Genomic DNA, 230686 nt, shown 5'->3' on the forward strand with positions numbered 1-230686 from the left:
GCGCCCACAGTGTCCACCGGAACCCGGACCACTGGCCGGCGGTGCCGTCAGGGGGCCTCCCGGCCGGCGTCGGCCGCGTCCAGGCGTGCGCGCTGCGGGACGACGACGTAGGCGGGGTCCTTGGTGGAGGCGACGCCCGCCTCGAAGGTGCCGAAGCGCTGCAGGGCGCTCCCGGCCAGCAGTGCCAGTCCCGCCGCGGCCGCGGCGGGGCGGCTGCGTCGGGCGACGGACACGGTCGCGAGCGCTCCCGCCAGCGTCAGGCACTCCGAGGCCCGGCGCAGCCGCCCCGCCCGGCCGGTGGTGTACGCCCGGGGCACCAGACCGGGCCGGTGCTCGACGAGCCGGGCCGTGACGACTTCCGCCGCCGCGCCGATCGCACCGAGCCGGCGGGCGGGGCCCGCCTCGGCCGGCGGCACCGTCAGCATGCCGAGCCCGGCGGCGGCCGCCGCCGCCGACCCGGTGAACAGGAAGGGAAGGTGCCGGCGGGCGTCGTGCCAGGCCGGTACGGCCGACTGGGAGAGCAGCACGGCCGTGTACGCGGCCAGGGGCGGGGCGAAGGCGGCCGCGGACAGACCGGCCGGCCGGGCGGCCCGGCTCAACAGCCGGCCGGGCAGGCTCGCGCGCAGTGATGCGGGCAGCATCTCGGCCGCGGCGGCCAGACCACTGCCGGGCCCGTAGGCCACGAGGATCCAGGTGCCGACGGACATCGGCGAGCTGGGCTTGGCGACCCGCAGCATGTGGTGGAACCGCTCGGGTCGGCCGAGGTCCGCGATCAGCAGTCCGGTGCTGGCCAGGAGCGCGCCGAAACCGCCCAGGCGTCCCGCCCGGCGCAGGGCGGGACGCCCCGTGAGGTCGGCGCCGGCGGCGAGCAGGGCGGAGCCGGCCGACAGCCCGCCGGTGAACAGGTAGGCCGGCACCTCCCACTTCCACACCGGCGGTTTCAGCACCGGCCGGCCGTAGTAGGAGCGGAACTCGGGCCGTTCGTCGCGTGTCTCCCGGGCGCCGGACCCGGACGTGTGCGCGTGCACGCCGCCGGTCCCGGCGTCGCCGCGCGGGGCCCCGTCGTCCTCGCTCATCGCCGGCCCCCCTGCCAGAAGACGGCGGCGGACGCGGCCAGCAGGGCCGAGGCGGCCACCGCGGCGTGCTTCCACATGGACGGCAGGTCCCGGGTGGGCACGACCGGGTCCGGCGGCAGCCCGTACACCTCCGGATCGTCCAGCAGCAGGAAGAACGCGCCGTCGCCGCCCACACCGTCGTCGGGGTCGCGGCCGTACAGCCGTGCCTCGTCCACCCCCGCCTCGTGCAGTTCCGCCAGTCGCCGGTCGGCCCGCTCCCGCAGCTCGTCGAGCGGGCCGAACTGGATGGAGTCCGTGGGGCACGCCTTGGCGCAGGCGGGCTCCAGGTCCCCGCGCAGCCGGTCGTAGCACAGGGTGCACTTCCACGCGCGCCCGTCGTCGGGCCGCCGGTCGATGACCCCGTAGGGGCAGCCGGAGACGCAGTAGCCGCAGCCGTTGCAGATGTCGGGCTGCACCACGACCGAGCCGAACTCGGTGCGGAACAGCGCCCCGGTGGGACACACGTCGAGACAGCCCGCGTGGGTGCAGTGCTTGCACACGTCGGAGGACATCAGCCAGCGGAACTCGGTGCGGGCCCCGGCGCCGTCGGTGGCGCCGGGCAGGTCGAAGGAGGGGAAGCCGAGATCGACCGGGCCGGTGCCCAGCTCGCCGCCACCCCGCTCGGCGTCGCGCAGGGCGTCGCCCACCACCCGGTCCGTGGCCTCGGTGCCGGAGGGACCGGTGGGCAGGCCGGACAGCCCCGTCTCCTGCCGTCCCAGTGGACGCTGCTGCTCGACGAAGGCGACGTGCCGCCAGGAGCTCGCGCCGAGCATGCCGGTGTTGTCGAACGACATGCCCAGCAGGTCGAGGCCGTCCTCGGGAACGTCGTTCCACTCCTTGCACGCCACCTCGCACGCCTTGCAGCCGATGCACACGGAGGTGTCGGTGAAGAAACCCACCCGGGGCGGCGGGTCGGGGTGGCCGGCGTCCGCGGCGGGGTCGGGGAGGGGGCCGTACAGGCTGTTCTCGTCCATCATGGGGATTCCTCCGGGCCCTGCGGTTCGGTGTGGGCCGGCCGGTGGTCGCCGTCCGTCGTCATGACGTGGGCGCCGGTCTCCGTGGTGATCCCGGCCCGGCGGCGGTAGTCCCGCACGTACTGCAGCAGGGCGGGACCCCTCGGCCGGCGGCCGGGACGGATGTCGCAGGTCAGCACCTTGCTCTCCTGAATGAACACGTTCGGGTCCACCACCACGCCGATCAGGTCGTTGACGACGTCGCCGCTGGTGAGCCCCGTGGATCCCCAGTGGTAGGGCATCCAGACCTGGTGCACGGTCCGGTCCTCGACCCGCAGGGGCGCCAGCCGGTCGGTGACCACGACCCGGGCGTCCACCGCGGTCCGGCTGGTGATCACATGGGCCCAGTCCAGGTGGCGCAGACCGCGTTCCCTCGCCAGCTCGGGCGACACCTCCACGAACAGCTCCGGTTGCAGCTCCGACAGGTACGGCAGCTGACGGCTCATGCCGCCCGCGGTGTGGTGCTCGGTGAGCCGCGCCGCCGTGAACACGAAGGGGAACACCTCGCTGTGCCCCTCGGGCGGGGCGGGGTTGGACGGGTTGTCGGGGCGTCCGTACACCTTGCGCGTCGGGTTGCCCTGCTGCCCGTACAGCAGGTTGCGCACCGGCGACTCGTGCGGTTCGTAGTGGGTGGGCAGCGGACCGTCCGCCAGCCCGGTCGGGGCGAACAGCCACGCCTTGCCGTCCGCCATCATGATGAACGCGTCGTCACCGGCGAGGGCCTCGGGGCCCGAGGCCCCCTCGGGGGGCCGGTAGGCGGGCGGCTTGGTCCGTTCGAAGTCCGGGATGTCGTGCCCGGTCCACTCGCCCCGCTCCTCGTCCCACCACACCAGGGCCTTGCGCTCGCTCCAGGGCCGCCCCTGCGGGTCGGCCGAGGCGCGGTTGTACAGCACGCGCCGGTTCAGCGGCCAGGTCCAACCCCATTCCGTCTCGTACGGCCCCTGCTCGGACCGGGGCTTGCGACGCCGGGCCTGGTTGACCTCGTCGGCGTAGACCCCGCTGTAGATCCAGCAGCCGCAGGCGGTGCTGCCGTCCGCCTTGAGGTCGGTGTAGCCGCCGACCGTGCGGTTGCTGCGCAGGTCGATGCCGTTGATGTGGCGCAGCACGTCGGCCGCGCTCGGCTCGTCGCCCTCGATCCGGTAGTCCCAGGCGAGGTCGAGGACGGGGCGGTCGCGCTCGTCGGCCGAACCGGCCAGCTTCTCCTTGAGGAGCCTGCCGAGGTGGTAGAAGAACCACAGCTCCGAGCGCTGGTCGCCGCTCGGCTCGACGGCCTGGTCCCGCCACTGCAGCATCCGCTGGGTCTGGGTGAAGGTGCCGGACTTCTCCACGTGCGAGGCGGCGGGGAAGAAGAAGACCTCGGTGCGGCAGCGCTCGGGCACGATCTCCCCGGTCTCGATCTCGGGGGAGTCCTTCCAGAACGTGGCGCTCTCGATCATGGTGAGGTCGCGGACGACCAGCCAGTCCAGGTTGGCCATGGCCAGCCGCTGCAGACGGCCGTGGGACGAACCCACCGCCGGGTTCTGACCGAGCAGGAAGTAGCCGAAGACCTTCCCGTCGATCATGTCCATGGTGGTGCGATAGGTGCCGTGGTCGCCGTTGATCCGCGGCAGGTAGTCGAAGCAGTAGTCGTTCTCCGCCGTCGCCGCCTCGCCCCAGTACTCCTTCAGCAGCGAGACCGTGTAGGCGTCCGCGTTGCTCCAGAACCCCTTCTGGCCGGGGCTGCGGATGTTGTCCAGGTAGCCGGACAGGTCCTCGTGGGTGGTGTCCGGCATCGGCAGGTAGCCGGGCAGCAGGTTGAACAGGGTCGGGATGTCCGTGGACCCCTGGATGCTGGCGTGTCCGCGCAGCGCGAAGACCCCGCCGCCGGGACGGCCGATGTTGCCCAGCAGCATCTGGATGATCGACCCGGCCCGGATGTACTGGGAGCCGACGGAGTGCTGGGTCCAGCCCACGCTGTACACCAGCGCCGCGGTGCGCTCCCGGCCCGAGTTCTCGGTCCAGGCCCGGCACACCTCCAGGAACTGCTCCCGGGGCACGCCGCAGATCCGCTCCACCATCTCGGGCGTGTAGCGGGAGAAGTGCCGTTTGAGCACCTGGAACACACAGCGGGGATGCTCCAGCGTCGGGTCGCTCGCGAGGGGTCCCGCGCCGCCCTCCACGGACGGTCCGCCGGAGCCGTGCTGGTACGGCGCGGACTGCTCCTTGTGCCGGGCGTCACCCGCGTGCCCGTCCGCCCGGACGCTCTCGTACGCCCAGCTGGAGGAGTCGTAGGAGGCGGTGGCCGGGTCGTACCCGCTGAACAGGCCGTCCAGGTCCTCGGTGTCCCGGTAGTGCTCGTTCAGCAGGAACGGTGCGTTGGTGTACGCCTGCACGTACTCCCGGAACTCCAGCCCGTGGGACAGGATGTAGTTGATCACGCCGCCGAGGAAGGCGATGTCGGTGCCCGCGCGCAGGGTGACGTGCCGGTCGGCCAGCGCGCTGGTGCGGGTGAACCGCGGGTCGATGTGGATGACCTTGGCGCCGCGCGCCTTGGCCTCCATCACCCACTGGAACCCGACCGGATGGGCCTCGGCCATGTTCGAGCCCATGATGACGATGCAGTCGGCGTTGGCCAGGTCCTGCTGGTAGTCGGTCGCACCGCCGCGTCCGAAGGAGGTTCCCAGACCGGGAACGGTGGCGGAGTGTCAAATACGCGCCTGGTTCTCGATCTGGATCGCGCCGAGAGCGGTGAACAGCTTCTTGATCAGGTAGTTTTCCTCGTTGTCGAGGGTGGCGCCGCCCAGACTGGCGAGGCCCATGGTGCGGCGGAGCGTACGGCCGGCCGAGTCGGTGTCCTGCCAGCCCTTGCGGCGCGCGTCCAGCACCCGGTCGGCCACCATGTCCATGGCCGTGGCGAGGTCCAGTTCCTGCCAGGCCGTGCCGTACGGCGGCCGGTAGAGCACCTTCTGCTCACGCTGGGGCCCGGTGACGAGCTGCTTGCTGGCCGAGCCCTTGGGACACAGGCGGCCCCGCGAGATCGGGCTGTCCGGGTTGCCCTCGATCTGGACGACCCGCTCGTCCTTCACGTAGACGCGCTGCGAGCAGCCCACCGCGCAGTACGGGCAGACGGAGGTCACCACGCGGTCTGCGGAGTCCGTGCGGGGCGCGAGCCCCGCCGAATGCCGGGACTCGGCCGCCTTGCCCCGCCCCAGCCGGTCCGCTCCCGTGATCTGCCGGTACACCGGCCAGGTGCCGATCCACCGCCTCAGGCCCATGTGCCTGTTCCTCCTTCAGGTCCCCCTTCAGGGCGTTCACCCATATCGACCGTAACGTGAGGGCGGGGTTCCGCAAGTCGACACGCGGGCCGGCGCGGCGGGTGTTCGGAAGTCGCCACCGGGAGCGACCGGCCGGTGTGCCCCCGGGGCCGCTGGGCACTGGGGAGCGATCACCGGCGCCCAGGAGACGAAGGAACGATGGACTTCCGCGACGATGTGGATCTTGATGCCTCCCAGGTCGAGGACCGTGGCAGCGGCTTCCCGGGAGGGGGGCTCGCCATCGGCGGCGGCGTCGTCGGCATCGTCGCCGTGATCGTCGCGCTGCTCCTGGGCGTCAACCCCGCCGGTCTCCTCGACGGCACCGGCTCGGACTCCGCCGCGCCGCGGCAGGGGTCGGACCTGAGCGCCCGGTGCCGCAAGGGCAGTGATGCCGACCAGTCCGAGAAGTGCCGGGTGGTGGGCGTGGTCAACAGCGTCCAGCGTTACTGGCGCGACGCCCTCCCCGAGCACACCCGGCAGTCGTACGCCCCGGCACGGACGGTGCTGTTCTCCGGTGGGGTGAGCACGGGGTGCGGCCGGGCGAGTTCCGCCGTGGGCCCGTTCTACTGCCCGGCCGACCACCGCGTCTACCTCGACCTCGGGTTCTTCCAGGAACTCGAGGAGACGTTCGATGCCAAGGGCGGCCCCTTCGCGCAGGCGTACGTCGTCGCCCACGAGTACGGCCATCACGTGCAGAACCTGCTGGGCACCATGAACCGCGTCGGCCGGGACCGCGCGGGGGCCGAGAGCGCGTCGGTCCGTCTGGAGCTGCAAGCCGACTGCTACGCCGGGGTCTGGGCCAAGAACGCCGTCACCACCGGCTTCTACGACGGGCCGTTCACCGACGACGACATCCGCGAAGCCCTTGACGCCGCGTCGGCCGTCGGCGACGACCGCATCCAGGAGCGCGTCCAGGGCCGCGTCGACCCGGAGGGCTGGACCCACGGCAGCTCCCGGCAGCGGGTGCACTGGTTCACCACCGGGTACACCACGGGCTCCCCGGCCCGCTGCGACACCTTCTCCGGCGGCATCTGAGGCGGTCCCCGGTCCACCGGCGGCCCGCCGCTCGGAGCCCACGGCGGCCGGGGTACGCGGGGACCCATCCGTTTCCCGGACGGGACGTTCGGGGGCCCGTGCCATCCGCGGCAAGCGGCACCGCGGAGCGTGCACCGCGCGGGGCCGGCTGCCGGTGATCCGGGAGGAAGGCGTACCGATCGGCGGCTCCCCGTGTCGGCGGGGCCGAGCGTGGCGAGCTTCGGAGGACGGTGCGGGGACCAGGTCGTGGACCGCACCGGACCGGTCCCCGGCGACTTCGCGGCCGACCTGCACGGCGGCCGGGCCCCCTTTGTGAAAGCGCTCCATCAAGGCGGTCATCCCGGAGAAGAAGGACCGGGCCGCCCACCGCGAGAAGAAGGGCAGCCGGGGCGGCCGTCCCGGCTGCCACGATGCCGGCCTCTGCAAGGAACGCAACGCCGTCGGGCGTCCGATCAACCGACTGAGGGACTGGCGCGGCATCACCACACGCTTCGACAAGACGCCCGAGAGCCACCTCGCGGGCGCGAACTCCGCGCCTCGATGATCTGGCTCGAGGACCTCCTGCGAGCAGCCGTCAAGACCCGCGGCCACTTTCCCGACGAGCGAGCCGCCCTGAAGTGCGCCTACACGGCGATCATGCCCCTCGATCCCCCGGGCAAGGGGCAGGCCCGCTGGACCATGCGCCGGAAGACCGCACTGAACGCCCGCACTGAACGCCTTCGACATCACCTTCGACGGCCGGCTCTCAGCCGCCCGTCAGTAACCCGACCACCCTGGTTGCACCGTTCATTTGACAGACCCCCACGGTGAGACGGTGGTGACAACAAACGGCTTGTCCCAGCTCATTGACGACACTTTCATGTCTACACGAGCGTCGCCCGATCCGCGGTGGCGCGCCGACATCAGGAGTGGGACCAGCGTTGAGGAACACGTGGGGAAGAGGCAGCAGGCTGACGACGGTGCTGCTGGCGGGCGCGCTGGCCGGGTCGGCGCTGACGACGATCACCGGTACCGCGTCCGCGGCCCCGGGGGCCGCCCCGGACACCGCCGCGGCGACCGTGGTGCCGTCGGGCCCGGGCATGGAGCTGTCGGCCGCGTCGTTCACCCAGATGACGGTGGACGACGTCGGCCGGCGCGTGTGGATCGCCGGGGACCGGATCTATCCGGACGGGTCGCGGGACGGCGAGCTGGTCGGCGTGCTCTACGGGGGCGTCGGGCGCGCCGTCGCGAGCGCCCACATGGCCGCCCCCCTGTCCGGCGTCGCGGTGGAGCCGGACGGCTCGAAGGTCTATGCCGGGCAGTCGGACCACATCGCGCACTACTCCCACCACAGCGGGTCCTTGTACCCCCTCGATCCGATTCCGGCGCCGGCCGACGGCTGTGGGCGGGAGCTGGTGCACACCGGCGGGCGGTTGTTCTTCACCAGCCGGCCGGCCGCGTCGCCCGAGGGCTGCGCCGACGCGCTGGGCAGTGTCGGCGTCGCCGCGACGGCCGAGGGCGGCAAGGCCGGGGAGGTCATGTACTCGAGCACCCCGATCCATCTCGAGGGAGGGCCCGGAGGCCTTCTGGTGACCGCTCCGGAGCGCTGGTCCCCGACCGCCGACCCCGACCTGGGGATCTACCGGGTGACGGACGGAGCGGACGGGAACCTGCTGGAGTTCCTGGGCGAGCGCCGGTTCACCGAGGACGGCACGGACCGGGGCATGGACTTCCGGGACGCCGACTTCTCCGCGGACGGCTCCGTCCTCGCGGTGGCCGACGGGGTCCGGGGGACCGTGCTGCTCGGCGGCCAGGACGCCCGCTTCCTCGAGAACCACTACGCGCCGCTGCCGGAGGGCGTGGCGCCCACGGCCGTCGCCTTCAGTCCCGACGGCAAGTGGTTCGCCCAGGGCGGCGCGGCGTCGGGCGATGCCGCCGATCTGACCCTGGCGTTCGCCGACCCGTCGGTCGAGCGGCAGCCGCTGCGCATCAGCTTCGAGGACGAGTCCGCGGGCCACCGCGTCGTCCCGCGGGGCATGGAGTTCTCCGGGGACGGACAACAGCTCTTCGTCGTGACCTCCAACCAGGAGGGCACCAGGTTCTGGCTGCACACGATCCAGACCCGGGAGGCCCTGGCCCCGTCGCGCTTCGTGGACGTGACGCACGGCCCGGCCGTCGCCGGGGAGCCGTTCAGGGTGACCGGACGCCTGGACCTGGACGGACTGGCACCCACCGAGGCGCCGCGGATCACGGTGCAGCGACTGAACGGCCCGGAGGTCGCCGACCTGCCGCCGGTTCCGGTCGCCGAGGACGGAACGTTCGTCCTGGAGGACGTCCTGCCGGACCGGGTCGGGGACGTCCACTACGTGCTCGGCTACGCGGGTGACGAGGTCCACTACCGCTCGGAGCACTGGCTTGTGGTGGACACGGTCAAGGCGTCGAGCACGGTGACCCGCGGCGGCCGGTAGTCGGCGCGCGACGCGGCGGGCTTCCTCGGCGGCCCGGCGGATCATGATGGCGAGATTGTTGCCGGGATTCGACTGGTATGCCGTGCACAAGGGACGGCTTTGCGGGGTGGTGTGCACCGCCTGCCGACTGACGCGGACGGCCGCGTCGATGTCGGCGGGGGCCATGCGCTGAGTGAACCGTTCCCGGTGGGCGATGCCCAGGGCGTTCGGGCGCGCTGGTTGCCGGGGCGTTCGCAACAGCCGTGGGCTGTCTCCTTCTCGCCCGGCTGATGAAGGTCAGCGAGTTGCGTCGCCTGCTCGGGATGCTCGGCTTCGGCCCCGGCGACGACCGCATGTGCGAGGCCTTCTCCGCAGTACGCGAGAAGGCCGCCGAACTGCGGGCCACGGGCAAAGCCCAGCGCGGCGACCTCCGAGTCGAACACGACCTACTCCAGCGCACCCGGTTCTCCATCCGCTTCGGCAAGCTCAACCACTGCACCATGAACGACGACGACGCCCTCGGGGCCGAGTGCCTCGAGGACGCCGTCGTTCCCGAAGGGCACCGCGGCCCTCTCCTCGACCGCTGCCGACCTTCCCGTTGCACCAACAGCATCCTCGGCCCTGAACACCTACCCATCTGGACGGCCGAACGCAGCTCCCCGAACCGGCTGCGAGCCGGTCCCAGGCTCCCCGCCAACCGGCGATCCCTGCTCGACGCCCAGCTGAACGAGGTGTCCCTGATGCTCAAGAAGGCCGGCCAGTGACCATCTTCACCAAGACCGAACAGGTTCTGTGCGACGCCATGGAACGGCTCCTGTCCGGCCGACCCCAGCACACCGACGGCAAGCTCACCAAGAACAATCTCTGCCGCGAGGCCGGGGTCAGCCGGGTCACGATGCACCGAGCCGCCAAGATCCTCACCGAATGGGACGCCCGAACCGCAACCAGCTCGGCGGGGGGGGACTCCAGCACCAGCACGCCGCCGCACTCGTCGAGTTCTTCCGCAAGCCGTGCAGAAGCCGCGAGGGGAGCCGCGCCCTTCAGGAACAGGTCGACGCCGCGGCTACCGTCATCATGACGTTCCTCTCCGAGAACCGGAGCCTCCGCAGTGGGCAGGTCAGCAATGGAGCTCGGGCCGTTGTCCCGATGCCTCGGCATGACGTTCCACACGCATGATCGGCTGTTCACCGGACGAGTCAGGGAAAGGACGCTTCACAGGATCGGGTGACCACCTGCTCCCCACAGTGTGATCATCCTCGGCAGCAGTCGGCTGCGCCTGTTCTCTCCTGGGAGCCCTGCGTGATCTCAGCAGGTCGCGGAGGAGGAGATGCGGATGCCCGTCAGCGTTCCCGTGAGGCTGGTGGTGTACTCCGGGGGGAGGCACACGGTTGTGCCGGTGGAAAACCGGATGTAGGCGACATCGTCGTGACGGGTGTTGGTGACGACGATGGGTGAGCTGGATGTCCCGACAGGCCTGGACGGGAGGTTCTGGTAACCCGAGGTGACGTCCTGGAACTGACCGATCTTGACGCCGTTCTTGAACAGGCATACGTAGGGGTACGCACAGCTCGCCGTGGCCTGCGCCGGGGAGGCCGCGGCCGTGGGGACGGTGGGGGTGGCGACCGCCGTCCCCACAGAGGTGGCAAGGAGCCCGGTGGCCACTGCCGCAGCCCACCCGACTCGCTTGACGGTCCGACGGGATGTCTTCATGTCTCCTCCTTGGTCGGTGCCCGGTCGATGATGGCGCGGCTCAGGCGCAGGTTGCGGAAGAGGAGATGCGAATGCCCGTCAGCACATAACCTGTGATGGTGAGGGTGCTGTTCGGAGCGACGCAGGCCTGGGATCCATTGGCGTAGCGGATGTAGGCGACATCGTCGCGACGGGTGTTGATGATCTTGACGTTGCTCGGTCGGGAGGGCAGCGACTGCCAGGTTGAGGTGACATCCTGGAAGCGACCGATGATGGCCCCGTCGGACAACCGCTCGAAGCACACGTACGGGTAGGCGCAGGTAGCGGTGGTGGTGGCGGGTGCGGCGGAAGCGGTCCCGGCGCCCAGTGAGGCGGCGGCGCCCAGCGCCACGGTGGCACAGGCGGCACGCGCAAGCGTTCGCGCAGTTCTCATGTTTCCCCCTCTGACGCGTCGCGGATCATGATGCGACGCTCGACGGCAATCGCTGCGACCCTAGGGAGGGAATCCGAACGTCAGAAGCATCAATCAGGTCATCTGTGTCCCGAGAGTTTCAGTTGTAAACGGTGATCGCCATGCCGGGTGCCCTGCGACACCAGGGCTTCCTGATGCTCGGTGATTCGACACCAGCGAGCTGTTCAGAAGGGCCTCCTCGCATGCGCCGAGCACTCGAGGGCCACCCGATCGGCACGACGTTCGATCCCCAAGTCCCAAGAGCGGTACGACAACAGCTACTGAGCAGTCCTGACCGGACTCTCTGATGTCTCATGAGACATCAGAGAGTCCGGAGAAAGACGGTCATCCCGTGCCAGTCGAGGCGTCGGGCCCGGAACAGTTCCTCCCACCGCCAAGCCGACGGGTTCGCGGGTTCTCGGGGTGGAATCGCGGGGAACCGGAGGGGGACGTGGCGCCCGCTGGCGGAGTAGCCGACGGGTTGGGGTGTGACCGAGGTACGCGCCAAAGGGGCAACGAGATGATCTTGAAGCCCTGAGGGCTCGGCCCCCGCATTTCAGAGGGACACGCGCGCTGTTCCGCCAGCGGCAGAACACCGGCCGGGCCGAGCTCGGCGATCACTACAGTCCAGTCTCATGACGGCGATTACGACGCGTACGGTCGAGTACCCGGCGGACGGTTTGACGATGATCGGGCACCTCGCGCTCCCGGCCGGTATCGACCGCCGGCCCGCGGTGTTGCTCGGACCAGAGGGCATGGGGCTCAGCGACGTCGAACGCCGCCGGGCCGATGCTCTCGCCGAACTGGGATATGTAGCGCTGGCCTTCGACCTTCACGGCGGGCGCTATTTGGGCGACCCCGAGGAGATGCTGGCCCGTTGCCTGCCACTGCTCGCTGATCCCGACCGGATGCGGGGCATCGGCCATGCGGCGCTCGACGTGTTGCGCACCGAACCGCGGACCGACCCCGACCGGATCGCCGCCGTCGGCTACGGCACCGGGGGCGCCGTCGGGCTGGAACTCGGGCGCGACGGCGTCAACCTGCGCGCGATCGGGACAGTCAACGCACTGACCACGGGCCGACCGGGCGAGGCAGCGCGCATTCGCTGCCCGGTGTGGGCCGGGGTCGGGTCGGAAGACCCGATCATGCCGCCCGCGCAACGGAACGCGTTCACCGCCGAGATGCAGGCCGCGGGCGTCGACTGGCGCCTCACGGTCTACGGCGGCGCCTTACACGCCTTCCACCACCCGCCGGTCGACCACCCCACGGTCCCCGGCGTCGGCTACCACCCACAGCACGCGCAGCGAGCCTGGCGCGACGTCGTCGACCTGCTCGCCGAGTGCCTGCCCGTGAAGGAGGATCTGGGGGCATGACCCAGGCAAACAGCCTGGCGCCAGGCCTGGTCCGCGTCGTGCACTGACAGTCCCCTCCCCTCAAGTCCGCACAGCAGAACCACATTCGGGCAGGTACTCGATCGCGGAGACGTATTCACGGCCACGGACACGGGGCGGTCGGTGCCGGTGTCGGAGAGGCGCTCGGGCCGTTGAGCAGCCCGAGGGGGTCATGAGACCGGTGAGCGCCGCGGCCGTGCCGCTCCGTCGACGCGGGTCCCGGCGCCTGCCTGCCGACGGTCGCCCGAGGCGGCGACATGCCGCTCCCGCTCCGGGAACTGCAGCCCGCGCCTCAAGGCCGTGATGCCGCCCGGCGCCGCCGTCTCCGGCACGCGGGGCAGCCGGTACCCGACGGGGCGGGGACCGGCCAGGTGGGTGACGCGCCGGTCCAGCGGTACGGGATCGTCCTGCTTCCGGTCGCAGGCCGCGGTGTTCGATCCGGCTCGGTCCGGCATCGCGCCGTCCCGCGTCGACCGCGGATGGTACCGCTGGTACCGTGGGTGCCATGTCGGATCCCAAGGCGATGAATCTGCGCTTCCCCGACCCCGCGCAGCGGGCGGCCATCGCGGCGGCCGCCAAGCAGGCGGGGGTCAGCATGCAGGAATACATCCTCTCGGCCGCCTACGACCGGGCGACCGCGGTGGAGCGGCGGTTCCTGGAAGGCTTCAGGGCGTCCATGGCCCGCAGCGGGGCGGCTTTCGCGGCCGAGCCCAGCAGCATCGACGCCGGCGCGGAGCAGCGGGCGAGCGAGCGGGAGGCGCGGCGGGAGTTGGAGCGGCCGGAGCGGGGCCGCGTCGCGTGAGCGAGCAGGAACCTCTCCACCCGATCGACGTCGCGTTCCTGCTGCACGCCGCCGAGCTGCTCGAGGGTGATCCGCAGGTCGACGACTTGGGGCCGCTGTATGCGGCCGTCGCCCGGGTCAACGCCCGGGCGTTGGAGCGGGACATCTACGGCTCGCTGTACCTCAAGGCCGCCGCCCTGCTGCACACCCTGGCGAGGCTGCCGTGCCTGGAACACTCGAACGAGGCCTTCGCCTGGCACGCGACCGAGGCCTACCTGGCCCTCAACGCACGCGCCCTGGACTACCCGCCCAAGGCCGCCGTCGCACTGGTCCGCGACGCGGCCTCGGGAGCACTGGGTGTCGCCCGGACCGCCCGGCAACTGCGCGACTGGGCCGTCGCCTGACCCGCAGCCGGTCCTCGGTGAGTCCGGGACTGGCCAGGGCGACGATGCGCCCGTCCAGCGGCAGCGGATCGTCCTGCTTCTGATGGTGCTGTGTCCACCGGGCCATGTCATCGGGCCAGTTCCCCGGCGCCGCGGGCGGACGCAGCGAACGTGGCCACCTCGTGCACGTGCGCGCGGTTCGGGCGGACGCGGCCAACACGCCGCGGTACTCCCCCGTGAACGTGCCGTGCATCCTCGGCTCCCGGCTGACGGGGACTGCCCCGTACCGGCCCCGTGCGGGGCGATTGCCCCAAGGTCGTGGAACCGGCGGCACGGGGCCGCGGCCGGCGCCCCTTCACACCCCCCGGCACACGGACCGGACCTCTTGCAGGAGCGTCCGGTAATCCTCGCCGTAGGCGGCCACAGCCGCGTACACCGCGTCCAGGGCCGCCCGGAGCGGGTCGGCCTCGGCGGCACCGAGCAGTGCGGGCAGGGCCATGTGGGGCTGGGACATCCGCAGGGCCGGGTCCGGCTCACCGAACGTGACCCTCACCGTGTACGGCGTCGCTTCCCCGGGCTGCGGCGGCGGTGCGGAAGGGCTCGGCGGCTTCGCCACAGCGGCCGCGGGACCTACGATCCGCGGGGCCGACAAGGGCTTGGGCATCGGCGCGTGCGCGTCGCTGCGGGCGGGTGGCTGGAAGGGAGGCCGCTCGGGCGGGACGGCCCGGCCGACGGTCCTGTCGGGGACACGCGTGTCGGACTCCAGAGCCCGCCACGCCCGGGCCGGGTCGTCGAGGGGCGGCGGCAGCGGACGGCCCTCGGCCAGGGCGGTGAGTCCTGCGGCGATCCAGTCGAGGTCGGTGAGCCCGGCCGCCTCACAGGCGCGGCGCGCGGCCAGCAGCGCTGTTGCCCGCTGGGCTTCGGGGGTGGCGGCGCCGATGGCGTGGACGAGGGCTGGGTCGAAGGCGAACAGGCCGCGTACGTTGCCACCGACCTCGCGCAGGGCCTGGCTCGGCGACTGTCCGCCCCACCGCCACCGTTCGTAGGCGAGCAGACGTTCTTCTTCGGCTCGTTCCTGCGCGAGGCGAGCCTGGCGTTCGGCTTCGGCGCGTTCGGCCGGTGTGGGTGGGGCCGGCTGCCGGCGGGCGTAGTCGTGCCAGTACGCGGCGATCGCCGAGGTCTGCCTCAGGACGCGGTCCGGGGCAGGCGAGGCGGGCCAGAACTGCAGCAGATAACAATCCAGTCGAGGCTCGCCGTCCGGCCGGGTGTCCTGGCGGCGCGCCTCGTCCATGCCTCGGGCGCAGTAGCGCACCCGGTAGTCGTTCTCTTCCAGACCGAGGTCCCAGGAGGCCTCCCCTGCCCATTGCACGAGAGCGCTGCCGGCCGAGAGAGGACGGAAGGACACCTCCACTACGTCCTCCCACACCGGATCCAGTGGCGGAGCCTGGTCGTGCACCTCGACGGTGAAGCCGACGCTGCCCGTGTGCAGCCCGGTCGACAGCCACAGCGCGCCGGGTACCGCGGCCCCGCACAGCCCGGCGCTCTGCCCGGCGAACGACTCCGCGAGACCCGGGCCGAAGCTGTCCGGATCGCTCTCGACGTAGATCTGGCCGTAGTGGACGTGGACTTCACCCTCAACCGGCCTGCGCACCCTCATCCCCCTCGTCACCAGGAACGCGTCATGCCCGGCAACCTACGGCACGGCACTGACATGGAGTTCCCGGAAAGGGCGGGTTGCCCAGGACCGGCAGGCGGGTCCATCCCTGAGGTGGGCCCGCCTGCCGGTGTCAGTAGCGGGTCTGCCACCACAGGATGATCAGGGTTACGGCACCGCCGCCCAGCCTGTAAGCCGCGCCCTGCAGGAACTGGCCGGGAAGGCTCCGTCCCTGCCGGTTCATCCACGCGCGCAGGTGGCCGATGGTCTTGGCGCGGTGCCCGCCGCAGCGGAACGGGTGCTTGGGCTGGGGTTTGGCGTTGCTCTCCTCCATACGGAGTTCCTTTCGTTGGCAGGCGGACGGGAACACCGCGCAGGGAGCCCTCCCAACTCAGAGGTGTAGGAAACCCGTTGGGAAAGCAGGGCTCCTTCTGCGCGTTCTCGGGGAGGGGGGGCCACGGGCACGGGCCCGTCGGGCTCCTCGCCGGGCGGGTGCACCACCGAGCGACACTGAGCGACATCGAGCGGCACTGCGCGGCACTGCGCGGCACGCAGGACGTGAGGCAGCTCCCGGAAGCGGGCCTTCGTGTCGCTTTCGGGTCAGCGGCGGGTGAAGTCGTGGAGCCGGTCGGCCAGGCGTCGGTCGGGGCGCTGGACGATGATGCACGAGCCGGGCTTGACGGTGGCCAGGCGGTCGACTTCCATCTCCAGGCTTGCGGTGGGGGCGCTGGCCAGGCTGGTGCCGGTCTTGCGGACGTAGGTGGCGACGGTCTCCAGGGTGGCGAGGAAGGCGCTGTCGGGGGCGTCGGGGTCGAGGACGTCGTCGGTGACCTCGTGCAGCCAGTGCCGCGCCTCCCGGGTTTCGCCGAGGGCGAGGTGGTGCAGGTGCAGGCAGTAGGCGGCCGCGCGGTGTCCGGCGCCGGCGGCCAGTTGCCACCAGAACTGGGCGCTCTCGGGGTGGTCGGTCAGGTGGAGCAGGCAGGCGAAGACGAGGGCGCCGTCGACGTCGAGGTGCTCGTCGCCGGCGGGCGTCTGGGGTTCGGCGGCGAGGCGGTCGACGTGGTCGGCGGCGTCGGGCTTGTTGAGGATCCAGCGGCACACCACCGACAGGCGCTGTCCGGCCTGGGTGGCACGGACGGTGTCGGGGTGCGGTGCGGCGGTGGGGGCGGTGGCCGCGTCGGCTGCGAGGCGGCGCAGGGCGGCGCCGACGTCGAAGCCGTCGCGGGGTGCGGTGGGGATGCGGGCGTCGGCCAGGAGGTTGTCGATGGCGGTCACTGTCCTGCCTCCTTCTTGGGCTTGCCGGACTGCGCGGGCAGGTTCAGGCGGATACGCAGGCGCTCCTTGCCCTTGCGGCCGTGGTAGTCGACGGTGCGCGGGTCCAGGCCCATGTAGCGGGCGATCCGCTTGGTGGGGTAGCCGAGCAGGTGACGCAGGACGATCACGGTGAACTGGCGGGTGGGCAGCTCCAGGATCGCCTCGTACAGGCCGCCGGCGCTGCTGTTGAGCTCCAGCTGGCTGCGGACCGCCTGGAGGTTGTGGGCTATGGGGCCGTTGATGGTGAACGCCGGGGGGCGGCCGTCCGCTTCGAGGCGGCGGGTGACTCCGCGGTGCAGCACGGCGAGGGTCTGCTGTTCGAGGTCGCCCTGCTGCAGCAGTTCGTCCCAGCCGGTGAGGATCTCCAGGAACACCTGGTGGACCACCTGTTCGGCGGTGCGCCGGTGGCCGAGGTGGATCTCGGCGAAGTCGTGGAAGAACTCCTGGTGTCCCAGGTAGAAGGCCTCGAAGTCGAGGGGCAGGTCGAGCGGGGTCTGGACGGGCTGGTTGTGGCCGCTGTCCTGGGGGGATACGTCAGTGCTGACGTCGCCGTTGCCCATGCGGTCCTCCAGGGGTGTGAGTGCCGGTCCTCGCCGTTGAGGCCGGCAGGGTCGTGCACGGGCACAACTGGCCCGTGTGAGAGCCCGGTTGTGTGGGGCTCTCATGCCTCAGCCTGTCGTTTTCCGGCCCCTGAAACTCATGCGGTCCCCGAGAATTGTCACTTTGCGATCTTTCCCGTAAGCGGAACGTGTTCACTATGTTGGCTCACGCGTTCAGTGAGGGAGGTGTGAGCTGCGGTGATGCGGGCGGGCCGGAAGATCTCGTCCAGGGAGGCGTCAGAAGTGTGGCGCAGCCCACATCGTGCTCGGCACCGTGTGGACATCCCGTGCCGCGCAAGCCGTCACGGACGACCGCATCCGCGCACAACCGGTCCGCCGTCATCCGATCGAGGGAGCGCGACGGCGCGGGTGGGCAGAACGGCGCCGGCCGGCGTTGCCGCTCGACTCCTTCGACGCCTGCGCCGAACCCTGCGTGCTCCTCGCCGAGGCCGTCCGGCGGCGGGCACGACGGGCTGCTGCTGGAGAATGCCGCGCCGCGCCGGGTGGTTCCAACGTCGCCCGCCAGTCCGCTCCCCCTCCCCCGCGTTGTGGTACGGCCGTTGGGGCCTGCCTCAATGGGTGGGGCAGGTGAGGGTGATGGGCCGAACTCGCCGTCACCGTGCGGCAGGGCGCCGCGCGGCGGGATGATGCGGGACGGTTGCCGAGGCAGGGCCGTTGACCCGGGTTTTTGTGTGACCTGGTCACTGTGGCGATAAGTTCCGCTACGCCGTCCGCTTGAGTGCGGGTGTATCCCGCCTTTTTCATGTTCGGCCCGGTCTGTCCGTGTGAGTGCTGTGCCACGAGCGTGCGTGGGCAAGGAGCGCGGCGAGGTCACCGGTGGCTTCCGGCTCGATGCGGCCTGCGCCACCACCGCCCGGCCCGCCGAAGTTGCGGCCCGGACGAGGATGCGATGATCCGGGTGTGACGGCAGATGCCCGGTGGGAGCGGATCCGCGAGGACTTGCGGTTCGGGCAGGTATTCGCGGGCACGGTGGTCAAGGTTCCCCGGCCCGGCGCGATCGGGATCTTCGTGGACATCGGCCTGAGCGTGGGGGGCTTCGTCGACGTCGTGTTGCTGCCAGAAGAGGCCAAGGACTGGCCGGCGGAGGGCACGGTCACCGATTTCGAGCTCTGGTGGGCTGACGACCGCCGGCAGATCCGGCTGAAGCCGTCCGATGCGCGGTATCTGCGCAGCGACTTCGCGGACTTCGTCCAGCGGTTCCGTCCCGGTTGGCCCTCCGACATCGGTCGGCCCGTTCACGGCCCGGAGTCGGCGCCCTGTGAGTCGGGGGTCGGGTTCACTTCTGCCGGGCCGCCTGCGGGCTGTCCTGGTACCGGTGAAACAACCGACGGTCCTGGCGGAAGCTAGCGCTGTGACCACATAGGCCGGATGGGGCCTCAACCAAGGCCCGGCGGACGCCCGAGAAATGGGCGACGACGCCCAGGGCGATGTCCGTCACGACCAGCCCGATGTGGCCGCCGCCGGTGTCCGGGCCGGGCCCGCCGCCCCCGGTCATGAGTCCCCTGGTCGAAGACCACGCCGTTCGGCGTCCGAGCAGACCACGGGCCCCACCCGGGGGGTCCGTGCCGTCGCCCCCGCCGGGCGGGCGGGCCCGCCTCGCGTCGGGCTGCGGCCCGGCCGGGCGCACCCCGGCGGATCCGCGCGTGGTCCCCGCTCCCCCGGCGCGGCGCGGCGGCGGGTGCGCGCCGGACGGTCAGCGGGCCCGGCCGGAGCGCCGGCGGCGGGTGCGCTGCGGGGCGCGGCGGGAGCGGCGGGCGGGCGCGGTCCGGCTCTCGGCCTCGGTGGGGCCGGTGGCCGGTGCGGAGAAGCCGCCCGGAATGCTCGGCCGGACGGCCGGCACCGGCGCGGCGGGCGGGGCGGGGGCGGGCGGGGCGGGGCGGCGCCGGGGGGTGGCGGCACGGGCCAGGACGGTGGCGTGCGCCAGGAGCGGGGCGCAGGTCTCGCAGACCTCTTCGACGCTCCAGACGCGGCCGACGGTGGCGTCGTGGCGCAGGATGAGCAGCACGGCGCCCGCGCAGTGCGCCGTGGTGTCGGGGTGGGCGGCGCAGCCCTGGGAGCCGCAGTGGCACCAGGCGTGGAGGCGGACGGTGGCGGCCCTGGCGTGGGCGGCGGCGTGCCGGGCGGCGAACGCGCGCAGGGCCGCGAGGTCCCTGGAGCGGGCCGGCATCCGGCAGGCGGGGGTGGAGCAGGAGACGGTGGCGGAGCGGTCGCTGTGTCCGGTGATCCGGACGGTCCAGGCCCGCCCGGGGACACGTTCGGTGGGGGTTTCGCTGTACGCGGTCGTCACGGCCGTCCGTTTCTGGTGGGTCGATGGTGTCGGTCCACTATGGGATACCCACCCGTCGGCCGTGCAGCGGTCTTCCTGCCGTGTCGGTGCGGGGCGGTGAACCGGCCCGATGGTGCGGCGTCCCACCCGGCGGGCGACCGCGGGCGGGCAGCATCCGGAGGCGGTGACGCGGATGCGGTCCGGGGTGGTGTGGCTGCGCCGAGCCCGCAGCAGCCTCACGCAGGTGCAGTCCGGGCCGGGCATCTGGAGTGGTCCTCAGGTGTGACGAATCGTCTCCGCCTTGCACGGCGGGCTGTGCGGGTGCTGCGCGAGCTCGCCGGCGCATCCGCCCGGGACCCGGCGCCGCCCGCCCGGCTCTGCAGGGTGGACGGAGATCTGTTCCCCGCCGGTCTGCGTCACCGCGCCGGTCACCGGCCCCGGCCGGCCGCATGTGGCCGGCCGGGGCCGGTGACGGGCTGGGGCTGTCGTGGCCTCGTCCACGATCGCCGGCGGCGCCTCCTCGGCCGCCCGTGAGACAGGGCGGCCTCGGCTCGTCGCAGCAGCCCCGGAGAGGCGGCAGTGCTCGGTGAGGGATGCCTGGCGCGGGCACCCGCATGATTCCTCCTGGTCGTGTACACAACCAGGGACCGTCAGCGGCGTCCGCCGCGGTGAGCCCCATCACCGGCGCGCTCGGCGCGCACTTTCAGTGTGCCGCCCGGGCGGATCAGCACGCTGCCCGGTCGCTCACCTGACGTAGGCAAGCCGACTCACCCACTGGGACAGCGTGAGCGAGGTGGCCGGGGCCCCTCGGGGCGCACCGTGCCGGCGGCATCGGTGCCGCGAGCCATGGCGGCACTTGGCCGGCCCGGGCAGGTACGACGACTGCTGCCGGCCGGGCTCGTACGCCAGGGCCTTGCGAAGAGAGGACAGGTGTGCGGCCACGACCGCGAGGCAGTGATGCTCGTCCCGGCAGTCAGGGCAGGTCTCCAGGTGGGCGCGGACCGCGCTCGCCTCGCCGGGCTCCAGGACGTTGAGTGCGTGTCCTTCGAGCAGGTCACCGATGGTGCGGCAATCCTGGGAGGGAGTGAACATGGCGAATCCCTTCGTGCAGGGGTGAGAATCACGCCGTCAACGGGGCCGATGTACGGCTGGTGCACCGGTACACGGCTCCGTTCATGACCTCACCATCGCCCAGGAACGGCCCCTTGCGCGTCGTCCCCGTGCAGCAATTCCCGGGTACCACGGCCGCAGTATCCGGCAGGTCGGCCTACGACAGGGCCAAAACGCGCTCCGCGGCCACGCCGGCATTCACCCGGTCGCTGAGGGATCAGTCGCCGTCGCCGTCGGGCTGACCACGCCGCACTGATAGGCGACGACCACCAGCTGGGCCCGGTCGCGGACGGCCAGCTTGGTCATGGCCCGGTTGACGTGGGTCTTGGCCGTCAGCGGGCTGACGAACAGACGTTCGGCGATCTCCTCGTTCGACAGTCCCAGCGCGACAAGCCCGAGGACATCGCGTTCCCGTCGCGTCAGGCATTCCAGCCGCTCGTGCACGGCTGCCGTGCACGGCTCCGGCTGCGCCAGGAACCGCCTGATCAGCCCCCGGGTCGCCGAGGGGGACAGCAGCGCGTCCCCTGCGGCGACCGTGCGGACGGCACCGAGCAGCTCCTCGGGCCGGGCGCCCTTGCCGAGAAAGCCGCTCGCACCTGCCCGCAGGGCCTCCGCGACGTACTCGTCGTCCTCGAAGGTGGTCAGGATCAAGACCTTCACCGTCGAGAGGTCCTCGGCCTCGCCGATCAGCCGCGTGGCGACGAGGCCGTCCATCTCCGGCATGCGGATGTCCATCAGGATCACATCCGGTCGCTGCGCCTTCGCCAGCTCCACCGCCTCGCGGCCGTTGGACGCCTCGCCCACGGTCTCCATGTCGTCGGCGGAATCGAACAGCATCCTGAAGGTGCCCCGCAGCAGGGCCTGGTCATCGGCGAGCAGTACGCGGATCGTCATGCCCATCTCTCCTCGGCGTCCCGCCCGATCGGTGCCACGATTGCCGCGCCCGGCCGCAGCGGCAGTTCGGCGGTCACGGTGAAGCCCCCGTCGGAGCGCGCCGCGGCCTCCAGCTTTCCCCCGACGCTGGCCGCACGCTCGCGCATCCCGATCAGCCCGTGGCCGGTCCCGGGGTGAGGCCTGTGCGGTCGGGCGCGCCCGTCGTCCTCGACCGTGATCGTCAGCCATCGGGGCCGGTAGTGCAGGTGGAGGCGGGCGTGATCGACCCCGGCGTGCTTGTGCACGTTCGTCAGGGCCTCCTGCACGATGCGGTACGCGGCCAGGTCCACCGCCGGTGCCAGCGGCACGGCCATGCCGTGCCGCACGTGCTTGACGGACAGGCCGACACGCTCGAAGGACGCCAGAAGCTCCGGTACCTGCGCCAGGCCCGGCATCGGATCCCGCGGCGCTTCCTGATCACCGGACTGCCGCAGGAGGCCCACGGTCACCCGGAGTTCCTCCAGCGCGGACCGACTGGTGTCCCGGATGCCCTCCAGGGCGGTGACCAACTGCTCCGGCCGCCGCTCCACCAGGTGAACGGCAACACCGGCCTGCGCGTTGATCAAGGCGATGTGGTGCGCGACCACATCGTGCAACTCGCGCGCGATCCGGATCCGCTCGGCCGCCACCCGCTGCCGCGCCTCCTGCTCACGGGTCCGCTCCGCGTACTCCGCCCGTTCCTCCACGGCCGCCACATACGCGCGGCGTGAGCGCACCCCGTCCCCCACGGCAGCGGGCAGGGCCGTCCAGGCCACCATCGCCACGTGGTCCCGGACGAACCATGCGCCGGAGCCGGAGCCGAACACCAGGGCCGCCCCGACCAGCAGGGCGGCCGAGGCCGACGCCACCATCCATGTAGTCCGCCGGTCGGTCCGGACGGCCACGGTGTAGACGGACACGATGACCGGACTCGTCACCAGCGGACTCTCCCGCACCCCGAGCACCTGGAAGACCACCCCGCAGGCGAGGGCAGTGGCCAGGACGCCGAACGGGTGACGATGACGCCACAGCAACGCGAAGCAGCAGACCGCCGCCAGCACCACGGCAGGCGGGCGAACCGAAATCCGGTGCTCCTGCGGGATGACGGAGGCGGCCGCGACCGACAGCACGAACAGCACAACCGGCCCCAGCACGTCCAGCGTGCCGACCGGGGCGCCCCCTTCCCGCCGCCAACCGTTGATCACTGCCATGCCACCACCGTAGGGCCGACACCCGAGTGCCGCTGGCCGGCCACCGTCGGCCACCACTGCGGAGGCGTCCGATCGGGCGATGACCGACCGCCGCCGCCTGCTGGGCGCGCACAGCAGTCGGATCGCCCGGGGGAATCTCACCTCCGGGCTCCCACGGAACCGTACGTGACAGTCTCCTGTCATACGGCTCTTGTCGTTCTGGGCCCCGCCCCTGCCGAGGTCGTCCAGGTCCAGTGAGCGAAGTACTTCGGGCACTCCGTGTGACCACGGGCCAACCGTCGCAGGGCCTGTTCCGTCTCGACCCGGTACTCCTTCTGGGTCCACCGCCGAAAGCGCCCTCGCCCGGCCCGTCCCCCCCCGTACGCCGAAACCGCGCCGGCCCATGCCCGCGCCCACTGCGCCGCGCACGGCAGTCCGGCAACGCCGTACCGTGCCCTGTACGACGGCTTCCCCCTGGGTCCCTGGCCGGCCCGACAACGCCTTCTGGCCCAGAGCACGAAGACCGCCCACGCCGTTCACCGCCCCCACATCCAGCCCGCCCTCCACAAAAACACACCACACCCTGCCGTCACCCCTTGATGAAAGTCCTGATCTCACACGACGAGCGCCCGGTCGAGCAGCTCGCTTCCCGCGCCCGCACCAGCGGGCAGCGCAAGATCCACCTCCAGCGTGACGAGGACGGGCGGATCATCGGGGCCGGTGACGAGGACGGCGAGAACCGGGAGCACGACGACGGTGCCGTTGCCGAGTCGGCCCTGCTGCGCTTCTCCACCCCCGCGCGACGCGGCCACGATCGCGGCGTTCCTGCGCACGCGGGTGTACCGGCCGGAATCGCTGGTGTGGCTGGAGGGCTACCAGGCCCTGCTGCGCTGGCGGAGGGAGAACGGGATCACCGACCTGTACGCCGTCCCCTACGACACCGAGACCGAGGTCGGCGTCACCAAGGGCTTCCCCCCTCGGGCGGTGGGTGCACCGACAGCGGAAGGCACTTCGAACCGGCGAGCTCGAGGAGCGGCGCAAGAAGCTCCTCGACGCGCCCGAGGCCGCCATGGTCTGGGAACCGGGCGAGGCAGCATGGGAGAGGAAACTCGCCATGTTCCGGGCCTAGCGGCGGACCACCGGACACCTCGTGTCCCGGCAGGACGCGGTGGGGGCGAGGGCGAGGCAATGGTGCCGGTAGGGCAGCACATGGCCAACCTCCGCAGGAAGGGCGGCCTGGACAAGGGTCAGGAGCGGGCTGCCGCGCGCGCAGCAACGGGCCGCGATCGACCCCGAGTCGCCGATTCTGTGCTTCTCGTAGAAGGTCCCAGTGACCACTTCCTCGTCCCCCATCTCGCGTGCACCCTGAGCCTTCAGTGGGGCTTCGACAAGCAGGGCGCGGCCATCGCCAAGGGCGCGGGCAAGGGCAAGGGCAAGGGCAAGGGCAAGGGCGGCATCGCGCGGTACCGCAACTTCTTCCGCCGCTTCGAAATGAGGGTCGCGGTCCTCGCGAACCCGGACGCAGTGCTCGACGAGTTCGACAAACTCGGTGCCGTCAGCGAGTGCCATGAGCTACGCGACCGGGTCGTCGCCAGGGTCAACCTGCTGGCGAAGACGGGAGGAGGCGCCGCCCTTGCGGTCGCGGACGGGGATGAGGGTGCCGTTCACGATCCACAGCCGTTCGACTGCTTCTGGGAGGCCGGCCGGCTCCAGCGCGAGCAGCGGACCGAGCCTTTGGATCCCCCTGCACACGGTCGCAGGTGAGACGCCGAACAGCGGGGCGAGGTGCCGCGGGGTGAGGTTCGTGCGGTAGTACGCGGCCACCGGCAGCATCCGATCGGCCAGCGGCAACCGTCACGGACGGCCCCGGCCACAGCCCTCACCACCGTGTTCCCGCACCGCCCTCAGCAGCCGGCCGAACCGATCCACCCGCAGGTCCGTGAACGTCTCCACCCGCACCCGCTCGGCCCCAACAACCCAGCTATACACCGGAGATACCCTGCACACGGCCTTCTGCAACACCCGTTAGGCCTGCTCCGTGCCGGGGGTGGGTCGCAGAGCCGTCAGTCCTTCTTCTCACCCAGCTTCTCGATGTAGTCCTGAGCCTTGTCGACGGCGGTGTCGATCTTGCCGGTGTGCTTGCCACCGGTCTTGCCGTCGATGAATTCGCCGGCTTTCTCCAAACCGTCGGAGATCTTGTCGCCGTGCTCTTCGACGACCTCTTCGAACTTGTCCTTGAGGTTCTTCAGATTGCCGAACATGGACCGCCCTCCTTCTACAGCACTGTAGTGACCAGGTGCTCATGATCTCACCGGTGCTCGGTGGGGACCACCAACCCGTGCGAGTGAAGCCGAAGGTGCTCCCTGGGCACCGTTGCATCAGCGGACAGCCTGCCTCCCGTACGGCAGTCGACGAGGGGGATGCAGCAGGTCATGGGGCGTCATCAGTGATGACGGAGGCGGGGTTTGACGGCTGTGGCGCTGGTTGCGGCGGCCGGACGCACGGTGACCGACGATACGTCCGATGATGCGCCGGGCGGTGCACTGCCCACGCCGAGCAGCACCGCTTCAAAAGGGGGCGACGCGCCGTGGTGAGGTCGGGTGTGCGGGCGGCCGGGCCCTGGCCGTCGGCACCGTCCCGTTCGGTGCCTGGCGTCAGCGGCGGTTGCCGCGGTGGCGGCCCCAGGAGTAGTCGCCGATGAAGCGGCCGCGTCGTTGCGCAGGGTGGCGGTGTCGGAGCGCTTGTTCCACACGTAGGGGTGGCGGTCCTGGAACAGGGCGGTGCGAGTGTCGCGGCCGACGCCGGTGTGGACGCGGACGGCGGCCCGGCCGTCCGGACGGTAGTGGTCGAAGGTGTGGGTGCGGCCCTCCCCGTCCCGCAGCGTCCAGCCGTCCAGCCGTCCAGGTCCACCGTGCGACGGTGCCCGACTTCCCCTTCCCACCGCACCAGAACGCCTGCGAGGGCGGCGCACACTCTTCCTGGGCGCTCCCACGAGTGACGGCGCTTTTGATGCCCTTTCACCTTGTTTGTGTAAATTTCCTGGTCATGGCAGACACGTCCCATGGTGCCCACGCCCAGCCGCCGACGCTCGGACAGCGGTGGTCCGAATTCCGGCAGTCGCCGTTGTGGCCAGCCGTCGTGCTGGTACTCATCCTGGCGGCCGCGGCCGGTCTCTTCGCCGGTTCGTACACCTACTCCATGGCCGATCCGACGCCGCACTCGATCCCCACGGCCGTGGTCGGCTCGTACGAACAAGCCCGCGGGCAGGCCTTCCTGGACGGCCTGGAGGAGGCACTGAACGCCTCCGTGAAGGTGCACGTGTACGACAGTGCCGCCGGGGCCCGTCAGGCCATGGACGACCAGGAGGTCTTTGCGATCTTCAACATCCACGACGACGGGAGGACCGCGGTCCTTGACCTGTCGGGTGCCTCCGGGGCCTCGGTCGCGGAGGTGCTGGCCGACACGGCGCCGGCCGTGGGGGAGAAAACCGGCGTCGAGGTCACCGTCCGGGACCTCAATCCGCTGCAGGAGGGCGACCCGCGCGGACTGGCGATCTTCTACATCTCGCTGGCCGCCGTCATCATCGGCTTCGTCGGGGCGATCCAGCTCAGCGTGCACGCACCCTCCCTGACGCCCTTCGAACGCATCCTGTTCACCCTCGCCTACGCGCTGCTCGGCGGATTCGCCATCGCCGCGACCGTGGACTGGCTGCTCGGCGCGCTCGACCTGCCGTTCGTGGAGTCGTGGCTGATCCTGGCGCTCACCCTGTTCGCCAGCGGCATGGTTTTCACCATGTTCAACACCCTGTTCGGACGCTGGGCGATGCTGCCGACGTGGGGGCTGATGATCCTGCTGGGCAACCCCTCGTCCGGCGGCGCGGTGTCCTGGCCGCTGCTGCCGTCCCCGCTGGGCGAGATCGGCAAGTGGCTGCCGCCCGGTGCCTCGGTCAACGCACAGCACACGGCGGTGTACTTCCAGGGGCACCAGCACGCGTTCCCGTTCCTGGTGCTGGGCGGATGGGCCCTGCTGTCGTGCACGGTCTTCTGGATCTGGCGGCACCGGCATCCCGGCGGTCGCGAGCGCCGTCCGGCGCACGCCGAGTCGTGACGGCCCCGATCACCCGGCCGTCGGCCGCACCGCACGGCAGACCATCTGAAGGGCGGGGCTCCGGCCGGAGCCTCCCAGGCCCTCCGTCGAACCGGTCCCGCACCTGCCACGGCAGAACGGCGACGGTGCTGCGGTGCGGGCCTCGTTCTGCAGCCCGCCGACCGTACAAATCTGTCGCCCGGAGGGGATGCGGTGCAGCGGCACGGGCGCGCTCCGGGCCCTCCTGGGCATGCCCACCCGAGGGCTGAGGCGACCGCCCCTCGTCCGCACGGCCTCCGACAGCGCACGTCCGGCCGCTTCAGCCGCGGAAGCACGAGAGCCAGGTGCCGCCGACCTCCTGCTCGGGCACGGACTGAAGCCTGTTGCAGAACGAGATCAGCGCTGGTTTCCCACCACGATCCTGCCTGTCGAGCGCTCCTCTTCTTTGCTCCGCTCGGGTTCCTGGCAACTGGTGATGCTTGTTGATCTCGTGTGTGAAGCGCTGTGCGATCTTCCGGACCGTTCTGCAGCACCCTTCAGGTCACCAGGTCGTGCCGGTAGGCGTAGACGACGGCCTGGACGCGGTCGCACAGGTCGAACTTGGTGAGGATGCGGGACACGAGGTCTTGACGGTCTCGTGGCTGATGACGAGCGCCGCAGCGATCTCGCTGTTGGACAGTCCGCCCGCGATGAGGCGGAGGACCTCCCGTTCACGGGGTGCCAGCGGAGTGCCCTGCGCGTCGCACTCGACATCGTGCGCGACGAATGAACCGAGCACAGGCCACACCCTGAAGCTCCCGTTCAACAACCTGAGCTGTCATCCGTACCCTGCCTGGAAGCCCAGGACCATCACACCCCAACGCAGGGACAGGGGTCGGGAACGGCGGTGCGGGCTGCGGTGTGAGCACACAGAACCTTCTCTTCCTGCTCCTGACCCTGGTCGCCCTGGCAGCCCTCACCGGTCTCATCGGCTACAACGTCGCCCGCAAGAAAAACACCAGTCCTCACGGCCATCGACCGCAGAAGCGCCGTGCTCTTCAGTAGAGCGGAGGTAAGCCGCCGACGCCGGCGAGATGCGCCGAGCGCCTCGAGCCTCTCCGCGGACGCGAGGGTGTTCCGTCTTCGAGGTACCTGGTTGTCGAGGTGGAGCGGGCCGGTGTCATGGCCGCAGCGCCTGAACCGGCCGGGCGCTCACGCCCCGCTGGACACCCACCGCACCACCGCCGCCACCCCCAGCACCACAGCCGGTACCGCCCACGGCCACCGCATCACCCTCCGCACCGAGGGCGCCAGCCACAGCGCTCCCACCGCGCCTGCCAGAACGACGGCCAGGGCGCAGGCCAGCTCGATCCCGCCGTACGCGGCCTGGTCCCAGTCGCCGTCCGGACGGGTGTTGATCGCCGGCCAGAGGAAGAACGCCGCCGCCAGGGTCAACAGCACCACCGGAACGGCGAGGATCACGCGGAGCAGGCGGCGGTCGTCGTCGGGGCGGTGCGGGCGGTCGTCCACCGGGTGACGGGAGTGGCCGGTCTTCTGCCCGTCGCCGGTGTGCGGGGGTCTCGAGGACTGCATCAGCGGATCGCGTTCCTTGCCTGGTCCAGGTGACGGGCGAAGTCGAGGCCGTAGCGTCGCGCCTGGTCACTCTCCCAGGACGGTCCCCCGGTGTACCGCGCGGCAAGCTCCTGTTGCTGCTCCACCGTCACTTCATCCGGGGAGAGGAGGAGGTCGTGATCCCTGCCGTCCAGCAGCGGTACGAAGACGGTGCGCAGGGTGGCGGGCGACAACCAAGGCCCGCGCCGGTGGACGTAACTCCTCTGCTCCCCAGCAGGGGGCCGGGTCCCGGCGTGGTCGCCCGGTCAGCCGCCGAGCACGGCGGAAGGTGCGTCCCCGTTCTGGGCCTGCCGGGCCCGCTCGGCGAGCACCGTGGCCAGGTCCCGGACACTGTCCTCGTCGATGACGTCCTTGTCCTTGTCCGTGGAATCCGCCAGCGTCCACAGCAGCGTCGTGCCGACCCGGGTCTGGGTCACGGCGCCGGGTTCGCCGTGGAAGCCGGAGGAACCGAACCGGGCGTCGCGCTGCTCACCGATCGGACCGAGCCCGAACGGCTTCGCCCTCTGCCCCACCCTCTTGCCGTAGTAGCCGTCCCAGAGCACGTCGTACGCCTCCCGGGCGGCCCGTTCGCTGTCGTAGGCGATGATCAGAAAGGTGACGGTGGCGGCGTTGTCGTCGTGCCGGAAGGTCGAGGCGCCGTGGAAGCGGGAGTTCTCGCAGCCCGCGTTGCCCTTGATGGGGCAGGCCTGCGAACGGTAGAGCTCGTCCATCTCGACGGCCGTGGGCCGGGCGGACTCCTTCCAGCCCGTCATGGCCTCGCCGTCCGGCAGCGTCTCCCGGACCTGTTCCTTCGTGAGCGCCACCGCCTGACCGGTTCCGCTGTCGCTCTCCGCGCCGCCACCGCAACCGGTCAGCAGCAGTGCCGCCGCGGTCGCCGCGTACCACCGGTGCTTCCTCATGCCCATGCCACCGCCCCTCGGGTGGTGATCCTACGCGGACCGTCTTCGCGTAGAGGGCGCCGTCCGCGAACCGGGCCCCGGCGGGCGGCCGGGACGCCGCGCACCGCTTCGCGGACCCGTCAGCCGTCGGGTGGCCTTCCCCCGCTCATCGGGTGAGCACTCGGGAAAACGCCCCGTCCGCACGGGAGAGTTCGTCCCACGTGCCGGTCTCCGCGATCCGGCCGTTCTCCAGGACCGCTATCCGGTCCGCTCGCTGCACGGTCGTCGGCCGGTGAGCGATCACCACCGTCGTGCGCCCCCGGGACGCGGCCGCGAGCGCCGCGGACAGCTCCGCGTCCCCCGCCGTGTCCAGGTGGGCCGTCGTTTCGTCCAGGACGAGGACCCGCGGGTTCGTCAGCAGCGCCCGCGCCAGGGCGACGCGGGAGCGCTGCCCGCCGGAGAGCGTCGTGCCGCGCTCGCCGACCTGTGTGTCGTAGCCGTCGGGCAAGGCCGCCGCGATCCGGTCGACGCCGCAGACGCGGGCCGCCGCGTGCAGCTCGTCCGCGGTCGCGTCCGGGCGGGCCAGGCGGAGGTTGTCGGCGAGCGTGCCGTGGAAGAGCGGCGTGTCCTGGCCGACGACCGAGACGGTACGGCGCAGTTCCTCCTCCGCGAGCTGCCGTATGTCGACGGGCGAGCCACCGGCCCCGACCAGCTCGACGGAACCCTGCGTCGGATCCCAGAAGCGTGCCAGCAGATGCGCGCAGGTGGACTTGCCGGTGCCGGACGCCCCCACCAGTGCGAGGGTCTCGCCGGCGTGGACGGTCAGGTCGAGGCCGTCGAGCACGGGCGCCCCGCCGTAGTCGAAGCGAACCCCCCGCATCCGGATGCCCAGGGGGCCGGTCGGTGCCGGGCGGGGCGAGGCGGGCGCGGGCGCCCCCGCCCGGGCGCGGATCGCCGCGCCGACGCGGGAGGCCGCCGCGCGCAGCCCGGCCGCCTGGCCGAGCGCGGTGGCGGAGTCGGCGACCGGGGCGAGCACGCCGAGCGCCAGTGCCATGGCCGCCGGTGCCCATGCCCCGCTGAGCGAGTGCGCGGCCGTACCGACCACCCCGACGACTGCCGCCACCACGAGCAGGTCGCGCACCGCTGCCGCGCCCGCCTCCCACGCGTGCTCGGAGCTCTGTGCCTCCCCCAGCCGCTCGCCCTGCTTGCGCAGACCGGCGCGCCGCCGCTCCAGCGCGCCGAAGGCGAGGAGTTCGCGTAGCCCGTCGACGGTCTCGACCGCCTCTGCGGACAGCTCGGCGGCTGCCCGGCGCGTGCGGGCACCGCGCCCCGCCCGCGCCCGGCCGTCCAGCAGCGGCGCGAGGACCAGCAACCCGGCAGCGGGGACGATCGGGGCCAGCAGCCGGATGTCGACCACGGCCAGCACCGCCGTGCCGGCCGCGAAGACGGCGCCGGAGGCGAGGATCTGGGCGACGGCGTGCGCGTAGAAGAACTCCAGCGCCTCCACATCGGCCAGTGCCGCCGCCGCGAGGTCGCCGCTGCGTCGGCCGGCTATCCGCGCGGGCGCGCTGCGGGCCAGCCCGTCGAAGACCCGTACCCGCAGCTCGGCCAGCACCCGGTACGCCAGGTCGTGCGACAGATCCATCTCCCGCCAGGTGGCGAGCGACCGCAGCAGGACCAGTGCGATGAGGGTGGTGACGGTGCCCGGTGCCGGGACGGAGTGCTCCATGACCGCGGTGCCGACGGTGTGGGCGGCAAGCGTCACCAGCGCGACGAGCGCCGCCTGATCGAGGAGCGCCGCACCGAAAGTCCGTGCCGTCATGGCCTTGTGCGCCGCCAGCACCGGCAGCAGGGCCCGCAGGGCACCGCGTCCGGTCCCGGTCGCCGTGGTGGTCACGCCGCCTCCTGAACGCGTCCCGCGGCCACCAGCCGCGCATACAGACCGTCCTGTGCCAGGAGGCTCGTGTGCGTCCCGACCCCGTCGATGCGGCCGCCGTCCAGGACGACGATCCGGTCGGCGTCCCGTACGGACGCGAGGCGGTGGGCGACGACCAGGCAGGTGCGGCCGCGCGCCGCACGGAGCAGCTCGCGGCCGATGCGCGACTCACGGCGCTCGTCCACCGCACTCGTGGCCTCGTCCAGAACCAGGACCGGCGCGCCTGCGAGCAAGGCCCGGGCGAGCGCCAGGCGTTGGCGCTGCCCGCCGGAGAGCGTCGCGCCGCGCTCGCCGACCTGTGTGTCGTAGCCGTCGGGCAGCCGCGTGATCTCGTCGTGCACGCCGGCGGCGCCGGCGGCCGCGTACAGCTCCTCGTCGGTCGCGTCGGGGCGGGCCAGGCGGAGGTTGTCGGCGACGGAGGCGTGGAAGAGGTAGGTCTCCTGGGAGACGACCGCGATGCCGCGCCGGAGGGAGGCGAGAGTGAGGGCGGTGTGGTCCGTGCCGTCGAGGGTGATGTTCCCGCCGTCCGGGTCCCACCGGCGCAGGAGGAGCGCGAGGAGCGTCGACTTGCCGGCGCCGGAAGGACCGACGACGGCTGTGGTGCGGCCTGAGTCGGCGGTGAACGTGATCCCGCGCAGTGCGGGGCGTGCGGCGCCCGGGTAGGTGAAGTGCACGTCGTCGAAGCGGATCTCGGGCGGTTGGTGCGGAGCCGGCTCGGTGCCGTCGTCGCGGACGGCGGGTTGCGCGGTGCGGAGCTTGGTGATGCCGTCGGCGGCCGAGAGGCCGAGGTGGCCCGCGTGCCATGCGCGTGACAGGTCCCGGACCGGGCGGAAGCACTCGGAGGCCAGCATGAGGACGAGGTAGGTGCCGGTGGCGGCGGTCCGGCCGGATGCGGCGGAGGCGCATGCGACGAGCGCGGCGGCGACCGTGCCGCCCTGGACGGCCAGGTCCGTGATGCCGGTGTCGACGAGTGAGACCCGCAGCTTGGCGACGGTGGCACGGTGCAAGGCCGCCGAACGCTCCTCCAGGCGCGCTCGGGTGCGGGTGACCGCGCCGGCGGCGCGGAGCGCCGGCATGCCCTGGAGCGCCTCGAGGTAGTCCGCGGACAGCGCCTCGTACGAGCCCCAGTGTTCTTGGCCGCGGCGGGCGAGCAGCCCGTCCCACCAGCGCGGGGCGAAGAGGGCCAGGAGGAGCGCCGGAGTGAGGGCGAGCAGTGCGTACGGTTCGACCGCCGCGACGGCGGCGAGGAGCGGGAGCGGCAGCACGCAGGTGACCAGGAGCTGTGGGAGGTAGCGGGAGACGTACGCGTCGACGCCCTCCACACCGTCGACCAGTGTGGCGCGTACGGCTCCTGCGCGGTTGTCCGTGCCGCCCAGGGGCCCGAGGGCGGCGAGGCGTTCGAGGAGCTCGTCGCGCAGGCCGATCCGTACGCGTGCCCCGGCGCGGACGGCGAGGACGCGCTGACGGTGACCCAGTACGGCGCGGACGGCGACGGCGGTGAGGACCGCGGCCAGCAGGGCGGGCAGGCCGGAGACCTCCCCGCGCGCGATGCGGGCCAGGGCCAGGGCGATGAGCACCGCCTGGGCGAGGTGGGTGACGGCCACGGCGCCGAGCAGAGCGGTGGCCCCGAGGAGGGGGCGTCGCGCGATCCGTGCGGCGCGCAGCAGTTCCGGGTGGACCATCATGGCCGGTCGGTCCCTTCTGGGGGCTGGGTGCGGACGCCCAGCGCGAGGGCGTGGACGATGTGGGGCGGGCCGCAGGGGCCGTGCTGCCAGGAGCCGATGGGGCGCGAGGCCAGACCGAGGTGGGTGGCGACCGCTTGGGCGAGGCCGACACCGTGACCCGCGAGCACGTGGTCCCGGCGCACCTGGGCGGGCGGCGCATCGTCGGGGCAGCCATGCGCGACGAGCAAGGCACCGACCTGCCCGAGCAGTGACTGGCCCGCGGCCCGGGCGGCCAGGTCCGCGGGGGCGGCCCCGCCTGCGGGCGCAGCCGCGGTGCCGGGGTGGCGGGCGGTCAGCAGGCGCCATGGGACCGGGGCCGTGCGGCGGGCGGTTGCCCGGACCTGTTCCAGCAGGGTCCGCTCGGGCACGCCCGGGAAGGGCGGCCGCGCACTGCGGCGGGACGTCAGGGCGGTGTCGGGCAGTGCGGGAGCCGCCGTGGGACGCCAGGTCGTCGTGCCGGGCAGGGAGCTGAGGATGCGCCACGTCCGTCGGAGGACGGGCGGCGGGGTGCGGGATGTCGGGAGGGGCGGGGCGCCGGGCGCGTAGGCCGCCCACCGGTCGAGGGCGTCGGCCGGTCCGGGTGTGAGTCGTACAGCCGCGAGCGGGTGTTCCGGCTCGGCTCCGTGCCAGTCGGGCGGGAGGCCCGCCGCTGCGGCGAGGAGGGTGATGTCCGCGTCCGGGCACCACTGCGGCGCACCTGCGAGCGCGAGCGCGGCGGTCGCGTGCCCTGTGTCCAGGAGCAGCAGCGGCCATGCTCGATGGCCGTAGTGGGACACCGTGCGTCGCGCGGTGACGGTGAGGACGGCGACCGCGCCCGGCGGCGCGTCGGCGGATGCGGTGCCGCGCGCGAGCAGGCGGTGCCGTACGGGGTCGTATGCGTACCGGCCGGGCGGGACCGTGTTGTCGGGGCCCAGGAGGAGGTGGGTGTTGACCGGGTGCAGGGCGCCGGCGGAGGCCGCGGGCCGCAGGCGGTTGCCCCCGAGGGACAGGCGCAGGAGCCGGTCCAGGTGCGACGGGACCGGGTGAGGCTCCCCGGGCCACGGGGTGACCTGGTGGCCTGCCGGGATGTCGGGGCCGGGCGGCTGTGGGGAGCGGGCGTGGGCGAGGGCGGTGTGGAGGGACGTCATCACATGTGGGGCGGTGGCGCGAGGGTGAAGTCGGCGGCGGTGGTGGGCGCGCTGGTGCGCCACTGTCGTGACAGCGCCTGTTGCGCGAAGCGCGGGCAGCCGAGGTAGGCGAAGGCCGCGGGCTGGTTCGGGATGAGGCCGGACACGAGGACGCGGGCGACGCGGAGGGGTGTTTCGAGGATGTCCTCGGTGGTCAGGTCGAAGGTGATCACGCGGTGCCGGACGAGGCGGGAGTTGAGGGCGGATCGCGTGGTGGGTTCGATGTCGGTGAGGGGGACGGTGCCGAGCGCGGGGTCGGTGAAGCGGCGGGCGTAGGGGGCCATGCGCGGGTCGAGCCACACCTGGACGTGGGCTCCCAAGTCGCGTACCGCTGCGAAGTCCTCGCCGCAGGCGTCCAGGTAGTGCCGGTCGGGGCGGTGGTCGAGGTAGAGGCCGCGGGCCAGCATGCCCGCGTCGACGGCTTGGAAGACCCAGCCGTCGGCGTCGGTGGTGCCTTGGGTGAACACCCAGGTGTGGACCGCTTCGAGGACCGCCTTGCGGGCGGCTTCGGCGGGGTCGTAGCGGCAGGCGAAGCCGGCGGCGTGGATGCCGCGGGCGGGATCGTGGACGAGTGCGGCCATGCACGGGGCGAACTCGGAGGGCATCTCGACGATCCACACGTCGAGGGTGGTGCCGGCGAGGTCGTCGAGCAGGCCGGGCACGCTGGCGGGGTCGATGCCGCGGGTCGGGCCGTCGAGGTGCCACCACAGTTCGAGGGCGTCGCGTTCGACGATCTCGAGGAGTGCTCGTTCGACGGCGTCGTCCAGGCCCTGCCCGGTGGCGATGCCCGCGTAGTTGAGGTGGTGGGTGCGCGGGAGCGAGCGGTGCTCGCCCTGGCGCCAGTTGAGGTGGGTGAGGGCGACGGGGGCCCAGCACTCCTCGCCGTCCTCGGTGCCGCGGGCCCACAGGGCGGGGGTGTCGGGGGTGAGGGGGCGGTAGGGGAAGTCCTCGCGTGCGTACTGCCAGGGGGCGTGGGCCGGGACGTCACTCGGACCGTAGAGGCGTTTTCCCTCGGCGGTGAGTTCGGCGGCGGTGGCGCGGCGCGGCGCGTCGGGGTGGCCCTGCGGGGGCACACGGTTGCCGCAGTACCGTTCGACGGCCTCGGCGATGGCGGCGATCCGTGCGCCGGCCGGGTCGCCGAAGGTGGTGCCGAGCGAGACCCGGTCGGCGGGCCACGCGCCGAACCGGCGGGCGTCGGAGACGTCGGCGGTCATCGCGGTGTAGCGGGGCGGGGCTCCGGTGGGGTGCGGTACGGGCTCGACGCCGCGTATCAGCCCGCAGACGGGGTCCACGAGGGATTCGATGGTCACGTCTGGATCTCCTGGGCAGGATCGATGGGGTGGACGCCCCGGACGACGGGGAGGAAGAGGGCACTGCCGCGCGTGCGTACGGTGCGGTGGGAGGGCAGCAGGCGGGTGGCCGCCACCGGGTCCTCGCCGGTGTGCGGGTTGCGGGCGTGCGCCGGGAAGTGGTGGCCCGCGACTTCGAGGCGGAGCCGGGTCCCGGCACGCAGGCGGCGGGCCAGGTGTCCGAGCGGAACGGTGAAGGGCCCGGGTTCCGTGCGGCGCACGATGCCGGTGGCGAGCGGTTCGGCCCGGCCGGCGGGGTCGAGCGCGACGAGGCGTACGGCCCAGTCGGCACAGGGCGCGTCGGCGACGGCGTCCAGTCGGGCTTCGGCGGGGCCGAGGATGTCGAGGGGGCGCGGCAGGGGTGGTGAGAGCAGCAGGCAACGGTCCGGGGTGCCCCGGTCGGGGACGTTCAGGTCGTCGGAGCGGACCGGGTGGTGGGGGTCGGCGACGAAGTCGGCGCCGTTCAGGAGGCGCAGAGGGCTGCCGAAGGCGAACGGGGCGGGGTGGCCCGGTCGGGGGCGGCACCAGTGATCGCTGCCGCCGAGCGCGACCGCGCCGGTCCGGCCCGCGAGGGTGCCGGCGAGTGCGGCGCGGGCCCAGCCGGCGTAGAGCTCACCGAGGTTGAGCCGGTGGCCGGGGCGTGCCTCGGGTGCCGGCTCCGCGGTGAGCCGGTGGCCCCAGGGGCCGAGCAGCAGCCGGGCGGGGCCGGGCCAGTGCCGCCAGAGCCGGAGGGTGTCCTCGGCGAACGGGTCGCGGCTGCCTCCGACGGAGAGCAGGGGCACGCGGGCCCCGGGCAGGGCGCGGCGGGGTGCGTGCCACAGGGCGGGCCACGCCGGGAGGTCCAGGATCTCGCTGACCGGGAGGTGTTCCAGCGCCCTCGGGGTGCGGGTTCGGCGGGCGCCGTGCCGGGCCCACCAGCCGGCGCGGGCCTGGAGGCGTTCGGGGCCGGTGGTTTCGCGGGCCGTCTCGGCGGGTCCGAGGGCGGGAACGGCGGCGATCACCGCGTCGGTTCCGGGCGTGACGAGGGCGCAGTGCGCGGCGTACGAGGCGCCTGCGGCGACCACGTGGCCGTTGCTCCAGCGCTGGGCGCGGATCCAGTGGAGGGTCGTCTCGCCGTCCTCGGGTTCGTGAGCGCCGTACGGGTGCCAGTCGCCCTCCGATGCGTGTCGGCCGCGTACGTCCTGGGCGAGGGCGGCGAAGTTCCGGGCGGCCCAGCCGTGGAGCTCGGCACGGTGATGGCGGCGGTCGTAGGGGGTGCGGATGACCACGGCGGGGTGGGGGCCCGGCGCCGGGGGGAGGCAGACGTCGGTCGCCAGGCCGTCGATGCGGACGGTGGTGGTCATCGGCGGGGGTCCAGCGGGGCGACGCGCGGTACCGGCAGGACGGGGTGTTCGGTGACGGTGAGGTCGCGCAGGTCGATGCGGCGCAGCCGGCGCCGCACGGGTAGGGACGCTCCGCCCGCCCAGGCGATGAGGTCCCCGGTGAGCAGTGCCGCGGTGAGCGCGGCTGACGCCTGCGAGTGGCCGGGGGCCTCGTCGGGGGTGGCGTGGCCGGCCCAGTAGGCGGAGAGTTCGCGGTACGCGGGGGTCGCGGCGAGCCGGCGGAGCCGTACGTGCGCGGAGGTGACGTCACCGGGCGCGCAGGCAAGCGGCTCGAGCCAGGCGTGGGCGCCCTCGCGGTGGCAGCGGAGCCAGGCCGTACCGCGTCGGGGCAGCTCGTCGGCCTCTTCCCAGATGCCCTCGGCGGCGGGCCGGTTCAGGCACCAGACGACGGCGGTGCGGTGGGGGTCCTCGACGCGGAAGTCGCTGCGCACGGTGGCTCCCGCGTCACGGACGCACCGGGTGAGCGGCCCTGTGAGCTCGGGATCGCCGAGCACGACCACGGTGCGTCCGTCGAGCGGGGCGGGTGCCGGTGTGCGGGTGGTGTAGCCGGCCTCCTCGAAGGCCCGTGCGAGGGACAGGAGTCGGGGGTTGCCGGGACCACCGTCGGCGAGATGGGCGAGGAGTTCCTCCTCGCCCGCCGCGCCCGTGTTCACCCGCAGGAACCTCCCGTCGGGCGTGCGGACGGCGAGGCCCCGTCGGGGGACGGTGACGAGGACGACGCCGGGGGCGAGCCGCGCGGTGGCCACGAGCATTCCTCCAAGGGGGAGCAAGGGAGAAGGGGACTGGACGGGCCCGCCCGGGAAGGCGTTCCGGACGGGCCCGGGTTCGACAGGCGGGCTTACTTGTCCGCGTCCGCCTCGACGGCGTCGTCGAAGGGGTTCTCGACGAGGGCGTTGGAGTGGGTCGCCGACAGGTGGGCGAGCTGGCCCTGCTCCGCGATCGGCGTGAACACCTGGTTCTGCTCCATGAGTTGAGTCTCCGTTCGGTACGAGTGATCGCGCCGCCGGATCGGCGACGCACCACTGACACTAATGAATATGATTATCATTCCGCAAGCCTTCGGGGAGCGGGTGATCCGGGTAACACACCGGCCAGCCGCCCGCCGGATCACGGCCCACCCGGCCCGCTACGCCCAGGACTTCGGCCAGCAGAGCCGGGGTCACCACCTCGGCCGGCGGGCCGTCCGCCGCCACACGGCCGTGACGCAGCGCCACGACCCGGTCCGCGAAACGCGCCGCGTGCCCCAGGTCGTGGAGCACCATCACGACCGTCAGTCCGCGTTCCTCGCGCAGCCGCACCACCGTCTGCATGACCTCCAGTTGGTGACGCAGGTCGAGGTACGTGGTCGGCTCGTCGAGCAGCAGTACGCGGGTGTCCTGGGCGAGCGCCATGGCCAGCCGTACGCGCTGGCGCTCACCGCCCGAGAGCGCGTCCACCGGCCGGTCCGCCCACTCGGTCACTCCGACGTCGGCCATGGCCCGGGCGCACACCGCGTCGTCGCCGTGGCGGAGCATGCCGAGCGGCCCTCGTGCCGCGTACCGCCCTTGGCGCACCAGGTGACGCACCGTCATGCCCGGTACCTGGGGAGCCTGCTGGTGCAGCAGAGCCACCCGGCGGGCGGCCGCCCGCCGCGAGAGGCGGGACAGCTCGTCCTCCCCGAGCAGCACCCGTCCGGCGGCCGGTTTCAGCAGGCCGGCGCAGAGCCGCAGCAGTGTGCTCTTGCCGCAGCCGTTGAGGCCGACGAGGGCGACCAGCTCGCCGGTGGCGATGCCCAGGTCGATCCCGTCGAGGACCTCCCGGCCCGGGTAGCCGAAGCGGAGCCCTTCGACCCGTATCTCCCCCCTGGCCCCGGCTTCCACGACGACGTCCACCTTCACTTTCACTCCTCACTTGCCGTGCGGCGGCGTGCCACGATCAGCAGCAGCACCGCGCCACCGCAGGTCGTGAGCGCCCCGACGGGGATGCTCAGTCGGTCCATGTCCAGTGCGGTGGCGGCCACCTGGGACAGCCACTGGGCACCCGCGTCCGCGGTGCCCACCACGACGGCGCCGAGCAGCGCCGCCCCGGGGAGCGCGGCGCGCAGGTCCGCACCGAAGAGGGCGAACGCGAGGTGGGGTACGAGCAGCCCGACGAAGCCGAGCGCGCCGACGGCCGAGACCGCCCCTGCGGTGAGCGCCACGGCGCACACGAGCGCCGCGACCCGCGCCCGTCCGGTGTTCAGGCCGGTCGCCGCTGCCTGTTCCTCCCCGCAGCGCAGCAGGGTCAGGGGGGCTGCCATCGCGCAGGCGGCGACGGCCCACGCGGTCGCCCAGGGCCACAACAGGTGCCAGTGGGCCCACACGCGGCCCTCGGTGGAGCCGACCAGCCACTGGACGACACTGCCGAGTTCGCCGGGGGCGACCAGCAGCACCATGGCGGTCAGTCCGGCGAGCACCGCCGAGACGAGCACGCCGTTCACGGCCATCTGCGCGGGATCACCTCGCTCACGCCCGGCGAGCAACCACAGCAGCCCCGCCCCCGCGAACCCGCCCAGGCACGCGGCGGTCACCACCGCGGCCGGGGACTCCCAGCCCGCCAGACCCAGCCCGGTCGCGGTCACCGCGCCCAGAACGGCGCCCGGTGTGACGCCGGTGACCTCGGGTCCGGCCAACGGGTTGCGCAGCGCCGACTGCAGAACCGTGCCGGCCAGGCCCAGCGAGGCGCCCGCCACCAGCGCCACCAGGGTGCGCGGCAGGCGCAGCTGAAGAACGATGTGCCGAGCGGTGGAGTCGCCGCCGCCGCTCAGCACCTCCCAGACGCCAGAGGCCGACAGCGCGCGTCCGGCGCACAGCCCGGCAGTCGCGACGGCCGCGACGAGCAGCATCAGGAGGGCGGTTCGGCGCGCGTACGTCCGCGTGTACGTCATCGACGGCTCGCTTTCAGCAGGGCGACGCCCGCCGGGACGCCGACCAGGGCCGTCCAGGCCCCGACCGGGGTCTCGGTCGGGGCCAGGGCGAGCCGCGCCGGCTGGTCCGCGCAGGCCACCACCAGCGCGCCCCACGCCGCCGACCACGGCAGCCGGCCCACCGCGTCCGAGCCCGGACGCAACCGGCGCGCCAGGTGGGGTGCGAGAAACCCGACCCAGGCCACCGGGCCGCACACGGCGACCACCGGCGCGATGAGCAGCACGGAGATGGCGAGCGCGGCCAGCCGTGCCCGGCGTACCCGTACGCCCAGCGCCTGGGCGTCGTCGTCGCCGAGCCGCAGCACGCTCAGCACCGGGGCGCACAGGACCAGGGCCGGGACGGCGATGAGCAGCCAGGGTCCGAGGCCCGTCACGTCGTCCCAGGTCCGGGCGGAGAGGCTGCCGAGCAGGTAGCGGTAGATGAGCTGGAGGTCGAGCTGGTCGGCCAGGACCATCAGCACGAGCAGCGCGGCCTGAAGGGCGGCGGCGACGGCCGCCCCGGTGAGCAGCACGCCCGAGGGGCTGCGCCCGAACCCGGCAGCGAGCAGCGTCAGGACACCGCCGAGCGCCGCGCCGCCGATGGCGAGCAGCGGCTGCACCGCGAGCGGCACGGACAGGGCGAGGACCAGCGGGGCCGCGACGCCGAGCGCGGCCCCGCTGGAGACGCCGAGCATCTCGGGCACGGCGAGCGGATTGCGCAGGGCCTCTTGGAGAACCAGACCGGCGGCACCCAGGCAGGCACCGGCGACGAGCGCCAGCACGAGCCTGGGCAGGCGCAGTTCGGCGACGACGACGCCGGCAAGGCCGTCCCCGCCGAGCGCATCGGCGAGTGCGAGAGGCGGCACATACGGCGTCCCCAGGCACAACGCGCTGGAGACGACCGCCACCAGCACCGCAGCGGCCACAGCGACATGGCGCACGGTTCCCTGCCCGGTCACTTCAGTGCTGCCGTCGCCTCGTCGAGGACGAGGCCGAGCGACCGGGTGCCGCGGCCCTTGGCCCACACCTCGGAGTCGACCTCGTGGACATCGCCGTTCCGGACGGCCGGGATGCGCGACCAGAGCGGGTTCTCGGCGAGCTTGTCGGAGAGCTTGCCCTCGGAGGAACCGCCGAAGGAGAGCGTCTCGACGAACAGCACGTCGACGTCGGCGGCGAGGACCTCCTCCATGCTGTACGTACCGTCGACGCCGCGGCTCTTCCACGGGTAGTGCCCGATCTTGGGAAAGAGCCCGGCGGCGACGTCGTTGCCGGGCGTGGCGACGCCGAAGTTCTCGTCGCTGCCGAAGATGATGAGCGCGGTCTTGTCGCTCCGGGCGCTCTCGGCCTCGGCGAGCTTGGCTCGGAACGCCTTCTCGGCCGCCTCGCCCTGCGAGGTGCGTCCGGTGAGCGCGGCGAGGTTGCGCAGGTAGCCGACGCTGTCCTCCCAACTGCCCGGTTGTACCGGCCAGAACACCGTCGCGCCCTTCAGCGCCGGCGCGAGCTTGCCGTGCGTGTCCTCCAGGCCGATCACCAGATCCGGTTGGTGGGAGAGGACCGCCTCGGCCTCGGGCGCGAGGAAACCGCCCGGTACGACCGGTATCCTCGCGGCCTTCTCCCTGCCCAGGAACTTCGGGTGGGCGAGCAGCCCGGAGTTGGTGGCGGCAGGCGTCATGCCCAGTTCGGCAAGCATGTCGTCGCAGAGCGCGACGAGGCAGACCACGCGCCGCGGCGCGGTCTTCGTGGCGACGGTGACGCCCCTGCCGTCGGTGACGGAGCGGGCGGCGGTGATGGGCTCGACCTTCACATCGGTCTTGGCCCCCGCATCGCCTCTCCCCTCGTCGCCGGTCTCGGTGGCGGTGGATCCGCAGCCGGCGAGCAGCGCCCCCATGACGGCCGCGGCGGCCCAGCGGCGAACGGTCCGCAGCATTCTGCGTGACATATGACTCTCAGCTCTCGTCTCGTTCCCGGGGCGGATGCGGACGTGAGGCAGAGGCGCCCCAGGCCGTTCCCCCACCACACATGCGTGGCACATGATAATCATTATCAATAGACCGTCCGTCCCACCACCCCTCCAGGAGCCCTGCCGTGCCGCTCGCCCCGCGCCTGCTGACAGCCGACCAAGTCGCCGGATCCATACGGGTGCTGAACCTGCCGGACGGCCGGGTGACGGGTGTCGTGGAGGGCCGGCACCTCGCCGAGCACGCCGGCTTCCTCGCCCTCCCGGGCGGCCACTGGGCATTCGTCGACGACCTCGCGGGCGAGCTCGTCGTCCTCGACCCGTACGGCCCGGACGCGGGCCGCCCGCTGATCGCGGCGACGGCGCCGGTGGCCACTCCGGCCGAACACCTGGCAGCCGACGCGTCGGGCCGTCGACTCGCGGTCACAACAGGTCTGGGCCGCAACGGGGAGCCGTGGTCGGATCTGCTGACCACGGTCGACCTCGACCGCGGCAGGTCGGTCCGGGTACGCACGCGGGCCGGCGAACCGGGCGTGACGGTGATGTGCGGCTCCGGCGACCCGCTGGTCGTCCTGCGGCACCGCGAGCCCGGCACGCTGACCGCGTACCGCTACGACGACCTGCAGAGCGCCGCCCCCGCCAGTCCCCCCGCGTCACCCGCGTACGAGACGGAGCTGCCCGACCACGACGGCCATGGCGACGCCTACGACCGGCTCACCGGTCGGCTGTTCGCCGCCGCGGCCTCCGGAGTGCACCGGGCCCGGCGCGACGGCGACCGCCTGCTCCTGGAGGAGCCGATCCCCTGGGCCGGGCCCGGACGCGGCTACTACCTGCGGCTCGATCCCGTACGGCGGACACTGTGGTCGTGCGTACGCGGCGGCCCCACCGACCCGGGGCGATGGCCGGAGTGGACCAACGACGCCTGGTTCCACACCCTCGACGGGGGCCGCACCGGCCGCGTACCACTCGGCCCCGGGCTGGTCTTCCGGCTCGCCGTCGCCGCGCACCACATCGCGTACGCGCGCGTGCACCCCGACGGCGACGAACTGATCCTGCTGGCAGCCGAACTCTCCGGCGGTGAGCCCCGGGTCGTCTCCCGTCATCCGCTGCCACCCATGGAGGGCGCGCCGAAGCCCGGAGGAACGCCGTGGGACGGAGTGCAGCGCCGGGCGATCGCCGCCTCGCCGGGCGCCCCGCTCACCGCCGTCACCCGCGGCGGCCACGGCGAGATTCACCTTTTCGACACAACCGGGCCCTTGGCCACGCTCACCGTACCGACCCCCCTCGACGACGGCGGTCACCTGGCCCTGGCGGCCCCGGGTGACCGCGCCTGGGAGGACCCGCTGGGCCGCTGACAGCGGCCGTGGGGTGGCCGTGGGCCCGCTTCGGGCGTGAGGAATGGCTGCGGCTGCCCACGGCACGTACGGCCCCTTGGCCTATGGGGGTGGCGAGAGCACGAACGGCGCGGGTAAGCACCGTACACGCGGCCGAGGACGTGAACCGGACGAAGACGCGCACGACCACGGCCACCCCCACGCAGCCGCCCCGCGCTTTGCACGGCTTCTCGCTCTGCCCGCCGCCGCCCTGCTGCTCTTCCCACCACCCTCGCCCGGTTCTACAGCGCGGCCCGTGAAGACGCCTATCGCGCGGCGCGGGCACCGGCACGTTCCCGACACTGCCGGCCGACGCCCCCTATGAGAAACGTTGACGCCGCTCGACGCGGACCACTCACATCGAGACGACCGGCAGCGCGGGGCCCCGGTCCCCTCCACCGGGTACCGATGGCCCTTGTACGACAGCGGCGCGGACGACACGAGCCCCCCGGCACGATCAACTCCAAGATCGTCCCAGGCCGGTCAGCCAACGTGACAGCGCCGCTGGCGGATCGAGCACGACTACCGCGAACTCAAGCACGGCCTCGGACTCGACCACTTCGAGGGCCGCACCGGGCGCGGCCGGCACCACCACGTCCCCCTCGTCACCGCCGCCCAGGCCTTCCTCACCCTCCGGCGGCTCGACCCAGAAGTCCGCACGCCGGCCTGCCCCTCCACCAGGTCCTGGACGTCCTCCAGGACCTGCTGAGGTGCTGGACCGGCACCCGCACCACCTACGGACGCACCCTGCCCCGCAACAGAACCAGACCCAGAACCTGACGAAGCACCACTAATAGCGTCCCGTGACACCCCGGGCCGCAAGGATGTCCGTTGCTCCCGGGCACATGTGCTCCAAGCCCCGAGCCCCGGTGACGAGTTTGAGGTTCGGCAGCAGGTCCAGATCGTCCAGGGAGCGCACGTCGAACAGGTCGTCCTCGCCGTCCCAGACCGGAGCGCACTCGATGTAGACCCGGAGCCCGCCATCGAAAGTCAACTCCTCCACGGTGGCCAGAAGTTCCTCGGGTATCTCCAGCGCCTCGAAGTAGGCCCTGGCCTCGTCGAGGATCGTGAACTCGAGTTCGTTCTCCTCCACATAGTCGTCCAGGTCCTCGACACCGCGCTCCCGCATGTGCTGCTCAAGGCTGAACGCGGGGGTCAGAGTCTTGTCCCGGTACATGAGCTTCTCGACGACAACGAGCTTGAAGTAAAAATCACGGAAGGTGGCCATGGCTCACGTATATCAGCGGGGCCCGACAGCGGCACCGGCACATGAACGGCCGGGAGGCCCTGCGGGATCTCTCCCGGTGGGCCTCTCTCACCAGCACGCACCGAACCAACGAGCCACCGGTCAGAAGGTCGTATGGTCCGCCGGACAGTGCCTAAAGTGGTCGGCGCTCGAAGTTCTTCGGAGGTTGTTCAAGTCGCCAGTGCGACGGAGGATTCTTGCTGGTGATCGGTGGTGTGCCGGTTGAGTCTGGCCAGCAGATCGTCCAGGTCGGAGGTGGTGATACTTCTACCGGAACGGCTGTGCTGGGGCGTTGTAGCGGTCTTCGAATGCTCGGAGCCGGCCCCCGACCTGGGTGAGGTCGGGGAAGCCGCTGGGTGAGGCGACCTTGCGCTGGACGACGGTGAAGCGGATCTCCATCTGGTTCAACCACGACGCGTGAACCGGAGCTTCGCTTACGTCGACGGCAACTGGCCGATGGCGAGTCCATCAAACTCATGCGTCTGCGCTACGGCGGCTCCGCCGGCACCCCCGAAGAAGCCCTCGACTGTGCCTGCGCCCTCTACCTCACCGCCCCCGGCATCCGGGCACGGATCCACCCTCGTTGATTTCGACTACGACGACAGGAGCACACCCGTGACAGACACGATGTCCTTCCTGCTCGAACGCCTGCATGCGGCCGGCCTGACCGACGTCGTCGCGGCCGAGCCGGCCACTGGAGGCCTCGCCGCGACCGCGGGGCTCGCGCGCCGCGGTGACGGCACGCCGGTGTTCGTCAAGGCGTTCGGCGAGCCGCCGTCGGACGACGCCTTCACCGCGGAAGCCGAAGGGCTCACCGTGCTGCGCGAGGCGGGCGGCGTCGCCACGCCCGAGGTCATTCTCGCGGACCGCGACTTGCTCGTACTGTCCGTGCTGCAGCCCCGGCCGGGCACCGAGGCCTTCTGGGAGCAGTTCGCGCACGCGCTCGCCCACCTGCACACCACCACGCGGTACCCCCGATTCGGGTGGCACCGGGACAACTGGCTGGGCCGTCGTCGGCAGGTCAACACCTGGGACGACGACGGGTTCGAGTTCTTCGCCCAGCACCGTCTGCTGCGCTGGCTCGGCGAGCGTCGCGTCCAGGAGGCGCTCGACGCCGCGGACCGGTCGGCGCTGGAGCGGCTGTGCGACCGGCTGCCCGAGCTGCTGCCCGTCAGGCCCGCGTGCCTGACGCACGGCGACCTGTGGGCGCAGAACGTCATGGCCGCCGCCGACGGGCGGCCCGCGCTGATCGACCCGGCCGTGTCGTACACGTGGGCCGAGGTCGACCTGGCCCACCTGTGGACGACGGCGCCGCCGCCCGAGGCACACGTGTTCTTCGAGCTGTACGCCGAGCTGACCGGGCTCGACCGCGACTGGCGCGAACGCATGCCGATCCTCCAGCTGCGCCAGCACCTGGCCGTGATCGCCCAGTTCGACCCCGACTGGGGCGCCGCCGATCTCGTGCGCGCCACGCTCGCCCCGTTCCGGCAGCGGCCCTGAGCTCAGCTGAGTAGGCGCCGGACACGACACCGGCTCCGGAGTCAACCCCGAAGGATTTCCGGAGCCGACCACTACGGCAACCTCACAAGCCGTAGGTCTCGTCCCCGGTCACCCACCGAAAACGGCACCCCGGCGTCCACCGCCCTCGCCAACCTCGCCCGGGTGAGGGCCGGCTTGGCGGCAAAACCGCCCTCGTCGCCGATCCGCGCGTCCGCCCGGATCGGCGTCCAGCCGTTCTTGCGCGCCAGCGGTGCGAGCACCCGCGCAGACACCGCCGTGCCCGCTCGCGCGGCTCCGACCTGTGGAAGCACCGGTCGATCCAGCCATGCAGCACATCCAGCCCCGGTAGCACAACAATGCACCTCGTCAACCGTGACACCTCCGCCCACGGCCAGCACGACAACCAGCCGGATCACCGGTCACAGCAACTACGGCTGCAGTATCGGGCGGGTTTCGGGATGTGTCAGAAGTCGTTCGCGCTCTTGGCCATGAGGCCGCCGTCGCACACCAGGTGACTGCCTGTGACATATGAGGAATCGTCGGAGAGGAGCCAGGCGGCGGCATCTGCGATCTCGGCGGGATCGGCCATCCGTCCGAGCGGGATCTGTCGTGCTGCGGCCTCTCTCAGGCGCGTGCGCTCCGCTTCGAGTTCGTCACCGTCGAGGCCGAAGTAGAGCATGGGCGTATCGGTGGCACCGGGCACGACGGCGTTGACGCGGATGCCGTGAGGGGCGAGGTCGATGGCAGCGGCCCGGACGAACGCGGAGACTCCGCCTTTGGACGCCCCGTATGCGCTGTTCGAGCCGCCCGCGAAGCCGACGAAGGCGGAAGGAGACGACACGCACACGATGGAGCCCGGCCGCCCGGCGTCCCGCAGGGCTCGGGCGGCTGTGCGCACGGTCAGGAAGGTGCCGGTGAGATTCACGTCGAGAACGCGGCACCACGTGTCCAGGGGCATGTGCGGCAGGGGCGCGTTGAGTTCGATGCCGGCGCTCGCGGCCACCCCGTCCACCTGGCCCAGCGCGGTGCCCGCTGCGCCGAAGGCGTCGACGAGTTCCCGTTCGTCGGTGACGTCCGCCGAGGCCGACCAGACCCTGCGGGCGCCGATCCGCCGGGCTTCGACCGCCGCCCGCTCGGCGCTCCCGCCGTCGTGGTCGAGGATGCCGACAGCCCAACCCCGGCGTGCGGCTTCGAACGCGGTGGCGCGGCCGATGCCGCTTGCACCGCCGGTGATCAAGATCGTCCTGGTCATTCGGAGGGGTCCGGTGCACCTTTGAAATGGGTGTTGATGTGAGCGGTGACGGCGCGGTCCAGGGCCTGCTCGTCACCCGCCCGGAGTGCGTGGATGAGCTCGCGGTGCTGTTCGGCGACCACGGCCGCGTCCGAGTAGTGGCTCGCGTCGCGCCGGAAGTAGGCGCGCACGCGGGGTTGGATCGACCGCCAGATCTGCAGGCAGTGCTGCTGTCCGGACAAGGTCACGACCGCCTCGTGGAAGCGGATGTCCTCGTCGGCGAGCAGCGCCGCGTCGGCCGCCTCGGCCGCCTCCTCCATGGTGCGGACGAGCGACTGGAGGTGGGCGTAGTCCGCGTCGGTCAAACGGGGCATCGCCTTGCGGAAGGCGAACTTCTCCAGGGAGATGCGGACCGGTACCAGGACGTTCTCGATCTCTTCCTGGGAGACGCCGAGCACCTCCGTACCGCGGTACGGATAGGAAATCACCAAGCCCTCCTGCTCCAGCTGGCGCAGCGCCTCACGGACCGGTGCCCGGCTGGTTCCCAGATGGTCGGCGACTCCCGATTCCGTGAGCTTCTGGCCCGCTTGGAGACGGCCCGAAGTGATGGCCTCGCGCAGGGCGTCTGCGACGGTTTCGCGGCGGGAGGCGAGCGAGGCGGCGGGAAGCGGGGGGAACGGGGGAAGACCGGACATGGCCGGAGCGTAACAGGATCGTACTTTGTCGACAATCAAGTGCAACGGCTCCATTCGGTGACGGGTGTGGGTCCGTGGAGGTGTGGATGACGTTTCGCCGCCCGGGCGCTTTCGCGGCGGACGGTTCGGCAGACTGTAGCTGAATCGTCGATTGTCGACAATGCACCTCACCGTCAGGTACGGTCCCGAACACAGTCGCCGCCGTCTCGTCGGCGCCCGCGGCGATGACATCCGTCATGAGAGGCGTTCATGAAGATCACCAGAATCGAGACATGCGGTCTTCGCGGGGCGACCCCCGAGGGGGGTTGGTCGAACGAACTACGCCCGGACGATGTCGTGCACACACTCGTCGCCGTCCACACCGACGAAGGCGTCACGGGCGTCGGAAGCGCGTTCACCACCGAGGACCTCGTCCGCGGAGCAGTCGACCTCCTGCTCCCGCACCTCGTCGGACAAGACCCGGTGGAGGTCGAACGGATCGCCGAAACGCTGCACCAGACCGCGTTCTGGATGGGCCGGGGCGGCTCGCTCACGCACGCGACGAGCGCCATCGACATCGCGCTGTGGGACATCGCCGGTCAGGCGCTCGGCCAGCCGGTCGGCCGGTTGCTCGGCGGGCGCCACCGCAACCGGGTGCGCCCCTACGCGTCGGTGCTCATGGACGAGGCCGGACCGATGACGGACAACCTCACCGCACTCGTGGAGCAAGGGTTCACCGCCTTCAAAATCGGCTGGTGGAAGTTCGGACGGGTGGACGCCGCCACGGACGAGCGCACCGTCGCCGCCGCCCGCGCCGCGATCGGCGACCGGCTGCTCGCCGTCGACGCCGGCGGCTCCGAAGGCTTCTTCCCCGGTGATCTGGCCTGGGCGAAACGAACTGCGCGAATGCTCGCCGACTACGACGTCGCATGGTTCGAGGAAGCACTCGCGCCGGACGACCTCAACGGTTTCGCCGAACTGCGTGCGGGGTCACCCGTCCCGATCAGCGGTGGCGAGGTCCTCACCCGCAGGCAGAGTTTCACCCCCTATCTGCAACGCCGCGCCTTCGACATCGTCCAGCCCGACACCACGAAGGGAGGCGGTCTGAGCGAGTCGCGCCGGATCGGCTGGGAGGCCCAGGACCTCGGCATCCGTCTGATCCCGCACGGATGGAACACGGCCGTCGGCCTCGCCGCCGACCTGCAGCTCTCGTCCGCCCTGGTGTCCACCGACCTCGTCGAGTACAAGACCGGGTCGGCCTACGTAGACGATCTGGTCGCGGAGAGCTGGCGACTCGACGACGACGGCTACCTTGACATCCCCTCCGGCCCCGGACTCGGGGTGTCCCTCGACCCCGAAGCGGTCGGGAAATACGGCACGCGGCCCGCTTTCGCGGATCCGATGGCATGAACGTGCCGTCCGCGCTCCCGCGAGAGCCCGGACGGCCCCATCGGCATCGACGCTGAGGTCGGCCCTCCGGAGAGCGCGGTCGTGCCGCCGGCCCAGTCGGGCCGGATACGGGCTGTGGGCGTCGGAGCAGAGGCCGGGCGAGGGTGAACACCTCACCGAACACAGGTGATGCGCCGACCGCCCGGTCCCCGTCGGCTGCGACCGACCTGCCGGTGCGACGGCAACGCCCTTGTTCCACAGCCGCAGTCGGTGACCAGCCGGGACGGCACCAGGCCCGCGGCAGCCTCCCCCGTACGGGACCCCGCCTCCGGGGAACGCCTGGCCCGTCAGCCGCGCATGCCCTGGCCACCGAGGAATCTACGACACTACTTCATAGAGGATGAATCGACCGAATGACCGACCTTCACTTCTCTGTCGATGACGCGATCACCCGTATGGCGGCCGGCGAGGAGATCGCCGTGAAAGCGCACCGTGCAACTCGATGGTTCAAGTGGTTTGTGTTCCTGCAAGCAGCGTTCGCGCTGGCGTTCACACTCTTGATCGACGTCGCAACTGTGCCGTATTGGAACGCGTTTGCACTGTGGCTGCTCGCTACACTTTCCCTCTGGAGTACCGCTTCTCTGCACCGCCGGTCCGCACCGAGAAACGGTCTGCGCAACATGGGAACAGCGGTAGCGACGTGGTTTGCGCTGTACACACTCATGTTTGGTCCGGCGTTGCAACTGGTGGGCGCCTCGTCGCCATGGTGGTGGGTGCTTGCCGGCGTCATCGCGATCAGTCCGATCCTTGCCTGTTTTCCTGCGAGTTCCCGAAAATGAGCCATCCGAGCAAAGACCTGGATACGCTCATCCACCCACCCCTGGGTTTTTCCCTTATCGCAGCATTGTGCAACCTGGAAGACGTGGACTTGCGGTTCCTTGCCGACCTGCTGGAAGTCGGCGACTCCACCCTGTCCCACACGTTGGCTGCGATGCGGGACGCTGGACTCGTCGAGGTCCACGAAGAATCCGCGGGCAGACGAAACCGAACCTGGGTAGGCGTCACCGATGAGGGTCGCCGAGCATTCAACCGTCATGTGGAGGCACTTAGAGAGATCATCGCCTCCGGAACCTGAAGACACGAAAAGACCGTTGAACGGTCACGAAAGAGTCGCCGTGAAAGCCGATACACGTCTCGCAACCATCGAAGACCTTGCTCCTGCCGTGGAAACACTCACCATCGCGTTCATGAACTATCCATGGACCAGGTGGGTGATCCCGGAAGACGACTACGCCAAGCGGCTCCGCGGACTGCAAGGACTGTACCTCCGTCACGCCCTCCAACACGGCGTCGTCTTCGTGACGCAGGGGCATGCCGGTGCAGCCGCATTGCTACCGCCGAATGCGGCCGAGCCGAGCAAATCGACTGTGGAGCAGATCATTGCACTGCACGGTGAAAGAATCGGTCGCCTCACCGATTCCCAATCCGCCACGGGGGCGTGGACCTTGGAAACACTCGGCGTGCGTCCGAGCCATCAAGGCAGGGGGCTCGGCAGCGCGCTCATCGCGCATGCCCTCCATGACGTGAGCCGGCGTGGCGCGAAGGAGGTGAGACTCGAGACATCCGACGCTCGCAACGTCCGCCTGTACGAACGACACGGCTTCCAAGTCATGAGCCGCACCGACAGCGGCGGCGGCCCGGCCGTGTGGGCGATGAATCTCCGGCTCGCGGAATCCGAACAGGGAAGGAGCGGTTAGCCTCGCCGTTTCGGTTGGGCGCGGTTAACAGGGGAGTTCGGCAAGCACGTAACAACCTGCGCTTCAGTGAGACCTTGAGCAAGCGCCCGGGTCGGTTGATGCACCACCGCCGCCCGGCCCGGGCCACGAGACCCTGCCCACCCCCTCCGAAGCCATGGTCCCCCGCGGTGATCGACGCCATGGGTCGCCGCCCCGCCCGCGGAGCCACCCCGGACCGGCGCGGCGCCCGGACCGCGAACCGAAGGGACAACCGAGAACCGAACGCTCGCCTAGACTCGCTTCACGGCGCCCGGCGGCCCGAAGGGGAGACATTTCCGTGCATATGTACGACAACCCTGTGATCAGCGGGTTCCACCCCGATCCGAGCGTGTGCCGGGTCGGTGACGACTACTACCTGGTGTGCTCCAGCTTCGAGTACTTCCCCGGGCTGCCGCTCTTCCACAGCAAGGATCTCGTGCACTGGGAGCAGATCGGCAACGTGCTCGACCGGCCCGGGCAACTGCCGTTGCCCCTCCCCGGCGCCAAGGCGTCCGGAGGCCTCTACGCCCCCACGATCCGCCACCACGACGGCCGCTACTGGGTCATCAACACCAATGTCGACGGTGGCGGCAACTTCGTCGTCTCGGCCGAGCGGCCCGAGGGGCCGTGGAGCGACCCGGTGTGGATCGACCTGACCGGGATCGACCCCGACCTGGCGTGGGAGGAGGACGGCACCTGCTGGTGCGCCTTCTCCGGCCCCGAAGGGGGCATCAACATGGCCAGGATCGACCCGGTCGAGGGCGAGGTGCTGGAGGGGCCTTTCGCCACGTGGTCGGGCAGCGGCCTCAAGTACCCCGAGGCGCCGCACCTCTACCGCATCGGCGACTGGTGGTACCTGCTGATCGCGGAAGGCGGCACGGAACGCAGCCACAGCGTGTCCATGGCCCGCAGCCGCTCGCCGCGCGGCCCTTGGGAAGGCGCACCCGCCAACCCCCTGCTCTCCCACAGCGGTACCGCCCGTTCCGTCCAGAACACCGGCCACGCCGACCTGGTGCAGGCTCCCGACGGCAGCTGGTGGATGGTGCTGCTCGGCGTCCGCCCCCGCGGCTTCACGCCCGACGTGCACGTGCTCGGCCGCGAAACGTTCCTGACCCCTGTGGAGTGGGACGAGGACGGCTGGCCCGTCGTCGCGCCCGTTCCCGAGAGCCACGCGGCCCCGGGCGGTGCCTGGCATCCCGTTCCGGCCCCGCCCGCCCGCGACGACTTCGACGGGGCCGCTCTCGCGCCTCACTGGATCTCGCCGTTCGTCCGCCCGGAGGGCTCCTGGTCGCTCACCGAGCACCCTGGCTGGCTGGTCCTCAGCGCCACCGGCCCCACCCTCGACCGCCCCGGGTACACCTTCGTCGGCCGCCGCCAGCAGCACCACGACTGCCGCGTCACCGCCGTGATCGACCCGGGTACGGGACGCGGTGGTCTCTGCGTACGCCTGGACGAGGCCCACCACTACGAGGTGGAGGCCGGGGGCGGGGAGGTCGGCGTCGTCGCCCGGATCGGGCCGCTGCGCCAGACCGTGGCCCGCCGGCCGGTCCCGGCCGGGCCGCTGTCCCTCACCGTGACGATCCGGACGTCAGACCTCGTGCCCGCGTCGCCCGAACTCACCGACGGCGGTACCACGGGCCCCGACACCATCGCCTTCTGGCTCGGCGATCCCGACGCCCCGGACGCCCGGCCGCTCGCCGAGCTGGACGGGCGCTACCTGTCCACCGAGGTCGCCTGCGGCTTCACCGGCCGGGTGATCGGCATGTACGCCACAGAGGGCGCGGTCGCCTTCGACTGGTTCGAGTACGCCCCGGTCCCGGCGCCGTCCGTGTGACGCCCGGTGTGCGGGCGGGTGCCGCATACCGAGGGGCGCCCGCCCGCAGCCGGCTCGGCCCCGGCCGAGGTGCCTCCCCGGTCCCCGGAAGGCCACCTCGCCGGTTGGGCTAACCTGTCCCCCATGCCCCCTCGACCAGCCGGATCGCGCCCCACACTGTCCTTGGTGGCCAAGACCGCCGGTACGAGCGTGCCCACCGTGTCCAAGGTGCTGCGAGGCGGAACCGACGTCTCGGCGGAGACGCGCGCGAAGGTCATGGAAGCCGTGCAGGCCGTCGGCTACACCCGCCGGGCCGGGTCCAAGGGCGAGAGCGTGCGGGACGAGAACGGCTGGTCCAACGTGCTCGACCTCGTGGTCACCCACTTCGAGGGGTCATGGGCGAACCTGCTGATAGCCGGGGTCGGGCGAGAAGCGGCCGCAGCGGGACTCGATGTCGTACTGACGCTCGCCGAGCCGCACGGCGACTGGGTGTCGCGGGTTCTGAGGAGGCGCGCCCTCGGCGTGATCGGGACGCTGGTCGATCCCGCATCGGCGCAATTCGGCACCCTCTTCGCCGCAGGTGTCCCCGTGGTGCTGATCGACCCGATGAGCACACCGCCGTCAGGGGTGTCGAGCGTCGGCGTGGCGAACTGGGAGGGTGGCCGTATGGCCGCCGAGCACCTTCTGTCCCTCGGCCATGTGCGGATGGGGGTGGTCGCCGGCCATGCCCGCCATCTCTTCAGCCGGGCGCGCGTCGACGGTTTCCGTGCGGCGGCCGACACGGCGACCGCCGGCAGTGCCACGGTGTCGGTGGCCCACGGCGGATGGAACCGTGCCAAGGCGACGACCGCCACCCACACCCTGCTCGACGGCGATCCGGGGATCACGGGGATCTTCGCCTGCGCGGACTCCATGGCACTCGGCGTCTACGACGCATTGGCTGCCCGGGGCCTGCGGGTTCCCGAGGACATCAGTGTCATCGGCTTCGACGACCTGCCCGAGGCGCAGTACATCACCCCCGGGCTGACGACCGTCAGACAACCCAGCACCGAGTTGGGCGCCGCGGCGGTCAAGCTCCTGATCGAGCTATCCCGGGGCGAGGACGGCGGCGCCCGGTCCCCCGCCCGCATGAAACTGGCCACCGAGCTGGTCGTCCGGGCCTCCACCGGGCCCGCCCCGGCAACCGCAACGCCATGCCGATGACGCGGGCAGGCGTGTTCCGGTGACGCGGGCAGGCGTGTTCCGGTCGGCCTCATCGCGGTGCTGTCGGCACGGCCTGGAGGACGAGGCGGCTCGGGTGGGCGGCGCCATGACGGATCGTGTATTCCGCCGCGGTGGGCTCCGTGGTCGCCCCGGCCGGATCGAAGGCATTGCGTCCGACGTCCCAGCGGGGTGACGAACTCGGTGCGATGTCGACGCGCACCCGGTGGCCCGGCAGGAACGTGTGTGCTGTCGACCAGAGGTCCACGACGAACTCCTGCTCCTGATCGGGCTCGACCGGCCGTCTGTCGCCCAGGCCCGTGACCGGGTCGACGGACCGCGCCGACCCCCGCTGCACGCCGTCGGTGACGACGCGGCTGCTGCCGTCCGGGTGCTCGTCGCACAGCCGCACGACCACATCCGCGTCCGTTCCCGTGGTCGCGAGGTGGACGACGGCACGGACCGCGCCCATCACCGTGAGTTCCTCGGCGAGCGGCACGGTGCGCCACGAGACCACGTCCTGCCGCGCCTCGATCGCCGCCTGGTCGGCGGGTCCCGCCTCGAACGGCGCGAAGAGGAGGACCGCACCGCCGCACGTCGGCACCGGGGACGCCGGATCGCTGGTCAGCCGCCGTTCACCGCTCTCGGCGGGTTCGGTCGCGAGCGTTCCCCCGGTGTTCAAGTACAGCTCGAGCGTCCGTGTGGCGCGTGGGGGGAACTCGTCCAGTTCGATCCACCGGTTCGAGCCCATCAGGAACACGCGCACCGGCGGCATGTCCGTCGCGCCCGCGCGCAGGGCGGTGTCGAACCACCGCACGTGCTGCGCGGTGAGGTCTCCGCTGCCGCCGAGATCGTCGGCGGACGCGCCCGGCCCGAAGTCCGCACCGGCTGTCCGGCCCGACATGTCGTCATGCGTCCAGGGGCCGACCAGAAGGCGAGGCACCGGCCCGCCGGTGTCCTTCGCGCGGCGCAGCAGCCGCCGGTAGATCTCCAGGGTCGATCCCAGGAAGACGTCGAACCACCCGCCGACCAGGAAGACCGGGATGTCGACCGCATCGATCCGGTCGACGATCTTCCCATCGCGGTGACGTGCCGACCCGAGCGGCTCCCGCAACCGGTCCAGACCCCACCCGACGATCGCCTCGGCGTCCCATCCGGCATGCGGGGTTCCGGCCCGGAACGCGTCGCGGGTCGCGATCGCTCGCTCGGTCGCTTCCCACCGCTTCCGCTCGGCCTCCCGTTCGCGGGCGGAGCCGATGCGCGTGATCATGTCCGGGGCGATCGCGTAGTGCGTCCACGCGAGGGTGCTTCCGATCTCCGGCACCCCACCGCGGAACCGGAAACCGTCAAGCGCCGACATCGCCGGCGTCATGGCGGGAGCGATCGCCCGCAGAGCCGGGGCGCCTCCCAGAAGGGCGCTGAACTGGGTGTCCGAGGCGTAGGACGCGCCCCACATTCCGACGGTGCCGGTGCATTCGGGACGTGCCGCGAGCCAGGCCACGGCGTCGGCGCCGTCGGCCACCTCCTGCGCACAGGGGTCGAAGACGCCCTCGGAGCCGAAGCGGCCCCGTACGTCCTGGAGCGCGACGAGGTAACCGGCGGCGACGAGGCGCCCGACGTCGAGCATCCCGTCGTGTTCCTCACGGGTCACGTCATAGGGATGGCGGGTCAGCAGGGCCGGCCACGGCCCGGTCCCGTGCGGAACCAGCAGGACGGTCCGAAGCCGTGTTCCATCGCGCACCGCACAGGTCACCTCGCGGCGCTCGGCGACCGGATCCGGCGATTCACGGGCCGGGGCGCCGCGCCGGAGGGGAGCCGGCTCCTGAGCGGGGCTCGTGTCGTCGCTCACCGGAGAGCGACCGCCGTCCACGACGTCGGCGGCAGTTCGATGGTGAGCAGGCCGTCGGCGAGTGCCGCGCCGGCGTTCGCGGCCGGGATCACCCGGTCCTGCCGGGCGAGCGTGTTCTTCGCGTACACGTCGGAGTCGGCGAGCGTGACCGCCTCGGTGATGCGCGAGGAGCCGAAGCTGCGCACATCTATCGTGACCCGCGCGGCTTCCGCCAGGTCGCGGTTGACCAGGAAGACCGCGGCCCGGTCCTCGTCGACGGTCGCGACGGCGTCGACGACGGATGCCTCTCCGTAGCGCGCCGTGTCGTACGTCGGCGCCTCGATCAGGGGTCGGACCACCTCGCCGGAGGCGAGCCGGCTCGTGATCGAGAACGGGTAGAAGGTCGTCTGGCGCCAGGCCGGGCCACCGGGCTCGGTCATGATCGGAGCGATCACGTTGACGAGCTGCGCGAGGGACGCCGAGGTGACGCGGTCGCTGCGGCGCAGGAGCGTCATCAGCAGGTTGCCGACGACGACGGCGTCCGCCACCGTGTAGGTGTCCTCCAGGAGCCGGGGGGCGTGGCGCCACTCGTCGTGGATCTTCTCGGACTCCTGGTGCTCCTTGAGGTACCAGACGTTCCACTCGTCGAAGGAGACGTCGATCTTCTTGCGGGAGCGCTTCTTGTGCCCCACGTGGTCGGCAGTCGCGACGACGGTGTCGATGAAGTAGTCCATGTCGATCGCCGAGGCGAGGAAGGAGCCGAGGTCGCCGTCGTGTTCCTGGTAGTACGCGTGGCACGAGACGTAGTCGACGTGGTCGTAGGTGTGCTCGAGTACGGTGCGCTCCCAGTCGCCGAACGTGGGCATCGTGGATCCGGAGGAGCCGCAGACGACGAGTTCGAGGTCCTTGTCGGCCCTCTTCATCGCGGCGGCGGTACGGGCGGCCATCTTGCCGTAGTCGTCCGCCGTCATGAATCCGGTCTGCCAGGGGCCGTCCATTTCGTTGCCGAGGCACCACATGCGCACGTTGTGCGGTTCCGGTGTGCCGTTGGCGACGCGCAGGTCCGACAGCGCCGTGCCGGATGGGTGGTTGGCGTACTCGAGCAGGTCCAGGGCGGGCAGGATGCCTCGTGTGGCCACGTTGACCGCCAGCATCAGCTCGGAGTCGGTGAGCTTGAGCCACCTGGCGAACTCGTCGAGGCCGACCTGGTTCGATTCGAGCGAGCGCCAGGCGAGGTCGCGGCGTACCGGGCGTTCTTCGCGTGGGCCGACGGAGTCCTCCCAGCGGAACCCGGAGACGAAGTTGCCGCCCGGGTAGCGGATGGTCGTGCTGCCGAGTTCTCTGACGAGTTCGACGACGTCCATGCGGAACCCGTCGTCGTTCGCGCTCGGGTGTCCGGGCTCGTAGAGCCCGGTGTACACGCAGCGGCCGAGGTGCTCGACGAACGAGCCGAAGGTGCGGCGCCGGACAGGAGCGATGACGGCCTGCCTGTCGAGTTCGATGTGGGCGCGGGGCAATGCGGCGGTCCTTTCCGGGGGGCGGCGCGGGGGTGTCACGGGCCGGGTGGTGCTGTCGGTCAGTGGGCCCGCCCCTGCCGAAGGGCACGGCAGGGGCGGGCGTGGGACGGTCCGGTTCAGATCCTGGTACCGGTGTCAGCCCTTCACGGCGCCGGTGAGGCCGCCGACGATGCGTTTTTCGAAGATCGAGAAGAAGATCAGTGCGGGCAGCATGGCGAGTGAGGTGAAGGCGAGGACCTTCGCGGTGTCCGTGGAGTACTGCGAGGAGAACACCTGGACGCCGAGCGGCAGGGTGTAGTTCGCCTGCGAGTTGAGGACGTACAGGGGCAGGAGGTAGTTGTTCCAACTGCCGACGAATCCGAGGATGCCGACGGTGACCACACCGGGCAGCGACAGCGGGACCACCATGCGGAAGAAGAATCCGAGTCGGCTCATGCCGTCGATCGCGGCGGCCTCCTCGATCTCGTTCGGAATGGCTCTGAGGAACGGCACGAGGATGATGACGGTCGTCGGCAGACCGAAGGCGATCTGCGGGATGATCACGCCGAGCAGGTTGTCGACGAGGCCGAGGTCCTTGATGACGAGGTACAGCGGAGTGATCGCGATGACCATCGGGAACATCAGGCCCGCGGCGAACAGGGAGTACATCGCGCCCTTGAGTCTGAAGTCGTAGCGTGCGATCACGAAGCTCACCATCAGACCGAGGGCGACGATGCCGGCGGTGCTGGTGATCGCGACGATGAGGGAGTTGGCGAACTCGCCCCAGAACACCGTCGACTTCAGGATGTCGACGTAGTTGCCGACCACCCAGGGGCGCGGCAGGGCGGCCGGTTCCGTGGTGATCTGCGAGTTGGTGCGGAATCCGCCGAGCACGATGTAGAGCACCGGTGCGATGCAGACGCCGACGAAGAGCAGCGCGATGAAGTAGGTGACGGGGCTGCCCCACTTCTGTGGTTTGTCGCGGCGGCCGGTGGGTGCCTTCGGCTCCGGCGCGGGGGGCATCCGGGAGGTGGTGGTCGTCGCGCTCATCACACGGTCCCTTCGGTGACGGCGCCCCTGAGGTCGCGGCGCAGGACGAAGCGCTGGTAGATCAGCGCGACGATGAGCGAGATCACGAACATCACGACCGCGACGGCGCTGCCGTAGCCGTAGTTGCCCGCGTTGCGGCCCTGGGCGAGCATGTAGATCGCCATGGTCGAGGTGCCCGCGGTGCCCGAGACGTACTGGCCCCAGATGATGTAGACGAGGTCGAACAACTGCAGCGAGCCGATGATCGACAGGAAGGCCCAGATGCGGATCGTCGGTCCCAGCAGCGGCAGCGTGATGCGGCGCTGGATCTGCCAGTAGGAGGCGCCGTCGATCTGCGCGGCCTCGAAGATCTCGTCGGGGATCGACTGCAGGCCGGCGAGCATCAGGATCACCGCGAAGCCGATGTACTTCCACGTGATGATGGCCGTCAGCGTCCAGATGGCCAGGTCCGGGTCGGCGATCCAGTCGGCTCCCAGGGAGCCCAGGCCGATCCGGTGCAGCAGGTCGTTGACGGCTCCGTTGCTCTGGAGCATCAGGCTCCAGCCGGTGCCGACGATGACCTCGGAGATGATGTAGGGCACGAAGATCAGGACGCGGATGGTCGAGCGGCCGCGGATCTTCTGGTTGAGCAGGAGCGCGAGGACGATCGCCAGCGGACCCTGGATGACCAGGGAGAGCACCAGGATCAGGCCGTTGTGCCACAGGACGTCGTGGAACGCGGGGTCGGTGAGGATCAGCTTGTAGTTGTCCAGGCCGACCCAGTCGGTGGGCTCTCCGTAGCCTTTCCACTGGTAGAAGCCGTAGTACGCGGCGAGCGCGACCGGGAAGATCACGAACGCCAGGAACGTGATGATCGCCGGTGCGGACAGGACCGCGATCTCCAGTCGCATCCTGGCACGGCCTCGGCGGTGCGCCTCCGCTCGTGGCGGAGCCGGGGGCACGGACGTGGCCGCGTCCCCGGCTCCGGGCGTGCCCTGCGACTGGCGGCCGTCGGCCGTGTCAGTGCCCAGGGTGTCGCTCATGTCTGCTTACTCAGCCCTTCTCGGCGGCAGCTTTGACGTCCTTGACGATGTCGGCGGCGGAGCCCTTGCCGGCCATCAGGTTCACGACGGCGACGTTCATGGCGTTGCCGACGTTCTGGCCGTACACGGTGTCGAGGAACTGCATCGAGTAGGCGGCCTTGTTGAAGGCCTGCAGTGCCGAGATGTTGTAGGGCTCGGTGACGACCCCCTGGGCTTCCTTGTTCACCGGGATGGTGTCGAAGGCGTCGGCGTAGGCCTCCTGCTGTTCCTTGGCCACGACGAACCGGAGGAAGCCCAGGGCCTCCTTCGGTGCGTTCTCGGAGAGCGAGTATCCGCCGGCGCCGCCCATGATGGCGGTCGGGTCACCCTTGCCGCCGGGCACGGCGGGGAAGGGGAACCAGCCCAGGTCGGGCAGCGGCTTCTTGTCCGGGGTCAGATCGGCGATCACACCGGGATTCCAGTTGCCCATGAGTTCCATGGCCGCCTTGTGGTTGGCGATCATGCCCGCCGAGGACCCGGCGCCCTGCTGCGACGTCGCCGTCAGGAAACCCTTCTGGAAGGGTTCGGTCTCCAGGAGTTCGGCGAGGTCTTCGCCGGCCTCGGTCCAGCACGGGTCGTCGAACGTGAGCGACTTGGCGGCCTCCTGCATGGTTTCCTGGCTGCACTCGCGCAGGGCGAAGTTGTAGTACCAGTGCGCGGCCGGCCAGGCGTCCTTGGCGCCGACCGCGATCGGCGCGACCTTGATCGCCTTCAGCTTCGCGACGGCGTCCTTGAGCTCGTCCATCGTGGTCGGCGGCGAGGTGATCCCGGCCTTCTCGAACAGGTCCTTGCTGTAGTAGATGCCCTCGGGTTGCGTGTCGAGCGGCATCGCGTAGACCTTGCCGTCGATCGAGACGCCCTCGAGGGCCGCCTCGCCCACGTTCGCCCTGTCGGTGTCGGTCAGTTCCAGTGCCTGGATCTGGCCGGCGTCGACCATGGCCTGCATCTTGCCGCCACCGCGCTGCAGGAAGATGTCGGGTGCGGAGTTCGAGTTGAGCGCGTTCTGCAGCTTGCCGTCGAGGTCCTCGTTCTGGACCGACTGGATCTTGATCGTGACGTCCGGGTGCAGCGCTTGGTACGCCTTCGCGGCGTCCTTCCAGTACTGCGCACCGCGCCCTTCCATCGCGTTCGTCCAGAGGGTCACCGTGCCCTGGCCATCGGACGAACCGCTGCCGTCGCCGCCGCCGGCGCAGCCGGCGGCGGCGAGCGCGATGCACAAGCCGATCGCGGCAGCCGTCGCGCTGCGGGTTTTCCTCGTCATCGTGGAAACTCCCTGATCTGTCGTCAGTGATCCAGCTACTGATAGTTTGCGCAAACTAATGGGCCATCCGCGAAGCAGGAGCAAGATGTACCGCTCTAAATGAACAAGAGGCAACCAACAGTTTTCGCAAGTTGTGCAATCGTTACCGACGCAGCAGCCGTCGTACGTGATCACGAACGGGTGGGGTGGCGATCAGGAACGTGCTCAGTCACACTCAGCCGGACAGGGGGGCGCTATCGGGGCTTGGCGGCGCACAGTTGCTCGTCGATCAGGGTGTTGGTGACCTCCATGGTGGCGAGGTCGGGGGCGGAGCCGTCGCCGGTCACCCCCACGACGACCGCGTGGCGGCCGTCCTCGCTGAACCCGTTGCGGGTCATGTAGCCGGGGATGTCCCCGGCATGGCTGTAGTAGCTCCCGCCGCAGGTGAGGTCGACCCGCATCAGACCGAGTCCGTAACGCGCGCCGGGCCAGACCACGTCCAGTTCCTCGGCCCGTACCGTTGTCTTCATCTCGGTCAGTTCGGCGGGCGCGAGCAGCCTGCCCCGCATCAGTGCCGAGTAGAACCTGGTCAGGTCGGCGGTGGTGCTGATCATGCCGCCGGCGGCACCGGCACCGCTCGGGTTGAGGAGCGTGACGTCGATCGGCCGGTCCCCGCCGAAGGCGGAGTATCCCCTCAAGTGACGCCCTGGGATGGCCGGGTGGGTGACGGGGGCGGAGGTGTCGCGCAGGTCCAGTGGGCGGATGATGCGCCGTGTCACCTCGCGCTGCCAACTGTGCCCGGTCGTCTTCTCGATGATCATTCCGGCGAGGGTGTAGTTGGTGTTGGAGTACTCCCACCGGGTGCCGGGTTCGAAGTTCGGCGCGTGCCGCATGGCGATGGCCACGAGCCGGGAGTCCGTCCAGGTGTCGAAGCGCCCCGCCCGGAAGGCCGCGGCGTCGGTGAACGCGGGAAAGTCGGCGGTGTAGTTGAACAGGCCGCTGGTGTGGTTCAGCAACTGCCGGACGGTGATCCTGCTGCCGTCGTTGCCGTTGCCGGTCACCACTCCCGGCAGCAGGGCCTCGACGGTGTCGTCGAGGGAGAGGCGCCCCTCGCCGACCAGTTGCAGCACGACTGTGGACACGAAGGTCTTGGTGGCACTGGCGATGCGGAACTTGTCGCGGGGGTGCACGGCGCGCCCCGTCCGCTGGTCGGCGACGCCGGCGGTGGCGTAGCGGGAACCGTGCGGGCCGGCGGACCGGGCGACCACGCCCACGGTGCCCGTCCGCTGTATCGCGTCCGCCTGCTGCCGTAGGGGGTCCCGGACTGTCTCGGTGGCGCCGGCCGCCGGGGTCATCAGGCCGAGGCCGGCGAGCGCGGTGACCAGGGTGGTGGTCACGACGCGGTGGCCGAGCGGGTTTCGGGGGCGGGTCCTGGTCGTTGCTGCCATGGTCGTCCGGCTCCTCGGAGTGGGGGCACAGGGGTGAATCCCCTGTGCCCGCCACCGTAGGAAGAAGCCCGGTGCGGCACGAGGGGGCCAGCACGCCGGTCGGTGGTGCAGCCTGCACCACCACGCCCCGGAACGGTCCGTCAGTGAGGGAAGCTGCGGGGCGGACGGGTCACCGTCGTTTCACGGAACTCCGCGATGCGGGAGTGCACTTGGCGCATCAGGTAGGTTTCCTCGATGCGGTCGAGGTACAGGCAGCGGGACGCCAGGCCCGGCAGGTCGAACGCGAAGTACAGCGACATCAGCGGGTTGACGAACAACTCGCTGTCCCGGGTGCGGTCGGTGAACCGGACGTCGCCGAAGGAGCCTTGCACGGCCGCCGCGATGGAACCGTTCACGATGCTGGGGTGGTCGGGGGTGTGCTGCTGGGCGTGCGCCACCGCGTCCAGGTACAGCGCGCCTTCACGGGTCGCGCGCGGCAGGGAGAACGCCCCGAGGTAGGCGCCGTCGCGCTCCAGGGCGGCGATGTTCTCCAGTACTTGTACGTGGTTGACGCCGTGGTAGGCGTCCACACCGAACCCGATCGACACCACGAGCCGATTCGGTACGTCGTCCAGCGCGGCGAGCGCGGCCACGCCGGCGAGGTCCTCCTCCGGTGTGCCGAGGCCGGCTTCGTCACCGCGCAGCAGGATGTCCGTGCCGCCGTCGACCAGTACCACGGCGTCGATGGCGTGCCGTTCGATCAACGCTCGGTAAGCAGCGCGCAGCGGGCGCACACCGGTCTGCGGAAAGGCGTACACGGTGGACGGGTAGCCGTGCCGGTGCAGCCACTGGGCGAGGGTCCGTTCGGGAAAGTAGTCCTGGTGCGGAGCGGTGTCGGGAGCGACGACGGCCAGATCGTCCGCGGCCCAGTCGTCGGCGGGGAGACCGGCGAGCGCGCTGAAGGACAGGTTCGCGAAGTACACGTCCTTGCCCTGGTGCAGGAGGCAGAGAGCCAGCGGCAGTCCGGAGTAGATGTCGAAACCGCCGCCGGCTCCCGCGACCAGGATCCGGTCGGAGTCGGCGAGCCGGGTGAACAGCGGGTTGGTGTGGAGAGACGGCACGGCGACCATTGTCGTCCGTGGTCGCCGGCTCGAGTGGGGCGGGTCCGGCGGGCGGCCGTCACCGCCGTCGGGCACAGCGGCGGCGGGCACGCCCGGGCGTCAGAACGGCAGCTTCCCCCGCGCCCGTCGGCCTGCGGAGCCGCTCCGGCTGACCGCGCGCGAACTGGACCGGAAGGGCTTGCTGAACAGCCGTCCGAGCGGGCCGGGCGCCTTGGAACCGGCCCGGGAGCCGACGCCGAGTGTGCGCTGCGTCCCGTTCTGGGGGTGGCGCGAAAGCCGTGGGAGGAAGAAGGCGAGGACAGCGATGACCAAGCAGACGGCGACGATGCCGACAACCATCATGTGGGCCTCCTGAGGGGATGGGAGCGCCGTACCGGGCGACGCGTCGTGGGAGGACTCGTTCCCCCTTCTTCCGTGCACACGCTTGCGAGCGGGGTGCCGTGCGCCGGGAGCCGGGATCGTCGGCCCCGATGGCGGTGGGCCGGCGGTGTTCGACGCCGAGGTTCTCCCGTTCCTGCGCTTCCGTTTAGGGTCGGCGCATGAACGAGCCGATCTCCGCTCCCTCCTTGCCGGCCCTGAACTCCTTCGAGACATGGGCACCGTTGTTGCGCGCGTGGGCGGACGGGATCGAGGCGAGGAGCGAAGACGGGGCCGTGCACATGGCCGGTGCTGTGGGCCGGGAAGGCTGGAGGTCGTCCTCCGGGGTCCGGCCGCGCGGACGGGCTTCGGCCGCGGAGCACAAGGCCGTCGAGCGCGTGCGAGACGCCCTCGTGGCGGCCGGCGTGGAGTCCGTGACGTTCTCCGCCCGGGTCGCCCCCTCGGGGAAAACCCGGTTGCGGGTGATGGGCCCCAGTCCCGCCGTGGAGTCCGGACCCGTGGACGGCGGAACGCTGCTGCTGGTCGAGGGAGCCCTCCCCGAGCCCTGGCGGCGGTTGCCCGACCCCGCTCCCGCCGCGCGGCCGGCCCGGTCGGCGGATCCAGCAGCGCTGGAGCGACGGTTGCGCGGGCGACTGCCCGACGCCGTCGGAGCCGACGACGAGGAGATCGCCGCCGCCGAAGCACGTCTCGGTCTGACACTCCCCGACGAGCTGAAGACCCTCTATCGGGTCGTGCGGGGCCGGTGGGAGGACTGGGAGCAAGATCCCCGGGCGGGGGATGCGGTGTACGGCACCGTCGGCTGCGAGCTCTTCCCCCTGGACCACCTGTACGTGGCTGACGCCGCGTCCCGGCCGGCTCCCTGGCGGTTCGCTGCTTGCGAGGCGGTCGTCACCCCGCCCGACGCCGCCGTCCAGGGCCTCGTCGGCTCGCCCGGCTGGATCGTGTTCGGCGACAACGGCGGTGGCGACCGGCTCGCGGTCGACCTGACCCCAGGGCCCGCCGGCCACACCGGACAGATCGTGCTGATGAACCACGAGTCGTTCATCGGCGCCGAGTTGATCGCTGACTCGCTCACCGACCTGGTGCGGGGGATCGAGCCGCGGGGCCGACAGCGGGGCCGGTCCCGTGGCCGGGGCGAGGGGCCGGCCGTGGCCCACGTCAACGCGGCACACCTGCGGAGCATCGAGGCCGCCGCGCACCCGGACCTGGAAGTGCTCTGCATCGGGGTGTGGGACGGCCCACCGGTCGATCTCACCCCCGTGGGCGGACTACCACGTCTGCGGACCCTCACCGCCTACCCGGGCACCCTCGCCGACCCCCGGCAGATCGGCCGGCTCACCGGGCTGGAGTACCTCGAGATCGGTCCGGAGGAATGGCGGGCCCTGCTGGACGCGAAGGCCGTCCCCCGCAGCCTGGCAGCGGCCGGCATCACCACGCACGGCCTGCGCGACCACGGTCGGCTCGTCGACCTCTCCAACGAAATCCTGGCCCTGTGGGGCCGCCCACCGATCGTCCGCACCGTCGTCGACGGAGACCTGGGCCCGCTGCCGCCCGCCTGATCGCGAAACACCTCCGGTCGCGCCGTCACACCGTGCACCTCCCCCCACGGCCCGGGCACCGTCCACGGTCCCGGCACCGGCGACGTCGTCCGGGCACGGCCGGCGGCCCGTCCGTCAGGGCCGGTGCTCCCAGCCGCGGTCCGTGCGGGTCAGTTCCCGGAAGCCGACGGTGAGCAGGCGCCCGATCGCCCTCTGATCGTCGGCCGACTCGTAGGCGAGGAGGCGGTCCACGCCGCACAGGCGCAGCCAGTCGGCGGCATGGGCCACGAGGAGGTGGTCCCAGCCTTCGTCCTGGTGGGGCGCAGCGATGTGCAGGTTGCTCATGTCGGCGAGACCCGCGGCCCGCACGTGGCGCTCGGGGCGGGCCAGGGACGTGTCGACCTCGACGAACCCGACGGACCGCCCGTCCACGTACGCGGTCAGGCGCGTACCGTACTCCCCCAGCGTGCGCTCAACCGTGGCGCCGGGCCGGGGCTCGGCCGGGGGCAGGTCGGCGACACGGGCCAGGAGCAGCACTTCCGTGTCCCCGGTGTGGACGAAGCCCGCGCGTTCGTAGACGGCGCGGACGTGCGGCCAGGGGTGCGGCAGCCCGTACACGGCGGGGGCGGGCAGCGCACCGTCGGCGTGGCGCGCACGGACGTTCCAGCGGGCCAGCTGGGCCAGGCAGGCGCTCATGAGCTGGTCAGCGGCCTGCTCGGTGTCGGGGAAGAGGGACGTCGGCGGCTGGTGCACGAACCAGTCGATCCCACCCGCGTTCCGGTAGCTCTCGCCGACCTCGGCATCGGCGCGGTAGCGGAGCAGATGGGCCGCTGCGACGACATACCGGCGCTGTTCGGCGACGAGGGTGATCCGCTCGCTCACCCACGGGTCGGTGATGAACTCGTCCGGCTGCCGTTCCAGCGCGCTCAGGACGGTGTTCACCGAGACGGAGACACCGGGGACGACAGCGGCGACGTGCGCATTGACCAGATCGGTCAGCTGGTCGCGGTCGGCACGGTGGAAGGGGCGTACTTCGGGCATGGGTAGCCTCCGGTCGAGAGAGCACTGTCGGAAGGCCGCCATGCGGTGCGGTACGGCAGCGATGGTACGGGACGGTCCCCGGCTTCCCGCACGGACCCCGGCTCCCTGGGGCTGCGGAGGGGATGACGGTGGAGTCCTTGGCAGTCCGGCTCAGGCCGGGACGGCGGACACCGCGCCCCGCCCGGCCGCATGCCTGACAGCCATGGACGGCCCCGCCCCACGGAGCTCCCGCGGCCTGCCGGGTTCAGCAGCGACTGCTGGGACCGTTCTGAGGACATGGGCGTCCTGGATGGCCTCTGTACGCGGGAAAACGGTGCGTATGGCCTGGGCAGCCGTGCGGTTGCGCGGGCCGAGCACGAAGAGGCCGGGGCGCCGCCCGAGCGCCCCGGGCGGCGCGTGTTCGAGCTCATCACGCGGTCGAGGGCCGTCGAGGCAGGTGCCCACCTCCGGTGATGCGGACAAGGGGCTGTGGCACTCGGACCGTGTCATGGGGGGATGGCCTCGACCGCGTCCTTCAGGCTGCGCAACACCGCCCCGAGCTCGTCCCGGGGCGGTGTGGCCAATGCCAGCCGGAGTGCTCGAGGACGGTGGGGGCCGGTGGCGAAGGCGTCCGCGGTGGACACGAGGATCCCTTTTCCCGCGAGCACGGTCGCGACGTGATCGGGGCGCTGGTGCGGCTCCAGGCCGAGCCACACGATGTAGGAGACCGGATGTGCCGTGATGTCCAGGCCGACGAGCGCGGCACGGGCGATGTCCTGCCGGGCGGCTGCGTCCCGGCGGCGTTCCTCCTCCAGACGGGTGACCGTTCCGTCGGTGATCCAGCCCGTCGCGAGGGCGGTGACGATCCCCGGGGCTCCCCAGGCCGCGGTGCGAAGACCGCTCGTGACCGCCTCCACATGGTGATCGGGCAAGACGGCGAAGCCGAAGCGCAGGCCGGGTGCCACGTTCTTGGACAGGCCGGCGACGTAGCAGGTGCGTTCGGGCGCGAGGGCCTGGAGCGGTGGCGGCGGTGAGGGTTCGAGGAAGGCGTAGGTGCCGTCCTCGATGATCAGGAAGTTGTGTGAGCGGGCGAGGGCCACCAGCCGGTCGCGCTGCTCGCGGTCGAGCACCCAGCCGAGCGGGTTGTGCACGGTCGGGATCGTGTAGATCGCGTGGACGGGCCGGGTGCGGCACAGCTGATCGAGCGCGTCGAGGTCCGGGCCCGTGGTCGTGACCGGGACGGGGGCGAGATCGAGGTCGTGCGCCGAGGCGAGGAGCTTGATGCCCGGATAGCTGAGCGCGTCGACGGCGAGGACGTCACCGGGCCGGACGAGGGTGTGCAGCACGATGTCGAGCGCCTGCTGGGTCCCGCTCGTCAGCAGGACGTTGTACGGCACCGTGTCGATTCCCCGCCCCAGCAGGTAGGTGGCCACGACTGCCCGGTCGTGGCGGTGCCCTCCCGGCGGGTGCTGGCGCAACAGCGCCTCGGCGTCTCCCGACGCCGCCATCGTGCGCAGGGCCTGCCGCAGCCGGTCGCCCTGTCCGGGGGCCAGGGGCTGGTTGAACGACAGGTCCGCCACCCTGGGCACCGGCAGAGCACGTGACGGTTCGAGCCCGTCGTAGCCGGACCGCACTCGGACGAACGTTCCCCGGCCCGGCTCTCCCACGACCAGGCCCAGGGCGGCGAGTTCGGCGTAGACGCGAGTGGCCGTGGCCAGCGCGATCCGCCGCTCGCGCGCGAGAGCGCGGTGCGTGGGGAGCCGGGTGCCGGCCTGGATCGCACCGGAGCGGATGGCGGCAGCCAATTCGTGGACGACGGCCTTGTAGGAGGACGGTCGCATGCGGCACCCGCTGTCCGTCGCGCAGGAGTGTGGGAGAACAACTCCATTGTATCCATGACAATTAATGGATCGTCCTGGGTCACGGCTCGTAGCCTCGGTGCGTCCGAACCCAGGCGAAACGGAGTAACCCGGCATGACCGTGCGCATCGAGCGGGACGACCAGGTCGTGAGGATCACCATCGACCGGGAGCAGAAGCTCAACGCCCTGGACTACCCGACGATCGACGTGCTGCTCGCGCAGCTCGACCTCATCGACTCCGACGACAGCGTCCGAGCGGTCATCCTGACCGGCGCCGGGCACAGGGCTTTCAGTGCGGGCGCGGACATACCCTCACTGGCGACCAGCATCGCCGGCGGGCCCGAACGCGCGCTGCGCGAGATCGTCCGCCGGGGCCACGCGCTGACCCGGCGGATCGAGGAGTTCTCCAAGCCGGTGATTGTCGCGGTCAACGGGCTTGCCTACGGCGGTGGCTGTGAGATCACCGAGGCCGCTCCGCTCGCGATCGCCGCCGAGCACGCGACCTTCGCCAAACCCGAGATCTCCCTGGGCTTTCCGCCCCCTTTCGGCGGCTCTCAGCGCCTGCCGCGGCACGTCGGCCGCAAGCGCGGCTTGGAGATGATCCTGACCGGTGACCCTATCCCGGCCGCCCGGGCCGCCGAGCTGGGCCTGGTCAACACCGTCGTACCGGCCGACGAACTCCTGGACGCCGCAAGGGACCTGGCCGCGCGGATCACCCGGCACGCACCGTCGGCCGTAGCCGCCTGCCTGCGCGCGGTCACCCGCGGCATCAACCTGCCGATCGACGAGGGCCTGGCGGTCGAGGCGGCGTGCTTCGCCGCCACCGTCCCCACGGACGGCGTACGGACCGGCCTGCGACGGTTCCTCGACCGGACGGCCGTATCCGGCTGAAACCGACGCGTTTGCGCCCGACCGGGGCCCTGCGCCCCGCGGCGGAACCGGGCAATGGTGTGCGGTCCCGGCCTCGGTGGTGTTCCTCGGCCCGGGCGAAGTCGATCCGGTATCGCGATAGTTGACCTACGGAAGCACAGCTCTGTGTGAAGCTTTCCCCATGACTCACCCGCGTGAAGAAATCAGGGCCAGGCTGCAGACCGATCGCCCGCACTCCGCCCGTGTCTGGAACTACCTGCTGGGAGGCAAGGACAACTACCCCGTCGACAGCGAGGCCGGTGAGGTCATCCTGAAGACCTTTCCGGAGTTCGCCGCCGTCGCGCGGCTGCAGCGGAGGTTCCTCGCGCGCGCCGTACGCTTCCTCGCGGGCGAGGCCGGTGTCCGCCAGTTCCTCGACATCGGCACCGGACTGCCCACCGCCGACAACACCCACGAACTGGCCCAGCGCATCGCGCCGGAGAGCCGCATCGTGTACGTCGACAACGACCCCCTCGTCCTGGTGCACGCGCAGGCCCTGCTCACCAGCAGCGCCGAAGGCGCCTGCGCCTACGTCGACGCCGACGTGAGGGACCCGGAGCGGATCCTCGCCGAAGCCGCGAAGACCCTGGACCTCAGCCGCCCGGTCGCCCTGACCATGCTGGGCATCATGGGGCAGGTCTCCGACGCCGAGCGCCCCGCCGACCTGGTGAGCACGCTGATGTCGGCCCTGCCCTCGGGCAGCTACCTGGCCCTGAGCGACGGCACGAACACCAACGAGGCGCTCAACACCGCGGTCGGGGTCTACAACGGGCAGTCGGCCAACACCTACCACCTGCGCTCGCCGCAGGAGATCGCCTCCTTCTTCGCCGGTCTGGATCTGGTGGAGCCGGGGGTCGTGTCCACGGCCACCTGGCGCCCGGACGCCGACCGGGCCGAGGAGGAAACGGCCGACGTCTCCGTGTGCGGTGTCGCGGTCAAGAAGTGACCCGCTCTGCCGCTCCACAGTCCCGCGAAGGCGCCCCGTAGCGCCGGCGGAAGGCATGGCTGAAGCGGAAGGGGCCGGCGCTGCCGGACGCCTCGGTCACCCGGGCGACCGGCAGCGCGGTGCTCCGCAGCAGCCGCGCGGTGTGCCGGTCCGCACGCCGTTCCGCTGGAGGTGGCGCGCGGACCGGTGAGAGATCTCCGTCCTCACCTGCGAAACCCAGCGAGCGCGAGTTGACCCTCCCCTTACGTCAGGCTTGATGCTGAGCGCCGACGAAAGGGCAGGTGGATGAGCTACTCCGTGGGACAGGTCTCGGCCTTCGCCGGCGTGACGGTGCGTACGCTGCACCACTACGACAAGGCGGGGCTGCTCTCGCCCAGTGAGCGCAGCCCCGCCGGTTACCGGCTCTACAGTGAGGCTGACCTGGTCCGTCTCCAGCAGATCCTCTTCTACCGTGAACTCGGCTTCTCCCTCGATGAGATCGCCGCGATCTTCAAGGATCCGCAGGCGAACCCCCTGGAGCGCCTCCGGTCCCGGCAGCGGCAGCTGAGTGAGGAGATCGCCAGGCTGCAGCGGCTGGCCGAAGTGGCGGAACGGGCCATAGAGGTCCAGAAGACCGGGGTGTCCCTGACTCCTCAGGAACGCTTCGAAGTCTTCGGTGAGATCACCTTCGACCTGAGCTATGCCACCGCGGCAGAGCTGAAGTGGGCGCACTCGGAGGGACAGCGCGAGGCGATGGCGCGCGCGGCTGCCCACACCAAGGAGGACTGGCGCCGACTCATGGGCGAGTCCGCCGTCTGGCGCGCGGAGCTGCTCGCGGCCTTCGACGAGGGTGAGCCGAGCGACGGCGAGCGGGCCATGGACCTCGCAGAGGAACACCGCTTGCACATCTCACGCTGGTTCACTTCCTGCCCGCCCGACATGCACCGGCGCATCGCGGACGACTTCGTCGCCGACTCGCGCGCATTCGCTCTGGTCGTACCGCCCTCGCAGCAACGCCCGGGCCTGGCCGCCTATACGTGCAAGGCGGTCCACGCCAACGCGGCCCGCCACGCAGGTGGCCGTACCGATTCCGAGGAGGGCCGATGAGGATCCTGATCGCCGCGGCCGGATCGCGCGGTGACGTCGCGCCCTACACGGGCCTGGGCGCCGAACTGCGCCGGGCCGGATACGACGTCGCCCTCGCCACCACAGACGCCTTCGCGCCCCTCGTGCGCGACGCAGGGCTGGAATTCCGCAGTCTCCCCGCCGACCCACGGGTGCGTGGCGGCGTCACGGGCACACGTGAACTGATGCGCACCGCCGCCGCGTTCATTACCGAACTGGGTCAGGGCTTCGCCGACGCGATGGACGACGGAACGGACCTGCTCCTGCTGTCGACCACCACGGCCCCGCTCGGCTGGCACCTCGCCGAGGCCACGGGCACACCGAGCCTCGGCGTGTACCTCCAGCCCACCGCACCGACCGGTGACTTCCCGCCCGTCGTCACAGGTTCCCGCTCACTGGGCCGTCTCGCCAACCGGGCAACCGGACGCTTCGCACTGCGGATGGCCGACCGCGTCTACGAACAGGCGGTCGCGAAGCTGCGCCACCGCCTCCGGCTGTCTCCGCTCTCACCTTCCGAGATGCGTCGACGACAGGAACAGGCGAACTGGCCCATCGTGCACGGTTTCAGCACGGCCCTGGTGCCCCGTCCCTCCGACTGGCGCTCTGGCCTGGAGGTGGTGGGCAACTGGTGGCCCCATCACGGTGCGGCCGAACGGCTGCCGACTGATCTCGAGGACTTCCTGTGTGCCGGGCCCCGGCCCGTCCTCATCGGTTTCGGGAGCATGGCGTCCGGCGACGGGGAACGGCTGAGCGAGATCGCTGTGCGAGCCCTGCGCCGCGCCGGGCTGCGCGGCATCCTCCAAGCCGGCAGCGCCGGGCTCGCCGCCGACGGGGACGACGTGTTCACCAGCGGGGACGTACCGCACGCCCTGCTGTTTCCACGGCTGGCTGCGGTGGTCCACCACGGCGGGGCCGGCACCTCGGCCGCCGCGTTGCGCGCTGGAGTGCCCGCGGTCACCGTACCGGTGACCGCGGACCAGCCGTTCTGGGCGGGGCGACTTGCCGCCCTCGGCGCCGCCACCGACCCGATCCCCTTCCGGTCCCTCACCGCCGAACGGCTTGCCGACTCACTGGACCGCGTGGTGAAGCAGCAGGCACACGGTCGAGCCGCCGCAAGAGCGGCGCAGCATCTGGCGACCGAGAACGGAGCAGACCGGGTGCTCAACGCCATCCAGCAACTGACCGATGGATGACGTCGATCCGTTCCTCGTCCTCGTCACTCAATGCTTGGCCGGCCACATCGGCCAGCAGCCGATCGCCCTTATGGGTCAGCCTCCAACAAAGTTTTCCGGAAAGGGATTTGAGGTACCCGAACGACACCCGCGCGGGCGCGGCTGGATCATGTCGGTCGTTCTTGCGGGTGCCAAGGCGGTGTGTAAACATGCGGCTGCGCGATCGTGATCTTGGAATCGGTCACAGCCGGTGTCCGGCCGCGCCCGACCTGTCGACGAGAGGTGCGGAAGTGAATCCGTCTGCTGACGCCACCCAGCCGCTCGCCCAGTCCGTCCAGCCCGATCCCATCGCCGAGCGCTTCCACTTCCTGGTGAACGCGCCAGCCCTCTTCAACGCTGTGGTCACGGCGCTCGAGTGGGATGTCTTCGCCTTCCTGGCGGACCACCCCGGAGCCTCCTTCGAGGAGTTGCGCAACTTCACCGGCGTCCCCGCCCACTCCCTACGGGTCCTGCTGCACGCCGTGTGCACCACCGGTTTGCTGGAGCGGCGCGAGGACGGCACCTACCACAACGCGCGGGTAGCCGAGGAGTTCCTGGCCCCCGACGGCCCTGACAGCTGGCGCCACATCCTCGCCGGCTGGAAGGAAATCTACTACCCCGCTTTCGCGCACATGAGCGAGGCGCTTGGGGCCGGGAAGAACACTGCCCTGGCTGCGCACGAGGGGGATGAGCCGACGCTCTACCAGCGGCTGTCCCACAATCCCGCCCTGGAGGCGGTTTTCCACCGAAGCATGAGCGCGTTCACCCTCAAGAGTCTGGATGCGTTGGTCGAGTGCGAGGAGTTCGCGACCGTACGCCATCTGCTCGATGTGGGCGGCGGCGACGGCACCACCAGCGTCCGGCTGGCCACCCGTCACCCGAACCTGAGCTCGACCGTCTTCGACATCCCCTCCGTGTCGGAGCTAGCGGCCCGCAACTCCGCCCGGGAAGTGGGCGACCGGGTACGACTGCACCCCGGAGACCTGTTCGTCGACCCCTTCCCGAGCGGCGTGGACGCGGTGCTCTTCAGTCATGTGCTGGAGATCTTCTCCGGTGAGCAGATTACGGAGCTACTGGCGAAGGCCCACTCCGTGCTCCCGTCCGGCGGGCGAGTGTTCATCTACGGTTACAACGTCTCCGACGACGAGACCCGAGGCTGGTACTCCGCCCGGCTCTCCCTCTATCTGAACGTGCTCGCCAGCGGCCAGGGGATGGCCTACCCTGCCCGCGACTACGAGGAGTGGGCACGCCGGGCCGGTTTCGGCTCCGTACGGACCCTCACCGGCTACCCCTATGAGCACGGCTTGACCATCGGCACCAAACCATGAGCCGGTTCCCGGTCCCCGATCCCGGTGTCCCCGTCACCACCTCCCCCGTCCGATTCCTGATCTGGCTCGCCACCCGGCACCGCGGCAGCCTCGCCCTCGCAACCCTGTTCGGCGTCCTGTGCACCCTGGCTCAGGCCCTGGTGCCGGTGGCCGTCGGACTCGGCATCGACCGGGGACTGATCCCCCGGGACCGGGAGGCGCTGCTGCTGTGGGGTGGGGTGGTGCTGCTGCTGGGCGTCACTCAGGCCGTCGTCGGCATGCTGCGCGACCGGGCCTCGACGGACAACCGGTTCGGCGCCACCTACCGGGCCACCCAGCTCCTCGCACGCCAGGCCGCCGAGCTCGGTGCGGAGCTGCCCCGGCGCGCCTCCACCGGTTCGGTGGTGAGTGTCAGTGCCATGGACGTCGGCCACCTGGGCACCGCCGTGGAGAGCACGGCGCGCGGTGGCGGAGCAGTCGCCTCGATCCTCTTCGCGGCCGTGTTCATGCTGGTCACCTCCTGGCAGTTGGGGCTGGTGGTGCTGGTCGGCGTACCGCTGATCGCGGCGTCCGTGGCCCGGCTGCTGCGGCTGCTGCACGGCCGCCAACAGCGGTTGAGGGAGCAGCAGGGCGCGCTCACCGACCTCTCCGTCGACATCATCGACGGGCTGCGCGTGCTGCGGGGCATCGGCGGCGAGGACGTCTACCGTCGCCGTTATCGCCACGTCTCGAGGGCCGTGCGCGACGAGGGAGTGCGGGTGGCGGTCACCGTGGCCAACATCGCCTTCCTGCGGGTTCTGCTGCCGGGAGCGCTGCTGATCGCCATCGTCTGGCTCGGCGCGCATCAGGTGCGCTCCGGCCTGCTCGAACCAGGGCTCCTCGTCGCCTTCTACGGCTACGCCGTCTTCCTCACCGAACAACTGGGGCAGGTCACCACGATGCTCGACCAGTTGACCCGGGCCTCAGTCGCGGCCCGGCGGGTGCTGGACTTCCTCGGTCTCCGCACCGAACTCCCTGCCGGTCCGGGACGGTTGTCCGAGGCATCAGAGGGCGCACCGCTGTACGACCCGGACTCCGGGCTGACTGTGCCGCCGGGGCGGCTGGTCGGCGTGGTCTGTGCTTCGGACGGGGACGCGCGGACGCTGGCGGACCGGCTCGGCCGCTATACCGACCCGTCGGCCTGCTACGGCGAAACGCCCCTCTCCGCCTACCGGACCGACGACGTACGTCGGCACATCCTGGTCGTCGACAACGACGCCATGCTGTTCTCCGGCCGACTCGGCACCGAACTCGATCCTTCCGCGCCGGCCGGGCCCCCCGACCGGGAGGCCGTGCTCCTGGCCCTGGACACGGCCTCCGCGCGGGACGTGGTCGAAGCCCTGCCCGAGGGACTGGAGCAGGAGATCACCGGCGGACGGGAGTTCTCCGGTGGACAGCAACAGCGGCTGCGCCTGGCCCGCGCCCTGGTAGCCGATCCGGAGGTGCTGGTTCTCCTCGAGCCGACGAACGCCCTGGACGCACACACCGAGGGCCGGGTGGCCCGGCGGCTCGGGCCGCACCGAGCGGGACGGTCCACGGTGGTGTTCACCACCAGCCCCATCCTGCTCGACCGCGCCGATCTCGTCGTCTTCGTCCGGGACGGCAAGGCCGTGGCGGGGGGCACACACCAGAGTCTGCTCTCGAACCCCGACTACCGTGCCGTCGTCACCCGGGAGGTCCTGGCGTGAGCACCACCGCCGCCGCCCCACCCGCCGAGCGGCTGCCCGTCGCCTCCCAGCGGGAGGTACGCGCCTACGCCCGGCGCACTGTGCTGCGGCACCGCGGGGCGCTGGCCCGGTCGCTGCTGTTGCACGCGTTGGCCTGCGTCGCTGCACTGGTCGCGCCCCAACTGCTCGGCCGGATCGTGGAGAACGCGGCGCGCGGTACCGTCCCCGTCGGCCCGGTCGCCATTGCGATCTGCGCCGCGGTCGTCCTCCAGGCCGTCCTGACCCGCTTCGCCCGGCTGGCCTCCTTGCGGCTCGGCGAGACCGTGCTCGCCGATTTGCGCGAGGAGTTCGTCGACCGGGTCCTGGCCCTGCCGACCCACACGGTGGAACGGGCCGGCACGGGCGAGCTCGTCACCCGGACCACCCGGGACATCGACGTCCTGGCCTTCACCGTGCAGCGCGCCGTCCCCGACACCCTGGTGGCGGGCACCACCGTCGTCCTGACCATCGGGGCCGTCTGTCTGACCGACCCGCTGCTGGTGCTGCCCTGCCTGGTCGCCGTACCGGTGCTGTGGCTGTCGACCCGGTGGTACCTGCGGCGGGCCCGAGCCGGCTATCTGCGGGCGAACGCCTCGTACGCGCGGCTCACCGACCACCTGTCGGAGACCGTGGCGGGGGCCCGCACGGTGGACGCGCTCCGACTCCGGGGGCGGCGGCGCGAGCGAACCGACGCGGACATCGCGGAGTCGTACGCGGCCGAACGGCACACACTGCATCTGCGCAGCGTCTACCTGCCGATCGCCGACACCGGGTACATCCTGCCGGTGGCCGCCACCCTGGTCATCGGCGGACTGATGTACATCGACGGGCTGGTCACGCTCGCCGCCGTCACCGTCGCCACCCTGTACGTGCAGCAGGTCATCGGGCCCGTGGACACCTTGCTGTTCTGGATGGACGAACTCCAGGTCGGGGGCGCGTCGCTGGCCCGGGTGCTCGGTGTGCAGGCGGTCGCCGCCGACGCGTCCCCCAGCGCCGTCACCGGCGCCTCGGCGAGGCCGGAACCGGAGGGCGGCATCGCTCTGCGTGAGGTTCACTTCTCCTACCGCAACGGTCAGGACATCCTGCGCGGCATCGACCTGCACGTCCGCCCCGGGGAACGTCTGGCGATCGTGGGACCGTCCGGGGCGGGCAAGTCGACCCTGGGCCGGCTGATCGCCGGAATCGACGCGCCCAGCCACGGGACCGTCTTCCTGGACGGGATGCCGCTGACCGGGTTGTCACCGGCCGAACTGCGCCGGGACGTCATCCTGGTCACGCAGGAGTACCACGTCTTCCGCGGCAGCCTGGCCGACAACCTGCTCATCGCCCGCCCCGACGCGGACTCATCGGAGCTGGAACGGGCCCTGCGCGCCGTTGCTGCCTGGGAGTGGGCGTCCGCACTGGGCCTGGACCATGAGGTCGGCTCCGGCGCGGTCGATCTCACCCCGGCCCAGGCCCAGCAGCTGGCACTGGCGCGGCTGGTGCTGCGCGATCCGCCCGTCGTGGTGTTCGACGAGGCGACGGCGCTGCTCGATCCGCGCACCGCCCGCAGCCTGGAGCGAGCGCTGGCCGACCTGCTGAGCGGTACGGTCATCTCCATCGCGCACCGGCTGCACACCGCCCACGACGCCGACCGGGTGGTGGTCCTGGAGGAGGGCCGGATCGTCGAGGCCGGAGCGCATGAGGAGTTGGTGGGCCGAGACGGGGCCTATGCCGAGCTGTGGAAGTCCTGGCGCAGCTGACGTGTGCGTGTCCGGTGGCTGGTGCCTGGCGAGTCACCAGGCGACAGGCAACCGGTGCACCCCGTAGAAGCCCATGTCCTCGCCGAGCGGCACCTTCGAGGGGTGTACGGCCAGTCGCAGACCGGGGAACCGGGCGAACAGCGCGGGGAAGGCGATCCGCATCTCCGTACGGGCCAGGTGCTGGCCGATGCACTGGTGGGCCCCGTGGCCGAAGGCGAGATGGCCCGTGGCCGCACGCCCGACGTCGAGGCGGTCGGGGTCCTCGAAGCGTCCGGGGTCCCGGTTCGCCGCAGCCAGGGAGACCGTCACGGACTCCCCTGCGCGCAGCGTGTGCTCCGCGAGCACGACGTCCTCCAACGGAGAGCGCGGTACTCCGAAGTGGAAGATGGTGAGGTAGCGGAGCAGTTCTTCGACGGCGTTCCCGGCCAGGGACGGGTCGGTCCTCAACCGGGCGAGCTGGTCGGGATGGCACAGCAGTGCGAAGGTGCCGAGCCCCAGGGAGCCGGCCGTGGTTTCATGTCCCGCGGACAACAGCAGCGCCCCCACCCCGGCGACCTCGGCCGTCGACAGCTCGCCATCGGCGGCCAGCGCGCTCAGCAGGTCGTCGCCGGGGCTCCGGCGCCGGTGTTCAGCCAGCTGGGTGAGGAAAGCGTCGAGCTCGGCCATGGCGGCGGCCGCCGCTTCCGCACTCGCGTCGAGCTTGAAGAGGGTCGCGCTGTTGCGCTGGAAGTCGGCGCGTTCGGTGTACGGCACGCCCAGCAGCTCGCAGATGACAAGTGAAGGGATCGGCAACGCGAACCGCTCGACCAGGTCGGCCTGCCCGCCGAGGTCAGCCATCGCCTCCAAGTGGTCGTCGACGATGCGCTCGATCCGCGGCGCCAGGCTTCGCGTCCTGCGCGCCGTGAACGCTCCCATGAGCCGGCGCCGCAGCCGTGTGTGGTGCGGCGGGTCCATGTCAACCAGCCAGCCCGGCAGCGCGGGCTTGCCGTAGAAGGGGTCTGTGCCCGGCCGGGCCACCGGCACCCTCTTCAGCTCTGAGCGCGCACTGAAGCGGGGGTCGGACAGGACCCGTCGCGCCAGGTCGTGGCCGGTGACCAGCCATCCGATGTGCCCATCGGGGTAGCGCAGCCGGCTGAGCGGAGCCTGCGTGCGGAGGGTGGCCAGTTCGGGCGGGGGATCGAACGGGCAGGTGCGGGCCGTCGGGAAGGTGGGTATCGGCTGTTGCCTCATCGGCGGACCACCGCTGCCGTCCTCCCGTCGGTCCGTCCGTCGACTCCGCCGCCGGTCGCCCCGCTGATCTTCGCTCTCAGGAACGTCACCAGCCGCCGCACCCCCTCGTCGATCCGCTCCGGATCCAGGTAACTGCACGACAGCCGCAGGCTGTGGGTGCCTCCACCACCCGGGTGGAACGGGGCCATCGGCGTCCACAGCACGCCGTAGTCCGCCGCGGAGGCCTCCAGCAGTGCCGCGTCCACGGGCACCGGCAGCCGCATCCGGACGAAGAACCCACCGCCGGGCCGGTTCCACTCCACACCGTCGGGCAGCCCCGCCACCGTGTGGCGGTCCAGCGCTTCCAGCAGATGGGTGAGGTTGCGCTGGTACAGCGCGGACCTGGCCCGGCTCAGCTCCGCGAGCGAGCCGCCGTGCTCCAGCAACATGCCGGCGATCAGTGCCTGGCACACCGGTGAGGTGTTGACCGTGACAGCGGTCTTCAGCCGCGCCAGTTCGGCGGCGAGCGGGACGGTGGAGCCCCTGGCGGTGCGGACGTCCTGGTCGGCAATGGCGTAGCCGACGCGGGCTCCGGGGAAGCACACCTTGGCGAAGGTGCCGATGTGCACTACTCGTCGCCCGGTGTCCAGAGTCTTGAGGGCGGGGAGTTCGGTGCCCGGTACGGCCGTGAAGCCGTAAGCGTTGTCCTCCAGGATCAGGAAGTCCTCCTGTTCGGCCAGTTCCAGTAGCCGCCGCCGGTTCCTCAGTTCCATGCGGCTGCCACTGGGGTTGGCGTAGTCGGGGGCCACGTAGCAGGCCCGTATACGTCGGTTCGCCCGGCGGGCGGTTCGGCACGCCTCGGCCAGCGCGTCGACGTCGAGGCCTTCGGCGGTGTCGGTGACGGGGACGACGCCGACACCGAGCAGGCCGGCGGCGCTGGTGATGCCCACGAAGCAGGGGTCCGAGACTGCCAGGAGGTCCCTGGGGGAACTGGCCAGGGCGCGCAGGGTCAGAAGCATCGCCTCCTGGGCGCCGACGGTGATGACCACGCTCTCGGGGGCGACGTCGATGCCCTGGTCGCGGCGCAGGGCGTCGGCCACGATGCCGTTGATGAGGCCGCGGGCGGGCCCGTACTCGTACAGCAGCCGGCCGGCCTGGACGGGGGTGCGGCCGGATTCGGCGGCCGCGTGGGCGAGGAAGCGGTCCAGGTAGCGGGTGGCGTCCAGCTCTGTGTAGGGGTCGGGGTGAGGGGCGCCGGGGGCGAAGGAGATGGCGTCCGGGTAGCAGCCCATGATCTCGTTGAGGAATCCGATGGACTCCAGCGCCGGGTCCTGGAGTGAGGCGTGCAGGGTCTCCCGGTCGAGGACGGTCATGCCGGCTCCCGTTCCGTGCCACCGCCGCCCGCGGGCCTTTCGTCGGACCGGGAACGGGCCGAACGGTTCCAGTGGCGCTCGGTCTTGGCCAGGACGTCGGGGCTGTATATGCGCCGGGCCTGGACGACGGCGAATTCCGCCAAGTAGGCGCGTAGGAGGTCCACAGGCTCCTCCGCCAGTGTCAGCATGGCGCGGTTGGCGGCGACGGCGGGGCCGGCCAGGTCGCGGACCGCGCGCTCGGTGGCTTCGTCGAGCTGGGCGGTCGGTACGATCTCGTCGCACAGCAGGGCTGCTTCGGGTTCGTGGGTGTGTATCCGGCGGCCGGACAGGATGATCTGGCGGGCCGTACGGGCCCCGGTCAGACGGGTGAGCCTCAGGTTGCCGAGGCCGGGGACGATCCCCTCGTCGGCGGCGGGCAGGCTGAGGAACGCTCCCTCCTCGGCGATCACACGGTCGAGGACCAGCAACAGCTGCATGCCGCCGCCGATGGCGAACGAGTCGACGACACCGACCCAAGGCTTGGTCACGGAGCGGCGGCCGGGGGCGTGGCTGCTCCAGCCGCCGCCTTCCTCGGTGTCATGCGCACTGTCGGAGAACAGGCCGCGGGCCATCTTGTTGATGTAGCCGAGTTCCCGGCAGAGGAGGAAGTCCACGAAGGAGATCGCGCCGGAACGCAGTTCCTTGAGGTTGATGCCGGCGCTGAAGATCCGCTTTCCGGCGTGGCGGGGGTGCGTCACCGGGCCACCCCGCAGGACGCCGACCCGCACCCGGTCGTCGAGCAGCGTGACGTCGACCGCGGTCTCCAGGTCGGCGATGAGCCGGTTGTCCTCGGCGTTGAGGCAGTGGCCGTTGCGGAAGGTGACATGGGCCGCCTCACCACGGCGCTCCAGCAGTACGGTGGGCAGCTCCAGTCGGTTCGCGCGACGGAACTCCGCCAGGTGGGCGGCCGAGTCCGGGGCGGGGTGCAGCATCGTTTCGATGAGGTGGGCACCGGCGCTCGGAGAGCGGAACAAGGCCCCGAAGAAGATGCCCTGGTCGATCTCGCGGCCTTCCTTGTGAGCCTGGATGCGGCTGCGCTCTTCTGCCAGCTGGGCGGCGTCGGGCACCAGCCCAGGGAACCGCACAGCGGCCTCGGCGGCCAGCTCGGCCAGTCGAGGTCGCACGGCACGGCTCGCGGTGAGGGCGTCGTACACCGCCTCGGCGTGGCGGGCGAGGAACGCGTGTCGGGCCGCCCGGCAGCTGTCGTGGATGCGGGCGGCGTGCGAAGACTCGGCAGCGGTGCGGTTCGGGCGGGGCGGCAGCAGGGCGAGCAGTCGCTCGCCGTGGGCGGTGTGCCGGGCCAGGGCTGCGGCGTCGGCGGCCAGGTCGCCGGTGGGGGCGGGAGCGGCCGGCAGCGGGGCGTGGTCTGTCCCGGCCGCGCCGCTGATCCGGCCGGGGCCGGGGGCCGGACCGAGTCGCTGTTCCTGGCCCGTCACTGGGCTCCTCCGGTCGGGGCGCTGTCGGCCGCCGCAGCGGTCCGGGGTGCGGTCCCCGGTACGACCAGCCGGCGCAGCTCCCGGTCGCAGGCTGCCAGGTGCGCGCCGAGCGCGTCGTCGAACTCCAGAGTCTGTGCCTCCAGCAGCAGCTGGCGCCGGATGGCGAGCTCGCGGTCGGAGATCCGGCCCATCAGCACGGTCGCCGTGTGAACGGCCTCCTCCGTCTCCTCCGTGATCTGGTCGATGAGACCGATTTCCCGGGCCCGGCGCGCGTTGATGTCGTCGCCCCAGAGGACGAGCTGCCGGGCCCGCGCGGCCCCGAGTTGCTGGGAGAGCCGGTAGACGGCCATGCCGGGCCAGAAGTGCCCGTCGTTGACGGGAGCCAAGAGGCGCAGATCCGTGGAACCGATCCGGTAGTCGCTGACCAGCAGCAGGTCCAAAGCTGGACCGCCGCATGCGCCCACGGCGACTGCGATGCTCATCGCGGGCAGCCGCTCCAGTCTCCGTACAGCCCGCTCCCAGCGGCTGATCTGCTGGATGTCCACTGGCCCCGGCCAGGACCGGGCCTCGGCGGGGGCGGCCGGCAGCCGTAGGAGCAGGACCGAGCCGTCGGCCCTCGTCTCGGCCTGGTCGCAGGCTTCGCCGACCGCGGCGGTCAGCTCGGGCAAGGGGCGGGTGGCATCGATGCGCAGCGTGATGCGCAGCCCGTCCGACGTGCTGTCTGGCGTCCCGTCCGTTCCGCCCTCCGCAGGCAGCGGCGGCCTGTCGTGCGTCCGCACAGCAGTTCCCTTCGTCGCATCGTCGTATCGCCGGATCGGTCCACGCGTCACCACCGTGCCAGCGCCATCTCGATCGTCGAGCCCGGCCCCATGGTCATCAGAACTCCCAAGTCACCCGGTGCTGCCCGGCCTTCGGCTGCCAGCCTTTGGTACGAGAAGAGGAAGGAGCCGCTCGAGAGGTTGCCGTGGTCGCGCAGCACGCCGGTGGTGTGTCGCACATCGTGCCGGGTCAGGCCGAGATTGATCCGGACGGAATCCACGACCTTCTTGCCCCCGGAGTGCACCACCCAGTGGTTGATGTCCGACGGGAGTACCCCGGTGCCGTGCAGCAGCCCCTCCAGCGCGCCCGGCGCGTGCGCGCCGACGACGTAGGGCACCTGCGGGTCCAACCAGAAGCTGAACTTGCCGTGCTGGTCGTCCCAGTCGTAGCGCATGGCGTCGACCGCCTCGGGGATGATGCGGCTGGAGAAGTGGAGCAGGGCCGGCCCAGGCGGCAGTTCGTGTTCTTCGTCGTCGGCGGCGGCGGTCACGGCGACCGCCGCCGCTCCGTCGCCGAAGAGGCTGTTGACCACGGACGAGCGCATGGTGCCGTCGAACACGTACGCCGCCGAGCACACCTCCACGCACACCAGCAGGGCCAGTTCGCCAGGGTGGGATCGGGCCCAGCCGGCCACCGCGTTCAGGGCGTTGAGTCCGGCGTTGCACCCCATGCCGACGACGTCCAGCCGTGAGCAGGAGACGTCCATGCTCAACTCCTTGATGAGCAGGGCCGAGAAACCGGGGGTCAGAAAGCCCGTCGAGGTGACGCAGCACAAATAACGGACGTCCGACAGCTGTGCCCCGGCGTCCGCGAGGCAGTTCTCGATCGCTGCACGGCCCAGTGCCAGTCCCTGCTCGGTGTGTTTGCGCAGCAGCTCGCCTTGGGATTCCGGTACCGGGGCGCCGTCCGGGCCCACGGTGGGCAGAGTCAGGCCGCGTTGTTCGATGGAGCTGTTGAGGAAGACTGAGCGGACGCGTGGGTCGGTGACGGCCAGCATGTCGAGCAACTGGCGCTGGGTGTAGACGGTTTCGGGGACGGCGGTACCGACTCCGGCGAGCCGGGTGGCAGCAGGGTCGGTCAGCTGAGGTAGTCCTCCAGGCCGCCTTCGCGCACGGTGTCCAGGGTGAAACAGTGGAATCCTCCTCCGAACAGCCGCCGGTGCCGGTGCTGGACCGGGACGACCGTGAACCGGTGCTTTTCCAGGGTCCGCATCAGCTCCGGGCAGGCGGCGTTGACCAGAACGGTGTCCGGGCTCACGGATAGCACGTTGAGATCGATGAACGGGCTGGTCAGGACCAGATCCTCGTCCTCGTAGCGGGGGAAGTCGTCGCTCGTCGGTGTGGGCGGGACTATGAGGTCCCAGTTGCGCAGTGCCTCGGGCAGCTTCTCGGCGACAGCCTCCGAGCGCACCAGCAGGGTGCCGGGCCGCAGCGCCAGGACCATGCTGTCGATGTGGCTGTCGCTGAGCCGGTGCACCCGATGGACGCGGAACCGCTCCCCCACGTGGCGCTCCAGCCAGTCGCAGGCCAGGGCATGGTGGGCGGTCGAGACGTTGACCACCAGGTCGCGGCCCAGTCGCAGCACCTGGGCGCCGTCGAACATCATCTCCAAGCCCACGTCGTACGGCGAGGGACTCGGGGTGCCGATGGGTTCGGTAGGGCCACCGACGGTGCTCTCGCGGGCGTAGGAGAGGTCGAAAGAGGCGTCCGTCATCAGCGGACGGGGCATGACCGTCCAGCGGGCACCCTGCTCGAAGTACCGCTGGAAGACCGGGGTCAGGAACTGCGTCTCGAAGTAGCGAGAGCGGATCATGGGCGGAGTCTCGATGATCTCATCGCCCAGGATCAGTGTGTTGTCACGGATGTTCAGCGGAGGGACGACGGAGGCGGACCAGGCGGGGGTGCGTACCTCGCTGGTGCCGGCGTCCAGGTCCATCGGGCGGTGCACCGTGACGGAGAGCTGGGTGAGTGCTGCGGCGATGCCTTCGAGGTCTTCGACGAGTTCGTCCACGTAGCGCTGCTTGATGGGTACCCGGCCGCGGCGGTGGCTCTCGCCGTCGGTGCCGGCGCCGCCGCCGACGGACAGCCGCGGGTAGTACCACTCCGAGCGGGTGCTGTTGTCGCCGGCGATGTTGTCGTGGAAGAAGAGGTCGAAGGACAACTCGCGTTCGTGGGACGTGTAGTTGGCCGCAGATCCGACGATCACCTCCTTGAGGGTGGACCATTCGTCGAAGCTGTTCAGCGTCATCGCGTGCTCCATCGCTCGCCTGGTGTGCCACTGTCCTGGTCAGAGCCGGACTGGGTGGACGGGGCTGCCGTGGTCACCAGCCTCGGCGCCCGAACGATCAAGGGCAAGAGGGCTTTCGCGGCCGTCGCCGCTTTTCGGTCTTCTCTCGCGCAGGGTGTGCTCGGAGTACCGGCGGAGGCGGACGGGGCGGACGTGCCGAAAGGTTTCGCCTGGCCAAAGGGGGTGCGCGAATGGCGCGACGCCTCCACCGAGGGCTTTACGAAGGGTAACGAAGCGCTCTCACTAAGTGTCTGAAACGCTTCCGATCCCAGGCCTGCCTACTGTGACCTGAGTCACAAGATCAAGCGATTCGGTGTCTGCTGTGCTTCCATCGAATGCGGCGAGGCCCCAGCACCTCGGATGCTGCCGCAACGGGGCCGGGTATCGCACATACCGCAGCACTTCCCCCCATCGGACCGATCTTCCCGCGATCTTCGGCACGCAGACGCCCAGGTCCTCGGGTTCTTCGACGCCTGGGCGCCGATGGCCTCACGCACCGGTGCCGGCATGCGCCGACGGTGCGCGCCGAGGCCGGCCTCCCGGGTGCTCGATAACAGCTCCCGCACGTTGAGCACGGCCCGTACAACCCTCAACGCCCGTACACGGCTTGTACGGCTTCTCCCCTTCCCGCAACGGCGACGACGAGGTGGACACACGACATGCCCCGGCTCCTGATCGGCAACCGACCCAGTGACGACCTGGTGGGCACCTGGGGCAAGAGCGCCATGGGCTGGTGGTCCCAGCGCCTGTTCTGGTTCGTCCGCGACGGTGACATCCTGGTGCTTCCCGAGGTGCCGGACGAGACGTTCTTGTCCTACGTCACCGAGCTGACCGGCACGGACCGCATGAGCCTCACCCTCGTCGTCCCGCCGGCCGGGGACCGTCCTGGGGAGTGGCTGCTCGACCCGGAGCTGGGGGCCCGGCTGAGCCAGGCCGTGGCCGGGCGGCCCGTCGAGGACGTCTTCGCGCTCTGCCCCAACGAGGCGGTGGCGGAGCTCGCAAGCAAGCTCGGCCTGGAACACGCGCTGCCCGGTTACGGGTTCCTCAGCCAGGGCGGCGCACTGATCGCCGACAGCAAGGCGGTCTTCCGTACGCTCGCGGCGGGCAGCGGGCTCCCCCTGCCCGAGGGGGGCGTCTGCGCCAATCCCGAAAGCGCCTACCGGCTGATCTCGGGGTTGCTCGCGCGGGGGCGGTCGGTCATCCTGAAGAAGGAGTTCCTCGCCGCGGGCAACGGAAACGAGGTGCTCACCCTCACCGAGAACCTGAAGGTCAACGGTGCCGGTCGGGCCGTCCTCCTGAGGGACGCTCAGGACGCGGTCCGCGTCTATCTGAACGAGCGCTGGGACTGGCTGACGGAGGGACGGCGCCACCGGGTCGTCGTGGAGCAGTACCACCCCGGCAGCCGGGCCGTCTTCGCCGAGTTCTGGGTCGGGGACGAGACGATCGAACTCGGCGGCCAGGGCGAGATGGTGGCCGAGCCGGTGGCCGACCACTCCTACCTCCCGGCACCGGACCTGACAGAACGTCAGGAGACTGCCCTGATGGCCGGGGGCCGCAAACTGTGCGAAGTCCTGCAGGTGATGGGCTACCGGGGTGTGTTGAGCGCCGACGCCATCATCGTCGACGGCGAGGTCCTCTTCACCGAGTACAACGGGCTGGTCACCGGCTCGACCCACGTCTATCACCTCGGCAAACGCCTGGCCGGCGAGGACTACGCCCGCGACCGGCTGCTGGCCGAGTACGTGTCCTGGCAGGTCCCGTCGTTCGCGGAGGCCCGGGAGCACCTCGAGCGCGAGGGCATCGCCTACGACCCCGCCACACGGACCGGAGTCGTCCTGCTGAACTCGTGGCGTGACTCCCCTGGTGTCGTCCCGTACTGCCTCATCGCCGAGAACGTCGATGCCGCGGAGCGCCTGAAGGAGCAGCTCAAGCAGCAGCCCAGACCATGAGCCGCGCCGACGGCGGTCCCGCACCGCACCGCACCACCCCACAGACCTGTTCGCGGGCGGCTGACACCCGTCTGCGGGCCGGAACACACCACACCGTCGCACACCGAGAGGAGTGAAGACCATGCAGAAGGAGTTCGAGGACTTCATGCGCCGTTACGAGGCGTCGCGTACCTGCCTCAACAAGAGCGAGTCCCAGTAACACCCGTCACGATCGGCCGGCGCAGCCGTAGCCGATCCGATCCGGTCCGCACCTGAGCGGACCGAATCACACTGTGCTGTTGTGGCGGGCGATACACCGTGTCGCCCGCCACAACAGCGCCCCCTGCCACGGAGAGCCCCATGCCCGCGGACCGGAACACCCCATCCGACCAGGAAAACGTCCCCTTGCTCCTGCAGGGGGACCGCTTCGAGGACACGTTTCGGCAGTCCAGTGTCGACTACCAGCGCCGCTTCCGTGCACAACTGCGTACCCTGCCCTCCCACCTTCCCGAGCCCGCCCTGGTCACTTTCACCTCAGCCCACGACGCCGAGATCGACCGGCTCTCCCTGGAACTCGGCCTTCAGGGCTACCCGCTGTACCGGATCGACGCCGACGACTGCGCGGACCACCGTCTCGTGCTCGACCCGGACGCCGGCACGATGTGCATCGACGGTCTGCTCGTACGGCCCGAACTGCTCTGGATCAGGCACTTCATGCCCAACGCCATCATGGTCAACGGCTCGGCCGTCGTCAGCCGCTACATCCGCGACCAGTGGACCGCCGTCCTGGAGATCGTGCGCGAGTGGCCCACCACCCATATCAATCCTCCCGCTTCCCGGCGCGCCAGCCGCCTCGCCCAACTGCGCCAGGCCGCCGCGCTCGGCATACGGGTTCCCGACACGGTGCTCGCCAGCAGCGCCGAGGAGGCTGCGGCCGCACTCACCTGCCCCCCGACGGAACTGATCGCCAAAGTGGCCGGTGACCACTTCGTCCAACACGAACCGGGCCAGGTCACCGGCGTTTTCCCACGCCGCGTCCCTGCCGCCGCGTCCGCCACCGAGCCGGTGCCGCTGCTGTTCCAGCGGTACGTCCCGCACGACCGGGAGGTTCGCGTCTTCAACGTCGGTGATGAACTCTTCGCCTACGAAGTGCGCAAAAGCGACCCGAGGGACGTCTGGGCCCAGCCCGAGGCAGTGGCCGTGACCGCCGTCGACGTACCCGACCGGCTCGCCGAACCGGTGACCACCCTCCTCGGCTGCACCAGGTACGCCTTCTCCGGCTTCGACTTCCTCATCACCCCCGACGGCACACCGGTCTTCTTGGAGTGCAATGCCAACGGCGACTGGACCTGGTTCGAGCGAGGTGCCGGTGACGACCGCGTCAGTCGCGCCGCCCTGCACTACTTCACCACCCACCCCGCCCTCTCCCCCACGGCGGTGCGTGACTTCCGCGGGTGACACGGCCCATGTGCGCGGCCCGGCACACGTCGCACCGTTCCACTCCGTTGGCCACCGGGCGCCCGGGAAGGCGCGGAGACGGAAGTGCCGGTCCTGCCCGTGGGCCTCGTCCGGGTGCTGTCGCACTGTGGGGCATGTGAGTGCCGGACGGCGCGTCGGGGCGTGGTGGGCTTGCGCTTCGGGTCTGGGGTCGGGCCGTGGTGGACCGGTCGGCAGCGCCGGTGACCTGGCCCCGGGCGGCGAAGCGGACGGTCATCTCGGCTCGGTGGCCGGGGGCTGTCACCGCCGCGGGGGCCGCTGCCGGGGCGGCGGTGAGGCGACGTGTCCCCCGGAACCCGCGCCGAACGGGCCCTGCTGTCCGGTTCCGGGGTCACCTTGCGGCAGTGGTGCGAGACCCAGGTGGGCCCAGGCGGCGGGGGTGGCGACCCGCCCCCGGGGAGTGCGGGCCAGCAGCCCCTCGCGCACCAGGAACGGCTCGGCGACCTCCTCCACCGTCTCCCGCTCCTCCCCCACCGCGACCGCGAGGGTGGACAGGCCGACCGGTCCGCCGCCGAAGAGGCTCAGCAGCGCGCCCAGCACCGCCCGGTCGAGCCGGTCCAGGCCGCGGCCGTCGATCTCGTAGACCGCCAGGGCCGCGGAGGCGACCTCGCGGGTCACCACGCCGTCGGCCTTGACCTGGGCGTAGTCCCGTACCCGGCGCAGCAGCCGGTTGGCGATGCGAGGGGTGCCGCGGGAGCGGCCGGCGATCTCCGCGGCGCCCTCGGGCTCGATCGCCACGTCGAGCAGCCGGGCGGAGCGGTGGATGACCCGCTCCAGCTCGGCCGGTGCGTAGAACTCCATGTGCGCGGTGAAACCGAAACGGTCGCGCAGCGGGGGCACCAGCAGTCCGGCCCGGGTGGTGGCACCGACCAGGGTGAACGGGGGCAGCTCCAGGGGAATGGGAGTGGCGCCGAGGCCAGTACCGACCACGACGTCGACGCGGAAGTCCTCCATCGCCATGTACAGCATCTCCTCGGCGGACCGGGACATCCGGTGGATCTCGTCGAGGAAGAGGACCTCACCCTCGGTGAGGGAGGAGAGGATCGCCGCGAGGTCTCCGGCGTGCTGGATGGCGGGCCCGGAGGTGATGCGGAACGGGGCACCCATCTCCGCAGCGATGATCATGGAGAGGGTGGTCTTGCCGAGGCCCGGGGCTCCGGAGAACAGCACGTGGTCGGCGGTCGCGCCGCGGGCGCGGGCGGCGCGCAGCACGAGGTCGAGCTGCTCGCGAACCCGCTCCTGGCCGATGAACCCGTCGAGGTCCGTGGGCCGCAGCGGGGCCTCGACGGCCCGGTCCTCACCGTCGGCGTCAGCCCCGACCAGCCGGTAGACCGGCTCGATCGTGACGGGCCGACCAGGGGCTGTCTCACTGCCGGTGTCGTTCTGGTTCATCGTCATACGGCCATTACGTATTCGTATACACGTTCGAAGAGGACTAGAGTCACACTAAGTGCAGATGAAGGGACAATCAACGCCTTTCAGACAGAGACTTGCTCAGGTGGCGGTGCTCAGTGCCGCGAGCGGCACGAGGCTCCATCCGCCCGCCCGTGCGGGGCGTCTTTCGGCGTCCTGCGCCTCCCCGCCGGCCCGCAGCGTCGTGCGGGAGGGCCGAGGGGCGCCCCGCCACCGCCTCCGCAGCCTTCTGCGACGCAATCCAGCGGATCTCGATGGAAGAGGTAAGAAATGCAGGCGGTCTGGAGGGGGGTCATCTCCCTCGGCACCATCGACATCCCCGTGGTCCTCTACAAGGCCACCGAGACGGACAGCGGTCTCGTCCTGCACCAGGTCCACGCCGAGGACGGCTCACGCGTGCACCACAAATGGTGGTGCGAGGAGGAGGGCCGGGAGATCGAACACCGGGACGTCGCGAAGGGCTATCAGCACCCCGACGGTCGGAGGGTCGTCCTGAGCGACAAGGAGCTGGCGGCCCTTCCCCCGCCGGACAAGGAGCGGATCAGCGTGTTGGCCTCCGTCGACGACGGCAGCATCGATCCGATGGTGCTCGGGCAGGCCTACCACGTCGGAGGATCGGACCCGATGACCGACCGGTTCTACGTCCTGCTCCGGGAGACGCTGAGGGAGTCCGGGCGGGTCGCCGTCACCAAGGTCGCCATCGGAACCCGTGAGTCCCTGGCGGTGCTGCGCGCCCACGACGACCTCCTCGTCCTGCAGACCATGAGCTGGCCCGAAGAGGTCCGCCACCCGACCGGCATCGCCCCCGAGAGCGACATCGCCGTCAGGCCTCAGGAGCTGAAGATGGCCATGCATCTCATGGACATCCTCTCCGAGGGCTTCGTCCTGGAGGAGCTCCACGACGACTACCAGCAAGCTCTGCAGCAGGTCGTCGCCGACCGCTTGGAGGAGGCGGCGCCCCCGCATCACGCCGACGTCACCGACCTCACGGTCCTGCTGCAGAGCAGTTTGGAAGCGGTGAGGAGTGGCCGCGCCGGTGCCGCACCCGCCAGGAAGAGCGCAGCCGGGAAGACCGCCTCGGCCGCGAAGCGGGCCACCGCGAAGAAGAACCCGGCAACCGGCGCCGCCTCGGACCGGAAGACCGCCGCCGAGAACGCCTCCACGAGGAACACCACCGCGAAGAACACCGCCGCGAAGAAGACGACGCCCCGTCGAGCCTCCTGACCGCTCCCCCGCGGCGACTCGCCCGGAAGGCACCGTGCCTCGTGGTGGGACCGGCCCGGCAGCCCTCTCGAAAAGCAGAGGCCGGACGTGTCCGGTCACGACATGGGCGCAGGCAGGCTCATTTTAGTCCCCGGCACTGACAATTGGGGCTTTCGGCAACTTTTCTGGAGAAAAGTGTTGATTGTCTTCTCCCTGTGCGCTTAGCGTGAAGTTCCAGACAGCCTTCGAACTGGCATTCGAACAAGTCGACGGCCGTGTGGGTGCCCGTCCTGCCGGGTGAGGACGCTCTTCCGTCCCTCCCCAGGCCCACCCCGAACCGCCGTCGGAGACGCCAGAGGAGCACGGCGTGAACCACCCCGTCTTCATCCCCGCCACCAAGGAACAGGCCAAGGCCCGCATCGCGCTCACCGGGCCCACCGGATCGGGCAAGACCTACACCGCCCTGGTCACCGGCACCGGGCTCGGCGACCGGATCGCCCTGGTCGACACCGAGCACGGCAGCGCCGCCAAGTACGCCGACGAGTTCGCCTTCGACACCCTCCCGCTCACCACGTTCCAGCCCACCGCGCTCGTCGAGGCGCTCGCGGTGGCCGCTCACGACGGCTACGACGTCATGATCGTCGACTCCCTGAGCCATTTCTGGTCCGGCACCGGCGGGATGCTGGAACAGGTCGACAACGCGGCCAAGCGCGTCGGGGCGGGAGGCAGCTTCGCCGGCTGGAAGGAGGCCCGCCCCATGGAGCGGGCGATGCTCGACGCCCTGCTCGCCTACCCCGGTCACCTCATCGTCACCATGCGCACCAAGACCGAGTACGTCGTCGAGGCCGACGAGCGCGGGCGCAAGGTGCCGCGCAAGGTCGGGCTCAAGCCCGAACAGCGAGAGGGCATCGAGTACGAATTCGACATCGTCGGCGACCTCGACCACGAGAACACCCTGGTGATCTCCAAGTCCCGGGCCAAACCACTGTCCGGAACGGTGCTCCACAAGCCCGGCCCGGAGTTCGCCGAGGCCGTCCTCGGCTGGCTCAAGGCCGGCAAGCCCGCCAAATCCGTACCGGACTACATCACGGCGGCCACCGCGCCGGACGCCACCTATGAGGACCTGCGCGCCCTCTACGAGGAGGTTCGCCGGCGCAACCTGCTCGGCGCCGCCGTCCTGGACGGCGAGGAGACCCGCACGCTCGGCGAGCTGATCGTGCGCCGCGGCACCGAGGCGGCGAAGAACCGGGATGCCCAGGATGTCGAGTCGAGGCTCGGGGTCGGGTAGGGGGCGGGCCGCATGAGCCTCAAGGACCAAGCCACCCGGGTCGCCGTGCTCCGGGTGCTGCGCGACGCGGTGGACGCCGAGTACGAGGCCGCCCGCCGCACGATGCTCGGCGGGCTGCGCGCGGCCCGTGCCGAGCTCGACCTGAAGTCGATCCGGGCGACCCTGCCGGACCACACGCCTATCGCCACCATCACGCTCATCGACCCCCGGCCGACGGTCGTGATCGCCGACGAACACGCCTTCCTCACCTGGGTGGCCGAGAACCACCCCAGCGAGGTGGAGACGCTCACCCGGGTGCGCCCCTGCTGGCAGCGGGAATTCCTCACCCGGCTCGCCTGCCTCGACCCGGTCACCGACCCGCACACCGGCGAGGTGATCCCGGGACTGGCCGCGACACCGGCGCCCCCGCCGCGATCGTTCAGCCTTCGCCCCGTGCCCGGCGGGCCGGAGAAGGTCACCCGCGCCTGGCGCGCCGGCGAACTCGACCTGCGCCAACTGCTCACCCTCGACGGCGGTGCGACATGACCACCGCCCCCTCACCACTGGATCGTCCGGGTCGGCCCCCTGGGCCGCGGTGGCTGCCCCCCCCACGGACAGGGTGCCGCACCCACGGCACCACCCTGTACCAGTCTCGCGAGGGCGAGGAACACCCCGCCCACGAGGCGCGGCTCATCGCGGCCGGACTTGCCGACTCGGGCCGAGGAAGGGCGGAAAGGACAGGGAGCGAATCCGACGACCGCCTCGCCCCGCAGTGCGGTGTGCGACTTCGCCGACACACGGCGCGAATCCCGCCCACTCCGGGCTACCGGCCGTCTCGAACCGGCACGGGTGAGGAATCACTCGTCGAACGAGAGGAAGGGCCATGGTTGGTGAAACCATCATCACAGTGGTCGGCAATCTGACCGACGACCCCGAGCTACGCCTCACCCCGTCCGGCGATGCGGTCGCGCACTTCGCCGTCGCTTCCACACCCCGCGCCTTCGACCGGGAGACCGGGAAGTGGAGGGACGCCGAGACGCTGTTCCTGCGCTGTTCGGCCTGGGAGCAGATGGCCAGGCACGCCGCCGAGTCCCTGACCCGCGGTACGCGCGTCATCGTCCAGGGACGGTTGCGCCAACGGACGTACGAGACCAAAGAGGGCGAGCGCCGCACCGTGGTCGAGTGTGAGGTCGACGAAGTCGGTCCCTCGCTGCGGTTCGCCACCGCGCAGGTCACCAAGGCCCCCCGCGCGAGCGTCTTCGCCGGCACCGGCCCATCCGCCGACGACCTGTTCGCCCAGAGCAACGGCGAGCCGCCCACCTCCCGGCAGGGCGATGAGCCCTTCTGATCGACGGGAGCACCGCAAAGGCTGACCGGCATGACCGACCCCACCCCGACCGACCCCTACGAGACCTGGACCCCGCAGGCTGCGCTCGGTTTGACCTGCATCGATTGTCATCCCGAATACCGGGACGACCACCAGGACGACGACTCCCGTATCCGCCCGGAGGCCTTCAGCGAGACGGCTCTGGACGGATGTGAGGGGCACGGCTTCCCAGGGCTCCCCGACGACCCGGTCGATGAGCTGCCGTGGAGAGAAGAGCCGACCGCCGCCGAGGCGGCCGGAGGAAGGACGGCAGAGTCGCCGGGGCGACCGGCGGCGACCGAAATCACAGATTGACGGCAACCCCGCGAGCGGCCCCGAGACGGTGAAACGGAGCCGAGTGGTGCGACACCCGGCGCCACCGCCCCGAAGTCCGCGCGGGCCGCCGCAGAACCGACACCCCGGGTCGCCGGCGCGGTGACCCGGGACCGCCGGCCGCAATGACACGCCCCATCCCATCCAGGCGGACGCCATGAAAGAACAGGACCGCGAGAGGGCGCTCGAGCTGGCCCTCATCCAGATCGAGAAGCGCTTCGGCAAGGGCTCGGTCATGTGCCTCGGCGATGACCCCTGGTCCTCCATCGAGGTCATCCCCACCGGGTCGATCGCCCTCGACGTCGCCCTTGGCATCGGCGGTCTGCCCCGCGGGCGGATCGTGGAGATCTACGGACCCGAGGCCTCGGGCAAGACCACTCTCGCCCTGCACGCGGTGGCCAACGCCCAGCGCGCCGGCGGCACCGTGGCGTTCATCGACGCCGAGTACGGCCTCGACACCGAGTACGCCAAGCGGCTGGGCGTGGACGTCGACGCCCTGCTGGTCTGCCAGCCCGACAACGGCGAGCAGGCACTGCAGATCGCCGACACGCTCATCCGCTCCGCCGCGCTCGACCTGATCGTCATCGACTCCGTCGCCGCCCTGGTGCCGCGCGCGGAGATCGAGGGCGAGATGGGCGACTCCCACGTCGGCCTCCAGGCCCGGCTGATGAGCCAGGCCCTGCGGAAGATCGCCAGTGCGCTCGGCCAGTCCGGGACCACCATGATCTTCATCAACCAGCTCCGGGAGAAGATCGGCGTCATGTTCGGCTCCCCGGAGACGACGCCCGGGGGCCGGGCGCTGAAGTTCTACGCCTCCGTGCGCCTGGACGTCCGCCGGATCGAGACGTTGAAGAACGGGACCGAGGCGGTCGGCAACCGCACCCGTGTCAAGGTGGCCAAGAACAAGTGCGCACCCCCGTTCAAGCAGGCCGAGTTCGACATCCTGTACGGGGAGGGCATCAGCCGCGAGGGCGGCCTGATCGACCTGGGCATGGAGCACGGCTTCCTCTACAAGTCCGGCGCCTGGTACGCCTATGAGGGCGACCGGCTCGGCCAGGGCAAGGAGAACGCCCGCAACTTCTTCAAGGACAACCCCGACCTCGCCGACGAGATCGAGAAGAAGATCAAGGAGAAGCTGGGCATCGGGGCAGGACCGGACACCGCCCCCGCCGCCCCCATCGAGTTCTGAGCCGGTGCACCCCCCCTTCCGCCATCCGCCCGTCCGGGCTCCGTGCCCCTCAACGGGAATCCGTTGAACCAGGGACGGGGAGGCGCGGTACGTGTCCTGCGCCGGGGGGGAGCGTGCGACGGTCATTCGTGATCGGCCGGCGAGGACACCGCACGCGCACGAACCGCGTTGCCACAGACGCTTTCGGACGCCGAGGAGCAGCACGTGAGCGACACCGCTTCGACCATTCGTCGCGTCTACCTCCACTGTGAGTTCCTTCCCGCCGATCCCACCGTCCGAGGCCTGATCTCCATCGGCCTCACCGACGACTCCGGCTGTGACTACTACGCCGTCAACAACGGGATGGACGTGAGCGCCGTGCTCAACGTCCCGTGGCTGGCCGACAACGTGTGGCCCCACCTGCCCCGGTGCACGGTCGACGGCTCCCCCTGTCTCCTCGACCGCACCCATCCCGACGTCAAGCTCCTCGACGAGATGCGCGACGACGTGGCGGAGTACTTCGCCGACGGCTCCCCGGAGACCCGTCTGTACGCCTACTACGGCGGCCAGCACATCTGGCGTCTGCACTCCCTGTGGAACCACGACTGGGCGGCGATGCCTTCCTCGGTGCCGCGCTGGTGCCACGAGCTGCGGTCCCTCGTCGTCCAGGCCGGCGACCCGCCCCTGCCGGAGCGAGCCGGCGGACAGCACCACGCGCTGACGGGCGCCGGCCACAACCGCACCCTGCACGAGTACCTGCTCGCCCTCTCCACCTGCCCGCAGTACGACGACGATGGCTTCCGCCCCGTGAGCGGCCCGCACCGGATGCCGCCCACCGGTTGGCAGGCGGCCGCGCCCCTGCGGACCGAGCGCGTGGACGAGAGCTCTGCGGCCTGCCGGGGGCCGGAAAGCAGCAGCCGTCATCCAGGCCGGCCGGTGACGAGGGGGGAGCGGCCGACGCGTTTCCCCACCCATCAGATGCACTCCGTCGTCTGCGACGTCTGTGACTACGTCTACGACGAGGACGGGGACGGCTTCGAGGTGTTCGACAGCCCGGAGGCGGCCGCGCAGGAGGTGTTGCGGCACCACTGGAAGTGCCTCTCCGACGGGCGGGTGATGTGCCCAAGTGATGATGGGGAGCACCAGGCCGTGTATGACGAGTTGATGCCGCCCGAGCCGGGGGCCGGCGGGTAGGTCGCGCCGACGAGGAGACGTGCCGATGAAGGCGTCGACGGATGGGCAGCCGTGTGGGCGGATCGCGCGCGGAGCGAATCGGCGTGGGGTCGGGGGTGCAGCCGTTCGAGGCCTCCGGCACACCGGTCCCGCCCGTACCGCCGTCACTGTCGCCGTCGCGTGTGGCCGACTTCACGGCCTGCCCGCTGCGCCACCGGTTCCGGGCGATCGACCGGCCGCCGGAGAGGCCCAGCGCGGCGGCGCCCTGGGGGGGACGCTGATGCACGCGGCGGCTCGCCCGGAAAGGCACCGTGCAGCAGCCGGAACACCGCCGCGCCCAGCGGCACACGGAGGCCAGTGGCGGTGGGCGGCTATGTGGCGGGGGTGAAGCCCCGTTCGATCAGGGCGTCGAGGGTGGCGCCGCCCTCGCCGTACACGAGGGTGCCGGAGTCCCAGTCCAGCGCTACGTCGTCAAGCCCTCGATCGCGGACGAGCCAGTCGTAGTTTCGCAGCGCGATGATCGTCTCCTCGGTCATGAAAGGAGGCTATTGCTCTTGGTCCGGATCTCCCTGTCGTGCACCTCTGGTCCGTCACCCCTGCCACGCATCCGGCGGAACGGCGGCCCCACGGAGGCGCTGCACGGAAGTGCTGCCGCCACCTGTCCCGCCCGCGGTGCCGGGTCCCCGGTGTCTCCCCCGGTCAGCGAGGGCGGTGAGGACCCACGACCTCGCACCTGGGGGCAAGGAGGCCGGCGGCATGCCGCCGTCGGCAACCGCCGTGGAAAAGCGAGGCGTTTCCATGAAGTTCCTGCACACCTCGGACTGGCACATCGGCAAGGTGCTCAAGGGCCACAACCGGCTCGACGAACAGCGGGCGGTCCTGCGCGAGATCGTCCGGGTGGCACGGGATCACCGCGTTGACGCCGTCCTCGTCGCCGGCGACCTGTACGAGTCGTCCGCCCCGTCGGCGCAGGCCCAGCAGCTGCTGGTGCAGACGCTGCTCGCGTTGCGACGCACCGGCGCTGAGGTCATCGCGATCGCCGGCAACCATGACCACGCCGCCACTTTCGACGCCTACCGGCCGCTCATGGCGAGCGCGGGGATCACCTTGGCCGGCACTGCCCGCCCTGCGGCCGACGGCGGGGTGGTGGAATTCACCGCGCGCTCGACGGGGGAGCCGGTCGCCGTCGCCCTGCTGCCGTTCCTGGCCCGACGCCACGCGGTACGGGCCGCCCAGCTGGTCACCGAGACGCCTCGGGAGGCCGCGACCGGCTATGGCCGGCTGGTACGGGACCTGCTTGCCGCGCTCACGGCCGGCTTCCGCGACGACACGGTCAACCTGGTGATGGCCCACCTGACGGCGGCCGGGGGAAAGCTCGGCGGGGGTGAGCGGTCCGCCCAGTCGGTCCTCGAGTACTGGGTGCCGACCAGTGCCTTCCCACCCGACGCCCACTACGTCGCGCTCGGGCACCTGCACCGCCGCCAGTCGCTGCCCGCACCGTGTCCGGTGCACTACTGCGGCAGTCCGATCACCCTCGACTTCGGTGAGGAGAACGACTCCACCGTGGTCCTCGTCGTCGAGGCCGAGGTCGGCACGCCCACCCGCGTCACCGCCGAGGTGCCCATCGGGTCCGGACGGCGGCTGCGCACCGTACGCGGCACCGTCGACGAGGTGACCCAGCGCGCCGAGGAATTCGGCGACGACTACCTGAGGGTGCTGCTGTGCGAACCAGCGCGCGCGGGGCTACGGCAGGACGTGCAGCGGCTGCTGCCCAACGCGCTGGAGGTGCGCATCGATCCGGGGTTCGCCGCACCGGTGCACACCACCGGGCCGTCTCCCCCGGCCGACGGCGCGGACCGCAGCCCCGCCGAGCTGTTCCACGCGTACTGCATCGCCCGGGGAATCGCCGACGAACGGGTCGAAGCACTGTTCACCAGGCTCCACGACCAGGCCACCGCCATGCACGCCTGACGGCGGGAAGGAGTCCCCATGAGGCCGGTACTACTGGAGATGGACGGCTTCGCCTCGTTCCGGGAGCCGGCCGCGGTGGACTTCCGCGAAGTGGACTACTTCGCGCTCGTCGGTCCGACCGGATCGGGCAAGTCCACCGTCATCGACGCGATCACGTTCGCGCTGTACGGCTCGGTGCCGCGCTGGAACAACCGGCGCACGGTCGCGAACGCACTCGCACCCACCACCGACCGGGGCACCGTCCGGCTCGTCTTCGACCTCGCCGAACACCGCTATGTCGCCGCCCGGGAACTGCGCCGCGCTGCCGCCGGCGGTGTCGGTGTGAAGAACGCCCGGCTGGAACGACTCGCCGACCCGGACGCGCTCGGCACGCCGGACGACATCACCGAAGTGCTCGCCTCCGATTCCGAGGTCACGCCCGCGGTGGAAAAACTGCTCGGGCTGCCGTTCGAGCACTTCATCACCTGTGTGGTGCTGCCGCAGGGGGACTTCGCCGAGTTCCTCCACGCGCAACCGGCCAGACGGCAGGAAATCCTCGTCAAACTGATGGGTCTGGAGATCTACCCCCGGATCGCGCAGGCGGCGAACACGGAGGCCGAGCGCGCGAGGCAGCGCGCCGAGCTCCTCGCCCAGCAGCTCGAGGAGTTCACCGACGCGACCGAGTACGCGGAACAAGCGGCACAGGGCCGGGTGGCCACGCTGGAGGAGGTCGCCGAGCGGGTCCGTGCGGCACTCCCCGAACTCGCCGAGCACGGCGCGGCGGTCACCGAGGCACGGCGGGCGTGCGAGACGCTGACCGCGGAGCGGGACCGGTTGAGAGCGGTCGCCGTGTCGGCCGGGCCCGAAGAACTCGGCAAGAGGGAACGCGACATCAAAGCCGCCGAGGAGGCGGCCGACGAGGAACTCGCCGCGGCCGAGGCAGCCGACACGGCTGCCCGTGAGCAGCTTGCGGCGGCACCGCCCCGGGCCCCGCTCGAACAGGCCCGCCGCGACCACATGGAGCTCGACACACTGGAGAGGAGATTGCCCGCCACGCAGGCGCTGCAGCGGCACTGCGCCAGGGCACTCTCCGACGTGACCGCCGCCGAGGAGGAGGCCGAGGGGCTCGCCCTGCAGGCGCGCCGGACACAGGAGGCCACGGCACGGTCCCATCTGGCCGCGGCGCTGCGAACGCACCTGCGGGATGGCGCAGCGTGCCCGGTGTGCGGGCAGCGGGTCACGACGACACCCGGCCCGCCGGCCGCGCCCGACCTGGACAGGGCCGAGCAGGCACGAGTCAGGGCCGACCGGGAGGTGGAGCGGCTGCGCGAGGCGTGGACGGAGGCGTTCAGAGCCGAGCAGCGGGCCACCGGCGAACTGAACGCGCTCACCGGCCGGATCGTCGCCCTGCGTTCCGTCCTCGCCGACGCCCTCCCCCGGGAGCAGACCACCGCCGCACTCGCACTCCGGGAGCGGTGGGAAGGAGCTGCCGACGCGGCGGACGCGAGACTGCGGCGTGCGCGAGCCGCCAGGGCGAGTGCCGAGCAGGCCACGACGCGCGTTCGCCGGGAGGTGCAGGCGGCCTGGTCGGCGCTCGAGCATGTGCGCGACCCGCTCGTCACGCTCGGGGCTCCGGTGCCGGACCGTGATGACCTGGCCGCGGCGTGGACCGCCCTCGTCTCCTGGGCGGCGGCCGCCGCCACCACCCGCGAAGCGGCGCTGTCCGGCGCGTACGAGAGGCTGGCGAGGGTCCGTGGAGAACTCACCACCGCCGAGGGCCGACTCGTCGGTGTGCTCGCCACCCACGAGGTGGCCCTCCACGCAGGACGGCCGCTCACCGAGACGGCCGAGCCGGCGGTCGCGGCGGCGCTGGAGGGGGCCCGGCAGGAGGCGCGGCGTCTCATCGAACGGCGGAAGCAGGCCGCGAAGCTCGACATGCAGCGGCAGCACAAAGAGCGGGCGCACCAGGTGGCGAGGACGCTCGGCCACCTCCTGCGCGCGGACGGGTTTCCCCGCTGGCTCGTCGCGACAACCCTCGACACCCTCGTCGCGGAAGCCTCCGGGACACTCGCCGAACTGTCCGGCGGGCAGTTCGAGCTGACCCACGACGACGGGGGCTTCCTCGTCGTCGACCATGCCGACGCGGACAGCCGCCGACCGGTCAGGACACTGTCCGGCGGTGAGTCGTTCCAGGCCAGCCTCGCCCTCGCCCTGGCGCTTTCGGCGCAGCTGCCGGCCATGGCCGCAGCCGGTGCCGCTCAACTGGAATCGATCTTCCTCGATGAGGGGTTCGGCGCACTGGACGAGGCGACACTCGAGACGGTCGCCGCCACGCTGGAAGAGCTCGCGACGCGCAGGGACCAGGTGGTCGGCATCGTCACGCACATCGACGCTCTGGCCGAACGGGTACCGGTCCGCTTCGCCGTTCGCCGCGGCCAGGGAACCTCATCGATACAGCGGGAGGCACCGTGACCGTGTGAGCGCCGGGAAACCGGTTCTTGCGGGATCTTCGCGATGGAGTGACGGCCCGCCACCGGGGTGCCGTCCTCCGGGTGCTGTCACGCCGACTGACCGGGTGGGACGGTCTCCTGGTTGGTCACGGTGGAGGGAGACCGTCCGTGGACAGCGCGTTGCCGTCCCGACCACCGAGCCGAGACGACCGTCCGCTCCGCCATCAACGAGGCCGAGATGTCGCACGAGAGCGACCGGGAAACACCTTCTTACCCATGGGCCGCCCTGTGCCCCGCGTCAGGTGAGACCCATACGAATCTCGACCACCAAACCGATCAGCGAAAGGAACGTCACCATGCCGGCGGAGAACCGGAGCGACCTCGGACAAGCCCTTTCCACGGGGCCGGGTACCACGTCCGCCAGGAAGACGCCGGTGGTGCCCACCGGCTCACCACGACGGTGCGCGGCACCGACCGCTCCCTCGTGGCTCACCGTCGCACCCGCACCGTAGGCCCCGGTGGGGGTGGCGCCCCGGCCGACAAAGTCACGCTCTACGGCCGGAGCACCCAGGACGCATCCCCACCTGGCCAGGTGCGATAGTGCCCCGGCAGCTCTTCCTGCGGGCACCCACGGTGTGGTGAACCCGGGTAGCTCAACATCACCGCGCCACCGGCCGACCGCTGTGCAAGGCTGACTTCCGGTACGCGGGTGTCGGCCGGTCTGCCCCAGAACGGTCCCGGATGGAGCGGAGCCAGTGATGCTGCTCAGTCTTCAGGAGCGGGAGCGCCTGATGATCTATACGGCTGCCAAGCTCGCTACGGGTCTCGCCGGCCGGATGAACGCCGATCTTTCGGTGACGGCCCGCGACGCCAAGGACAAACGTGGCGACCGCCCCGTCCGCTTCCTGTCCCTCGTCGAGAACCCGGCGGCCGACGAGGCCACGGCCGGGGTCCGGGACCGACTGGACAGCGACAGGTGAGAAGCAAGCCATGACCCGGGCATCGGCCCGGCTCGCCACCGAGCGCACCCAGCCCGCGGTCGGGCGGCCACGCACCCGGATCTCGGTGCTGCGCTCCGACTGGCCGCTGATGCTGCGCACCACGTCACCGCTCGGCGCGACCCCGGTCACCGCCTGGGCCGGCCGCACAAGCGGCCCCGCCTGCGTTCATGTCGCGGCCGGCGCCGCCGGACCACTCGGCGGCGACCGGCTGGCCCTGGACGTGCACGTGGGTCCTTCCAGCGCTCTCCTGCTGGGCGAGGTCGCCCCTACGCTGCTGCCGGGAACGTACGGCGAGGAGTCACGCCTGGACATCCGCATCCGTGTGGGCACAGGCGCGGCCCTGGCCTGGCTCCCGGAACTGGTGACCGCCGGGCGGGGGTGCCGACACGTCACCGACATCCGCGTCGTGCTGGAAGCCGGCGCCCGGCTGGTCCTGCGGGAGGAGGTGCTGTTCGGACGGCACGGCGAAGCATCCGGCGCCTACCGCCAGCGGGTGCGCGTCGAGACGGAGCACGGACCGGTCTACGATCAAGAGCTCGGCGTGGGTCCGGCGGCCATCGGGTGGAACGGCCCGGCCGTCACCGCCGGCCGGCGCACCGCCGGCACGCTGATCGCCGTGGACCCCGACCTGGCGAACGACGGCGCTCCCCCCGCTGCGCTCTGCGCGCACGACACCGCCGTCATGGCGCTTCCCGGCGGAGGCGTACTGGTCAGCACCCTGGCCTCGGAGACGACGGCCCTGCGGCGGCAGCTCGACCACGCCATGGCCCACCTCCTCACACGGGCAGCCGAACAGGGACCTGCCGCTCCGCACCGCGAACCCGCTCGGCACGTGAGTCGATACTTGGACCGCGCAACGTCGGCAGCGGCCCGGACCTGCTGCAACAGACGCTCCCACGCCCCGTCGGCCGACCCAGCCGGTGGCGTTCGGAGACGGTCTTCCAGGGGCCGAACCGCTCAGGAGGATCCCGCCACTACCCACCGGTCCGCACCCGGTGCAGGATCCGCGGCTTGGCCGGCGTTGGTTGTCGCTGTCGGTCGTCACTGAGTGCCCTCCCATGGCCCCAGGACGGCCGGACGGGCGTCCCATGATGCCGCTGCTCCTTGTGGGAGGGCGGGTCGTGCGGTGGGGGCTCAACGCAGCATGCGACCCGCGACGGCCCCCAGGTGGATGATCACGCCGACTGCCACCAGCCATGACAGGAGGGCCATGACGACACCGATGGGGCCGAACTTTTGTTCGTTCGCCACGATCGTCGCTGAGAAGTAGTGGGCGGAGAACACCCCGAGGCCGGTCCAGCAGGCGCTGGTGACCAGGGCCGAGGGGAACAGGGCGCGCCATGTCACCGTACCGGCGAGCAGTACGTACATGCTCCCCCACCAGAAGACGACCGCCCAGAGGAAGCCGATCAGGCTGGGCAGGAGCCACCCGTCGGACGCCCTGCCGAGCCCGGCCTGCGCGGCGGAATAGGCGAGGAGCCCTGCAAGCCAGGCGAGTTGGGCCACGGTGTTCCGCCACCCGCCTCCATGGACGTTGAACAGCATCCGGTACCAGCTCTGGAGGGTGCCGGCCACGGCCACGGCTCCGAGCAGCAGCAGGACGGCGCTCGTCACGGTGAGGGTGTACGACGTCGTCGCGGGGACGAACAGGGATGCCACGGCCTGTGCCGCCTGCTGGTTCAGCCCCAGCCAGCTGACGACGACCAGGGCGGCCTCACGGCCCGCCGCCGCGGTGATGACGATCAGGAAGGGAAAGAAGCACAGGAACGCGAGCGAGGCCAGTTGGAAGGAGTGCCCGAAGAAGTCGACCGCCGAGAGTCGACCCCACAGCCGGCCCGCCCCGCTCTCCTCGAAACGACGGCCGGCGGCCCGCCACTGCTGATCTGCGCGCCACCAAGGAGTGTGCCTTCGCCGGTGGGGTGCGTTACCGCCGTCGCTCATGCAATGAAGTGAACCTCGGCCGACCGGTCGTGTCGCGGCAGAGGAAGGGGCGGACGCACGTACCGGGGCAAGTGGTGGGGCAGGGAGGTGGCTCCGCTGGTCGCGCAGGAGGGCCCAGAGCGCATGGACCCGTCGGCGGGCAAGGGCCAGGAAGGCTTGGGGACCGGCGCGGGCGAGAGGGGGAGACCTGGCGGGAGTCGGACCGCGTCTTCGCCACCCGCACCGGGCGGCCGGTCGAGCCGCGGAACCCCCACCGGTCCTTCACCCGCGTCGCCCGGTCCGCCGGTCTCCGGGTGATCCGGCTGCACGACGCCGGCCGGGGAAACACGCTCCGGTGATTCTCGTGTGTTCACAGGGTTTCCCGGCCTCCTGGGTGCCGAAGCCGTTTTGCGTCCGTGTCCGGCTGACGGGACGGCGACGTGTGACGTGGTGGTCCGTCTCCACCTGCGAAGCGGGACCACCCACGTCTCCTGCGGGACGGAGCCGAGGAACGGTCCGTCCGGCCTCACATCCCGGTCGTACCGCCACCGGTGAGGCCCGGAGCCAGCGCCGGGACCCAGAAGACGGCGACGGCCAGGGCGATCGAGGCGACACCCACGGTACGGGCCACCAGGCGGCCGGCCGGAGCGAGCTTCTCGGCGGTGATCACGGCGGCCAGGACCACCATGGCCCACAGGTTCATCAGACCGAACGCCGCCAGCAGCACCATGAGCGACCAGCAGCAGCCCAGGCAGAAGGCCCCGTGGTGGGCTCCGGCACGCAGATCGCGCGAGAGTCCCGGGTACGAGGCGTAGCGCAGCATCAGCCCGATCGGCGAGCGGCATCTCGCCAGGCAGCGGTCTTTGAGGGGCGTGAGCTGGTAGACGCCGCTGACCGCGAACACGGCCGCGGCCACTGCGGTCCCCGTGGCGGCGGGGAGGCTCGCCGCCCGGCCCAGGCCGACGGCCAGCACGTACGCCGGCAACCCGGCCGCGGCCCAGACGAGCAAGTAGGCGACCGTGAAAACGACCATGCGCGGCGTCCGATGCACGGTCATGGTGCGTGCGTACAGCGCGGCGACGGACGTCGTGGCGGGCAGCATCATCGCGGCCATCATCAGCGTCCACACGGCCAGGAAAGCGGACAGGCCCAGGCTCATGGTGCCGGGCATGGCCTGCGTGCCGCCCCAGCGCGTCACCATCCAGACCCAGGCGGCCGCCGCCGCGATCAGCAGCAGCCCGGCGGGGCCCGCCCCGCGGCGGCCGGTGACCGGCCCACCGGTCATGCGGACCACGTGAAGGGCGCCGAGTGCCCGTTGGCGCCGGTGAAGTCCCAGGACCGGCCGTACACGCCGTCGCCCGTCGCCCGGGTCGACCGGGCAATGGTCAGCGTGCTGTTCACCGGGTGGAACATGCCCGTCAGCCCCATGACCGGACCGTCCTCGCCGAACTGCGGGGCGACCTGGTCCTCGATCTCGATGTCGATGGCGCCGCCCACCCGCGCGGAGTGGCGGCGGCCGTCGTCGCGGTAGTCGATGGGAACGCGCTCCACGCCGAGGACCTCGCCGATGAGCGGAGCGAGCGCAGCCATCGGCCCGCCGGCCTGACCGGAGAAGACCTTGCCCAGCGCTTCCGCCTGGCCGTCGTCGGCCGATGCGTCGAGGTACAGCGCCACCTGCCAGCCGCCCTCGGCCATCACCCGGGGCGCGTCGATGAAGACGGCGACGTTGCGGTCGGAGACGTCCATGCCGTCCACGTTCCCGCTGTCCACATGGAACGCGAAGGTCACCCGGCAGCGCTCGTGGTCGGCCGGGGCGGTGAGGCCCGAGGTGGTGCAAGGGCACACCACGTCGCAGTTGCAGCTCTCCAGGTACGTGCCGTTCAGGTTCCAGGGCATGGCTCTTCGCCTCCCTCTTCCACGTCCCCCTCGGGGAAGGGAATGCATCGGGAGGGGTCGTTCCGTCCCGGTGCCGCTCCTCTTCAGGCTATTCCCGACGGCCCCCGTCGCGCAGATCCGCCGGCCCCCGGTGCTCCTCGCCGCCGGCGCCCGTGTCCGGGCCCACGCCCTGGGTCACCTCCAGCCCCACCAACGTCGCCCTGGCCTCCCGTTCGCTGTCGTATGTGCTGGAAACCGGCTGGTGGGTGCCGCACGGTCGCCGTCGCGGTCGTACGGGCACAGGATGGACGTAACGCAGGCGGCATGCGACTCGGCATCCGCCGGGACGCGGCAGTCGGAAGGAGGCACGACACCATGCCCCAGTTCATGGACGTCCACCACGGGATGAAGGGCCTCACGGCCGACCAGCTGAGGAAAGCCCACAAGGCCGACCTGGCCATCGAGAAGGAGGAAGGCGTCCACTTCGAGAAGGCCTGGGCGGACCCGGAGTCCGGAACTGTCTACTGCCTCTCCGAGGCCCCCTCGGCTGAAGCGATCCAGCGCATTCACGAACGCGCTGGTCACCGGGCCGACGAGATCCACCCGGTCCCCCTGACCACGTGAGAAAGGCCTCTGCCCACGGAGAACCTCAAGTGGGGGCCGATGCCTCCGGACCGGTCCTCGGCGCAGTGCTCCCGACAGGATTCGAACCCGCGACACCCGCTTCAGGAGAGCGGCTGGGGTGCCTTGGCGGTGCCCTTGCGGTTTCATCGGCCCGGCGGGCACGGGCGCAACCGCTCAGTCCAAGGAGCAGGACGTGGAAGCGCCGCTCGTGCGGGGACGGCGCCCACGGTCGGCGCGTCCATGACTGGGCCCGCGTCGAGGTCAGGCCCTGGCACCGGCCCGCCCGTCGGCACTGGGTGCCGGCCCGCCGAAGCGACGCCGGACGAGCTGATCCGCGTCGCGGGCAGCCGCTGGACGATCGAGGAATGCTTCCGGAGCGCGAAGCAGGAATGCGGCCTGGACGACCACCAGGTCCGCCGCCGCCCCGGCCGGCACCGCCCCATGACTCTGGTCATGGCCGCCCCCACCTGCCTGACCGTCCTGCGGGCCCGAGAACCGGACACCGACTCCGGCCGTCGCACGGAAAGCAGCGGACATGACCGAAGCCGCCCATCCGCTCGAGGATCTCGTGCGGGCCATTCGAGAGGCCGGTATCACCGACGAGCGCCTGCTCCAGGCCGTACGAGCGACGCCCCGAGCGGCATTCGTCCCCGCCGGCCACCAAGCGCATGCCTACCATGACGTGCCCCTTTCGATCGGGCACGCACAGGTGACCACGCAGCCCTCGCTCTCCGCCATGATGATCGAGGGCCTTGACTTGAACGGGGACGAACACGTACTCGAGGTCGGTACCGGCCTCGGCTTCCAGACCGCGCTGCTTGCCCGGTTGTCCGCCGACGTCGTGACCATCGAGAGGTGGCCGGACATCGCCCAGCAAGCACGGCGCAACCTAGCCGGGCAGGGCATCCGGAATGTTGAGCTGCGCGTCGGGGACGGCAGCGGCGGCGGACCGGACCGCGCTCCGTACGACGCAGTCATCGTGTCCGCCGCGTTCCCGGAGGTTCCCGCCCCGCTGGCCGAGCAACTGCGCTTCGGTGGCCACCTCGTCCAGCCCATCGGGCCGGGTGGCCGGGAGCAGGTCATGTCCTTTCTGCGCACCGCGACGGGGCTGGAGCGCCGACGGGTACTTACGCCCGCGCATTTCGTCCGCCTGCAAGGACGGTACGGCTTCCCCGTCTGAGCCCCGCCACCGCGTCGGATTGCCGGCCTTCCGGCGGACCCTGCGACACGAGGAGGGTGTCGGATGCGCGGTGGTGCCCAGGACATGGATTCGACGGCAGGTACTGGAAGCCCGCTCGGGTGCCGGTTCGATCCCGGCCTCCCACAAGATGTCCCCTACCGTGGACGCGGCCACCTTCACCCCGAACACGAGCAGTCCGCCATGCGCCCTACGGTAGCCCCGGTGGGGATTCCCCTGGCCAGGCGCAGGGCGGCACGCGGGTCGAGCGCGCGGTGCGCGGCCGGCCGCCGCGCCTGGGCCGGGACCGGGCGGCGGGTCGGCGGACGATCAGGTCGCGGTGCCGGCGCAGGACCGTGCCCGGCCGGACCAGCAGTCGCATCCGGCGTAGTACCTCGCGGGGCGCGCCGTGGAGCAACGCCGCCGGGAACGTCCGGTCGCTCGCGTGCATCCGGACCCGCTGCCCGTTCAAGTGCCGCTCCAGGACGGCAACCTGATGACGTCGGGCCAACTCCCGTCGGGAGCCCACGCCCAGCTTCGGATACGCCTTGTACACGTGGTGTTCGACGGTCCTGCGGCTGCGGAAGAGCTGCGCCGCGATCTCCCGGCTGTTGCCACCGGCCGCCGGTCGCCGACCGGACCACCTGCAACTCCTGCGGGGTCAGCCGGTCGAGGACGTTCTCCGCCGTCGCCTTCGCGGCCGTCGTCACGTCACCCGCCGCCCGCAGTTCCATCCGCACCCGACCCACCCAGGGCGCGGCATGCAGCCGCTCGAAGAAACTCCAGGGCCGGCCGCAGCACCGCGCGGGCGTCGCCGCGCCGCCGTACCAGTGCGCGATGATCTCCACCGGGTACCGATAGCCCTGGTACGACGGCGACGCGGACGGCACGAGCGAAACCCTCCCCGGCACGACCAACTCCAAGATCACCCCAGGCCGGCCGGCCAACGCGGCCGTACCCGTACTCCAGCTCGGCCTTGAGCGTGGCGGTCAGGATGGGGCACCAGCCCACCTCGGAGGCCCAACGGCAGCCGGTGTTTCCCGACCGGCTTCACTGGTACGGCTACCGCCGACCCCACACCGGAATCGGCGGCCGAACTCCTACCGGCCGCCTCACCCACCTGCCCGGTCAGCGCACCTGGCGGGTTGTGGCCGGAAGGCGCAGGCGTCCATCGTGCACTTCGGCGATCTGGTCGACGGCGGTGAGGTGGGTGCGGTCGTGGGTGACCAGGACGGTCGCGGTGGCCTGCCGGTGGGTGAGGCGGGTGATCAGGTCGATGACGGCGGCGCCGCGTTCGTGGTCGAGAGCGCTGGTGGGCTCGTCGACCAGGAGGACGGTGGGGTCGTTCATCAGTGCGCGGGCGATGTTGACGCGCTGACGCTGGCCGCCGGAGAGCTGATGGGGCCGCCGCGCGGCCTGGTCGGCCAGGCCGACAGCATCGAGAAGTTCCATCGCCCTGCCCCGGGCGGTGCGCGGTTCACGCCCGTCGATCCGGGCCATGACCTGGAGCTGCTCGACGGCGGTGAGGGAGGGCAGCAGGTTGGGCTGCTGGAAGACGATGCCGATCTTGTGACGGCGCAGTTCGGTGAGTTCACCTCGGGTCAGACCGGTGGTGGCCTGGCCGTCGATGGTGACGGTGCCGGCGTCGGGGGTGATCAGGGTGGCGGCGACCGCGAGGAGGCTGGACTTGCCGGAGCCGGAAGGGCCGACCACGGCGGTCAGGCTGCCCTTGGGCACATCGAGCGTGACCTGGTCGAGGGCGGTCAGACGGGAGTCGCCGTCGGGGTAGGTGAGGGTGATCTCGGTCAGGTTCAGGCTCATCGGGCGCTCCCCAGGGCGGTCAGCGGGTCGACGGAGGTGATGCGACGGATGGACAGGGCGGACCCGAGCGCGCCGAGCACGATCATCACCGCGGCCGGGATCAGGACGGTCGCGGGAGTGAGGAGGAAGGGCACGGCCGAGTCGGCCACGAGTGCTCCCAGGGCGGCGGCGATGCCGGTGCCGAGCAGGGTACCGACGGTGAGCAGGACGACGGCCTGGCCGAGGGCGTCCTTCAGGAGGTTGGCGGTGGAGGCGCCCAGGGCCTTGAGGACGGCGACGTCGCCACTGCGCTGGATGGTCCACACGGTGAAGAAGGCCCCGATGACGAGGGCGGAGATGGCGAACAGGAATCCGCGCATCAGTTGCAGGGAGCCGTTCTCGGAGGTGTAGGAGCCGATCGCGGACAGTGAGTCCTCGACGGAGACCGTCCTGGTGCCGACCTGCTGGTCGGTGGCCGCCGTATCAGCCCCGGAAGCGCTGTTCAGGGCGATGACGGTGGCGGTCGGGCCCTCCCCGCTGTCGGTGGGCGGCGCGGTCTTCCGCCAGACGTCCAGGCTGGTCCAGGCGACCGGGGTGTGGCTGAAGAAGGCGTCGCCCTCGACGGCGGCCACCTTCAACTGCTGACCTGCGAGAGTGAGGGAGTCGCCGACCTTCACGCTGAGGTCGTCGGCGGCTGCGACGGACAGCACCACCGCACTGTTACTGATCTTGTTGCTGTCCGGGGCGAGGCGGGAGCCGGGCTCGACGCCGAAGGCGGAGACCCCGGTGCTCCTGTCCCCGGCGGTGGCCTTGGTGGTGGTGATTCCCAGCGGCTCGGCGCTCTCGACGCCGGGGGCCCTGGACCACTGCTGCCACTGCTGCTGGGTGACGGTGGAGTTGGAGTACGACAGGTCCTGCCCACCTCCGGGCGCCTGGAAGGCGATCTTGTCGGCGGGCAGTCCCGTGATCGCGGAGATGTTCTGCCGGCCCAGTCCGGCCGTCAGCCCGGACAGCAGCCCGACCAGCAGGGTGATCAACACGATGACGGTCCCCATCAGGGCGAAGCGCCCCTTGGCGAACTTCAGGTCTCTCCAGGCGACGAACACGGCCTCGGCCTGTCCTTTCCGGCGGTGGAAGCGGTATGGCCCCACCCTCGCGGCCAGCCCCCCGTGTGCGCGTCTGGCACAGGACTGCACTTGGCGGGCCGAAAGACGGCACACGGGTTCTAACTTTCGATGGAGGCCCCCGGGGCGCCGGCCTCCGTAACCTGGGACGCACTGTGAACACCGCTGCCCCCGTCCTGACCCCGACCACCCGGGCCCTGGCCTGGTGCCTGCACCTGCTGATCATCGGCCTGCTCGCCCTGGCCGCCGGCCGGGCCGTGACCGACGACCGGCCCCACGCCGGTTTGATCGTCGGTGTGGCGGCGACGTGCGGCCTGGTGTACGCGGTCGGGCCCCTGCTGCCGGGCGTACGCCGCTCGCGGCGGGCCGCCGCGCTGTGGCTGGCCGCCGTGGGCGTTGTGTGGCTGGTGCTGCTCGCCCTGTCCCCCGACGCCGTGTGGGTGGCCTTCCCGCTGTATTTCCTCCAGCTGCACCTGCTGCCCCGCCGCGCCGGACTGGCGGCCGTGGCCGCCACCGCCGCTGCGGCCATCGCGGGCTTCGCCGCCCATCAGCACTCCTTCAGCCCCGCCATGGCCATCGGTCCTGCGCTCGGCGCCGCCGTGGCGGTCGCGGTGGTGTGGGGGTACCAAGCCCTGTACCGGGAGAGCGAACACCGCCGCAGACTGATCGAGGAGCTCACAACCACCCGCGCCGACCTGGCCGCCGCCCAGCACACCGCCGGTGTGCTGGCCGAACGCGACCGCCTGGCCCGCGAGATCCACGACACCCTCGCCCAGGGCTTCTCCAGCATCCAGCTGCTGCTGCGCGCCGCCGAGCGCGCCTTGCCGAACGCACCGGAGAACGCAGCGCGCTACGTCGACCAGGCACGACAGGCCGCCGTCGACAACCTCGCCGAGGCCCGGCGCCTCGTCGCCGCACTCACCCCGCCCACGCTGGAAGGCACCACCCTGGCCGGCGCCCTGGAACGCCTGTGCACCACCACCAGCAACCGGCACCGGCTCACCGCACGCTTCCACCTCACCGGCGACCTCGCCCCCCTCGCGACCGCGCACGAGGTCGCGCTGCTGCGCATCGCCCAGTCCGCTCTCGCCAACACCGTCCGCCACGCCGAGGCCACCACCGCCGAAGTCACACTCAGCTACCTCGGTGACCGGATCGCCCTCGACGTCGTCGACGACGGACGCGGCTTCGACCCCGCTCGCCTGCCCGCCCCCGACCCCGAGGCCGGCGGGTTCGGGTTGACCGCCATGCGCGCCCGCGTCCAAGCTCTCGGAGGCACCCTCACCGTCGCATCCGCCCCCGGCCACGGCACCGCCCTAGCCGTCCAGCTGCCCCTCACCCCGCCAGCCGAGACCGACCCCGAGGCCCGCCCGTGACCGACACCCCCATCCGCCTGCTCCTGGCCGACGACCACCCCGTCGTACGGGCCGGGCTGCGCGCCGTACTGGAAACCGAGCCCGGCCTCGTCGTCGTGGCCGAAGCCGCCACCGCCGAGGATGCCGTCGTCCGCGCCGCCGAGGGCGACATCGACGTCGTGCTGATGGATCTGCAGTTCGGCAGGGGCATGGGCGGCGCCGAAGCCACCGCCCGGATCACCGCCCTGCCGGAAGCCCCCCGAGTGCTGATCGTCACCACGTACGACTCCGACGCCGACACCCTGCCCGCCATCGAAGCCGGCGCCACCGGCTACCTCCTCAAGGACGCGCCGCCCGAGGACCTGGCCGCCGCCGTACGCACCGCAGCCGCCGGACGCACCACGTTGGCGCCCACGGTCGCCGACCGGCTGATGAACCGGCTGCGCACGCCGGACACCGCGCTGACCCGGCGCGAGACCGAAGTCCTCGCCCTGGTTGCCGACGGCCTGTCCAACCAGGCCGTCGGCAACCGGCTCCACCTGACCGAGGGCACCGTCAAGTCCCATCTGGCCCGCATCTACGCCAAGCTCAACGTCGACTCCCGCACCGCCGCCGTCGCCACCGCCACCGATCTCGGCCTCATCCGTCGCTGACAGCGCTGTCACGTTGGCTGACAGGGGGACACGATCTTCTTCGTGATCAGGGTGGAGGGGGATTGTTCTTGCGAGCACGTCGTCGTACCGGGGGCACCGGTACCCGGTCGAGGTGATCTCCCCCTGTGTGGGGCTGTACTTCCGCTTCCCGCTGTCACGGCGTGAGGGGGATCGGGTCACCGGCGCTGCCGGCTGACCCACCCCGGCCTGGACACGGGACCGGACCACAAGTCCACCAAGCCCCGACACACCGCCAGACGCTTACGCACCCGACAACGTGACAGCACCAGCAGCACGCCATGACCCCACGGGAACCGGGGAACGCTCCGCCGACTGCCGGCTGCGCGTTTCACTCCCTGCGCGCACCACCCTGTTCCTGCCGCGCCTCGCTACGGGCCTGCTGGAAAGCATCGGAGATCGTCTGCGCAGCCCCGGACAGGGCTCCCTTGGTCGCACCCCGAGCCCCCGACTCCTTGATCCGTCCCGGAAGCTCGGCCAGCCCGGCCGGCTTGCGCGGCCCCGCCTCCAGATCGAGGCGGTTGCACGCCTCGGCGAAGCGCAAGTAGGTATCGACGCTGGCCACCACGACCCGAACGTCGATCTTGAGTATCTCGATACCGACCAGGGAGACCCGCACGAACGCGTCGATCACCAGCCCTCGGTCAAGAATCAGCTCCAGTACGTCATACAGGCCACTGGAGCCTCCCCCACCGCCCTGCCGCGCCACCACAGTCATCGCGATCAGCCTCTTCCTCGTCCCCTCTGGTCCCGCCCAGAGATTCCCTCCACATCCGGCCGCTGGGAGCCGGGAACGTGACAGCAGCCCCGAAAGGGCCCGTGGCTCCCGACCGCTGGACAGTCGAAATTTCCCCACGCGAGCAACCGCCCCGCCATACGCCTCGGATAACCCGTAACCGCACACTCACGCCCGGCGATACCTGCCGAATTCTTGAAGACCCTCTCCACCACCTGGGACCAGCCCGTGGCGGCGGCATGGTCATAACCAGCCGTTCGGCGGAAATCCCGGCGCAACAGCCCTGACATCGGGCCATCACGGCCGGCGCGAACGGATAGCCGAATTTTCAGTTCAGCTGCGCCTGTGGGCGACGTTCATGCCGTGGACCCAGGCAGTCATGGTGGACGCCGCCACCGCGGCCGCCCCGGCCGAGACACCGCGCATATCGGCGTTCTGCCAGGTGATCGCCTTCACCATGCGGATGTCGAGGAACGAGCCGATCAGCTCATTCAGCATGCACCTCTCCATGTCGGTGCGGGTGAGATTGTCGGCCACGGTCCAGGAGCAGGAATCCACCCCGCGCGACCAATAATGGGTCAACGGAAACGATCAAACACTGCATGACGGACACCAACAACTGGACCGCATGACGGAACTCCGCCACCTCACGCTTACGCCGTGTTCTACATGATCAGTTGGCCGTTGGGCGGATCATGAGGAGTGGACGGTGGAGATGGATCATGCCGGACGGTTTCGGGACATCTGCTGCGGTGGCTGAGATCAATGGCGGAGCAACAGACGAATCGCGGCCAGAATGACCATGCCACGGAAGAAATGGGCCCTCTTGGTGCCCCTATGGATGTCAAGCGGCCAGGTCGGCTCCTGGGGCATCGCGTGAGCTCGGATGGTGATCGTGTAGAGCTCTCGAGCGACGTAGCGTTTGAGGCAACGGATGGCTTCGCGTCGGGACTTGCCTTCGGCGCTGCGTCGCTCGACGTAGCCGCGGCTGCGAGAACGATCACGGTCCGGCCGTGTCGGCTCCTCAGGGCTGTCGGCAGAGCGCCGAGGACGCCCCCGTGAGCTGGGCGTCCGGAAGCGGCACCGCGCCCGGGGAGACGGGATTCGCCCGCCCGGGCGCGGTGCTGTCACAGCGCGGTGAGCAGTGCGCGGTGGGCGACCCGTCGGTCCTGGAGTGGCCGGAGGGCCAGTCGCACCAGGGCGAGGGCGTTGTCGTCGCCGGCGATGCGGTTGGCGCTGAGTTCGCCGCAGGACAGGCACTGATGGATGATCATCCATTCGCCGTCCGGTCGTACGGTCAGACTCAGCGCTTCCATGCGGCCGCGGCAGTCCGAGGCGCGGTCGCCGGGGACGCGGTGGTCGACGTGGAGGCTGGCCAGGCAGTTCGGGCAGTGGTTGCGGTGTGCGGTGCCGGGGGCGTCCGGTGAGACGTCGAGCCGGCAGCCCACGCACCGGAAGTCGTTGCTCCGGTGCCGGCCGTTGCCGTGCAGCACGTCCTTGTGCCGCTGCGGTCGGCGCTGCTGCGAGGGTTTACGTCGTGGCATGGCTGAACTCCCCTTTCCGTGGTGAGCGCTCAGAGCGTTCCGAACGCTTCGAGCGGAAAAGGAGGTTCGGCCAGCGGCCGTACGGCCATCCGCATCAGGATGAGCTGGTTGTCGTCACCGCAGACCGGGTTCGAGGTCAGCTCGTCGCAGCGGACGCAGCGGTGGATCAGCATCCAGTCGCCGGTGCGCAGCACCGCGATGGAGATCGGGCTCATCCGCGAGCCGCACTCCGAGGCGCCGCCCTCGACCTGGTCGAGGACATGCGAGGAGTAGAGGCAGGACGGGCAGTGGTTACGGCGCCGGCCGTCGGGCGCGAGCGCCGACACGGTCAGTCCGCACCGGACACAGGCGAAGGTCTCGGTGCCGAGGACGTGGCGGGCGACGGTGTGCTGGGGGTCGATGTCGTTGCTGGACACCCGGGGTGCTCCTTGCTGAGGAAGGTATGAAGACAGCAAGAGCAGGCCGAGCGGCCTCGGAAGCACCCGGGTGCCCGGCGGTGGCGGACGGTCTGCGTCCACACCCCTGGGACCGCGGGTGGCTATGGAGGCACCGGGATACCGTCCCGGAAATCCACTGCGTGACGGCGGTGGAAGGGACAGCGGTTACGCGGTGCGGAGAGGCGCGCTCGGCGCGGTCCGGGTCACAAAAACACCTCTTCCAGGGCACAGAAGTCCGTGAACGACGAAGTACCTGCTGAACGTAACACGGAGGTGTGGTGGGACGCCTGGGTATTTTGACCTGCACGGATGCGGCAGGAAAGCCCGAGAGGTGCACGCCGAGCCCGTCCTGGGCCGGGACGTCCACGGACACCACGACGCCGTGGAACTGCTGACGCAGCGGGCCTGACGGCCGAGCGACCCTCCTGAATGACCATCCGCTTCGTGATCTGGAACCAGATCACCAGCACTGTCGGCCGACCCGCCATGACCTGACCACAGCCCCAGGTTCCGGGCCCGCATGCCGCGACGCACATCAAACCGCCACACACCCGACAACGTGACGATGCTTCCGTCAGTCCTTGCCGACGACGACCACCTCGTCCGCGGCCGTCCACCGGCGCCGCTCGGCTTTGGGCGGGTTGATCCGCACGCCGTAGCCGGGACTCGTCGGCAAGTCGTCGTGGCTTCGGTAACCGATGGCGCATTCGCCGCGATGACGTGCCGCGGCCACGACTGTGGCGAAGGACGTCTCACGTCCCGGCAGCACGTAGTCGGTGGCCGGCCGCATGCGGACCCCGGTGCCGTCGGCGGAGAACAGTTCCTCGAACACCGCCGCCAGGTGACGGTTCTGGGAGATCTGCGCCATGAGCAGGCCGATGAGCTTGCCACTGATGATCACGTCGGCTCCGGGGCTGATGGGGGCCAGCGCCCGGTTGCGGTCGTCGATCAGTTCGGTGACGACCGGCAGTTCGCGCCCGGTGGCCTCCTCCAGTTGGCGCAGCAGCAGGAGGGTGACGAGCGTGCGGTTGTCAGGGTCGTCCGGTGGCTGTCCGGGAGCGGGGTCCTGACCGAGCACGATCACGCTGTCGTAGGAGTGAACGTCCAGACGACGCAGGGTCTCGGGGCGGGTGACGTCCCCGCGGTGCAGTGTCAGGGTCAGGTCGGTGCCGCCGTGCGCGTCGGCCTCGTTCACCTGCCGGACCGTCATTTCATCACCGTCCGCCACCACGTCGACGGCGGATCCGGGTCGGGCGCGGCGGCGCAGCTGGTCGACTATGAGCGGCGCTCGGCGATTCCAGCCCAGCAGGAGAACCCGTTCCGCTCGCGCGGGTGTCGGCGGCCCGGACGCCATCGCCTCCTTCTCGACCAACTCCGCGCAGTCGCCGAGCCAGGCCGTGTCGTCGTCACGGGAGATGACGATGAGCAGGTCGTCCGCGGCGAGGGGCGTCTGCCCCGGGGGGTTGAGCAGGGGGGCGCCCGAGCGCACCATGCCGACGACGCTCGACGTCGGGTAGCACAGCAGCGCGTCGCCGAACGGCCGGCCGGCCAGGGTCGGCTCGCTGATCAGGTAGAACTCGTCGCCGGCGAAGTCGAGGAGTTCCTGGTGAACGAGGGAGAGCCCGGGGCGGCGCGCGGCCTGGACGATCAGCCGGGCGGTGACGGTGTCGCTCTCCAGGATGACGCCGCCCGGTCCGGCGGCGAGGCGGGCAGCCAGGCGGTAGCGGTCGTCCCGGACGGCAGCGACGACGGGCGGAAGGGTGGCCTCTCCGGTCAGGGCTGCCCGGAGCGCCAGCAGTGTCTTGACCACCTCGGCGTCGGCGTCGGGCTCGTCATGAGGCATCACCAGCACGACACCGGCCGTCTTCGGGCTGGTCAGGCTGAGCACGGCCGGGTCGGTGGTGGGGCCGCTGCGGCAGATCAGCCGCGTACGGCCGGTGGGACCCGCCTTCGTGCTCAGGGCCTCCTCCATGGCGGTCTTGTCCCGGTCGGCCAGGACGGCCACCGCCGCCCGCCGCTGGTTGGCATGGGCAGCCACCAACTCGCTCACCACCGTGAAGACCTGCTCCGACCACCCCAAGACCACGGCGTGCCCTTGCTCGAGCACCGTGGAACGGCCCCGGCGCAACGCGGTGAGCCGTTCCGTCAGCGCCGTCGTGATCAGACCGACGAGGGTCGAGACGTACAGCAGAGCGACCAGGGCGAGCAGCAGCGACATCGTCACTCGCAGCGGTGTGCCCGTCGAACCACCCAGCCGCAGCGTCTCCCCGGTCAGGCGCCACACCTGCGCGAACCGGTCCGTCAGGGACGCCGGTGCGTCAGGATCGGTCCACACGAGCACCGCACTGGCCGGGACGACGACGGTCAGGCACAACAGCGCCATCCAGCCGACGAGGGCGGAGGCACCGCGGGCCAGCGTGTTGTCGAACCAGTAACGGGCTCTGTCGCCGAAGCTAGTGCGCGGCTGCGCCACCCTTTCCCCCCTTTGGTCGCCCCGCGCTCCTGTGACTCCGGGGCAACGCCGTGGAAGCGGTGTGCCGCGCGAGCCCGGCGGAGAGCACGGATGTGGATACGCATCTGGCAGTGTGCGGGATCGGTCACGACGGCTCCGGGGGGATGCCCGGCATTCATTCCTTCGGGTTCCCCGAACCGTTCGCGCCGGCGGACCTGCTGTGACGTCAGGGCTTGTCGCCGCTTAGCTCCTTCGGGTCAACGCCGAAGCGAAGGGCGGACGCCCGGTCACGGCCGCCGGTACAAAGACCGCCATGACTGAAGATCACGCGGTGGTGCGTTCGGACGGCGGTCTGTCCCGGAGGAGCTTCGCGGCGGTGGCCGGCACAGCCACGGTCGCCACAGCCCTGACCGGCGGTGTCGCCGCGGCCCTGCCCGCACCGGCCGCCTCGGGCGACAGCCGTGGCGCCGACTTCGACCGGTGCCTGGCCGTCGCTCGCGCACTCCTCGTCCTGGACTCCGACGACCGCCCCCTCGTCCCGCGTTACCAGAGCGTCCTCCAGAAGGGACTGCCGGCTCAGCGACGGACACGGCCCAAGAACGTCCTGGTCATCGGCGCCGGCCCGGCCGGGCTGGTGGCCGCCTGGTTGCTGAAGAGGGCAGGTCACCGGGTGACGGTGCTGGAGGCCAACGGCAACCGAGCGGGCGGACGCGTCAAGACCTTCCGGAGCGGTGGCCACGAACGCGCCGAGCAGCCCTTCGCCGATCCCCGTCAGTACGCCGAAGCGGGCGCGATGCGCATCCCGGGCAGCCACCCCCTGGTGATGGAGCTGATCGACCAGTTCGAGCTGAAGAAGCGGCGTTTCCACTACGTCGACGTCGACAGCGAGGGACGTCCCGCCAACCGCACCTGGATCCACGTCAACGGCATCCGCGTGCGGCGCGCCGACTACGCCCGCGCGCCCCGGCGCGTGAACCGGTCCTTCGGTGTCCCCCGGGCCCACTGGGACACCCCCGCCGCCGCCATCCTGCGCTCCGTGCTGGACCCGGTGCGCGACGAGTTCAGCCGCGTCGGCCGCGACGGCAAGCGGGTCGACAAGCCGCTCCCGGAGCGGCTGCAGGGCTGGGCCCGGGTGGTGCAGCGCTTCGGTGACTGGTCGATGTTCCGCTTTCTCACCGAACACGCCGGCCTCGACGAACGGACCATCGACCTGATCGGCACCCTGGAGAACCTCACCTCCCGTCTCCCTCTGTCCTTCATCCACAGCTTCATCGGCTCCTCCCTCATCAGCCCCGACACGCCCTTCTACGAGCTGGAGGGCGGCACGGCCGTACTACCGGACGCCCTGCTGGAGCGCGTGCGCAAGGACGTGCGGTTCGACCGCCGTGTCACGCGCATCCAGTACCACCACCCCGACCGCCCGTCGCCGGACGTCGAGCAGGTCCGGAGCAAGGGCCCGCACGTGTGGGTGGACACCGTGTCGGAGGGCCGCGACGGACCTGTCGTACGCGAGCAGTTCACCGCGGACGTCGCCGTGGTCACGGTGCCGTTCTCCGGACTGCGCCACGTACAGATCGCCCCGCCCCTGTCGTACGGCAAGCGCCGGGCGGTCTGCGAGTTGCACTACGACAGCGCGACCAAGGTGCTGCTGGAGTTCAGCCGCCGCTGGTGGGAGTTCGACGAGGCCGACTGGAAACGGGAGCTGCGCGCCGTCGACCCGGGGCTGTACGACGCCTACCGCACCGGCCGGGCCGCCGCGGACGGCAGCCTGCTCGGCGCCCATCCCTCCGTGCCCGCCGGGCACATCACAGCGGGTCAGCGCACCCACTACGCCGCCAACCGCGCGGTCGCGCGCGACCAGCCGGAGGCCGTCGACGTCGTAGGGGGCGGATCGGTGTCGGACAACGCCAACCGGTTCATGTTCCATCCCTCCCACCCGGTTCCGGGCAGCGCCGGGGGCGTGGTCCTGGCCTCCTACAGCTGGGCGGACGACGCGCTGCGCTGGGACTCCCTGGACGACGAGGCACGGTACCCCCACGCTCTGTGCGGCCTCCAGCAGGTCTACGGCCAGCGCATCGAGGTCTTCTACACCGGCGCGGGCCGCACGCAGAGCTGGTTGCGCGACCCCTACGCCTACGGAGAGGCGTCCGTGCTCCTGCCCGGGCAGCACACGGAGTTGTTGTCCGCCATCCCCGTGGCTGAGGGGCCGCTGCACTTCGCCGGGGACCACACGTCCGTCAAGCCGGCATGGATCGAGGGAGCTGTGGAGTCCGCCGTGCGTGCCGCCTTGGAGATCCACACAGCGTGAGCCGAGCGGTCCGCTGAACCACGACACGGGCACAGGCCGCGGCGCACCGGCGTCAAGGCCTGTGGTTCCCGCAGGGGGGCGGCGTTCCAGCCGGTCCGCGTCCGCACCAGCTCGTCGGGGAAGTCAATGACGTCGATACCGCCGACCCGGCGCACGGTTTTCGTCCAGCCGGCTCCCCTGAAAGCCGTAGCGGGTGGAGGGTAGGCCGCGGGTGCCGGACCGGCATGCTCCGTGCGGGATCCTGTTCGTGCCGCACACCGGCATCCATCGGGCCGGGGCATCTTCCGCCGGGCCGTGGAGCGGACGGTCTCCTGGCCGCACGGCTCCCGCCGCCCGCGCATCCGCCGGGAACGGCGCGACGACGTCCACGACGCCTTCCTCGGCCTCGCCGTCCGCCTCATCGCCCACCGGCACGTCCCACGCCCTCGCCGGAACTTCCTGGGCGGAGTTCTTCTCAGCGGAACACCGATCGGCCTAGTATTCGGTGTGAGGAATTCAGAAAGACTCGAGGACACCGCGGACACCCCCTCCGCCGCCGCTGCCGGGCAAGGACAGGGGCTGGAGTCCGTGGACAACGCCCTGAAACTGCTGCTCCTGCTGCGCAGGAACGGCCGTCTGCGGCTGAGCGAGGCCGCCGACCACCTCGGCGTCGCCCGCTCCACCGCCCATCGGCTGCTCGCCACCCTGCGGGGCCGCGGCTTCGCGGTGCAGGGTACCGACAAGGCCTACCGGCCCGGACCCGCGCTCTACCGGCTCGGCATGTCGCACCGCTCCGACTACGAACTCGTCGAAACCGCCCGCCCGCACATGCTGTGGCTCAACGGCAAGCTGGGCGAGACCGTGCACCTGGTGGTGCGGTCGGGAGCCGAGGCGCGCTTCCTGCACAGCATCGAGGGCACGCATGCGCTGAGGGTCGGCAGCCGTGCGGGGGCCGCCCTGCCGGCGCACCTGGCTTCGGGCGGCAAGGCACTGCTCGCCGAACTGACCGTCGCCGAACTGACCGAGATCTACGGCCCCGGGGGCGGAGCGCAACCGGACACCGACCCCGAAACGCTGCACGGCAGGCTCGCCGCCGTACGCCGCCGCGGCTACGCGATCAGCATCGGGGAGACCGAGCGGGGCGTCTCCGCCGTGGGGGCCGCGGTACGGGAGCCCGGCGGGCGCGCCGTCGCGGCCCTCATCGTGTCGGCGCCGTCACTGCGCTTCACCCGGGCTCGCATCGACGAGGCGGCCGGGGTGCTGCGGGATGCCGTGCGGCGGATGGAGGCCGCGCTCTGAGGCCCGGGCGACCGCCCCGTGGGGTCCCTCGTCCGCGACCGTCCCCTATGGAGGGGAGCCTTGCATCGTAAGGGGATGGCGGCCTCACGCAAAGGGGGAAAGCCTGCCGTACCGCAGAGCGGAATTATTGACGGATTCTATTGCTCTGTGCGTAACTGCGCTGATTTCATCCCGGTCACCGCACAGGACATCGCACGGTGCCGCAGGGACAGCGGCACCGTGCGTCATGCCCTGCCGGTTTCCCTCCCTGCCTTCTCCTGACAGGACATGGCCGCATGACCGTCGAAGCTCAGCTGTCCGCCCCCACCCGCCCAGCCCCACCGCGCACACCGGCACTGATGTGGGCGGTCGTCGCCCTGTGCACCGCGGCGATCACCGTGGAGGGGTTCGACCTCATCGTCTACGGTGTGGCCCTGCCCTCGATGCTCGCCGACGCGTCACTGGGCCTCGACAAATCCCTGGCCGGGACCCTCGGCAGCCTCGCCTACGCGGGCATGCTCGTGGGCGCCGTGGTCTGCGGTCCGCTCGCGGACCGGCTCGGCCGGCGACGCCTGGTCCTCGCCTCCGGCGTAGTTTTCACCGTCTTCACAGTGGCGTGCGCGGTGGTCGTCGAACCGTGGCAGTTCGGGGTCGCCCGGCTGCTCGCGGGCATCGGCATGGGCGGTGTGATGCCGTCCTGTGTGGCCCTGAGCAAGGAGTACGCGCCACAGGGCCGCTCCGCCCTGGTGGCGACCGTGGTCCTCGCCGGCATCCCGGTGGGCGGGGTGCTGGCCGCGCTGACGGCCGCCTCGTGGGGCGGCTCGCTGGGCTGGCGCGGCCTGTTCGGCATCGGCGCGGCCCTCTCGGCGGCCGTGATCACGGCCGCGTACTTCCTGCTGCCCGACTCGCTGCCTTCACGGCCCGCCATCGACACCACCCCCCAGGACGCCGCCCGAAGTCCGCGGGACGGCGGGGCAGCCAGTGTCCGCACGATCCTGTCCAGGCCCCACGCCCGCCGCACCGTCCTGTTCACCGTCGCCAACTTCGCGGTGCTACTCGCCTGGTACGGCCTGAACACCTGGCTCACCCAGCTGATGCGCGAGATGGACTACCCACTCGGCTCGGCGCTGCGCTTCACCCTGGTGCTGAACCTCGGCGCCGTCGTCGGTTCCTTCGCGCTGGCCGCCCTGGCCGACCGGATCGGGCCCCGCCCGGTCACCATCGGCAGCGCCGTGCTCGCCGGCCTCGCCGTCCTCTGTCTGTCGCAGGGCGGCGGCACGGTGATGATCCTCGGTGTCACCGCGCTGGCCGGGGTCGGTGCCCACTCGGCGCTGACCATGCTGAACGACTGGGTCGCGTCCAGCTATCCGACCACGGCCCGCGCCACCGCACTGGGCTGCGTCTCCGGCTTCGGACGCGGCGGCGCGATCGTGGCACCGCTGATCGGCGGCTGGATCCTCCAGGCCGCCCTGGGGCCGACCACCGTGTTCTACGTGTTCGCCGCGGCCGCGCTGCTGTGCGCCGCGACACTCCTCGCCGTCCCGGCCCGCCGGGACTGACACCTCGGCGCAGGTGGGAGGGGCGCGGTTCGGCCCCGGACCACGTCCGCATGATCGTGTCCCTGTTGTACGGAGTGGCCCGGGCACGGGGCGCGAGACGAAGAGCCGGCCGAACGGGCTCACCGCGGCTCCGGCTTGCCGCGGTGGACCTCGAGGTTGTCGACTGCCTGGACAACGCTCGCCCGCCGTTCCGCCGTTTCGGGCGTGGGCGCCCGGCGCCGTACGGGGCCGGGCCCCGGGGCTGTCGGGCGGGGTGGGGAGAGCGAGGGAACGGGAGGAGGACGGGACCGCTGTGCGGGTCCCGTCCTCCAGGGTGTGGTCCGGACCGGCCGAGTGCGCGGGTCAGACCGAGACGGGAGCCTTGTCGCGCGTCTCCGCGGCCAGCTGCCGGTTCAGCTTCTCGCCCTCGATGTCGAGGTCGGGCAGGGCCTTGTCGACGGGCTTGGGCAGCCACCAGGCGGCACGGCCGAGCAGCGACATCACCGCCGGGACCAGCGCCATACGGACGACGAAGGCGTCGATGACCACGCCGACGGCGAGGGCGAACCCGATGGACTTGATGATCGGGTCGTCCATCAGGACGAAGCCCCCGAACACGGACGTCATGATGAGCGCGGCGGCCGTGACGACGCGGGCGTTGTGGCCCATGCCGCTGACCATGGCCGCCTGCGGGTCGGCGCCGTGGACGAAGTCCTCGCGCATGCGGGAGACGAGGAAGACCTCGTAGTCCATGGCGAGGCCGAACAGGATGCCGATGAGCAGGATCGGCAGGAAGCTCACCAGCGGGCCGGGGGTGTCGACGCCCACCAGGCCGGCGAGGTGGCCCTCCTGGAAGATGGCGACGGTGATGCCGAAGGTCGCGCCCACGGTGAGCAGGAAGCCCAGGGCCGCCTTCAGCGGCACCAGGATCGACCGGAAGACCAGCATGAGCAGCAGGATGGACAGGCCCACCACCAGGAGCAGGTACACCGGCAGGGCGTCGGCGAGCTTCTTCGACACGTCGATGCCCAGGGCGGTCGCGCCGGTGAGGGCGACGTCGGCGCCCTCGATGTCCGCGACCCGGTCGCGGATGTCGTGGACGGCGTCCTCGGTGGCGGCGGCGGTCGGACCGGCCTCGGGGATGATGGCCAGCAGGGCGGTGGTGCCCTGCTCGTTCAGCTGCGGCGGGGCCACGGCCAGGATGCCGTCGGTGGCCTTGATGAGGGCGGTGGCCTTCTCTGCGGCCGCCCCGGTGGACTGCGCGTCCTCACCGTTGACGACGGCGATGAGACGGCCGTTGAAGCCCTCGCCGAAGCCCTCGGACGTCAGGTCGTACGCCTCGCGTGCGGGGGAACCCTCGGCGGCGGTGCCCGCGTCCGGCAGGGCCATGCGCATGTCCTGGGCCGGGAGGGTGAGCGCGCCCAGCCCGAGGATGCCGACGACCAGGAGCGGGACGCGCAGCTTGGTGACGAGCCGGCCCCAGGTGAAGCCGAAGCCTTCGGCGCTGGTGCCGTCCTCGGCGGTGTGTCCGCCGGTGTGGCGCTGCTTGCGCGGCAGGACCTTCTTGCCGGCGAAGGAGAGGAAGGCCGGCAGCAGGGTGAGGGCGACCAGCACGGCGACGGCGACGGTGCCCGCCGCGGCCAGGCCCATCACGCTCAGGAAGGGGATGCCGACGACGGAGAGGCCGACCAGGGCGATGACGACGGTGGCACCGGCGAAGACGACGGCGGAGCCGGCGGTGCCGGTCGCGCGGCCGGCGGCCTCCTCGGGCTGGAGGCCCTCGGCGAGGTACTGGCGGTAGCGGGAGGTGATGAAGAGCGAGTAGTCGATGCCGACGGCCAGGCCCAGCATCAGCGCCAGGATGGGGGCGGTGGAGGTCAGTTCGATGACACTGGTCAGGGAGAAGAGTCCGGCCATGCCGACCGCGACGCCGATCAGCGCGTTCAGCAGGGTCATGCCGGCGGCGACCAGCGAGCCGAAGGTGATGACCAGGACCACCGCGGCGACCAGGACGCCGAGCGCCTCGGTGGAGCCGACCTCCACCTCACCGCCCATGACCTCGCCGCCGTGCTCGATCCGCAGGCCCTCGACGTCGGCGCCGACGGCCTCGTAGGCCGACTTCTGCTCGTCGGTGACCTCGTCGGCGGCCTTGTCGAACTGCACCTGGATCAGGGCGTAGCGGCCGTCCTGGGAGACGGAGCCGGTCTGGAACGGGTCCATGGCGGCGGTGACGCCGTCGATCCGGGAGGCTTCCTTCACCACGGGTGCCACCGCGGCGGGGTCCAGCTTCCCACCCTCGGGGGCGGCGACGACGATGGTGCCGGTGGCTCCGCCGGCCTGCGGGAACTGCCGGTCGAGGTCGTCCAGCGCCCGCTGGGACTCGGTGCCCGGCATGGAGAATTTGTCACTGGTCGGGCCCATCAAAGTGGCGGCTCCGACACCCAGCAGGATCAGCAGGAGCAGCCAGACCGCGGCTATTCGGCCTCTTCTGCGGAAGGAGAACCGCCCGAGCCGGTACAGCAAGGTCGCCATGGAGGAGGGGTCTTTCCGTTAGGGGTCAACTGGGTGTGTGGTCAAGCGCCCGCAGCGCACTGCGGATCATTTCGGCGCGCAGCACCTCGTCCGGCGCCACCTCGTCATCGGTGGCACTGGTGATGAAGACGGCGCCCAGCACCATCCACGCCGCCACCCGGGCCGGCGGGTGCTGCGAGCGGCCGGCCAGCGCGTCCAGCAGCCCGTCCGCCAACTCCATGACGTTGAGGTCCTGGTGGCAGGACATCTCGGTGATGTCCTCGAAGAGAAGCCGGATCTCGCGGCGGAACCGCAGCGTCAGGTCGACGTATCCGACGACGGTCTCCTCCACCAGCCGGCCGCCCTCCAGCCCGGCCACGCGGTCGAGCAGCGTGGCCAGGGCGTCCTGAGCCGGGGTCAGCAGCTCGGTGAGGATCTTTTCCTTGCCGGCGAAGTGGTAGAGGAGTGACGCCTTCGAGCAGCCCACGTCGGAGGCGATGTCCTGCAACGAGGTGCCGCGGAAGCCGTGCACGGCGAACAGTCGCAGTGCCGACTCCAGGATCTGACCGCGCAGGGCGGAGGCGGAGCGTGCCATGCCTCCACGATAACTGTCCGATCGGTCAGTCCTGACCGATCGGACAGCACGCGGCTGTGGCCTGCGTCACTCTTCCTGTCCGGGGCTCGTCCAGGGCGCACGCGGAAAGCACCGGTTCTCGAAGAGCACGGCGCTGCGGGGCACCTCGCCGCGTCAGCCGTGGAAGCGGCCGGTGACGCCGTCCTGCAGCAGTACACACGGGGCGACGAGGTCGCGGGCCGGACCGCCCGTGCAGGAGTCACTCGCGCGGGGGTCACTCGCGCAGGGGCCACTGAACCTGATCACGGCGCCGAAGGGGCCGGGACCGGTGAGGGCGGTGCGCGTTGCAGTGCCGTTGGCGAGCCGCCAGGACGTGGCGGGCGTGGGCCCCGCCCACGATCAGGACGTGGTCGAGCATCTCGCGTCGGATGCCGCCGACGCTCCTCCCGCAGTGGGCGTTCATCCGAGGAGCCCGCGGGGCACTCAAGATCACCCGCAGCCCCTCGGCCACGAAGACCGCGGCGAACGCCGCACTGCACGTGCCGTCGCGGTCACGCGCCAGAAACCGCAGAGACTCGATGTGCCTGCCCGGGCCGGCGGTGAGATGCCACGCCCGTTGCCCGGCCCCCTCCCGGTCCGGGCGGCCAGGGACTCGCGCCAGGCCGGACCGGAGCGACGCGGCGCCGGGCCGGTGCCCGCGGCGTCGAGGATCTCCCGAACCGTCGAGGCGGCGATCCGATCCCCGAGCCGGGTCAGCTCCCCCTTGGATCCGTCGGTGCCCCACCGCGGACTCTCCCGGGCCGACCGCAGAACGAGCGCCCTGACCGCCGCTGGGGCAGGTGGACGTCCGGTGCACTCCCCCACCTGACGGCGGCGAACCTGCGATGCCGGGCGAGCAGGGTGACGGGGCGACCGGAAAGACCTCCCGCCGGCACCGCCGGGGCATCAGCACGGACGGGACGGCGGACCAGAACCGGTGGGCGAACCCGTAGCGGACCGGACTCACCTACCGCCGACGCAGAACCACGCTCTCGTACCTCAACAAGGACAGTCCCGCGCCCTCGGCGGTTTCGGCGCGCAGCAACACCGACAAGACGAACAACCACCCCCGGGCCACGCTGTCCAGCAAGAACACCCTCACACGGACATGTCCCAGCAGTCGAACCGCATCCCTCCCACCTACGACAACGGCCCTCCGAGCGGCACACGTCGGGCGGGCCCTGCGCCGGATGCTGCGCGCCGGCGCGGTCCGGCGTCGGCACAAGGCTCCGTCCGGAAGGGAACCTGCTCCGGCGCCCGTTGGGGCGTGTGTCAGCGTCGTTCCCCCGCTGGAGCGGAGAAACTCGCAGAGGCCGGCTCCCCCCAAATGCCGGGCCCCCGAGGTGAATCAGGAGGGCCATCGCCTCCTGCGAAGGCTTCACCTCGTCATCGACCTCGTCTCCGCGATCGTCCAGGCCGTTCTCGTCCTCCACCACGCCCCGGCGTGGGGCCGATTGGAAAAACCTCGCCGTTTCCAGTGTCGTCGACCCCGGCCACTGTCATCGGGACATCACGAAAGAACGCCGAGCGAACCGGTCCTCGAAGAATCCCCACCGGGTGACGTAATTCAGCCATCCTAATACCAGGAAGCCGCTTCCATCCAATTGCGGTTTCCGCACGCCTCCATGTGCGCTGACCTGCATTCCTGTGTGTTACATCTAGAAGCAGCGCGGCAACCGCGACCGCCGGACCATTCGATCCGGCGTGATCTTTCTGTGAGGTGGAACGCGTGCAACTGACCCCGCACGAGCAGGAGAAGCTGCTCATCCATGTAGCCGCGGACGTGGCTGAAAAACGCCGTGCACGAGGTGTGAAGCTCAACCATCCCGAGGTCGTCGCCCTGATCACCTCGCACGTCCTCGAAGGCGCCCGCGACGGTCGCACCGTCAGCGAGTTGATGGCCTCCGGAAGGCAGCTTCTCCGCCGCGACGAGGTCATGGAGGGCATACCCGAGATGCTCCGCGACGTGCAGGTCGAAGCCACCTTCCCGGACGGCACCAAGCTGGTCACCGTCCACGAGCCGATCACGTGAGGAGGCAGGAGTCATGGTTCCCGGAGAGATCCTGTTCGCCGACGAACCCGTTGCCTTCAACGAGGGGTTCGAGACCAGCACGCTGACCGTGCTCAACACCGCCGACCGGCCCGTCCAGGTCGGTTCCCACTACCACTTCGCCGAGGCCAACCCCGCCCTCGACTTCGACCGGGTCACCGCCCGCGGCCGTCGGCTCAACATCGCCGCCGGCACCGCCGTCCGGTTCGAACCCGGCATCCCGGTGGACGTGGAGCTTGTCCCCCTCGCGGGCGCTCGCGTCGTCGTGGGCCTGCGCGGCGCGATCGGAGGTGCCCTCGATGCCTGAACTGTCCCGCGTCGCGTACGCCGACCTCTTCGGTCCGACCACGGGTGACCGCATCCGTCTCGCCGACACCGACCTGCTCGTCGAGATCGAGGAGGACCGCTGTGGCGGTCCCGGCCGCTCCGGCGACGAGTCCGTCTTCGGCGGTGGCAAGGTGCTGCGCGAGTCCATGGGCCAGTCGCGCGCCACCCGCGCCGAGGGCGCACCGGACACCGTGATCACCGGTGTCGTGATCATCGACCACTGGGGCATCGTCAAGGCCGACATCGGTGTCCGCGACGGCCGGATCACCGGCATCGGCAAGTCCGGCAACCCCGACACCATGGACGGCGTCCACCCCGATCTCGTCATCGGCCCCGAGACCGAGATCATCGCGGGCAACGGCAAGATCGTCACGGCGGGCGGCATCGACACCCATGTCCACTTCATCGCGCCCACCGTCATCGACGAGGCACTCGCCAGTGGCGTCACCACGCTCATCGGCGGCGGCACGGGCCCGGCCGAGGGCAGCAAGGCGACCACCGTCACCCCGGGTGCGTGGCACCTGGCGTGGATGTTCGGCGCCCTGGAGTCGAGCCCCGTCAACATCGGATTCCTCGGCAAGGGCAGCACCATGTCGAAGGAGTCCATGCGCGACCAACTGCGCGCCGGGGTCCTCGGCTTCAAGGTCCACGAGGACTGGGGTGCGACCCCCGCGGTGATCTCCGCCTGTCTCGACGTGTGCGACGAGTCCGGCGCCCAACTGGCCATCCACGCCGACTCCCTGAACGAGGCCGGGTTCGTCGACGACACCTTCGACGCCGTGGCCGGACGCACGCTGCACGCCTTCCACGTGGAGGGCGCCGGTGGCGGTCACGCACCTGACATGATCACGGCGGTTTCGCTGCCGAACATCCTGCCCGCGTCCACCAACCCGACCCGGCCGCACACCGTCAACACCGTCGAGGAGCACCTCGACATGCTGATGGTCTGCCACCATCTGAACCCCGCGGTCCCCGAGGACCTGGCCTTCGCCGAGTCCCGCATCCGCCCCAGCACCATCGCGGCCGAGGACATCCTGCACGACATGGGGGCCATCTCCATCATGTCGTCGGACGCCCAGGCCATGGGCCGTATGGGAGAAGTGGTCCTGCGGACCTGGCAGACCGCACACGTGATGAAGCGGCGCCGGGGCTTCCTGCCCGGTGACACCCAGGCCGACAACCTGCGCGCCCGTCGCTATGTCGCCAAGTACACCATCAACCCCGCGGTGGCCCAGGGCATCGACCACGAGGTCGGCTCGGTGGAGACCGGCAAGCTCGCCGACCTGGTGCTCTGGGACCCCCGGTTCTTCGGCGTCCGGCCGCAGATGGTGATCAAGGGCGGTCAGATCGCGTACGCGCAGGTCGGTGACCCGAACGGCTCCATTCCCACGCCGCAGCCGATCCTGCCGCGCCCGATGTACGGCACGCTGGGCACCGCGCCCGCCTCCAACTCGTTCAATTTCGTGGCGGAGGCGGCCGTCGAGGCCGGGCTGCCGGAACGCCTCGGCCTCGGGAAGACATTCGTGCCCATCCGGTCGACCCGCGGCCTGACCAAGGCCGACATGCGGCAGAACGACGCCCTGCCGCGCGTCGAGGTCGCCGCGGACTCCTTCGCGGTCACCATCGACGGGGAACTCGTCGAACCCGCTCCGGCCACCGAACTACCGCTCGCCCAGCGGTACTTCCTGTTCTGAGTACGCCATGAGTCGCGCAGCACTCCTCGTCCTGGCGGACGGCCGCTTCCCCGCTGGAGGGCACGCCCACTCCGGCGGGGCGGAGGCCGCCGTCAAGGCGGGACGCATCACCGATGCGGTGAGCCTGGAGCAGTTCTGCCGCGGGCGACTGCACACGAGCGGCGCCGTGGCGGCGTCTTTGGCGGCCGCTGCGGCACTCGGCGTCGACCCTCGCAAGCTGGACCGGGCCGCGGACGCCCGCACCCCGTCCCCCGCGTTGCGCCTGGTGGCCAGGAGGCTGGGACGGCAGCTGGTGCGGGCCGCCCGTGCCACCTGGCCCCACCCCGAACTGGACGAGTTGGCCCACCAGTTCCCCAAGGGCGCCCATCAGCCCGTCGTCCTCGGCACGGCCGCCCGCGCAGCCGGGCTGGGGCCACAGGACGCGGCGTACTGTTCCCTCTACGAGGGCGTGAGCGGACCGGCGACGGCCGCCGTGCGGCTGCTCGGGCTCGACCCGTTCGACGCCACCGCGGTGCTCGCCCGGCTCGCGCCCGCCCTGGACCGTGCGGCCCAGGACGCCGTGGAGGCAGGACAGCGGGCTCTGAGCGACGGACCCGAAGCACTGCCGGCCCGGTCCGCGCCCCTGCTCGAGATCGGGGCCGAGGCCCACGCCGACTGGCCCGTACGGCTGTTCGCGTCGTAGTCCACGCGACGGCCCGCCTTCCCGCGCCCGGGGCATCCCGGGCGCGTCACACCCCCGAGGGCTCGCCCCGGCGCGCCGGACGGCCGGACCGATCCGCCGATCCCCGTGCCGCAGGAGCAGGCCCCGGCACACACCGGAGGTACATCATGAGTCTCGGCCACCACCACGACGGCCCCGCAACCGTCCCCGCCGACGCCCACCGCCCGGACGGCACCCGCCGCGCCCTGCGCATCGGCCTCGGCGGCCCCGTCGGCTCCGGGAAGACCGCGACGGTCGCCGCGCTCTGCCGCGCCCTGCGGGAGGAGCTGTCGCTCGCCGTCGTCACCAACGACATCTACACGCGGGAGGACGCCGCGTTCCTGTTGCGCGAGGCCGTGCTGCCGCCGGAGCGGATCACCGCCGTGGAGACCGGCGCGTGCCCGCACACCGCGATCCGGGACGACATCTCCGCCAACCTCGAAGCCGTCGAAGACCTGGAGGACGAGGTCGGGCCGCTGGATCTGATCCTGGTGGAGTCCGGCGGGGACAACCTCACCGCCACCTTCTCCAAGGGCCTCGTCGACGCGCAGATCTTCGTCATCGACGTGGCGGGCGGGGACGACATCCCGCGCAAGGGCGGACCGGGTGTCACCACCGCCGACCTGCTGGTCGTCAACAAGACCGACCTCGCCCCCCACGTCGGCTCCGACCTGGCCCGTATGGAGGCCGACGCCAGGGCGAATCGCGGGGAACTGCCCGTCGTCCTCCAGTCGCTGCGCGGCGAGCGCGGTGTACGGGACGTCGCCGACTGGGTGCGCGAGCGGCTCGCCGCGTGGACGGCATGACGACGTCGGCGGCCGGGGTGCGGGCACGGGCGAGCATCGTCGCCCGTGGCGACGGACGGGGCGGCACGGCGCTGCCCGGCCTCGAGGGCGAGGGACCCCTGGCGATACGGCGGACCCGGGGCCGCGGGGCCGAGGCCCGGGTCATGCTGGTCGGCGCGATGAGCGGGCCCCTCGGCGGCGACCACTTCACGGTGTCGGCCCGGGTTGCGCGGGGCGCCCGGCTCCGGGTCGGCTCGGCCGGCGCCACCCTCGCCCTGCCGGGTCAGGACCGGGCGGAGGCCCGCTACGACGTCCGGCTCACCGTCGACGACGACGCCGAACTGCTCTGGCTGCCCGAGCCGTTGATCTCCGCGCGGGGCAGTGATCTGTCGGTCACCACCCGCGTCGACCTGGCGGCGACGGCGCGGCTCGTACTGCGCGAGGAACAGGTGCTCGGGCGGTCCGGCGAGGAGCCGGGGCGGCTGACCAGCCGTCTCGCCGTATGGATCGCGGGTGGCTGCGTCCTCGACCAGGAGCTGGCCTGCGGGCCCGGCGCGGCGGAGGGCTGGGACGGTCCCGCGGGGCTGGCGGGACACCGCGCCGTCGGACAAGTTCTGCTGGCACGACCGGAGTTCGCGACCGACCCGCCGACCGCCCGTTCGTGGGAGGAGGGCGCGGCCGTCATGCCGCTCGCCGGGCCCGCCGCGCTGGTGACGGCGGTGGCACCGGACGCGCTCCGCCTGCGCCGACTGCTGGACGCGGCGCTGGCGTCCCTGGACTGAGGTGGTACGGGTGCCGAATGTCCCGTGCGCGGTGATCGGACCGTGGGTCGGTGCTCGTTGCGGGCCGGAAGCGGTGGTGGACGGTCGACCAGGCGCCGAACCCGGTCGGCGCCTCCCGCCGCTGCCCGCCGGTCCTGAACCGCCGGATCACGCCCTCGAACTGCTGGCGCAGCCGCTCGGGGTACGGGGCGTACTCACCGATCGGCAGGAACGGCTCGATGAACTCCCGCTCCTCGCCCGGGGCGGGCGAGAAGAATGGCCTTTCGGCGGGTGGGAGCATGGGACAGGGGGCAGGCGCCCGGTGGCCGAGGATCGGCAGGCACCGGGCAGACCCGCTTTCCGCTTCAACGGGGGTGCGACGTCGCTCTCGCTCGTCGGCCGGTCAGCGCTCCAGGTCCCCGCGCATCTCCACGAAGAGCTTTCCCGCATCGGCGAGCGTGCTGTCCTCGAAGAGCGCGACGGCCGCCGTGCCCTCGTCGGCCCACCCGCAGATGACGTTGCCTTCCTCGCTCAGCGAGGCGAGCAGGCACTCCACCGAGCCGCCGAGCGGTCCGGGCTCCACCGGCTGCGCCTGGGGTTGCCCCAGCTCCGGGTCCCACTGGATGTACTCGATCATGCCCCGGAACAGGTGCTCACGGCGTTTGCTGGTGTCCTCGGGTACGTGGTCGACGCCCTCGAACAGCACCGGCGCACCCTGCCCGCCCGGGTCCCCGTAGTTGCCGATGACCAGTGTCATGCCGTCCCGCATCTCGCCCGGGTCGACCGGGGCGTCCGTCAGGGCCTGGTCTCCCGTCAGTTTGTCCAGACCGCCCGCTCGGGGTGCGTCCACCAGGGTGCGCGGGCCGCTTCGCTCCGCCGAAGGCGCCGGCGACGCGGACCCGGAGACCTGCCCGCTCGGGGAGGCGGCGGGGTCGGGGAGACTCATGTCGTCCTCCCGGCAGCCGCTGGCTGTCAGCATCGTCAACACCGCCACGGCCGTCAGGCCCACTCTTGCCGCAGACGCACACTGCATGAAAACCCCCGCTGTTGCTTCACCCATGATGTCCCCCGCCGCTCCGAGCGGCGGCCATGACCAGTGACGAGTCGTTCCGGCCGGATGGTTCCCGCCCCCGGGCACGAGGACCTGCCGCACGGTGCAACGCCTGAGGGCACTGTCCCGTTGCCTGACGGTGAGGGTGGTCTTCTGGTTGGTCAGCCAGCGCTGACAACGCCGTCGGCAGGCAAGGAGTGCGACGCTGCTGCCGAGGCGGTCAGTGGCGAGGCTGGCGAACCGTCACCGGAGAACGGCTGGCCGGTCAGACATACCCGCCGGACGACAGCATCACTTTGCGGGTGTCTCGAAAACCGAACGCCTCCGGCAACTCTGGTGGACCGGTGGAACCGCCACGGGATCCTGCTGATCAGCGAGTTCTGCGCGTGTCTGGCACTCTTGAACGTCCCGGACCCGAGGTGGTGATCGTCGGTCAGGCCGCCGCCATGTTCGAGGGCGGGCCCACCGGTGCCGGAGCCTCGGTCGAACGGACGGAGGCCTTCCTGGAGGAGTACCAGATCGCGCGCGGACGAGCGCTGAGCGACAACGAACTGCAGCTGTGCTGGGCCGCGGGCCTGTGGGTGCGTGCCTTCAACGCCAAGAAATTCCACCTGGACGACTTCGATGCGCTGGGGCGTGACGAAGCCGAGACGAGGGTGAGGCAGGCCGGCATCTGAGTAGCTGTGCCGAAGCTACTGTTCAGTGAACGCTTCTCTTCCTGAGCGCCAGGCGATCTCGATGGTGTGGACGGCGGCAACCGTGCGGCCGATGCGGTTGGTGCCGCGAAGCGGAGCGACAACACGAACGTGACCGCGACGAACAGCGGGCGATCCGGCTCGGCGAGGCGCTCTCGCTTCCCCGCCCCGAACCGCCGCTCCCACCCGAACCCGCGGTCCGGTCGGCGGCTCGCGTCACCCCGCCGAATGGGACCCGACGGAACCGGCCGCGACCCGCAGCTGTCCGCACTGCCAGCAGCCGGTCACCATCGTTGCCCTGCCGGCCACTCCGGAAGCCGCACAGCCAGTCACGCCCGCCGGACGCGATGTGGTCCCGTTACGGAGGACCCCCTGACCATCCACACCGCCGACGTCCGCCGACCGTCACCGATCTCCGGGCCCCTCACCCACACGGGTGCCGGGCCCACCGGTTGAACTCGTGCAGCCTCGGCCATCAAGCGCAAAACCCCATACCTTCTGCAGGTCCTCCGGCCCGCGATAGCGCACACCCGTCATCCCCAGCTCGACAGCAGCCTCGATGTTCTCCAGCCGGTCGTCGATGAAGAGACACCGCTCAATGTCGGTCTCCGCTTGCTCGGCGGCGATTTCATAGATTTCGCGGTCGGGCTTGACCACTCCGACCCGGGCGCTGCTGACGACACGGTCTGCGAGGTCGGACAGTCCCAGCGATTCGAGGTCGCTCTCCAACTCCAGGGTTGCGTTGGTCACCAGGACGAGCGGCACGTGTTCCCGCACCCGGCGAAGCATCGTGACCACCACCTCGTCAGCCCAGAAAGGCGCCTCGGCCAGTGCCGTTCCCAGCTCACGAGCCTGAGGCTCCGAGACCTCACCAGCGAGTCCCAGCACGATGGCCTCCACCCACTCCTCCTTGCCGATCTTTCCGAGGAGCAGCGGCAGGTCTGTCTCTGGCGCATAGGCCACCCTCGTGGTTGTCCCCTCGGTCAGTCCAGCCGCCTGTTCCAGCTCCGCCAATCGGGTCAGGTCATAAAAGCGGATCACGTTGTCGAGGTCGCACAGCACCGCGTCGAACGGCCTGTCACAGGTGTTGGTGATCGTCATCACCCCTGCATAGCACAGTGATCAGCAAGCAGTCGTTGCCCATTGCGACGTTGCTCTTGCTCCCCATTTCTCCCCAAGCCACCCGAATCCGGATCCCCGGTGGCCTCGGCAGCGAGTACAGACATGCCGCCCGACCTGTGGCGATGACTTTTCGAGCAGCACAGACTGCGATCCGCCCGCCCTGCCCCCCGGCCGGTCGCGCGAGACCGGCCGGGGGCAGCTTTCCCGGGGACCGGGAGCACTTCGTCACGGTACGTTGTGGAACGGCGTGAACTCCGCTTTCGCGATGGCGCCCTTCCTCACCCTCACCACGGTCGCCGGAGCGCCGGTCACACCCTTCGGCAGGGACAGGGTGAGCAGATACACACCCGGTTCCACATGGGCGAAGCCGAACCAACCCGAGCCGTCGCTGAGCCGGACGGTCTTCTCACCGCCGCCGGTGAGGGGGGTGAGCGTCACCGGCACCTGGTCCATCGGGCCGCCGCCCCGGAACACGAGCCTGCCCGTGACATGCCCGTCCTGGGGCGCCGTCTTCCACGGCATGCCGGGCACCGCCGCCTCGTCCTTGAACGGCGCGTCCTCGCCCTGTGTCAACGCCTTCGCCAGCTTGGCCCGCTCGGCCGCCAAGCCGTTGGCCGCCACATCCTTGCTGGGGCTGGCGTACGAGTAGCCGCTCCAGCCGGCCGCGGTATTGCCTGCCGGGCTGGGCCGCAGCGCCTCCCTGATCTGGCTGAGCGAGTCCGCGACGCCGTTCAAGTACAGCGCGGGTCCGTTGACCGCCTGCCGCTCGCCCTGGTGGTCGGCCAGGAACTCGGACCACTCGGAGAACATCAGCGCCTGGTCCGGGTCCCAGTTGCGCTTGTAGTTCATGGTCACGGCAGTGTCCATGATTCCCTCGTCCAGCCATCCCGCCCAGTCCTGCAGGACCTCGGCGTACGTGCGTGTGGACTGCCAGCCGCCGACCGCCTGCGGCCCGTGCCCGTAGGTGATGGCGTCCATCGACAGGCGGGCCTGCGGGTCGACTTCCCAGACACCGAGGTAGATCTTGCGCACCAGATTGGTGACCTGGCTGCGCCGCCAGTCGCTCCAGGCCGTGTCGGACGGAAGAGGTATGTCCGTACGGCCCGTCGCCTGTTGGAAGCGGGCGACGGACACCTCGTTGTAACCCCAGTCGCTGTGGGTGGTGGTGGAGCTGCCGTCCGGGTAGCGGACGTAGTCGAGGTTGACGCCGTCCACGTCGTAGTTGCGGACAATGCTCTGGACGCCGCGGACGATGTAGTCGACGGCCGCCGGATGGCCGGGGTCGACATAGGCGTTGGCGCCCACCAGTTCCTGGCCGTCGGCCTTCTTGTTGAGCCAGCGGTCGGCGCCGGTGGCGCCCGGGCCGTGCTGGTTGAAGACGTGCTCCGGGGAGCGGGGCGGGGTGGTGCTGTTCCACATGGTGTTGACGTTGACCCAGGCGTGCACCTGCAGTCCGGCTGCGTGCCCTTGCCGGACTATTTCCTCCAGCGGATCGTAGGGCTCCGGGGCGATCGCGGCGTCGGTGCGCGGGTACAGGGCGTTGTTGCAGAAGCAGTCGTAACGCCGGGCTGTCTGAACGATCAGAGCGTTGGCGTTGACGTCCAACGCGTCTTCGACCAGGGCCGCGACCTGCGCGGGTGTGAAGATGCCCGGGTTGAACGCGTCCACCCAGTAGCTGCGCCACTGGGCCGGCGCCGCCGCGCCGTCGTCGGCGTGGGCGGGCGGCGCGGTGACCGCTCCGAAGAGCAGGCCGAGGCCCGCCGCCAGGGTGGTGAGTACGCGAGGCAAACGCATGTGACGGGTCTCCCTGTGGAGTTCATCGGCTACGGGCGTACGTCGCGGGAAAGAGGTGGGCCCGGCTGGTTCTAGGCGAACGTGGCACCCCAGGTGGCCGGCCCGACGATGCCGTCCACGCTCAGGCCCTTGCTCGACTGGAAACTGCGGCAGGCGGAGTCGGATCCCGGTCCGTACCGGCCGTCCACGGCGAGGGAGTAACCGTGCGCGCTGTTCATCCGGTACTGCCAGGTCGCCACGCTGGCGTGCTCGAAGGTCGGAGGTTGGCGGAAGCTGACTCCGGGATAGGGCAAGGGCCCGCCGCCGGGGTTGACCTCGCCGTTGAGTACCCGGGAGTACAGGTTGCCCGGGCAGGCGGTCGCGTGGTGGTCCCGGTGGCCGGTGATGGCCTGCGCGGCGCCGCCCGACACCCGCAGGCGGTTGATCCCGTAGCGGACGGCGTCGATGAGCCCGGCAGTGATGGTGTCGTAGTTGCTGCTGGAGCCGCCGGTCAGCGCACAGACCGCGTACCAGTCGTCGTTGCCCTGCGTGGTGCCCTGGGCGGCGGTGCGGACGTTCTCACCGCGGCCCTGGAAGAGGTAGCCGTGCACGCAGGCGAGGTGGCTGTAGGCGATGTCCGACCAGCCGTTGGAGTCCATGTGGAAGTTCTGGATGCCCCGCACCTGGGCGGCGCAGTCAGCGTGATGGGCCTTGGCCACTTTCACGGCATCGACGTGATGGACGACCACACCGCCCTGTGCCGGGGTGATGTTGTTGCTGACGCTCTTGGGTGCCCTGGCGCCCCACTGGGAGCGGGTGACGAACGTGGCCATCAGCTCAGCCCTCCTCGGTCCAGGGCACAGTTGACGGTGGCGTTCAATGGCTCGGTGTGGGCGCTGCGCGCTGCTTCAGGACCCTGGACGGCGCCGGGATGGCGGGCGTGCGTGACGATGGGAAGTTCACGGCTTCCCGGCGGGAGGGGGGTGGCGGCACGCGCGGGTCCGGAACATATGGCGGGCAGTGCGAGCGCACCGGCGGCTGCCGCCAGCAGCGTCGCGCGGCGAGACGGGCCGTGAGTCAACGGTTCTCCAAGGTGTGGTGAGGTGGGAGCGATTGTCGAATCTTTGACAGGTTCCCGTCAAGATGACTGCAGTCGTCTCCTTACACCTGGTCCCTGTGGACGTACATGGCGGCCGCTTGACGCCATCGGCGCAGGAGGAGGCTCTTGCATCGGTGGCCTCCGGCCGTCGCCCGGTCGATGTCGAGTTCACCGATCCGCACGCCGTGCGGGCGCTGGCGCATCCGGTGCGGCCGGCGACCCTTGACCGCGTCCGGGGGCACGGTCCTGCGACCGCCACGCGACTTCCGCCCGACGCGACGCGGGAACGACGCCGCTGGTGGCCCCATGTGCTCCGGGCGGGGGCGTCGGCGGCGCAGCGTGTCGGTGCAGGCCCGCCCGAACCTTCGGGCACCACCGCCGGATGGTCTCGCGGGACCGGCTGGCCGCCACCGCCGAAATCCGGTCCGCTCCTCCCCGCAGGCCGCTCTGGCCGAACGCCTCCCGGGCCGCTGCTCCGCTTGCCGTGGGAGACGAAGCCGAGCGGCGCGTCGGGCGAATGGCGGCTACGGCCTCGAAGCGGCCGGCCGCACTCCCTCGCGGGTGGTGCCGCTCAGGGCATGCCGGCCGGCGAGCCCGCTGCCGTCTGCGGGAGGCGGGGGTGACGACCGCCCGGCCGCCGCACCGGGGCCCGGCGGCGTCCGGAGGAGCGCGGGGCGGTGGGTGGCCGGGCGGTGGAAAGGGGCGGGGCTACGCCTCGCCGGTCTTGAGTGGTGCGCTTTCGCGGGTCGTCAGGACCACCGCCAGGGTGATGACGGCGCTCGCCATGACGTAGAACGCCGGGGAGGCGATGATCCCCGTCTCGGCGACGAGGAAGGTGACGATGAAGGGTGCGGTTCCCCCGAAGGCGGAGACCGAGAGGTTGTAGCCGAGGGAGAACCCGCCGTACCGCACGCGAGTGCTGAACAGTTCGTTCATCGCGGCCAGGGTCGGTCCGAGGAAGACTGCCAGGATCAGCCCCAGGCCGCAGTGCGCGACCACGGCGAGCACCGCGCTGTCCGTCTCCATCATGACGAACAGCGGATAGGAGAAGAGCAGGGCCAGGACGCACGACGCACCGAGCACGGGCCGGCGGCCGATCCTGTCCGAGAGGCCGCCCGTCAGGGGGATGGCCGCACACACCAGGATCATGGAGACCACCGACGACACCGAGGCGAGCGTGGCCGTGTGGCCCAGGGTGCTCTCCTGGTAGCTCGGGATGAAGGTGAGGATCACGTACAGCGCGGCGTTCTGGAACAGTGCGTATCCGGCGGTGCGGAGGATGGACCGCCAGTGTTCGGTGATGGATTCGAGCAGGGGGCGCTTGGAGACCTTGCCTTCGGCGCGCAGCGCGGTGAACTCGGGGGTCTCCTCCAGCTTGTTGCGGATGTAGAGCCCGATGAGCCCGAGCGGGGCGGTCATCAGGAACGGGACGCGCCAGCCCCAGTCGTGGATCTGCTCCGAGGTCAGCGCGAGGTTCAGCACCAGCACGACCAGCGAGCCGAGCAGGAAGCCCAGGATGCAGCCCATCTCGACCAGGCTCACCAGGAACCCGCGGCGCCTCGGCGGCGCGTACTCGGCGACGTAGGCGGACGCGCCGCCCATCTCCCCACCTGCGGAGAATCCCTGGATCAGCCGCAGGACCACCAGAAGCACGGGGGCGAGCAGCCCGATCGAGGCGTACGACGGCAGCAGGCCGATGCACAGCGTGGCGACCGAGACCGAGATGATGACCCAGGCCAGGGTCTTCTGCCGACCGATGCGGTCACCGAGTGTGCCGAAGAAGATCCCGCCCAGCGGCCGTACGGCGAAGGCCACCCCGAACACGGCGAAGGAACTGAGCAGTTGGGTCGTGGGGTCGCTGGTGGGGAAGAACACCTTGCCCAGCACACCGGCCAGGTAGCCGTACACGGCCACGTCGAACCACTCGACGACGCTGCCGATGGTGGCTCCGGCGGTCGCTCGGCGCAGTGTGGACCGGCTGGGGGCCGGCCGCCCCTCAGGAGGGCTCGCCCCTGGAGGAGCGGCGGTCTGGCGGTCAACGCTCACAGGATCTCCCGATGGGGACAGGCGGGCACACGCCGCGGTCGACAGTGGTGCGACCGTAGGGAATCGTCGGACGATGTGCAAGAGATTCATTGATGAAAGTTCTCTGTCATCGGACGATTACCTGCCGTTATCGAGCGGGATAGCCCTCGCAGAGCGCTGCCTCGGAGTCCGTGAGGTAGGTCTCCAGCAGCACGGCCGCCTCCTCCACGTCGCCCGAGCGCAGGGCCTCGGCGATCTCCCTGTTCCGGTCGAGGTAGGCGGCGTGGAAGACCCGCGTGTCGCTCATGTGCGCGTAGGCGAGCCGGAACTCCGCGAGGATGCCGCTCATCATCGCGTCCAGCCGCTCGCTCCCCGCGAGTGCCACCAGCGCCTCGTGGAACCGGATGCTCGCGGCGGCGACGTCGTCCCACCGCGCCTCCTCCGCCGCCGCGCGGCCGTCGGCGATCGCCGCGGAGAGCCTGCGCAGGCCCGCCGGCGTCAGGATCCGGATGGACCGCACCGCGGCGCATTCCACGACCCGTCTGACCCGGTAGAGATCGGCCACGTCCTCCCGGGACAGCTGGCGGACGAAGACTCCGCGGCTCAGCTCGTGCACCAGGAGCCGCTCCCGGATGAGCCGCTGGTACGCCTCGCGGAGAGTGCTGCGGGAGACACCGTGGAGCTTCCTCATGTGCTCCTCGGACAGCCGTGTCCCCGGCTTCAACTCGCCGGAGACGATCTGTTCGCGCAGTGCGTCCGCCACACGGCTCGCGGTGCCGGCCGAATCACTCATTCCCGCTCCCTTCGGGCCGCGACGACAGGTGCGGCCGGTCACTCCTCCGACAGGAGGCGAGCCTGATTCTAGCAATTTTCGTCAGACGATCCGTTGCGAAATCGTCGGACGATCTGTAGCGTCCGTCCGGCGTGCCGATGACCGAGCAAGAGGCGCCGCGCACGTTCTCAGCCGGCCCTGGAGGATTCCTATGACCCAGTCCCGTGCACTGCGTGTCGGGGTAGACATCGGTGGCACCTTCACAGACATGGCGATCCTCGACGACCGTGGGATCGTCGCCGTCGGGAAGACCCTCACCACCCACAGCGAACCCGCTGCCGCCGTCGAGACGGTGCTGCGGCAGACCCTGGCGGCACACGGACTCGACGCGGCGGACATCACCACCTTCGTCCACGGCACCACCCTGGTGACGAACGCGCTGATCGAGCGCCGCGGTGCGACCACCGCGCTGCTCACCACCGAAGGATTCCGCGACGTGGTGGAGATGGGGCGGGAACACCGGTACGAGCTCTACGACCTCGACCTGGAACTGCCCCGCCCCCTCGTACCGAGGCACCTGCGCTTCGGCGTCCGCGAACGCATGCTCGCCGACGGCAGCGTCGACACCGCCCTCGACGAGACCGCCGTGAAGCAGCTCGCGGCCGAGCTGTCGGAGGCGGGAGTCCAGGCGGTGGCGGTGTGCTTCCTGCACAGCCATGTCAACAACGAGCACGAGCGGCGGGCCCGGGAGATCATCCAGGCCACCGCTCCGGAGCTGCGCGTAGCGCTGTCCAGCGAGGTGAACCCCGAGATCCGCGAGTACGAGCGCAGCTCGACCACCCTGGCCAACGTCTACGTGCAGCAGCTCGTCGAGACCTACCTGCAGGACCTCCGCGACCGCCTGCACGGCCTCGGCCTGCGCAGTGCTCCCCTGATCATGCTGTCGAACGGCGGGGTCGCCGCGATCGACGTCGCCCGGCAGTTCCCGATCCGCATGCTGGAGTCCGGTCCCGCGGGCGGCGCGCTGGGGGCCGTCGCCTTCGGCCGCAGCGCCCGGCGGCCCGACCAGATCGCCTTCGACATGGGCGGCACCACCGCCAAGCTCTGCATCATCGAGGCCGGCCGCCCGCTGGTCACCCACACCTTCGAAGTGGACCGGGTGTACCGGTTGCGCGCCGGGTCCGGCCTCCCCGTACGGGCTCCGGTCATCGACATGATCGAGATCGGCACGGGCGGCGGCTCCGTCGCCCGGGTCAACTCACTCGGTCTGATCACCGTCGGCCCCGACTCCGCCGGATCCGAACCGGGCCCGGTGAGCTACGGCCGGGGCGGCGAGCACTGCACCGTGACCGACGCGGACGCCGTCCTCGGCTATCTGGATCCCGACCACTTCCTCGGCGGCGACATGCCCCTGGACGTGGAGGCGGCGGCCGCCGCCATCGACCGGCAGATCGCCCGGGAACTCGGCGTCAGCGTGGCCGAAGCGGCATGGGGGATCCACGCGACGGCCAACGAGAGCATGGCGAACGCGGCCCGCGTCCACGCGATCGAGCGGGGTCAGGACCCCACGCGCCTGCCGATGTTCGTCTCCGGGGGCAACGGGCCCCTGCACGGGCCCGGAGTGGCGGCCGCACTCGGTTCCCCCGCCGTGGTGGTGCCCCCCGCCGCCGGTGTCCTGAGCGCGCTGGGCTTCCTGTCCGCGCCGATGTCCATCGACATCGTCCGCTCGCGCCACGCGGAACTCGGCACCGTCGAACTCTCCGTGCTCGAGGAGATCTTCGGGGAGATGGAGGACGAGGGTACCCGCGTACTGTGCGGCTCCGGCGTGCCGGCCGAGGACATCACGCACGAGCGCACCCTGGAGATGCGCTTCGTCGGGCAGGGCAGCGAGATCGAGGTGCCGGTGCCCCCGCTGGGGAACCGCTGGCGGGCGGACCTCGCCGAGAGCTTCGCCGGGCAGTACCGGCAGCGCTTCGGCACCGTCGCGCCGGTGGGCGTCGAGACCGAGATCCTGACCTGGCGCGTCGCGTCACGCGGCCCGGACCCGCAGGCCCGGCTGCGGTCCGCGCGCCCGGCGGAGTCCGGGAGTGCCCTCGTCGGGCACCGCGACGCCTACTTCCCCGCGGCCGGCGGTTACGTGCCCACGGCCGTCTACGACCGGTACCGGCTGGCCGTCGGCGCCACCGTCGAAGGCCCGGCACTGGTGCGGGAACGGGAGTCGACGCTCGTCGTCCCGCCCGCTGCCCGCTGCACCGTCGCCGACGACGGCAGCATCCTGGTCGAGTTCACTTCAGGAGGATCCCGATGACCACTGCCTCCGCTCCCGGCCGCCCGGTGGACCCGGTCGTCGTCGGACTGGTGGCCAACCGGCTGCACTCCCTGCTGGACGAGCAGCAGGCCGCGCTGGTGAACACCGCCTTCAGCCCGGTGGTGCGAGAATCCCTCGACCTCGCCTGCGCCGTCTTCGACAGCCGGGGCGAGATGATCGGCCAGTCCTCCGGCGGCACTCCGGGCCACATCAACGCGATGGCGACCGGGATGAGTCACATCGTGGCGAAGTACCCGCCCGAGGCCCTCGCCGACGGCGACGTACTGATCACCAACGATCCGTGGATGACGGCCGGCCAGATCAACGACATCACGGTTGCCACCCCCGTCTTCCGCGACGGGACGCTGATCGCCTGGTTCGCGAGCTGCTGCCACTCACCCGACATCGGCGGCCGGATCCTGTCGGCCGCGGCGACGGAGGTGTTCGAGGAGGGGCTGCGGCTTCCCATCCTCAAACTGCGCACCGCCGCCGGGCCCAACGAGCCCCTGGAAGAGCTCATCCGCGCCAATGTGCGCACCCCCGACGAAACGATGGGCGACATCTACGCCCAGGTGGCGGCCAACCAGGTGGGGGCCCGCAGTCTCGGCAGGATGATGGACGAGTTCGGCCTCGACAGCGTCGACGCCGTCGCCGCCGAGATCATGCTCCGTTCCGAGAAGGCCCTGCGGGCCGCGCTGCGCGGACTGCGCGACGGCCGGTACGAGTCACGGCTGACGTCCGACGGGTTCGACGGGGAGCCGATCGACCTGGCGGTCGCCGTGACCATCGACGGGGACCGCGTCGACATCGACTACACCGGATCCTCGCCCCAGTCCCGGCACGGCGTGAACGTGGTCCTCAACTACACCAGGGCGTACACCTCGTTCGCCGTCAAGGCCGCGCTCGCGCCGGAGGTCCCGCACAACGCCGGCTCGTTCCGCCCCGTCCACGTGAGTGCGCCCCGCGGCTCGGTGCTGAACTGCGTCGACCCTGCCCCGGTCGCCTCCCGGCACCTGGTCGGGCACTTCCTGCCCAGCCTCCTGTTCGACGCCCTCCGCCCGGCGGTTCCCGGGGGGCTGCCGGCCACCAGCTCCGACGCCCTGTGGATGACGGTGTGGCGCGGCGGCGACATGGGAGAGACACATCCGTTCACCCTCACCGTGTTCGGGGCCGGCGGAACGGGCGGGCGCCCGGGCAAGGACGGCCTGAACACCACCGGTTTCCCCACGGGCGTACGGGCGGCCCCCACCGAGGTGCTGGAGACCCTGACCCCGCTCGTCCAGCGGCAGCGCGAGCTGCGCCCCGACTCCGGCGGACCGGGCGAGCACCGCGGCGGCCTCGGACAGGTGGTGCGGGTCGGTCGCCGGGGTGAGCACGGATGGACGCTCAACGCCAACATCGACCGGGTCGACACCCCCGCACCGGGCACTCTGGGCGGACTGCCCGGTGCCCGCGGCGAGTTCACCGACGCCACCTCCTCCGAGCAGCTCCCGCGCAAGCAACTGGTACGCCTGGCCCCCGACTCCGTGGTCCAGTTGCGGTTCCCGGGCGGAGGCGGCTACGGCGACCCGAAGGCGCGTCCGGTCGAGCGGGTGCTCGACGACGTCGTCAACGGCTACGTGAGCTGCGAGGCCGCTCGCACGTACTACGGGGTCCACATCGAATACGTCGGAGACCCCGACGCGCTGGTACGGCCTCCCTCGTCCTACCGCGTCGTGCGGGCTCGCGACTGACCCACCCGACCGGCGTCCCGCGTCCCCCGCGACGGGGACACCCGCGCCCCGGCCGACAGGCCCGGCCGGAGCGCGGGGCCGGTAGCGGGCCACCCCGGAATCCACCCGTAAACCCTCCGATGGAAAGGTGAAACCGTCGATGATCAGCCAGTGGCAGCTGCGCGCCGCATTCGCTGCGCGGCTCTCGGACATGTACGGGCGGGAGGTCCCCGCCTACACCACGCTCGTGGACGTCTCACGCGAGGTCAACGAGGACGTTCTGCGCACGCAGGGCGCCGATGCCGAACGGCTGGGTTCCATCGGCCGGGTGACTGCGGAACGCCACGGTGCCATCCGGGTCGGCACTCCGCAGGAGCTGCAGCAGGTGGCCCGCGTCTTCGGTGCCCTGGGCATGCACCCGGTCGGCTTCTACGACCTGCGCGAAGCCGCCGCCAGCGCGGTCCCGGTCGTCTCGACCGCCTTCCGGCCCATCGACGGCGAGGAGCTGGCGCGCAACCCCTTCCGCGTCTTCACCTCCCTGCTCACGCCCGCCGACCCGCGCTTCTTCGACGCCGACCTGCGCTCCCGTCTGGAGGCCTTCCTCGCCGGCCGCGAACTGTTCCCCCCCGAGCTGCTCGCCCTCGCGGACCGGGCCGAAGCGGAGCGGGGACTGCCCGAGGAGGACGCCGAGCGGTTCCTCCGACTCGCCGTGCAGGCCTTCGAGCTGTCCACCGAGCCCGTCGACAAGGCCTGGTACGAGACCTTGGAGCGGATCTCCGCCGTCGCCGCGGACATCGGCGGCGTACGCAGCACGCACATCAACCACCTCACCCCCCGCGTGCTGGACATCGACGAGCTCTACCGGCGCATGACCGCGCGCGGCATCGAGATGATCGACACGATTCAGGGCCCGCCGGCCTGGAAGGGACCCGACGTCCTGCTGCGCCAGACGTCTTTCCGTGCCCTGGCCGAGTCCCGCGCGATGCGTTCCCCGGACGGCACCGTCCTCAGCGGCGCCCTGCGGGTGCGCTTCGGTGAGGTCGAAGCCCGCGGCATCGCCCTCACCCGCGAGGGCCGCGCCCTCTACGACCACCTGCTCACCCTGGTCGACCAGCAGGCGGCCGCCCGTCCCGAAGCGGACCGGAGCGACCTCACCCGCGCCGTCTGGGAGCAGCACCTGCCGGCCACCGAGCAGGAGCTCATCGCCCGGGGCCTGGCCTGCTTCACCTACCAGGTGGTGCCCGACCGGCCGCGGGACGGAAACCGCCCGCCCGCCGGCATCGTCGACCTGGTGGAGCAGGGCTGGGTGCGTGCCGAGCCCATCGTCTACGAGGACTTCCTGCCCCGCTCCGCGGCCGGCATCTTCCAGTCCAACCTCAGCGGCGAGGGCTCGAGGAACAACGACCACGAGGGCATCGCCTACGACGCCGAGTGGCTCTCCGGTGCCATCGGCCGCGAGGTCCTGGATCCCTTCGCCCTGTACGAGCAGCAGCAGAACCACTCCCTCGCGCAGGTCGCCCGCGCGCTGGAACTCGACGGCACGCCCGGCTGACGCGTCCGGTCAGGGCACAGGGAGGACCGAAGTGAGCACGAAGGAGCGAGCACGGTGACCACGACAGCGCAGGGCCTCGGCCGCCTCGATGCGGCAGCGGTGACCGAGGCGCTCGGCCAAGGGGACTGCGGCGAGGTCGCCGGTGACGCCGGCCGCCGGGCACAGTACTCGGCCGACGCCTCCAACTACCGGCAGATCCCGCTGGCGGTGGTCTTCCCCCGCGAACGGCAGCACGTCCTCAACGCGCTCGCCGTGTGCCGCCGGCTGGGCGTGCCCGTCACCTGCCGGGGAGCGGGCACCAGCACCTCCGGACAGGCCGTCGGCTCCGGCGTGGTGCTCGACTTCTCCCGCGGCTTCAACCGGCTGCTCGCCCTGGACCCGCAGGCCCGTACCGCGACGGTGCAGCCGGGTGTCGTCCTGGACGACCTGCAGACGGCCGCCGCCGAGCACGGCCTGCTGTTCGGTCCCGATCCGTCCACCCACAGCCGCTGCACCGTCGGCGGCATGATCGGCAACAACGCGTGCGGCACCCATTCGGTGGCCTGGGGCCGCACCGCGGACAACGTCGTGGAACTCGAAGTGGTCACCTACCGCGGCACGGTGGTACGCCTCGGTGAGATGACCCAGGCCGAGATCGACGAGGCCATCGCCGCAGGTGGCGACCGGGGCCGGCTCATCGCCTCCCTGCACCGTCTCGCGCAGGGCAATCTGGCGACGCTGCGGACCGAGTTGGGGCGATTCCCGCGGCAGGTGTCGGGCTACGGGCTGGAGCACCTGCTGCCCGAGCACCGCTTCAACCTCGCCAAGGCCCTCGTCGGCAGCGAGGGCACGCTGGCGGTCATCCTCTCGGCGACCGTCCGTCTCGTCTCGCCGCCTCCCGCGCGGGCCCTGGTCGTTCTCGGCTTCCGGGACGCCTGCGCAGCGGCGGAGGCGGTACCCGCGCTGCTGGACCACCGGCTGCTGGCGCTGGAAGGGCTGGACCAGGCGCTGACCGACATCGTCACCCGGCCCGAGACCCGCGCGGCGATCGACACCCTGCCCGCCGCGCGGGCCTGGCTGTTCGCCGAACTCGGCGGCACCGCGGAGGAACTGCCCCGAAACGCCCGGGCTCTCACCAGCACCGCCGAACAGGCCGCCGGGTTCGTCGGCAGTGAGATCGTCACCGACACCGTGCGGGCCCGCCGGCTGTGGCGGATCCGCGAGGACGGGGCGGGCCTGGCCACTCGCCTGCCCGACGGCTCCGAGGCCTGGCCCGGCTGGGAGGACGCGGCGGTCCCGCCCGAGCAGCTCGGCTCCTACCTGCGCGAGTTCACCGGACTGCTGGAACGGCACCATCTGCGCGGGGCCGTCTACGGGCACTTCGGCGAGGGCTGCCTGCACGTTCGCATCAACTTCGACTTCACCACCGAGCGGGGCACCGCCGTCTTCCGGGCCTTCCTCACCGAGGCCGCCGAACTGATCGCCGCCCACGGCGGCTCCCTCTCCGGCGAGCACGGCGACGGCCAGGCCCGCTCCGAACTGCTGCCCGTGATGTACGGGCCCGAGGTCATCGCCCTGTTCGAGGAGTTCAAGAACATCTGGGACCCGGACAACGGCCTGAATCCCGGCATGATCGTGCACCCTCTGCCCCTGGACGGCAACCTCCGTGTCAGCCCGCATCGCACGCCGCTCCCCCTGGTCACCGTCTTCCCCTTCCACGCCGACGACGGCGACTTCGCCAAAGCCACCCGCCGCTGCGTCGGCGTGGGCAAGTGCCGTAGCGCCGCCCACCGCGGCGACGTCATGTGCCCCAGCTACCGGGTCACCCTGGACGAGAAGGACTCCACGCGCGGCCGTGCCCGGCTGCTGTACGAGATGACCCAGGGCGAAGTGATCACCGACGGCTGGCGGTCCACCGAAGTCCGCGACGCCCTCGACCTGTGCCTGTCCTGCAAGGGGTGCAGCGTCGACTGCCCGGTCGGCGTGGACGTGGCCACCTACAAGTCGGAGTTCCTGCACCATCACTACAAGGGACGCGTCCGGCCCGCCTCCCACTACACGATGGGCTGGCTGCCGCTGCTCTCCCGGCCGGCCGCCCGCATGCCGCGCTTGGTCAACGCGCTGACCGCATCCCGCCTCGCCCCGCTGATCAAACGTCTCGGCGGCATCGCCGCGGAGCGGGAGGTGCCGCGGTTCGCCGGGCAGACCTTCCTGTCCTGGTTCCGCGCCCGCACCCCCGGCGGCGACGGACACCGCGGCCCGGTCGTCCTGTGGGTCGACTCCTTCAACAACTATTTCAGCCCCGAGGTCCTCAAGGCCTCGGTGGCCGTGCTGGAGCACGCCGGCTTCCGCGTTCAGGTCCCCGACGGCACCCAGTGCTGCGGACTGACGTGGATCACCACCGGGCAGCTCGGCGTCGCCCGCCGCATCGCCCGGCGCACCGTCACCGCACTGGCGCCGACTGCACGCGCCGGGACGCCCGTCGTCGGCCTCGAGCCCAGCTGCACCGCGGCCCTCAAGTCCGACCTGCCCGAACTCCTCGACGGCGACGCCGACGCCCGAACCCTGGCCCGGTCCACCGTCACCCTCGCCGAACTCCTCGTCCACCACGCACCCGACTGGCAACCCCCGCGCGTCGAAGCCCGATCGATCAGCCAGACCCACTGCCACCAGCACGCCACCTCGGGCTTCAGCGCCGACAGCACCTTGTTGCACGCCATGGGTGTCGACAACAACAGCCTGGATTCCGGTTGCTGCGGGCTGGCCGGCAACTTCGGTTTCGAGCGCGGCCACTACGAGGTCTCCGTCGCCGCCGGCGAGCAGGTCCTGCTCCCCGCCGTACGGGCAGCGGCGCACGACACCGTCATCCTCGCCGACGGTTTCAGTTGCCGTACCCAGATCGCCCAGCAGACCGACCGCCGCGGCACCCACCTGGCCGAGCTGGTCGCCCGCGCACTCCCCGCCCACCGTCCCAGCGCCTGACTCTCACCCGAGACAAGGAACCACATCCGTGACTGACGCACTCTCCCTCGTCGACGACTGGGGACCCGAGAAGATCGTTGTCGTTTCCCACCGGCGCACCGGTATGAAGGGCGTGCTGGTCATCGACAACACCGCCCGCGGCGTGGGCAAGGGCGGCACCCGCATGAGCCCTCACGTGACCGTCGGCGAGGTGGCCCGCCTGGCGCGTGTCATGACGTGGAAATGGGCGAGCGTCGACCTCTTCTACGGCGGCGCGAAGGCCGGCATCGTCGCCGATCCGACGTCCCCCGACAAGGAAGCCGTCCTGCGGGCCTTCGCCCGTGCCCTGTCCAACGAGGTGCCCCGCGAGTACGTGATGGGGCTGGACATGGGCCTGACCGAGAACGACGCGGCCGTCATCCAGGATGAGCTCGGTGACCGGGGCGCCGCGGTCGGCACCCCGGAACACCTCGGCGGTGTCGCCTACGACAAGCTCGGTGTCACCGGCTACGGCGTCGCCGAGGCGACCGACGCCGCCGCCCGGTACCTGGGCCTGCCCCTCGGTGGTTCCAGGGTCGCCCTTCAGGGCTTCGGCGCCGTGGGTCACGCGGCAGCCGCGCGGTTCGCCGAGCTCGGTGCCACCGTCGTCGCCGTGTCCACCGCCAAGGGCGCGCTCCATGAGCCCAACGGCCTGGACGTGCAGGCCCTGCTCGCCGCCCGCGAGGAGCACGGCGACGACTTCGTGAACCGGCACCCCGAGGGGACCGTCCTTCCTGCCGGCCAGGAGCTCACCGTCGACTGCGACGTCCTGGTGCCCGCCGCCCTGCAAGACGTCATCAGCGACGAGACCGCCCACCGGATCAAGGCCAAACTCGTCGTGGAAGGTGCGAACCTGCCCACGTCTCCGCAAGCCCAGGAAATCCTCGCGCAGCGCGGCATCGCCGTCCTGCCCGACTTCGTCGCCAACGCGGGCGGCGTCGTCGCCGCCGCGTTCGCGATGGACGCCCGGTACTCCGGGTTCCGCCCCCACACCCCGACCATCTTCCAGACGATCTCCGACCGACTGCGCGCCAACGCCGTCGTCGTCATGGAGGAGGCGAAGCACCGCGGCACGACCCCGCACATCGCCGGCCGCGGCCTCGCCGAGGAACGCGTCCGCACCGCGATGCAGAGCAAGGGACGTGTCCCCCGCTGAACGCGCGGGCCCCGCGCGCCGAACGGCGCCCCGCGCCTCGCAGGTGTCCCGGCATTCCGGAATCTGCCGGACGACCTCCTCGAAAGCTCGGGCATCGCCCTGGAGGTGACCGTCGCGGGGTTCAGGGGTGACGTGTGGACGCGTCTGTCCCCCCGCCGGGATTTTCCCTCGCCAGGCGCAGGGCGAGGGCGCGGATGGAGCGCACGGCCCGTGATCGGTCCGGGCACTTCGGCCCGGACCGGTCGGCGTGAGCGGCCGGGGCGGCCGGCAGCGGGCGGGATGCCGTCGACCAGGGCAAGGGTCCGGGTGACGTCGTCGACGTCGGCAGCAGTACCGGCCCCGCCCGATCAGGGCACTTCGACAAGAGCAGGACCGTGTCACGAGCTCTGTGGAACCGGTGAGAGCGCTGTTAATCTCCGGCTGGGGAGAAGTGACCGACCAGCACGGTGCACGGGGGGTGGGACGGATGGCCAGATTGGCATGTCCGTTGTGCAGGCAGCAGGTCCTGGCGACGCGGCAGGGACTGGCCCGGCATGAGCGGGTGGGTGGTGGGCAGTGCTTGCCGGCTGAGCGCATCCCGATGAACGTCCCGGCTTTCGGCTGCTTGGCGGTGGTGGCCGGCGTGGTGGTGGGAGCGATCTTCACCTCGTGGACGGTGTTCTGGGTGTTCCTGCTCGTCGCGCTGGCCGTGATCGCCTTCATGGCCGGCACTCCTGCGGCCCGGGTTGCGGCCGCGGACCAGCGCGCGATCGAGGCGGTACAGCGGGATGCCGCACCTGCAGCAGCACCGGTGAAGCCACCGGTGCGGGACATCGAGCAGGAAGCGAAGCAGCTGTTGGAGGAGCTGCCGCCGCTGGGATCGACGGTCGAGGACGCGATTGCCGCCTGCATGAAACGGCTGCGCCACCGGGACCCGCAGCCGCTCACGGTGCGCTTCACCAAGCTGGCCCGTACCCATGTCGCCGCCGACGAGCGGATTCTCGGGCTGATCGTCCAGGAGGCGAGCACTCCCCGCGGCGTTCCGCTGCTGGCCATCATCACGGACAAAGCACTGGTGGTGAAGGACCGGGGCGTGGCCTACCGTGATGACGACGTGGGGGTCCACTCCGGCGAAGGTGGCTTCGTTCGCTCCGGCGAGCGCTTGTTCTTCTTCAGCTACCACACTGGGCTGGAGACCGCGGTGGCAGCCCGCACGCTCGCCGCCTCTTCCCGCCGTGCGGTCGCCGTGCCCTCCAGTCGGCCGCCGGAGCGGCTCATCCGCGAGGCCCGCGACGCCGAACTGATCGCCGTGGAGTGGATGCGCTACCTCGGCTTCGATGACGCAGTGGCCACCCCCGTCGGCGCGGACGGCGGTGTCGACGTGGTCAGTACCCGCGCTGTGGCCCAGGTCAAGATGGAAGGCAAGCCCACGGGCCGACCCGTGGTGCAGCAGTTGCACGGTGTTGCCGTCCACGAGGACAAGACCGGCGTCTTCTTCTCCCTGGCCGGCTACACCCCCCACGCCCGTAACTGGGCCCAGACCAGCGGGACAGCCCTGTTCCGCTTCGACTACCAGGGCGCGGCCGAGCCCGTAAACGCGGTCGCCCATGAGCTGCTGGCCGCAGCCGACGCCCGTGCCCAGCAGTGACTCACCCGTCCTGTGCGGACGACGCCCTCGGCCCAGGCGCACAGGCGTGCAGGCGTACAGGGGACTGATGGAGGCAGTTCCGTTTGGATCAGTCGGTTGTCGGCCCAGGTGTGCCGTTGGCTGAGACGCCGACGGGCGAGCGGTCAGGACCGCCGACAGAACACATAGTTCAGGCTTTCCTGAATTCATGAATCTCTGTATTGTCGGGGCATGTTGTCCATCGCCGCCGACATCGACGCGCTGGCCCGTTTCGGCCGCGCGCTCGCCGATCCGATCCGTTGCCGCATCCTTCTCGCCCTGCGCGAGGCTCCCGCCCACCCGGCCGACCTGGCCGAGGAACTGGAGATCTCGCGCACCAGGCTGTCGAACCACCTCGCCTGTCTGCGCGACTGCGGAATCGTCGTCGCCGTCCCCGAAGGCCGGCGGGTGAGGTACGAACTGGCCGACTCCCGCCTCGGTCATGCCCTGGACGACCTGCGTGGCGCGGTCCTGGCCGTCGAAGCCGACCGCACCTGCCCGGACGCCGAGCAGGAGGGCTGCTGCTGATGGCCACGGCGATACCCCTCGGCCCGGCCCCGGAGCGCCGCGCCCGCCTGGCCGGCCGTATACGGCTGCTGGTCGCCGCCACCATCACCTACAACGTCATCGAGGCGATCGTCGCGATCACCGCGGGCACCCTCGCCTCCTCGACGGCCCTGATCGGCTTCGGTCTGGACTCCGTCGTCGAGGTTTCCTCCGCCGCAGCCGTCGCCTGGCAGTTCTCCGCCGGCGACGACGCCGTACGCGAGGCCCGCGAGAAGACCGCGCTGCGCATCATCGCCTTCTCCTTCCTCGCGCTCGCCGCCTACGTCACCGTCGACTCCGTACGGGCCCTGACCGGTACGGGCGAGGCCGAGCACTCCACTGCCGGTATCGTGCTCGCCGCTCTGTCGCTGGCGATCATGCCGTTCCTGTCCGGTGCCCAACGCCGCGCCGGGCGCGAGCTGGGCTCGGCCTCAGCTGTCGCGGACTCCCGGCAGACGCTGCTGTGCACGTACCTCTCAGCCGTCTTGCTGGTCGGTCTGCTCGCCAACTCCTTGCTCGGATGGTCCTGGGCCGACCCGATCGCGGCCCTGGTGATCGCCGCCGTGGCGGTCAAGGAGGGCCGGGAGGCATGGCGCGGCGACAACTGCTGCGCGGTGCCGACCGGCGCTCCCCCGGAGGCCGGACCCGACGGCACCGGCCAGCGTACGGGCGCCGAGGAATGCGGCCGCGGTCCGGGATGCACCTGTTGCGACACACCGAAGGAGGCGAGCAGCCGATGACCGGTTGGGCTTGGGCGGCACTCGGCATGTACGCGGTATGGCTGATGGCCGCTTTCGGCGTCCGTGCGCTGGTCCAGCGCCGCCGGACCGGCGACGCCGGTTTCCGGGGCCTGTCCGGCAGTCCTGGATCAGCGGCCTGGTGGGCCGGCGTGCTGTTCGTGGTCGCGCTGCTCGGCGCCGTCGCCGCACCCGTTGCGACCCTGGTCGGTCTACCGGTCCTCGCCGAAGGTGCTCCGGCGGTGTACGGCATCGGTGCGGCCATCACCGTCCTCGGCATCATCGGCACGCTGGTCGCGCAGAAGGCGATGGGTGCCTCCTGGCGGGTCGGTGTGGACACCGACGAGCGCACCGCGCTCGTCATGAGCGGTCCCTTCGCCCACGTGCGCAACCCGATCTTCACCGCCATGGTCACCACCGGTCTCGGACTGGCGCTCATGGTGCCCAACGTCCTCGCGTCGGCCGCCCTCGTGGCACTGATCGTCGCCGTGGAACTGCAGGTGCGGGTCGTCGAGGAGCCCTATCTGCGCCGTACCCACGGCGAGACCTATCTCTCCTACGGCAGCCGGAGCGGGCGCTTCCTCCCGGGCATCGGGTACATCAGTTCGGAGACCGAAGGCCCCTCCAGCAGGTGAACGGATACAGCTCCCGGCCGATCAACGCCCGCCCCCGGTCGGAGCCGTGGGCGAGGAGCACCTCCAACTGACAGGTGCCGCTCTTCCCGGAGGTGCCGGTGTACTGCTGCCGCACCCCGGCCGAGCGGACGCCCTCCTTGAGGAACCCGGCCTCATCCACGGCCAACTCACCGCCCCCGGTGCCGAGGTGCTCCAGCACCAAGCCGCGAACCTCGTCCCGCACCGCGCCCGCGTCCCGGTCGGCCCGGTCCAGCAGCCGCTGCATGCCGTCCGGGCACCCCTCGCCGGCCTGTTCGGTCAGCGTCCAGCCGCTCTTGCGCTCCAGCGGTGCGAGCAACCCGCGCAGGTACCGCCGTGCCCGCTCGCGTGACTCCGACCTGCCCTGAAACGGATCTGCGCAAGACTCGGGGCGACGACGCGGAAGTGTGGCTCTTCCCGCCATATGTTTAAGTGCTAAGTTACCGATCTCTTGGGTACGCCACCTAGGGTCGCGGCGACCCTGCTGACTGCCGCACTGCGCGCGGAAGGATTCCCATGACGACCGTGGCCAAGGAAAAAAGCCTGGGCCTGGGCTCCATTGCCGCGAGACTCGAACGGTTGCCGCACTCGCGGTGGCACGTCAAGGTCCGCTTCCTGATCGGCGCCGTCACCTTCTTCGAGGGGTTCGACCTCCTGCTCGCCGCCTCCGCACTGCCCGTCCTGACCGAGCAGTGGAACCTCTCCACCGGCCAGGCGACCTTCGCCGTCACCGCCGCCTCGGTCGGCATGCTGTTCGGCGCGTTCGGCGCCGGCTGGCTCGGCGACGAGATCGGCCGGGTGCGCACCGTCGCCCTCGGCGTGCTGATCACCGGTCTCGCCAGCATCGCGGTGGCCTGCTCCGTCAACATCGAGATGTTCGCCGGCTTCCGCTTCGTCCAGGGCATCGGCATCGGCGGTGTGGTGCCCATCGCCGCCACCTACATCAACGAGATCGCCCGCTCCGACAACCGCGGCAAGCTGGTGCTGCTCTACGAGTTGATCTTCCCCGCCGGTCTCTCGGCGGCCTCCCTGACCGCCGTCTGGGTCGTTCCCCACCTCGGCTGGCAGGCGATGTTCCTGATCGGCGGCCTGCCGGTGCTGCTGGCGCTGTTCCTGGTCCGCATGGTGCCCGAGTCGCCGCGCTGGCTGGCCTCCCATGGGCGCCTGGAGGAAGCCGAGGAGGTCATCACCAAGATCGAGGCCGAGGTCCAGGCCTCGGCCAAGGAGCCGCTGCCCAAGCCTTCCCTGGAGATCCCGGCCGAGGAGTCCCGCGGCCGTCTGCGCGAGATCTTCCAGGGTCGCTACCTGCGCCGCACCGTCATCCTGTCGACCATGTGGTTCGTGGCCTACTACGTGAACCACGGCATCATCACCTGGCTGCCGTCGCTCTACACCAGGCAGTTCGGGCTGGACCTCACCACCGCGCTGATCTACTCCCTGGTCAGCAACGCCACCGGTCTGCTGGGCACGCTGATCGCCGCGCTGGTGGTCGATCGCATCGGCCGCAAACCGCTGCTGCTCACCGCGCTGATCGGCACCACGGCCGCGCTGGCCGCGCTCGCTGTGGCCGGCGCCACCTCCGGCGGTCAGGTCGCGCTCTTCGCCTCCTGCACCACCTTCTTCGTCTTCGTCATCAACGCCTCGCTCTACCTCTACTCGCCGGAGCTGTACCCGACGCGCAACCGCGCCAAGGGCGCCGCGTTCGGCGGTGTGTGGAACCGCCTCGGTGTGATCCTCGGCCCGATCACGGTCGGCGCGATCATCGCCTCCGGAGCGAGCCTCAACGTCATCTTCATCCAGCTGGCGGTCGTCGCCGCGGTGGGCGCGATCGTCGCCTGCTTCGCAGTGGAGACCAAGGGCAGGACGCTCGAGGAACTCAACGCCTGACGGCTGCCGCGCGCACCCCGCAGTCCGCCGTTTCTCTCCCCCGACGGCAGGAGGGCCGGAGGTCCCCGATTTCCGGGGCCGTCCGGCCCTTCTCACATCCGGGCACCCGCCCGGAACCATTGAGGAAGTAGTTTCTCACCCGTAAGGAATTGCCAGGAGGATACCGCCGTGGTCGGCAGGGTTCAGAACAGCACGGACGCCGACGCGGTGTCGCGCATCATCGAGGAGTGGCACCGGCAGCGGCCGGATCTCGACCCGTCCCCCATCGAAGTGCTGGGACGCCTGCACCGGTCCTTCCTTCTGTACCAGTCGCGGACGAGCAAACCGGTGGCCGCGGCGGGGCTGTCGCTGGCCGGGTTCGATGTCTTGGCTGCGCTGCGGCGGTCCGGGGAACCGTACCGTCTGACGGCGGGTGAGCTGGCGGCGACAAGCCTGATCTCGTCCGCCGGCGTGACGCTGCGACTGGACCGGCTGGAGGGCGACGGGCTGATCGTCCGGGAACGGGACGTGAGGGACCGCCGGGTGGTGCACTGCCGGCTCACCCCGGCAGGGCTCAAGCTGATCGACACCCTGCTCGCGGAGTACCTGGAGAACGAACGGTCCATGCTGGCGGGGCTGAAGCCGAAGGAGCGGGTGCAACTGGCCGCACTGCTGCAGAAGCTGGAGCGCAGCTTGGGATCGACGGCGGACTCCACGGCGGGTGCCGTCACCTTGGTGGGGTGTTGAGCGGTTGAGGGCGCGTCAGGGCCGTGGAGGGGGCGGGCGGGGGCCCGGGTCCCCCTGCGGTGGGCACGGCGGCAGCGCCGATGCTCTGGTCCCGGATCGCGAAGCGGAGGGTCATCCCGGCGCGGTGGTCGGGGGCGGTCATCCGGTGTCGGCGTGGCCGGAAGTGGGGTGAGATGCCGCTGAACGCGGAATCGTGGCCCTCGTCACCTCGTCATCACCCGGCCGACGTTGGTGTCGGGTCCCTCGCTGTTCGCTCAGAAAAGCGCCAGGCCCTCACCGTTGGTGTCCGCGATGACTGGACGGAACCGGGTGGGGAGGCCGTCCAGGCGGTCGGGTCCGGCCTCAGCCGCCACGTCGGGGGCAGTCTCGGCCAGCCAGGTACGAAACCGCTCGGCGGCTTCGCGGTAGGGGACGTGCGCCAGGACACGGTGTTCGCCGGAGGGGCACAAGTCGACGGCGACAGTGAACTGGCAGGAACCGGGCGCATGGTGGCTGCCGGTCCAGGACACGCGCAGCGCACCGCAGGGTTTGCGCCCGCGGGAGCTACCGGGGTCGCGGTGGGTCGGGCGCAGTGATCGGCAGGCTATGTGGGCGGTCCATGCGGCGAGGTGGGGCAGCGGCAGGGTGGTGCGGGCGCGGCAGCCGGGGCAGCGGTGCCAGTGGCGGAGCCAGTCGGCGGTGTGGGTGTGGAAGAGACGTGTGTAGTGGTGGGCCACACGGATGTCGTTGCTGTAGAGGTGGTCGGGGCGTTCCTGTGTGTTGCAGGAGTGGCAGACGGGGGCGCGGACGTAGCCGTGTTCGTGGCAGTGGTCGAGTACGGCGGCGGGTGCGGTGCGGCAGACGGCGCAAATCCACCCGGCCACCTTGCGGGAGGTGCCGGGTTTCCTGCTGAGTACCGAGTACAGGTGGCCTTTCAGTTCCTCGTTGTACGGGCGCAGTGGGGTGGTCAGGCAGTCGGGACTCGTCGTCTGCCGGTCGTCGGCGGCTCGGGGCTGCCGGTGGTGGGTGGGCGGCTCGGTGACGGTCGTGCTTGCCTGGCGGGTCCGTGCGGCTCGCAGCCACCGCGTTTCGGTGTGCTCGGCCACGTCCAGCAGTCTAACCACAGCGCGTGGCAGCCACCATGTCCGCACCGTCCGGTCGCGGGTTTTCTCCACGAGCATCCGCCGCCAGTCGATCCCCGCCAGATGGTACGGCCGACCGTCCTCACCTCGTGCTGCCCGCTCGGGCTCGTCCGGTTCCTGCAGTTCCCGGGCGATGCGCCGGCGCCACCGCAGCGACGTTCCCTCGCTGTGCTCCTGCTTCGACCCGTCGCGGAACGGACCGATGCGCACCAGGTCCTGAGGGTCCATCTCCACCGCGTTCAGTTCCGCTGCCGCCCGGCGCACCTCGGTCTCCGGAACGCTCCACCGGCCGCCTCCTGCCTTCACCGTCGCCACCACACAGCCGCCGAGCAGGACGTAGCCCGCCTGGGCACGGGCAGGAGAGCGGGTGAACGCCGCAGAAGCCGTCGGCACAGCGCTGCCGGCCGTCAGGTCGGCCCACAGAGCGTCCGCGGCGCCCAGAGTGATCAGGCCGCCCGTACGGCCCGGGATGACAGGCTCTGACATACCGACAGGCTAACGGCCGGTCTTCGCAAGGCCGCCTGCGGCGATGTCGGTGATCATGTCCTCCCGGCCGCCGACCATCCCCCGGCGCCCGGCCTCCACCAGGATCGCGCGGGTGTCCGGGACGAGCCCGCGGGCTGTCGCATGGTCAACCCCAGTCGCCGTTGATCCACGCGAGCAGGCGGGCGCGCTTCTTGTAGGAGCAAGGAGCGTAGACAGCGCCGGACGTGGCGTACGTTTCGGGCCCGCCCCGCAGGTCGTGCCCGTAGTCGCTGGGGCCGTACTCGCCGTCGCGGCGACCGTCCATGTCGTCGGCCCAGTCGAGGAGACCGAAGTCGAAATTGAGGTTCTCGAGGTACCGGCTGGGATCGGCCGGTTCTATCGGTGCGGGACGGCCGCCCACCCCGGCGGTGAGCCCGTCCTCGAGGCAACCGTCGGAGCGCACGGGCTGGCCCAGCCACCACCCGGCCAGGAACACGGCGTACAGGGTGGTGGCGGCGCCGAGGCGGCGCGGGGTTATCCAGGCAGGCATCCGGGGAGTGTCGCACGAGGTGAGGCCGGCGCCCGCGTCGGCGGACACCCCGGGCCACACCACCTCTCTACCGCCAGTGGCCCTGGAACCACGCTCGCATGCGCGGGCGTTCGCTCGTGTCGTTGGTGCAGGCGACGGCGTAGGTGGTGACCGTGAACGCCTGGGACCACCTGGCGTCGGCGCCCCCAGGCGGGTGGTAGGGGGTTTTGTGGGCCGGGTCCGGCGTCGGGTCGAGCGGGAGGGGGGACATCGGGTCGTACCGTGACGGGTACGCCGTCGGCGTGGGGGTGGGGGTGGGGGGTGGTGCGGTTTCGTATTCCTCGGCGATCCGGTCGAGGGCGGCCTGGTCGACGTGGCATTCGGGGGTGACGGGCTGACCCAGGTACCAGCCCGCGACGAACACGCCGTAGAGCGCGGCGGCGGCGCCGAGGCGGCGCGGGGTGACCCACCGGGGGGCGTTCACCGGCGGCCCCCTTCCAGAACACGGGCGGCGTCCCGGAGCGCCTGGACAGCGGCTTCGGTGTCCTTGGCCCGACTGTCACGGATGAACCGGCAGGCGGTCGAGAGCGCCTCCTCCCGCAGGGCAGCCTCATTCCCCATGGTCGCGGAGTAGCCGGTGCACACACCGGGCAACGGGTCCCCGCTCATGGACTGGTTCCCGGTGTCGTGGCGGGGGCCGACCGAGTGCTCGACGACGATGTTGTCCGGGTCCGCACTGCCGCTCTGGTCGGCGGCGAGCGTGAACCCGGCGCCGAACCCGGCGGCGGTGAAGGCCGCCCCGATTCCGAGGGCGGCGCGGAGGCTGACCCGGCTCACATCGGGCGGTGTTGTGCTCATGTCGAAGGACCCTACCGGCAGCTGTGGACCTGTCTGCCGGTAAGCGTCTCCCTCGGCATACGGCCGGCGCGGATATTGCGGAGAACAGGCCGCGCGGGGCTCACTTGTCTCCCTCAGCGGCATCGTCGTCCGGAGCCGGCCGTAGGACATCCGGTGACACGGTCAAGGAGATCCCGCGAGTCGCGATGAGTCCTGCGGCGTCCGGCGGTCGTACTGTCGAGCCCGTTGTCGAGGAGGACTTCTGATGCGCAGCGTGACCTATTCGATGAACGTCTCACTGGACGGTTACATCGTCGGGCCGGACGGCGAATTCGACTGGACGGCGCCTGACGATGAGGTCTTTCGCTTCTGGATCGACGAAATCCGAGAGGTCGGCGTCCACCTGTTGGGACGACGGCTGTACGAGACGATGCTGTACTGGGAGACCGCCGACCAGGATCCCTCGCTCGACGACTCCACGCTCGAGTGGGCCGCGCTCTGGAAGCCGCTTCCCAAGGTGGTGTTCTCCACCACGCTGTCGGCGGTGCAGGGCCATGCCCGCCTGGCCTCCGGCGGCCTGACGGAGGAGATCGAGCGGTTGCGAGCCGAGCCCGGGAAGGGTGACATCGCGATCGGCGGTGCGACTCTCGCCGCCGAGGCGGCCGCGTCGGATTTGATCGACGAGTACCGGGCCGTGGTCCACCCGGTGCTGGTGGGCGGCGGCATTCCGTTCTTTCCCCGGCGCGAGCGCCGAGTGGATCTCGAACTCGTCGAGACCCGCACCTTCAGCTCGAGATTCGTCTACCTCCGCTATCGCGTGGCGCGTTAGCCGGCGCGCCCGTCAGTCGGACGGGTGTGGAGGGGCGGCTGCGGATCACGTGAAGGCGTGGTGGTACGGGACGGTCCACTCGTCGGGCAGCCGCGGGTAGAACGTGTTGACGACCGTTCCGGTGTCGGTCAAGAGGGCATCGGTACCCGACCGAAGTGATCTCCCCTGTGTGTGGCTGTACTTCCGCTTCCCGTTCGGCTTCCGCGAGGTGGAGGAGCCGGTGCCGCAGCGCGGCGTGATCGTCTCCCGGGAGACGGTCCGCCGCTGGTGCATGAAGTTCGGGCAGGCCCAGGAGAGCCCGAATTCGCGCGACTGCCCGATGGGGGGCCACCTAGGGTGTGCGGCATGACGCTGCAACTTGTTCAGGTGAACTTCAAGGCCCGGGACGACTCGGCTCTCGGCCGGTTCTGGGCGGAGGCGCTCGGCTGGGGTGTTTCCAGCGAAGGGCCCGGCGTCACCAACCTGGAACCCGTGGGCTTCGACTGGCCGGACCCGTCAGCCGTCTGCATCGACCTCGTCCGCGTCCCGGACCCGGAGACGGTGAAGTACCGCGTGCACATCGAGCTCGCCACCACCTCCGACGCCCATCAGGCGGAGTTGGTCGCACGTCTGAAGGAGCTCGGGGCGAAGCCCGCCGACGTGGGCCAGGGCGACGTGCCGTGGACGGTGATGGCCGACCCGGAGGGCAACGTGTTCAGTGTCCTGGAGCCCCGGGAGCTCTACCGGGACACCGGGCCGATGGCCGCCGTGGTCGTCGCCTGCGCCGACCCACGGGCCATGGTCCGGTTCTGGGGCGAGGCGATCGACTGGACCGTCCACGAACTGACCGACGACCGCGCTCTGCTGCGCTCCGCCAAGGGCGTCGGGCCGTACCTGGAGTTCCGCCGCACACCCGACGACGAGGTCGTATGGAACCGCGTCCATCTCGACGTGATGTCCGACCCCGTCGAGGACCAGGCGAGGGAGGTCGCCCGGCTCGAAGGCCTCGGCGCGATACGGACCGACGTGGGTCAGGGTGACGTCTCCTGGGTCGTCCTGGCCGACCCGGCGGGCAACGAGTTCTGCGTCCTCGGCCGGGGCTGACGCGGAACTCCGTCCGTCCCCTCATGGCGGTGCGGCAGTGCGCGGCGCCGGGCCCCGCCCCCCCCGGCCGCCGACTCCGCGGAGCACCTTGTGGTCTGATGCCCCGGACCTTCGGACTCCTCCTGGGGTTCGTCGAGGCACCCGCCAGGGCCTCCCTCCGTGAGGAACCCCGGCGGGTGCGTCTCCCGCCGCGGCAGCGAAGGGGAGGGCCGGACTGCCCGGCCCTCCCCTTGTGCGTGCCGGGAGTTACTCGGTGACCTCGTGGTCGTGGCCCTCGTGCAGGCCACCGCCGCTGCCCGCCGACCCCTCGGTGTTCCGCGGCGCCACCGGCTTGCTCAGAAGGCTGGTGTCCCAGGCGTACTGGCCCGCCGCGTTGGCGATGACGTCGATGTTGACGTCGAACGCCTTCATGTTGATGTTCTTCAGGTTGTCGCAAGCGGCGTGGTAGCAGGCGTCGTACGCGACACCGGCCTTGCCGCCGTACACCTTTGCCTGCTCGGCCGTCTTGACGCCCTCGGCACCGGTGAAGGTGCCGCCCGAGGGGATGCCCACCTCGATGAACGGCCCGTAGTCCGACCGGCCGGTGAAGTCGGTGCCCTCGTAGGGGGTGCCCCGCCTGTCCAGGTAGTCGGTGATCTGCCGCTCCAGCTGCGCCGAGCCCGCCGGGCCGGGGCCGGCACCGACCTGGTCGGAGTCGTCGCCGTCATAGACGAACTGGGCGTAGTTCGGTGAGGCGATCATGTCGAAGTTCAGGTACAGCTTGATCTTCGCGAGGTCCGCCGCCGAGAGGCTGTCGACGTACGCCTCCGAGCCCAGCAGGCCGAACTCCTCAGCCGACCACCAGGCGAAGCGCACCTTGTTCTTGGTCTTCTCGTGCGCGAGGTTCAGGGCCACCTCGAGGATGCCGGCGGAGCCGGAGCCGTTGTCGTTGATGCCCGGGCCGTCCGCCACCGAGTCCAGGTGGGCGCCGAACATCACCACGTTGTCGGCGGCGCCGCCCTTGGTCTCGGCGATCACGTTGTAGGTGCGCCGGGTCTCCGAGAAGGTGCGGATCTCCAGGTTGACGGTCACTGTGCCGGCGGCGGCCTTGGCCGCGAGCGCCTCGCCGTCCGCCTGCGTGATGCCGCCGGCCGGGATCTTGGCCACGGACGGGTCTCCCAGGGTGCCGTTGAGCGCGCCCTCGGTGTTGTTGTAGATGATCGCGCCGACCGCGCCCGCACCGGCGGCGATCTCCTGCTTCTCCGCGAAGGAGCAGCCGCCGCGCTTGATCAGCGCGATCTTGCCGGTGAACGTCTCGGAGGCGTAGTCGCCCGGCTCGCAGCCGGTGGTGTCGTCGACCGGCACCACCGCGACCGGGGCGGTGGTGCCGCCGACCGGGCTGTTGGCGGAGTACGTCATGGCGATCACCGGGACGTCCTGCTGCTGCGGCGACACCACCCGCAGGCTCTGCGCCAGCGTCTCGGTGAACGGGAAGTCGAACTCGTTCCGGGTCACCGAGTACCCGGCCTTCCGCAGCAGGCCTTCGACGTACTCGGCCGACTTCCGGTGCCCCTCCGACCCGGCCACCCGGTTGTTCCCGTTCCTGTCGGCGATCCGCTGGAACTGCGTCAGATGCTCGTGGGCATCCTTGGCGTCGCTCTTCTTGACGAGCTTCTTTGCGAGCTTGGCAGCCTCCTTGGCAGGGTCGCTGTGGGCGGAGGCGGTGCCCGATCCGATCAGCAGCAGCGGCGTTATGAGCCCTGCGACGGATACGGCGGCTACCGTGGTGCGGCGGTTCCGAGCGTTCAAAGCGCTTCCTTCCGGCGGTCCATGAGGAATGGGCGTAAAACCGAAAACAGGCAGAACGACGTGCAGCGGTACTCCGGGCAGGCAAGGATGGCTGGATCGCTCCGCCCCCTGCCACCGGCAAGGAGAAAGGTATCTGCTCCATAAATACTTGGTAATGGGTTGACGGGAATCTTCGGCGCCGACGCCGCCCGCGCGCACCGATCGGCCGTCGGCCCGGCGAAGTTGACTGGAAGCCACCGGTGCTGACCCGTGCCGCATCAGACAACGTTCGCCCTGGGGTGACGTGTCACCCGATTGCCGTGCCGGACGGGCGGACGGCTTCTCCGTCCTGTGCCCGGCCGTTCCCGCCTGGGCAGGGGCTCGTAAGGGGGCAAGAGGTGCCGGTGACCGGCCGGGCGAGGCACCGTCGGTCGCCGGGAGGGGCCGGCGCCGACGCATCTCCGGCAGGCGTCCGAACACTCCGCCCTTGCGATCCGAAGCCCTGGCGGCGCCCTGCCCGACCTGGCTACGGCCTCATCTGTCGGTGATCTGGGAGAGCCATGCCGTGTCCTCCGGGCCCGGCGCCTCGGGGCCGGGCCCGGGCAGTCGGCGGACCTCACCCGTTCGCAGGGCGATCGTGGCCCGTGGCCGCATCGGTCCGTCGCCGCTGCGGGAGAGCAGGACGAGTTCCCAGACTGTCGCCGTCATGGCGTCGAGCCGGGTGGCGCATTCGAGGGTGACTCGCCCCGGGTCCCGGGTCCGCCCCAGGGACAGATGGGGGACGAAAATCTTGGCGGGTCCACGACAACGTGGGAACCGCTGCTGCAGGAGGTGGTGCAGGTCCGCCCACGGCGCCCTGCCTGCTGCCGTCGGGTCGAGCCATACGGTGGAATACGCCCTGTGCCGGAAGGTGCGCACCCCGTCCAGTCGTGCGGTGAAGACCGGTGCGTCGGCCGTCGCCGCGGCAAGCAGCGGGGCGGCCCGCTCGAAGTGGGACTCCGGCACGAAGCCGAAGAGCACATTGACGTGCGGCGGCCACCGGTGGATCTGCGGATCGTGATCCCGGCGGATGTCCTGGAGCGGCGGCCACAGTTCCGCGGGCGGGATCCAGGCCACCGCCGTGCGGGCCGTCGGGGGCACGTCGAGGACGTCGGCGGGCTCTCCCCCGCCGGGGCTCGTGTCGAAGACCGGGTTCGCTTGCGGGGGCTGCACCCGGCCGGCACCCGACGCGTCGATGCGGTCCACGCCCGTGACCCGGTCCCAGACCAGCTCGCCGTCCGCCTCGATGAACACCACCCGGTGCCACGGGATGTCGCCCCCGGGCACGAAGGAGGGCAGCGGGATGCGCTCGAGGCCACCCCCGCGCTGGCGGATCCCCAGCACGAACCGGGCCGGATCGAACCGCGGGTCCCAGCGAACCCGGTGATAGATCTCGTCGCTGGTGCGCATCGCGCCTCCTCTCCCGCCTGCACACCTTCCCTTCCTCCAGGGTGCCGTCCGTCCTGTCCTCGACGGTTGTTCTCCCCGCGCCGTCCGGCATCAGGCGCGAGGGGCTGACCCGGTCGCGGTCACCTTCCGTGGGCCGATGCGCGAACCGCCGGTGTCACTGGGCCCACGCACCTTTTCGTTGATCGCCCGGCCGGGTGACGACGCAGGGATGAGACACGGAGTGGACCGGGGAGGCCCGGCTCGCAGCCGGGGCGGAGGCCGCCCGGTACCCGGAGACGGTCTTCACGCCCGGGGAGCGACTGGGGATGGTGTACGACGATCCGACAACGCCCGTCGTGGTCACGGGGATCGAAGAGGTGACCGCCAGGCGCATACCCAGCGGCCGCCTTGTCGTGGACGCGCCGTGGCATGGCGACGAAGTCCGGGACTACGAGCGTGGACTGCCGACGAGGCCTCCACGGGAGCCGGCGGTGCGGATTCCCCCGGACACCTACCGGATGGGGATGGCGCGGAGTCGGGCGGCGTCGTCTGGTTGGGCCGCACCAAGACCGGAGACGTGGCCACAATCGTTGTAACCAGCGGCGTGCCTGGTGCCAGAGCGTGACGCGGCGACCACCGAGCTCGGAACTCGCCGAACTTCCCCACTCGCTTGCGGGCTTGATCAAGGGAGGCGAGGAGCGTCCCCGGTCGTTTCCAAGAATCGGCCCACCGCCGGTGACCGCTCCTGGAGCTGCGTCTCCCCGCCCCCGCTTGTTACACCCCTGTGGCCGGAACTATGGCCTCCGCCACACGCGCAGGGTGCACACCTTGATGTGATGACCGGATGCGCAGACCCGCTCCCCTCCGTCCGGCGCTCGCCGCGACCGCCCCCTTCCTGTCGGCTCTCGCCGCGACCGCTCTGCTGCTCACGGCCTGCGGGACGGAGCGCCCGGGTGCCGGGGGCACCGGCGCCGACGCGGCCGCGTCGCAGGACGGCACGCGGATCGACGATCCGGGCAAGGACGGCGTGCGGATCACCTCGCTGACCCTCCCGTCGGCCTCGCCCTCGCCCACCCGCAGCCACTCCGTCTCCGCCGAAAGGCTCACCACCGGCTCGGACTCGGGGGTCCTTGCCGCCTACGAGGTCACCAACGAGGGCGCCGAGGCCCTGACCTACTCGGTCGTCTTCACCTTCATGAGCGGTGACGGCGGGGCCGTGACCAACCGGACCGAGACCGTACGCGACGTCGGCCCCGGACAGACCGTGCGGGGCACGGTCCGGGCCGGAGAGCTGCCGCCCACCGCGCCGCGGGTGACGCAGGTCGAGGTGCTCGAAGTGACCAAGGTCCCCGCGGGCGAGGCACCGGCCGGACCGGGCACGTGCCCCGCCTCCGGGGTCCGGATCAGCGCCGACGAGGGCAACGCGGCCATGGGGCTGCGCGTCGTGAGCCTGCACCTCGACAACTGCGGCACGCGCACCTACACCGTCGAGGGCTACCCGCTGCTGGAACTCCTGGACGACGGCCTCGAGCCCGTCGACGGCGTCGAGATCCTCGACGGCAGCGGCGAGATCACCACCGGCGCCGGGCCCGACGAGCAGCCCCGGCCCGTCACGCTCGAGCCGGGCGAGTCGGCGACCGCCGGCCTGGTCTGGCGCAACACCACCGAGTTCGGTACGCCGGTGAACGTGCCCCACGTACGGGTCCGGGCGAAGGAAGGCGCCGACCCGGTGACGGTGACCCCGCACCTCGACCTCGGAACCACCGGAAAGCTCGGGGTCAGACCGTGGGAGAAAGCGGAACGCTAGGCCGCGTCCGATGGGCCGGCGTGGCCCTCGACGCTTCGAGCGGGGTCCCGCCCCGCGACGGCGCGGGGCGGTGTTCGGTGTTCCACCACAGCGCCAGGTCCCGTGGGATCGCCCGGTGCGAAGTCGGGAGCGACGGAGACGGCCTCGTCGACAACGGCATCAAGGGGCGGGCGGTGCCCGCCGGCTTCCCACCTCAACCACGGGACTACGCCCTCTTCGCCCGCCGACGCGGTACGGGCCCGACAACCGAGTTGCACGACCGACTGCGGAACGCCGTGTCCGCCGGGCGGAGGGCCGAAGCCCGGAGCCGGGCGCGGGTCGGGCGGGCCGAGGAGCCTCGGCACGATGCCGGCCTCCTCGACCGGTCACCTGATGTTCCTCAGGCCCGTCCCGTGTTCCGGCCGACCGGCCGGTGCCGACGCACACTGGAAGCAGAGGGCCACACACGCACATGAGCCGGACATGGAGGTGGGCCATGAGCACCCTCGAACAACACATCGACGTCGGAGTCCCGATCGGCAAGGCATGGGACAGCCTCCACCGGGTGGAGAACTACCCGCGCTTCGTGGACGGACTGCGAAACGCCCGTACGCAGGCAGAAGGCCGAGCACACCTCGGCATCGAGGCCGGCGGCCGGTCCCGGGAGTTCGAGGCCGAAGTCTCCGACCGCGAGGCGGAACGCGTGATGGAGTGGCACACCACCGGCGCCCCCAACCTGACGGGTTCCTTCTCTCTGCAGCCGATCGACGAAAGCCACACCCGGATCCAGGCACGGCTCGAGTACGAGCCCGGCACCATCAGGGACACCTTCGGCGGGCCGAAGGGCTTCGCCCAGGCGAACGCCATAGAACGCCTCGTCCGCAGCGACCTCGAGCACTTCAAGGAGTACGTGGAACAGGAACGGTGATCAGTCGGAAGGACCCCGCTGCGGCACCACCGGGACGCGGCACCACCCAGCCCATGACCATCAGGGCGGCCGGAGGCGTTGTTGCGATGTCCCGGCCTCGCGTCAGTGGACCCACCATGGGACATACCGCGTCGTGGCAATGAGCTCCGGCGCCCGTGTCACCCTCATGTCAGCAGCGGGCGGTCACCCGCCCCCACCGTGACCGGCGAAAAGACAGCGGAAAGACAGCGGAAATCAGCCGACGGCGACTGCCGACCGCTCCCCTGTCACGAACCCGGCACATGGCAGCCTGGCGGGCACATGTGATCAAGTGATCAAGATGTCCAGCAGATCCTCACCGGCGGTGGACGCTGACGGCGTAGCCGCCGCCGTCGTAAGGGGCGGCGTCCCAGGTGGCGAAGCGGTCGACCAGGGTGAAGCCGGCTGCGGCGCAGTAGTCGTCGTACTCCGACAGCGTGATGCTGGGCGGCACGGGCAGGTGGGCTTCGTCCAGGCCGAAGCCTGCGACCAGCAGACCGCCCGGACGCAGGGCCGCGGCCAGGCGCTTGACCACCGTGGCCTCGGTGCCGGCGGCGAGCAACGGGAAAACGTTGCCTGCGGCGACCACGAGATCGAAGTCCGCTGCGATGCCGAGCAGGCCCGGCTCGAACTCGGCCAGATCGACGTGGAACCAGGGCAGTCCCGGTGCCTGCTTCCGCGCCACTGCCAGCATCGACGCGTCGAGATCCACTCCGACACAGTCGTACCCGAGCTCCGCGAGCCGGATCACGACCCGTCCGGTACCGCACCCGGCGTCCAGCACCCGCGCTCCGGCAGGCACGAGAGCTGCGCAGAACCGCGCCTCACCGTGCACGTCCTTCCCGCTGCGGGCCAGGGCCGCGAAGCGTGCGGCGTAGTCCTCTCCGGACGTCTCCCCGGTCAGCTCCCTCCAACGACTCATGAGGGCAACTATAGGTCGGTCGTGTGCCGCTCGAAGAAGTGCCCGAGCTCGCGGCTCGGCCGGGCTGGACGGTGTCGAGACTTCGGCCGATACACAACTATTTTCAACTTTTGCCTCAGAACGCCATCCAAGTCCCGCCCTGAGACGTACCCCAGGCATAGCAAGTTTCAGGAGGAACGCAATGGCTATCTTCAGCAATCTGATTCCTGCCTATCGCCGGGACCGCCACAACGACACGTCGCGCCGCGACGACTCCTCGAAGCATGGTCACGGGCACGACCGCAGTCACGGCGGCCGCCACGGCCACGGCGACCGCCACGGCCACAGCAATGGCCACGGCCGCGGCCACCGGTAACCACACCACGGAGGCTGGGCGGACCATAGACCGGAAGGTCCTGGTCCGCTCTGTCCGTCCCTCCACGAGGAACGCATGCCATGGTGCATGTCCTGCGGCGTCTGCTGTCGGTGGGTGAGGCTTCCGATGTGGTGGCGGCCGCGCCTCCGGTGTCTCCGCGCGAGGTGTTCCGGCGGTTCTGGCCCTATACCCGCGGTGGTCGGCGCTGGTTCGCTCCCATCGTCCTCTTCAGTCTGATCGGTCCCGCCCTCGACGCCACGGAGATCTGGCTCTTCAAGGTCGTGGTGGACGATGTGCTCGTTCCCCGCGACGTCGGACCGCTCCTGTGGATCGCACCCACCTATATGGGTCTCATCCTCGGCTCCGGCCTTCTGGGGTTCGCCGACGACGTGACGTCCACGTGGGTCAGCGAACGCTTCCTGCTGACGCTCCGCTCCGATGTGTTCCGGCACGTCCAGGGCCTGTCGCTCGGATTCTTCGAACGCCGGCGGCTCGGGGACGTGCTGTCGCGTGTGACGGGCGATGTCGACACGGTCGAGACGTTCCTGCTCTCGGGAGTGGCGGACGCCCTCTACTACGTGATCCGCCTGGGTGTCTTCCTCGGTCTGCTGTTCTACCTGCAGTGGGACCTGACCCTCCTCGCCCTCGTCATCGTGCCGCTGTTCTGGCGCGCCGCCCGGCACTTCTCGCGGCTGATCAAGGAGGCGTCCCGGGAGCGCAGGCGCCGCAGCGGTTCGATCAGCGCGATCGCCGAGGAGTCGCTGGGCAACGTCGCCCTGGTGCAGGCGTACAACCGGCAGGGGTGGGAAGAGCGCCGGTTCGAGCGTGAGAACGTCGGCAGGTTCCGGGCCACGATGGCCTCGACCCGGATCCGCGCCGTCTACGGATCCGTCGTCGAGGTCATCGAGGTGTCCGGCGTCCTCGCGGTCATGAGCCTGGGCACCTGGAAGCTGGCCCAGGGACAGCTCACGCTGGGCGGACTGCTGGTCTTCCTGGCGCTGATCGGCAACCTCTACAGTCCGGTCCGCGGTCTGTCCCACCTCGGCACCACCTTCTACGCGGCGTCCGCCGCGGCCGAACGGATCATCGAGCTGCTGGACCAGCGGCCGCAGGTCGTCGAGGCCGCCGGCGCCCGCCGGATCGGCCGTGCGCGGGGTGACCTGGAGTTCGACGGCGTCTCCTTCCGCTACCCCGGTACGCCGTCCTGGGCACTGTCGGACGTGTCGTTCCACGTGGCGGCCGGAGAGACGTTGGCGCTGGTCGGGGCCAGCGGGGCCGGCAAGTCGACGATCGCGAAGCTGCAGCTGCGCTTCTACGACCCCGACCGGGGCGCGGTCCGCCTCGACGGGACGGATCTGCGGGACCTGAGCCTGTCCGACCTGCGGGAGAGCGTCGCGGTGGTCCTGCAGGAGACGCTCGTCTTCCACGGCACCGTGCGGGACAACATCGCCTACGGCCGACCGGAGGCGACGGAGGCGGACATCGTCGCGGCGGCGCGCGCCGCGGACGCGCACGAGTTCATCGAGCTGCTCCCGGAGGGCTACGACACGATGGTCGGCCAGCGCGGCCGGACGCTCTCCGGCGGGCAGCGCCAGCGCCTGGCGATCGCCCGCGCGATGATCAGGGACGCGCCCGTGCTCCTCCTCGACGAACCGACCACCGGTCTCGATGTGCGGTCCGGCCGGCGGATCATGGACCCGCTGCGCCGGCTCATGGCCGGGCGGACGACCGTCGTCATCTCCCACAACCTGCTGACCGTCCGGGACGCCACGCGCATCGTGGTTCTCGACCAGGGCAGGATCGTCGAGTGCGGCGCCCACGACGACCTGCTCGAGCGCGGCGGGACGTACGCCCGGCTGCACCGGCTGAACGCCCTGACCGGTGCCGCCCCAGCCGGGTCCTCGACCCCCAAGACGGTGCTGCCGTGAGTGCTCCCGGCGGGTCCCGGCGGTGCGGGCCGCCCCGCCACGGCCTGGGCACGGGTCGGATCACGGGCTCACCACGCCCCCGCGCACCGACAGACAGCCACGCACCCGACCACGTGACAACGCCCCGCTCCCGCAGGCCCCGCAGTCTGCCCTGCCGCGAGCTCAGTCGTGATCGTGACTGGATGAGGTGTCGGCGGGGGGAACCGTCCGGCCGCCGTCGTTCCCGCTGACGACCACACCGATGAGGGCGAGGATCACGCCGACCACGGCAAGGCGCCCGCTCAGGCGCAGGGCCCAGCCCATGGGTGAACCCGGATGGACGCGGGGACCGCGCAGCTTCTCCGAGCGGCGGGCGGGTCGCACCAGGCGCAGCAGAAGCAGCGCGGCGACAGGGAGCTGGAGCAGCCACACGGCGGTACGGAACCAGCCGTCGTACCAGACGTTCGTTCCGTAGAGGAGCGTGTGCCAGACGCTCAGGATGTAGACGACGATCACGAAGCGGTGCAGGACTCGCCAGGTTCTGGGACCGATGCGGTGCCTGACGTAGAAGAGCAGTCCCAGGGGGATGGCCAGGTAGAGCGCTGCCTGTCCGAGGGGGATGGCGAGCTTGCCGGTGCCGGAGTCGTAACCGCCCGGGACGAAGGTCTCCACGAAGGCCGTGCCGAGCGCCGAGTACCACCTCGCGGTGTCGCTGCGCACCAGCTGGGCGGCGAACAGCAGGGCGTGGGCGGCGATGAGGGCGATGCTGTTGAGGCTCGTGGTGCGGTGGAGGCGTTCGAGGCGCTGGCCGGACAGCCGGCTCCAGGAGGGGCGGGGGCCGGAGAGCAAGAGGCCGAGGACGACGGTGATCCAGGCCCACAGCAGTGCGGACCAGCCGAAGGCCTGGCTGAGGAAGTACATCCAGAACTCGCCCGTGTCGACCATGAAGGGCATGACGGACACGGTCGACGAGGTCTCGGCACGGATGCGGTGGTAAAGGAGGGCGAAGACGGCAGCGGTGACGACCAGCGCGACGACACCGTCCGGTAAGGACGCCCGTAGGTCGGAACGCAGGGTGGCTCGTCCTTTCCGCTCACCGGAGTCGGCGCCGGGGACGGCGGGGTCGTCGGCCTCTCCGGAGGCGGATCGAGCTGGTGATGACGTCATCGTGCGGCCTCTTCAGTCGCTTTGGCTGGTGAGCGGTGCGCCCGCCGGGGAAGTACAGGATGCTGTGCGCAACCGCCCTGTTGGAGAAGTCGGGACGGCAGAGGCGAAAGTTCCCCACAGTGCCGTATGGCGTGAGTCACATGACACCGGTGGCGGCGGATGTCGTCTCTCACCCTCGTGACGACCGCTTCCGCTCCTGCCGCCGACCGGCTCGCGGAAGGTGGCCGCCGGTGCGGCGGCGACGCGCCGCGGCCGTCAGCAGGAGGGGGAGCACCAGGCCCTGCAGGCACACGGCGATCCAGAACAGCCGTGTCGAGCCCGCGGCTTCCGCCCCCGCGTACAGCTGGCCGCCGACCGCCCCGCTGGCGAACGCGCCGAGGCCGGCCGCCAGTCGCTGCCGGCCGAAGACCACGGCCGGCGGGGAAGACGATCGAGCGAGCGCCTCCAGGTCGTTCTTGAGGAAGAGCACGACCTCGCCCAGGCACATGAGTGCCGCTCCCGCGCCGATGGCCGCGTACCCGCCGTGTGCTGTGGCGGCCGTCCCGGCCGCCATGCTGCCGAACCCCACCTTCATGGCGTCCCGGTAGGTGAGTGCGGCGATCCACCGCGCCAGCAGCGGCTGCGTGACGGCCAGGAGACAGGCGTGGCCCGTCAGCACCGCTCCGTAGAAGACCGCCGAGGTGCGGGGGACGGCATAGAGCGCCAGATAGTGCTGGAAGAACATGAAGACGTACACGCTCAAGGCGGTCACGGCGAAGGGCGGCGGTCCGCAGTCGTGGCGTGCCTGCCTGCCGCCGGCGGCACCGGTGTCCGCCCCCACCGCGTCGGCCTCCGGCCGTGCGGCGGCCGCCGGCAGCAGCGCGTGGCCGGCGCCGACGAGTGCGAACAGCACGGTGACGCAGGAGAAGAGCACCGTGGGCGAGCCCACGATGAGGGGTGCCGCGGCCGGCGGACCGAGGGCGATTCCGGCGTTGAACGCCGTCCCGCTCACCGCCAGCAGCCGGGGCCGGTCGGCCTCCGCGGCTCCTTCCACCAAGTACGCCTTGTTCGCCGGGAGGTACAGGGCCGCCCCGCAGGAGACCAGGAACAGGGCGACGACCGCGAGCACGGGGCTGGTCATCCCCGGCACGAACACCGCGAACCCGGCCGTCCGCACGGCCAGCGCCGTCAGCATGGTGGCCCGCAGACCGATGCGCCCGGTCAGCGCGCCCGCCGCCACTCCCCCGGAGAACTGCACCAGGGAGGCGACGGCCAGCACCATGCCGACCGTGCCGAGCCCCAGCCCGAGCCGCTGGTGCAGCAACACCGACATGTACGGCAGGACGGCGAAGCTGCCCAGGGTGATCAGGAACGAGGCGGCCAGCAGGAACGCCTGCGGGCCCGTGACCCGCCGGCCGCCGGATCGCGACCTACGGCCCATCGTCGGTGACGACGGGCCACACGCGGACGGCCGCGCTCCACGCCCGGTGCTGCGCCAGCTCCGCCGTGGCGGCCTCGGCCAGCACGATGCCGGTGCAGCCGCGCTGGTCACCCACATGGGGCAGGACATCCCCCGGTGCCCTGGTCGGGTACCAGCGCGCCTCTCCGGGGAAGGCCGCGAGTTCCTCCAGCCCGTGCCAGCCCTCGAGGACGCCCGGCCGGTCCGCGTAGACGAGGACGAAAGCGTGTGCGGGTCCGTCGTGCTCGAGCGGCGCGTCCATGAGGCGCGGCCGTGAGCCCAGCGCCTCCTCCATCATGGCGGTGTACACGTTGGTGCCGAGCGAGCGGCACAGGACCTCCCCCACCAGCGCTCCGCCGATCCTGCGGTTGATCTCGACCAGCTCCGGTCCGGTGGAGGTGACGACGAACTCCACGTGGGCGAAGCCGCTGTGGTGGCCCGTCGCGTGCAGAACGTCTCCGACCCACCGTTCGATCGCAGCCGACTCGGCCTGGGGCAGAGCGACGGGGAAGGCGGCGGCCTCCTCCCGCACGGCCGGCTGCCGGGACGTCTGCCGGCTGAGGACGCCCAGCAGTCTCGTGGTGCCGTCCCAGCTGAGCGTCTCCGCGCTGTACAGCGGCCCGGACAGGAACGCCTCCGCGAAGAGGTCACCCATGAGCTGCTGCCGGCCGGCGTCGGCGAGAGCACCACGCAGCGCTTCCTCGTCGTGGGCGATCCACACGTTCCGCGAGGAGGTCCCCGCGCTGTCCTTGAGCACCGCCGGCAGACCGACCGCACGGCGGATGTCCTCGGCGCTGTCCGGCCTCGGCGCCACGCGCACGGCACCGCTCCGGCTCAGTCCCCGGCGGTGCAGGAGGTCGCGCACCCTGTACTTGTCGCGGAGCAGCCGTACCGTTTCCGGGTCCGGGCCGGGCAGCCCGAACTCGGCCGCGAGGTCGGCGGCCGGCACGCTCCAGGTGTCGGTGGTGTTGAGCAGCGCGGCCAGGTCCGGCAGGGCGGCCAGCGCGCGCCGGGTCGCCGTCTCGTCGAACGTGTCGACGTCGATGACGGTCAGCGCGTCCCCGGGCAGGGTGGCGAGTTCATGGCGGTACACGGACCGGTCCGCGGTGAGCAGACACAGCCGGTGCCCGGCGTCGGCTGCCGCCGCGACCATGCGGCCCAGACCGAAGGACAGCGATTCCAGTGCGGCGATGGTCATGGCGTCACCTCCGTGGACGAGACGTGTCCGGCGGTGTCGGCGCTGTCCTCGCCGGGGCACCGGTCCAGCCGGGAGTTCCCCGGATCGGGCCGCCGTGCCCACTCCATCACCGACCAGGGCGGCCGCAGTTCGTCGAGCGCACGGATGCGGCGCGGCCGGAGCGCCCGCATGTCCTCTGCCTCGGTGTGCCGGGCGAAGACCCGTTCGGCGTAGCGGTGGCCGGTGTCCGCGCCCAGGACGAGGTGGAGACGGTCGGGATCGCGGTCCGTCTCCCACGAGGCGACCAGGTGCGCGGCTCCGGTGGACAGACCCGCGAAGACCGCGTGCTGCCGCAGGAGGCCGACGGCGCCGGCCATGGCGTGCCGGAAGTCCACCCAGTGCACGGTGTCGTACAGCTCGTGCCGGACGTTGTCGAAGGGTATGGAACTCCCGATGCCCGCGATGATCGCCTCGGGGTCGCTGAACCGCTCACTGCCGAAGGTGACGCTGCCGAACGGCTGGATCCCGACCAGGCGTACCGCCCGTCCCGTCTCGCGCAGGGCCTGCACCAGTCCACCGGTGGAGGCGCCGGTGCCGACCGCGCCGACGACGGTCAGGGGCACGTCGGCCAACGTCCCGGTGACGAGGTCCGCGAACTCCCGGTAGCCGACGTAGTGGACGCAGTCGTGGTACTGCCGCATCCAGTGGAAGTCGGGGCGGGCGGCCAGCAGCTTCCGCACATGGCGTACGCGGCGTTCCTGGTCGAGCTTGAGGTTCCGGGACGGAGGCATCTGGTCGACCGTCGCGCCGAGCACCTCCAGCTGGGCCCGCATGACCGAGTCGACCGTCGTGGAGGCCACGATGTGGCACCGCAGGCCGTAGCGGTGGCAGGCCATCGCGAGTGCCAGGGCGTAGATGCCGCTCGAACTGTCGACGAGCGTCTGTCCCGGGACGACGCGTCCACGGCGCAGCAGCGTGCGGACGGCGCCCAGCGCCGCGTAGACCTTCATCGTCTCGAAGCGGGCGAGCACGACGTTGTCCCCGAGCCGGATCAGGGCGGGCGCCTTGATGGCATCGGTGATGTGGTCGTGAACCACTGCGGTCGATTCGGCCGCGGCGGTGGGCGACCGTGAAGCTGCGACGGCCGTCCGCGCTTCCCCGGGCACCGCCCACGGGTCGCGTTCCGGCGGTCGGGCTGCTGCTGCGAGGGTACGCGTGCGGTCGTGGTTCTCGTGGTGCGGTGGCATGTCGTACCGGTCCTCCAGTGATACGGGCGCCGAACAGTTGGCCACGAGCGGACGGCAGTGGATGCGTGCGCGTTCGGCTGCCGCCCGTGCCGGGGCCCGGTGGACCACGCGCGGCCGTACCTGCCCGTGGCGCAACGCGGGCGGACGTCACGGCCCGCGTCATTTCTTGCGCCCTCGAACGATCAGCCGCCGTGAGTGGTGGTCGTACGCGGAACCGTCGAAGCCGCCGAAGCACTCCACCTCCGCGAACCCGGCAGCCACGAACAGATCGTGCAGCTCGGCGGCGCTGTAGAGCCAGGACGTCAGGGACGCCGTGCGCGCCGACGTACCCCGCACCAACGTCCAGTCGGTCCGCAGCTTCCGCCAGCTGTCGAAGACGACGTCCCGCTGGACGACGTACGAGCCGTCCGGCAGGTCGACGGCCTGAGGGCGCCCGATCCAGCCGGCCAGGACCTCCTTGCCCATGGCGTCGACGAGGAGCTGCCCGTCGGGGGCGAGGCTCTTCCAGGCGTTGCGGAGGACCTGGAGGTTGTCCTCCGGGTCGTCGAAGTACCCGAAAGACGTGAACATGTTCAGGACAACATCGAACGCTTCGGGAGCCGTGTACGTGAGCATGTCCGCCCGTACCAGCCGCACGTCGGCTCCGGCCTCCTCGCACGCGCTCCTCGCCCGGTCCAGCATCGCCTCACTGAGGTCGACACCCGTGACGTCGAAGCCCTGCCCGGCCAGCGGCACCAGGAACAGACCGGGACCGCAGCACAGGTCGAGCACCCGCGATCCGGGCGGGAAGCGCAGGAGGGGCGAGGTGGCCACCAGCTCGGCGACGGACTCCGCACGCTCCGGGGAGAACATCGTGGGCGCGAAGTCGGACCACAGGGAATCGTCCTCGTACCACTTCATGACGCTCGGCCTCCTCCTGGGCCCGTCGGCCCCGGTCGTCGTCTCCTGTCACTCACCTTCCTCTGAGAAGTCGGCTGTCTCCGGCAGGCAGTTCCCGGCGGTCGACGACGGACGGCGCCGACTGCGTCGGCTCCATCCCGTCTCAAGTTCCTTGTCAATGCTGTGAGTTGATTCACAGGAGCGAGGGTGAGTCGGGTTCTCGGCCACCCTCCGTACTGATCTGGCGGAAACAGCCGCGAAGCGAGAAGCACGGATGCGAGGATGAGCCCGCCATGACTGCTGGGTGGTGCTGTCGCGTGGTACGGGCCGCGGTGTTCGCGGCCGTCTGTGCGCTGCTCGCCGCCCTGGGGCATGGAACGGTGTCCGGCTCCGCCGTGCCGTGGTGGGCCGTCGCCGCAGCGGCCGTGACGGTCGGCGGAGCCACCTGGTGCCTGGCCGGACGAGAACGTGGGCTCCTCCTGGTCGTCTCCGTCGCGATGGCCACCCAGGCAGTCCTGCACACGTGGTACTCACTGGCCCAGGCGATCGCACAACGCCACGAGCCGCACCTGGCCCGCCCCACCACCCGTCACCCCGCCAGGGCACACGGCACGCCGCTGGAACACGTGGCACACCTGGATCACATGGGCAGCGACATGGCCGGCGTCTCGTCGTTCGGCATGTTCGCGGCCCACGTACTGGTGGTGCTGCTGTGCAGCCTGTGGCTCGGCTACGGCGAACGTGCCGTCTTCCGCGTCCTGCGGACACTCGCCGGGTGGTTCGTCGCACCGCTGCGGTTGCCGCTCCTGCTGCCCGCACCGCCGCACCGTCCGGGCGTCCGCCCCCAGCGAGACCGATCGGCCCGCGCGCCGCGGCGGTTCCTCCTCGTCCACACCATCACTTCTCGGGGTCCGCCCACCGGAACCGCTGTCACCTGACAGCCGGTTCCCCGGTGCCGCCGAGGCTCCCCGCGCCCAGGCGGCTCGGGCATCGGCCGTACGCCTCCGTGCGGTCGTACGTCGCTCACCCCTGCGTGACCGCACGCCGTCACCGGGCCCGCCGCCCTTCGCCGCCGGGTCCGGATTCCCGAGAAGGACGCCATATGATCGCTCCTGCCCTCCCCATCTCGCCCGACGACTCGGCGACGCTCTGGGCACTCGCTGCCCGCACCGGTGACACCGAGGCCGCCGAGCGCTTCGTCCGGGCCCTGCACCGGGACGTCCGCCGGTACGTGACCAGTCTCGGTGTCGACCCCCAGTCCGCCGACGACCTGACCCAGGACACCTTCCTGCGGGCACTCGGCAGCCTGCATCGTTTCGAAGGCCGCTCCTCGGCCCGCTCCTGGCTGCTGACCATCGCTCGCCGCGCGGTGGTCGACAGCTTCCGGTACACCGCCACCCGGCCCCGACTGTCGGACACCGACGACTGGCAGGCCGCGGCCGAACGCGCCCAGCCGCACAACCTGCCTGGATTCGATGACGGCATCGCCCTCGCCGACCTGCTGGCCGACCTGCCCGACGAGCGCCGTGAGGCTTTCGTCCTCACCCAGTTACTCGGGGTGCCCTACGCGGAAGCGGCGCTGTTCAGCAACTGCCCCATAGGAACGGTACGTTCCCGGGTGGCCCGCGCACGCATCTCCCTGATCGAATCGCTCCGCGACGCCGAGCAGCACACCCGGAGAGACACCGCGGCCTGACCGCCGACACCACGGCCGCCCGGCGCCCCACCTGAACCGGAAGACCACGAAGGGACCGACCACCGAGCTGTCGGTCCCTTCGTCCTGAGCCCGACTCCGTCGGGGACCCGGGAGTTTCCCGGTGCGGCAGGCATGGTCAACGGGCATGCTCGGGGCTGTTCCGAATTCCCGGGCCGTTTCGACGCGCTGGCCGTGGCCTGCTGACGACGCGGTGGTCGTCGGGGCGTTCTCGGTCGGTCTGTACCGCTCAGCCGAATGTGAGCAGCACAGTCTCCCGCCTGTCTTCCCTGACAGAACGGCGACAGGCGGTGACAGGGGCAGAGGTGCTGGGGGGAGAGTCAGGGACGCGGGAGCCGACGACACAGGCGCGATGAGGTCGCTCGCCTGGACGCCCGGCTGTCGGGAGAGCCGCTGCCCAGGCGACTTCCACTCTGCTTCTTCGATCCTCGCCACGGCCCCTCCGTCAGCGAACGTTCCCGGGAGCCCCGGACGAGGACAACCCACTCGGAGCCTGGGCACCCCTGTGGCTGGTCCTCGGAACCTGCGTAGGCACTGCGGCGTTCCTGGCAACTGCCTGGGTCACGCTCTACCTGATACCCGGATCGCTGATCCGCACCCTCTTTTGAGGAACCCGAAGCGCACTGCGTGGCACATCCGTTCCACCCCACTCGGCACCACGCTCGCCGGACACGCCGGAGCACCTACATCCAGACCCCCTTGGACGTGCTTCAGCGAGCAAGGCGATCATCACCGACCACCGAGCCGAGACGACCACCCACTTCGCCCTCCGGGAGCACATCACCGGCGCTGTTGGCCGGCCCACCACAGCCCGACGGCGCCGTCAGGCCCGCGCACGTCCAACAGCATGACAGCGCCTTGACGCGCCCTCCCCCGGTCACCGCAGGGTCGGTACGGTGCCGCACTCCGCCCATGTGACGTCGACCCCGCGCAGTCCTCTGCCCCACTCTTCGGAGATTTCCGCGAGCCGGGCAGCATCGGGCGGGGTGCGGCCGAGGCCGATTGCGTACCGTACGAACCCCGGCCCCGTCTCGAACGGGCGGGGCCAGGCGTACGCGTCCGCCGCTCCGGCGTCCTCCAGAGCGGTGAGCAGCGCTCGCAGGCGCCCCCGGACGCGCCCCGAAGTCTCCTCGAACTCCTCGGCGGGGCCCGGGCGTACGGTCAGGACCGCCCAGGCCGCGTGCCGCCGGTGCAGGGAGGGGGGCGACAGCAGCTCGGGCCAGGGATTCGTGTCCGCATCCGCTGCCGTTTCCAGGATGGTCCAGGCGCGGTAGAGCTCGTCGGTCAGCAGGTCCCGGAATCCGGCGCCGACCTGTCCGGTGCAGTTGCGGACGGGATCGGTGGGTGTCATGAGTACCACGGGCGTGTGCGGTCCCGTTCCGGTGGGTGCGAGGCCGACCGGGTCCCGCCAGTCCCAGGCAGCCCAGGTGCCGAAGAAGTGGCGCAGCAGGTCCGGAGCGGCCGAGTCCGTGGCCTCGCGTGCCGTACGGGCCGCGAGCACCGACCAGGCCAGGCCCGGCAGTCCGCCGAAGGGGGCCGAGTCGAGGCCGCGCGCCCCGGCCCACGCCTTCACCTGCCTGGCGAGCCGGGTGAAAGCGGTGTGGTGGTCGCCCACCGCGGCCCGTACCGCGTCCGCGTCGCTCACCGCGCTCAGGGCGATCGCCGCCGCCCGGTCCAACTCGGCGCGGCGGGCCACTGCTTCGCCGGGGTCGAGCGTTCCGGTGGCGACGACGACCAGGTCGACGTCCAGATCACCGGTGCGCAGCCGCAGGCCCGGCACCCGAGCGCCGGTCACCTGCCGCACCCGGGTGCCGTCCGACAGCGCGGCGGTCACCCGTGCCCGGACGTCGGCCAGGTCGACGCCGCCCGGCAGCGCCGCGACCAGGTCCAGGTCCGCTCCGGCCAGGGCGCAGCCCATGCGCCGTGATCCGACGACGTGGACGACCCCGTCATCCAGCGCCGCGGAGATGCGCTGCGCCGTCCTGCACGCCAGGGCGGCCCGGGCCTCGCTCTCCGCGGCCGGCCCGGTGGTGGCGGGGCCGGGGGTGTCGGGCAGCCACCGTACGTCGCCCGTTCCGAGCGCGATCGTGGCGCGTGGACGCATCGGCTCGTCGCCCCGGCGGGAGAGCAGGACCAGTTCTCCCACCCGTGCCGACATCCCGTCGAGCCGGGCGGCGCACGCGGCGGCGAGGCGCTGCGGGTCCCTCGTCCGCCCCAGGGTGAGATGGGGGGTGAAGCCCTCGGCGCGCCCGCGGCAGCGCGGAAAGCGTTCCTCCAGAGCGCGGCGCAGTCCTGCCCACGGTGCTTCGTCGGCCGCCGCCGGGTCGAGCCAGACGGTGGCGTCGTCCCGGTGCCCGAAGGTGTGCACCCCGTCCAGCCGGGCGGTGAAGGCCGCCGTGCCGGCCGCCGCTTCGGCCAGCAGCGGGGCGGCTTGCTCGAAGTCGGACTCCGGCACGAAACCGAAGAGCAGGTTGACGTGCGGCGGCCAGCGGTGGACCTGCGGATCGTGCTCCCGGCGGATGCCCTGGAGCGTCGGCCACAGTTCCTGGGGAGGTATCCACGCCAGTGCGGTGCGGGCTGTCGGCCGGGCGTCGAGGACATCCGTGGGCTCGGTACCGCTCAGCTGGAGGTCCGCCGCCACGCCGTAGTGGTCCGAGACGTAGAGCCCGTCCGTTGTGGGCGAGTCGCCCCGCAGGAACGCCCCGGTCGCCCGCAGCTGCCCCGCGCGCAGGAAGATCCGGTCCAGCCGGGAGGCCCGGCCGGACAGCGAGGACACCGCGGCCAGCGGATTGACGCCCGGGTCGAACGTGGGCGTCCGGTCGCCGGGCCCGTGGACCTCCGTCCAGGCGTCCCGCAGCCCGAGCGCGGCAGCCGGTCCGTCGCCGCCGTCGTTGAAGTCACCGACCAGGACCAGGTCGCCGTCCACGCCGCCGAGTCCCTCGGCGAGCCGGCCCAGTTCGGCCTGCCGCCGGGCCGGGCCGTTGTGGGAGTGGTCACTGCTCAGATGGGTCGTGGCCACCACGAGGGGACCGGAGCCGGTCTCCACGGTGATGGCGGTGACGGCCTTGTGCGGTCCGAGTTCGTGCCGCCCCGCCTCCCGTACGGGCAGCCGGCTCAGCAGCAGGAGCCCGCTGTTCTCGATGTCCTTGCCTCCCGGGTCGGTGCCCAGGGTGTAACCGGCGCGGACCCAGGGCGCCCGCAGCAGCAGGGCGAGCAGACCGGCTTCGACCTCCTGGAGCGCGATGACGTCCGCGTCGGCGTCCTCCAGGGCTGCGAGCAGCAGGGGGCGGCGCCGGGCGGTGTCGATGCGGTCGCTGTCGTACCGGTCCCACAGCGTGTTCCAGGTGAGTACGCGCAGACTTCCCGCGCTCGGCACGGCCGTCCGGGGCGCGCCGTCCGTGGGTCGCCATCCCTCTGCCGGTTCCCATCCGTAGGGCGTCCCGGCTGTGAAGAAGGGCGCTCGCAGCAGGCGCGGGGTCCGCACCCGGCCGGCGTCCGACGTGTCGATGCGGTCCACACCGGTGGCGCGGTCCCAGACCAGCTCGCCGTCCGCCTCGACGAACAGCACCCGGTGCCACGGGATGTCGCCGCCGGGCACGAACGAGGGCAGCGGGATCCGCTTGGGGGCGGCACCGCGCTGGATGATCCCCAGCACGAACCGGGCCGGATCGAACCGCGGGTCCCAACGGACCCGGTGATAGACCTCGTCGCTCGTACGCATCACGCCTCTCCTCCGTCCACGGTGCCGTTCAGCGTGCCTTCGGTGTCGTCGACGGTTCCGCCCGCTCCGACGTACCAAGTGCGGTGGGACTCGGCCGGGTAGGGCGGGGTGAACCGGTGCAGCTGCGAGGTGAGCACCGCGGGCGGCACCGGGTGCGCACGTCTGTCGTTGCGCCGTGCCAGCTCGTCCTCGTCGACCAGCGCGACCACGTGGGTGACCAGGGCGTCGCGGCGCCGTGCCACCCCGTGCACCAGGGAACGCTGGTGCGGGTTGAGGGACGTGGCGTCCCACACCACGGTCCCGCCGCCGGCCAGCGCCGCGTCGAGCCGGTCCAGGCCCTCCCGCAGGACGTCCCCGTTGGCCCGCTGATCGGCCCGAGAGCCCCGGGCCTGGCGCAGTTCGTCGAGGCAGACGTACGAGTCGGTCCGGGGGAGTTTCCCGGCGAAGGTGCTCTTCCCGCTGCCCGACGGCCCGACGAGATGGATCAGCCGGGGGAAGTCCCCGGAACGCCATCGCCAGGTTGCCGCCACCGCCTCGTCGACGGTGGCGACCCGCCCCTCGGCGAACGCGTCCCGCGCCTCCGCCCAGCACCGGTCGGCGGCAGCGGAGCCGAGGCCGGCGAGTGCGTCCTGCAGCCCGGCCCGCAGCGGCTTCAGCGGCGATGCGCCGAGCAGCCCGGCGTCCTCGGCGTGCAGCGCGGACCATTCGACCTGTTCACGAGCCTCGGCGGTGTGCGCGACCGCTCCTGCGACCGCGTGAAGCACCCCCAGGTCGGCGGCGAGGGCGATGCGTACCAGGCCGGTCCGGCGGTCGCCGTCCGGGTACGGGCGCTGAAGCCTTGGGGCCAGCCCGACCAGATCCGCGACGCGGCGGGCGCCCCGCATGCCCAGCGGCCCCGCGAGGCGGGGTCCGAGCCACGCCCGGCGCGTGCTGTGGAGCATCGCGGCCAGGACGCCCTCCAGCCGTGCGTCCCCGGACCGGCCCAGCACGTCCAGTCTCGCGGACACATCGGCGACGGCGGCCTCGGCGGCGACCGGATCCTCCGGGGCGACGCCCAGCGCGGCCGACAGGGACGGCACGTCGGCGGCCGCCCCCGAACGCACCGCCCACAGCGCGGCGTTCGGTCCCAGAGCATTTTCCACGACAGCGGCGTGCATCCAGTGCGTATCGGTTCGAACGTGCCTCCTGCGCACCCACTTGGCCACCCGCCGCCCGAACTCCTGTCGGCCGAACCCCTCGACGGTGCGTACGACGTAGCCCTCCTGGCGCGCGGTGTCCAACCGCAGCGCGCGCAGCGCACGCTCGTCGAAGACACCCCGCCACAGCACCTGCGGCACCGGAACTCCCAACCGCCGCAGGAACCGGACCGTCCGGTCCCAGTCGAGGCAGCGGTCGCCGCCGTCCCAGACGGAGAACCCGTAGAACCAACTCTCCAGGTCCTCGTATGCGATCGAGTGCCGCGCGAAGAGGTTCTCGCCGCACACCCGCCAGCCCTGCGGGATCCCCGCGCCGATCCGCCCCTGCAGGCTCTTCACCCACGCCCGCGAGGGATGGTGCGCGGAATCCAGCGACCGGGCGTGAAGCCCGTCGGCGTAGAGAGTGGTGTTCTCCCCGTCGAGCTTCTCGGTGACCACGACCTCGCGGCCGCGCAGCCCGGACAGGTCACCGGCTCGTATGTCGTCCGACGCCGCCCCCGGCGACCACGGGAGATGAGGCGTACGGGGGTAGGGCACACGCATGATCCACTTTTCGTGACGATGTGAGGTCCGGTCACTGTAGGAACTCGACGAGAGCGGATCCACCGAATAATCACCGACCGGTAGGCCACCCATACCGGTCCGTCCTTTCCCACGCTGCACGGACTCTTCAGCGGTGGACCCGACTCATGGCGGTCTGAGCGGGAACCCCTGGCAGACAACGTTGTCGGGCACTGTCCGTCCGTCGCTCGGGCAGCCCTGTCCACTCGTTCCCGCAGAAGGAGTTCCCGCATGGCCCTCGATCGTCGGCGGCTTCTTCACGACGGCGCCGCGGCCCTGGGCGCGGTAGCCCCGAGCGGTACGGCATCCCCTGCCCGGCCAACACCGCACCCCGCGGACCCCCGGCCAGGAACCCTCAACCGAATCCTCCTGGAGAGGGCCGTCACCACCACCGCCCTCAGGCTCACCGCCGTACGCACCCCGGGCGGTGCCGTGGGAGTCGCCGCCCGGCAGTCGTGGCGCACGGAAGACCCCGGCTCTCCCTCACCTTCGAGACACCCCCACACGGCCTCGTCCCCGTGGAACCGGGCAGAGCCGTGCGGGTCACCACCACCATCACAGCGGCGGCCACCACAGTCGTCAGCCCACGACCACTCGTACCCGACCCCTGGAAAGCCCTCCCCCGACACCCCGTCCGCCCCACCACCTGCCGCAGCCCCTGCGACTGCCGGTCCGGTCCCGGGGCAAGGCGGCGGAGCCACTCGTCACCAGCATCGTCGCCCGAGCACGAGCCGACTGACGCGACCACCGCAGCGCTGTCGCCGCACGGCACCCGTGAACCGCTCAGGGCACAGCGGAGTCTCCGTCAGACCCGGAGCGGTTCACCTGTCTTCGGCCGGCGCGAACGTGGTGCCCGCCGGAAGGGAAGGCGTCCGCGGCCTTCCAGCGCGGTGTGCAGGCCCTCGCACAGTGGATCGAACGGGAAGGCACCCCTCGACTCCGCCCACAGAAGGGGTCGGGTGTTCAGGCGCAGGACCAGGCCGACATCCCCTGGAGACGGGCCAGGCGTTCGGCCACGGCGATCTGTTCCTCGCGGGTGGCCAGGTCCGCGCGCGGGGCGTACTCGAGCCCGCCGGCCGCGACCCAGCTCGACTGCGTGAACTGCAAACCGCCGTAGTGGCCGTTCCCGGTGTTCGCCTGCCAGTTGCCGTCGGACTCGCATGCGGCGATGGCGTCCCAGTCGGGCCGTCCCGAGACGATCGACGGGGAGGCCACCGCTTGGGCGGGCGTGCCGAGGACAACCGCGGTGACCAGGACCATCAGGGCGGTGCGGGTCCGGCTGCCGTGGGCCCCGAACCCGTTGCCCGCATGGGCGTTTCGTCTGCTAGTCATAGAGAGACTGTTACTCAACGCGACGGGGGATGGCCTGTCGGCTGCCGTTTCCTTGGGCCGGACGAGCGATACCGCGCCCGTCCTGTTGCTCGGAGCGCGTACGAAAAACCCCTGTGCGTCGGCTCGCACACCTCTGCGATCATCCCCGAATGGCGTACCGTCTCGAATCGCTGGTCATCCGGCACACCCACCGCCTTCCTTCCCCCAGGGGCTCCGCCGGGGAAGGAGCCGCCGCCGCACGGCAGTTCGACGCGGCGCTGACATCCGTGGGCTTCAAGCTCTCGGCGGAGCTGCTGGAGCGGCTGTCGGGACTGTCCGAGGCCGCGGTCGTGCACACCGCCAAGCGGACGCTGCGCACCGTCAGCGAGATGGTGGGCGACCACGTCCGGCACAACGCGTACTTCATCGACTTTCCGGCCAACGTGCCGGACACCGAGGAGTTCTGGATGCGGTGTGTGGCGAAGGCGCTCGGCGACGACGCGTCGCGCGAGAACGTGCTGACGCAACGGGCACACGGGGTGCTGGACCTGCTCAGCCTCCCCACGTACGGCCGCTACCAGCACACCTACGAGGAGATGCTCGCGGCGCAGGACGAGTTGATCGCCTCGGCGGGCGACCGGGTGACCGTCCTGCACCTGGGACGGGACCTGGACGACGAACTCACGGACCTGTACCTGGCCTTGGCAGGCAGCACGACGCCACTGGGTGAGGAGCACCTGCGCGACCTCAAGACCCTCGCCGAGCGGTGCGCGCCCGGCCCCCAGCCGGAGACGATCCCGATCCGGGAGAACCGGGCGGTCGTCAACGAGGCCCGTCTCGCTGTCGGCGCGGACCTCCTGCTGGACACCGTCACCGACGTGCTGCGGCTGGCCTGCGCGCTGTCGGGCGGCGACGTGACGCTGCAGGAGCCGACCCGGTTCCGGACCCTCCCGCGGCCGGTCCGCCGTGCGCTGCTCGCGGGCCTCGACACCGTGGTCGCGGCGAACCCCGCCAAGCTGGCCGATGTGCACGCGCACCGCGAGCCCTTCAAGCGGCTCGGTGAGCGTCTCCACCCGCACGAGTACCCGCGCTGGCCGCACGCCGCCGAAGTGTTCGCCGTGGCACGGGGCGAGAAGGAGGCGCGGTCCTTTGACAGCCGTGCCGAGAAGCTGCTCGCCGAGCGCGACGTCCTCGGCGCGGTGCGGCTGCTGAGGTCCGCTCCCGGCAAGTTGTTCCGCGCCCTGGACCTCCTGCTGCGCATCGCCGCCGACCAGGAGGGGCGGGACGCGGTGGTGGCCGCCGCGGTGCAGGTGGCCCCCGAGGTCTCCGGCCGGGTCGTGCTTTCGGTCCGCGAGCACTTCCAGAACCGGGAGCGGAAGACCGACGAACCCCGGATCTTCGTCAACCGCCGGGGCCGCGGCTGGGTCACCGCCGACGTCCGGCCGCCGGTCCCCGCCGCCGACCGCGACCGTCTCATCACCGCGCTCGACGCCGAGATGCGCCGCAGGCTCCCCGCACCGGGCCGGCTGCTGCTCGACCCCGAGGTCCTCGACGTGGCGCTCCCGCTCAGCGGCAGGGCGACCGCGGCCGGGCTCGGCGTACTGCCGCGAGGTTCGGTCGCGGCGGTCGACGGCGAGCGGTTGCGCTTCTTCGTGTACTGGAAGCAGACCGAGCACCGGACCGACTACGACCTCTCGGCGCTGCTTCTCCGCGCCGACTACAGCACCGCCTCCTGGCTTTCCTACACATCCCTCAGGGCTGTCGGGGGCGAGCACTCGGGCGATGTCACCGAGGCGTCCGACGGGGCCTCGGAATTCATCGACCTGTCCTTGGACCGGGTACGCGGCGCGTACATCGTTCCGCAGGTCAACATCTACGCCGGTGAGGGCTTCGAGGAGGTCGAGGAGTCGTTCTTCGGTTTCATGCTGCGCGACGGTGAGCAGAAGGGCCGACCGTTCGAGCCGCGCACGGTGCGTATGAAGTCGGAGCTGCGCGGGGCGGGTCGCGTGGCGCTGCCGCTGGTTTTCCGGCGCGAGGACGACGGCCGGTGGCGCGCGAAGTGGCTGCACCTGTACCTGAAGGGCATCTCGTACGCCAACCGGGTCGAGCAGAACCAGGTGTCGGTGTCCAAGGTGGTGCGCGCCCTCGTGGAGCGCGAGTACCTGACGGTGCGCCACCTGGTCGACCTGATGCACGGCGACACCACGGCCGTGGATCTGTGGGACGGCGGGCCGGTCCCGGACGAGCCCGTGACGTACATCGGTCTCGAACGTCCCGAGGGCCTGCACCCGGACTCCCGGGTCGTCACCCTCGAAAATCTGCGCGACTTGATCCCGGGCTGAGTGCTGGCGTTGCCCACGGCGAGGCCATGAAGGGGCTTCCTCCTCCATTCCTTTCCTGAAACAAGTTCTTTCGCTCTCCTCGCCCTCGACCGTCACTCCGGGCGGTGCCCGCGCTCACCGCGCGAGTGCCGCCCGAGCCGCTTTCAGAGCCGATTCCGTGGGTCAGCGGGACGGCACAGGGTGTTCCGTCTTCCTCGTGGGCAGGGGCCGTCCGGGCCGTTCACGGGAGATGCCCTGCCCGCGACCTTCTGCAACACCCTTCGGGCGGGACTGTGGCGAGTGACGGGCGCCTTCGACGGGGCATCACACCCGCGCTTCCGCGATCGCCGCCCGGAGTTCGCGCGCCAGGCGATCGACGTGGGGCTCGAGGACGAGCGTGACGTGGTCGCCGGGGAGCTCCCGGACGCGCGGCGGTTGCGTCGAGACTTCTTCCCAGCCTCCCGTGGCGGTCTCGCACAGCGCGGAGTCGTGGGCGCGAAAGAACGAGATCGGGCCCGTGTAGGCGTCCTCGGGAACGTACCCTGCGCGACAGATGCGAGCGCCGAGATCCACGACACGGCTCACGCGGTCGTCGGGCTCGTCCGGTGTGAACATGCTGCGCTCCCTGGCACGTTCCATGACGAACGCCGATCGTCGTTCCGGCTCGACCGCGAGCAGTGTCTCGCGCTTCAGCGGGAGCTCCCGGTCGAACCAGGACGTGAACCCTCTCCCGAAGAAGATCATGGCCTCGAAGGGGTCCTGGACGATCTCCGTGATCTCGTCGCGGAAGAAGGGGGCGGGCGCAAGGCCGTCAACGGCGGCGAGCAAGGCCACCCGCTCCCCGCGGCGCTGCAACTGCAGGGCCATCTCCAGCGCGACCATGGCACCGACGCAGTGACCTCCCAGGAGATACGGCCCGCGCGGCTGCACGGAGCGCATGGACTCGATGTGGTCCGCCGCCATGTCCTCCACGTGGTCGAACGGCGGTTCAGCACCGTGGAGCCCCCGGGTCTGGAGGGCGTGGAAGGGCTGGTCCGGCGCCATCCGGCGCGCGAGCGCGTGGAAGTAGTAGACGTTTCCCTCCCCACTCGGCAGGAAGAAGAACGGGCGTTTCGAACCGTGCGGCTGGAGCGGCACGACGGGCTGCTCGCAGAGCTTCCTCGATCGCGCGCGCAGGCGGCAGCCGATGCCCTCGATCGTCGGCGCCTCGAGGAACATCTCCCTCGAGAGCGGCGGAGCATCGAGCTGCGCCGCCATCGTGTCGAGGACGGCCTCCGCCTTGGCGTGGTCGCCACCGAGGGCGAAGAAGTCGTCCTTCACCCCGATGTCGTCCACGTGGAGGAGGTCCGACCAGATCTGCCAGAGCCGCAGTTCGTAGATGTCGCGGGGGGTCACAGGTCGCGGGGGCATGTCCTTCTTCCTCAGCCGTGCCCGGGAATGGGGGCGCGTGCGCGTCGCTCGTGCTCGAACCGGCCCGGACGCACTCCACCGTGGCGTCCTCGGCCCGCGCCGGACGGTTCGCGACGGACCAGGAGTTCCTGGTCGCGCATCCGGCGCTTGACCTGCATCGGCAGCGTGCCGGAGACCGCCTCGCGCGCGAGCACGCTCGCGATGAGATGCGCGACGCGCGACCAGTCGCAGTACCCGTCGATCGCTGCCCGCTGGCGCGACTGGACGTCCGGCTCCACCGCACGGCGCAGCGTGAGCAGTGCCTTCTGCTGATCGTCGCCGAGCGTGTCCACGAGGACCGGCAGCGGCGAGTCGGGGTGCTCGGCGCACTGGGTGGCATAGAGCCGCTCGAGCTGGAACGCGTAGACCGCGCGCTCCATGGCCACCTCCGCCGTGATCGCATCCACGGTCCCGTCCGGCCCCGCCAGCGGATCGGGCGACATGAGGAGCGGGGGGACGCCGTTCGCAAGCGCGGCGCCGATGCTGCTCAAGCCCGGGCGGCAGACGAAAGTCGCCCGCGGTTCGGCGCGGAGGGCCCGGAGGAACGTGCTCCAGTGCTCGTTGATCCATCCGAGGAGCGTCACGTTCGCGCGTGGCCGGCGCTCGAGTTCGAGGGCCAGCCACGCGCGGTCCTCCGCGCTTCCGCCCGCGAACAGGAACTGTGTCTCCTCCATCCGCGCCGCCAGCGCCAGCATCGTGCGCCAGTGTCGGCGGCTGCGGGCGGAGAAGCCGTTGCCCTGCGACACGAGCGCGACGCCGCGTGGATCTCGCGGGGTGAAGAGGTACCGGAGCGCCGCCCAGCGCTGGGCCAGGACGGCGCCGGCCCGCTCTGCGGCCTGTTCCGGGCAGAGCGCGCTGGCTTGGCCGAGCGGCGGGACGACCACGTAGGGCTGCTCGCCCGCCTCCAGCGACAGCCGGTCACGCCAGTTGACGGCTTGATACCAGATCGTGCCGCTGCGGGGCAGGCGGGCCACGATCTCCCGGCTGGCGGCCTCGAAGTCGGCCGAGGGATTGCGCCGCGGATCGGTCCCCGACGCACGCAGCGCGTCCTGGAGCTCGCGCCGCGTGTGGATGGCCGGGGCGGACGCGGCCAGGAGCACGGCCACTCCCGTCACCGGCTTCGACGCTCGGGCCCGGCCCGCCAGCTGCCTCAGGCACGAGAACTCCTCGAACGCATAGCGCACGACGTGCAGAGGGATTTCCTTGTGCTGCGCGTGCTCGGCGAGCTGGTGCAGGATCCAGGTCTCCGGCCGGCAGTCGTTGACGATGGCGGCCGCGCCCGCGCCGGCCTGGGCGAGCTCGAGGTTGTCCGCGATCCACAGGAGAGCCGCCTCGCGGTTCAGGAGCTCCGGGCGCGAGAGGTTGGCGACATCGGAGGGTGTGATCGTCGCCGACTCCGAGTCGCTGTAACGGAGCGGAATCACATGGAGCCCCGCTGAGCTCTCGGCCTTGCGGCGAGCGTGGGCCGCGTCCTCCCGCCGCCGGATCGCGGCGGTGAACGGGACCGTTTCCGGGAGCCTGGCGAGGGCTCCGTGCACGGCTGGCACCCAGCCCGTCGTGTGCCCGAAGGCCTGGGCCACGTACAGCGCACCCGTACGAGCGGACGCGCCGTGGACCGTCACACGGAAGTGGTCCGCGCGCCGGGGATCCGGTCTCGTGGCATAGAGCGAGGCCCTCGCCTCCAGCAGCGAGGAGCCGTCGCGTGGGACGAGCACCGCCAGCCTCTCGTCGCGGTCCGAGACGAGGACGCTGTCCGATCCGGCCACCAGGGCGAACGCCGCCTCGTCCTGGGCCGGGGGCGCGTCCCCGATCCGCAGCGGCTGCCCGGCGACGGCGATCCGCGGCAACTGTCCGGGGACGGGGTACGTCACCTCGACGCGCCCGAGCGAGAGCATCACGGCGTTGCCACGGAGCACGCGGAACGGCTCGTCCGGCGGTGGGTGCGCGAACGTCGAAGGGGCTGTCACCGGAAGGCCTCGTCCGCGTGGAGGTCCCTGGCGATCATGTCCTCGTAGGTCTCCGGGCGACGGATGAGCCTCTCGCGGCCCTGGTCCAGGACCACGACGCCCGGCTGTGGAAAGCAGAAGGAGTTCGAGAAGGAGACCAGATAGGCCCCCGCGTCCATGATCGCGAGCGTGTCTCCGACCCGGAGTGGGGGAAGCGCGACGGTTTGCCGCAGGCAGTCCATCGGGCTGCAGGTAGGGCCGTCGAGCGTGTAGGTCTCGCTCCGGGATTCGCCCCACCGCTCGGCGTGGAAGATCTCGTGATACTCGCGGTGCAGGATGTGGGCGATGTTCTCGCCGGCGTCCAGGATCGCGTGCGCGGGTCCCGATCCGGGCGCGTTGAGGCTGTTGACCCGGCAGAGCAGCATCTGGGTGTTCCCGGTCAGCGCGCGTCCGGGCTCCAGCAGGACGCGAGGCGCCGGCCGGCCGACGCGACGGAAGTGATCCTCGACCTGCTCGACGAGCAACGCCAGGTAGCGTTCGATGGAAAGCCTGCGTCCCACCCGCTCGGCGAGCGGGAGCGGCGAGGCGTCGAGCGGCAGCACTGTCGGGACCGCCAGGCTCCCACCGAGGTCGAGCAGCCTCACGTCGAGGCCGAGCCGGGCGTGGAGCGCATCGCAGAACTCCAGCACCTCGCGGACGAAACGCTCCAACGTGTCCGCATCCTCGATGGCCACGCCGCGGTGCGCGTGCAACCCGACGACCCGCAGCGAGGGATGCGCCAGTGCCTCCTCGTAGGCCGCCAGCGCCTGCCCTCCGGCGATCGGGACGCCGAACTTGCCCGACCAGCTGTCGGAGGTGGCCACGCGCAGGCCCACGTCGATGCGCTTGCCGAGCTCCGCGGCGACCCGTGCGACGAGCGCGATCTCCTCGCGATGATTCAGATGGGTGAGCAGCAGATCGCTCCGGACCAACGTGCGCACGACACTCGGCGTCTTGCCCGGGCCGTTGTAGATGATCCTTCCGGGCTCGACCCCGAGCCGCAGGGCGAGCCACAGCTCGTACGGAGAGACCACCTCGGCTCCGACGCCGAGCCGCGAGAGCCTCTGGAGCACGGCCGGGACCGGATTGGTCTTGTAGGAGTAGAAGACGTCGACACCCAGTGACCGGCCCCGCGGCACCTGCTGGAAGCGCCGGACGTTCTCGGCGAGCCGGGCGCCGTGGACGACGAAGAGAGGACTCCCCCAGCGATCTGCCAGGCTCGAGAGCGCCTTCCCCTCCAGGCACAGCGCTCCTCCGGTGTGCGTCAGACCCCATGTCTCGGGATGGAGGGACCGCGAAGCTTCGGCCGATGGATTCGGGCGTCTTTCGGGGGCGACGGCGGGGTGCGCGGGCGACGCCGCACCGTCGGAGCCGGTCCCGGCTTCCTCGAGGGGGAGGTGTTCGAGCGGGGTGCGGGGCACGGACACCCACTCGGCGATCCGCCGCGGCACCGCATGCGGTGCGGCGTTGTCGGCGCTGGTCGTACCGGGAAGCCGGCCGACGTCGATCAGTTCCTGGCGCCGCCATGTGTAGATCGTCCGGTCGCTGATGTCGAGATCCGCAGCGATCTGTGCGACACGGCCGCCCGCAGCGATCAGGTCGAGCACCTTCCGCCGGAACTCCGGCGGGTATTGCTTGGGCATGGGGAGCGGTCCTCCGGGCAACTGGGCTCAGTCATCCTCCAGCAACCTGATTCCGAGCAACAGCGAGAACATCAGTTCGGCGCCGGGGTCGACGGCCGGTCGACGACCCGTTCCGCGGCGAACACGGCCGCCACCTGCTGACCGTCCGGGGCGGCAAGGCCGACTGCGTCCCGACGGACCGAGAAATCGACCTGTCCCTGAGCGTGAGCGACCTGGGCTCGGTCCACCTCGGCGGCACCGCCCCGAGCACGCTCGTACGTGCCGGACACATCCGGGCCCATCGCCCGGGCGCGGCCACCCTCGCTGACGCCCTCTTCCGCTCCGACCGCCCCCGCACTGCCCGCACTGGTTCTGACCGCGCGCCCGCAGCCCCCGGCGGAGCGGCCCGGCAGCTGAGTGACGAGGCCGGCCCGCTGGAGGGTCCTGAGAGGCGATACCGGGAGGCACGGGCGTGTCCTCCGCTTCCTCGACGCCGAGCGCGTACGAGGTGCTGCGCGAACGGTACGCGCTGCGGCTCCCTCCCCCATTGAAGCGTTCGTCGGTCCCACGGCCGGTGCGGTGGAGCTTCCCTTGCACGTCGCCGTCGGCGGTAGTGCGGCAGTGCGGTAGTCGAGGCTGCTGTGCAGCCGCCAGGAGCGGGCCGGAGGCGGGGCCGAGGTGCGGGTGCCGTCCGGCCGGTCGGGTCCTACTCTGGGCGCATGACCGACTACGCACCGGCAGGGAGCGTGCTCGCGACCGGCAGTTTCCCGGCGCGGCTCCGGTCCGCCGCGCGGCCCGCCTCGTCGCCGATCCCGAGGGGGAGCAGAGGATGAACCGGGATGATCTCCCTGCGCCGATCGAGGGTCTGGTGCTCACACACTTCCTCACCGTCTCCGACGTGCCGCGCTCCCGGGCGTTCTACGCCGACGTGCTGGGGGGAACGGTGGTGCTGGAGGAGAACCCCTGCATCATCAAGGTCGCCAACGGCTGGATCATCATGAACCCCGGTGGCGGCCCCACCGACGACAAGCCCGACGTCGTGCTGCGCCCACCGGACGACCCCCACACCGCCTCCAGCTTTCTGAACGTGCGAGTGGCCGACATCCACCGCTTCTACGACACTGCCGTAGCGAAGGGGGCGGAGTTCCTCACCCCGCCCATCGACCGTCGCGCCGAGTTGCGCTGTTACATGCGCGATCCGGACGGCTACCTCATCGAGGTGGGGCAGGCGACGGGTCTGCTCAAGGGCGAACTGGCGCGCACCGACCTCTGAACGGGGCGGCGCCCGGGTGGCCACGCCGGCGCGGGATTCGCGGCTGCTGCCGGGCCTCAGCCGGAAGCGGGACCGGGCTCGCGGAACCGCAATTGCGGGTCTGTCACCCCGCCCGGGCATGCCAGTGGCTCGGTCTCCCATCCGGCGCATCGGGCACCGGCCCGGTAGGCGCTTTCGTAGAAGGCGAGCACGGCGGCACGCGGGTCGGCCTCGGTGCGGACCTCGTCGTACCGCAGTACGGCCAAGTGGCTGCTGTTCCGGGCGATCCAGTGTGCCGCCGCGGGCCGGAGCGGCTCCTCGGCCAGGTGTGCCGGCTCCGGAGCGGTGTAGGAGTAGAACGCGGGCTCGGGGAAGGTGTCGTCCCCGAACCAGAAGCCGAAGCTGATCACCTCCCGGGAGTACGCCTCCCGGGTGACCGGGTCGATCCGCTCGGGCTGCTCGATGTGACGGTCGGAGAACCGGCTGTGCGCGATGTCGAAGGTGTGCCAGAAGTGGTGCACCGGGCTCACCTTCCCCGAATACCCCGCGGCGAATTCCTCCAGCACCGATGCCACCTGGCTGAGCACCCGCCAGTAGCGGTTGGCCTGCGCGGGGTCGTAAGTCGCGTGCTCGGCGTCCTCGGCGAACGGCCGGCCGGAGTCGGGCAGGTCGAAGGGCCTGGGTACGTCGAGCCGCACCCGGATGCCCAGCGCGGCCAGCGAGTCCATGACCGCGTCGTGGAAGGACGCCACGGACCGGCCGATGAGCGGGAGGGAGATCTCCCGGCCGTCCAGAGTCGAAAGAACCAGCTGATGCGCGACGAAGTCGAAGTCCACCGTGAAGATCGGGTTGCCGTCGACCTGTCCCATCGGGCGAGTCGTGATGCCGCGACCCGTGAGGTGGAACGGGACGTTCCACCAGTGGTTGCGCCGGGTGCTGGCGGCGAGACGGACCTTCCCGACGATCTGCGCGAAGCGATGGAGCGTCTCTTTGGTGTCGCGCCACTCGGCGAGCGGGATCGGCGGGAACAGCTCCATGGTCATCACCCTTCCCTGCCGACCGGGCCGGAGCCTGGATGACCATGATGGCCACGCCGGGCGGGCAGGGCATCTCGTGACCCCGGAAGGCCCCCTGATCGGGTGGCGGGGTGGCCATCCGGACGAGCGGAGGCGGTGGACCGGCAAGCGCCCCCCACGCTCGAGGCGGGCGCTGCCGTCCGGACGCCGAACTCAGGGCTGGGCGTGGGGCACTGTGCGGCCTCCGGACCGCCTGCTGTTGCGCCGTGCACGACGGATCTGGTGGAGCGGTTGGTCCGGACGAGCCGTGGACGCTGTTTCGGCGGGTGGTCCCGCCGACCGAGGTCATACGCCCGCGGGGCGGAGGCCGGCAGCGGGCCGGTGACCAGGAGGCCGACACCCCCGCCCACGAAGGTGTTCGGCGGAACCGGCTCGTCACGGAATGATCGTGATCTTTCCTACATGCGTACCGTCCCGAAACGCCTTCTGAGCGGCGTGGATGTCACTCAGGGAGAAACTGGCCGCGATGCGGGGACGCACGCCCCCGGTGCGGGCCAGGTCGGCCAAGGCCGCGAAATGGGTACGGGTGTGCATCGAGGAGCCGATGAGGCGGAGATTGCGCAGATAGAGGCGCCGCAGGTCGAAGGTGACGACAGGGCCCGCGACGGCGCCGGCGACGACCCAGCGCCCATTCTCCCGAAGAGCGGGCAGGAGCCGCTCGAGCCACGGTCCTCCCGCCACGTCCGCGACGGCGTCCAGACCCCCGGGCGCCACCGCGGCCAGCCGGCGTTCCAGGTCGGCGGGGTCCGCGTCTCTGGGCAGCGTCGCCGAGGCGCCGGCCTCCTCCAGCGCGGCGGCCTTAGACCCACTGGTCAGCGCCACCACCCGCGTCCCGCGAGCTGTCGCGAGCTGCACCAGGGCCAGGCCCACCCCGCCGGAAGCCCCGGTGACGAGCACCGTCTCGCCGCTGCGGATCTCCGCCCGCTCCAGCATGCCCATCGCCGTGCCGTAGGCGACCGGAAGGGCGGCAAGCTCCTGATCGGAGAGCGGGGAGGCGCTCATGTCGTGCAGGCGGTCGGCGTCCACCACGACGTAATCGGCGAAGCCGCCGTCCCTCTCGCTGCCCAGCAAACCGACGGGCGGGGCGTCCTCCCGGCCGTCGGCGTAGAAGGCGGGATCGACCAGCACCCGGCAGCCCACCCACTTCGCCGGTACGCCGGCACCGACTTCACTGACGGTACCCGCGATGTCGCCGCCCTGGATCAGCGGGAATTCCAGTGGCCCACGCCATCCCGCCTTCGCCTCCGGACGCCCGGGCAGCCCGTACGCCCCTTCGCGCGTCCACACATCCGTGTTGTTCATCGCTGCCGCGGCCACCCGGACCAGAACCTGCCCCGGGCCGGGTGCGGGCAGCGGCCAGTCGGTCCGCAGCCCAAGCGCTTCCATGCCCCCATGGCGGTACAGAACAGCGGCACTCATCACACGTTCCACCACGACTCGATCGTGCCTCACCGTGACCGAAGCGGCTACCCACGCCATCTGTGCCGGTGCGTTCGTCGACCTCACCGCCTGCGCCGGCGTCCTCACCGGCGTCACGACCGCCGCGAAATGAGCAGACCCCCTCGACCTGATGCCCCATCAGGCACCCTGTTCACGGACAACTCGACAACACCCCGAAACCGTCAATACCCGGATCGATCAGGACGTTCAGATCGTCTCGTACGGGCGGTCTCCAGACGCCGGTTGCAGCGTCTGAAGGCGTCGATACGGCGAACCCGGTAGGCCGAGGTCCAGCAGGGCGGGGCGTTCACCGCGTCCCGGCTTCGAGGTGCGGTCACCGGCACCTGTCGCTACGCTCGCTGAGTAGCCGGGTGATGATGGCCCGAGGCCGGGCGCAGCAGCCGCCCCCACCCCGCCCAGCGGAAACGCAGGCTTCCGCAGTCCAGACCTCTGCAGTGTTCACGCCTCCACGGGAGGAAGGTTGCGATGAGGTTCACCCGCACGCGTACAGCAAAAGCCACCGCGGCAGCTGTGGTCGCCCTCCCGCTCGCGCTTGGAGGCCTGGCGGCGCAGAGCCACGCACAGGATGCGTCTCCCAGCCCGTCGGGGACGTTCGGCCCCGGCTGTTCGGCGATCTCCCAGAAGGCCGACACGTCCAAGGACAAGGTCGTAGAGGCCGCGGCCGCATACCCACAACTCAGTCAGCTGGTCGCAGCCGCGGCCAGGGCGAACCTGATCGGGACCCTCGACGGGAAACCCGACGTCACCATCTTCGCCCCCAACAACCAGGCCTTCCAGAAGGTGACCGTGTCGCAGCTCGACTCGCTGCTCGGCAATCAGGAGCAGTTGAAGAAGGTGCTGACCTACCACGTCGTGGACCAGCAGATCACCCCGAACGAACTCCCCAAGGGTTCCTTCACGACGGTGGAGGGCAGCAAGCTGACCACGTCGGGCTCGGGCACCGACTTCAAGGTCAACGACGAGGCGAACATCGTCTGCGGCAACATCAAGGCCGCGAACGCCACCATCTACATCATCGACACGGTCCTCCAGCCCCCGTCCTGACCCACGGCTCTCATTCCCGGCGCGGGGCGCCGCGTGCGGCCTCGGGACGGGGGTTCCCTCACGCGGCTTCCGGCCCGCAGCCGTCGGTGGACTCCGCCGGCCCGCCTGTCGGACCGCCGAGTGCGAGCGACGTACCTGCGTCGAGCGGATACCGGACCTGACTTGCCGTCACAGTCGGCGAACGGATCGGCTGCGTCCTGCTCCGGCTGCGGTCGGCCTCGCCTTGGTGGGCGGGCCGGCGCCCGGTCGTCCCGGGTGCGAGGACATCGTCGTGTTCGGGAAGCCGGCACACCGGCGGGGCCCGGCGGCGCCGGTTTCGCCTCGCGATGTGTCGTCGCGGTGCTGTACCGGGGGTACGGCACCTCTTCGTGGGTACCTGCGTCCGATGGCGCGTCGACCACGGCTCGCCAGGAGCATTCGCACCTCAACGCAGTGGGAGAGGGAATGAGGCTTCGTGAATCGGCTCGGGCCATGGCGTCCCGGTGTTCGGCCGAGGTACTGAGCGGCCGGTACCGTCTGGACGATCTCCTCGGTTCGGGCGGCGCCGCGGACGTCTACCGAGGTTTCGATCTGCGATTGAGGCGACCGGTGGCGGTCAAGGTCTTTCGGCCCGGTACCGGCATCGACATCGAGGAGAACTCGCACAGCGAAGCAGTGATCCTGGCCCGGTTGCACCACCCCGGACTCGTCACCGCCTATGACGCCGGGCAGCACAACGGACGTGTCTTCCTGGTCATGCAACTGGTCGAAGGCGACACCCTGAAGAACCGCATCGCCGAAGGCCCGCTGTCCCCCAAAGCGACTGCCGCGCTCGGCGTCGACCTGGCCCACGCACTGGCTCACGCACACGAAGCGGGGATCGTCCATCGAGACGTCAAACCGTCCAACATCCTCCTGGACGCCTCCCACCGCCCCTACCTGACCGACTTCGGCATCTCCCGACTGCTGGACGCCACCACCCGCACCGCCACCGGTACGCTCATCGGCACCGCCGCCTACCTCTCCCCCGAGCAGGTCCTCGGCCAGCCCGTCGGACGGCCCGCCGACGTGTACGCCCTCGGCCTGGTGCTCCTCGAATGCCTCACGGGCAGGCTCGAGTACGACGGTGGCCCCCTTGAAGCCGCAATCGCACGACTGCACCGCCAACCCGTCCTGCCCCAGTTCCTGCCGGAGCAACTGGCCGCCCTGCTGCGGGACATGACAGCCCTGGACGAGCAGAACCGCCCAACGGCCCGCGATTGCGCCCGCACACTGGCGGCGTTGGCCGAGACAGCACATCTTGAAGCCGGTCCGTCGGCGCACGCCACGAGCCTCGTCGCCAGCCACGGGCCGTCGCGCACGGTCGACCGCACGCACATGAATCCGCTGTCCGACGAGGATCAGACTGCTCCCCGCACCATGCCCGCGCGTGGGCGCACCCTTGTGGCCGGCGCGACCGTTGCGGTCGCCGCTGTCATGGCAACCGCCTTCGCCGTCACCGACGCCTCCGCCCCACCGAGCGATGACCGAAGCGCGGCCAAGGCCACGAGCGCCCCCACCGGAAAGCCGGATCCTTCTGACAGCGCAGGACAGAAGGTCGATGACCGAAGCGCGGCCAGGGGCACGGGGGGCCTCGCCGGAAAGCCGGATTCTCCTGGCGGCGCAGGGCGGGAGAAGGCGGCCAGGGCTCCTGCGACGACACCGTCCTCTGACCACATCCCCTCTGTCGGCGCACTCCCCGGCGACGTGCCCGGACAGAGCGTCGGCCCTACTCCCCACGGGCCGGGTCACACATCCGCCGTCGACACAGCCACACCCGGCTCTGCGACCAAAACGGCACGAGCCACACCGAGCGGCACGGACACGTCCGCGGCGGCAACGCCGGGCGGCACGGCGACCGAGGCCCCGCACCGACCGCCCGGCCAGGCGAAGAAGACGGAAAAGGCCGAGAACAAGGCGCAGCAGGAGCAAGCCGAGAAGACGGGCACGGAACGCTGACGGTGCGAGCGGGGTTCCGGCTGCCTTCGCGAACCGGACCTCGGGCAGTCGCCGGCGGTCCGACCCATTCAGGAGCGGGCAGGCGCCCGCCCGTGTCTACGCGTAGCTCCGACCCGTCAAGGAAGTGGCCGCGGCCTGGGCGTGGCGGGCTTCAGCATCGTCGGCGAACTGCGTGAGCGCGGCGTCTGCTTCAGCTTGCTGCACGAGAACCTGGACGCCCTCGCTCCCGAAGACCGGCTCGCCCTCCACGCCTTCGACGGCCGCCTCACCCCGGCTACGAACCGACCACTCGCCATTCAAGGCCGGCCGTCGAGTCGACACCCGGAGCAGGGAGAGCGCTCAGGACACGGGGTTGTCGGCTGGCCTGCGCGACAACGCCCTCCGGATCGCATTCGACCGTCGCCGTCCGGCGGATCGACCCGGAGGGCCCGGAGAAGCTGCCGTCCTCACGGCCCTCAGCCCGCGAAGCGCGCCATCCATGCCTCGACCTCGTCCGCGGCGCGTGGCAGGCCCGCCGACAGGTTCTCGTGGCCGTTCTCGGTGACGACCAGGTCGTCCTCGATCCGGACGCCGATGCCGCGCCACTCCTCGGGCACCGTCAGGTCGTCCGCCTGGAAGTACAGGCCCGGTTCGACGGTCAGGCACATGCCCGGCTCCAGCACACCGTCGACGTAGTCCTCCGTGCGGGCCTGCGCACAGTCGTGGACGTCCAGACCCAGCATGTGACCGGTGCCGGCCATGGTGAAGCGGCGCTGCAGGCCGAGTTCGTACGCGCGGTCGACGGGGCCCTCGATGAAGCCCCACTCGACCAGCCGCGCCGTCAGGTGTCGCTGGGCCGCCTCGTGGAAGTCCCGGTACGGGGCGCCCGGCTTGACCGCCGCCATGCCGGCCTCCTGGGCCTCGTACACCGCCTCGTAGATCTCGCGCTGCAGGGGCGTGAAGGTGCCGCTGATCGGCAGCGTGCGGGTGACGTCGGCGGTGTAGAGGGAGTGCGTCTCCACGCCGGCGTCGAGCAGCAGCAGGTCCCCCGGGCGCACCGGGCCGTCGTTGTCCGTCCAGTGCATGATCGTGGCGTGCTCACCGGCGGCGCAGATCGAGCCGTAGCCCACCGCGTTGCCCTCGAGGCGTGCCCGGCGGAAGAAGGTGCCCTCGATCCACCGCTCCGACGACGCGATCGCCCCGGAGAGTTCCCTGACGACGTCGGTGAAGCCGCGCACGGTGGAGTCCACCGCCTTGCGCAGTTCCCCGAGCTCCCAGGAGTCCTTGACGAGGCGGAGATCGCTGAGCGCTTCTTCGAGTTCGGCGTCCCGCTCCGGGTGGGTGGTGACGGCGGCCTCGAGGGAGGGGTCGATCCCACGGACGATCCGGGTCGGCGGGCCGGAGGCGGCGGCCAGGTCGGCAGCCGCGGTGCGGACGTCGCGGCACGGCAGGCCCAGTACGCGCTCCGACTCGGCGAGTGAGCGGCGCCGGCCCGTCCACAGCTCGGCGTGGGCGCCCGTCCAGAACTCGTCGTCCTCCCTGCTGTCCCGCGGCAGCTGATAGCAGTAGGCGTCGTGGCCGCCGTCCGCGCGGGGTTCGAGGACGAGTGCGCCGTCCCGGGCCTGGTCACCGGTCATGTGCACGTAGCCCGTGTACGGACGGAAGGGGTAGGTGTCGTCGTTCGAGCGGACCTTGAGGTTCCCCGAGGGGACCACGAGGCGTTCGCCGGGGAACCGCGCGGAGAGCGCGGCGCGGCGGCGGGCCGCGTGCGGGGCCTGCTCGGCGAGCTGGAGATCGTGCCGTTCGGTGTCCGCCCAGCCCGTCCGCATCAGAGCGGACAGCTCCGCGGAGATCTCCGGGTAGAGGCCGTTCTTCCGACGGTTCGCCACGTCGTGCACCTTCTTCCGTTGGGATTCGATGGGCTTCCATGAGGTTCTTCGGCACCGCCGGTGCGCGGCTGCTTCCGGACGGTACCGCCGCACGGCGGGCGCCGGGGCCGCAGAGTGCCAGTGGCACAGATCGGCCACAGGGTCTGGCGGGAAACGTCGATAATGTGCCCCATGGCGCACTCGAAACTCGGCGAGGCCCTCCGGATGCTGGGGCTCGATCACAAGGCGTGCCGGGTCTACCTGACCCTGCTGGAGCTGGCCCCCGCTCCGCTCGGCGCGATCGGCGCGGCGGCCGGGCTGGGCGGGGCCGAGCTCGCCGCGGCCTACGGCGAACTGGCCGACGCCGGACTGGCCAGCGCCGCGGCCGGGGACGGGGACGTGGTGGCCCCGGTGCCGCCCGCCGCGGGCCTGGAGATCCTCGCCCGGCACCGGGCGGCCGAGCTTGAGGAATCACGCATCGCCGTCAAAGGTGCGTTCGAGTCGTTCCGGCGCGAGCGGCTCGCCGCGTACAACGACAACGTCGTCGAGGTCGTCACCGGTGAAGCCGTCGGTCCGCGGATGCGCCACGCGTGGGCCAGCGCCCGCGAGCAGATCCGGCAGTTCGAGTCCCCGCCGTACGTCCCTCTGGTCGGCGCCACCGACGACGCTCTGGCGACGCTGGCCCGCGGGGTGACGCAGCGCGTCGTCTACTCACGGGAGTCCCTGGAGCATCCCGGCCACCTGAAGGACGTCATCGAGCCCTGCATCGAGGCGGGCGAGCAGGCAAGGGTGCTGCCGTCGGTGCCGGTCAAGCTCTTGATCATCGATGAGGCGTACGCGCTGGTGTCGTTGTCGATCAAGGAAGCGGACGTGCACAACACCATGCTGGTGGTGCAGCCCTGCGGCCTGCTATCCGCGCTCACGGCCCTGTTCGAGCAGGCATGGCAGAACGCCCTTCCCCTCCACGGCCGCACCACTCGCTCCGCCGGGCTTCCACCCGCCGACCGTCGTCTGCTGCGCCTCCTCGCCGGCGGCGCGACGGACGACATCATCGCCCGCGAACTGGGCATCAGCCGCCGTACGTTGTTCCGCCGCCTCCAGGTCCTGATGGCCCGTCTCGGCGCGGCGAACCGTTTCCAGATGGCCCTGCAGGCACAGCGGTCCGGCTGGCTGTGACCGGGTGTCCCCAGCGGTCTTCCCCGGACGGACCCGCGACGGCGCGCTGTTTCAGCGATCGCTCACCCGGCGTGCCCGCGGGTCACGGTCCCGTGCCGACCATGTGCTCCACGATTGCGAATGCCTCGTCGCTCGGCACGATGACGTCGTTCGGGTCCTCATCTCCCTGCCGTGGGGGGGGATGAGCCCCTCGCTCGCTCCGGGGATTCCCGGGTCCGCGGCGTGCTCGCCGGGGTCCCCCTCTCCGCCAAGCGGCATGCCCACCGCACGCTCGGCATTCGTCACGGAGGCCGATGAGCGTCCGGACGGACCGGCCGACCGGCCGTGTCTCGATCTGCCCTGTGTCGATCCTCGTCCGAAGGGTCTCCGGTCCCACCTCGGACGACACGGGGACGGCCGCGCCGTCGTGGGTCAGCCAGGTCTCGATCACGAGCACGAGTCCGGCGATCTCGTGGACGGCTCCCGGAGGCAGTCCCCACGTCCCCTCCCGGCATCAGCGCCGAAGCCGTCGCCGGCCTTTCCCCGTCGGTGAACTTCCCGCTGCGGGCAGGGACTTCCGCTGAGCCGACCACGGCGCAAGCACGTACCAAGTGCGGGAAGGCACTCACCGATCCGAGGAGACCGCACCGATGAGCACCACGCGCCTGAGCGACCGACTGACGAGGCACCAGCCTCTGGTCCTGGGCCTGTTCCGTATCGTCCTGGGCCTGCTGTTCACCAGCGAGGGCGCCGCCACCGTCTTCGGGCTACTGGGTCGGAAGGCCAGCCCTGTGGGCGACTGGCCGTTCTGGTACGCCGGGGTGATCGAGTTGGTCGCCGGTGTCCTCGTCCTCCTCGGCGTGGCGACGCGCAGCGCGGCGTTCCTCAGCTCGGGAATCATGGCCTTCGCCTACTTCACCGAGCACCAGAAGGACGGTCTCTTCCCGCTGCAGAACGGCGGCCTGTCACCGGCGTTGTTCTGCTGGGGCTTCCTGCTGCTGGTCTTCTTCGGGCCGGGTTCACTGTCCTTGACGGCGCCGGTCCGCCGTGGCGGCACCGTCCCGGGCGCCGCACGGCCTGGGGGTCCGGTCCCGCCCGGACCCACCGGGCCATGACGGCGCGGAACCGCCCCAGGTAGCGGAGCACCGCGTTTTCGCGCCGTGTGCCAGGCGCACGGCGAGCCAGCCGACCGCGTGGGCTTCGACGAGAGCGGACGACTGATGCGGGCGGGCCCGGGTGCCGCCCGTGCCGGAAGTCTCGCCAAGCTGTGCGCCCATCCGGCACCGCAGTTGCTCGATGCCGCGGAAACAGGGCCGGGCGCCCGGGTACTGGCTGCGGGCCCGGGCGATGTCCGTCAAGGGTTCGCCCGGCACCGCCGGGTGCTCCCCGGAGCCTCCGATCGGGTGACGCCCGTTTCCCCCGGGAGTCCGCACCGGAGCGATCTCCCCGACGTGAGGGCGATCGGAAGCCGTGGCACACGTGGGTGTGAGGGCGCGCCGCGGGGTGTGCTCGGGCCGCCGTTCGGCACGCTGGTCGGGGCCGGAAGGCTGTGGGACCGGCGCGCACCGGCGGACGGTGCGGGCACCCCTGCCGCCCGCCGGACGTTTCCCCTGGAGAGAAGGCGGATGCCGGCCGACGCAGACCGGCAACGGAGAGGAAACGCACGATGAAGCACCAGAAGGTGGGCGACCTGATGAGCGACGCCGTGGTCCGCGTCCAGCGGGGCACGCCGTTCAAGGAGATCGCCCACCTGCTGCAGGACTACGACATCACCGCGGTGCCCGTCGTGGACGCGGAGGACCGGCCCGTGGGGGTGGTGTCGGAGGCGGACCTCCTGCAGAAGATGTGGGGCGGGGATCCGGACGAGGCCGTGGGACACGGGGAGGGGCCCCGGCCCGCCGGGGCCAAGGCGTCCGCCATCGACGCGGCCGGGCTGATGACATCACCCGCCGTCTGCGCGCGGGAGGACTGGAGCGTCGTCGACGCCGCCCGTGCGATGGCCCGGCACGGCATCAAGCGGCTCCTGGTGGTCGACGAGGGAGGGCGGCTGATCGGACTGGTCAGCCGGAGTGACCTGTTGCGGGTCTTCCTGCGCAAGGACCGGGCGATCCGGACCGAGATCATCGAGGAGGCGCTGGTCCGGACCCTCGGCCTGGCTCCGTCGTCGATGCAGGTGGAGGTGGCCCACGGCCACGTCGTCCTCAGCGGTCGGCTCCCGCAGGACGTGTCCGTCTCCGTGCTGGAGGAACTGTGCCGGCGTGTCGACGGCGTCGTCGCCGTGGAGTTCAGGGCGGCGGGAGAGGCCGACGGTTCCGCCTCCGCCTGACGGCGGCCGGCCGGCTCGCAGGGGTGTTCTCCGCCCGTTCCCGGCTCGTCGCCCGGGTGGGCGCTACGGCTGGGTCTCCGGTCGGGGCGCAGGACGCAGGAGGCGACCACCACGGGGGCACAGGGACCGCGCGAAAGTCACGACGCGTTCCGCGACACCGGCGGCGACGGTGCGGTGCTGGTGGGTGAAACCCGGGCAGCAGTACGCCGACGCGTTGCGCCGCCGTCGGCACCGGCATCCAGCGGGTGCCGGACACCACGGGGCGGGTCGAGCGCTCCGGTCGGCGTCACGGACACGGACGGAGCGAGCCGTGAGCGCGGGCCGGGCCCCGCTGCCGGGCGCGATCACCGCCGGACTGCGCTCCGACGCCCGCCGGGCCGTCGTCGGGGAGATCTTGCGCGCGGTCCTCGGCGCGGTCACGCTGCACCACGGCCTGTCGTCCGCCGCCGACAGCGCGGTGCAGGCCTCTGCGGCCTGTGGGACGGTGGCAACGGAACCCGCCTCCCGGTGCTGCGGGCACACCGTCGTCCATGTCCTTTTCCCGGACGAGTCCGTCGCCCCGGCACCGCAGCAGGTGTGCACAGGTCTATGACGGAATCAGCCGACCAGGAGGCTGAAGATGGGCGAAATGATCAACGCCGGTGGCGTCGACATCTGGTTCGAGCGTCGGGGCAGGGGGCCCGACGTCCTGCTCATCGCAGGGCTCGGTGATCCCGCTGAGGCATGGCAGTCCCAGTTCGACGGGCTTGCGGACCGCTACCGGCTCACCGCCTTCGACAACCGCGGCGTCGGACGCACGCCGCTGCCCGAAGGGCCTCTCTCGGTGCCCCACATGGCCGACGACGCGGCCGCACTGCTACGGGCGCTCGAGATCCCGACCGCCCATGTCGCCGGTTTCTCGGGAGGAAGTTTTGTCGCACAAGAGCTGGCGTTGCGGCACCCCGGCCTCGTCCGCAGTCTCGTCCTCATGAGCACGTGCGCTCGACCCGACGCCTACTTCCGCGCCATGGCACGCTTCTGGCACTGGATGGCCGAGCGCGCCCCGAGCGAGCGCGCCATGCTCGAGGCGTTCTTCCTGTGGGTCTACACACCGCGTGCGCACGCCGACGGCACGGTCGACCGGATCATCGAGGACACACTGGCCTTTCCCCACCCGCAGTCCGTCGACGCCTTCCAGCGCCAGATCGCCTCGTTCGCCGACCACGACACGCTCGACCGGCTGGCAGAGATCACCGCGCCGACGCTCGTTCTGGCCGGCGAACTCGACATCGCCGCCCCACCGCGCCTCGGTCGGGTGGTCGCCGACAGGATTCCGGGGGCCGAGTTCGAGGTGCTGCCCGGAGAGGCACATCAGCCCTTCCAGGAAGTGCCGAAGGTGTTCAACGCCCGCGTCGACGCCTTCTGGCGCGAGGTCGAAGCACGAGACTGAAAGGGCACATCCGGTCGCGTTCGATCGGGTTGCTGCAGTGCTTGCGCTGGGGCGCCGGGGTGGACGACGTACGGTCCGGGGCCGTGATCGGCGCCCCGTGGGGCGGCAGGTGCGGCCCGTCCGGGCGACGATCGGCGCCTTCTTCTCCGCATCCGCGCTCACCACCGGCAGCCCTGGAGGCAGGAACCGCTGGACCGTGGCGTTGATGTGCCGGAACCGGGCGCCGCGATCAGCCGACCTCCCGCGGCTCTGTCAGGGCCCTCGCGTGCCGACACCGAGCCAGGGCCACGCTCGGCGGCCGACCCGCGCCGCCGCCGAGACGGCGCACCCGCCCCAGCACCGGCGCACCGCACGCGACAACGGGCACGCGACTCCCCGGCGGTGCGCGAGTCCGCCTGCCCGGAAGTGCCCGATCCGGGACGTTCGGCCATGCCGCCGGAGAGCTGCGCTGTGGACGCCAGGGCATGTCACGCGGGGCGGTGCCCATGATTGGCGCGGTGCTGACGCCACTTCCTCTTGCGCGTGCGCTTCGACATCGTCCGACCCCCTTCCCTGATTCCGAGGGCTTGGTCCGTCCCCCGTACACCAGCGTGCTCCCGGCCCCTGAGCCTGTCGAGCGCGGTACCTGGTGAACGGTGGGGATCATCGGTGAGCGGAAGTACCTGTGGCCGGCCGCCGGCACTGACGGCACCTCAACCGACAAGCCGGCAGGGCCCCTTCGCCCTCTTTTGATCATCCAACCGGTGCACCGAGGACTTCGGTGCACCACTCATCCGCCCACTCCCCTGGAGGAAATCATGGGACCTGTCTCCGTCGGGCGTATCGACACCGTGGTGCCCGGCACGACCGGTGCCGTGAGCATCCATCCCGAGTTCGGCGAGTTCGGGTTCGACCCGGACACCACGAACAACACGGCGGTCCTGGCGGTCGACTGAACGGATCCCCTCGCCGATCGGCGGTGCTCCCGGCGCGCGGTGCGCGGCTGTCCCGCACCGCGCGCCCGGGGCGGGAATCGTGGACAATGACCGTTGGCGGTGCCGGTGGCCTGTGGTCATGCCGAGGACGCTGTCCCGGCTCCTTCCGAGACCCGGAGAAAGAGCGATGAGCGAGAAGCGTTGGGTCACCTTCGACTGTTTCGGGACCCTCGTGGACTGGCGCCACGGCATCGCCACCGGCATCGAACTGGTCGCGCCCGGTAAGGGCTGGGAGCTGCTGGACGTCTACAACCGCCACGAGCCGCAGGTGCAGCGCGAGCACCCCTCCATGCGCTACAGCGACGTCCTGACGGAGGCCCTGAAGCGCACGGCCATCGAGGCGGAGATCGATCTGCTGGAGGACGACACCCGTGTCCTGACGGCCGGCATCCCGTTCTGGCCGGTCTTCCCCGAGACGCGGCAGGCCCTGCGCGAGCTGCGGGAGTCCGGCTGGAACCTCGCCCTGCTGACCAACTGCGACCGCGTCATCATCGGCGAGACCCAGCGCCGCCTGCGGGTACAGTTCGACGCGGTCGTCACCGCCGAGGACTCCGGCGCCTACAAGCCGGCCCACCACCACTTCGAGTACTTCGAGAAGTCCCTCGGCGTCACCCGTGACCGCTGGGTGCACGTGGCGCAGAGTTACTTCCACGACATGGTTCCGGCCGGCGAACTCGACATCGCCCGCGTGTGGATCAACCGTCTCCACGCGAGCGACGACCCCTCGATCGCGCACGCCGTCCGCCCTGACCTGAGCGACCTGGCCGCCACCGTCAACGAGGTCCACCAGAAGCTCACCGGCTGACCTGCGGCTGTCTCCGTCCGTCCGCTCCGCCGGCGGTACGCCCCCGCCGGACCAGTCACCACGGCGGCGCTGAGCGGAGCGCCCACGGCGGGCCCTGCCGCATCGCGGCGGCAACCGCTTCCCCCCCCCCCCGCCGACCACAGCCGGCGGTGCGATCTGCTCGAGGGGGCCCTCCAGGTCCCCCTGTGGCCGGCATCCCCGTATCACCCACCGCGTGATCGTGCCGGAACGTGTTCGACCGCTGAGGAGTGCTTGCTCAACGCCATGGGGCCGCGGGTGCGGAGGTCCCCAGCTCCGACGCACGGCCAAAGGACGGGACACCGGACCGGAGCAGCCGAACCCCCTGGAGATCCCTGCCCAGTCACCGGCGTGGAGCGGTAGACGGCGCCGTTGCACTGCGGCCGGCAACCGCCACTTCCCAGTCGGTCTGCTCGGGGATTTCTCCCTGCGGATTACACCCGTCCGGGTCAACCGTGATGGCGGTGGGGCCAAGACCCCGCGAGGGTGGAGCAAGGCTCGGCGTTTCCGCCGGCTCCTCCCGTTCCCTTGCTGTAAGGAGCACTGCCATGTCCCAACGCAACACCTTCATCCGCAGCCTGCACGATCTGGGCCTGGCAGCCTGGTTCGGCGGGTCGCTGATGGGCGCGGTCGGTCTCAACGGAGCAGCCGAGGAGGAAGGCGGAACGGAACAGGTCAGGGCACGGATCTCGTCGTCGGGATGGGCGAAGTGGACGCCGGTCAACGCCGCCGCCATCGGTGCGCACCTGTTCGGCGGCGGCGGGCTGCTCGCCGCGAACGCCCACCGGGTCGCCACCCAGAAGGGTGTGGGCGCCTCCACCACGGTCAAGACCGCCGTCACCGCCGCGGCCCTGGCAGCCACTGCCTACGCCCGTGTCCTGGGCAAGAAGATCGAAATGGCCTCCTCCCCCGACCCGCAGGTCGCGGAGCAGGCGGAAAAGCACCCCATCGACATCAACAAGGCCCAGCGGCAGCTGGCCTACGTGCAGTGGGCGGTGCCGGCCCTGACCGGAGGCCTGGTGGTGCTCAACGCCCTGCACGGTGAGCAGCAGCGCCCGGTCGAGCAGTTGCACGGCATGTGGGACCGGGCCCGGTCTGCCGCTCCCTTCATGTCATGCTGAGCTTTTGAGGACGGGACGCGTCGACCGTCCGCTCCGGTCGGCCGGCCGGCCGGTCGCGGTGATGAGCGGCCTGTCCCGCCCGGACATACGGCTCCGGGTCCGACCCGCGGCTCCTCCGGGTGGGGCGACGGCCTCCGCGGTGCCCGGGGCGCTCCTTCGACGCCCCTGCCGACAGCGTCACCGCGCCGGTCCGCAATCCGCTCAAGGCGTCCGCTGCCGTGCCGCGCGACCGGACGACCAAGGACGCACGGGCGCCGGCGCCACGGCACGAGAACACGGTGCCGTGTCGCCGGACCGCCCGGGTCCGCCACGGGTTCCGCCGGCCGGATCCGGTCGGCCGTCCCTTCCCGCCACCTCTGCCAGAGCGCCGACGTCCGGTCCGCGCGCCCACGTCGGCCACGCCGCCGGTCCGGCACCGACGCCCGGCTCCCGGCTCCCGGCTCCCGGAAGGGCCCCTCCCCCGAGCGCCGCCGCCCGGTCGTATGGGGGCTCGGAAAGTGGTCGCTGCAGGTCAGGACGCGTACCCGTACCCGTTGGAGACGGACACCTGTCGGACGGATGCCGAGGGAGGACGCGGCACTCCCGCGCGCGGGGCAGCCCGGTCGGGAGCGGCTCCGGGACCGCTGTCGCATGCTGTGTCCATGGAGCTGTTCGCCGGGGATCCGGCCTGTGCCTTCTGCGGCATCGTCTCCGGCCGGGTGCCGGCCAGCCGCGTGTACGAGGACGAACTGGTCCTGTCCTTCATGGACATCCACCCGGCCGCGCCTGGCGACCTCCTCGTCATCCCCAAGGTGCACGCGGCAGGTCTGGAGGACATCGACGAGGCCCTGATGGCCCATCTGTTCCGCGTCGTCCACCTGCTGGCGCGAGCTCTGCGGCGCTCGGGACTGCCGTGCGAGGGGGTGAACGTCTTCCTCGCCGACGGCGAGGCCGCCGATCAGACGGTCTTCCACCTCCACGTGCACGTCTTCCCCCGCACCACGGACGACCGGTTCCGCCTGGAGGTCAGGTGGCAGGAGCGGTCCCGTGCCGCCCTCGATCACGACGCCGCACTGATCAGGGCGCGCCTGAACCGCGGCGGAGACCGCCGTGGGACTCCCTGAGCCGTACCGGGCAACGGAGCGGTCCGGGGGATCTCCGCGACGACGGCCGCGGCGAACGACGCGGCCTGCGCCCCGGTCGCCTGCGCGATGCCCGACTGCGTCCGGGCCCCCGGCCGACCGGGGTGACCGGCGTGGGCGCTTCGGTTCACCTCGAGGAGTGCTGGTCGACGGCTCCCCGCTGGAAGGTGGCGTACAGCAGCCACAGCGACGGGACGAGCACCACCGCTCCCACGCCCAGCACCACGAGGATCGCCGACAGCACGGAGGCGCTCGCCGCGGCCTCGGTCACCGTCGTGCTGCCCACCAGCAGGGCCGGGTACTGGGCTGCGCCCCACGCCCACAGGATGGCGGCGACCGCCAGGGCCGCGGCTGCGCGGGCGGCCACGAAGCGCTTCCGGGTCAGCAGAGCGAGGCCGGTCAGTCCGGCCACCGCACTGATGATCACCAGTGGCAGTGCGCGGTGGGTCAGGCCGTGGAACAGCTCGGGGGCGTCCGCGTTCAGCACCGCGATGCCCGCAAGGGCCACGGCGCCCGCCACCAGGCCGCTGATCACCGCGTCGCGGGTGAAGGCCGCGGCGAGCTCCGGCCGTCCCTCGCGGTGCGCGTCGGCGCACAGGTACACCGCCGCCAGGTGCGCACAGGTCACCACGGCCAGCAGCCCGCCCAGCAGCGACGTCGGATTGAGCCAGCCGGTGACCACGTCGCCTTCGGCGAGCCCCGGCGGAACGCGGCCGGAGGCGACACCGCCCGCCACCGTGCCGAGGAAGAACGGCGTCAGCAGCGACGACAGCGCGAAGCACGCGCCGAACAGCCGCTGCTGCCACAGTTCGGTGCTCGCCTTGCGGAAGGCGAAGGCGGCGCCCCGGGCGATGATGCCCAACGCGGCGAGGGTGAGCGGGATGTACAGGGTGGACATCACCGCGGCGAACACCGGCGAGAAGGCCGACCACAGCATCACGACCACGAAGATCAGCCACACGTGGTTGGCCTCCCAGATCGGCCCGATGCTGTGCTCGATGAGTTCGCGCCGGGCCCGGCCGCGCTCGGCGCCGCCGGCCAGCAGGTCCCAGACTCCGGCGCCGAAGTCGGCCCCTCCGAACAGGGCGTAGCAGGTCAGGCCCACCCACATCACGGTGAGCGCCGCGTCCGCGAGCACGGTCACCTCCAAGGGGTCGTACAACGGGCTGCGGGAGGATCACACGACGGGATACCCGGTGACGTCCTCCTCCTGCGGTGCCCGCGGCACCGGGGTGCCCCGGGCGAGGCGTCGCAGGACGTAGACGGTCGCGACGGTCATGGCGGCGTACACCACAAGCACCAGCCACAATCCGATCATCAGGCCGGGTGCGGGGTTGACGGCGTCGCGCACGCTCATCAGACCCCACACGATCCAAGGCTGACGGCCCAGCTCCGTGACGGTCCAGCCGCACTCGAGGGCCACCACCGCGGCCGGGCCGCCGATCGCGGCCAGTGTCAGGAAGAGGCGAGGGGTGGACAGCTCGCCGCCGGTGCGGCGACGGCGCCACCACGCCCACAGCAACCACACGCCGAGGGCGAGCAGGAAGAAACCGACGGCGACCATCAGGTCGAACGCCCAGTGCACGCCGGTGACCGGCGGATGCTGGGCGGGCGGCACACGATCGAGGCCCTCGACGACGGTGTCGGGGTGGTAACCGATCAGCAGCGACAGCCCGTTGGGGATCTCCAAGCCGTACTTCAGCCCGTTGTCGCCCGCGATGCCGCCGATCGTCAGCGGTACGTGCGAACCGGTGCGGTAGACGCCTTCGATGGCCGCGAGCTTGGCCGGCTGGTAGTCGGCCAGGAAGCGTGCTGCCCAGTCGCCCACGACGATCTGGAACGGAGTCACGATCGCGCCCAGCGTGAACGGGATGAAGAATCCCGCCCGGTGGTAGGTGTCGCGGCGTCCGCGCAGCATGGCCACGGCGTACACGGCGGCGGTCAGGAACGACGCGACCATGAAGGCGGCCAGGATCATGTGCACGGTCTGCGGCGGGCTGGCAGGGTTGAGCATCGCCGCCCACGGATCGACGTCGACCACCTCGCCCTCGCGCAGGGTGAAGCCGCGCGGCTGGTTCATCCAGGCGTTCGCGCACACGACGAAGAAGGCCGACGCGGTGCCCGCGATCACGATGGGGAGGCCGATCAGCAGATGGCGGCGGGGCGGCATCCGGTCCCACGCGTACAGGTAGATGCCCAGGAAGATCGCCTCGATGAAGAAGGCGATGCCCTCCAGCGCGAAGGGCAGCCCGATCACCTGACCGAACCTTCCCATCAAGCCGGGCCACAGCAGTCCCATTTCGAAGCTGAGGATCGTGCCGGACACGGCACCCACGGCGAACAGCACCCCCATGGCACGCGCCCACCGGCGGGCCAGCAAACGGTACGCCGGGCTGCCGGTGCGGATGCCGTACCACTCGGCGAGCAGCGTCAGCGCCGGGAGCCCGACACCCAGACAGGCCACGATGATGTGCCAGGCGAGGGAGAAACCCATCTGCGCCCGCGCCGCCGCCAGATCACCCTCCGACACCCGTTCGGCCGCGTATCCGACGAGCACCCACGGGCCGGTGAGCAGAGTGTGCGTCATGAACCCCGTCAGTACCCAGATCGGACGGCCGAAACCGACAATTCGGCGAAACAGCGAACCGGAGGTGTGAAAGGCAGGTCGGGGTGTACTGACGGCCCCCGCGAGAAGATCGAACCGGCCGTCATCGGTCGACCACGTCGGGCCGGACCCCGAAGTCCCCTCGTTCGACCGCATCGGAGCTCGAGCGGACGGGGAGCCCCGCTCATGAGGCGCCGCCCGGAGCCGGACGGCTCCGGGCGGCTCCGGGCGGCTCCGGGCGGCAGGTCGGATGCGGCCGTGCGTTCGGTCGGACATCCCCTGCCCGGGCTTCGCGGGCGAGTGGGTGAACCTCCTGGAACTGCCGTCGGCCGGTGGGCCGAGGCGCGTGAACCATCCGGGCCGCCTCGGCCGGCCCGGACTCGCGCAGCGTCGCGGCGAGGACCGACGGCGCCGGGAGCACCTCTCACGGCAGGGCACCGCGCCTTCTCCGCGTGCCTGCGGACGGATACCGTCCCACCTCTGGCGGACGCGCGTAGACATCCGCCATGATCTGTGTGCACCACCTGCACAGCCATCCCCCAAGGAAGCCCGGCCCCAGCAGGAAGGGTTCGTACATGAAGGCCGTGAAGGCTCTGAAGTTTCCGAGGATCCGCTCGGTCCTGATCGCTCTCGCCCTGGTCGTCGCCCCCGGCGCCGCCGTCATCGGCACGGCGGGCGAGGCGTCCGCCGCCACGAAGATCAGCCACGCCACCGCGACCTCGATGTTCCGCGAGGTGGGCATCACCTGGTCGTCCTCCGGCAACTGCTCGAACCGCAACATCTCGACCTGCACGTCGTTCGAACAGCTCAACCTCGCCACCGCCCAGGGCGCCCAGACCCTCAAGCGGGCCAGCGGTTGCGCACTGAACATCACTGGCGGCACCGAGACGGGCCACGCCTCCGGGACGTACTCGCACTGGAACGGCTACAAGCTCGACTACAGCAAGTCCACCTGCCTCGGGAACTACATCAAGAACAACTTCGCCTACATCGGGGTACGCGGCGACGGTGCCCCGCAGTGGCGTTCCGGCTCCGGCAACGTCTACGCCGAAGAGGGCAACCACTGGGACGTCACGTACTACAACTGCGGCGGCTGCTGAGCCGCACCCCGCACACCCCCCGGCCCCTGTTCGGCCCGTCGAGGACGGGCCGAACAGGGGCCGGCCACGGCTGGCCGGGCCACTCGGCCCTCCGCGCTGCCCTGCCCCGCGACCGAGCCGGAACTGTCCGTCCACGCGCTCCGCGCCGAAGGTCACTCCGTCCGCACGTTCCACCGCCGATGGAGGTCCTCCCCCACCTCGTCGATGTGGCGGCCGCGCGTCTCGGGCACCCACCTGGCGACGAAGGCCACACCGAGCACGCAGATCACGGCGAAGATCCAGAACGTCGGCCCCTCCCCGACGGCCGAGATGAGGGGCAGGAACAACAGGCTCACCACGAAGTTCGAGAGCCAGTTCACGGTCGCCCCCGCGCTGGACCCCTCGGCGCGTTGGGCCGGGGGGAAGATCTCGCCGAGCAGGACCCAGAAGACCGGGCCCATGCCGACCCCGAACGCCACGATGTACAGCATCATGAAGACGAGCATGAGCAGCGGGCTCAGGTCCGCGACGAACGCGACGCCCAGCAGTGCGATGGAGACGGCCATACCGGCGAGGGAGCCGAGCAGCAGGGGGCGGCGGCCGAGTCGATCGACGAGGCCGAGGGAGACCACGGTGACGATGACGTTGATGACGCCGATGAAGACCGAGTAGTAGATCGCGTTCGAGGCGGACAGTCCGGCCTGGCCCATGATCGTCGGTGCGTAGTAGAGGATCGTGTTGATGCCGGAGAACTGCTGCAGCGCGGCGAGGATCAGGGCGGCCAGGAGAGCGGGGCGGACCGCCGGGGCCAGCAGCGCCCGCACGCCTCCCGGCCCGCTCCCGGCCCCGTCCCCGCGCTGCCCGTCGTCGCGGTCGGTGCCGTGCCCGGTGTCCTCGAAGCGCGAGACGACGAGGTCCGTGCCGCCCGGCTCGGTGACCTTGTCGAGCGTTCGGCGGGCCCGGTCCGTTCTGCCGTGGTTGATCTGCCACACCGGGGATTCGGGCAGCCACAGGCACACCAGGACGAGGAGCGCGGAGGGGACGCCGCCGACCCAGAACATCGCGCGCCAGTTCCCGGACTCGGCGAAGGCCCAGTTCACGAGGTAGGAGGTGAGCAGGCCGAGGGTGATGAGCAGTTGGTTGAGGCTGAGGACGCGGCCCCGGATCTGAGCCGGCGCCATCTCGCCGAGGTAGGTCGGCACCGTGGCCGACACGCCACCGACGGCGAGGCCCATGACGACACGGCCGAGCATCAGCAACCAGTAGCCGCCTGCCACGGCAGCGGCGACGATCCCGAGGAGGAACAGCACGCCGAGGCCGGCCAGGAGCGGCCGTCGCCCGTAGCGGTCCGCGATCCTTCCGCTGACCAGCGCGCCGACGACCGCGCCGAGCAGCAGGACGCTGACCACCGAGCTCTGCTCGAAGGAGCTGAGGTCGAAGTCGTCGCGGATGAACAGCAGCGCGCCGGAGATGATCCCGGTGTCGAAGCCGAACAGGAAGCTGCCGATGGTGATGGACACCGCCCACCGGCGGACGGTTTTGAGCCCCTGCGGCGTGAGCCGGACGAACCGGCTCTCCGACGTGGGGCGCGTGTCCAGCGGTTCGGTCATGTCCCCCAGTCCTCCCAGGCCGTGGGACCGGCGCTCCCGGCCGGGTAGTCGTCGAGGGGGACGCGGCCGTCGCGCCAGGCGTCCAGCACCGGCTCGACGATGCGCCAGGACTCGACCGACATGTCGTCGCGCACCGACAGGGGCTTCTCGTCCTCCAGAACGCCCCGGAGCACCTCGCCGTACTCGAGCAGGCCACCGGGGCCGAAGCTCGTGTCGAGCGTCACCGGGGAGACCGTGGAGGGGTCGCCCGGTCCGTTGATGTTGATGTCCAGTTGAAGGCGACGGGGGCCGATGCCGATGCGCAGCCGGTTCTCGGGGACGTCGCCGACGAGCCCGTCCGGAACGTGCTGGGGGGCCTTGAACCAGAAGGCGACCTCCTGCCGGGGCGAGCCGATCGCCTTGCCCGAGCGGACGCGGAACGGCACACCGGCCCACTTCCAGGTGTCGACGGCGAACACGACCTCGGTCAGGGTCTCGGTCTCCCGGGCCGGGTCGATGCCCGGTTCGTCGACGTACGACGGGAGCGAACGGCCGTCGACCGTGCCGGCGGTGTAGCGGGCGCGTCGGCTGAACCGTTCGGGGCGGTCGTCCCAGACGTGCGTCGCGCGCAGGACGTGCGCCTTGGCGTCCCGCACGTCGACCGGTTCCAGCGTGCTGGGTGCGGGCATCGCCACCAGCGCCAGCACCTGGAGCAGGTGGCTCTGGAGCATGTCGCGCAGAGCGCCCGTCGTGTCGTAGAAACCGGCACGGCCCTCGAGGCCGAGTGTCTCGTCGAACACGATGTCGACCGCTTCGACGTGTTCCGAGGTGAGCAGTGGTTCGATCACCCGGTTGGCGAACCGGATACCCAGGATGTTGAGCACCGTCGACATGCCGAGGAAGTGGTCGACGCGGTGCACCTGGTCCTCCGGCACGATGCCGTGCAGCAGCTCGTTCAGCGCGGTGGCGCTGGCCGTGTCGGTGCCGAAGGGCTTCTCCAGCACCAGACGCGTTCCGTCCGGCACTCCGGTCCGGGCCAGCGCCCGGCAGGCCTCGACCGTGACCGCCGGCGGCAGCGCGAAGTACAGCGTGAGGCGGCCTCGGCGGCTCGTCAGCAGGCGGCGCAGGTCGTGCTCGTCGGTGGCGTCCGCGGCCACGTAGCGCGCGTCGCGGACGACGGTGTCGACGGCCGGCCCGCTCGCCCCGCCCGCCGCGAACGCCTGCGCGACGGCCGCCCGCCACTCCTCGTCGCTCTCCTCGCTCCGGTCGCTGCCGACGAGGAAGAGGCCGGTCAGCGACGAGGCGGCGAGGAGGTTGCCCAGCCCCGGAAGGAGCAGCCGTGCCGTCAGGTCGCCCTGCGCGCCGAGGATGACCAGTGTCTGGGTCCGCTCGCCGTCGGGGCCGGCCGCGGGGACGTCGGCGGCGCTCATCCGAAGAACTCCCGTACGGCCACGCCCGTGATCCCGGGGGTGCAGGTGAACAGTGCGCCCGCCTCCGGTTCGGTGCCGGGCTCGAGGTGCTCACGCGAGGTGGTGATGAACAGCCGGCCGAGTCCGGGCCCGCCGAAGGTGCACGCCGTCACCTTGGTGACCGGGAGCTCCACGACCTCGTCGAGGGTGCCGTCCGGCGCGTACCGGTGCACCGCGCCGCCGCCGTACAGGGCGACCCACACGCCGCCCTCCGCATCGACCGTCACCCCGTCCGGACCGTCCGGTACGGCGGCGAACGGACGCCGCCCGCTCAGCCCGCCCGCCCGGTCGTAGTCGAACACGTCGATGCGGCCCGTCGCGGTGTCGACGTAGTACGCACGGTCCCCGTCCGGGCTCCACTCGAGGCCGTTGGAGACCGTCACCTCGTCCAGGACGACCGTCGTCGAGCCGTCCGGGTCCAGGCGGTGGAGCGACCCTGCCCCCTTCCGACCGTCGTAGGCCGTCGAACCGCAGTAGAACCGCCCGTCGGGGTCGCAGCCCCCCTCGTTCATGCGTACGCGCTCGTCGCTCCACAGGGATTCCAAGAAGGTCACCGTTCCGTTCGTGTTCTCGAGGGCGAAGCCGCGTTCGACGCCGATCACGGCGCCCCCTCGCCGTCGGGGCCGAATCGCGGCGACGACGGTGTCGACGTGCCGTCGTGCCACGGTGTGGTCCGGGGCGAGCGACAGCACGTCCCCCGCCAGCATGTCCAGCCACCGCAGACCACCCCATGCGTCGGACCAGACCGGCCCCTCGGCGTGGTACGCGAGCGGCTCGGTGACCTGTTCGACCTTCACCCTCGTCCCCTTCCTTCGTGTGCGGGCAACGCCACTCGACCGGGCCGCACGACGCCGGGTGGGCGGAAGGGCCGGGTGGCAGGATGAGACGGGTGAGCGCACCGTGGCCCCGCAGAGCCCGCGCGGTGCTGCACCGGGCGGCAGCCCGCCTCTCGGCCGCCGGCCGTCGGGGGGCCCTGGACGGGTGGCTGCACCTGCAGGCCACCGCCAGTGCCACGGCTGCGTGGCTGGTGGCCCGCTACGGGTTCGATCACCCCGCCCCGTACTTCGCTCCCATCGCGGCGATGAACGCGCTGACCGCGAACCTCGGCGAACGCGGCCTGCAGGCGGTCCGGCTGCTGCAGGGGGTGGTCCTGGGGCTTGTGGTCGGCGAGCTGGTGCTGCTCACCGTGGGAGCCGGCCCTGGTTCGATGGCCCTGGGCATCTTCGTCGCCCTCACGGCCGCACACGCCGTGCGAAGCCCGCAGATCGTCGTCGTCCAGGCCGCGGTGAGCGCCATTCTCGTGGTGGCGGTGGGTGACAAGGCCAACGGTCTCGACCGCTTGGTGGATGTGCTGACCGGTGCGGGCATCGCGCTGGTCTTCACACAGGTCCTCTTCCCGCCCGAGCCCCTGGCCCTGCTGCGTCGCGCCGAGAAAGAGGCGCTCGCCTCGATCGCCGACGGCCTCTCCGCCACGGCCGAGGCCATCGCCCGGGACGACGACGAGCTCGCCGGGAAGGCGGTCGGGGAACTTCGCGACGTGCGGGACCGTTTGGCGGAGTTGCGCCGGGTCGGGCGGGCCAGTACGAATGTCAGCCGTCGCGCGTTGGTGTGGCGGGCGAAAGTCGTTGTGCGGGAGAGGGAGAGCTCCGAGCACCTCGACCTGCTGGGTGCCAGTTGCCTCACGCTCGCGCGTCTCGTCTCGTCGGCCGGCTCCGACACCCGCGGCCGGTTCCAGCAGCCGGTGCGCGAGCTGACGGACGTCCTCACCTCGCTGGCCCAGCATCTCAGCGATCACGCCGCACGCCAGCGTGCCGCGGACCGCGCGCTGGAACTCGCCACGCGGATCGCTCCGGACGCCGAGCCGGCCGACTCGGACGGGCCTCTGCTGGCCCACAGCCTCCGCATGGCCGCGGCGGACGTCATCGCGTTCACCGGCGTCCGTCTCGGCATCGCCATCGAGGCGATCCGCGCGGGAACGCTGGAAGAACGTGTGCCCCCGCCCCCCTCGGCGCCCGGTCGGCTCCTCGGCTGGTTCGGACGGCTTCGGGGCAAGCGGAACCGACGGCCCGCCGGAAAGGAGTCGTCGTAAGAGCGGTCGCCGGAGTGGCAGGTCATGCGGTGCCCCGTCGTTCCCGGGCATGGCACACCCCTCGTCCGAGGTAGTGATCCGAGCGGCAGGCGGCACGGAACCGCCCTTCAGTCCGATGGTCCCGAACGTCCTGGCCGCGCGCATCTTCTCACCGGGTCTGTCTTCCGGGTGTCGCCGAAACGTGGGCCGCCCGCTTCCGGACGCCCTCGTCGACCACGACGGGCCGCTCGTTCCGGCACCCGTGCCGCGCGCGAGCCGTGATCACCGACTCGGCCGTCCGCGCACCCCCGAGGCGGCCCAGCGGTCGCCCCGGTCAGGGATCCACCGGAGACTGGAGACCGGATCGGTACAGGACGGCTCGAGGACCACGGGGATGGAGCGATACCGGCACAAGCGCGCCCCCGGGAGAATGCGGTGGTTCCGGTACCTGCCCGCCGTCGTGCTCCTCGCCGCGGTCGTCGTCGACCTCGCCTGGCCGGAGTTCAACACCTTCCCCCTCCTGGCGGCCGTCTCCGTGATCGCGGCACCGATGCTCTCCCTGACCTGGACGATCGCCAGTGGTGCGGCGGCCTGCCTGGTCGGAGGGCTCCTGTCTCTTCGCGAGAACCAGGCCGTCCTCACCCGTCCGGTTCTCACCCAGACCGCGACCCTCGCCGTCCTGACCGTCGTCGCGGCGTTCCTCAACCGGATGTTCGCCCGCGAACGGGAACAGCTGAGAACGTCCCGCCAGGTGGCGGAGGCGGTCCAGCGCGCGGTGCTGCCGGCGATGCCCGACCGCGTCCGCGGGCTGGCCGTCGCCACCCGGTACCAGGCCGCCCAGGAAGAGGCCCTGATCGGCGGCGACCTCTACGCGGTCCACGACACCCCCCACGGCCTCCGCATGATGATCGGCGACGTCCGCGGCAAGGGCATGCAGGCCGTCACCCTGGTCAACACCCTGCTGGGCTCCTTCCACGCGGCGGCCCTTCAGCTGCCGGACCTGCCCGGCATCGTCCGGAGCGTGGAGGTGCAACTGCAGGACGTCAAGAACCGCCAGGCCGATGCCCCCTACGAGGACTTCGTCACCGCCGTCCTCGTCGAGATCCCCCCCGACCCTTGCGTGCTGCGCGTGGCGAACCGGGGCCACCCGGCACCGCTGATGGTCCACGAGGGCAAGGTGACCGCCCTGGAGCCGCGGGAGCCGTCGCTGCCGCTGGGCCTGGGCGACCTGGCCGGGCCCGACGTCCCGGTGGACGAGTTCGCGTGGCCCCCCGGCGCCACGCTCGTGATGTTCACCGACGGCATCATCGAGGCCCGCGACCGCAACGGCGTCTTCTTCGACCCCGTCCCCCCGCTGACCGTCCCCCTCCCTGCGGACCCCGGGGCCGTGCTGGACACCATGCTCGCCGCCCTGTCCCGGCACACCGAAGAACTCGAGGACGACGCCGCGGCCCTCGCGGTCACCCATGTCCCGGCCGGCGGCGAACGCGACGGCGGCACGCGGCCCCGGTGACTCTGCCACCGGGGCCGCGCCCCGTCCGAGGCCCGGTGAGCCTCCGGTGGCGGGGGAGGCCGGTCGAAGCCGTGCCACGGGAGGCGAGCGGGCTCAGAGGGAGCCGACGACCTTGCGGGGCGTGATGCGGACGACGACCCGCTGGCTGTCGTCCTTCGACGCCGGGTTGAAGTCGCGGTAGTCCTTGCCGGTGTACTTGCGGGAGAGCTCCTCGATCAGCTCGGGGCCGCCCTCGAAGCTGAGGGTGGCGGTGCCGCGGATCTCGGCGTAGGTGTAGGGGGCTTCCGGGGGATTGATCATGACGGTCACGCGCGGGTCCCGGCGGAGGTTCATCTCCTTGCGCCGGCCGACGGTCGTGGAGAAGAGGAGGTCGTCACCGTCCCGCTTGATCCACACGACCGACAGCTGGGAACTGCCGTCCGGCTGAATCGTGGCGACGGTCGCGAAGACCGCGTTGTCGTCCACATACTTCTTCAGATCGTCCGACATGGTGTCTGACATACGCTGCTCCGTTCCTCGATTGATCACTCCTTCGAAGCGACTCAATCACATACGGTGATGATCTTGTCACTCAGTGTTGCAATAAGGTGAAGCGAGACGGAACTGCCCCGAGGCCGGTCGCGCGCCGCAGACGCGACACCCGGCGGGACCGGCCCGGCCGGAAGAAGGGGGGGCGCCCCAGCCGGATCGGTGTCTTCGCCACCTACGCCGCCACCCGCGGCCGGGCCCTGGTGGACCGCGAGCCGTGTCTGCACAGGTCCTGGACGGACGATCATCCGACACCGCGGGGGCTGCGCCCCGTCAGCCCCTGCGCCTCCACGAGTTCAGCTCCAGTGGGCACCCCCACGGCCGGCGCACGACGCAACGCACACCGTCGACAGAGGCGGCACTTCGAGGTGCCAGAAGGCCCTCACCGGTGCCGACAGAGCGTGGACGAGCGCGGCCCGGGCGACGGCCGGCTCCGTGATGACCAGGGCGCGGCCCGTGTCGGGCGGCAGGCTGTTCAGCCAACGCGTGATCCGTTGGCAGAGCTGGCGCACGGTCTCCCCTCCGTGGGGCTTGGCATCCGGGTCCGTCAGCCAGACGGAGAACCCGTAGGGGTCGGTAGCGGCGACTTCGGCGGCTGTGCGGCCGCGCCACTTGCCGTAGTCGAAGTCGTGCAGCGCAGGCTCGAGCGTGGTCTTGAGGGCCAGGGCGTGAGCAGTCCGGGCGCAGCGGGTCGAAGGTGCCCGGACGGCCACCGAGTAGCGGGGCAGGACTGCTCCGGTGGCGCCTGCCTCGGACAGGCCGCGCTCGTTCAGGACGCCGTCATCGAGGATCGCCTCGCCGGTGTCGTCCCCGGCGATCGCGCACAGAAGTGTCAGGCAGATCGTCATGGCTGATCCCCTTCCTGCCCGGCGGCGGGCCGACCGGTGCGAGACGGCCGAGATCCCGTGGAGCCGGTGGTGCGACACGGGGCTTCTACGTCGGTCGCCGGCCGGTTGACCGGGCGGGTGGGCTTGGTGGCGGTGTACGGAGCTCCCACCTCCACAGTCGGGCAAAGCTACGTACGGCAACCATCCGGCACCTGTCCGGACCCGGCCCCGCCGACTGGCTGGCACGCTCCCGCCACCCGGCCGCATTCGGTGTCGGCCACCCGCAGGGCCGGTCTCGACATGGTACGAATCGGACAGTGGGCCCGATGGCGAGTGGAGCACGCGTGATCCGGGTGATGGTGGTCGACGACGAGGCGCTGATCCGTACGGGCTTCCAGCGCATCCTCGAGGCGACCGACGACATCGAGGTCGTGGCGGCGGTTCCCGGCGGCCAGGCGATCCGAACGGCGGGGGAGAGACGCCCCGACATCGTGCTGCTGGACATCCGGATGCCCGACGTGGACGGCCTCACCGTCCTGGCCGACCTCCTTCGGCTGCCGCACCCTCCGGTGGTGGCCATGCTCACGACGTTCGACATGGACGAGTACGTCGCCACGGCCCTCCGGTCGGGCGCCGCCGGCTTCCTGCTCAAGGACACCGATCCGGACCAACTGCCTTACCTGGTGCGGACCCTGGCCGACGGCGGCACCGTTCTGTCGTCCAAGGTCACCCGGACGGTCGTGGACGGCTACCTGAACTACGGCCCGCAGGAGGACGCCGCCCGCAGCCTCGACCCGCTGACCGACCGCGAGCGCGCCGTACTCGGCTTCATCGCCGAGGGACTGTCCAACACCGACATCGCCGCACGGATGCACCTGAGCACCGGCACGGTCAAGGACCATGTGAGCGCCATCCTCACCAAGCTGGAGGTGGGCAGCCGCGTCCAGGCCGCCCTGCTCGCGGAACGAGCCGGCCTGCTCAAGCCGCCGCGGCACCAGAAGAGATCATGAGCACTCGCCCCCTGTCCGCCCCGCTGCTGGACGCCGCCCTCGTCGGAATCTCACTGCTCGACGTCTGGGCCCACGTCGACGCCTCCGAGCCGCTGCGCATGGCCTGCGCCCTGGCCGCTTCCTTCGCTCTTCTCCCCCGCCGTCGGCTGCCGCTGCTCACGTTCCTGCTCACCCTTCCCTCGGTCCTCCTCTCCGACGCGGTTTTCGCCGCCCTGGCCGCGCTGTACACGCTCGCCTCACTCACCCGCCGTCGCACCCTGCTGGCCGTCTGCGCCGTGGCGTTCACCCTCAGCGACATGACCTCTCTTCCGTCCCCGGACTTCGACTTCTCGACACCGTCGACCTTCGTCACTCTGGGCTACACGGCGGCGACGGCGGCCGCCCCCGTCTTCCTCGGCCAGCTCGTGCAGGCCCGGCGGGACCTGTCGTTGCGACTCGCCGAGATCTCCCGGGCACGCGACCATGAGCGGCAGCTGACGGCCCAGACCGTGCTGGCCAAGGAGCGCACGGCACTCGCTCGAGAGATGCATGACGTGGTCTCCCACCAGGTCAGTCTCATCGCGGTGCAGGCCGGAGTGCTCCAGGTCGGCAGCCGGGACGCCGACGTCAGACAAGCCGCAGCCACGATCCGCAGGCTGAGCGTGCAGACCCTGGACGAACTGCGGCACATGGTCAGCGTCCTGCGGGCCTCCGGGGGCCGCCCCACGGAACTCATCCCCCAGCCCTCCCTGGCCGACATCCCTCAGCTGGTCGACAACAGCGGCATCGAGGCCGAGCTGCACACGGACCTGTCCGGCAGCCTTCCACCACCCGTCCAGCGCGCCATCTACCGCACCATCCAGGAGGCGCTGACCAACGTGCGCAAGCACGCCCCCGGCGCGAAAGCGACCGTCCGCGTCCGCCACGAGGACACCACCCTCCGTGTCACGGTCACCAATACGGCACCGACCCGGCCCGCTCTGCCCCTTCCCAGTGCCCACTACGGCTTGGTCGGCCTGCGTCAGCGCGCCGAGTTGCTCGGTGGCACAGTCACCTGCGGCCCGACCGCGGACGGCGGCTACCAACTGTGCCTGGAACTCCCGGCCGACGGCGGTGAGCAGCGTGTGTGGCCGTGAAGGACGGTGGGCCTCGACCCCGGATCCCGGACACGCGGACCGCTGATCCCGGTCGCGACAGCTCCGGTGGGCGTCTCCGGCGCGCAGAGCGCGAAGGCCTCCACCGGCGTCCCGACCCCCGGGCAGGACGCGGACGCGGCGAGGAGGACCACGGGCCGCGAGCGGAGCATCGTCACCGACGCCCTGGGGAGGCCGTCCGGCGCACGCCCGGGAGCGGGGATCGACTCCGCTGCCGAAACGCCGGACCGAGGTTCACGCCGTCGCGGTCTTCACGCGGTCGTGCGTGTGGCGCACCGCGCAGGTGGCGGCAACCACCGCGGAGCGGGCCGAGCCGAGGGCCGCGCGGGCGGTGTCGAGGTCCGGATCCTCGGCCAGCAGGTTCGAGACATCGACGACGCAGTCGATCAGGTGCACGGCGACGCGCCCGATCTGGTCGGCCCGAGCACTCTCCTCGTCGAGGAGCTCGCGAGCCCGGGTCAGCAGTCCGAGCACTTCCCGCAACGCCGGCGGCGGATCAGCTTCCGAATCGTTCAATGCCGCCCCCTGAACCCTTCTCTCCCTTGTCGATTCGACTCACCGGCACCCTGCCGTGCCGCTGTGGCCGAGTACTCACCCCGCATACAGGTCCCGTTCACCCACCCGGACGGCACTGCGATCCCGCCCGGCCTACGGCAGGCTTCTGAGGGACGCCTGGATCTCCTCGTCGCTGGGCTCGGAGTCGAGCATCTCACCGGAGAGGAACTGGTCGTAGGCCCCCAGGTCCAACAGGCCATGACCGCTCATGCTGAAGAGGATGACGCGCTTGCGCCGTTGCCGACGGGCTTCGACGGCCTCCTCCATCGCGTGGGCGACCGCGTGCGCGGACTCCGGCGCCGGGACGATCCCCTCGGCCTTGGCGAAGGTGCGGCCGGCCTCGAAGACACGGGTCTGGGCGTACGCCGCCGCCTCGACCAGCTTGTTGTCGTACATCGCGCTGACGATGGGGGCGGCGCCGTGGTACCGCAGTCCGCCGGCGTGGATGTGGTAGGCGGCGAACTTGTGCCCCAGGGTGTACATCTTCATCCTCGGGGTCACGCCGGAGAAGTCGGTGTAGTCCAGCGCGTACGTGCCCCTGGTCATCTTGGGGCAGGCCTCGGGCTCGACCGCGACGAAGCGCAGATCGGGGTTGTGCGTCCGTGCCTCCCGGTAGAACGGGAAGGTGATGCCGGCGAAGTTGCTTCCCGCCCCCATCGCGGCGATCACGACGTCCGGGAACTCTCCGGCCAGTTGCAACTGCAGCAGGGCCTCTTCACCGAGGACCGTCTGGTGGAGCAGCACGTGGTTCTCGCCGCTGCCGATGGAGAAGCGCGCGGCGGACCGGGTGGCGGCGTACTCGATGGCCTCGGCGTTGGCGATCCCGAGGCTGCCCGGCGCGTCGGGGTTCTCCCGCAGCGCCGCCCGGCCCACTTCGGTCAGCGTGCTCGGGCTCTTGACGACCCGGGCTCCGTTGAGCCGCATGAGTGTGCCGCGGTAGGGCTTCTGCTCGTAGCTGCACCGCACCATGAAGACGGTGCATTCCATTCCGTACGGGTGGCAGGCCATGGCGAGGGCGGTGCCCCACTGCCCCGCTCCCGTTCCCGTCACCATTTCCCTGACGCCGGATCGGCTGTAGTAGTACGCCTGGGGCAGCGCTGTGTTGATCTTGTGGCTGCCCGACGGGCTGGTCCCCTCGAACTTGAAGTAGATGTGCGCGGGGGTGTCGAGTGCCCTCTCCAGCCTGGTGGCCCGGTACAGGGGCGTGGGCCGCCAGCGCTGGTACTCGCTGCGGACCGGCTCGGGGATCTCCACGAACCGCCCCTTCCCGGTGCTCTGCCGGTACAGGGACAGAGGGAGCTGGGGACGCAGTGCCCGCGCTTCGTCCGTGCCCGTGTCCCGGGCCAGTGGCGGCCGGGGCGCGGGGACCTCGAACGGCAGGTCGGCCAGGACGTTGTACCAGTGTGTGGGCACCTGGTCCTTGTCCAGGTGGAACACGTCGCCGGTCACCGGCATGCCTCAGCCCCCCAGACCGTCGTCCGCGGGTCCGGCCGCCACTGCGCCCCGGCCTCTCTCTGCCACGTCCACGACCAGGTCGACCAAGCTGCGCACGGTGTCGAGGTTCGCGTTCATGACGTCCTCGTCATCGAGCTCGAAGCCGAATTCGCTCTCGAAGGTCACCAGCAGGTGAAGGAGCGTCATCGAGTCCATTTTCAGGGTCGACGAATACAGCGAGAGGTCGTCGGCGAGTTCCCCCGGGTCGATGCCGAGGTCGAGGACGTCGACGATGACGCTCTTCACCCTCGTCGGCCATTCGTCACTGCTTGTCTTTCCCATCAGACCTTCCTCGTCCCCTGTCTGACGCCGTGTTGGGGCGTGCGAACTCACAGGACCTTGCCGGGATTCATGATCCCGAGAGGGTCCAGGGCGCTCTTGATCGTTTGGTGGACGCCCGTTCCGTCGTCGCCGAGTTCGTCGCGCAGCCAACGTCTCTTCAGCGTCCCGATACCGTGTTCTCCGGTGAGAGTGCCGCCCAGTCGTAGGGCGGTCCGGAACATGTCGTCCGCGGCGGACCAGACGCGCGCGGGTATCTCCGGTTCGGTGCGGTCGAACAGCAGGGTGGGATGGAGGTTGGCGTCGCCCGCATGCGCCACCGTCGCGATGAGGACGTCGTGCCGCGCGGCGATACGCCGGATCTCCACTAGCATGTCGCCCAACCGGGAACGCGGTACGACGAAGTCCTCGACCATGGTCCTGCCCATCCGCTCCAGCGCCCCCAGGGCGTGCCGGCGGATGTCGAGCAGCCGTTCGGACTCCGCCTCGTCGGTCGTGACCTGCGTCGCGACCGCGTTCAGCTTCCCGCACAGCCGGCCCGTCTCGGCTGCCGCGCGGTCGGCGTCGACCCCGTCGAACTCCGCGAGCAGCAGCGCGACCCCGTCGCCGGGCAGATCGAGCGGCTGCCATGCGTGCAACGCCCGCAGCGTGACCTCGTCGATCAGTTCCAGGAAGCTCGGCGTCAGGCCGTCGCGGGCGAGCGCCAGCGGTGCCCGGGCCGCCGCGGCGGCATCCGGGAAGTAGGCGGCGACCGTCGCCCGCGGGCCGACGGCCTTCGACCGCAGCCGAAGCGTCGCGCCGGTGATGACGCCGAGCGTGCCCTCCGAGCCCACGAAGAGGCTCGTGAGGTCGTAGCCGCTCACCCCCTTGGTCGTCCGGTGTCCCGTCGTGATGACTCTTCCGTCGGCCAGGACGACCTCGAGGCCGAGGACGGACTCGCGGGTCACGCCGTACTTGAAGCAGCGGAACCCTCCTGCGTTCGTGGCCAGGTTCCCGCCCAGGGTGGAGCGCGCCGCGCTGCCGGGGTCGACGGGGTACATCAGCCCGTGCCCGTCCGCGGCCCGGGCGAGGTCCGCGGTGATCACTCCCGGTTCGACGACGGCCAGCCGGTCGTCGACGGACAGCTCCCGCACGGCCGTCATGCGTTCCAGCGAGAGCACCACGGCCCCGTCTTCGGCCAGTGCCCCGCCGGCCAGGCCCGTGCCCGCGCCTCGGGGAACGACGGGAATCCGGTGCTCGGTCGCCCAGCGCATCGTCTCGACGACGTCCGCGGTGCTGTGCGCGTACACCGCGCACAGGGGCCACCCGGACGGCACCAGATACGCCTCGTCCGTGCGGTGTGCCGCCAGCACTGCGTGCTCCGTGCTGACCTCGCCGTCGGCGAGACGATCCGCCAGTTCCGCCACCGGTACTCTGTCGCGCACGCGCGTGCCCCTTCGTCCACGTTGTCCCCCGGCCGCCCGCCGTGCCCGGCTCCGCCTCGGTTCCCGAGCGCCCGGGCGCGGCGACGGGCCGGGGCCTCACGGTTTGAGCGATGCCTCGATCGCCATCCGGATCAGCGGCATGGACCTCGCGAGCTGTTCGGTGTCGATGGACTTCGCCAGGTCCTCGTGGCCCTTCTCGGTGAGCAGCGCGGGCAGTTCCAGCAGGCGCCGCTCCGTCCAGTCGAGCGGGTCCGCGGACAGCTCCTCGTCGAACGCTCGAGGACCGACATCACCGTCCTGGAAGTCGGGGTGGTGGTGGTACCGCTGCTGCGGAACCTCGGAGTCGATCCGATGCGACAGGTCGATGCGCCAGATGCCTCCGTCGCCGACGGGAAGGACGCGGTGGCCCTCGGCTCCCTCGCGGTGGTGGCTTCCCTCGTACGGTTCCGCCCGCCGCACATCGATCCGGGCTCCGGCGTCCACCTCCTCGTACCGCTCCACCCAGTACTGCACGGTGATGGCCACGTGGCCGTTGATGAAGGCGTAGATCGTGCTCATGCCGCCCTTTCCCTGGTGAGAGTTCAGACCGCCACCGCGATAGCGCGGTCACACGAAGCCGGCCTCCGCGCTCCATCCGGAGGCCGGCCGCCGCGTCCCTGCGGGCCCGGTGCCCGGCGCGGTCGGCGAGATGTTCCTTCTCTTGCGGAGGAACGGGAAACACAGTGGGTCTTCGACTGCTCGAAGAGAACGGAGAGGCACCGCCATGAGCCGGGTCCTCTGGTGAAACGTTCCTCGCGGATCGCTTCGTGAGCATCCAACGATGTCTCATGGGTGTCTGTGAAGCAACGCCCCTGTGGGCGGTGCGGGCGGTGCCGGACGGCTTCCCCCCGGTGCCCGGTGTTCGACTGGCCCCCGGGCAGCAGTTGAACGGCCCGTACGGCCGCCGGCCATCGCTTTGCCCCTGCGGGTTCGGCTGCCTACGCTGCGGTGCGGCCTGCCGTCACGACCGCGGCAGCACGCCACCGGCTTCCCATGGCCCGCGCCCCCGGTTTCCCCCTGGCGGTCCACCGTACTCATTGTTTTGTCGCTGCGCCCCGAACGGGAGGCACATCACGTCGGGGCGAATGGAGAATCATGACGTCCAAGTGGAACGACAGCCATGCCGGACTGTTCGAGGCCCTGGAGAAACTGGGCTCGGAACTGCAGGAGGACATCTCCGAGCGCGACCGGTCGGGAACGTTCGACCACGACGGCTGGAAGCGCTACGCGGAGCTGGGAGTGCAGGGCCTGCTGCTGCCCCCCGCGTACGGGGGCGGTGGCTACGATCCTCCGCGGTACGCGCACGTCATGGAGGAACTGGGCTTCAGCTGCCCGGACAACGGGCTCCTCATGGCCCTGGGAGCGCACATCCTCGCGGTGGAGCTGCCGATAGCGGAGTTCGGCAGCGAGGAGCAGCGCACGTCGTACCTGCCCGCTCTGGCGTCGGGGCGGGCGATCGGCGCCCACGCGATGACCGAACCGGGCACCGGCTCGGACGCGCTGGCGCTGACCACGACCGCTCGGCGCGACGGCGACCGGTACGTCCTCGACGGACACAAGCGGTACATCACCAACGCCCCGGTCGCCGATGTCTTCCTCGTCCACGCCACGCTCGACCGGAGTCTCGGCTTCACCGGAGTCACCGCGTTCCTGGTCGAGCGGGGCGACAGCGGGATCGAGGTGACCCCGGGCAGCGAGAAGCTGGGACTGCGGACCGCATCCTGGGGGGACGTCGTCCTCGACGGCTGCCGCATCCCGGCGTCCCGCCGGCTCGGCGCCGAGAAGCAGGGCGCGGCGATCTTCGCCCGGACGATGGCCTTCGAGCGGGCCCTCATCCTTGCTCCCTGGCTCGGCGTCATGCGGCGCGAGCTGGATGAATGCGTCCGGTACTGCCGTCGGCGGCGGCAGTTCGGCAAGCACATCGGCCACTTCCAGTCCGTGTCCAACCGGCTGGTCGACATGCGGATGAAGTGGGAACTCGCGCGGCTGATCACCCGTTCCGCCGCAGCGGAACTCACCGGGCCGGACGCGGGAGTCCATCCGGAGCTGAGCAAGCTGTACACCAGTGAAGCCGCCGTCGAGATGTTCACCAGCGCTCTGCAGATCTACGGCGCGCTGGGATACACCCACGACGGACGCGTCGAGCGGAACCTCAGGGACGCCCTCGGCATGACCCTGTCCTCGGGTGCCTCGGACATGCAGCGCAACATCGTCGCTGGGCGTATGGGGCTCACCTGGCCGGATCGAAAGAACTGACGGGAGCCGCATGCGCACTCTCACCGACTACCTGGACGATGCCGCGGCCAAGCAACCGGACGCTCCGGCAGTCGAGTTCCAGGGCGAGACCCTGACCTATGCCGACCTTCACGCGCGCAGCACCGCGCTGGCCGGAACGCTGCTCGGACAGGGCATCGGCGCCGGTGACCGCGTCGGTCTCTGGCTGCGCAAGTCACCCGAGTCGATCGTGAGTGTCTACGGCATCCTCAAGACGGGGGCGGCCTACGTGCCGATCGATCCCGGCGCGCCGCTGGACCGGGCCGCGAAGATCATCGCCGACTGCCGTCTGGCCTGTGTCATCACCCAGGACGAGCACGTCTCCTGGCTGCTGGACGAAGCGTCCGCCGACGTGCCGGACCGTCCGGTCGTCGCCGTCGGCGCCGCACGGGGCGCCCCGGCCGACCCCCGGGTCATCCACTGGTCCGACGCCGTCGACGGGGCGTCGGCGGTGTCGCGGGCAGGGCTCGCCGAACCCCGTCCCGACGCGCAGGCCCCCGCGTACGTCCTCTACACCTCGGGCTCCAAGGGCGCCCCGAAGGGCGTGGTGCTGTCCCACGCGAACGCCACGGCGTTCGTCGAGTGGGCGGTGGACGAGTTCGCCATCACCGCGCACGACCGCGTCTCCAGTCATGCGCCGCTGCACTTCGACCTGTCCGTACTGGACGTGTTCGCGACCTGTCTGGCCGGAGCGTGCGTCGTGCTGCTCCCCGAGAGCCAGGTCGGGCTGGGCGGTGTGCTCAACCGCGTCGTCGTCGAGCGGAAGGTGACGGTCTGGTACTCGGTGCCCAACGCGCTGAACCGCATGCTGACGGCCCGGAACAGCGCGCTGCTCGGCACGTCCTCACTGCGCGTCGTCCTGTTCGCCGGGGAGGTCTTCCCCCTGGGTCCGCTGCGACGGCTGCGCGAACTCGTCCCCCGGGCCGCCCTCTACAACCTCTACGGCCCCACGGAGACGAACGTCTGCACCTTCCACCGTGTGCGGGGAAGCGATGTGGAGCCGGGACGGACGGAACCCGTCCCCATCGGCCACCCCTGCCCGTACGCGACGACGTTCGTCGTCGACGAGTCCGGTGAGCCGCTCGGCCAGGAGCCGGGTGTCACGGGGGAACTCTGCGTCGCCGGCCCCTCCGTCATGCTCGGCTACTGGCGGGACGCCTCCCTCACGGCCGGGAAGCGACTGCGTGTCGCGCAGGCCGACGGCACGTCCGTGGAGGCGTACCGGACCGGAGACACGGTCCGGGTCGGGGCCGGGGGCGGCTACGCCTTCCTCGGCAGGAACGACGACATGGTCAAGATACGCGGACACCGCGTGGAGCTGGGCGAGGTCGAGTCGGCCCTCTCCGAGAAGGTGCGCGAGGTCGTGTGCGTCGCGGTGGGCGACGCCTCCGGGGAGAAACACATCGAGGCGTACGTGGTGCCGTTCTCGCCGGCGTGCGAGGTGTCGGAGCTGCGCCGGCACTGCCGGGACGTCCTTCCGCGCTACATGGTTCCGGAACACTTCCACGTCGTGGCCGCGCTGCCCCGGACGCAGTCCGGAAAGCTCGACAAGCGCGGCGTGCTCGGCCTCTGACAACGAAAGCGGGACACGCGCGATGCGAGTGGTGACCGAGACGTGGTGGAGCGAGGCCCTGGGGAGGCAGAAGTCCGTCAACGTCGTCCTGCCGCCGGGCTACGCACCGACCGGCAGACCCTTTCCGGTTCTCTACCTGCTGCACAGTTACGGCGGCAACCGGCGCACCTGGCTCACGTGCCCGAGCCTGGCCGACTGCGTCGCGGCCCACCGGCTGATCCTGGTCCTGCCCGAATCGGGGCGCTACTGGCTCATCAACGACGCGGGCGGGCGGCGGTACGAGGACTACTTCGTCCATGACGTCGTCGGCCAGGTCGAGAAGCGGTACAACACCGTGGCGTCCCGTTCGGGGCGCGCCGTGGCCGGCTTCTCGATGGGCGGAGCCACGGCCCTGTTCCAGACGCTGCGCCA

At 71.1% G+C, this 230686-nt stretch carries 197 protein-coding genes and 18 pseudogenes (1 of these 215 running past the window's edge); 104 read left to right on the forward strand and 111 right to left on the reverse strand.

Translation table 11 applies throughout. The annotated features are described in order from the left end of the window. Positions 1-47 precede the first annotated feature (47 nt). Genes nrfD through fdh form a run of 3 tightly spaced genes read right to left on the reverse strand, consistent with a single transcriptional unit; the run spans position 48 to position 5382 of the window. The gene (gene nrfD / locus CP969_RS02610) at positions 48-1076 is read right to left on the reverse strand and encodes an NrfD/PsrC family molybdoenzyme membrane anchor subunit (protein WP_109542174.1); all 1029 of its coding nucleotides are present in this window, start codon (positions 1074-1076) and stop codon (positions 48-50) included. Further along, the gene (locus CP969_RS02615; protein WP_026085498.1) at positions 1073-2092 is read right to left on the reverse strand and encodes a 4Fe-4S dicluster domain-containing protein; all 1020 of its coding nucleotides are present in this window, start codon (positions 2090-2092) and stop codon (positions 1073-1075) included. Before CP969_RS02615 ends, nrfD begins: the two co-directional genes overlap by 4 nt. Continuing rightward, positions 2089-5382, reverse strand: a complete 3294-nt coding sequence (gene fdh, locus CP969_RS02620; RefSeq protein WP_150474890.1) for a formate dehydrogenase — start codon at positions 5380-5382, stop codon at positions 2089-2091. The genes CP969_RS02615 and fdh overlap by 4 nt, the downstream gene beginning before the upstream one ends. A gap of 198 nt (positions 5383-5580) precedes the next feature. Here fdh and ypfJ point away from each other — a divergent pair, with 198 nt between their 5' ends. The 6 genes and pseudogenes from ypfJ to CP969_RS33105 all read left to right on the forward strand — a co-directional run bounded on the left by ypfJ (position 5581) and on the right by CP969_RS33105 (position 9960). Then, on the forward strand, positions 5581-6456 hold the full coding sequence (gene ypfJ, locus CP969_RS02625) for a KPN_02809 family neutral zinc metallopeptidase (protein WP_016828037.1): 876 nt from the start codon (positions 5581-5583) through the stop codon (positions 6454-6456). Positions 6457-6772: 316 nt separating this feature from the next. Then, a pseudogene (locus CP969_RS34560) lies at positions 6773-7029 on the forward strand (IS5/IS1182 family transposase); the annotation flags it as partial. A gap of 6 nt (positions 7030-7035) precedes the next feature. Continuing rightward, positions 7036-7266, forward strand: a pseudogene (locus CP969_RS33645) (hypothetical protein); the annotation flags it as partial. Positions 7267-7376: 110 nt separating this feature from the next. Next, positions 7377-8903 (forward strand): WD40 repeat domain-containing protein, encoded by a 1527-nt coding sequence (locus CP969_RS02635; RefSeq protein WP_223887033.1) that lies wholly within the window; start codon positions 7377-7379, stop codon positions 8901-8903. 242 nt (positions 8904-9145) lie between these two features. After that, positions 9146-9646: a hypothetical protein gene (locus CP969_RS02640; RefSeq protein ID WP_039831349.1), complete on the forward strand. Its 501-nt coding sequence runs from the start codon at positions 9146-9148 to the stop codon at positions 9644-9646. Then, the gene (locus tag CP969_RS33105; protein WP_078495477.1) at positions 9643-9960 is read left to right on the forward strand and encodes a hypothetical protein; all 318 of its coding nucleotides are present in this window, start codon (positions 9643-9645) and stop codon (positions 9958-9960) included. The genes CP969_RS02640 and CP969_RS33105 overlap by 4 nt, the downstream gene beginning before the upstream one ends. Before the next feature lie 227 nt (positions 9961-10187). On the opposite strand, the gene CP969_RS02650 is transcribed toward CP969_RS33105, so the two are convergent. Together CP969_RS02650 and CP969_RS02655 are read right to left on the reverse strand one after the other, a co-directional pair. Further along, positions 10188-10592, reverse strand: a complete 405-nt coding sequence (locus CP969_RS02650) for a hypothetical protein (RefSeq protein ID WP_004993129.1) — start codon at positions 10590-10592, stop codon at positions 10188-10190. A gap of 40 nt (positions 10593-10632) precedes the next feature. Beyond that, complete coding sequence (locus tag CP969_RS02655) at positions 10633-11004, reverse strand: hypothetical protein (protein ID WP_050793829.1); 372 nt, start codon at positions 11002-11004, stop codon at positions 10633-10635. Positions 11005-11657: 653 nt separating this feature from the next. Here CP969_RS02655 and CP969_RS02660 point away from each other — a divergent pair. After that, complete coding sequence (locus tag CP969_RS02660) at positions 11658-12395, forward strand: dienelactone hydrolase family protein (RefSeq protein ID WP_004993126.1); 738 nt, start codon at positions 11658-11660, stop codon at positions 12393-12395. Positions 12396-12583: 188 nt separating this feature from the next. Here CP969_RS02660 and CP969_RS02665 read toward each other — a convergent pair whose 3' ends face one another. After that, complete coding sequence (locus tag CP969_RS02665; RefSeq protein WP_016828032.1) at positions 12584-12868, reverse strand: hypothetical protein; 285 nt, start codon at positions 12866-12868, stop codon at positions 12584-12586. Positions 12869-12918: 50 nt separating this feature from the next. Between CP969_RS02665 and CP969_RS02670 the strand changes: the two genes are divergently transcribed. Together CP969_RS02670 and CP969_RS02675 are read left to right on the forward strand one after the other, a co-directional pair. Next, positions 12919-13215 carry a type II toxin -antitoxin system TacA 1-like antitoxin gene (locus CP969_RS02670; protein ID WP_016828031.1) on the forward strand — a complete coding sequence of 99 codons (297 nt, stop codon included), beginning with the start codon at positions 12919-12921 and terminating at the stop codon, positions 13213-13215. Then, on the forward strand, positions 13212-13598 hold the full coding sequence (locus CP969_RS02675) for a hypothetical protein (protein WP_016828030.1): 387 nt from the start codon (positions 13212-13214) through the stop codon (positions 13596-13598). Before CP969_RS02670 ends, CP969_RS02675 begins: the two co-directional genes overlap by 4 nt. Before the next feature lie 334 nt (positions 13599-13932). On the opposite strand, the gene CP969_RS02680 is transcribed toward CP969_RS02675, so the two are convergent. From CP969_RS02680 to CP969_RS02695, 4 genes are all read right to left on the reverse strand, one after another. After that, positions 13933-15234 carry a hypothetical protein gene (locus CP969_RS02680; protein WP_016828029.1) on the reverse strand — a complete coding sequence of 434 codons (1302 nt, stop codon included), beginning with the start codon at positions 15232-15234 and terminating at the stop codon, positions 13933-13935. Between the two features lie 130 nt (positions 15235-15364). Next, entirely contained in the window at positions 15365-15565 is a 201-nt protein-coding gene (locus CP969_RS02685; RefSeq protein WP_004993122.1) for a hypothetical protein, read from the reverse strand. A gap of 266 nt (positions 15566-15831) precedes the next feature. Beyond that, positions 15832-16506: a hypothetical protein gene (locus CP969_RS02690; RefSeq protein ID WP_004993121.1), complete on the reverse strand. Its 675-nt coding sequence runs from the start codon at positions 16504-16506 to the stop codon at positions 15832-15834. Next, positions 16503-17105 (reverse strand): sigma-70 family RNA polymerase sigma factor, encoded by a 603-nt coding sequence (locus CP969_RS02695; protein ID WP_004993119.1) that lies wholly within the window; start codon positions 17103-17105, stop codon positions 16503-16505. Before CP969_RS02695 ends, CP969_RS02690 begins: the two co-directional genes overlap by 4 nt. Before the next feature lie 960 nt (positions 17106-18065). On the opposite strand from CP969_RS02695, the gene CP969_RS02700 reads away from it, so the two are divergent. Further along, positions 18066-18512 carry a hypothetical protein gene (locus tag CP969_RS02700; protein ID WP_016828028.1) on the forward strand — a complete coding sequence of 149 codons (447 nt, stop codon included), beginning with the start codon at positions 18066-18068 and terminating at the stop codon, positions 18510-18512. A gap of 346 nt (positions 18513-18858) precedes the next feature. Here CP969_RS02700 and CP969_RS02705 read toward each other — a convergent pair whose 3' ends face one another. From CP969_RS02705 to CP969_RS02720, 4 genes are all read right to left on the reverse strand, one after another. Then, a complete protein-coding gene (locus tag CP969_RS02705) occupies positions 18859-19452 on the reverse strand; it encodes a hypothetical protein (RefSeq protein WP_150474891.1) in 594 nt (197 codons plus the stop codon). A gap of 723 nt (positions 19453-20175) precedes the next feature. After that, complete coding sequence (locus tag CP969_RS02710) at positions 20176-20523, reverse strand: zf-HC2 domain-containing protein (protein ID WP_016828026.1); 348 nt, start codon at positions 20521-20523, stop codon at positions 20176-20178. Positions 20524-20739: 216 nt separating this feature from the next. Then, positions 20740-21435, reverse strand: coding sequence for a response regulator transcription factor (locus CP969_RS02715; RefSeq protein WP_039831800.1), 696 nt, complete (start codon positions 21433-21435; stop codon positions 20740-20742). Continuing rightward, positions 21432-22664 carry a sensor histidine kinase gene (locus CP969_RS02720; RefSeq protein ID WP_004993108.1) on the reverse strand — a complete coding sequence of 411 codons (1233 nt, stop codon included), beginning with the start codon at positions 22662-22664 and terminating at the stop codon, positions 21432-21434. Before CP969_RS02720 ends, CP969_RS02715 begins: the two co-directional genes overlap by 4 nt. A 587-nt stretch (positions 22665-23251) precedes the next feature. On the opposite strand from CP969_RS02720, the pseudogene CP969_RS02725 reads away from it, so the two are divergent. Together CP969_RS02725 and CP969_RS34400 are read left to right on the forward strand one after the other, a co-directional pair. Next, a pseudogene (locus tag CP969_RS02725) lies at positions 23252-23940 on the forward strand (helicase associated domain-containing protein); the annotation flags it as partial. Between the two features lie 11 nt (positions 23941-23951). Beyond that, a pseudogene (locus CP969_RS34400) lies at positions 23952-24143 on the forward strand (TOPRIM nucleotidyl transferase/hydrolase domain-containing protein); the annotation flags it as partial. Positions 24144-24257: 114 nt separating this feature from the next. On the opposite strand, the pseudogene CP969_RS02730 reads toward CP969_RS34400, so the two are convergent. Then, positions 24258-24632, reverse strand: a pseudogene (locus CP969_RS02730) (helix-turn-helix domain-containing protein); the annotation flags it as partial. Positions 24633-24706: 74 nt separating this feature from the next. Beyond that, entirely contained in the window at positions 24707-24904 is a 198-nt protein-coding gene (locus CP969_RS02735) for an antitoxin (RefSeq protein WP_004993103.1), read from the reverse strand. A gap of 784 nt (positions 24905-25688) precedes the next feature. On the opposite strand from CP969_RS02735, the gene CP969_RS02745 reads away from it, so the two are divergent. Beyond that, positions 25689-26750, forward strand: a complete 1062-nt coding sequence (locus CP969_RS02745; RefSeq protein ID WP_026085494.1) for a membrane protein — start codon at positions 25689-25691, stop codon at positions 26748-26750. A gap of 515 nt (positions 26751-27265) precedes the next feature. Here CP969_RS02745 and CP969_RS02750 read toward each other — a convergent pair. Continuing rightward, a pseudogene (locus CP969_RS02750) lies at positions 27266-27456 on the reverse strand (response regulator transcription factor); the annotation flags it as partial. Positions 27457-27629: 173 nt separating this feature from the next. On the opposite strand from CP969_RS02750, the gene CP969_RS33110 reads away from it, so the two are divergent. Continuing rightward, the gene (locus CP969_RS33110; RefSeq protein ID WP_171817515.1) at positions 27630-27773 is read left to right on the forward strand and encodes a hypothetical protein; all 144 of its coding nucleotides are present in this window, start codon (positions 27630-27632) and stop codon (positions 27771-27773) included. A gap of 147 nt (positions 27774-27920) precedes the next feature. Here CP969_RS33110 and CP969_RS02755 read toward each other — a convergent pair whose 3' ends face one another. From CP969_RS02755 to CP969_RS02815, 14 genes are all read right to left on the reverse strand, one after another. Beyond that, a complete protein-coding gene (locus tag CP969_RS02755; protein ID WP_016828018.1) occupies positions 27921-28301 on the reverse strand; it encodes a hypothetical protein in 381 nt (126 codons plus the stop codon). Beyond that, positions 28301-28513 carry a hypothetical protein gene (locus CP969_RS02760; RefSeq protein WP_016828017.1) on the reverse strand — a complete coding sequence of 71 codons (213 nt, stop codon included), beginning with the start codon at positions 28511-28513 and terminating at the stop codon, positions 28301-28303. The genes CP969_RS02755 and CP969_RS02760 overlap by 1 nt, the downstream gene beginning before the upstream one ends. Positions 28514-28585: 72 nt before the next feature. Next, positions 28586-29239 (reverse strand): hypothetical protein, encoded by a 654-nt coding sequence (locus CP969_RS02765; protein ID WP_223887034.1) that lies wholly within the window; start codon positions 29237-29239, stop codon positions 28586-28588. Between the two features lie 145 nt (positions 29240-29384). Further along, complete coding sequence (locus tag CP969_RS02770) at positions 29385-31040, reverse strand: ABC transporter ATP-binding protein (protein WP_078495543.1); 1656 nt, start codon at positions 31038-31040, stop codon at positions 29385-29387. Between the two features lie 71 nt (positions 31041-31111). Beyond that, positions 31112-32839, reverse strand: a complete 1728-nt coding sequence (locus CP969_RS02775) for an ABC transporter ATP-binding protein/permease (RefSeq protein WP_026085493.1) — start codon at positions 32837-32839, stop codon at positions 31112-31114. After that, on the reverse strand, positions 32836-34005 hold the full coding sequence (locus tag CP969_RS02780) for a nitroreductase family protein (protein WP_016828013.1): 1170 nt from the start codon (positions 34003-34005) through the stop codon (positions 32836-32838). The genes CP969_RS02775 and CP969_RS02780 overlap by 4 nt, the downstream gene beginning before the upstream one ends. Then, on the reverse strand, positions 34005-35354 hold the full coding sequence (locus tag CP969_RS02785; protein ID WP_016828012.1) for a YcaO-like family protein: 1350 nt from the start codon (positions 35352-35354) through the stop codon (positions 34005-34007). Before CP969_RS02785 ends, CP969_RS02780 begins: the two co-directional genes overlap by 1 nt. Beyond that, positions 35351-36736, reverse strand: coding sequence for a CocE/NonD family hydrolase (locus CP969_RS02790; protein WP_016828011.1), 1386 nt, complete (start codon positions 36734-36736; stop codon positions 35351-35353). The genes CP969_RS02785 and CP969_RS02790 overlap by 4 nt, the downstream gene beginning before the upstream one ends. Further along, positions 36733-37521 carry a hypothetical protein gene (locus CP969_RS02795; RefSeq protein ID WP_016828010.1) on the reverse strand — a complete coding sequence of 263 codons (789 nt, stop codon included), beginning with the start codon at positions 37519-37521 and terminating at the stop codon, positions 36733-36735. The genes CP969_RS02790 and CP969_RS02795 overlap by 4 nt, the downstream gene beginning before the upstream one ends. Before the next feature lie 92 nt (positions 37522-37613). Next, complete coding sequence (gene amiA / locus CP969_RS34190) at positions 37614-37742, reverse strand: streptamidine family RiPP (RefSeq protein ID WP_016828009.1); 129 nt, start codon at positions 37740-37742, stop codon at positions 37614-37616. Between the two features lie 61 nt (positions 37743-37803). Then, on the reverse strand, positions 37804-38652 hold the full coding sequence (locus CP969_RS02800) for an ABC transporter ATP-binding protein (RefSeq protein WP_016828008.1): 849 nt from the start codon (positions 38650-38652) through the stop codon (positions 37804-37806). A 2-nt stretch (positions 38653-38654) separates the two neighbouring features. Then, positions 38655-39680 carry a FecCD family ABC transporter permease gene (locus tag CP969_RS02805; protein ID WP_016828007.1) on the reverse strand — a complete coding sequence of 342 codons (1026 nt, stop codon included), beginning with the start codon at positions 39678-39680 and terminating at the stop codon, positions 38655-38657. Next, a complete protein-coding gene (locus CP969_RS02810) occupies positions 39677-40639 on the reverse strand; it encodes a FecCD family ABC transporter permease (protein ID WP_086019084.1) in 963 nt (320 codons plus the stop codon). The genes CP969_RS02805 and CP969_RS02810 overlap by 4 nt, the downstream gene beginning before the upstream one ends. Positions 40640-40653: 14 nt before the next feature. Beyond that, entirely contained in the window at positions 40654-41637 is a 984-nt protein-coding gene (locus CP969_RS02815) for an ABC transporter substrate-binding protein (RefSeq protein WP_026085491.1), read from the reverse strand. Positions 41638-41783: 146 nt separating this feature from the next. Between CP969_RS02815 and CP969_RS02820 the strand changes: the two genes are divergently transcribed. Beyond that, complete coding sequence (locus CP969_RS02820) at positions 41784-43010, forward strand: hypothetical protein (protein WP_016828004.1); 1227 nt, start codon at positions 41784-41786, stop codon at positions 43008-43010. Between the two features lie 520 nt (positions 43011-43530). Then, positions 43531-43737 (forward strand): annotated as a pseudogene (locus tag CP969_RS02825) (IS701 family transposase); the annotation flags it as partial. 81 nt (positions 43738-43818) lie between these two features. On the opposite strand, the gene CP969_RS02830 reads toward CP969_RS02825, so the two are convergent. After that, entirely contained in the window at positions 43819-44256 is a 438-nt protein-coding gene (locus CP969_RS02830) for a DUF6892 domain-containing protein (protein WP_004993073.1), read from the reverse strand. A gap of 285 nt (positions 44257-44541) precedes the next feature. Beyond that, positions 44542-44682, reverse strand: coding sequence for a hypothetical protein (locus tag CP969_RS33660; RefSeq protein WP_171817450.1), 141 nt, complete (start codon positions 44680-44682; stop codon positions 44542-44544). Positions 44683-44889: 207 nt separating this feature from the next. Here CP969_RS33660 and CP969_RS02840 point away from each other — a divergent pair, with 207 nt between their 5' ends. Continuing rightward, positions 44890-45774: a fructosamine kinase family protein gene (locus CP969_RS02840; protein WP_026085490.1), complete on the forward strand. Its 885-nt coding sequence runs from the start codon at positions 44890-44892 to the stop codon at positions 45772-45774. Positions 45775-46237: 463 nt separating this feature from the next. On the opposite strand, the gene CP969_RS02845 is transcribed toward CP969_RS02840, so the two are convergent. Further along, the gene (locus tag CP969_RS02845; protein ID WP_016828001.1) at positions 46238-47026 is read right to left on the reverse strand and encodes an SDR family NAD(P)-dependent oxidoreductase; all 789 of its coding nucleotides are present in this window, start codon (positions 47024-47026) and stop codon (positions 46238-46240) included. Then, positions 47023-47700 carry a GntR family transcriptional regulator gene (locus CP969_RS02850; RefSeq protein ID WP_016828000.1) on the reverse strand — a complete coding sequence of 226 codons (678 nt, stop codon included), beginning with the start codon at positions 47698-47700 and terminating at the stop codon, positions 47023-47025. The genes CP969_RS02845 and CP969_RS02850 overlap by 4 nt, the downstream gene beginning before the upstream one ends. A gap of 249 nt (positions 47701-47949) precedes the next feature. Between CP969_RS02850 and CP969_RS02855 the strand changes: the two genes are divergently transcribed. From CP969_RS02855 to CP969_RS02880, 6 genes are all read left to right on the forward strand, one after another. After that, positions 47950-49089, forward strand: coding sequence for a mandelate racemase/muconate lactonizing enzyme family protein (locus CP969_RS02855; RefSeq protein WP_026085489.1), 1140 nt, complete (start codon positions 47950-47952; stop codon positions 49087-49089). A gap of 392 nt (positions 49090-49481) precedes the next feature. Then, positions 49482-49907, forward strand: a complete 426-nt coding sequence (locus CP969_RS02860; protein WP_078495474.1) for a hypothetical protein — start codon at positions 49482-49484, stop codon at positions 49905-49907. After that, the gene (locus tag CP969_RS02865; protein WP_078495473.1) at positions 49904-50203 is read left to right on the forward strand and encodes a transcriptional regulator; all 300 of its coding nucleotides are present in this window, start codon (positions 49904-49906) and stop codon (positions 50201-50203) included. The genes CP969_RS02860 and CP969_RS02865 overlap by 4 nt, the downstream gene beginning before the upstream one ends. Positions 50204-50243: 40 nt before the next feature. After that, entirely contained in the window at positions 50244-50825 is a 582-nt protein-coding gene (locus CP969_RS02870) for a GNAT family N-acetyltransferase (protein ID WP_026085488.1), read from the forward strand. Between the two features lie 322 nt (positions 50826-51147). Continuing rightward, on the forward strand, positions 51148-52677 hold the full coding sequence (locus CP969_RS02875) for a glycoside hydrolase family 43 protein (protein ID WP_016827997.1): 1530 nt from the start codon (positions 51148-51150) through the stop codon (positions 52675-52677). Between the two features lie 165 nt (positions 52678-52842). After that, a complete protein-coding gene (locus tag CP969_RS02880) occupies positions 52843-53859 on the forward strand; it encodes a LacI family DNA-binding transcriptional regulator (RefSeq protein WP_016827996.1) in 1017 nt (338 codons plus the stop codon). A gap of 49 nt (positions 53860-53908) precedes the next feature. On the opposite strand, the gene CP969_RS02885 is transcribed toward CP969_RS02880, so the two are convergent. The 8 genes from CP969_RS02885 to CP969_RS02920 all read right to left on the reverse strand — a co-directional run bounded on the left by CP969_RS02885 (position 53909) and on the right by CP969_RS02920 (position 63421). Beyond that, positions 53909-55726: a CocE/NonD family hydrolase gene (locus CP969_RS02885; protein WP_317984011.1), complete on the reverse strand. Its 1818-nt coding sequence runs from the start codon at positions 55724-55726 to the stop codon at positions 53909-53911. Continuing rightward, a complete protein-coding gene (gene arfA / locus CP969_RS02890) occupies positions 55702-57201 on the reverse strand; it encodes an arabinosylfuranosidase ArfA (protein ID WP_016827994.1) in 1500 nt (499 codons plus the stop codon). The genes CP969_RS02885 and arfA overlap by 25 nt, the downstream gene beginning before the upstream one ends. Positions 57202-57336: 135 nt before the next feature. Further along, positions 57337-58230, reverse strand: a complete 894-nt coding sequence (locus CP969_RS02895) for a carbohydrate ABC transporter permease (protein WP_016827993.1) — start codon at positions 58228-58230, stop codon at positions 57337-57339. Beyond that, the gene (locus tag CP969_RS02900; protein WP_004993034.1) at positions 58230-59252 is read right to left on the reverse strand and encodes a carbohydrate ABC transporter permease; all 1023 of its coding nucleotides are present in this window, start codon (positions 59250-59252) and stop codon (positions 58230-58232) included. Before CP969_RS02900 ends, CP969_RS02895 begins: the two co-directional genes overlap by 1 nt. Positions 59253-59262: 10 nt before the next feature. Continuing rightward, a complete protein-coding gene (locus CP969_RS02905) occupies positions 59263-60552 on the reverse strand; it encodes an ABC transporter substrate-binding protein (RefSeq protein WP_004993032.1) in 1290 nt (429 codons plus the stop codon). Positions 60553-60785: 233 nt separating this feature from the next. Then, positions 60786-61979 carry a serine hydrolase domain-containing protein gene (locus tag CP969_RS02910; RefSeq protein ID WP_039831342.1) on the reverse strand — a complete coding sequence of 398 codons (1194 nt, stop codon included), beginning with the start codon at positions 61977-61979 and terminating at the stop codon, positions 60786-60788. A gap of 140 nt (positions 61980-62119) precedes the next feature. Beyond that, complete coding sequence (locus tag CP969_RS02915) at positions 62120-63079, reverse strand: DUF1152 domain-containing protein (protein WP_004993026.1); 960 nt, start codon at positions 63077-63079, stop codon at positions 62120-62122. Positions 63080-63178: 99 nt separating this feature from the next. Beyond that, on the reverse strand, positions 63179-63421 hold the full coding sequence (locus CP969_RS02920; RefSeq protein ID WP_004993025.1) for a DUF6411 family protein: 243 nt from the start codon (positions 63419-63421) through the stop codon (positions 63179-63181). A gap of 197 nt (positions 63422-63618) precedes the next feature. Here CP969_RS02920 and CP969_RS02925 point away from each other — a divergent pair, with 197 nt between their 5' ends. Then, complete coding sequence (locus tag CP969_RS02925) at positions 63619-65016, forward strand: SMI1/KNR4 family protein (protein ID WP_004993024.1); 1398 nt, start codon at positions 63619-63621, stop codon at positions 65014-65016. Between the two features lie 114 nt (positions 65017-65130). On the opposite strand, the gene CP969_RS02930 is transcribed toward CP969_RS02925, so the two are convergent. Then, on the reverse strand, positions 65131-66036 hold the full coding sequence (locus tag CP969_RS02930; RefSeq protein ID WP_016827986.1) for a hypothetical protein: 906 nt from the start codon (positions 66034-66036) through the stop codon (positions 65131-65133). A gap of 485 nt (positions 66037-66521) precedes the next feature. Continuing rightward, a complete protein-coding gene (locus tag CP969_RS02935) occupies positions 66522-67856 on the reverse strand; it encodes an aminotransferase-like domain-containing protein (RefSeq protein ID WP_016827984.1) in 1335 nt (444 codons plus the stop codon). A 133-nt stretch (positions 67857-67989) separates the two neighbouring features. On the opposite strand from CP969_RS02935, the gene CP969_RS02940 reads away from it, so the two are divergent. The 7 genes from CP969_RS02940 (at position 67990) to CP969_RS02970 (ending at position 76839) form a co-directional block, all read left to right on the forward strand. Further along, the gene (locus CP969_RS02940; RefSeq protein WP_016827983.1) at positions 67990-68766 is read left to right on the forward strand and encodes an enoyl-CoA hydratase-related protein; all 777 of its coding nucleotides are present in this window, start codon (positions 67990-67992) and stop codon (positions 68764-68766) included. Positions 68767-68926: 160 nt separating this feature from the next. Next, positions 68927-69730, forward strand: a complete 804-nt coding sequence (locus CP969_RS02945; protein WP_004993017.1) for an SAM-dependent methyltransferase — start codon at positions 68927-68929, stop codon at positions 69728-69730. Positions 69731-70015: 285 nt separating this feature from the next. Next, a complete protein-coding gene (locus CP969_RS02950; RefSeq protein ID WP_016827982.1) occupies positions 70016-70816 on the forward strand; it encodes a MerR family transcriptional regulator in 801 nt (266 codons plus the stop codon). Further along, positions 70813-72027: a glycosyltransferase gene (locus CP969_RS02955; RefSeq protein ID WP_016827981.1), complete on the forward strand. Its 1215-nt coding sequence runs from the start codon at positions 70813-70815 to the stop codon at positions 72025-72027. The genes CP969_RS02950 and CP969_RS02955 overlap by 4 nt, the downstream gene beginning before the upstream one ends. Before the next feature lie 269 nt (positions 72028-72296). Next, positions 72297-73373: a methyltransferase gene (locus CP969_RS02960; RefSeq protein ID WP_016827980.1), complete on the forward strand. Its 1077-nt coding sequence runs from the start codon at positions 72297-72299 to the stop codon at positions 73371-73373. Beyond that, on the forward strand, positions 73370-75079 hold the full coding sequence (locus tag CP969_RS02965; protein WP_016827979.1) for an ABC transporter ATP-binding protein: 1710 nt from the start codon (positions 73370-73372) through the stop codon (positions 75077-75079). The genes CP969_RS02960 and CP969_RS02965 overlap by 4 nt, the downstream gene beginning before the upstream one ends. After that, entirely contained in the window at positions 75076-76839 is a 1764-nt protein-coding gene (locus tag CP969_RS02970) for an ABC transporter ATP-binding protein (RefSeq protein ID WP_004993006.1), read from the forward strand. The genes CP969_RS02965 and CP969_RS02970 overlap by 4 nt, the downstream gene beginning before the upstream one ends. Positions 76840-76872: 33 nt before the next feature. Here the strand turns inward: CP969_RS02970 and CP969_RS02975 are convergent, their stop codons facing one another. The 6 genes from CP969_RS02975 to CP969_RS03000 form a co-directional block, all read right to left on the reverse strand. After that, entirely contained in the window at positions 76873-78069 is a 1197-nt protein-coding gene (locus CP969_RS02975; protein WP_016827978.1) for a cytochrome P450, read from the reverse strand. Beyond that, positions 78066-79421: an aminotransferase-like domain-containing protein gene (locus tag CP969_RS02980; RefSeq protein ID WP_016827977.1), complete on the reverse strand. Its 1356-nt coding sequence runs from the start codon at positions 79419-79421 to the stop codon at positions 78066-78068. The genes CP969_RS02975 and CP969_RS02980 overlap by 4 nt, the downstream gene beginning before the upstream one ends. Continuing rightward, positions 79418-80896 carry a (3,5-dihydroxyphenyl)acetyl-CoA 1,2-dioxygenase DpgC gene (gene dpgC, locus CP969_RS02985; protein ID WP_016827976.1) on the reverse strand — a complete coding sequence of 493 codons (1479 nt, stop codon included), beginning with the start codon at positions 80894-80896 and terminating at the stop codon, positions 79418-79420. The genes CP969_RS02980 and dpgC overlap by 4 nt, the downstream gene beginning before the upstream one ends. After that, complete coding sequence (gene dpgB, locus CP969_RS02990) at positions 80893-81675, reverse strand: enoyl-CoA-hydratase DpgB (protein ID WP_016827975.1); 783 nt, start codon at positions 81673-81675, stop codon at positions 80893-80895. The genes dpgC and dpgB overlap by 4 nt, the downstream gene beginning before the upstream one ends. A 47-nt stretch (positions 81676-81722) precedes the next feature. Then, a complete protein-coding gene (dpgA, locus tag CP969_RS02995; protein ID WP_016827974.1) occupies positions 81723-82721 on the reverse strand; it encodes a 3,5-dihydroxyphenylacetyl-CoA synthase DpgA in 999 nt (332 codons plus the stop codon). A 71-nt stretch (positions 82722-82792) separates the two neighbouring features. Continuing rightward, positions 82793-83962, reverse strand: a complete 1170-nt coding sequence (locus CP969_RS03000) for a glycine amidinotransferase (RefSeq protein ID WP_026085483.1) — start codon at positions 83960-83962, stop codon at positions 82793-82795. A gap of 69 nt (positions 83963-84031) precedes the next feature. On the opposite strand from CP969_RS03000, the gene CP969_RS03005 reads away from it, so the two are divergent. The 3 genes from CP969_RS03005 (at position 84032) to CP969_RS03015 (ending at position 87387) form a co-directional block, all read left to right on the forward strand. After that, on the forward strand, positions 84032-84256 hold the full coding sequence (locus tag CP969_RS03005; RefSeq protein WP_144055278.1) for a hypothetical protein: 225 nt from the start codon (positions 84032-84034) through the stop codon (positions 84254-84256). A 404-nt stretch (positions 84257-84660) separates the two neighbouring features. Then, positions 84661-85950, forward strand: coding sequence for a preATP grasp domain-containing protein (locus tag CP969_RS03010; RefSeq protein ID WP_016827972.1), 1290 nt, complete (start codon positions 84661-84663; stop codon positions 85948-85950). Between the two features lie 339 nt (positions 85951-86289). Then, positions 86290-87387, forward strand: coding sequence for an MvdC/MvdD family ATP grasp protein (locus tag CP969_RS03015; RefSeq protein WP_016827971.1), 1098 nt, complete (start codon positions 86290-86292; stop codon positions 87385-87387). A 279-nt stretch (positions 87388-87666) separates the two neighbouring features. Here the strand turns inward: CP969_RS03015 and ruvB are convergent, their stop codons facing one another. Next, positions 87667-88818, reverse strand: coding sequence for a Holliday junction branch migration DNA helicase RuvB (gene ruvB / locus CP969_RS03020; protein ID WP_039831797.1), 1152 nt, complete (start codon positions 88816-88818; stop codon positions 87667-87669). 291 nt (positions 88819-89109) lie between these two features. Between ruvB and ku the strand changes: the two genes are divergently transcribed. From ku to CP969_RS03055, 7 genes are all read left to right on the forward strand, one after another. Beyond that, positions 89110-90063, forward strand: a complete 954-nt coding sequence (ku, locus tag CP969_RS03025; RefSeq protein WP_016827969.1) for a non-homologous end joining protein Ku — start codon at positions 89110-89112, stop codon at positions 90061-90063. 346 nt (positions 90064-90409) lie between these two features. Beyond that, on the forward strand, positions 90410-91330 hold the full coding sequence (locus CP969_RS03030; protein WP_004992984.1) for an ATP-binding protein: 921 nt from the start codon (positions 90410-90412) through the stop codon (positions 91328-91330). Between the two features lie 12 nt (positions 91331-91342). Continuing rightward, positions 91343-91855, forward strand: coding sequence for a hypothetical protein (locus CP969_RS03035; RefSeq protein ID WP_016827968.1), 513 nt, complete (start codon positions 91343-91345; stop codon positions 91853-91855). A gap of 337 nt (positions 91856-92192) precedes the next feature. After that, the gene (locus tag CP969_RS03040; RefSeq protein WP_016827967.1) at positions 92193-92657 is read left to right on the forward strand and encodes a single-stranded DNA-binding protein; all 465 of its coding nucleotides are present in this window, start codon (positions 92193-92195) and stop codon (positions 92655-92657) included. Positions 92658-92687: 30 nt separating this feature from the next. After that, entirely contained in the window at positions 92688-92990 is a 303-nt protein-coding gene (locus tag CP969_RS03045; protein WP_016827966.1) for a hypothetical protein, read from the forward strand. A 175-nt stretch (positions 92991-93165) separates the two neighbouring features. Next, positions 93166-94197 (forward strand): recombinase RecA, encoded by a 1032-nt coding sequence (recA, locus tag CP969_RS03050; protein WP_004992973.1) that lies wholly within the window; start codon positions 93166-93168, stop codon positions 94195-94197. A 204-nt stretch (positions 94198-94401) separates the two neighbouring features. Next, a complete protein-coding gene (locus CP969_RS03055; RefSeq protein WP_016827965.1) occupies positions 94402-95370 on the forward strand; it encodes a hypothetical protein in 969 nt (322 codons plus the stop codon). A 350-nt stretch (positions 95371-95720) separates the two neighbouring features. Here the strand turns inward: CP969_RS03055 and CP969_RS33120 are convergent, their stop codons facing one another. Further along, the gene (locus tag CP969_RS33120) at positions 95721-95885 is read right to left on the reverse strand and encodes a hypothetical protein (protein ID WP_004992968.1); all 165 of its coding nucleotides are present in this window, start codon (positions 95883-95885) and stop codon (positions 95721-95723) included. 262 nt (positions 95886-96147) lie between these two features. Between CP969_RS33120 and CP969_RS03065 the strand changes: the two genes are divergently transcribed. The 4 genes and pseudogenes from CP969_RS03065 to CP969_RS34405 form a co-directional block, all read left to right on the forward strand. Next, on the forward strand, positions 96148-97320 hold the full coding sequence (locus CP969_RS03065; protein WP_016827964.1) for an exonuclease SbcCD subunit D: 1173 nt from the start codon (positions 96148-96150) through the stop codon (positions 97318-97320). An 18-nt stretch (positions 97321-97338) separates the two neighbouring features. After that, on the forward strand, positions 97339-99771 hold the full coding sequence (locus CP969_RS03070; RefSeq protein WP_026085482.1) for an AAA family ATPase: 2433 nt from the start codon (positions 97339-97341) through the stop codon (positions 99769-99771). A 736-nt stretch (positions 99772-100507) separates the two neighbouring features. Beyond that, positions 100508-100729, forward strand: coding sequence for a P-loop NTPase family protein (locus CP969_RS03075; protein WP_016827961.1), 222 nt, complete (start codon positions 100508-100510; stop codon positions 100727-100729). A gap of 109 nt (positions 100730-100838) precedes the next feature. Beyond that, positions 100839-101372, forward strand: a pseudogene (locus CP969_RS34405) (urease accessory protein UreD); the annotation flags it as partial. 226 nt (positions 101373-101598) lie between these two features. On the opposite strand, the pseudogene CP969_RS34410 reads toward CP969_RS34405, so the two are convergent. Both CP969_RS34410 and CP969_RS03085 read right to left on the reverse strand, forming a co-directional pair. Next, positions 101599-101754: pseudogene (locus CP969_RS34410) on the reverse strand (transposase); the annotation flags it as partial. Positions 101755-101884: 130 nt separating this feature from the next. Next, on the reverse strand, positions 101885-102691 hold the full coding sequence (locus CP969_RS03085; protein ID WP_016827959.1) for a YihY/virulence factor BrkB family protein: 807 nt from the start codon (positions 102689-102691) through the stop codon (positions 101885-101887). Positions 102692-102858: 167 nt separating this feature from the next. Here CP969_RS03085 and CP969_RS33675 point away from each other — a divergent pair. Continuing rightward, positions 102859-103014: pseudogene (locus CP969_RS33675) on the forward strand (site-specific integrase); the annotation flags it as partial. A gap of 182 nt (positions 103015-103196) precedes the next feature. On the opposite strand, the gene CP969_RS03095 reads toward CP969_RS33675, so the two are convergent. Next, the gene (locus tag CP969_RS03095) at positions 103197-103955 is read right to left on the reverse strand and encodes a DUF2182 domain-containing protein (protein WP_016827958.1); all 759 of its coding nucleotides are present in this window, start codon (positions 103953-103955) and stop codon (positions 103197-103199) included. Beyond that, positions 103952-104566, reverse strand: a complete 615-nt coding sequence (locus CP969_RS03100) for a DUF1326 domain-containing protein (protein WP_016827957.1) — start codon at positions 104564-104566, stop codon at positions 103952-103954. Before CP969_RS03100 ends, CP969_RS03095 begins: the two co-directional genes overlap by 4 nt. Before the next feature lie 354 nt (positions 104567-104920). Between CP969_RS03100 and CP969_RS03105 the strand changes: the two genes are divergently transcribed. The 3 genes and pseudogenes from CP969_RS03105 (at position 104921) to CP969_RS03115 (ending at position 106349) form a co-directional block, all read left to right on the forward strand. Next, entirely contained in the window at positions 104921-105169 is a 249-nt protein-coding gene (locus tag CP969_RS03105) for an SCO4226 family nickel-binding protein (protein ID WP_004992949.1), read from the forward strand. A 170-nt stretch (positions 105170-105339) separates the two neighbouring features. Further along, positions 105340-105733 (forward strand): annotated as a pseudogene (locus CP969_RS03110) (transposase); the annotation flags it as partial. After that, positions 105705-106349 (forward strand): protein-L-isoaspartate(D-aspartate) O-methyltransferase, encoded by a 645-nt coding sequence (locus tag CP969_RS03115; protein ID WP_016827956.1) that lies wholly within the window; start codon positions 105705-105707, stop codon positions 106347-106349. The pseudogene CP969_RS03110 and the gene CP969_RS03115, both read left to right, overlap by 29 nt. 208 nt (positions 106350-106557) lie before the next feature. Here the strand turns inward: CP969_RS03115 and CP969_RS34565 are convergent, their stop codons facing one another. The 3 genes from CP969_RS34565 to CP969_RS03135 form a co-directional block, all read right to left on the reverse strand. Next, positions 106558-106947, reverse strand: a complete 390-nt coding sequence (locus CP969_RS34565) for a LuxR C-terminal-related transcriptional regulator (protein WP_223887147.1) — start codon at positions 106945-106947, stop codon at positions 106558-106560. A 527-nt stretch (positions 106948-107474) separates the two neighbouring features. After that, positions 107475-108167, reverse strand: a complete 693-nt coding sequence (locus CP969_RS03130) for an ABC transporter ATP-binding protein (RefSeq protein ID WP_016827955.1) — start codon at positions 108165-108167, stop codon at positions 107475-107477. Then, positions 108164-109252, reverse strand: a complete 1089-nt coding sequence (locus CP969_RS03135; protein ID WP_016827954.1) for an ABC transporter permease — start codon at positions 109250-109252, stop codon at positions 108164-108166. Before CP969_RS03135 ends, CP969_RS03130 begins: the two co-directional genes overlap by 4 nt. 173 nt (positions 109253-109425) lie before the next feature. Here CP969_RS03135 and CP969_RS03140 point away from each other — a divergent pair, with 173 nt between their 5' ends. From CP969_RS03140 to CP969_RS34570, 3 genes and pseudogenes are all read left to right on the forward strand, one after another. Next, entirely contained in the window at positions 109426-110646 is a 1221-nt protein-coding gene (locus CP969_RS03140) for a sensor histidine kinase (protein ID WP_016827953.1), read from the forward strand. Continuing rightward, positions 110643-111278 (forward strand): response regulator, encoded by a 636-nt coding sequence (locus CP969_RS03145; RefSeq protein ID WP_004992937.1) that lies wholly within the window; start codon positions 110643-110645, stop codon positions 111276-111278. The genes CP969_RS03140 and CP969_RS03145 overlap by 4 nt, the downstream gene beginning before the upstream one ends. A 61-nt stretch (positions 111279-111339) precedes the next feature. Next, positions 111340-111444, forward strand: a pseudogene (locus tag CP969_RS34570) (IS6 family transposase); the annotation flags it as partial. A gap of 183 nt (positions 111445-111627) precedes the next feature. Here CP969_RS34570 and gvpJ read toward each other — a convergent pair. The 5 genes from gvpJ to CP969_RS03175 all read right to left on the reverse strand — a co-directional run bounded on the left by gvpJ (position 111628) and on the right by CP969_RS03175 (position 116486). After that, positions 111628-112014: a gas vesicle protein GvpJ gene (gene gvpJ, locus CP969_RS03150; RefSeq protein WP_016827952.1), complete on the reverse strand. Its 387-nt coding sequence runs from the start codon at positions 112012-112014 to the stop codon at positions 111628-111630. Between the two features lie 351 nt (positions 112015-112365). Continuing rightward, positions 112366-112530 (reverse strand): hypothetical protein, encoded by a 165-nt coding sequence (locus CP969_RS03155; RefSeq protein WP_223887035.1) that lies wholly within the window; start codon positions 112528-112530, stop codon positions 112366-112368. A gap of 629 nt (positions 112531-113159) precedes the next feature. Continuing rightward, positions 113160-113576, reverse strand: coding sequence for an RNHCP domain-containing protein (locus CP969_RS03165; protein ID WP_026085479.1), 417 nt, complete (start codon positions 113574-113576; stop codon positions 113160-113162). 29 nt (positions 113577-113605) lie between these two features. Further along, entirely contained in the window at positions 113606-113992 is a 387-nt protein-coding gene (locus tag CP969_RS03170; RefSeq protein WP_004992926.1) for an RNHCP domain-containing protein, read from the reverse strand. A 595-nt stretch (positions 113993-114587) separates the two neighbouring features. Continuing rightward, complete coding sequence (locus CP969_RS03175; RefSeq protein ID WP_016827948.1) at positions 114588-116486, reverse strand: CASTOR/POLLUX-related putative ion channel; 1899 nt, start codon at positions 116484-116486, stop codon at positions 114588-114590. Between the two features lie 292 nt (positions 116487-116778). Between CP969_RS03175 and CP969_RS03180 the strand changes: the two genes are divergently transcribed. The 3 genes from CP969_RS03180 to CP969_RS03195 all read left to right on the forward strand — a co-directional run bounded on the left by CP969_RS03180 (position 116779) and on the right by CP969_RS03195 (position 121589). Beyond that, the gene (locus CP969_RS03180; protein WP_026085477.1) at positions 116779-118773 is read left to right on the forward strand and encodes a flavin monoamine oxidase family protein; all 1995 of its coding nucleotides are present in this window, start codon (positions 116779-116781) and stop codon (positions 118771-118773) included. Between the two features lie 294 nt (positions 118774-119067). Then, positions 119068-120051: an IclR family transcriptional regulator gene (locus tag CP969_RS03190; protein ID WP_399474156.1), complete on the forward strand. Its 984-nt coding sequence runs from the start codon at positions 119068-119070 to the stop codon at positions 120049-120051. A gap of 275 nt (positions 120052-120326) precedes the next feature. Beyond that, the gene (locus tag CP969_RS03195; protein WP_016827945.1) at positions 120327-121589 is read left to right on the forward strand and encodes an MFS transporter; all 1263 of its coding nucleotides are present in this window, start codon (positions 120327-120329) and stop codon (positions 121587-121589) included. 342 nt (positions 121590-121931) lie between these two features. Here CP969_RS03195 and CP969_RS03200 read toward each other — a convergent pair whose 3' ends face one another. From CP969_RS03200 to CP969_RS34415, 3 genes are all read right to left on the reverse strand, one after another. Then, on the reverse strand, positions 121932-124100 hold the full coding sequence (locus tag CP969_RS03200; protein WP_004992915.1) for an MMPL family transporter: 2169 nt from the start codon (positions 124098-124100) through the stop codon (positions 121932-121934). Positions 124101-124125: 25 nt separating this feature from the next. Then, the gene (locus tag CP969_RS03205) at positions 124126-124674 is read right to left on the reverse strand and encodes a TetR/AcrR family transcriptional regulator (protein WP_004992911.1); all 549 of its coding nucleotides are present in this window, start codon (positions 124672-124674) and stop codon (positions 124126-124128) included. 253 nt (positions 124675-124927) lie between these two features. Further along, a complete protein-coding gene (locus tag CP969_RS34415; RefSeq protein ID WP_086019081.1) occupies positions 124928-125599 on the reverse strand; it encodes an integrase core domain-containing protein in 672 nt (223 codons plus the stop codon). An 822-nt stretch (positions 125600-126421) separates the two neighbouring features. Here CP969_RS34415 and CP969_RS03215 point away from each other — a divergent pair. The 6 genes from CP969_RS03215 (at position 126422) to CP969_RS03240 (ending at position 131030) form a co-directional block, all read left to right on the forward strand. After that, positions 126422-126724: an urease subunit gamma gene (locus CP969_RS03215; RefSeq protein WP_026085474.1), complete on the forward strand. Its 303-nt coding sequence runs from the start codon at positions 126422-126424 to the stop codon at positions 126722-126724. Between the two features lie 13 nt (positions 126725-126737). Further along, on the forward strand, positions 126738-127049 hold the full coding sequence (locus CP969_RS03220; RefSeq protein WP_016827941.1) for an urease subunit beta: 312 nt from the start codon (positions 126738-126740) through the stop codon (positions 127047-127049). Then, on the forward strand, positions 127042-128763 hold the full coding sequence (locus CP969_RS03225; RefSeq protein WP_016827939.1) for an urease subunit alpha: 1722 nt from the start codon (positions 127042-127044) through the stop codon (positions 128761-128763). The genes CP969_RS03220 and CP969_RS03225 overlap by 8 nt, the downstream gene beginning before the upstream one ends. Positions 128764-128770: 7 nt before the next feature. Beyond that, on the forward strand, positions 128771-129445 hold the full coding sequence (locus CP969_RS03230) for an urease accessory protein UreF (RefSeq protein ID WP_004992899.1): 675 nt from the start codon (positions 128771-128773) through the stop codon (positions 129443-129445). A gap of 146 nt (positions 129446-129591) precedes the next feature. Further along, the gene (gene ureG / locus CP969_RS03235) at positions 129592-130269 is read left to right on the forward strand and encodes an urease accessory protein UreG (RefSeq protein ID WP_016827938.1); all 678 of its coding nucleotides are present in this window, start codon (positions 129592-129594) and stop codon (positions 130267-130269) included. Beyond that, positions 130266-131030 (forward strand): urease accessory protein UreD, encoded by a 765-nt coding sequence (locus CP969_RS03240; protein WP_004992896.1) that lies wholly within the window; start codon positions 130266-130268, stop codon positions 131028-131030. The genes ureG and CP969_RS03240 overlap by 4 nt, the downstream gene beginning before the upstream one ends. A 64-nt stretch (positions 131031-131094) precedes the next feature. Here the strand turns inward: CP969_RS03240 and CP969_RS33690 are convergent. Both CP969_RS33690 and CP969_RS03250 read right to left on the reverse strand, forming a co-directional pair. After that, positions 131095-131310, reverse strand: a pseudogene (locus CP969_RS33690) (transposase); the annotation flags it as partial. A gap of 102 nt (positions 131311-131412) precedes the next feature. Next, positions 131413-131955 carry a hypothetical protein gene (locus tag CP969_RS03250; protein WP_223887036.1) on the reverse strand — a complete coding sequence of 181 codons (543 nt, stop codon included), beginning with the start codon at positions 131953-131955 and terminating at the stop codon, positions 131413-131415. A 491-nt stretch (positions 131956-132446) separates the two neighbouring features. Between CP969_RS03250 and CP969_RS03255 the strand changes: the two genes are divergently transcribed. Beyond that, a complete protein-coding gene (locus CP969_RS03255; RefSeq protein ID WP_223887037.1) occupies positions 132447-132737 on the forward strand; it encodes a hypothetical protein in 291 nt (96 codons plus the stop codon). Positions 132738-133160: 423 nt separating this feature from the next. Here the strand turns inward: CP969_RS03255 and CP969_RS03260 are convergent, their stop codons facing one another. From CP969_RS03260 to CP969_RS03285, 5 genes are all read right to left on the reverse strand, one after another. Then, positions 133161-133856: an HAD family hydrolase gene (locus CP969_RS03260; protein ID WP_016827930.1), complete on the reverse strand. Its 696-nt coding sequence runs from the start codon at positions 133854-133856 to the stop codon at positions 133161-133163. Positions 133857-134102: 246 nt separating this feature from the next. Next, positions 134103-135671, reverse strand: coding sequence for a family 10 glycosylhydrolase (locus tag CP969_RS03265; protein WP_016827928.1), 1569 nt, complete (start codon positions 135669-135671; stop codon positions 134103-134105). A 71-nt stretch (positions 135672-135742) separates the two neighbouring features. Then, positions 135743-136483: a peptidoglycan recognition protein family protein gene (locus tag CP969_RS03270; protein ID WP_016827926.1), complete on the reverse strand. Its 741-nt coding sequence runs from the start codon at positions 136481-136483 to the stop codon at positions 135743-135745. Between the two features lie 974 nt (positions 136484-137457). Further along, a complete protein-coding gene (locus tag CP969_RS03280; protein ID WP_004992880.1) occupies positions 137458-138795 on the reverse strand; it encodes an MFS transporter in 1338 nt (445 codons plus the stop codon). Positions 138796-138922: 127 nt separating this feature from the next. Next, positions 138923-139567: a GntR family transcriptional regulator gene (locus CP969_RS03285; RefSeq protein ID WP_167540247.1), complete on the reverse strand. Its 645-nt coding sequence runs from the start codon at positions 139565-139567 to the stop codon at positions 138923-138925. 190 nt (positions 139568-139757) lie between these two features. Between CP969_RS03285 and CP969_RS03290 the strand changes: the two genes are divergently transcribed. The 9 genes from CP969_RS03290 (at position 139758) to CP969_RS03330 (ending at position 152816) form a co-directional block, all read left to right on the forward strand. After that, positions 139758-141854 carry a hydantoinase/oxoprolinase family protein gene (locus tag CP969_RS03290; protein WP_016827920.1) on the forward strand — a complete coding sequence of 699 codons (2097 nt, stop codon included), beginning with the start codon at positions 139758-139760 and terminating at the stop codon, positions 141852-141854. Further along, positions 141851-143587, forward strand: a complete 1737-nt coding sequence (locus tag CP969_RS03295; protein ID WP_016827919.1) for a hydantoinase B/oxoprolinase family protein — start codon at positions 141851-141853, stop codon at positions 143585-143587. Before CP969_RS03290 ends, CP969_RS03295 begins: the two co-directional genes overlap by 4 nt. Positions 143588-143726: 139 nt before the next feature. Further along, positions 143727-145118, forward strand: a complete 1392-nt coding sequence (gene hglS, locus CP969_RS03300; RefSeq protein ID WP_016827918.1) for a 2-oxoadipate dioxygenase/decarboxylase — start codon at positions 143727-143729, stop codon at positions 145116-145118. Positions 145119-145172: 54 nt separating this feature from the next. Next, the gene (locus tag CP969_RS03305; RefSeq protein WP_016827917.1) at positions 145173-148079 is read left to right on the forward strand and encodes an FAD-binding and (Fe-S)-binding domain-containing protein; all 2907 of its coding nucleotides are present in this window, start codon (positions 145173-145175) and stop codon (positions 148077-148079) included. Positions 148080-148107: 28 nt separating this feature from the next. Further along, a complete protein-coding gene (locus CP969_RS03310) occupies positions 148108-149253 on the forward strand; it encodes a Glu/Leu/Phe/Val family dehydrogenase (RefSeq protein ID WP_004992866.1) in 1146 nt (381 codons plus the stop codon). A gap of 559 nt (positions 149254-149812) precedes the next feature. Beyond that, entirely contained in the window at positions 149813-150880 is a 1068-nt protein-coding gene (locus CP969_RS03315; RefSeq protein WP_223887038.1) for a restriction endonuclease, read from the forward strand. A gap of 210 nt (positions 150881-151090) precedes the next feature. Beyond that, entirely contained in the window at positions 151091-151426 is a 336-nt protein-coding gene (locus tag CP969_RS03320; RefSeq protein ID WP_016827915.1) for an ArsR/SmtB family transcription factor, read from the forward strand. Continuing rightward, positions 151426-152184, forward strand: coding sequence for a cation efflux transmembrane domain-containing protein (locus CP969_RS03325; protein WP_016827914.1), 759 nt, complete (start codon positions 151426-151428; stop codon positions 152182-152184). Before CP969_RS03320 ends, CP969_RS03325 begins: the two co-directional genes overlap by 1 nt. Next, positions 152181-152816 carry a methyltransferase family protein gene (locus tag CP969_RS03330; protein WP_016827913.1) on the forward strand — a complete coding sequence of 212 codons (636 nt, stop codon included), beginning with the start codon at positions 152181-152183 and terminating at the stop codon, positions 152814-152816. Before CP969_RS03325 ends, CP969_RS03330 begins: the two co-directional genes overlap by 4 nt. Here the strand turns inward: CP969_RS03330 and CP969_RS03335 are convergent. Then, positions 152806-153195: pseudogene (locus CP969_RS03335) on the reverse strand (transposase); the annotation flags it as partial. The gene CP969_RS03330 and the pseudogene CP969_RS03335 sit on opposite strands and share 11 nt — an antisense overlap. Positions 153196-153350: 155 nt before the next feature. Between CP969_RS03335 and CP969_RS03340 the strand changes: the two are divergent. Both CP969_RS03340 and CP969_RS03345 read left to right on the forward strand, forming a co-directional pair. Beyond that, positions 153351-154721 carry an MFS transporter gene (locus CP969_RS03340; protein WP_016827911.1) on the forward strand — a complete coding sequence of 457 codons (1371 nt, stop codon included), beginning with the start codon at positions 153351-153353 and terminating at the stop codon, positions 154719-154721. Positions 154722-154889: 168 nt separating this feature from the next. Beyond that, positions 154890-155447, forward strand: a complete 558-nt coding sequence (locus CP969_RS03345; RefSeq protein ID WP_016827910.1) for a MarR family winged helix-turn-helix transcriptional regulator — start codon at positions 154890-154892, stop codon at positions 155445-155447. A 58-nt stretch (positions 155448-155505) separates the two neighbouring features. Here the strand turns inward: CP969_RS03345 and CP969_RS33695 are convergent. From CP969_RS33695 to CP969_RS03375, 6 genes and pseudogenes are all read right to left on the reverse strand, one after another. Next, a pseudogene (locus CP969_RS33695) lies at positions 155506-155637 on the reverse strand (IS6 family transposase); the annotation flags it as partial. 64 nt (positions 155638-155701) lie between these two features. Then, positions 155702-157054 carry an endonuclease domain-containing protein gene (locus CP969_RS03355; protein ID WP_026085471.1) on the reverse strand — a complete coding sequence of 451 codons (1353 nt, stop codon included), beginning with the start codon at positions 157052-157054 and terminating at the stop codon, positions 155702-155704. Between the two features lie 9 nt (positions 157055-157063). Continuing rightward, positions 157064-157171, reverse strand: a pseudogene (locus tag CP969_RS03360) (4-hydroxy-2-oxovalerate aldolase); the annotation flags it as partial. Between the two features lie 28 nt (positions 157172-157199). Further along, on the reverse strand, positions 157200-157583 hold the full coding sequence (locus CP969_RS03365; RefSeq protein WP_026085470.1) for a hypothetical protein: 384 nt from the start codon (positions 157581-157583) through the stop codon (positions 157200-157202). A gap of 67 nt (positions 157584-157650) precedes the next feature. Further along, entirely contained in the window at positions 157651-158046 is a 396-nt protein-coding gene (locus CP969_RS03370; RefSeq protein ID WP_016827906.1) for a hypothetical protein, read from the reverse strand. Next, complete coding sequence (locus CP969_RS03375) at positions 158043-158420, reverse strand: hypothetical protein (protein WP_223887039.1); 378 nt, start codon at positions 158418-158420, stop codon at positions 158043-158045. Before CP969_RS03375 ends, CP969_RS03370 begins: the two co-directional genes overlap by 4 nt. A gap of 244 nt (positions 158421-158664) precedes the next feature. Here CP969_RS03375 and CP969_RS03380 point away from each other — a divergent pair, with 244 nt between their 5' ends. The 3 genes and pseudogenes from CP969_RS03380 to CP969_RS03390 all read left to right on the forward strand — a co-directional run bounded on the left by CP969_RS03380 (position 158665) and on the right by CP969_RS03390 (position 160311). Continuing rightward, positions 158665-159228, forward strand: coding sequence for a dihydrofolate reductase family protein (locus CP969_RS03380; RefSeq protein WP_016827904.1), 564 nt, complete (start codon positions 158665-158667; stop codon positions 159226-159228). Between the two features lie 155 nt (positions 159229-159383). Further along, positions 159384-159517, forward strand: a pseudogene (locus CP969_RS03385) (IS6 family transposase); the annotation flags it as partial. Between the two features lie 56 nt (positions 159518-159573). Further along, positions 159574-160311, forward strand: coding sequence for a VOC family protein (locus tag CP969_RS03390; protein WP_004992834.1), 738 nt, complete (start codon positions 159574-159576; stop codon positions 160309-160311). Positions 160312-160557: 246 nt separating this feature from the next. Here CP969_RS03390 and CP969_RS03395 read toward each other — a convergent pair whose 3' ends face one another. Beyond that, positions 160558-162099, reverse strand: a complete 1542-nt coding sequence (locus CP969_RS03395) for a M28 family metallopeptidase (RefSeq protein ID WP_016827901.1) — start codon at positions 162097-162099, stop codon at positions 160558-160560. Positions 162100-162612: 513 nt separating this feature from the next. Beyond that, entirely contained in the window at positions 162613-163527 is a 915-nt protein-coding gene (locus CP969_RS03400; RefSeq protein WP_016827900.1) for an RNA repair domain-containing protein, read from the reverse strand. Between the two features lie 823 nt (positions 163528-164350). On the opposite strand from CP969_RS03400, the gene CP969_RS03405 reads away from it, so the two are divergent. Further along, positions 164351-165313, forward strand: coding sequence for a DUF4232 domain-containing protein (locus CP969_RS03405; RefSeq protein WP_016827899.1), 963 nt, complete (start codon positions 164351-164353; stop codon positions 165311-165313). A gap of 475 nt (positions 165314-165788) precedes the next feature. After that, positions 165789-166220, forward strand: coding sequence for an SRPBCC family protein (locus tag CP969_RS03410; protein ID WP_016827898.1), 432 nt, complete (start codon positions 165789-165791; stop codon positions 166218-166220). Between the two features lie 334 nt (positions 166221-166554). On the opposite strand, the gene CP969_RS03415 is transcribed toward CP969_RS03410, so the two are convergent. Next, positions 166555-167160, reverse strand: coding sequence for a class I SAM-dependent methyltransferase (locus CP969_RS03415; protein ID WP_004992826.1), 606 nt, complete (start codon positions 167158-167160; stop codon positions 166555-166557). A gap of 181 nt (positions 167161-167341) precedes the next feature. Here CP969_RS03415 and CP969_RS33130 point away from each other — a divergent pair, with 181 nt between their 5' ends. Together CP969_RS33130 and CP969_RS03420 are read left to right on the forward strand one after the other, a co-directional pair. After that, positions 167342-167515 (forward strand): hypothetical protein, encoded by a 174-nt coding sequence (locus CP969_RS33130; RefSeq protein ID WP_158689423.1) that lies wholly within the window; start codon positions 167342-167344, stop codon positions 167513-167515. 80 nt (positions 167516-167595) lie between these two features. Beyond that, positions 167596-169443, forward strand: coding sequence for an ABC transporter ATP-binding protein (locus tag CP969_RS03420; protein ID WP_004992821.1), 1848 nt, complete (start codon positions 167596-167598; stop codon positions 169441-169443). Between the two features lie 162 nt (positions 169444-169605). Here CP969_RS03420 and CP969_RS03425 read toward each other — a convergent pair whose 3' ends face one another. From CP969_RS03425 to CP969_RS03445, 5 genes are all read right to left on the reverse strand, one after another. Beyond that, the gene (locus CP969_RS03425) at positions 169606-170589 is read right to left on the reverse strand and encodes a ferric reductase-like transmembrane domain-containing protein (RefSeq protein ID WP_004992820.1); all 984 of its coding nucleotides are present in this window, start codon (positions 170587-170589) and stop codon (positions 169606-169608) included. Positions 170590-170758: 169 nt separating this feature from the next. Continuing rightward, positions 170759-172009, reverse strand: coding sequence for an MFS transporter (locus CP969_RS03430; RefSeq protein ID WP_016827896.1), 1251 nt, complete (start codon positions 172007-172009; stop codon positions 170759-170761). Further along, entirely contained in the window at positions 171999-173225 is a 1227-nt protein-coding gene (locus CP969_RS03435) for an ATP-grasp domain-containing protein (protein ID WP_016827895.1), read from the reverse strand. The genes CP969_RS03430 and CP969_RS03435 overlap by 11 nt, the downstream gene beginning before the upstream one ends. After that, positions 173222-174301, reverse strand: coding sequence for a pyridoxal-phosphate dependent enzyme (locus tag CP969_RS03440; RefSeq protein ID WP_016827894.1), 1080 nt, complete (start codon positions 174299-174301; stop codon positions 173222-173224). Before CP969_RS03440 ends, CP969_RS03435 begins: the two co-directional genes overlap by 4 nt. Positions 174302-174610: 309 nt before the next feature. Beyond that, positions 174611-175351, reverse strand: coding sequence for a class I SAM-dependent methyltransferase (locus CP969_RS03445; protein WP_004992811.1), 741 nt, complete (start codon positions 175349-175351; stop codon positions 174611-174613). Between the two features lie 272 nt (positions 175352-175623). Here CP969_RS03445 and CP969_RS03450 point away from each other — a divergent pair, with 272 nt between their 5' ends. Next, positions 175624-176268, forward strand: coding sequence for a hypothetical protein (locus tag CP969_RS03450; protein ID WP_026085468.1), 645 nt, complete (start codon positions 175624-175626; stop codon positions 176266-176268). Positions 176269-176432: 164 nt separating this feature from the next. Continuing rightward, on the forward strand, positions 176433-177026 hold the full coding sequence (locus CP969_RS03455) for a sigma-70 family RNA polymerase sigma factor (RefSeq protein ID WP_016827892.1): 594 nt from the start codon (positions 176433-176435) through the stop codon (positions 177024-177026). An 895-nt stretch (positions 177027-177921) separates the two neighbouring features. On the opposite strand, the gene CP969_RS03460 is transcribed toward CP969_RS03455, so the two are convergent. From CP969_RS03460 to CP969_RS03470, 3 genes are all read right to left on the reverse strand, one after another. Further along, positions 177922-180765, reverse strand: coding sequence for a poly(A) polymerase (locus tag CP969_RS03460; RefSeq protein WP_016827891.1), 2844 nt, complete (start codon positions 180763-180765; stop codon positions 177922-177924). After that, complete coding sequence (locus tag CP969_RS03465) at positions 180765-182504, reverse strand: RNA ligase family protein (protein WP_016827890.1); 1740 nt, start codon at positions 182502-182504, stop codon at positions 180765-180767. The genes CP969_RS03460 and CP969_RS03465 overlap by 1 nt, the downstream gene beginning before the upstream one ends. A gap of 981 nt (positions 182505-183485) precedes the next feature. After that, a complete protein-coding gene (locus CP969_RS03470) occupies positions 183486-183854 on the reverse strand; it encodes a transglycosylase family protein (protein ID WP_026085466.1) in 369 nt (122 codons plus the stop codon). Positions 183855-184003: 149 nt separating this feature from the next. Here CP969_RS03470 and CP969_RS03475 point away from each other — a divergent pair, with 149 nt between their 5' ends. Next, entirely contained in the window at positions 184004-186175 is a 2172-nt protein-coding gene (locus CP969_RS03475) for a TerD family protein (RefSeq protein WP_016827888.1), read from the forward strand. 303 nt (positions 186176-186478) lie between these two features. On the opposite strand, the gene CP969_RS03480 is transcribed toward CP969_RS03475, so the two are convergent. From CP969_RS03480 to CP969_RS03485, 3 genes are read right to left on the reverse strand one after another with little or no spacing between them, the layout of a single operon-like run. Continuing rightward, entirely contained in the window at positions 186479-187564 is a 1086-nt protein-coding gene (locus CP969_RS03480) for a thioesterase domain-containing protein (protein ID WP_039831331.1), read from the reverse strand. Positions 187565-187575: 11 nt separating this feature from the next. Then, complete coding sequence (locus tag CP969_RS33700) at positions 187576-189570, reverse strand: hypothetical protein (RefSeq protein ID WP_223887040.1); 1995 nt, start codon at positions 189568-189570, stop codon at positions 187576-187578. Beyond that, positions 189567-191231 (reverse strand): alanine racemase, encoded by a 1665-nt coding sequence (locus CP969_RS03485; protein ID WP_016827885.1) that lies wholly within the window; start codon positions 191229-191231, stop codon positions 189567-189569. The genes CP969_RS33700 and CP969_RS03485 overlap by 4 nt, the downstream gene beginning before the upstream one ends. A gap of 98 nt (positions 191232-191329) precedes the next feature. Here CP969_RS03485 and CP969_RS03490 point away from each other — a divergent pair. Together CP969_RS03490 and CP969_RS03495 are read left to right on the forward strand one after the other, a co-directional pair. Further along, positions 191330-191586, forward strand: a pseudogene (locus CP969_RS03490) (sterol carrier protein domain-containing protein); the annotation flags it as partial. 453 nt (positions 191587-192039) lie between these two features. Beyond that, positions 192040-192483, forward strand: a complete 444-nt coding sequence (locus CP969_RS03495) for a VOC family protein (protein ID WP_026085465.1) — start codon at positions 192040-192042, stop codon at positions 192481-192483. Between the two features lie 56 nt (positions 192484-192539). On the opposite strand, the gene CP969_RS03500 is transcribed toward CP969_RS03495, so the two are convergent. Together CP969_RS03500 and CP969_RS03505 are read right to left on the reverse strand one after the other, a co-directional pair. After that, the gene (locus CP969_RS03500; RefSeq protein WP_039831785.1) at positions 192540-193499 is read right to left on the reverse strand and encodes a DUF5996 family protein; all 960 of its coding nucleotides are present in this window, start codon (positions 193497-193499) and stop codon (positions 192540-192542) included. Positions 193500-193913: 414 nt separating this feature from the next. Further along, positions 193914-195017 carry a zinc-binding dehydrogenase gene (locus CP969_RS03505; protein ID WP_106431091.1) on the reverse strand — a complete coding sequence of 368 codons (1104 nt, stop codon included), beginning with the start codon at positions 195015-195017 and terminating at the stop codon, positions 193914-193916. 447 nt (positions 195018-195464) lie between these two features. Here CP969_RS03505 and CP969_RS03510 point away from each other — a divergent pair, with 447 nt between their 5' ends. Then, on the forward strand, positions 195465-196043 hold the full coding sequence (locus CP969_RS03510; RefSeq protein ID WP_026085463.1) for a fasciclin domain-containing protein: 579 nt from the start codon (positions 195465-195467) through the stop codon (positions 196041-196043). A 471-nt stretch (positions 196044-196514) separates the two neighbouring features. After that, complete coding sequence (locus tag CP969_RS03515) at positions 196515-198020, forward strand: serine/threonine-protein kinase (protein ID WP_016827877.1); 1506 nt, start codon at positions 196515-196517, stop codon at positions 198018-198020. 455 nt (positions 198021-198475) lie between these two features. Here the strand turns inward: CP969_RS03515 and CP969_RS03520 are convergent, their stop codons facing one another. Next, a complete protein-coding gene (locus tag CP969_RS03520; RefSeq protein WP_004992774.1) occupies positions 198476-199888 on the reverse strand; it encodes an aminopeptidase P family protein in 1413 nt (470 codons plus the stop codon). Between the two features lie 171 nt (positions 199889-200059). Between CP969_RS03520 and CP969_RS03525 the strand changes: the two genes are divergently transcribed. The 9 genes from CP969_RS03525 (at position 200060) to CP969_RS03570 (ending at position 208798) form a co-directional block, all read left to right on the forward strand. Continuing rightward, the gene (locus tag CP969_RS03525) at positions 200060-201043 is read left to right on the forward strand and encodes a helix-turn-helix domain-containing protein (RefSeq protein ID WP_016827874.1); all 984 of its coding nucleotides are present in this window, start codon (positions 200060-200062) and stop codon (positions 201041-201043) included. Positions 201044-201672: 629 nt separating this feature from the next. Next, on the forward strand, positions 201673-202137 hold the full coding sequence (locus CP969_RS03535) for a DoxX family protein (protein WP_016827873.1): 465 nt from the start codon (positions 201673-201675) through the stop codon (positions 202135-202137). 551 nt (positions 202138-202688) lie between these two features. Then, entirely contained in the window at positions 202689-203348 is a 660-nt protein-coding gene (locus CP969_RS03540) for a CBS domain-containing protein (protein WP_004992752.1), read from the forward strand. A gap of 310 nt (positions 203349-203658) precedes the next feature. Continuing rightward, positions 203659-203940 (forward strand): hypothetical protein, encoded by a 282-nt coding sequence (locus CP969_RS03545; protein ID WP_016827872.1) that lies wholly within the window; start codon positions 203659-203661, stop codon positions 203938-203940. A 27-nt stretch (positions 203941-203967) separates the two neighbouring features. Beyond that, positions 203968-204777: an alpha/beta fold hydrolase gene (locus CP969_RS03550; RefSeq protein ID WP_016827871.1), complete on the forward strand. Its 810-nt coding sequence runs from the start codon at positions 203968-203970 to the stop codon at positions 204775-204777. Between the two features lie 797 nt (positions 204778-205574). Further along, entirely contained in the window at positions 205575-205712 is a 138-nt protein-coding gene (locus CP969_RS33135; protein WP_016827870.1) for a hypothetical protein, read from the forward strand. 166 nt (positions 205713-205878) lie between these two features. Next, positions 205879-206556: an HAD-IA family hydrolase gene (locus tag CP969_RS03560; RefSeq protein WP_016827869.1), complete on the forward strand. Its 678-nt coding sequence runs from the start codon at positions 205879-205881 to the stop codon at positions 206554-206556. A 566-nt stretch (positions 206557-207122) separates the two neighbouring features. Next, on the forward strand, positions 207123-207695 hold the full coding sequence (locus CP969_RS03565) for a hypothetical protein (protein ID WP_004992742.1): 573 nt from the start codon (positions 207123-207125) through the stop codon (positions 207693-207695). Between the two features lie 641 nt (positions 207696-208336). Then, on the forward strand, positions 208337-208798 hold the full coding sequence (locus CP969_RS03570) for an HIT family protein (RefSeq protein WP_016827868.1): 462 nt from the start codon (positions 208337-208339) through the stop codon (positions 208796-208798). Between the two features lie 145 nt (positions 208799-208943). On the opposite strand, the gene CP969_RS03575 is transcribed toward CP969_RS03570, so the two are convergent. Both CP969_RS03575 and CP969_RS03580 read right to left on the reverse strand, forming a co-directional pair. Continuing rightward, positions 208944-209954: a cytochrome d ubiquinol oxidase subunit II gene (locus CP969_RS03575; protein WP_026085462.1), complete on the reverse strand. Its 1011-nt coding sequence runs from the start codon at positions 209952-209954 to the stop codon at positions 208944-208946. A gap of 39 nt (positions 209955-209993) precedes the next feature. After that, on the reverse strand, positions 209994-211403 hold the full coding sequence (locus CP969_RS03580) for a cytochrome ubiquinol oxidase subunit I (RefSeq protein ID WP_016827866.1): 1410 nt from the start codon (positions 211401-211403) through the stop codon (positions 209994-209996). 593 nt (positions 211404-211996) lie between these two features. On the opposite strand from CP969_RS03580, the gene CP969_RS03590 reads away from it, so the two are divergent. Next, positions 211997-212521 carry a hypothetical protein gene (locus tag CP969_RS03590; RefSeq protein WP_016827865.1) on the forward strand — a complete coding sequence of 175 codons (525 nt, stop codon included), beginning with the start codon at positions 211997-211999 and terminating at the stop codon, positions 212519-212521. A gap of 152 nt (positions 212522-212673) precedes the next feature. Here CP969_RS03590 and CP969_RS03595 read toward each other — a convergent pair whose 3' ends face one another. The 3 genes from CP969_RS03595 to CP969_RS03605 are packed head-to-tail and all read right to left on the reverse strand — an operon-like array spanning position 212674 to position 216355. After that, a complete protein-coding gene (locus tag CP969_RS03595) occupies positions 212674-214110 on the reverse strand; it encodes a sugar porter family MFS transporter (RefSeq protein WP_016827864.1) in 1437 nt (478 codons plus the stop codon). Then, complete coding sequence (locus CP969_RS03600; RefSeq protein WP_016827863.1) at positions 214107-215519, reverse strand: glucose-6-phosphate dehydrogenase; 1413 nt, start codon at positions 215517-215519, stop codon at positions 214107-214109. Before CP969_RS03600 ends, CP969_RS03595 begins: the two co-directional genes overlap by 4 nt. Then, positions 215516-216355 (reverse strand): SMP-30/gluconolactonase/LRE family protein, encoded by an 840-nt coding sequence (locus CP969_RS03605; RefSeq protein WP_004992724.1) that lies wholly within the window; start codon positions 216353-216355, stop codon positions 215516-215518. The genes CP969_RS03600 and CP969_RS03605 overlap by 4 nt, the downstream gene beginning before the upstream one ends. Positions 216356-216447: 92 nt before the next feature. On the opposite strand from CP969_RS03605, the gene CP969_RS03610 reads away from it, so the two are divergent. Both CP969_RS03610 and CP969_RS03615 read left to right on the forward strand, forming a co-directional pair. Continuing rightward, positions 216448-217647: an FUSC family protein gene (locus CP969_RS03610; protein ID WP_158689422.1), complete on the forward strand. Its 1200-nt coding sequence runs from the start codon at positions 216448-216450 to the stop codon at positions 217645-217647. Between the two features lie 373 nt (positions 217648-218020). Then, complete coding sequence (locus CP969_RS03615; protein ID WP_051044455.1) at positions 218021-219139, forward strand: PP2C family protein-serine/threonine phosphatase; 1119 nt, start codon at positions 218021-218023, stop codon at positions 219137-219139. A 93-nt stretch (positions 219140-219232) separates the two neighbouring features. Here the strand turns inward: CP969_RS03615 and CP969_RS03620 are convergent, their stop codons facing one another. Together CP969_RS03620 and CP969_RS03625 are read right to left on the reverse strand one after the other, a co-directional pair. Continuing rightward, complete coding sequence (locus CP969_RS03620) at positions 219233-219640, reverse strand: PPOX class F420-dependent oxidoreductase (protein WP_016827860.1); 408 nt, start codon at positions 219638-219640, stop codon at positions 219233-219235. A 323-nt stretch (positions 219641-219963) separates the two neighbouring features. After that, on the reverse strand, positions 219964-220515 hold the full coding sequence (locus tag CP969_RS03625; protein WP_016827859.1) for a histidine phosphatase family protein: 552 nt from the start codon (positions 220513-220515) through the stop codon (positions 219964-219966). A gap of 323 nt (positions 220516-220838) precedes the next feature. Between CP969_RS03625 and CP969_RS03630 the strand changes: the two genes are divergently transcribed. Beyond that, entirely contained in the window at positions 220839-221504 is a 666-nt protein-coding gene (locus CP969_RS03630; RefSeq protein WP_016827858.1) for a response regulator, read from the forward strand. Continuing rightward, the gene (locus tag CP969_RS03635) at positions 221501-222619 is read left to right on the forward strand and encodes a sensor histidine kinase (protein WP_016827857.1); all 1119 of its coding nucleotides are present in this window, start codon (positions 221501-221503) and stop codon (positions 222617-222619) included. The genes CP969_RS03630 and CP969_RS03635 overlap by 4 nt, the downstream gene beginning before the upstream one ends. Before the next feature lie 252 nt (positions 222620-222871). Here CP969_RS03635 and CP969_RS03640 read toward each other — a convergent pair whose 3' ends face one another. The 5 genes from CP969_RS03640 to CP969_RS03660 all read right to left on the reverse strand — a co-directional run bounded on the left by CP969_RS03640 (position 222872) and on the right by CP969_RS03660 (position 226947). Then, positions 222872-223153 (reverse strand): hypothetical protein, encoded by a 282-nt coding sequence (locus CP969_RS03640; protein ID WP_004992700.1) that lies wholly within the window; start codon positions 223151-223153, stop codon positions 222872-222874. Between the two features lie 132 nt (positions 223154-223285). Beyond that, entirely contained in the window at positions 223286-224647 is a 1362-nt protein-coding gene (locus tag CP969_RS03645; RefSeq protein ID WP_016827855.1) for a TrpB-like pyridoxal phosphate-dependent enzyme, read from the reverse strand. A gap of 3 nt (positions 224648-224650) precedes the next feature. Next, positions 224651-224968, reverse strand: coding sequence for an acyl carrier protein (locus CP969_RS03650; protein WP_016827854.1), 318 nt, complete (start codon positions 224966-224968; stop codon positions 224651-224653). Between the two features lie 47 nt (positions 224969-225015). Continuing rightward, positions 225016-226389: an FAD-binding oxidoreductase gene (locus tag CP969_RS03655; protein WP_004992693.1), complete on the reverse strand. Its 1374-nt coding sequence runs from the start codon at positions 226387-226389 to the stop codon at positions 225016-225018. 96 nt (positions 226390-226485) lie between these two features. After that, positions 226486-226947 (reverse strand): hypothetical protein, encoded by a 462-nt coding sequence (locus CP969_RS03660; protein WP_004992691.1) that lies wholly within the window; start codon positions 226945-226947, stop codon positions 226486-226488. Positions 226948-227523: 576 nt separating this feature from the next. Here CP969_RS03660 and CP969_RS03665 point away from each other — a divergent pair. The 3 genes in view from CP969_RS03665 to CP969_RS03675 are tightly spaced (at most 22 nt apart) and all read left to right on the forward strand, a layout consistent with a single transcriptional unit that may run on beyond the window. Continuing rightward, positions 227524-228684 (forward strand): acyl-CoA dehydrogenase family protein, encoded by a 1161-nt coding sequence (locus CP969_RS03665; protein WP_004992688.1) that lies wholly within the window; start codon positions 227524-227526, stop codon positions 228682-228684. Positions 228685-228694: 10 nt separating this feature from the next. Then, positions 228695-230275, forward strand: a complete 1581-nt coding sequence (locus CP969_RS03670) for an amino acid adenylation domain-containing protein (protein ID WP_016827852.1) — start codon at positions 228695-228697, stop codon at positions 230273-230275. A gap of 22 nt (positions 230276-230297) precedes the next feature. Further along, positions 230298-230686: the 5' end (the start) of an alpha/beta hydrolase gene (locus tag CP969_RS03675; protein ID WP_004992683.1), read on the forward strand. Its footprint extends 409 nt past the window's final position; only the first 389 of its 798 coding nucleotides appear in the window; the start codon lies at positions 230298-230300; the stop codon falls past the right edge of the window.

It is taken from the genome of Streptomyces viridosporus T7A, assembly GCF_008704515.1.
GTDB classification, from domain to species: Bacteria; Actinomycetota; Actinomycetes; order Streptomycetales; family Streptomycetaceae; genus Streptomyces; species Streptomyces viridosporus.

Bases quoted from the DNA above. Each gene is read 5' to 3' on its own strand.
- CP969_RS03615 (WP_051044455.1), top strand. From the start codon at position 218,021: ATGGAGCGATACCGGCACAAGCGCGCCCCCGGGAGAATGCGGTGGTTC.
- CP969_RS03515 (WP_016827877.1), top strand. From the start codon at position 196,515: ATGGCGTCCCGGTGTTCGGCCGAGGTACTGAGCGGCCGGTACCGTCTG.
- CP969_RS03155 (WP_223887035.1), bottom strand. From the start codon at position 112,530: ATGCTGAATGAGCTGATCGGCTCGTTCCTCGACATCCGCATGGTGAAG.
- CP969_RS03435 (WP_016827895.1), bottom strand. From the start codon at position 173,225: ATGACCATCGCCGCACTGGAATCGCTGTCCTTCGGTCTGGGCCGCATG.
- CP969_RS03495 (WP_026085465.1), top strand. From the start codon at position 192,040: ATGAACCGGGATGATCTCCCTGCGCCGATCGAGGGTCTGGTGCTCACA.
- CP969_RS02875 (WP_016827997.1), top strand. From the start codon at position 51,148: ATGTACGACAACCCTGTGATCAGCGGGTTCCACCCCGATCCGAGCGTG.
- ku (WP_016827969.1), top strand. From the start codon at position 89,110: ATGCAGGCGGTCTGGAGGGGGGTCATCTCCCTCGGCACCATCGACATC.
- CP969_RS02850 (WP_016828000.1), bottom strand. From the start codon at position 47,700: ATGTCCGGTCTTCCCCCGTTCCCCCCGCTTCCCGCCGCCTCGCTCGCC.
- ruvB (WP_039831797.1), bottom strand. From the start codon at position 88,818: ATGAACCAGAACGACACCGGCAGTGAGACAGCCCCTGGTCGGCCCGTC.
- CP969_RS02680 (WP_016828029.1), bottom strand. From the start codon at position 15,234: ATGAGGGTGCGCAGGCCGGTTGAGGGTGAAGTCCACGTCCACTACGGC.
- CP969_RS03400 (WP_016827900.1), bottom strand. From the start codon at position 163,527: ATGCGCACCAGCGACGAGATCTATCACCGGGTTCGCTGGGACCCGCGG.
- CP969_RS02720 (WP_004993108.1), bottom strand. From the start codon at position 22,664: ATGGCAGTGATCAACGGTTGGCGGCGGGAAGGGGGCGCCCCGGTCGGC.
- CP969_RS03405 (WP_016827899.1), top strand. From the start codon at position 164,351: ATGCGCAGACCCGCTCCCCTCCGTCCGGCGCTCGCCGCGACCGCCCCC.
- CP969_RS03200 (WP_004992915.1), bottom strand. From the start codon at position 124,100: ATGGCGACCTTGCTGTACCGGCTCGGGCGGTTCTCCTTCCGCAGAAGA.
- CP969_RS03010 (WP_016827972.1), top strand. From the start codon at position 84,661: ATGCCCCGGCTCCTGATCGGCAACCGACCCAGTGACGACCTGGTGGGC.
- CP969_RS02685 (WP_004993122.1), bottom strand. From the start codon at position 15,565: ATGGAGGAGAGCAACGCCAAACCCCAGCCCAAGCACCCGTTCCGCTGC.
- CP969_RS03445 (WP_004992811.1), bottom strand. From the start codon at position 175,351: ATGAAGTGGTACGAGGACGATTCCCTGTGGTCCGACTTCGCGCCCACG.
- CP969_RS03625 (WP_016827859.1), bottom strand. From the start codon at position 220,515: ATGACGATCTGCCTGACACTTCTGTGCGCGATCGCCGGGGACGACACC.
- CP969_RS03035 (WP_016827968.1), top strand. From the start codon at position 91,343: ATGAGCCTCAAGGACCAAGCCACCCGGGTCGCCGTGCTCCGGGTGCTG.
- CP969_RS03420 (WP_004992821.1), top strand. From the start codon at position 167,596: ATGGTGCATGTCCTGCGGCGTCTGCTGTCGGTGGGTGAGGCTTCCGAT.
- CP969_RS02925 (WP_004993024.1), top strand. From the start codon at position 63,619: ATGAACGAGCCGATCTCCGCTCCCTCCTTGCCGGCCCTGAACTCCTTC.
- CP969_RS03670 (WP_016827852.1), top strand. From the start codon at position 228,695: ATGCGCACTCTCACCGACTACCTGGACGATGCCGCGGCCAAGCAACCG.
- CP969_RS02780 (WP_016828013.1), bottom strand. From the start codon at position 34,005: ATGACGTCCCTCCACACCGCCCTCGCCCACGCCCGCTCCCCACAGCCG.
- CP969_RS03220 (WP_016827941.1), top strand. From the start codon at position 126,738: ATGGTTCCCGGAGAGATCCTGTTCGCCGACGAACCCGTTGCCTTCAAC.
- CP969_RS03100 (WP_016827957.1), bottom strand. From the start codon at position 104,566: ATGCCCTGGAACCTGAACGGCACGTACCTGGAGAGCTGCAACTGCGAC.
- CP969_RS03430 (WP_016827896.1), bottom strand. From the start codon at position 172,009: ATGGGCCGTAGGTCGCGATCCGGCGGCCGGCGGGTCACGGGCCCGCAG.
- CP969_RS02955 (WP_016827981.1), top strand. From the start codon at position 70,813: ATGAGGATCCTGATCGCCGCGGCCGGATCGCGCGGTGACGTCGCGCCC.
- CP969_RS02965 (WP_016827979.1), top strand. From the start codon at position 73,370: ATGAGCCGGTTCCCGGTCCCCGATCCCGGTGTCCCCGTCACCACCTCC.
- CP969_RS02895 (WP_016827993.1), bottom strand. From the start codon at position 58,230: ATGAGCGCGACGACCACCACCTCCCGGATGCCCCCCGCGCCGGAGCCG.
- CP969_RS02935 (WP_016827984.1), bottom strand. From the start codon at position 67,856: ATGCGACCGTCCTCCTACAAGGCCGTCGTCCACGAATTGGCTGCCGCC.
- CP969_RS02710 (WP_016828026.1), bottom strand. From the start codon at position 20,523: ATGTTCACTCCCTCCCAGGATTGCCGCACCATCGGTGACCTGCTCGAA.
- CP969_RS03340 (WP_016827911.1), top strand. From the start codon at position 153,351: ATGACGACCGTGGCCAAGGAAAAAAGCCTGGGCCTGGGCTCCATTGCC.
- CP969_RS03580 (WP_016827866.1), bottom strand. From the start codon at position 211,403: ATGACGCACACTCTGCTCACCGGCCCGTGGGTGCTCGTCGGATACGCG.
- CP969_RS03465 (WP_016827890.1), bottom strand. From the start codon at position 182,504: ATGCGTGTGCCCTACCCCCGTACGCCTCATCTCCCGTGGTCGCCGGGG.
- CP969_RS03475 (WP_016827888.1), top strand. From the start codon at position 184,004: ATGGCGTACCGTCTCGAATCGCTGGTCATCCGGCACACCCACCGCCTT.
- CP969_RS33120 (WP_004992968.1), bottom strand. From the start codon at position 95,885: ATGACCGAGGAGACGATCATCGCGCTGCGAAACTACGACTGGCTCGTC.
- CP969_RS03650 (WP_016827854.1), bottom strand. From the start codon at position 224,968: ATGGGAAAGACAAGCAGTGACGAATGGCCGACGAGGGTGAAGAGCGTC.
- CP969_RS03425 (WP_004992820.1), bottom strand. From the start codon at position 170,589: ATGACGTCATCACCAGCTCGATCCGCCTCCGGAGAGGCCGACGACCCC.
- CP969_RS02855 (WP_026085489.1), top strand. From the start codon at position 47,950: ATGAAGATCACCAGAATCGAGACATGCGGTCTTCGCGGGGCGACCCCC.
- CP969_RS03470 (WP_026085466.1), bottom strand. From the start codon at position 183,854: ATGACTAGCAGACGAAACGCCCATGCGGGCAACGGGTTCGGGGCCCAC.
- CP969_RS03500 (WP_039831785.1), bottom strand. From the start codon at position 193,499: ATGGAGCTGTTCCCGCCGATCCCGCTCGCCGAGTGGCGCGACACCAAA.
- CP969_RS03295 (WP_016827919.1), top strand. From the start codon at position 141,851: ATGACCACTGCCTCCGCTCCCGGCCGCCCGGTGGACCCGGTCGTCGTC.
- CP969_RS03390 (WP_004992834.1), top strand. From the start codon at position 159,574: ATGACGCTGCAACTTGTTCAGGTGAACTTCAAGGCCCGGGACGACTCG.
- CP969_RS03000 (WP_026085483.1), bottom strand. From the start codon at position 83,962: ATGACGCTGAACAGCTTCGACGAATGGTCCACCCTCAAGGAGGTGATC.
- CP969_RS33130 (WP_158689423.1), top strand. From the start codon at position 167,342: ATGGCTATCTTCAGCAATCTGATTCCTGCCTATCGCCGGGACCGCCAC.
- CP969_RS03290 (WP_016827920.1), top strand. From the start codon at position 139,758: ATGACCCAGTCCCGTGCACTGCGTGTCGGGGTAGACATCGGTGGCACC.
- CP969_RS03570 (WP_016827868.1), top strand. From the start codon at position 208,337: ATGGAGCTGTTCGCCGGGGATCCGGCCTGTGCCTTCTGCGGCATCGTC.
- CP969_RS03455 (WP_016827892.1), top strand. From the start codon at position 176,433: ATGATCGCTCCTGCCCTCCCCATCTCGCCCGACGACTCGGCGACGCTC.
- CP969_RS02655 (WP_050793829.1), bottom strand. From the start codon at position 11,004: ATGAGAACTGCGCGAACGCTTGCGCGTGCCGCCTGTGCCACCGTGGCG.
- CP969_RS02845 (WP_016828001.1), bottom strand. From the start codon at position 47,026: ATGACCAGGACGATCTTGATCACCGGCGGTGCAAGCGGCATCGGCCGC.
- CP969_RS02980 (WP_016827977.1), bottom strand. From the start codon at position 79,421: ATGACCGTCCTCGACCGGGAGACCCTGCACGCCTCACTCCAGGACCCG.
- CP969_RS02765 (WP_223887034.1), bottom strand. From the start codon at position 29,239: ATGAGGAAGCACCGGTGGTACGCGGCGACCGCGGCGGCACTGCTGCTG.
- CP969_RS02910 (WP_039831342.1), bottom strand. From the start codon at position 61,979: ATGGCAGCAACGACCAGGACCCGCCCCCGAAACCCGCTCGGCCACCGC.
- CP969_RS34415 (WP_086019081.1), bottom strand. From the start codon at position 125,599: ATGCCCCGGCGGTGCCGGCGGGAGGTCTTTCCGGTCGCCCCGTCACCC.
- CP969_RS02900 (WP_004993034.1), bottom strand. From the start codon at position 59,252: ATGAGCGACACCCTGGGCACTGACACGGCCGACGGCCGCCAGTCGCAG.
- recA (WP_004992973.1), top strand. From the start codon at position 93,166: ATGAAAGAACAGGACCGCGAGAGGGCGCTCGAGCTGGCCCTCATCCAG.
- CP969_RS03540 (WP_004992752.1), top strand. From the start codon at position 202,689: ATGAAGCACCAGAAGGTGGGCGACCTGATGAGCGACGCCGTGGTCCGC.
- CP969_RS02930 (WP_016827986.1), bottom strand. From the start codon at position 66,036: ATGCCCGAAGTACGCCCCTTCCACCGTGCCGACCGCGACCAGCTGACC.
- CP969_RS03265 (WP_016827928.1), bottom strand. From the start codon at position 135,671: ATGCGTTTGCCTCGCGTACTCACCACCCTGGCGGCGGGCCTCGGCCTG.
- CP969_RS02905 (WP_004993032.1), bottom strand. From the start codon at position 60,552: ATGACGAGGAAAACCCGCAGCGCGACGGCTGCCGCGATCGGCTTGTGC.
- CP969_RS03480 (WP_039831331.1), bottom strand. From the start codon at position 187,564: ATGCCCCCGCGACCTGTGACCCCCCGCGACATCTACGAACTGCGGCTC.
- CP969_RS03065 (WP_016827964.1), top strand. From the start codon at position 96,148: ATGAAGTTCCTGCACACCTCGGACTGGCACATCGGCAAGGTGCTCAAG.
- CP969_RS03410 (WP_016827898.1), top strand. From the start codon at position 165,789: ATGAGCACCCTCGAACAACACATCGACGTCGGAGTCCCGATCGGCAAG.
- CP969_RS03460 (WP_016827891.1), bottom strand. From the start codon at position 180,765: ATGCGTACGAGCGACGAGGTCTATCACCGGGTCCGTTGGGACCCGCGG.
- CP969_RS03165 (WP_026085479.1), bottom strand. From the start codon at position 113,576: ATGCCACGACGTAAACCCTCGCAGCAGCGCCGACCGCAGCGGCACAAG.
- CP969_RS03095 (WP_016827958.1), bottom strand. From the start codon at position 103,955: ATGACCGGTGGGCCGGTCACCGGCCGCCGCGGGGCGGGCCCCGCCGGG.
- CP969_RS02745 (WP_026085494.1), top strand. From the start codon at position 25,689: ATGGCAGACACGTCCCATGGTGCCCACGCCCAGCCGCCGACGCTCGGA.
- CP969_RS02755 (WP_016828018.1), bottom strand. From the start codon at position 28,301: ATGCAGTCCTCGAGACCCCCGCACACCGGCGACGGGCAGAAGACCGGC.
- CP969_RS33135 (WP_016827870.1), top strand. From the start codon at position 205,575: ATGGGACCTGTCTCCGTCGGGCGTATCGACACCGTGGTGCCCGGCACG.
- CP969_RS02735 (WP_004993103.1), bottom strand. From the start codon at position 24,904: ATGTTCGGCAATCTGAAGAACCTCAAGGACAAGTTCGAAGAGGTCGTC.
- nrfD (WP_109542174.1), bottom strand. From the start codon at position 1,076: ATGAGCGAGGACGACGGGGCCCCGCGCGGCGACGCCGGGACCGGCGGC.
- CP969_RS03450 (WP_026085468.1), top strand. From the start codon at position 175,624: ATGACTGCTGGGTGGTGCTGTCGCGTGGTACGGGCCGCGGTGTTCGCG.
- CP969_RS02815 (WP_026085491.1), bottom strand. From the start codon at position 41,637: ATGTCACGCAGAATGCTGCGGACCGTTCGCCGCTGGGCCGCCGCGGCC.
- CP969_RS03595 (WP_016827864.1), bottom strand. From the start codon at position 214,110: ATGACCGAACCGCTGGACACGCGCCCCACGTCGGAGAGCCGGTTCGTC.
- CP969_RS03535 (WP_016827873.1), top strand. From the start codon at position 201,673: ATGAGCACCACGCGCCTGAGCGACCGACTGACGAGGCACCAGCCTCTG.
- CP969_RS03550 (WP_016827871.1), top strand. From the start codon at position 203,968: ATGGGCGAAATGATCAACGCCGGTGGCGTCGACATCTGGTTCGAGCGT.
- ypfJ (WP_016828037.1), top strand. From the start codon at position 5,581: ATGGACTTCCGCGACGATGTGGATCTTGATGCCTCCCAGGTCGAGGAC.
- CP969_RS03330 (WP_016827913.1), top strand. From the start codon at position 152,181: ATGACCGGTTGGGCTTGGGCGGCACTCGGCATGTACGCGGTATGGCTG.
- CP969_RS02660 (WP_004993126.1), top strand. From the start codon at position 11,658: ATGACGGCGATTACGACGCGTACGGTCGAGTACCCGGCGGACGGTTTG.
- CP969_RS03365 (WP_026085470.1), bottom strand. From the start codon at position 157,583: ATGCCTGCCTGGATAACCCCGCGCCGCCTCGGCGCCGCCACCACCCTG.
- CP969_RS03560 (WP_016827869.1), top strand. From the start codon at position 205,879: ATGAGCGAGAAGCGTTGGGTCACCTTCGACTGTTTCGGGACCCTCGTG.
- CP969_RS02975 (WP_016827978.1), bottom strand. From the start codon at position 78,069: ATGAGGCAACAGCCGATACCCACCTTCCCGACGGCCCGCACCTGCCCG.
- CP969_RS03205 (WP_004992911.1), bottom strand. From the start codon at position 124,674: ATGGCACGCTCCGCCTCCGCCCTGCGCGGTCAGATCCTGGAGTCGGCA.
- CP969_RS03320 (WP_016827915.1), top strand. From the start codon at position 151,091: ATGTTGTCCATCGCCGCCGACATCGACGCGCTGGCCCGTTTCGGCCGC.
- CP969_RS03240 (WP_004992896.1), top strand. From the start codon at position 130,266: ATGACGACGTCGGCGGCCGGGGTGCGGGCACGGGCGAGCATCGTCGCC.
- CP969_RS02830 (WP_004993073.1), bottom strand. From the start codon at position 44,256: ATGGCCACCTTCCGTGATTTTTACTTCAAGCTCGTTGTCGTCGAGAAG.
- CP969_RS02790 (WP_016828011.1), bottom strand. From the start codon at position 36,736: ATGACCACCACCGTCCGCATCGACGGCCTGGCGACCGACGTCTGCCTC.
- CP969_RS03355 (WP_026085471.1), bottom strand. From the start codon at position 157,054: ATGTCAGAGCCTGTCATCCCGGGCCGTACGGGCGGCCTGATCACTCTG.
- CP969_RS02775 (WP_026085493.1), bottom strand. From the start codon at position 32,839: ATGATGGTCCACCCGGAACTGCTGCGCGCCGCACGGATCGCGCGACGC.
- CP969_RS02865 (WP_078495473.1), top strand. From the start codon at position 49,904: ATGAGCCATCCGAGCAAAGACCTGGATACGCTCATCCACCCACCCCTG.
- CP969_RS03525 (WP_016827874.1), top strand. From the start codon at position 200,060: ATGGCGCACTCGAAACTCGGCGAGGCCCTCCGGATGCTGGGGCTCGAT.
- CP969_RS03225 (WP_016827939.1), top strand. From the start codon at position 127,042: ATGCCTGAACTGTCCCGCGTCGCGTACGCCGACCTCTTCGGTCCGACC.
- CP969_RS03485 (WP_016827885.1), bottom strand. From the start codon at position 191,231: ATGCCCAAGCAATACCCGCCGGAGTTCCGGCGGAAGGTGCTCGACCTG.
- CP969_RS03325 (WP_016827914.1), top strand. From the start codon at position 151,426: ATGGCCACGGCGATACCCCTCGGCCCGGCCCCGGAGCGCCGCGCCCGC.
- CP969_RS03230 (WP_004992899.1), top strand. From the start codon at position 128,771: ATGAGTCGCGCAGCACTCCTCGTCCTGGCGGACGGCCGCTTCCCCGCT.
- CP969_RS02615 (WP_026085498.1), bottom strand. From the start codon at position 2,092: ATGATGGACGAGAACAGCCTGTACGGCCCCCTCCCCGACCCCGCCGCG.
- CP969_RS02945 (WP_004993017.1), top strand. From the start codon at position 68,927: ATGACTCACCCGCGTGAAGAAATCAGGGCCAGGCTGCAGACCGATCGC.
- CP969_RS03085 (WP_016827959.1), bottom strand. From the start codon at position 102,691: ATGAGCGACGGCGGTAACGCACCCCACCGGCGAAGGCACACTCCTTGG.
- CP969_RS03115 (WP_016827956.1), top strand. From the start codon at position 105,705: ATGACCGAAGCCGCCCATCCGCTCGAGGATCTCGTGCGGGCCATTCGA.
- hglS (WP_016827918.1), top strand. From the start codon at position 143,727: ATGATCAGCCAGTGGCAGCTGCGCGCCGCATTCGCTGCGCGGCTCTCG.
- CP969_RS03250 (WP_223887036.1), bottom strand. From the start codon at position 131,955: ATGAGTCTCCCCGACCCCGCCGCCTCCCCGAGCGGGCAGGTCTCCGGG.
- CP969_RS03180 (WP_026085477.1), top strand. From the start codon at position 116,779: ATGACTGAAGATCACGCGGTGGTGCGTTCGGACGGCGGTCTGTCCCGG.
- CP969_RS03045 (WP_016827966.1), top strand. From the start codon at position 92,688: ATGACCGACCCCACCCCGACCGACCCCTACGAGACCTGGACCCCGCAG.
- CP969_RS03415 (WP_004992826.1), bottom strand. From the start codon at position 167,160: ATGAGTCGTTGGAGGGAGCTGACCGGGGAGACGTCCGGAGAGGACTAC.
- CP969_RS02950 (WP_016827982.1), top strand. From the start codon at position 70,016: ATGAGCTACTCCGTGGGACAGGTCTCGGCCTTCGCCGGCGTGACGGTG.
- CP969_RS03620 (WP_016827860.1), bottom strand. From the start codon at position 219,640: ATGTCAGACACCATGTCGGACGATCTGAAGAAGTATGTGGACGACAAC.
- CP969_RS03660 (WP_004992691.1), bottom strand. From the start codon at position 226,947: ATGAGCACGATCTACGCCTTCATCAACGGCCACGTGGCCATCACCGTG.
- CP969_RS03505 (WP_106431091.1), bottom strand. From the start codon at position 195,017: ATGGCGTGGGTAGCCGCTTCGGTCACGGTGAGGCACGATCGAGTCGTG.
- CP969_RS02670 (WP_016828031.1), top strand. From the start codon at position 12,919: ATGTCGGATCCCAAGGCGATGAATCTGCGCTTCCCCGACCCCGCGCAG.
- CP969_RS03380 (WP_016827904.1), top strand. From the start codon at position 158,665: ATGCGCAGCGTGACCTATTCGATGAACGTCTCACTGGACGGTTACATC.
- CP969_RS03105 (WP_004992949.1), top strand. From the start codon at position 104,921: ATGCCCCAGTTCATGGACGTCCACCACGGGATGAAGGGCCTCACGGCC.
- CP969_RS03040 (WP_016827967.1), top strand. From the start codon at position 92,193: ATGGTTGGTGAAACCATCATCACAGTGGTCGGCAATCTGACCGACGAC.
- CP969_RS02665 (WP_016828032.1), bottom strand. From the start codon at position 12,868: ATGCCGGACCGAGCCGGATCGAACACCGCGGCCTGCGACCGGAAGCAG.
- CP969_RS03015 (WP_016827971.1), top strand. From the start codon at position 86,290: ATGCCCGCGGACCGGAACACCCCATCCGACCAGGAAAACGTCCCCTTG.
- CP969_RS03070 (WP_026085482.1), top strand. From the start codon at position 97,339: ATGAGGCCGGTACTACTGGAGATGGACGGCTTCGCCTCGTTCCGGGAG.
- CP969_RS02715 (WP_039831800.1), bottom strand. From the start codon at position 21,435: ATGACGATCCGCGTACTGCTCGCCGATGACCAGGCCCTGCTGCGGGGC.
- CP969_RS02940 (WP_016827983.1), top strand. From the start codon at position 67,990: ATGACCGTGCGCATCGAGCGGGACGACCAGGTCGTGAGGATCACCATC.
- ureG (WP_016827938.1), top strand. From the start codon at position 129,592: ATGAGTCTCGGCCACCACCACGACGGCCCCGCAACCGTCCCCGCCGAC.
- CP969_RS03285 (WP_167540247.1), bottom strand. From the start codon at position 139,567: ATGAGTGATTCGGCCGGCACCGCGAGCCGTGTGGCGGACGCACTGCGC.
- gvpJ (WP_016827952.1), bottom strand. From the start codon at position 112,014: ATGACTGTGGTGGCGCGGCAGGGCGGTGGGGGAGGCTCCAGTGGCCTG.
- CP969_RS03375 (WP_223887039.1), bottom strand. From the start codon at position 158,420: ATGAGCACAACACCGCCCGATGTGAGCCGGGTCAGCCTCCGCGCCGCC.
- CP969_RS03590 (WP_016827865.1), top strand. From the start codon at position 211,997: ATGAAGGCCGTGAAGGCTCTGAAGTTTCCGAGGATCCGCTCGGTCCTG.
- CP969_RS03565 (WP_004992742.1), top strand. From the start codon at position 207,123: ATGTCCCAACGCAACACCTTCATCCGCAGCCTGCACGATCTGGGCCTG.
- CP969_RS03665 (WP_004992688.1), top strand. From the start codon at position 227,524: ATGACGTCCAAGTGGAACGACAGCCATGCCGGACTGTTCGAGGCCCTG.
- CP969_RS03130 (WP_016827955.1), bottom strand. From the start codon at position 108,167: ATGAGCCTGAACCTGACCGAGATCACCCTCACCTACCCCGACGGCGAC.
- CP969_RS02695 (WP_004993119.1), bottom strand. From the start codon at position 17,105: ATGGGCAACGGCGACGTCAGCACTGACGTATCCCCCCAGGACAGCGGC.
- CP969_RS03260 (WP_016827930.1), bottom strand. From the start codon at position 133,856: ATGACGATCACCAACACCTGTGACAGGCCGTTCGACGCGGTGCTGTGC.
- CP969_RS03510 (WP_026085463.1), top strand. From the start codon at position 195,465: ATGAGGTTCACCCGCACGCGTACAGCAAAAGCCACCGCGGCAGCTGTG.
- CP969_RS03600 (WP_016827863.1), bottom strand. From the start codon at position 215,519: ATGAGCGCCGCCGACGTCCCCGCGGCCGGCCCCGACGGCGAGCGGACC.
- CP969_RS02650 (WP_004993129.1), bottom strand. From the start codon at position 10,592: ATGAAGACATCCCGTCGGACCGTCAAGCGAGTCGGGTGGGCTGCGGCA.
- CP969_RS02805 (WP_016828007.1), bottom strand. From the start codon at position 39,680: ATGACGTACACGCGGACGTACGCGCGCCGAACCGCCCTCCTGATGCTG.
- amiA (WP_016828009.1), bottom strand. From the start codon at position 37,742: ATGGAGCAGAACCAGGTGTTCACGCCGATCGCGGAGCAGGGCCAGCTC.
- CP969_RS03635 (WP_016827857.1), top strand. From the start codon at position 221,501: ATGAGCACTCGCCCCCTGTCCGCCCCGCTGCTGGACGCCGCCCTCGTC.
- CP969_RS03270 (WP_016827926.1), bottom strand. From the start codon at position 136,483: ATGGCCACGTTCGTCACCCGCTCCCAGTGGGGCGCCAGGGCACCCAAG.
- CP969_RS03075 (WP_016827961.1), top strand. From the start codon at position 100,508: ATGCTGCTCAGTCTTCAGGAGCGGGAGCGCCTGATGATCTATACGGCT.
- CP969_RS02920 (WP_004993025.1), bottom strand. From the start codon at position 63,421: ATGATGGTTGTCGGCATCGTCGCCGTCTGCTTGGTCATCGCTGTCCTC.
- CP969_RS03195 (WP_016827945.1), top strand. From the start codon at position 120,327: ATGACCGTCGAAGCTCAGCTGTCCGCCCCCACCCGCCCAGCCCCACCG.
- CP969_RS02770 (WP_078495543.1), bottom strand. From the start codon at position 31,040: ATGACGGCACGGACTTTCGGTGCGGCGCTCCTCGATCAGGCGGCGCTC.
- CP969_RS03645 (WP_016827855.1), bottom strand. From the start codon at position 224,647: ATGCCGGTGACCGGCGACGTGTTCCACCTGGACAAGGACCAGGTGCCC.
- CP969_RS02860 (WP_078495474.1), top strand. From the start codon at position 49,482: ATGACCGACCTTCACTTCTCTGTCGATGACGCGATCACCCGTATGGCG.